Annotated in this window: 155 protein-coding genes, 3 pseudogenes and 2 riboswitches (1 of these 160 running past the window's edge); of the genes and pseudogenes, 74 read left to right on the top strand and 84 right to left on the bottom strand. The window is 64.1% G+C overall.

The annotated features are described in order from the left end of the window. From ABEH27_RS07290 to ABEH27_RS07305, 4 genes are all read left to right on the top strand, one after another. A protein-coding gene (locus tag ABEH27_RS07290; protein ID WP_346612908.1) for an acyltransferase crosses the window boundary here: on the top strand, positions 1–478 show its end. Its footprint begins 557 nt before the window's first position; 478 of the gene's 1,035 nt are visible here — the last part of the coding sequence; the start codon falls outside the window, past its left edge; its stop codon occupies positions 476–478. A 58-nt stretch (positions 479–536) separates the two neighbouring features. Beyond that, positions 537–1,121: a Fe-S biogenesis protein NfuA gene (nfuA, locus tag ABEH27_RS07295; RefSeq protein WP_172218736.1), complete on the top strand. Its 585-nt coding sequence runs from the start codon at positions 537–539 to the stop codon at positions 1,119–1,121. Positions 1,122–1,320: 199 nt separating this feature from the next. Continuing rightward, entirely contained in the window at positions 1,321–1,929 is a 609-nt protein-coding gene (locus ABEH27_RS07300) for an SCO family protein (protein WP_346612909.1), read from the top strand. Then, entirely contained in the window at positions 1,929–2,417 is a 489-nt protein-coding gene (locus ABEH27_RS07305; protein WP_346612910.1) for a copper chaperone PCu(A)C, read from the top strand. Before ABEH27_RS07300 ends, ABEH27_RS07305 begins: the two co-directional genes overlap by 1 nt. 34 nt (positions 2,418–2,451) lie before the next feature. On the opposite strand, the gene ABEH27_RS07310 is transcribed toward ABEH27_RS07305, so the two are convergent. From ABEH27_RS07310 to ABEH27_RS07345, 8 genes are all read right to left on the bottom strand, one after another. Beyond that, the gene (locus ABEH27_RS07310; RefSeq protein ID WP_346612911.1) at positions 2,452–2,679 is read right to left on the bottom strand and encodes a hypothetical protein; all 228 of its coding nucleotides are present in this window, start codon (positions 2,677–2,679) and stop codon (positions 2,452–2,454) included. A gap of 75 nt (positions 2,680–2,754) precedes the next feature. Next, positions 2,755–3,588: an AraC family transcriptional regulator gene (locus ABEH27_RS07315; RefSeq protein ID WP_346612912.1), complete on the bottom strand. Its 834-nt coding sequence runs from the start codon at positions 3,586–3,588 to the stop codon at positions 2,755–2,757. After that, a complete protein-coding gene (locus ABEH27_RS07320; protein WP_254480475.1) occupies positions 3,585–3,899 on the bottom strand; it encodes an AzlD domain-containing protein in 315 nt (104 codons plus the stop codon). The genes ABEH27_RS07315 and ABEH27_RS07320 overlap by 4 nt, the downstream gene beginning before the upstream one ends. Then, positions 3,896–4,597 carry an AzlC family ABC transporter permease gene (locus tag ABEH27_RS07325; RefSeq protein WP_346612913.1) on the bottom strand — a complete coding sequence of 234 codons (702 nt, stop codon included), beginning with the start codon at positions 4,595–4,597 and terminating at the stop codon, positions 3,896–3,898. Before ABEH27_RS07325 ends, ABEH27_RS07320 begins: the two co-directional genes overlap by 4 nt. A 108-nt stretch (positions 4,598–4,705) precedes the next feature. After that, the gene (locus ABEH27_RS07330; protein WP_346612914.1) at positions 4,706–5,401 is read right to left on the bottom strand and encodes a sel1 repeat family protein; all 696 of its coding nucleotides are present in this window, start codon (positions 5,399–5,401) and stop codon (positions 4,706–4,708) included. Positions 5,402–5,557: 156 nt separating this feature from the next. Continuing rightward, positions 5,558–6,640, bottom strand: coding sequence for a hypothetical protein (locus ABEH27_RS07335; RefSeq protein WP_346612915.1), 1,083 nt, complete (start codon positions 6,638–6,640; stop codon positions 5,558–5,560). A gap of 40 nt (positions 6,641–6,680) precedes the next feature. Then, entirely contained in the window at positions 6,681–7,307 is a 627-nt protein-coding gene (locus tag ABEH27_RS07340) for a LysE family translocator (protein WP_346612916.1), read from the bottom strand. A 2-nt stretch (positions 7,308–7,309) separates the two neighbouring features. Next, on the bottom strand, positions 7,310–8,092 hold the full coding sequence (locus ABEH27_RS07345; RefSeq protein WP_346612917.1) for a YqcI/YcgG family protein: 783 nt from the start codon (positions 8,090–8,092) through the stop codon (positions 7,310–7,312). A 160-nt stretch (positions 8,093–8,252) separates the two neighbouring features. Here ABEH27_RS07345 and ABEH27_RS07350 point away from each other — a divergent pair, with 160 nt between their 5' ends. The 7 genes and pseudogenes from ABEH27_RS07350 to ABEH27_RS07380 all read left to right on the top strand — a co-directional run bounded on the left by ABEH27_RS07350 (position 8,253) and on the right by ABEH27_RS07380 (position 18,981). After that, complete coding sequence (locus ABEH27_RS07350; protein WP_346612918.1) at positions 8,253–9,173, top strand: LysR substrate-binding domain-containing protein; 921 nt, start codon at positions 8,253–8,255, stop codon at positions 9,171–9,173. A 60-nt stretch (positions 9,174–9,233) separates the two neighbouring features. After that, entirely contained in the window at positions 9,234–11,594 is a 2,361-nt protein-coding gene (locus tag ABEH27_RS07355) for a DNA polymerase II (protein ID WP_346612919.1), read from the top strand. A gap of 78 nt (positions 11,595–11,672) precedes the next feature. Then, entirely contained in the window at positions 11,673–16,187 is a 4,515-nt protein-coding gene (locus ABEH27_RS07360) for an NEL-type E3 ubiquitin ligase domain-containing protein (RefSeq protein ID WP_346612920.1), read from the top strand. Positions 16,188–16,420: 233 nt separating this feature from the next. Beyond that, a complete protein-coding gene (locus ABEH27_RS07365) occupies positions 16,421–16,972 on the top strand; it encodes a DUF4174 domain-containing protein (RefSeq protein ID WP_346612921.1) in 552 nt (183 codons plus the stop codon). 170 nt (positions 16,973–17,142) lie between these two features. Beyond that, a pseudogene (locus ABEH27_RS07370) lies at positions 17,143–17,361 on the top strand (hypothetical protein); the annotation flags it as partial. A 104-nt stretch (positions 17,362–17,465) separates the two neighbouring features. Beyond that, entirely contained in the window at positions 17,466–18,302 is an 837-nt protein-coding gene (locus ABEH27_RS07375; RefSeq protein ID WP_346612922.1) for a DUF692 domain-containing protein, read from the top strand. Next, positions 18,283–18,981, top strand: coding sequence for a putative DNA-binding domain-containing protein (locus tag ABEH27_RS07380; protein ID WP_346612923.1), 699 nt, complete (start codon positions 18,283–18,285; stop codon positions 18,979–18,981). The genes ABEH27_RS07375 and ABEH27_RS07380 overlap by 20 nt, the downstream gene beginning before the upstream one ends. A 53-nt stretch (positions 18,982–19,034) precedes the next feature. Here ABEH27_RS07380 and ABEH27_RS07385 read toward each other — a convergent pair whose 3' ends face one another. From ABEH27_RS07385 to ABEH27_RS07400, 4 genes are all read right to left on the bottom strand, one after another. Continuing rightward, positions 19,035–19,529, bottom strand: a complete 495-nt coding sequence (locus ABEH27_RS07385; protein ID WP_346612924.1) for a DoxX family protein — start codon at positions 19,527–19,529, stop codon at positions 19,035–19,037. A gap of 11 nt (positions 19,530–19,540) precedes the next feature. Beyond that, the gene (locus ABEH27_RS07390) at positions 19,541–20,161 is read right to left on the bottom strand and encodes a ferric reductase-like transmembrane domain-containing protein (RefSeq protein WP_346612925.1); all 621 of its coding nucleotides are present in this window, start codon (positions 20,159–20,161) and stop codon (positions 19,541–19,543) included. Between the two features lie 167 nt (positions 20,162–20,328). Beyond that, positions 20,329–21,615: a HAMP domain-containing sensor histidine kinase gene (locus ABEH27_RS07395; protein ID WP_346612926.1), complete on the bottom strand. Its 1,287-nt coding sequence runs from the start codon at positions 21,613–21,615 to the stop codon at positions 20,329–20,331. Further along, positions 21,612–22,352 (bottom strand): response regulator, encoded by a 741-nt coding sequence (locus ABEH27_RS07400; RefSeq protein WP_201207473.1) that lies wholly within the window; start codon positions 22,350–22,352, stop codon positions 21,612–21,614. Before ABEH27_RS07400 ends, ABEH27_RS07395 begins: the two co-directional genes overlap by 4 nt. 216 nt (positions 22,353–22,568) lie before the next feature. Between ABEH27_RS07400 and ABEH27_RS07405 the strand changes: the two genes are divergently transcribed. Both ABEH27_RS07405 and ABEH27_RS07410 read left to right on the top strand, forming a co-directional pair. Further along, positions 22,569–22,844, top strand: a complete 276-nt coding sequence (locus ABEH27_RS07405; RefSeq protein ID WP_346612927.1) for a DUF2790 domain-containing protein — start codon at positions 22,569–22,571, stop codon at positions 22,842–22,844. After that, positions 22,834–23,370 carry a thioredoxin family protein gene (locus ABEH27_RS07410; protein WP_346612928.1) on the top strand — a complete coding sequence of 179 codons (537 nt, stop codon included), beginning with the start codon at positions 22,834–22,836 and terminating at the stop codon, positions 23,368–23,370. The genes ABEH27_RS07405 and ABEH27_RS07410 overlap by 11 nt, the downstream gene beginning before the upstream one ends. 118 nt (positions 23,371–23,488) lie before the next feature. Here ABEH27_RS07410 and ABEH27_RS07415 read toward each other — a convergent pair whose 3' ends face one another. Both ABEH27_RS07415 and aroQ read right to left on the bottom strand, forming a co-directional pair. Beyond that, entirely contained in the window at positions 23,489–24,337 is an 849-nt protein-coding gene (locus ABEH27_RS07415) for a shikimate dehydrogenase (protein WP_346612929.1), read from the bottom strand. After that, positions 24,334–24,783, bottom strand: a complete 450-nt coding sequence (gene aroQ, locus ABEH27_RS07420; RefSeq protein ID WP_346612930.1) for a type II 3-dehydroquinate dehydratase — start codon at positions 24,781–24,783, stop codon at positions 24,334–24,336. Before aroQ ends, ABEH27_RS07415 begins: the two co-directional genes overlap by 4 nt. A 265-nt stretch (positions 24,784–25,048) precedes the next feature. On the opposite strand from aroQ, the gene ABEH27_RS07425 reads away from it, so the two are divergent. The 3 genes from ABEH27_RS07425 to ABEH27_RS07435 are packed head-to-tail and all read left to right on the top strand — an operon-like array spanning position 25,049 to position 30,630. Next, the gene (locus tag ABEH27_RS07425) at positions 25,049–26,278 is read left to right on the top strand and encodes a TolC family protein (protein WP_346613194.1); all 1,230 of its coding nucleotides are present in this window, start codon (positions 25,049–25,051) and stop codon (positions 26,276–26,278) included. After that, positions 26,271–27,467 (top strand): efflux RND transporter periplasmic adaptor subunit, encoded by a 1,197-nt coding sequence (locus tag ABEH27_RS07430; RefSeq protein WP_346612931.1) that lies wholly within the window; start codon positions 26,271–26,273, stop codon positions 27,465–27,467. The genes ABEH27_RS07425 and ABEH27_RS07430 overlap by 8 nt, the downstream gene beginning before the upstream one ends. A gap of 16 nt (positions 27,468–27,483) precedes the next feature. Then, the gene (locus ABEH27_RS07435) at positions 27,484–30,630 is read left to right on the top strand and encodes a CusA/CzcA family heavy metal efflux RND transporter (protein WP_346612932.1); all 3,147 of its coding nucleotides are present in this window, start codon (positions 27,484–27,486) and stop codon (positions 30,628–30,630) included. 97 nt (positions 30,631–30,727) lie between these two features. On the opposite strand, the gene ABEH27_RS07440 is transcribed toward ABEH27_RS07435, so the two are convergent. Then, a complete protein-coding gene (locus tag ABEH27_RS07440) occupies positions 30,728–32,065 on the bottom strand; it encodes an MFS transporter (RefSeq protein ID WP_346612933.1) in 1,338 nt (445 codons plus the stop codon). 236 nt (positions 32,066–32,301) lie between these two features. Between ABEH27_RS07440 and ABEH27_RS07445 the strand changes: the two genes are divergently transcribed. Then, on the top strand, positions 32,302–33,030 hold the full coding sequence (locus ABEH27_RS07445; RefSeq protein WP_346612934.1) for a class I SAM-dependent methyltransferase: 729 nt from the start codon (positions 32,302–32,304) through the stop codon (positions 33,028–33,030). Positions 33,031–33,037: 7 nt separating this feature from the next. Here the strand turns inward: ABEH27_RS07445 and ABEH27_RS07450 are convergent, their stop codons facing one another. After that, positions 33,038–33,721 carry a FadR/GntR family transcriptional regulator gene (locus ABEH27_RS07450; RefSeq protein WP_346612935.1) on the bottom strand — a complete coding sequence of 228 codons (684 nt, stop codon included), beginning with the start codon at positions 33,719–33,721 and terminating at the stop codon, positions 33,038–33,040. Between the two features lie 332 nt (positions 33,722–34,053). Here ABEH27_RS07450 and ABEH27_RS07455 point away from each other — a divergent pair, with 332 nt between their 5' ends. From ABEH27_RS07455 to ABEH27_RS07470, 4 genes are read left to right on the top strand one after another with little or no spacing between them, the layout of a single operon-like run. Further along, on the top strand, positions 34,054–34,785 hold the full coding sequence (locus ABEH27_RS07455) for a transporter substrate-binding domain-containing protein (protein ID WP_346613195.1): 732 nt from the start codon (positions 34,054–34,056) through the stop codon (positions 34,783–34,785). 19 nt (positions 34,786–34,804) lie between these two features. Then, positions 34,805–35,470, top strand: coding sequence for an amino acid ABC transporter permease (locus ABEH27_RS07460; protein ID WP_346612936.1), 666 nt, complete (start codon positions 34,805–34,807; stop codon positions 35,468–35,470). Beyond that, a complete protein-coding gene (locus ABEH27_RS07465) occupies positions 35,467–36,117 on the top strand; it encodes an amino acid ABC transporter permease (protein WP_346613196.1) in 651 nt (216 codons plus the stop codon). The genes ABEH27_RS07460 and ABEH27_RS07465 overlap by 4 nt, the downstream gene beginning before the upstream one ends. Further along, the gene (locus ABEH27_RS07470) at positions 36,104–36,838 is read left to right on the top strand and encodes an amino acid ABC transporter ATP-binding protein (protein WP_346612937.1); all 735 of its coding nucleotides are present in this window, start codon (positions 36,104–36,106) and stop codon (positions 36,836–36,838) included. The genes ABEH27_RS07465 and ABEH27_RS07470 overlap by 14 nt, the downstream gene beginning before the upstream one ends. Positions 36,839–36,994: 156 nt before the next feature. Here ABEH27_RS07470 and ABEH27_RS07475 read toward each other — a convergent pair whose 3' ends face one another. The 7 genes from ABEH27_RS07475 to ABEH27_RS07505 form a co-directional block, all read right to left on the bottom strand. Further along, positions 36,995–37,753, bottom strand: a complete 759-nt coding sequence (locus ABEH27_RS07475) for a hypothetical protein (protein ID WP_346612938.1) — start codon at positions 37,751–37,753, stop codon at positions 36,995–36,997. Between the two features lie 174 nt (positions 37,754–37,927). After that, complete coding sequence (locus ABEH27_RS07480; protein ID WP_346612939.1) at positions 37,928–40,075, bottom strand: TonB-dependent receptor; 2,148 nt, start codon at positions 40,073–40,075, stop codon at positions 37,928–37,930. Positions 40,076–40,142: 67 nt separating this feature from the next. Then, entirely contained in the window at positions 40,143–40,550 is a 408-nt protein-coding gene (locus ABEH27_RS07485) for a DUF2946 family protein (protein WP_346612940.1), read from the bottom strand. Positions 40,551–40,614: 64 nt separating this feature from the next. Then, positions 40,615–41,391, bottom strand: a complete 777-nt coding sequence (locus ABEH27_RS07490; RefSeq protein ID WP_346612941.1) for a ParA family protein — start codon at positions 41,389–41,391, stop codon at positions 40,615–40,617. A gap of 154 nt (positions 41,392–41,545) precedes the next feature. After that, positions 41,546–41,971 (bottom strand): hypothetical protein, encoded by a 426-nt coding sequence (locus tag ABEH27_RS07495; protein WP_346612942.1) that lies wholly within the window; start codon positions 41,969–41,971, stop codon positions 41,546–41,548. Positions 41,972–42,059: 88 nt separating this feature from the next. Continuing rightward, positions 42,060–43,076 (bottom strand): UV DNA damage repair endonuclease UvsE, encoded by a 1,017-nt coding sequence (gene uvsE / locus ABEH27_RS07500; protein WP_346612943.1) that lies wholly within the window; start codon positions 43,074–43,076, stop codon positions 42,060–42,062. Positions 43,077–43,181: 105 nt separating this feature from the next. Continuing rightward, entirely contained in the window at positions 43,182–43,661 is a 480-nt protein-coding gene (locus ABEH27_RS07505; RefSeq protein ID WP_346612944.1) for a hypothetical protein, read from the bottom strand. A gap of 141 nt (positions 43,662–43,802) precedes the next feature. Here ABEH27_RS07505 and ABEH27_RS07510 point away from each other — a divergent pair, with 141 nt between their 5' ends. Both ABEH27_RS07510 and ABEH27_RS07515 read left to right on the top strand, forming a co-directional pair. Continuing rightward, entirely contained in the window at positions 43,803–44,303 is a 501-nt protein-coding gene (locus tag ABEH27_RS07510) for a GNAT family N-acetyltransferase (protein WP_346612945.1), read from the top strand. 104 nt (positions 44,304–44,407) lie between these two features. Continuing rightward, positions 44,408–44,710, top strand: coding sequence for a hypothetical protein (locus tag ABEH27_RS07515; RefSeq protein ID WP_346612946.1), 303 nt, complete (start codon positions 44,408–44,410; stop codon positions 44,708–44,710). 5 nt (positions 44,711–44,715) lie between these two features. Here ABEH27_RS07515 and ABEH27_RS07520 read toward each other — a convergent pair whose 3' ends face one another. The 8 genes from ABEH27_RS07520 to ABEH27_RS07555 form a co-directional block, all read right to left on the bottom strand. Next, positions 44,716–44,958 (bottom strand): hypothetical protein, encoded by a 243-nt coding sequence (locus tag ABEH27_RS07520; protein WP_346612947.1) that lies wholly within the window; start codon positions 44,956–44,958, stop codon positions 44,716–44,718. Positions 44,959–45,376: 418 nt separating this feature from the next. Further along, a complete protein-coding gene (locus tag ABEH27_RS07525) occupies positions 45,377–46,714 on the bottom strand; it encodes an OprD family porin (protein ID WP_346612948.1) in 1,338 nt (445 codons plus the stop codon). After that, the gene (locus tag ABEH27_RS07530) at positions 46,711–47,145 is read right to left on the bottom strand and encodes a pseudoazurin (protein WP_346612949.1); all 435 of its coding nucleotides are present in this window, start codon (positions 47,143–47,145) and stop codon (positions 46,711–46,713) included. The genes ABEH27_RS07525 and ABEH27_RS07530 overlap by 4 nt, the downstream gene beginning before the upstream one ends. Positions 47,146–47,162: 17 nt before the next feature. Further along, positions 47,163–47,951 (bottom strand): ABC transporter ATP-binding protein, encoded by a 789-nt coding sequence (locus tag ABEH27_RS07535; RefSeq protein ID WP_346612950.1) that lies wholly within the window; start codon positions 47,949–47,951, stop codon positions 47,163–47,165. Then, complete coding sequence (locus ABEH27_RS07540) at positions 47,948–48,964, bottom strand: iron ABC transporter permease (RefSeq protein WP_346612951.1); 1,017 nt, start codon at positions 48,962–48,964, stop codon at positions 47,948–47,950. Before ABEH27_RS07540 ends, ABEH27_RS07535 begins: the two co-directional genes overlap by 4 nt. Next, positions 48,964–49,974 carry an ABC transporter substrate-binding protein gene (locus tag ABEH27_RS07545; protein ID WP_346612952.1) on the bottom strand — a complete coding sequence of 337 codons (1,011 nt, stop codon included), beginning with the start codon at positions 49,972–49,974 and terminating at the stop codon, positions 48,964–48,966. Before ABEH27_RS07545 ends, ABEH27_RS07540 begins: the two co-directional genes overlap by 1 nt. 110 nt (positions 49,975–50,084) lie before the next feature. Next, a riboswitch (cobalamin riboswitch) is annotated at positions 50,085–50,283 on the bottom strand. A gap of 28 nt (positions 50,284–50,311) precedes the next feature. Further along, complete coding sequence (locus ABEH27_RS07550; protein WP_346612953.1) at positions 50,312–51,478, bottom strand: heparan-alpha-glucosaminide N-acetyltransferase domain-containing protein; 1,167 nt, start codon at positions 51,476–51,478, stop codon at positions 50,312–50,314. A 187-nt stretch (positions 51,479–51,665) separates the two neighbouring features. Beyond that, positions 51,666–53,792, bottom strand: a complete 2,127-nt coding sequence (locus tag ABEH27_RS07555) for a TonB-dependent receptor (RefSeq protein WP_346612954.1) — start codon at positions 53,790–53,792, stop codon at positions 51,666–51,668. 109 nt (positions 53,793–53,901) lie between these two features. Continuing rightward, positions 53,902–54,108, bottom strand: a riboswitch (cobalamin riboswitch). Between the two features lie 161 nt (positions 54,109–54,269). On the opposite strand from ABEH27_RS07555, the gene ABEH27_RS07560 reads away from it, so the two are divergent. Next, complete coding sequence (locus ABEH27_RS07560) at positions 54,270–55,016, top strand: outer membrane beta-barrel protein (protein WP_346612955.1); 747 nt, start codon at positions 54,270–54,272, stop codon at positions 55,014–55,016. A 78-nt stretch (positions 55,017–55,094) separates the two neighbouring features. On the opposite strand, the gene ABEH27_RS07565 is transcribed toward ABEH27_RS07560, so the two are convergent. From ABEH27_RS07565 to ribBA, 5 genes are all read right to left on the bottom strand, one after another. After that, positions 55,095–56,243: an ABC transporter ATP-binding protein gene (locus ABEH27_RS07565; RefSeq protein WP_346612956.1), complete on the bottom strand. Its 1,149-nt coding sequence runs from the start codon at positions 56,241–56,243 to the stop codon at positions 55,095–55,097. A gap of 19 nt (positions 56,244–56,262) precedes the next feature. Continuing rightward, the gene (locus ABEH27_RS07570; RefSeq protein ID WP_346612957.1) at positions 56,263–57,072 is read right to left on the bottom strand and encodes an ABC transporter permease; all 810 of its coding nucleotides are present in this window, start codon (positions 57,070–57,072) and stop codon (positions 56,263–56,265) included. Positions 57,073–57,078: 6 nt separating this feature from the next. Continuing rightward, positions 57,079–57,996: an ABC transporter permease gene (locus ABEH27_RS07575; RefSeq protein ID WP_346612958.1), complete on the bottom strand. Its 918-nt coding sequence runs from the start codon at positions 57,994–57,996 to the stop codon at positions 57,079–57,081. Beyond that, the gene (locus ABEH27_RS07580) at positions 57,993–59,018 is read right to left on the bottom strand and encodes a polyamine ABC transporter substrate-binding protein (protein WP_346612959.1); all 1,026 of its coding nucleotides are present in this window, start codon (positions 59,016–59,018) and stop codon (positions 57,993–57,995) included. The genes ABEH27_RS07575 and ABEH27_RS07580 overlap by 4 nt, the downstream gene beginning before the upstream one ends. A gap of 223 nt (positions 59,019–59,241) precedes the next feature. Continuing rightward, on the bottom strand, positions 59,242–60,363 hold the full coding sequence (gene ribBA, locus ABEH27_RS07585) for a bifunctional 3,4-dihydroxy-2-butanone-4-phosphate synthase/GTP cyclohydrolase II (RefSeq protein ID WP_346612960.1): 1,122 nt from the start codon (positions 60,361–60,363) through the stop codon (positions 59,242–59,244). 78 nt (positions 60,364–60,441) lie between these two features. On the opposite strand from ribBA, the gene ABEH27_RS07590 reads away from it, so the two are divergent. Together ABEH27_RS07590 and ABEH27_RS07595 are read left to right on the top strand one after the other, a co-directional pair. Further along, complete coding sequence (locus ABEH27_RS07590; RefSeq protein ID WP_346612961.1) at positions 60,442–60,735, top strand: DUF1330 domain-containing protein; 294 nt, start codon at positions 60,442–60,444, stop codon at positions 60,733–60,735. Positions 60,736–61,029: 294 nt separating this feature from the next. Further along, complete coding sequence (locus ABEH27_RS07595; protein WP_346612962.1) at positions 61,030–62,427, top strand: PAAR domain-containing protein; 1,398 nt, start codon at positions 61,030–61,032, stop codon at positions 62,425–62,427. A 500-nt stretch (positions 62,428–62,927) separates the two neighbouring features. Here the strand turns inward: ABEH27_RS07595 and ABEH27_RS07600 are convergent, their stop codons facing one another. Next, positions 62,928–63,947 carry an alpha/beta hydrolase gene (locus ABEH27_RS07600; RefSeq protein WP_346612963.1) on the bottom strand — a complete coding sequence of 340 codons (1,020 nt, stop codon included), beginning with the start codon at positions 63,945–63,947 and terminating at the stop codon, positions 62,928–62,930. A 146-nt stretch (positions 63,948–64,093) separates the two neighbouring features. Here ABEH27_RS07600 and ABEH27_RS07605 point away from each other — a divergent pair, with 146 nt between their 5' ends. The 6 genes from ABEH27_RS07605 (at position 64,094) to ABEH27_RS07630 (ending at position 68,188) form a co-directional block, all read left to right on the top strand. Next, complete coding sequence (locus tag ABEH27_RS07605; protein ID WP_346612964.1) at positions 64,094–64,978, top strand: LysR family transcriptional regulator; 885 nt, start codon at positions 64,094–64,096, stop codon at positions 64,976–64,978. A 75-nt stretch (positions 64,979–65,053) separates the two neighbouring features. Continuing rightward, positions 65,054–65,455, top strand: coding sequence for a hypothetical protein (locus tag ABEH27_RS07610; RefSeq protein WP_346612965.1), 402 nt, complete (start codon positions 65,054–65,056; stop codon positions 65,453–65,455). A 108-nt stretch (positions 65,456–65,563) separates the two neighbouring features. Continuing rightward, complete coding sequence (locus ABEH27_RS07615; protein ID WP_003256222.1) at positions 65,564–65,785, top strand: MbtH family protein; 222 nt, start codon at positions 65,564–65,566, stop codon at positions 65,783–65,785. Then, positions 65,782–66,501, top strand: coding sequence for an alpha/beta fold hydrolase (locus tag ABEH27_RS07620; RefSeq protein WP_346612966.1), 720 nt, complete (start codon positions 65,782–65,784; stop codon positions 66,499–66,501). Before ABEH27_RS07615 ends, ABEH27_RS07620 begins: the two co-directional genes overlap by 4 nt. 56 nt (positions 66,502–66,557) lie before the next feature. Further along, on the top strand, positions 66,558–67,109 hold the full coding sequence (locus ABEH27_RS07625) for a hydrolase (RefSeq protein WP_346612967.1): 552 nt from the start codon (positions 66,558–66,560) through the stop codon (positions 67,107–67,109). Positions 67,110–67,135: 26 nt separating this feature from the next. Next, positions 67,136–68,188, top strand: a complete 1,053-nt coding sequence (locus ABEH27_RS07630) for a DUF1615 domain-containing protein (RefSeq protein ID WP_346612968.1) — start codon at positions 67,136–67,138, stop codon at positions 68,186–68,188. A gap of 111 nt (positions 68,189–68,299) precedes the next feature. Here the strand turns inward: ABEH27_RS07630 and ABEH27_RS07635 are convergent, their stop codons facing one another. The 9 genes from ABEH27_RS07635 to ABEH27_RS07675 form a co-directional block, all read right to left on the bottom strand. Then, positions 68,300–69,169: a zinc ABC transporter substrate-binding protein gene (locus ABEH27_RS07635; protein ID WP_346612969.1), complete on the bottom strand. Its 870-nt coding sequence runs from the start codon at positions 69,167–69,169 to the stop codon at positions 68,300–68,302. Further along, complete coding sequence (locus ABEH27_RS07640) at positions 69,166–70,065, bottom strand: metal ABC transporter permease (protein WP_346612970.1); 900 nt, start codon at positions 70,063–70,065, stop codon at positions 69,166–69,168. Before ABEH27_RS07640 ends, ABEH27_RS07635 begins: the two co-directional genes overlap by 4 nt. Then, positions 70,065–70,811 carry a metal ABC transporter ATP-binding protein gene (locus tag ABEH27_RS07645; RefSeq protein ID WP_346612971.1) on the bottom strand — a complete coding sequence of 249 codons (747 nt, stop codon included), beginning with the start codon at positions 70,809–70,811 and terminating at the stop codon, positions 70,065–70,067. Before ABEH27_RS07645 ends, ABEH27_RS07640 begins: the two co-directional genes overlap by 1 nt. Next, positions 70,808–71,710 (bottom strand): metal ABC transporter substrate-binding protein, encoded by a 903-nt coding sequence (locus ABEH27_RS07650; protein ID WP_346612972.1) that lies wholly within the window; start codon positions 71,708–71,710, stop codon positions 70,808–70,810. Before ABEH27_RS07650 ends, ABEH27_RS07645 begins: the two co-directional genes overlap by 4 nt. 17 nt (positions 71,711–71,727) lie before the next feature. Continuing rightward, positions 71,728–72,297 carry a DUF6162 family protein gene (locus tag ABEH27_RS07655; protein WP_346613197.1) on the bottom strand — a complete coding sequence of 190 codons (570 nt, stop codon included), beginning with the start codon at positions 72,295–72,297 and terminating at the stop codon, positions 71,728–71,730. An 11-nt stretch (positions 72,298–72,308) separates the two neighbouring features. Continuing rightward, on the bottom strand, positions 72,309–72,629 hold the full coding sequence (locus tag ABEH27_RS07660) for a hypothetical protein (RefSeq protein WP_346612973.1): 321 nt from the start codon (positions 72,627–72,629) through the stop codon (positions 72,309–72,311). Further along, positions 72,626–73,165: a thiamine pyrophosphate-binding protein gene (locus ABEH27_RS07665; RefSeq protein ID WP_346612974.1), complete on the bottom strand. Its 540-nt coding sequence runs from the start codon at positions 73,163–73,165 to the stop codon at positions 72,626–72,628. The genes ABEH27_RS07660 and ABEH27_RS07665 overlap by 4 nt, the downstream gene beginning before the upstream one ends. Next, positions 73,162–74,355 carry a PepSY domain-containing protein gene (locus ABEH27_RS07670; protein WP_346612975.1) on the bottom strand — a complete coding sequence of 398 codons (1,194 nt, stop codon included), beginning with the start codon at positions 74,353–74,355 and terminating at the stop codon, positions 73,162–73,164. The genes ABEH27_RS07665 and ABEH27_RS07670 overlap by 4 nt, the downstream gene beginning before the upstream one ends. A gap of 176 nt (positions 74,356–74,531) precedes the next feature. Then, on the bottom strand, positions 74,532–75,866 hold the full coding sequence (locus ABEH27_RS07675) for a SidA/IucD/PvdA family monooxygenase (protein WP_346612976.1): 1,335 nt from the start codon (positions 75,864–75,866) through the stop codon (positions 74,532–74,534). A gap of 200 nt (positions 75,867–76,066) precedes the next feature. Between ABEH27_RS07675 and ABEH27_RS07680 the strand changes: the two genes are divergently transcribed. Then, on the top strand, positions 76,067–76,516 hold the full coding sequence (locus tag ABEH27_RS07680) for a hypothetical protein (RefSeq protein WP_346612977.1): 450 nt from the start codon (positions 76,067–76,069) through the stop codon (positions 76,514–76,516). Positions 76,517–76,565: 49 nt separating this feature from the next. Here the strand turns inward: ABEH27_RS07680 and pbpG are convergent, their stop codons facing one another. The 3 genes from pbpG to ABEH27_RS07695 form a co-directional block, all read right to left on the bottom strand. Next, complete coding sequence (gene pbpG / locus ABEH27_RS07685; protein WP_346612978.1) at positions 76,566–77,492, bottom strand: D-alanyl-D-alanine endopeptidase; 927 nt, start codon at positions 77,490–77,492, stop codon at positions 76,566–76,568. Positions 77,493–77,734: 242 nt separating this feature from the next. Next, on the bottom strand, positions 77,735–77,917 hold the full coding sequence (locus ABEH27_RS07690) for a hypothetical protein (protein WP_346612979.1): 183 nt from the start codon (positions 77,915–77,917) through the stop codon (positions 77,735–77,737). 94 nt (positions 77,918–78,011) lie between these two features. Beyond that, entirely contained in the window at positions 78,012–78,347 is a 336-nt protein-coding gene (locus ABEH27_RS07695) for a hypothetical protein (protein WP_346612980.1), read from the bottom strand. A gap of 162 nt (positions 78,348–78,509) precedes the next feature. Between ABEH27_RS07695 and ABEH27_RS07700 the strand changes: the two genes are divergently transcribed. Beyond that, positions 78,510–79,331, top strand: coding sequence for a shikimate 5-dehydrogenase (locus tag ABEH27_RS07700; protein WP_346612981.1), 822 nt, complete (start codon positions 78,510–78,512; stop codon positions 79,329–79,331). Between the two features lie 103 nt (positions 79,332–79,434). Here ABEH27_RS07700 and ABEH27_RS07705 read toward each other — a convergent pair whose 3' ends face one another. From ABEH27_RS07705 to ABEH27_RS07715, 3 genes are all read right to left on the bottom strand, one after another. Continuing rightward, positions 79,435–79,677: a hypothetical protein gene (locus tag ABEH27_RS07705; RefSeq protein WP_346612982.1), complete on the bottom strand. Its 243-nt coding sequence runs from the start codon at positions 79,675–79,677 to the stop codon at positions 79,435–79,437. 109 nt (positions 79,678–79,786) lie between these two features. Beyond that, on the bottom strand, positions 79,787–80,314 hold the full coding sequence (gloA, locus tag ABEH27_RS07710) for a lactoylglutathione lyase (protein WP_346612983.1): 528 nt from the start codon (positions 80,312–80,314) through the stop codon (positions 79,787–79,789). Positions 80,315–80,535: 221 nt separating this feature from the next. After that, positions 80,536–80,895, bottom strand: coding sequence for a histone-like nucleoid-structuring protein, MvaT/MvaU family (locus tag ABEH27_RS07715; protein WP_346612984.1), 360 nt, complete (start codon positions 80,893–80,895; stop codon positions 80,536–80,538). A gap of 355 nt (positions 80,896–81,250) precedes the next feature. On the opposite strand from ABEH27_RS07715, the gene ABEH27_RS07720 reads away from it, so the two are divergent. Both ABEH27_RS07720 and cobF read left to right on the top strand, forming a co-directional pair. Continuing rightward, positions 81,251–82,540: an OprD family porin gene (locus tag ABEH27_RS07720; RefSeq protein ID WP_346612985.1), complete on the top strand. Its 1,290-nt coding sequence runs from the start codon at positions 81,251–81,253 to the stop codon at positions 82,538–82,540. 65 nt (positions 82,541–82,605) lie between these two features. Next, positions 82,606–83,355 (top strand): precorrin-6A synthase (deacetylating), encoded by a 750-nt coding sequence (gene cobF, locus ABEH27_RS07725; RefSeq protein WP_346612986.1) that lies wholly within the window; start codon positions 82,606–82,608, stop codon positions 83,353–83,355. A 50-nt stretch (positions 83,356–83,405) separates the two neighbouring features. Here cobF and ABEH27_RS07730 read toward each other — a convergent pair whose 3' ends face one another. After that, positions 83,406–83,756 (bottom strand): response regulator, encoded by a 351-nt coding sequence (locus ABEH27_RS07730; RefSeq protein WP_346612987.1) that lies wholly within the window; start codon positions 83,754–83,756, stop codon positions 83,406–83,408. Positions 83,757–84,005: 249 nt separating this feature from the next. Here ABEH27_RS07730 and ABEH27_RS07735 point away from each other — a divergent pair, with 249 nt between their 5' ends. From ABEH27_RS07735 to ABEH27_RS07755, 5 genes are read left to right on the top strand one after another with little or no spacing between them, the layout of a single operon-like run. Further along, a complete protein-coding gene (locus ABEH27_RS07735; RefSeq protein WP_346612988.1) occupies positions 84,006–87,473 on the top strand; it encodes a response regulator in 3,468 nt (1,155 codons plus the stop codon). Further along, positions 87,470–88,291 (top strand): protein-glutamate O-methyltransferase CheR, encoded by an 822-nt coding sequence (locus tag ABEH27_RS07740; protein WP_346612989.1) that lies wholly within the window; start codon positions 87,470–87,472, stop codon positions 88,289–88,291. Before ABEH27_RS07735 ends, ABEH27_RS07740 begins: the two co-directional genes overlap by 4 nt. Then, positions 88,288–88,863 (top strand): chemotaxis protein CheB, encoded by a 576-nt coding sequence (locus ABEH27_RS07745; RefSeq protein ID WP_346612990.1) that lies wholly within the window; start codon positions 88,288–88,290, stop codon positions 88,861–88,863. The genes ABEH27_RS07740 and ABEH27_RS07745 overlap by 4 nt, the downstream gene beginning before the upstream one ends. After that, a complete protein-coding gene (locus ABEH27_RS07750) occupies positions 88,857–90,083 on the top strand; it encodes a hybrid sensor histidine kinase/response regulator (protein WP_346612991.1) in 1,227 nt (408 codons plus the stop codon). Before ABEH27_RS07745 ends, ABEH27_RS07750 begins: the two co-directional genes overlap by 7 nt. Before the next feature lie 47 nt (positions 90,084–90,130). Next, the gene (locus ABEH27_RS07755) at positions 90,131–90,508 is read left to right on the top strand and encodes a response regulator (protein ID WP_176511937.1); all 378 of its coding nucleotides are present in this window, start codon (positions 90,131–90,133) and stop codon (positions 90,506–90,508) included. A gap of 125 nt (positions 90,509–90,633) precedes the next feature. Here ABEH27_RS07755 and ABEH27_RS07760 read toward each other — a convergent pair whose 3' ends face one another. From ABEH27_RS07760 to ABEH27_RS07770, 3 genes are read right to left on the bottom strand one after another with little or no spacing between them, the layout of a single operon-like run. Then, positions 90,634–91,215 carry a TetR family transcriptional regulator gene (locus tag ABEH27_RS07760; protein WP_346612992.1) on the bottom strand — a complete coding sequence of 194 codons (582 nt, stop codon included), beginning with the start codon at positions 91,213–91,215 and terminating at the stop codon, positions 90,634–90,636. A gap of 12 nt (positions 91,216–91,227) precedes the next feature. Continuing rightward, positions 91,228–92,076 (bottom strand): 3-hydroxybutyryl-CoA dehydrogenase, encoded by an 849-nt coding sequence (locus ABEH27_RS07765; RefSeq protein ID WP_346612993.1) that lies wholly within the window; start codon positions 92,074–92,076, stop codon positions 91,228–91,230. 13 nt (positions 92,077–92,089) lie between these two features. Continuing rightward, the gene (locus ABEH27_RS07770) at positions 92,090–93,274 is read right to left on the bottom strand and encodes an acetyl-CoA C-acyltransferase family protein (RefSeq protein ID WP_346612994.1); all 1,185 of its coding nucleotides are present in this window, start codon (positions 93,272–93,274) and stop codon (positions 92,090–92,092) included. Between the two features lie 168 nt (positions 93,275–93,442). On the opposite strand from ABEH27_RS07770, the gene ABEH27_RS07775 reads away from it, so the two are divergent. Further along, positions 93,443–94,453, top strand: a complete 1,011-nt coding sequence (locus ABEH27_RS07775; RefSeq protein ID WP_346612995.1) for an AraC family transcriptional regulator ligand-binding domain-containing protein — start codon at positions 93,443–93,445, stop codon at positions 94,451–94,453. Positions 94,454–94,561: 108 nt separating this feature from the next. On the opposite strand, the gene ABEH27_RS07780 is transcribed toward ABEH27_RS07775, so the two are convergent. Beyond that, positions 94,562–94,999, bottom strand: coding sequence for a carboxymuconolactone decarboxylase family protein (locus ABEH27_RS07780; RefSeq protein WP_346613198.1), 438 nt, complete (start codon positions 94,997–94,999; stop codon positions 94,562–94,564). A 199-nt stretch (positions 95,000–95,198) separates the two neighbouring features. Between ABEH27_RS07780 and ABEH27_RS07785 the strand changes: the two genes are divergently transcribed. After that, positions 95,199–96,395, top strand: a complete 1,197-nt coding sequence (locus ABEH27_RS07785; protein ID WP_346612996.1) for a cyanate transporter — start codon at positions 95,199–95,201, stop codon at positions 96,393–96,395. Here the strand turns inward: ABEH27_RS07785 and ABEH27_RS07790 are convergent. Continuing rightward, positions 96,388–97,821 (bottom strand): PLP-dependent aminotransferase family protein, encoded by a 1,434-nt coding sequence (locus tag ABEH27_RS07790; RefSeq protein ID WP_346612997.1) that lies wholly within the window; start codon positions 97,819–97,821, stop codon positions 96,388–96,390. The two genes, ABEH27_RS07785 and ABEH27_RS07790, sit on opposite strands and share 8 nt — an antisense overlap. Before the next feature lie 927 nt (positions 97,822–98,748). Then, positions 98,749–99,087, bottom strand: a complete 339-nt coding sequence (locus tag ABEH27_RS07795; protein WP_346612998.1) for a hypothetical protein — start codon at positions 99,085–99,087, stop codon at positions 98,749–98,751. Between the two features lie 172 nt (positions 99,088–99,259). Here ABEH27_RS07795 and ABEH27_RS07800 point away from each other — a divergent pair, with 172 nt between their 5' ends. Then, positions 99,260–99,841, top strand: coding sequence for a flavin reductase family protein (locus tag ABEH27_RS07800; RefSeq protein ID WP_346612999.1), 582 nt, complete (start codon positions 99,260–99,262; stop codon positions 99,839–99,841). An 88-nt stretch (positions 99,842–99,929) separates the two neighbouring features. On the opposite strand, the gene ABEH27_RS07805 is transcribed toward ABEH27_RS07800, so the two are convergent. From ABEH27_RS07805 to glcD, 5 genes are all read right to left on the bottom strand, one after another. Further along, entirely contained in the window at positions 99,930–102,098 is a 2,169-nt protein-coding gene (locus ABEH27_RS07805) for a malate synthase G (protein ID WP_346613000.1), read from the bottom strand. A gap of 111 nt (positions 102,099–102,209) precedes the next feature. Further along, positions 102,210–102,608, bottom strand: a complete 399-nt coding sequence (locus ABEH27_RS07810; protein WP_346613001.1) for a heme-binding protein — start codon at positions 102,606–102,608, stop codon at positions 102,210–102,212. Continuing rightward, positions 102,601–103,836: a glycolate oxidase subunit GlcF gene (gene glcF / locus ABEH27_RS07815; RefSeq protein WP_346613002.1), complete on the bottom strand. Its 1,236-nt coding sequence runs from the start codon at positions 103,834–103,836 to the stop codon at positions 102,601–102,603. Before glcF ends, ABEH27_RS07810 begins: the two co-directional genes overlap by 8 nt. Positions 103,837–103,845: 9 nt before the next feature. Beyond that, positions 103,846–104,898, bottom strand: coding sequence for a glycolate oxidase subunit GlcE (glcE, locus tag ABEH27_RS07820; protein ID WP_346613003.1), 1,053 nt, complete (start codon positions 104,896–104,898; stop codon positions 103,846–103,848). Further along, positions 104,898–106,397, bottom strand: coding sequence for a glycolate oxidase subunit GlcD (gene glcD, locus ABEH27_RS07825; protein WP_346613004.1), 1,500 nt, complete (start codon positions 106,395–106,397; stop codon positions 104,898–104,900). Before glcD ends, glcE begins: the two co-directional genes overlap by 1 nt. 195 nt (positions 106,398–106,592) lie before the next feature. Here glcD and glcC point away from each other — a divergent pair, with 195 nt between their 5' ends. Beyond that, positions 106,593–107,360, top strand: coding sequence for a transcriptional regulator GlcC (gene glcC, locus ABEH27_RS07830; RefSeq protein WP_346613005.1), 768 nt, complete (start codon positions 106,593–106,595; stop codon positions 107,358–107,360). A gap of 116 nt (positions 107,361–107,476) precedes the next feature. Here the strand turns inward: glcC and ABEH27_RS07835 are convergent, their stop codons facing one another. The 3 genes from ABEH27_RS07835 to ABEH27_RS07845 all read right to left on the bottom strand — a co-directional run bounded on the left by ABEH27_RS07835 (position 107,477) and on the right by ABEH27_RS07845 (position 109,796). Then, a complete protein-coding gene (locus ABEH27_RS07835; RefSeq protein ID WP_346613006.1) occupies positions 107,477–108,709 on the bottom strand; it encodes a M20/M25/M40 family metallo-hydrolase in 1,233 nt (410 codons plus the stop codon). Positions 108,710–108,837: 128 nt separating this feature from the next. Then, the gene (locus ABEH27_RS07840) at positions 108,838–109,155 is read right to left on the bottom strand and encodes a DUF2388 domain-containing protein (protein ID WP_346613007.1); all 318 of its coding nucleotides are present in this window, start codon (positions 109,153–109,155) and stop codon (positions 108,838–108,840) included. A gap of 89 nt (positions 109,156–109,244) precedes the next feature. Further along, positions 109,245–109,796: a GNAT family protein gene (locus ABEH27_RS07845; RefSeq protein ID WP_346613008.1), complete on the bottom strand. Its 552-nt coding sequence runs from the start codon at positions 109,794–109,796 to the stop codon at positions 109,245–109,247. A 325-nt stretch (positions 109,797–110,121) separates the two neighbouring features. Here ABEH27_RS07845 and codB point away from each other — a divergent pair, with 325 nt between their 5' ends. From codB to ABEH27_RS07865, 4 genes are all read left to right on the top strand, one after another. After that, entirely contained in the window at positions 110,122–111,387 is a 1,266-nt protein-coding gene (codB, locus tag ABEH27_RS07850; protein ID WP_346613009.1) for a cytosine permease, read from the top strand. Next, the gene (locus tag ABEH27_RS07855) at positions 111,384–112,601 is read left to right on the top strand and encodes a PucR family transcriptional regulator ligand-binding domain-containing protein (protein ID WP_346613010.1); all 1,218 of its coding nucleotides are present in this window, start codon (positions 111,384–111,386) and stop codon (positions 112,599–112,601) included. Before codB ends, ABEH27_RS07855 begins: the two co-directional genes overlap by 4 nt. Before the next feature lie 3 nt (positions 112,602–112,604). Continuing rightward, positions 112,605–113,846: a cytosine deaminase gene (gene codA, locus ABEH27_RS07860; RefSeq protein ID WP_346613011.1), complete on the top strand. Its 1,242-nt coding sequence runs from the start codon at positions 112,605–112,607 to the stop codon at positions 113,844–113,846. 155 nt (positions 113,847–114,001) lie between these two features. Continuing rightward, positions 114,002–114,721 carry a hypothetical protein gene (locus ABEH27_RS07865; RefSeq protein WP_346613012.1) on the top strand — a complete coding sequence of 240 codons (720 nt, stop codon included), beginning with the start codon at positions 114,002–114,004 and terminating at the stop codon, positions 114,719–114,721. Here the strand turns inward: ABEH27_RS07865 and ABEH27_RS07870 are convergent. Both ABEH27_RS07870 and ABEH27_RS07875 read right to left on the bottom strand, forming a co-directional pair. Continuing rightward, a complete protein-coding gene (locus tag ABEH27_RS07870) occupies positions 114,691–115,260 on the bottom strand; it encodes a WYL domain-containing protein (protein WP_346613013.1) in 570 nt (189 codons plus the stop codon). The two genes, ABEH27_RS07865 and ABEH27_RS07870, sit on opposite strands and share 31 nt — an antisense overlap. 217 nt (positions 115,261–115,477) lie before the next feature. Then, positions 115,478–116,386, bottom strand: coding sequence for a LysR family transcriptional regulator (locus ABEH27_RS07875; protein WP_346613014.1), 909 nt, complete (start codon positions 116,384–116,386; stop codon positions 115,478–115,480). Positions 116,387–116,541: 155 nt separating this feature from the next. Here ABEH27_RS07875 and ABEH27_RS07880 point away from each other — a divergent pair, with 155 nt between their 5' ends. The 3 genes from ABEH27_RS07880 to ABEH27_RS07890 are packed head-to-tail and all read left to right on the top strand — an operon-like array spanning position 116,542 to position 120,131. Next, positions 116,542–117,846: an MFS transporter gene (locus ABEH27_RS07880; protein ID WP_346613015.1), complete on the top strand. Its 1,305-nt coding sequence runs from the start codon at positions 116,542–116,544 to the stop codon at positions 117,844–117,846. Positions 117,847–117,876: 30 nt separating this feature from the next. Then, complete coding sequence (locus tag ABEH27_RS07885) at positions 117,877–119,115, top strand: Zn-dependent hydrolase (RefSeq protein WP_346613016.1); 1,239 nt, start codon at positions 117,877–117,879, stop codon at positions 119,113–119,115. Further along, complete coding sequence (locus ABEH27_RS07890; protein ID WP_346613017.1) at positions 119,115–120,131, top strand: histone deacetylase family protein; 1,017 nt, start codon at positions 119,115–119,117, stop codon at positions 120,129–120,131. Before ABEH27_RS07885 ends, ABEH27_RS07890 begins: the two co-directional genes overlap by 1 nt. Before the next feature lie 312 nt (positions 120,132–120,443). Here ABEH27_RS07890 and ABEH27_RS07895 read toward each other — a convergent pair whose 3' ends face one another. Both ABEH27_RS07895 and ABEH27_RS07900 read right to left on the bottom strand, forming a co-directional pair. Then, positions 120,444–121,220, bottom strand: coding sequence for an RHS repeat-associated core domain-containing protein (locus ABEH27_RS07895; RefSeq protein WP_346613018.1), 777 nt, complete (start codon positions 121,218–121,220; stop codon positions 120,444–120,446). Positions 121,221–121,377: 157 nt separating this feature from the next. Next, positions 121,378–122,802 carry a PLP-dependent aminotransferase family protein gene (locus ABEH27_RS07900; protein WP_346613019.1) on the bottom strand — a complete coding sequence of 475 codons (1,425 nt, stop codon included), beginning with the start codon at positions 122,800–122,802 and terminating at the stop codon, positions 121,378–121,380. A 326-nt stretch (positions 122,803–123,128) separates the two neighbouring features. Here ABEH27_RS07900 and ABEH27_RS07905 point away from each other — a divergent pair, with 326 nt between their 5' ends. Continuing rightward, positions 123,129–124,538 carry an amino acid permease gene (locus tag ABEH27_RS07905; RefSeq protein WP_346613020.1) on the top strand — a complete coding sequence of 470 codons (1,410 nt, stop codon included), beginning with the start codon at positions 123,129–123,131 and terminating at the stop codon, positions 124,536–124,538. A 3-nt stretch (positions 124,539–124,541) separates the two neighbouring features. On the opposite strand, the gene ABEH27_RS07910 is transcribed toward ABEH27_RS07905, so the two are convergent. Continuing rightward, positions 124,542–124,721 (bottom strand): hypothetical protein, encoded by a 180-nt coding sequence (locus ABEH27_RS07910; protein WP_346613021.1) that lies wholly within the window; start codon positions 124,719–124,721, stop codon positions 124,542–124,544. Positions 124,722–124,835: 114 nt separating this feature from the next. On the opposite strand from ABEH27_RS07910, the gene ABEH27_RS07915 reads away from it, so the two are divergent. From ABEH27_RS07915 to tam, 4 genes are all read left to right on the top strand, one after another. After that, positions 124,836–125,372: an RNA polymerase sigma factor gene (locus ABEH27_RS07915; protein ID WP_346613022.1), complete on the top strand. Its 537-nt coding sequence runs from the start codon at positions 124,836–124,838 to the stop codon at positions 125,370–125,372. Beyond that, positions 125,369–126,211, top strand: coding sequence for a FecR domain-containing protein (locus ABEH27_RS07920; RefSeq protein WP_346613023.1), 843 nt, complete (start codon positions 125,369–125,371; stop codon positions 126,209–126,211). Before ABEH27_RS07915 ends, ABEH27_RS07920 begins: the two co-directional genes overlap by 4 nt. A gap of 191 nt (positions 126,212–126,402) precedes the next feature. Beyond that, on the top strand, positions 126,403–128,823 hold the full coding sequence (locus tag ABEH27_RS07925) for a TonB-dependent siderophore receptor (protein WP_346613024.1): 2,421 nt from the start codon (positions 126,403–126,405) through the stop codon (positions 128,821–128,823). A gap of 72 nt (positions 128,824–128,895) precedes the next feature. Further along, the gene (tam, locus tag ABEH27_RS07930) at positions 128,896–129,672 is read left to right on the top strand and encodes a trans-aconitate 2-methyltransferase (RefSeq protein ID WP_346613025.1); all 777 of its coding nucleotides are present in this window, start codon (positions 128,896–128,898) and stop codon (positions 129,670–129,672) included. On the opposite strand, the gene ABEH27_RS07935 is transcribed toward tam, so the two are convergent. Both ABEH27_RS07935 and ABEH27_RS07940 read right to left on the bottom strand, forming a co-directional pair. Next, complete coding sequence (locus ABEH27_RS07935; RefSeq protein ID WP_346613026.1) at positions 129,669–130,034, bottom strand: DUF2784 domain-containing protein; 366 nt, start codon at positions 130,032–130,034, stop codon at positions 129,669–129,671. The genes tam and ABEH27_RS07935 overlap by 4 nt on opposite strands. Positions 130,035–130,127: 93 nt before the next feature. Next, a complete protein-coding gene (locus ABEH27_RS07940) occupies positions 130,128–130,997 on the bottom strand; it encodes a LysR substrate-binding domain-containing protein (RefSeq protein ID WP_346613027.1) in 870 nt (289 codons plus the stop codon). Between the two features lie 239 nt (positions 130,998–131,236). On the opposite strand from ABEH27_RS07940, the gene ABEH27_RS07945 reads away from it, so the two are divergent. The 5 genes from ABEH27_RS07945 to ABEH27_RS07965 all read left to right on the top strand — a co-directional run bounded on the left by ABEH27_RS07945 (position 131,237) and on the right by ABEH27_RS07965 (position 137,325). Next, positions 131,237–132,553 (top strand): MFS transporter, encoded by a 1,317-nt coding sequence (locus ABEH27_RS07945; RefSeq protein ID WP_346613028.1) that lies wholly within the window; start codon positions 131,237–131,239, stop codon positions 132,551–132,553. Positions 132,554–132,567: 14 nt separating this feature from the next. Beyond that, complete coding sequence (locus ABEH27_RS07950; RefSeq protein ID WP_346613030.1) at positions 132,568–133,959, top strand: FAD-dependent oxidoreductase; 1,392 nt, start codon at positions 132,568–132,570, stop codon at positions 133,957–133,959. A gap of 94 nt (positions 133,960–134,053) precedes the next feature. Continuing rightward, entirely contained in the window at positions 134,054–134,767 is a 714-nt protein-coding gene (locus tag ABEH27_RS07955; protein ID WP_346613031.1) for a YebC/PmpR family DNA-binding transcriptional regulator, read from the top strand. Between the two features lie 119 nt (positions 134,768–134,886). Continuing rightward, positions 134,887–135,831 carry a LysR family transcriptional regulator gene (locus ABEH27_RS07960; protein ID WP_346613032.1) on the top strand — a complete coding sequence of 315 codons (945 nt, stop codon included), beginning with the start codon at positions 134,887–134,889 and terminating at the stop codon, positions 135,829–135,831. An 81-nt stretch (positions 135,832–135,912) separates the two neighbouring features. Beyond that, entirely contained in the window at positions 135,913–137,325 is a 1,413-nt protein-coding gene (locus ABEH27_RS07965; RefSeq protein WP_346613033.1) for a DOPA decarboxylase, read from the top strand. A gap of 128 nt (positions 137,326–137,453) precedes the next feature. Here ABEH27_RS07965 and ABEH27_RS07970 read toward each other — a convergent pair whose 3' ends face one another. Then, positions 137,454–138,827: an MFS transporter gene (locus ABEH27_RS07970; protein ID WP_346613034.1), complete on the bottom strand. Its 1,374-nt coding sequence runs from the start codon at positions 138,825–138,827 to the stop codon at positions 137,454–137,456. Between the two features lie 479 nt (positions 138,828–139,306). Here ABEH27_RS07970 and quiC point away from each other — a divergent pair, with 479 nt between their 5' ends. The 7 genes from quiC to ABEH27_RS08005 all read left to right on the top strand — a co-directional run bounded on the left by quiC (position 139,307) and on the right by ABEH27_RS08005 (position 149,629). Continuing rightward, on the top strand, positions 139,307–141,214 hold the full coding sequence (quiC, locus tag ABEH27_RS07975) for a 3-dehydroshikimate dehydratase QuiC (RefSeq protein ID WP_346613035.1): 1,908 nt from the start codon (positions 139,307–139,309) through the stop codon (positions 141,212–141,214). 253 nt (positions 141,215–141,467) lie between these two features. After that, positions 141,468–143,078, top strand: coding sequence for an ABC transporter substrate-binding protein (locus ABEH27_RS07980; RefSeq protein WP_346613199.1), 1,611 nt, complete (start codon positions 141,468–141,470; stop codon positions 143,076–143,078). Next, a complete protein-coding gene (locus ABEH27_RS07985) occupies positions 143,075–144,061 on the top strand; it encodes an ABC transporter permease (protein WP_346613036.1) in 987 nt (328 codons plus the stop codon). Before ABEH27_RS07980 ends, ABEH27_RS07985 begins: the two co-directional genes overlap by 4 nt. Beyond that, a complete protein-coding gene (locus ABEH27_RS07990; RefSeq protein WP_346613037.1) occupies positions 144,058–144,921 on the top strand; it encodes an ABC transporter permease in 864 nt (287 codons plus the stop codon). The genes ABEH27_RS07985 and ABEH27_RS07990 overlap by 4 nt, the downstream gene beginning before the upstream one ends. After that, positions 144,918–146,630, top strand: a complete 1,713-nt coding sequence (locus ABEH27_RS07995; RefSeq protein ID WP_346613039.1) for an ABC transporter ATP-binding protein — start codon at positions 144,918–144,920, stop codon at positions 146,628–146,630. The genes ABEH27_RS07990 and ABEH27_RS07995 overlap by 4 nt, the downstream gene beginning before the upstream one ends. Positions 146,631–147,038: 408 nt before the next feature. Then, entirely contained in the window at positions 147,039–148,250 is a 1,212-nt protein-coding gene (locus tag ABEH27_RS08000; RefSeq protein ID WP_346613040.1) for an acyl-CoA dehydrogenase family protein, read from the top strand. Continuing rightward, entirely contained in the window at positions 148,205–149,629 is a 1,425-nt protein-coding gene (locus ABEH27_RS08005) for an MFS transporter (protein ID WP_346613041.1), read from the top strand. The genes ABEH27_RS08000 and ABEH27_RS08005 overlap by 46 nt, the downstream gene beginning before the upstream one ends. Positions 149,630–149,824: 195 nt before the next feature. Here ABEH27_RS08005 and sfnR read toward each other — a convergent pair whose 3' ends face one another. The 5 genes from sfnR to ABEH27_RS08030 all read right to left on the bottom strand — a co-directional run bounded on the left by sfnR (position 149,825) and on the right by ABEH27_RS08030 (position 156,322). Next, positions 149,825–150,925: a sigma54-dependent transcriptional activator SfnR gene (gene sfnR / locus ABEH27_RS08010; RefSeq protein WP_346613042.1), complete on the bottom strand. Its 1,101-nt coding sequence runs from the start codon at positions 150,923–150,925 to the stop codon at positions 149,825–149,827. 9 nt (positions 150,926–150,934) lie between these two features. Next, the gene (locus tag ABEH27_RS08015) at positions 150,935–152,122 is read right to left on the bottom strand and encodes an acyl-CoA dehydrogenase family protein (RefSeq protein WP_346613043.1); all 1,188 of its coding nucleotides are present in this window, start codon (positions 152,120–152,122) and stop codon (positions 150,935–150,937) included. 9 nt (positions 152,123–152,131) lie between these two features. Next, positions 152,132–152,692 carry an FMN reductase gene (gene msuE, locus ABEH27_RS08020; protein ID WP_346613044.1) on the bottom strand — a complete coding sequence of 187 codons (561 nt, stop codon included), beginning with the start codon at positions 152,690–152,692 and terminating at the stop codon, positions 152,132–152,134. Between the two features lie 361 nt (positions 152,693–153,053). Continuing rightward, a complete protein-coding gene (locus ABEH27_RS08025) occupies positions 153,054–154,070 on the bottom strand; it encodes an ABC transporter substrate-binding protein (protein ID WP_346613045.1) in 1,017 nt (338 codons plus the stop codon). Positions 154,071–154,177: 107 nt separating this feature from the next. After that, positions 154,178–156,322 carry a methyl-accepting chemotaxis protein gene (locus tag ABEH27_RS08030; RefSeq protein ID WP_346613046.1) on the bottom strand — a complete coding sequence of 715 codons (2,145 nt, stop codon included), beginning with the start codon at positions 156,320–156,322 and terminating at the stop codon, positions 154,178–154,180. A gap of 726 nt (positions 156,323–157,048) precedes the next feature. Between ABEH27_RS08030 and ABEH27_RS08035 the strand changes: the two genes are divergently transcribed. Beyond that, the gene (locus ABEH27_RS08035) at positions 157,049–158,368 is read left to right on the top strand and encodes a Na+/H+ antiporter NhaC family protein (protein ID WP_346613047.1); all 1,320 of its coding nucleotides are present in this window, start codon (positions 157,049–157,051) and stop codon (positions 158,366–158,368) included. 4 nt (positions 158,369–158,372) lie between these two features. Here ABEH27_RS08035 and ABEH27_RS08040 read toward each other — a convergent pair whose 3' ends face one another. Beyond that, entirely contained in the window at positions 158,373–159,380 is a 1,008-nt protein-coding gene (locus ABEH27_RS08040) for a FecR family protein (RefSeq protein WP_346613048.1), read from the bottom strand. Positions 159,381–159,638: 258 nt separating this feature from the next. On the opposite strand from ABEH27_RS08040, the gene ABEH27_RS08045 reads away from it, so the two are divergent. The 4 genes and pseudogenes from ABEH27_RS08045 to ABEH27_RS08060 all read left to right on the top strand — a co-directional run. Continuing rightward, positions 159,639–160,112: a MarR family transcriptional regulator gene (locus ABEH27_RS08045; protein ID WP_346613049.1), complete on the top strand. Its 474-nt coding sequence runs from the start codon at positions 159,639–159,641 to the stop codon at positions 160,110–160,112. Positions 160,113–160,142: 30 nt separating this feature from the next. Then, positions 160,143–161,336, top strand: a complete 1,194-nt coding sequence (locus ABEH27_RS08050; RefSeq protein ID WP_346613050.1) for an HlyD family efflux transporter periplasmic adaptor subunit — start codon at positions 160,143–160,145, stop codon at positions 161,334–161,336. Beyond that, positions 161,333–162,868, top strand: a complete 1,536-nt coding sequence (locus ABEH27_RS08055; RefSeq protein ID WP_346613051.1) for a DHA2 family efflux MFS transporter permease subunit — start codon at positions 161,333–161,335, stop codon at positions 162,866–162,868. Before ABEH27_RS08050 ends, ABEH27_RS08055 begins: the two co-directional genes overlap by 4 nt. A 198-nt stretch (positions 162,869–163,066) precedes the next feature. Continuing rightward, positions 163,067–163,288 (top strand): annotated as a pseudogene (locus tag ABEH27_RS08060) (transposase domain-containing protein); the annotation flags it as partial. A gap of 236 nt (positions 163,289–163,524) precedes the next feature. On the opposite strand, the gene ABEH27_RS08065 reads toward ABEH27_RS08060, so the two are convergent. From ABEH27_RS08065 to ABEH27_RS08075, 3 genes and pseudogenes are all read right to left on the bottom strand, one after another. Then, positions 163,525–163,833 (bottom strand): hypothetical protein, encoded by a 309-nt coding sequence (locus tag ABEH27_RS08065; RefSeq protein WP_346613052.1) that lies wholly within the window; start codon positions 163,831–163,833, stop codon positions 163,525–163,527. A gap of 107 nt (positions 163,834–163,940) precedes the next feature. Next, positions 163,941–164,210 (bottom strand): PAAR domain-containing protein, encoded by a 270-nt coding sequence (locus tag ABEH27_RS08070; RefSeq protein WP_346613053.1) that lies wholly within the window; start codon positions 164,208–164,210, stop codon positions 163,941–163,943. A 2-nt stretch (positions 164,211–164,212) separates the two neighbouring features. Then, a pseudogene (locus ABEH27_RS08075) lies at positions 164,213–165,087 on the bottom strand (hypothetical protein); the annotation flags it as partial.

Genomic DNA, 165,087 nt, shown 5'->3' on the forward strand with positions numbered 1-165,087 from the left:
CGGCATCATCTACGAGTTCCTGCTTGGTATCGGCATCGGCGTGCTGTACCGCCGCGGGCTGGTGCGCGAAGGGTTGTGGCTGCCGCTGGCGGTACTTGGGGTAGCGGCTTACGCGATTTATCACCTGGACGCGTCCCAGCGCCTGCTGCATTGGGGCTTGCCAAGTGCCCTGGTGGTGCTGGCCTTCGTCGCGCTGGAGCCGTACTTCCAGGGCAGCCGGGTGCTCAAGGCGTTGGGTGACTGCTCGTATTCGGTGTACCTGATCCACGTGCTGGTGCTGTATGCCGGCTGGTTCGCCAGCCAGCGTTTGCACCTCAACCCTTACCTGGTCTTCGCCCTCTGCGTGCCGTCCATTGGACTAATGTCGTGGTTCAGTTACCAGTGGCTGGAGCGCGGTTTGTACCGGCGGATGCAGGCGTGGCTGGCGGCGCCGCGGGAGCAAACGCCGGCTTATGCCCTTTCCAGAGTAAAATGCTAGGACTTTGTTCAGGGGCCAGGTTGGCGTACACTTGGCCGCAAGTCTGTGAGGAACTTCCATGAGCGCTATAACCATTACCGACGCCGCCCATGATTACCTGGCCGATCTGCTTTCCAAGCAGAACACGCCTGGCATTGGCATCCGCGTTTTCATCACCCAGCCGGGCACCCAGTACGCCGAAACCTGCATCGCCTACTGCAAGCCTGGCGAAGAGAAGCCTGACGACACCGCCGTGGGTCTGAAGAGCTTCACCGCCTATCTCGATGCGGTCAGCGTGCCGTTCCTGGAAGACGCGCTGGTCGATTACGCCACCGACCGCATGGGCGGCCAGCTGACCATCAAGGCGCCGAACGCCAAAGTGCCGATGGTCAATGAAGACAGCCCGATCAACGAGCGCATCAACTACTACCTGCAGACCGAAATCAACCCTGGGCTGGCCAGCCATGGTGGCCAGGTGAGCCTGGTCGACGTGGTCGACGACGGTATTGCCGTGCTCCAGTTTGGTGGCGGTTGCCAGGGTTGCGGCCAGGCGGACGTAACCTTGAAGGAAGGCATCGAGCGCACCCTGCTTGAGCGTATTCCGGAACTCAAGGGCGTGCGTGACGTGACCGACCACACCCAGAAGGAAAACGCCTACTACTGATTTGTAGTATTACGCGCTCCTAGCAACAAACTGTTACGGTTTCAACCCCTGCGACAACAGGTCGCAGCCCGTATTCAAAGGGCTGCAGGCCATCACCGCCTTGGTCGGGTAGAAGCCCGCGGGGTGCCATGCAAGAATGCCCCGGTTTTTGGGCCGGCCCGCTTCTGGGGCCGGCACCTTCCCTGTAAAGGATGGTTCCATGAATGATCTGTTGACCCGGCGCGCGGTAGTCGCCGGGATGGGCGTTCTCGGGCTCGGCCTGCTGGCAGGCTGCAACCCGGCCCGGGGGCTTGAGTTCAAGTACGGCAAGAACATGAGCAACGAGATCCTCGGGCGTAAGTTCCGCCTCAAGGACCCCCAGGGCAACGACGTCACCCTGTCGAGCTTCTACGGCAGCATGCCGATGATCTTCTTCGGTTTCACCCAGTGCCCGGCGGTCTGCCCGACCACGCTGGCGCGTGCGGCGCAAATCAGGAAGCTGCTTAAAGGTCGCGACCGCGAACTGTTCCGCGTGGTGTTCATCACCCTGGACCCGGAGCGCGACACCCCGGAAGTGCTCGATGCCTACGTCAAGGCCTTCGACCCGACGTTCACCGCGCTGACCGGTACACCGGAAGAAATCGCCGAGGTGGCCCGGGAATTCAAGGTGTTCTACGAGAAGGTTCCGGCCGGTGACACCTACACCATCTCTCACTCGTCCACCAGCTACGTCTACGATACCCGTGGCACCCTGCGCCTGAGCCTGGGCCATTCGCTGAATGCCAAGGAATGCGCCGAAGACCTGCTTACTCTGATGGAGATTTGCTAATGGCTGTTTCACTGCAACCGATCAAGCGCGGCCTGGCCGCCATCGCCCTGCTGGGCCTTGCGCTGCCAGCCCTGGCCCAGACCACCGTAAGTGATGCCTGGGTGCGTGCGAGCGTTGCGCACCAGCAGTCCACCGGTGCCTTCATGACCCTGACGGCCAGTAGCGATAGCAAGCTGGTTGGCGTGGCCTCGCCTATCGCCAAGACCGTGCAGGTGCATGAGATGACCATGAACGGTGACGTGATGGGCATGAAGGAAGTCAAGGCTGTCGAGCTGCCTGCCGGCAAGCCGGTGAGCTTGGACCCGAACGGTTACCACGTGATGCTGATGGGCTTGACCCAGCAAGTGAAGGAAGGCGAGAAAGTACCGCTGACCTTGACGGTCGAAGATGCGCAGGGCGCAAAGGAAACCCTGAATGTGCAGGCAGAAGTCCGCGCGCTCAACGCCGAGATGGGCGGTGGGCACGACCACATGCACATGAAACACTGACTTGAACGGGGCCGCTTTTGCGGCCCCGCTTCATTCAGCTACGAAAGCGTGGCAGAGGCCTTTCGAGGGTCAGCGAGGTCAAGGTCTTGCGAACCTGGGCTTCATCGGCCTCCAGGGCCTTGAGGCTCGCGCGGATCTTGCCAGCGACGGGCACATCGCCCTGCCGGTCGATCCAGTCGGCAATCTCCTTGCAGGCACTGCTCAGGGCAGCCTGGCGCTGGTTCATCAGCGATATGAGGGTGGTGAGCTCTCTTTCGGACATGGCAGGATCCTCCATTCAGCCCTGTCAGTGTAGCAGCGGCTGGCGCGATTGCCTGGGGCCTGGTGTCGCCGTGGCCTAGCCGTGCAGGCAAGCGGTGCGGTAGGCGCCCGGCGTGACGCCATAAGCTTGTTTGAACTGTCGGCTGAGGTGGCTCTGGTCGGCGAACCCCAGGTTGAACGCCACGTCGGCGGCGGCCAGCCCACTTTTCAGCAGTTCGCGGGAGCGGGCCAGGCGCCGCTGTTTGAGCCAGGCATGCGGCGGCAGGCCAGTGGCCTGGCGGAATACGCGCGCGAAGTGAAAGGGCGATAGGTTGACAGCCGCTGCCAGCTCTTCCAGTGACGGGGGATCCGCCAGTCGGCTTTCAAGCAGCTCGCGGGCGCGGGCAACTGCCAGCGGTTCGTTGCCGGGGGCGCTGGGCGCCGGGCAGTGGCCGTGGCGCTGCACCAGTGCCAGCACCGCCTGGCGCCAGGCGGTCTGTTGCTCGAGTGCGCTGGCACCCGACTCGGACAACTGGTGCACCTGGCTGAAGGCGCGCGCCAGCTCCGGGTCCTGGATCACGCTGGCGTTGAAGCGCGGCATGCCATGCCGGCCCAGTTCCAGCTCATCCAGCACCCCGGTCACCCGTTCATGCTCCGGGTAGACACCGCGGTAGCGCCAACCGGCTTCATGGGCCGTGGCGCCGGTGTGCAGTTCGTCCGGGTTGATCAGCACCATGCTGCCGACCGGCGCCAGGTGCTCGCTGCCGCGGTGCCAGAAGCGCTGGGCGCCGGACTCGATAACGGTGAACACGTAACCTTCATGCACATGCGGGGCAAAGCGCTGCTGGAAATAGCGCGCGTGCAGCATCTCGACGTCGCCCAGGGCGGGCGCTTGCCAGAGGTGGGTCTGTTCGCGCAGGGGTGTGGTCATGCCAGCCAGCTACGCAGCAGGAAGAAGATCAACATGCTCACCAGCATGCTCAGCAACACGCTGCGGGTCAACAACACCAGGGCGACGGCCACCAAGGCACCGAGCAGGTAGGGGTTGAGCGGGCTCAGGTCCAACTGGTGGCCGGGCAGGAAGATGATCGGGCCGCAGATTGCCGTGAGCATGCCCGGTACGGCAAAGCCCAGGAACTGCCGCGCGTTGGAACTCAGGCGCAAGGGCAGGCGTGGTTCCAGGAAGGCATAGCGGTTGAGGAACACCACGGCGCCCATGGCGAAGATCAGTAGCCAGGTCATGCGCGGCCTCCGAAGTATTTCTGGCAGATGAAGCCAGCGGCCATGCCCAGCAGCCCGGCAGCCACCAGCGCGGTTTCCCAGTGCCAATAGCTGAACAGCACCGAACAGAACAGTGACACCGCCACGCATACCACCGTGGCGACATTGCGTACCAGCGGTGCAATCAGCGCAACAAAGGTGGCGACGATGGAAAAGTCCAGGCCCAACTGGTCCAGGTGCGGGATGTTCTGGCCCAGCACGATGCCGGCCAGGGTGAACAGGTTCCAGGCCACGTAGAACGTCAGCCCGACACCGAGTGCGTACCAGCGGTTGAACTGCTGCTGGTCATAGTGGCTGGTGAGTGCGAAAAACTCGTCGGTCAACAGAAAGCCCAGGCCCAGCCGCCAGCGTAGCGGCTGGTTTGACAGCACCGGGCGCATGGATAAGCCATAGAGCAGGTGCTGCGAGGTCAGCAGCAGGGTGGTCAGCAGGATCGACAGCAGGTTCGCGCCGCCCTTGAGCATGCCGATGGCTACCAGCTGCGCAGCCCCGGCAAAGACGATCGCCGACAGGCCCTGGCCTTCCCAGGCGCTGAGGTTGGCCTCGATGGCCATCGAGCCTGCGAGCAGGCCCCACGGGGCGACGGCCAGCGATAACGGGAGAATGGCGATGGCGCCGTGCAGAAAGGCCTGGCGGGCAATGGGCGGACTGCTGTGCATGATGGTTGCGACACTGTTGTTCGGCAGAGCAGCATGCCAGAGGCTGGGGCGGGTGGCTTGAACGATCTTGCTCGTTTGGCGCCGCTGCGCCCACTCAAGGCAGGCGTGTTACCGCTGGCTGGTCAAGCGTTGCTGGGCCGCTATACAGCCATTGATTTCCACGGCCTTCTGCAGCAGGGAGCGGCTGTGTTGCGGGTCCAGGTCACCCAGCAGGCGATAGACTTCGGCCTGGTAGTCACGCTGGCGTCCCCACTGCATCTGCAGGCCCTGTGGCTGGCTGCGGCTGCACGCCAGGCGGGTGGCCGGCTGTGGGTAATAGGGTGCATAAAGCGTCGCCATGCTCGGGATCGCTTCGAGGGCCTCGCGATAGGCTGGGCTGGCGTTGTACCCCGAGCACCAGGTGGCAATTGCCGTGGCCGGCGGGGCAAAGCCCTGATTGAGGCTGGCCTCCAGCAACGGGCAGGCGGCATCGGGTATCTGTGCCGCAGGCAGGTAGGTCGTGTAGTACAGCGCCAGGCGATACTGGGCCACCGGGTGGCCGAGTTCCACCGACTTTTTCAGCAGTGCCACCGCCGTTGGCAGCGTGCGAGCCAGTGCCTGGCCTTGCCGGTTGAGTTCCGGGTCGCCGCCAACGGCGGTGCGCAGGGGGCTGGCACTGTCGTCGGGGTTGTCCGCCTGCTCCAGCAAGGGCAGCGCCTGGCGGTACAACAGGTCGGCGTGGGGGTCGATGCGCGCTTCGAGCGCTTGTGCGGCTAACGGTGCCAAGGTGACGAGCAACACCGGCCCGAGCGCTGCGCGGCTCACGTAGGCGCCTCGCAGCAGGTGAAGCCACGGTGGGTAGCCAGGTACAGGTGGGCAGAATGGGTGTTCATCACAGGTACGCGTGCGCCTCGGGCGAATCGGAACGACTGCCTATTCTAGCCAAGCGTAGGGGCAGACCGAAAGGCCGGCGGTCAACTGTCAGACGAGCTTGATCGGCGTGACCTTGCGTTGCGCATGTTTTTCCTGGGCAAGGCCCAGTTTGGCCGTGATCACCTTGGCCAAGGCATTGTTGCCCAAATCGTTGAGGTGCAAGCGGTCTATGAACAGGTCAGCGCCGAAAACGGGCGAGCTGCTGAGCATGCTGTTCATGTCGTAGCACGGCACCGGGTCTGCCTGGCTTTTGATGCGCCTGAAGAATGCCATGTGCAGCTGGCTGTCGAAGGCGCCATCGAGCAGGCGGTCGAAATTGGCAGGCTGGCGTTCCACCGACGCCAGCATGGCTTGCTCACCGGCAGGCAGGGTTTCGCGGCACCAGGGCAGCAGCGGTTGCAGAATGAAGGTGAGGGTGGCGTGGCTGTCGGCCAGCATCCGCTCCCACTGGCGCAAGGTGCGGCCAATGCTGTCGGCGGCGCGTGCCAGGCGCTTCTCCGGCGGCGATAACGACCAGCCCAAGGCCTGCTCCTGCCGGCGCGGCGCCAGCGCCTGGCCCAGGCGTTGCCACAGTGAATCCCGGCGCGCCGGGCTGGTGGGCTGCAGGCCTTCGTTGAAACTGTGCAGGTACCCCTGATGCGCCTTGGCGTGCTGCAGCTCGTGCGGACCAGTCAGCACCTCGCCCAGCGCTTCATGTGCCAAGGTATTCAGGCCGCTGAGCACTACCACATGGCCCACTTCGCCGAGGCGGTGCTGGTGGGTGAGAAACAGCAGAAGCTCCTGGCTCGCATTCAGCCCACAGCCCGCCAAGCTCAGCCACACTTCACCGGTCAGTATCGACAGCTGAGAGGCCACCGTATGCTCGTCGGAACTGGCACCGATACCCAGCGCGGTCGAGCCGCCGACCAGCAGGTTGACCCGTGCCGTGCCGCCGCGTTCGGCGGCGGAAAAGCGCTTGCCGGTGCAATGGCTGTAGCGCAGCCCAAGTGCGTCGGTGTTGATGGTACCCGAGCGGTAGCCACTTTCGTGCACATGCAGGGTATGTGGGGCGCGCCGAGTGCCCAGTTGCAGGAAGCGCTGGTAGTCCGGTTGCAGCGTCGAAGCGTGCGTTGCGGGGTTGGACGAGGTCATGGGCGATCCTTCGGCTCTGGCGTTGCTGTCGCTTTGGGCTTCAGCCCGCCAGCTCCTTGAAGTTGTAGGCCAGGCCGCCGACGGCGATCAGCAGCAGGGCAACCCCTGAGGCCAGGGAAATCACGCGGTTGCTGCGCTGCGAGGCGAGCTTGCCGATGGCGAAGATGTACAGGCTGAGCACAGCGAAATCGATGGCCACCCAGAGCAGTGACAGCACCACCATGCTTTTGCCGAATGATTCGGTGATCTGGATGAACTGCGGGAAGAAGGCGATGAAGAAAATGATGTCCTTCGGGTTGGAAATACCCACCATGAACCCTTGCCACAAGCCGCCGCGCCCAGCTTTTGGGGGGTGCGCCTCGGCTTCGGCGGCAGGCGCCTGCAGGCACTCGCGCAGGGTGCTTACGGCGATGTAGCCGATGAACAGGCAGCCCAGCAGGCTCATGCCGCTGAGCCAGGCCTTGTCGATGGCCGCGCTGGTCAGGATGACCCAGGCAGCGGCGCCGATCAGTACCAAGGATGCCCAGTTGGTGCCAACGGCGGTAAACATGGCCTTGCGCGAGCCAGAGGCCGCAGCGGTGTTGACGATCAATGCCACCACGGGGCCAGGGGTGGCGATCAGCAGCAGGACGGTCAGGGCGTAGGTGAGGGTCAGTGCGGTATTCACGGTCAATTCTCGATCTGTGTGTCGGGCGTGGCGTGGGCGTGGGCATGAAAGGGGCAGCGCGACGGGTTGAGCGAGCCTGCTTCCTGCAGTTGGTATTGCTTCCATTCAAAATTGTCGGCCTGGCCGAAGAAGCCGAGGCTGTCGGGCATGACGCCGTCGTTGTAGTGGTGCACCCGTTCGCGGATGCGTGCACGAATCCGCTTGCCGCTCTCGGTGCCGGCGTTGGCTACTTCGTCGAAGTTTTCCCGCGGGTTGATGACGAAAGTGATGTGGTTGCCCAGGTTGCGGCTTCTCATCTGTCGGTGGCCGGGAAAGTTCATGTTGATGAACAATGGCATGCCGGCGTAGCAAAATGACCAGCCACTGTCATTGGGGTCGCTGGGTATCGCCTGGGGCCAGGGGTGCGGGTCGCGCGCGTGCACGCCGCGCAGTACCTTCCAGGCCAGCGCCTGTTGTTCGGCAAGGGTGCTGTCGGCGGCCGTTTCGAGAAACACCACCAGCGGGCTGCCGATACGTTGCTTGATTGGCACGGGGGTAATGGTGCGGACGTAGTCGGCGAGGCCTTGAGCGATGTCGTCGGCCAGTTGTTCGGCCCGGGCGAACAGAATGTGGCAGGATTCGCCAGCCACCGCCTTGCGCCCGAACAGGCAAGGGAAGTCAGGGTTGGCGAGGATGTCGCGAAAATGTTGTATGGTTTTGTGCGTCCAATGCTGCGTGTTCCGGACATGTTCAGCGGCCAGCTCTAGCGCATCCAGGCGATAGCAGTTTCCATAACCCGTAAACATGATTTCCCCAGGCGTTTGATTAACAGAAAGTTACAGACATATGCAGGCAGGTTATTGGCTTATCTTTGTTATTTACCTGCATTTTCTGAGACGCAGTTAACGTTGTAAAACGCGTGGAACTATGACCTACTATTAGTCTTACTCATGCTTCGGGGGCGTCATGTCGGAACGGATTCAGGCTTTGCATGCATTGCGTGCCTTCGAGGTCGCCTCGCGTTACGGGTCGTTCACCCGCGCGGCTGAAGAGCTGGCGCTGACCCAGGGCGCCGTCAGCCACCACATCAAGACCCTTGAAGGTATGTTCGGCTGCGACTTGTTCGAGCGCCGCGGCCCCAAGTTGAGCCTCACCGAACACGGGCGGCTGCTGTCGCAGGAGCTGAAGGTCGGCTTCAAGATCATCGAAAACGCTTGCGCGCTGCTGCGCCAGGACCGCTACGGGCTGCGCCTCAAGGCACCTTCGACGCTCACCGTGCGCTGGCTGCTGCGGGCACTGGATGCGTTCAAGAAAGTCGACGACAGCTGCAGCGTGCAGCTGTCGAGCGTGTGGATGGACATCGACACCGTGGACTTCTACTCCGAGCCCTACGATTGCGCGTTTCTGCTGTCCAGCGGCAGCTTTGCCGCCGATATCGAGAGCTTCAAGCTGTTCGATGAATGGCTGATCCCGGTGTGCCACCCGGACTACATGGCACATGAGCAACCTGCACTGGGCGATTTGCGCCAGTGCGAACTGCTGCACCCGTCACCGGACCGCCGCGACTGGCGGCGCTGGCTGGCGCGCATGGATGCGCTGGACATCAGCATCGACCAGGGCCAGGTGTTCGACACCCTCGATCAGGGCATTTCCGCAGCCCAACAGGGCCTGGGTATCTCGGTGGTCGACCTGGTGCTGGCCAGTGCCGACCTGGGTGCCGGGCGCCTGGTCACGCCGTTCAAGCATGCCGTGGCGACAGGAGACGGGTATTACATGACCTGGCTCAAATCCAGCCCCAAGGCAAGACAGATGCACAAGTTGCGCGACTTCCTGCTCGGCCAGGTGCCACCGTTGGCCTACAAGGACATCAACTACCTGTACGGCTGATTGCCCGCACAAGGGTAGAATTACCTTATCCGACCTATCGGTTGCACCGAGGACAACGCAGTGGAGTTGCAGCAGGGCTTTGTCCTGACCCGGCATTGGCATGACACGCCCGAAGGCACCTGCGTGGAGTTCTGGCTGGCCACCGACCAGGGGCCACGCCTGTTGCGCCTGGCCCCGCACGGCTCAGTGATGTTCATCCTGCAGGCGCAGGCCGAGCATGCGCGGCTGTTGCTGGCCGATGAAACAGGTGTTGAACTCAAAGCCTTGAGCCTGCGTGATTTCGAGCACCGGCCAGTGATGGGTGTTTACTGCCGTCAGCAGCGGCAACTGATGCAACTGGAACAACGCCTGCGCAGCGCCGGCGTCGAGGTGTTCGAGGGCGATATCCGCCCGCCCGAGCGCTACCTGATGGAGCGCTTCATCACGGCTGCGGTGCAGTTTGCCGGGCACCCGGATGCTCAAGGGGTCACCTGTGATGCTCAACTCAAACCCTGCGCACACTACCGCCCGCCATTGCGTCTGGCATCGCTGGATATCGAAACCAGCGAACGTGGCGAGTTGTACAGCATTGCCGTAGAGGGATGTGGCCAACGCCAGGTATTCATGTTGGGCAGTGCCAATGCTCAGGCCAGTAACGTGGATTTCGACCTGCGCTACTGCCCCGACCGCGCTGAGCTGCTTCACTGCCTGAACCAGTGGATGGCCGAACACGACCCGGATGCAATCATCGGCTGGAACCTGATCCAGTTCGACCTGCGCATCCTGCATGAGCATGCCAAACAACTGCAGGTGCCGTTGACGCTGGGGCGCAATGGCGCGCCCATGACCTTGCGTGCCCACGCCAACGGCGGCCATGTGTTCGCAGATGCACCTGGCCGGCTGCTGATCGATGGCATCGAAGCCCTGCGTTCGGCCACCTGGAGTTTCCCCTCGTTCAGCCTGGAAAACGTCGCGCAGACGTTGCTGGGTGAAGGCAAGGCGATCGATACGCCTTACCAGCGCATGGACGAGATCAACCGCATGTTCGCCGAGGACAAGCCGGCCCTGGCCCGTTACAACCTCAAGGACTGCGAGCTGGTGACGCGTATCTTCGCCCATACCCGGTTGCTGGAGTTTCTGCTCGAGCGCTCATCCGTCACCGGGCTGGCAGTGGACCGCAGCGGCGGTTCGGTGGCGGCGTTCTGTCATCTGTATATCCCGCACATGCATCGGCTTGGCTTCGTGGCGCCTAATCTGGGCAGCCGACCGGATGAGGCCAGCCCCGGTGGGTTTGTGATGGATTCGCGCCCGGGCCTGTATGACTCGGTGCTGGTGCTCGACTACAAAAGCCTGTACCCCGCGATCATCCGCACGTTCCTGATCGACCCGGTGGGCCTGGTCGAAGGCTTGCGCCAGCCGGATGACACGCATTCGGTCGAGGGTTTTCGAGGCGGGCGTTTCTCGCGCAACCTGCATTGCCTGCCGGCGATCGTCGAGCGGGTCTGGCAGGGCAGGGAAGAAGCCAAGCGCGAAGGCAACGCACCGTTGTCGCAGGCTCTGAAGATCATCATGAATGCCTTCTACGGCGTTCTGGGTTCAAGCGGTTGCCGGTTTTTCGACCCGCGCCTGGCGTCATCGATCACCATGCGTGGCCATCAGATCATGCGCCAGACCCGCGCGCTGATCGAGGCGCGGGGCTACGACGTGATCTATGGCGACACCGATTCAACCTTCGTCTGGCTCAAGGGCGCCCATGGCGAGGAAGCTGCGGCCCGCATTGGCCGCGAACTGGTAGCCGAGGTCAACCAGTGGTGGCGCCAGCACCTGCGCGAAACCATGGGCCTGGAAAGCGCGCTTGAGCTGCAGTTCGAAACCCATTACCGGCGCTTTCTGATGCCCACCATTCGAGGTGCCGACGAGGGCAGCAAGAAGCGCTATGCAGGGCTGGTGCAGCGCGCCGATGGTAGCGAAGACATGGTGTACAAGGGCCTGGAGTCGGTGCGTACCGACTGGTCACCACTGGCCCGACAGTTCCAGCAGGCCTTGTACGGGCGGATCTTCCGCGGCCAGCCGTACCGTGATTATGTACGCGGGTTCGTGGCGCAGACCCTGGCGGGCCAGCTGGACGAGCTGCTGATCTACCGCAAGCGCCTGCGCCGGCCGCTGGCCGACTACCAACGCAACGTGCCACCGCATGTCCGTGCCGCGCGCCTGGCTGATGACTACAACCGCCGCCTGGGGCGTGCGCTGCAATACCAGAAGGGTGGCTGGATCAGCTACGTGATCACCACGGCGGGGCCGGAACCGATGGAGAACCTGCAGTCGCCAATTGACTATGACCACTACTTCAGCAGGCAACTGCAGCCGGTGGCCGATGCCATCCTGCCCTTCGTCGGTGACGATTTTGCGGCATTGACCGACCGCCAGTTGCTGTTGTTCTGAGCCCTGGCGTTAGCTATCTAACGCCTCGACCAACGTGCCCTGTCTAGGCTGGCCTCTTTATTTTAAGGAGGCTTCGAGATGGCTACCGCATCACCGCCAGATGAGCACCGTTACGAGCAATTGCGTCGCGCCAGCGAGGCTTTTCAGGATGGCATCATCGGCGATCGGCTGCCGCCCTGGCTGCGCAAAGTACCCATTGAGCAGCTGCCGGCATTAGCCGAGGCATTGGCCAAGAGCCTCAAGTTCCGTCAACAGCTGGGCGCCTTGGAGGCGCGTATCGAAAACATCGACGATTTTGTTGCCTCGGCCATGGAGGACGCGCTCGCGCAGCGTCAGGGTGTCAGCTACAACCTGCGTCGATTGACGTTCTTGCAAGGCCGTCGAGAGCCAGTAATCAATGCTCAACCCGTAGGGGCCCACCTCACCAGGGTGGTGTACGAAGAAAAACCGCTGCTCGAGGTGGTGCTGCGAAACTTTACTTCCGAACAAGCCACGGCTGGCGGCCAACCCGTGGGCAACCGCCTGCTCGTGCCGCGGCAGGGGCAGGCCGAACCACCCACGGCGATCGAATTTGCGGCGTTGTGCCGGGAGTTGGACATGGGGCAGGCTTATCAACGCCATCTGGATGCCATCCTCAAGCCCGCCAATGACGAGAAGCGGGTGGAGGCGCTGCTGGTCAACACCAGCCGCTACGCGATGCTGGTGGATGCGTACAAAGCCAGGCTGGATGAGGCCCTGGAGGACAGTGAGCTGGAACTGATAACCGCCATGTGCATCGACGGCAAATTGCTGCGCCTTGCGGGTGACCTGGTAGTGCCCAAGCGCCTGACGCTGCTCAACTGTGCGCTGCAACAGATTGTTGTGCTGGATGTGATCGACCAAGGCCCGCTGCTCGATACCACGCGACGGCTATTGATATACGTGCCAGGCGATCCGGTAGCGCCTTGGCGCGCATTCCAAAGCCTGGAGGCTCTCAACCGCGAGCTGGGGCATCGCCTACGCGTCAAGACGTATCAGCGGTTTTTCAGCCGGTTCGTGCTGCGCCGCGACAGCTCGGCGTTCTTTGCCAGTGTGGTCACGGCTTTTGACGACCTTCCCGACTGGGCAAGTTTTGACTTGAAGCCACACCTGCGGGCTTGTCCGGAGCCGTTGTTCAACAGCCTCGCACAATCGCGGATACGCCAGATCAAGGAGGATGCATCGCTCATCGTGATGCCGGTGGCCAGACTCGATCGTGACCTGCAGCGCGCCCATGATGAGCGGCTGGCCGCAGAAGGCTGGGCGCTGCTCAATCTGGCCGGCCTGTTTGTGCCGAGCATAGGCCTGGTGTTGTTGGCGGTTACTGCGTGGGAGCTGCTGGGTGAGGTCTACCATGGCATCGAGGCTTGGCATGACGGTGATGCTCAAGCGGCCCTCGACCATATGACCAATGTGGCTACCGACCTCGCAGTGCTCGCGGCCACCGCAGCAGGCATCACCGTTGCGCGGCGCTTGTGGTCGCGTTCTGCGGTAGTCGACGGCATGCTGCCTGCGCGGTTGGAGGACGGCAGCACCAAACTCTGGAAGCCCGAGCTTGCTCCGTTCCGCAGCCTGGTGCCGAGCGCTGCGTCAGCGCCCGATGCGCTGGGTGTCAGGCGGCTCGAGGGAGAGGCCTGGATCGAAATGGAAGGGCACCACTATTCAGTGACGGACTCGGCCGGCAACGGCCAATGGCAGCTTCGCCCGCGCAACCAGCATGGCCCAGCGCTGCGAAATAACGGCGCCGGCGCCTGGCGTCTATGGAGCGAGCAACCGTCCGAATGGCGTGACACACACCGCATGTTCCGCCGCCTAGGCCCCCCCTTGGATGGTATGAGCGATGAGCAGATTGATGAAGTATTGAGCTTTCATGGATTGGCCGCGGATCAATTGAGGGCCCTGCACGTCTACGGGCGAGCGCCGCAGCCAGGCTTGCTGGACAGCGCAGAGCGCTCAAGGCTCGACCGGCGCATACGCCGGATGGTCAGCCGTTTGCGCGGTGGTGAGCAGGTCGACGACATCACGGTGCTGCAACACGCCCAGGGCCTGCCAGGTGCCGATGGCCTGTCGGACCAGGCACTGGCCGAGCTGGCCTGGGCCCAGCGTCGTGTTTTGTTAGGGCGCCTTTATGACGCTATCCAAGTCACCGACACTGCCGACAGCGCACTGCTGCGCCGGGTGTTTCCTGGGCTGCACCGGCGTGCCGCGCAAGGGTTGCTGCGCTCGGCCAGCGGGGATGATCGCAGGCGCCTGTTGGCGACCGGCCGGGTCCCGCTACCCCTGGCGGAAGCCGCCAGGGGTAGCGTGCAGGACATTCGTCGGGCGCGCGTATTCGAGGGTTTCTTCCTGGACACGCCACAGAACGCCGACCTGGCACGCGTGGCCTTAGGGTTGCTCAAGCACCTGCCCGGCACCGCTCAGGGTGTGCGTTGGCGGTTATTCGAAGGCTATCTCAACGGGCCACTGTTGATGTCCACCGAAGAGGGTACCGAGGCATTCGATCTGGTCCACTTACATGGCTCCTTTCAGCTATTCGATGCACAGGGTGGGCGATATGGCGTGCCAGGGGAGATGTTCGACGTCATCGCCTTCGCGTACGCACCCGGCCAACGAGAGGCCATGACGGTAGGGGCCCCATTCGCACACAATCTGCGAGTCCTGCTTGGGCGCGTGGCGCTGCAACGACGCAGCGAGGTCGACCATCTGCTCGGCTTGCAGCGGCCCGGCGCTTTCCGGCCACCACGGCGGGTCGGCGAAGGTTTGTTGGGTTACCCCTTGGGGGGCTGCAACTCGGGTGGGCTTGGCCGTGGCGACAGGTCGCTTGCGGCAACCGTGCGGGACCTGTACCCGTCCTTCAGTGACGAGCAAGTGGCGGTCTGGAGCGAACGTGTCCAGTTGTCGGGCCGTCGGGTAGGGGAGGTTCTGGTTGAACTGAGGCAGGAGCTCACGGTGTTGCGTGACAGCTTGTGGGCGTGGATGGTGGAGTCAGACGGCGCGGTGAGGGACGACCGGATCAATGTGGTCGATACGCTGATCGACTGCTGGCGGCGTACGACCGACGCTGGGCAGGCCAATCTCAACATTGACCACGACTACCGCATGGTCCTGTACAACAATCAACCTGGCGAGCTTCCGGAAATACCGGCGCAGGTCAGCTTTTCACATGTGTCGGATCTGTCGCTGCTGCGCATGGAGCTGCAAGATATTCCAACGAGCTTTCTGCTGGCCTTCCCTAATCTGAGAGAGCTGGACCTCGGGGGCAACGTTTTGACGCGTTTGCCGCAACCTCTGCTGCAGATGCAGCACTTGCGCCAGCTGACCCTGACCAACAACCAGATTGTCTTGAGTAGCAGCCAGGCGGCTACCCTGGGAAGCGCCAGCGGGCTGGAATACATCGATTTATCCCACAACCCGCTGGGGCGCACGTTCACGCTCCGAGGGCTGCGGGCACTGCGGTGGCTGAACATGCGCAACACTGGGGTGGAGCAGTTCCCCGCTGGGCTGAGCGATAACCCTGGGTTGCTTTACGTGGATTTGCGCGAGAACCGTATCAGGCAGGTCCCGGAGTGGTTCCATGAAGTGCCTGTGGCATTTCGACGAAGGATCAGGCTGGCCGGGAATCCGTTCGGGGAGGCCGAGCTGATACGCCTGCAAGCTTCTCTGATGGCACCACTTGCACCGTCTGATGAGGCGTTTCTGCGCGAACAGATCGTTCGTGCCCGTGATGTCTGGGGGGACGCTGTGGGGCCACGTTATCGAGGGCTGCTGGTGGCCGCCTGGGAAGCCGTGGATGTAGGGGAGCCTGCAGACCGCTTCTTCCGTGTGCTGCAGCAACTGCTGCATTCCGCCGACTTTCACATCGATGCTCAGGCAATGGCGCAGCGGGTGCTCAGCCTGTTGCAGGCGATGGCGAAGGAGCCAGCCCTGCGTGAGCAACTGTTGACCGTTGCCAACGATGAGTGGGGGTGCCAGGACGGCGCTACCTGGTGTCTGAGCAACCTTGAATTGAACAGGCTGGTGTGGAATGCCCAGTCCGGTGATCACGGGGGTACCGAACAGAGCTTGATTGATTTGGGGCGGCGTTTGTGGCGCCTGGACGAAGTTGACCGCCTTGCCGTACAGGAGATCATCGACCGCGGTGGCAATCCCGATGAAAGCGAGGTGGGGCTCGCCTATCGTCTGGGTTTGCGCCATCGTCTGAATTTGCCCATCGAGGTGGGCGAGATGAGTTTCCGTCCGCTGGCAGGGGTCACGGATGAGCATCTGGCTCGGGCAGAAGCGGCTGTCTACCAGGCCGAAACGCAGGAAGCGGTGGCACGCTCGCTGGTCGATCGCACGTTTTGGCAGGCGCACCTGGAACGCGCCCAACCCGATACTTTCGCCCAGGTGGACCTCCCATTCCGCCGCCGTCTGGATGCAGTACTCGACGACGAGGCACTCACGGACGAGGAGCGGCGTGACCAGTCGGACGCCATTCTGGGGGAGCAGCGGGCGGCGCGGCGTGGCTTGATGTTGGATGTGACGCTAAGGCTTCTGGCGTCCGGCCCGGCGGACCCTCCCATAGAGGTGCGCTGACAGTCCCCGAGGAAGGCAAGGCCTTGTGCAGTTTTGTCCGCAGTGGCTTTGGACTATGCTCAGTCAGGGTGTTGGCTGTTTCCCATAACGCTTGCATCCTGGGCTGAACCCTCATTGGAAACCGCCAGTTACTTTTCCCTGACCAACTGATGTTCGAAGTGGTTTAGGCTCCGGGTCGGATTTTTCTCCGTGATCTGTAGTCACTGGTTTATCGAGACAATAAGGAGATGCGTATGCTCGTCCGGTCACTGACCCTCGCCACCTTGCTCGCCGTCACTGGCCCGTTGTTCGCCGCCGACAGTGATGCCCCTCTGGCCAAGGAGCTGGGCAAGGCACGGCCTTTGGTGATCATTGCGCCCAGTTCAGCCGACCCTACGTTGCGGGGGTTGAACGAGGCGCTCAAGGATCCCGCTACCCAAGCGGCATTCAAGGAGCGCGGCGTGGTTGTCTACAGCGTCGCCAACATGATGGGCAAGCGCGAGGACAAGAACCTCGAACAGCAGACCACCATGGCGCTGATCCGTGAGCTCAAGCTGGGTGCGAGCAAGGGCACCAAAGTGATCCTCGTGGGCAAGGATGGCGAGCGGCATATGCTCAAGGATGACGAGTCGGGCGAGAAGCTCGATCCGCAGGCCATCATCAAGGCGGTCGATGAATTGCCAGCGACCGAGAAGGCTGTGGCCGCCCCGGAACCGGTTGCGGCCGTTCCTGAGCCCAAGGCCAAGGACAGCAAACCCGCCAAACCCGCCAAGCCTGCAGCGCCGCCCAAGCCGCTGGAGGACTGACAGGGCTCACCCGCTCCTCGCTGTATGCCGTAGGAGCGGGCGCACTGCAGCTCTGTAATCTGACAACTCTGGACATCCAGTCCTATACATCGCGCTGATTGTGGTGATGTATCGGCGACGCTCCCTCACGCTCTAATGGCTCCTCTATTGCACTTATGTGGAGCTTCATCATGATTGATGCACGGAAAAACCTCGGCCTGTTCGGCGCCGCCTTGATCGGCAGCATGGCCCTTGGCAGTAGTGCCTTCGCTGTAGAACCACTGTCCCAGGGTTATCAACTGGCATCTGCCAAGGCGCCGGGGGAAGGCAAATGTGGTGAAGGCAAGTGCGGCGCCGACGACAAGGCCACTAAAAGTGAAGGCAAGTGCGGTGAAGGCAAATGCGGCGCAAAGCCCAAGACCGACGCCAAAGGCTGACGACCTGCCCATGAGTTAAGCAACGCCCCGCCTGCAGGTCAGGTGGGGCGTTGTGCGTGTTGTGGAGATCTTTACCGATGAGCCTCTTACCCTTGTTCACCGGCCTTGGCCTGCGCCGTGGTCTGATGCCCGAGCTGCTGACTCTCGATGAGGGTGCGCTGGACTTTCTGGAGTGTGCACCGGAAAACTGGATCGGAGTTGGGGGCGCCTACGGCCGTAGCCTGTCGCAGCTCACCGAGCGGTTTGCGCTGACCTGCCATGGTTTGTCGTTGTCGCTGGGGGGGAGCCTGCCGCTGAACCTCGAACTGCTGGAACAGACGCGACAGTTCCTCGATCGCCATAAGGTGCGCCTGTACAGTGAACATTTGAGCTACTGCAGCGATGACGGCCATCTCTATGACTTGATGCCGATCCCCTTTACCGACGAGGCGGTACACCAGGTTGCAGGCAGAATCCGCCAGGCCCAGGACCATCTCCAGCGGCGTATTGCCGTGGAAAATATCAGCTATTACGCCGCGCCTTATCAAGCGCTGAGTGAGCTGGACTTCATCCGGGCAGTGCTCGCGGAGGCCGATTGCGACCTGCTGCTGGACGTCAACAACCTGTTCGTCAATGCCTGCAACCAGGGTTACGACGCCCTGGCTTTTCTCCGCGGGCTGCCGGCTGCGCGGGTCACCGCCATGCATGTAGCCGGGCATTACGATGAAGCACCGGACTTCAAGGTCGACACCCACGGCGCGCCGGTAAAGGATGACGTCTGGGCCTTGTTCGCACTGGCCTGCCAGCGCTTTGGGGCGCAACCGACAGTCCTTGAACGTGACTTCAACTACCCGCCGTTGGCCAAGCTACTTGAAGAAACCGCGCGCATCCGTGCGATACAGCAGGGGGTGTCGCATGGGCAAAACGTTGCGTGAGCAGCAGTTCACCTTGGCCCGGCACCTGCGCGACCCAGGCCGGCATCCCCCTCCGCCTGGTATTGAAGAGCGCCGCTTGAAGGTCTATCGCGAGCTGTTCTACGGCGCCATCGAAGGCCTGCTGGCGGGCAGTTTCCCGGTGTTGCGCCAGACCTTGGGCGAGCCGCGCTGGCATGCACGGGTGCGTGATTTCTACGCCAACTACCGCAGCCAAACCCCGCTGTTCACCCAGGTTGCCGAGGCGTTCATCGACTACCTTCAGGGCATCCAGGCTGATACCCCGTGGCAGCTGGAGCTTGCGCACTATGAGTGGGTCGAGGCGCAGCTCTACCTGAGCGATGCCGAAGACCCGCCCCACGACCCACAGGGCGATTTGCTGCAGGGCGAACCGCTGTTGTCGTGCACGGCCAGGGTACTGGCCTATCAATGGCCGGTGGAGCGTATTGGCCCTGACTTCCAGCCAGAGCAGGCCCCTGAGCTGCCAACCTTGCTGATGGTGTATCGCGATGCCAGCCTGCAAGTGCGCTTTTCACGCCTGGCGCCCATGGCGTACCGCTTGCTGGCACAGGTGAACGGCAGTGGGCGTGAGCGCTTGCAGGCTTTGGGGGCAGACCATCAGCAAGGCCTGGCGCTGCTCGAGAGCCTGCGTGGGCTAGGTGTCGTGATTGGTACACGCTGAACTGAAAACGGGCTCGTCGCCAGCCGCGACGAGCCCGTCGTTGTGCGTACTGCTCAGGTTCGGGCAGCGAAGCGCCCTTTGAGCCAGTGATCAAGGCTCAGGCGGCCGGCGCCGTTGAGCAGAAGCGGCAGCAGTGCCACCAGATAGATCACCGGCAACTTGAAGTTGCCGAAGCCTTGGTCAGTAAAGGCGTAGCCCTGCGCCAGTTCCGCCAGGGTCCACCCGTGCATCGGCCAGTGCACTGCGGCTATCGCAACCACTGTGATCACCATCAACCCTGCCGAAGCAAACCGCGTGCCGAGCCCCAGCAACAACAACAGTGGCAGAATCAACTCGGCCCACATCGACAGCTGCCAGTTCAGCTCTGCCGGCAGCACATTGAAGGGGAACGGGAAACTCTCCTGCAAATCGGCAAACCAATTGCTGCCATTGAATTTCTCGACGCCGGATTCAAAGAACTCCCAGGCCAGAAAAAGCCGTAACGGCAGGTCGGCGCTCCAGTTGCCGAAGCGGTCGACGGTGGTGAGGGTGCGGCTCAGGGTGGTCATGATTTTTTTCCTCAGGAAAGGGCTGCGCCACTGCGGCGCTGGTAATGCGCCAGTTTGGCGGTGAGCTTGAGCGCCATGGCTGCGAACATCAGGGCGAAAGCCAGCGGGTACCAACCGCCCATGGGGATGCGGTTGTAGAACGACAGGCAGAACACCCCGGCCAACACCCACATGCCGGTGCTGTGCAGGGCTTTCCAGGCCCGCCCGCCGAGCAGGCGCATGGGGGCCTTGAAAGAGGTCAGGGTCAACATCAGCAGGAAGAGGTAGCCGATGCTGCCGGGCAGGCTGGATGTCACCGTGCGGCCGGCCCAGAACAGTTCTGGAAACTGCTGGGCGTAGCGGTAGATCAAAACGCCGTGCACGGTGTGGGAAAAGGCGAAAGCCAGGCCCAGGAAACGCCGTTCGCGCAACATTCGCCTGCTTGCGGGGCCTGGCACCAAGGCCACCAGCGAGGACGCCAGGAACGCCAGCAGAAACAGTGCGAAGGAGCTGCGTGCGGTGGCACGGATGGCGCTGCGCAAGCCGTCCGAGCCGAGTGGATGAGCGGCGAGGACCACCGCCGTCATGACCAGGGTCAAACCGGCGAGGGCGGCAAAAAGCTTCCAGCCGGAGGGAAGGGCGATGGCTCTCATCAAGGGGCTCCCGGTGTGTCAATGTGTGACCGGAAGTGTGGCGGGGTTGGGTATCTGCAGTGTGTCAGCGCAGGCTGCGTTGTGTATCGGACTGTAGTTATGGATTGCGTAGGAAAACCTCATTGCGGCGCATCGGAGCCTCGCACCGCGAAGTAGTCACGCATGGTTCATTTCAGCTCGATCTGTGCGCACAGCCCGCCGCCCTGGCGGTTACTCAGGGTCAACCGCCCTCCCATGGCCTGGGTCAACTGCTGTGCGATGGCCAACCCCAGGCCGGTGCCCCCGGTGCTGCGGTTGCGCGAGCTTTCCACCCGGTAGAACGGCTTGAGCACTTCGTTGAGCTCCGCTTCGGGAATGCCTGGGCCCTCGTCGAGCACGCGAATCAAGATCAGCCCGTGGTCACGGCTGACCTCCAGCTGGGCCTTGCCGGCGAACTTCAGGGCATTGTCCAGCAGGTTGACCAGCACCCTGCGCAATGCATGCGGGCGCGCTTCCAGCAAGCTGCCGGTAATGCCATGGCGTTCGACTTGAGCCCCGCTGTCCTGGTAGTCGAACACCACGCTGTCGAGGAAGGCATCGAGGTTGATGCGGCAGGCAGGCTCGGTGTTGATATCCATGCTGCGGGCATAGGCCACGCCTTCGCGCACCAGGTGCTCCATGGCATCCAGGTCATGCCACAACTTATCCTTTTCAACCCCCTCATCCATGACTTCGACACGCAGCTTCATGCGTGTGATCGGCGTTTGCAGGTCGTGGGAAATCGCTGCCAGCAATTGCATGCGTTCTTTGAGGTACGCCGCGATACGCGCCTGCAGCGCATTGAACGCCGTGGCGGCATATTGCACCTCGCGCGGGCCGCTTTCGTCCAGCCGCATGCCCGGTTTGTCCGGGTCGAGGTCGTCCAGCGCCTTGATCAGGCGGGTCAGCGGGCCGATGGCCAGGCGGACGGCCAGCCAGGTACAGAACAGCAACACGGCCAGCTGAATCAGCAGCACCCCTGGCAACCACTTGGCCACGGGCACGGGCGTCGGGGTTACGTCGATGGTCAGTGGCGCCCCGTCGGCCAGGCGCAGGTGGGCTTGAAAGTGTGCGTTCGGCCCGGGGATGTCCTGGAATGTCAGGCGATAGCCGTTGCCGATCGCCTTGACGATCGACTCCGCCGCCATTGGAGGGTCTTCGCTGGGCATTGCCGCGCCCGTCAGTCCTTCATCCAGCCGGTAGCGGTAGGTGCGTCGCTCGAGGCGCGGCAACCAGGCGGCGCGTTCGGCGGCGGGCAGGCGGTCGAGAATGGCCACCGAGGTGGCGACGTCCTGTTCCAGGTTGTTGAGCATCATCGAACGGCTGCTGATATAGCGCTCGTAGGCCTGCAGGCTGAATGACAGCCCGTAGGCCAGCACCAGCCCAGTGAAGAAGATCAGCGCCAGGCGCGAAGCCAGCGTGCGTGGCCACTTCATGACGGCGACTCGAGCAGCTGCACCGGCAGCGAAAACACATAGCCTTCGCTGCGTACGGTCTTGATGCAGCTGGGTTCACGGGCATCGTCACCCAGGCGCTGGCGCAGCCGGCTGACCAGCAGGTCGATGGAGCGGTCGAAGATGTCGGCCTCGCGGCCCTGCGTCAGGTTGAGCAGTTGTTCGCGGCTGAGCACCCGTTGCGGGTGGTCGAGAAACACCCGCAACAGGCGGTATTCGGCGCCGCTGAGGGCAACCAGGGTGCCTTCGCTGTCGAGCAGGTGGCGTGCGGTGGTGTCCAGGCGCCACTGGCCGAAGGCGAGCAGGCGGCTGCTTTCGCTGATGGTCAGGTTGGGCGGCAGCATGCGGGTGCGGCGTAGCACGGCATTGATACGCGCCAGCAGTTCGCGGGCGGAGAAGGGCTTGGTCAGGTAGTCGTCGGCGCCCATTTCCAGGCCGATGATGCGGTCGGTCTCGTCGTTGCGCGCGGTCAGCATCAGCACCGGCGTGTTGCGGTGCTTGCCGGCGCGCAGTTCGCGGCACAGCAGCAGGCCGTCATCGCCCGGCATCATGATGTCGAGGACGATCAGGTCGACGCTGTTGGCTTCGAGGAAGGCGCGCATCTGCCGGCCATCGGCGACGATGCTGGTGCGCAGGCCGTTCTTCTTCAGGTAGTTGCCGACCAGTTCGCGGATCTCGCGGTCGTCGTCGACGATCAGGATGTGATCGACATGTTCCATCGCTGGGGTCCTGTGCAAGGGGGTGGGCGCAGTGTATCGAGCAGGCGGGCGCTTGCCTGCAGGGGTTTGTATTGCAGTGTATCTGGCGCCTGCACAGATACAGCAGGAAGCACATCACAGGTTTGGCGACACATGCGCGATACCTGGCGGGGGTGAAATGGCTCTCGACCGGGGAGCAATACTCCTCACCCTTCGAAGCTGCACAGGAGCGATACCATGAACGTCAAAACCCTTGCTTGCGCCAGCCTGTTCGCGGTGCTCAGCTTTGGCACACTGGCTGCCCAGGCCGCCAGCATGCCGATGAACGAAAACAGTGCCATGCAGTATCGCTACGGCGACCATCTGGACGTTAAGAAAGTGCTGTCCGTCAAAGATGATCAAAGCAACGCCTGTGGCGTTGTCAACACTCGCATGAACTACCTGGACTCCAAAGGCCAGCACGAGAGTGTCGAATACCGCTCCTACGCCACGGCGGGTTGCCATGACAATTGATCATCGCGCGCTGTTGAAGGTGGGCGGCGTGGTCTTGGCGCTCGTCGGCCTGGGCCTGGCCGGCCACTTGATGGCCCGCGACAGCTACGGCGCCATGCCTTCGCTGTCGGGGGCCAGCGAGTGGCTCAACTCGCCGCCGCTGGATGCCCCGGCGCTCAAGGGCAAAGTGGTGCTGGTGGACTTCTGGACCTGGGACTGCATCAACTGCCAGCGCAGCTTGCCGCATGTGAACGACTGGGCCCGGCGTTATGCCGACCAGGGGCTGGTAGTGGTAGGTGTGCATACGCCGGAGTACGCCTACGAGCACGATGTCGCTCAGCTGAAAAGCAAAGTGACCCGCCTGGGCATCGGTTATCCGGTGGCGGTAGACAACGATTACCGGGTGTGGAATGCCTGGGGCAATCAGTTCTGGCCTGCCCATTACTTCATCGATCGACAGGGGCAGGTCAGGCATGTGCACGTTGGCGAGGGGGATTATGACGGGCAGGAGAACGTCATCCAGGCGTTGCTGGATGAAAAAGGTTGATGCGTGTCTGTGCCGGCCTCTTCGCGGGGCAAGCCCGCTCCCACAGCCATTGCGCTGAGTCGAGTATCAGCGGTGGCCTGTGGGAGCCGGCTTGGCCCGCGAAAGGGCCGGTGCTGGCTCAGCTGAAGCTGGCAAAATGCGCCTGCATCCGCCCCGCATCGGCCTCGCGCCCGCTGAACAGCTCGAACGCCTTGACCGCCTGGAATACCGCCATGTTGCTGCCATCCAGCGTTCGGCAGCCCAAAGCCCGCGCCGCGCGCAGCAGTTCGGTTTCCAGTGGGAAATAGATGATTTCAGCCACCCACAGCCGCGCGTGCAGCAGCTCTACCGGCAGTGGTGTGCCTGGCAACTTGGCCATGCCGACCGGCGTGGTGTTGACCAAGCCATCCGCCTCGGCCAGTTCACTGGCCAAGTGCGTACCGATGACTGCCCGGCCTACGCCGAAACGTGCATTGAGGTTGTCGACCAGCGCCTGCGCGCGTGCCGCATCCACTTCGAACAGCACCAGCCGCTCGACCCCTTCGCCCAGCAACGCATGGGCCACCGCTGACCCCGCGCCGCCCGCGCCCATCTGCACCACCTGGCGCCGGGCCACATCGGGCAGGCCGCGGCGCAAGCCTTCGGCAAAGCCCAGGCAATCGGTGTTGTGGCCGACGCGCTTGCCGTCCTTGAGGACCACAGTGTTTACCGCACCGATACCACTGGCCTCTTCGGACAATTCGTCGAGCAGCGGCAGGATCGCCTGCTTGAACGGGTAGGTAATGTTCAGCCCGGTGAAGCCGGTGTGCTGGGCGGCATCCAGCAGTTGCGGCAGGGCGCTGTCGTCCAGTTGCAACTGGTCGGCATCGATCAGGCGATAGAGATAACGCAGGGCCTGGGCATCGCCTTCGTGTTCGTGCAGGGCAGGCGTGCGCGAAAGCTGGATGCCACGGCCGATCAGGCCGGCAAGGATGGCTGGCTGGGTCATGCGGCCTGCTCCCGCAGCGTTTCGGCGAAGTGGCTCAGGGCCATGCGGTAGCCGTGGCTGCCCAGGCCGCAGATCACACCGACGGCGATCGACGAAACGAACGACAGGTGGCGGAAGGGCTCACGCTTGTGCACGTTGGACAGGTGCACTTCGATCACCGGCAGTTCACTGGCGACCAGTGCGTCGCGGATCGCCACCGAGGTGTGGGTCCATGCACCGGGGTTGATGACGATACCGGCGCAACGGTTGCGGGCCGCGTGGATCCAGTCGATCAGTTCGCCTTCATGGTTGGTCTGGCGGAATTCGATTTCCAGGCCGTGGGCGTGTGCCGTGTCGGCACAGCTCTGCGCAAGGTCGGCGAGGGTTTCACGGCCGTACTGAGCGGGTTCGCGGGTACCCAGCATATTCAGGTTAGGGCCGTTGAGCACGAGGATAAGGGGCTTCATGGCGGGCTTCGCTTTATTGTTGTTGAACGCCTTTATGTTTGTACCACCCGGTTAGTTTCGTCAATTGGGTTGACTGTCGCAGGGGGAAAAGTGGGCGATTATCGGACTGATGTTGCACGTGCCCGCCAACAGCCCGCAGTCAATCAGTGCTCGATTACACAATTGTAATGTTCACGCCAGCACCCCGATAACCACCGCTCCCTACAGTCCCTCGCCAACGCCCGCCGACGAGGACATCGAAGTGCCCACCCCCCGCAAGATCGTCATGCTCTGCCTGTTGCTGACGGCCGCCGCCAGCGCCCAGGCAGGGCAAGGCCTGAGCCTGCCCGAGGCGCTCGCCGCGGCCTTTGCCAACAACCCCGAGCTGGCCGCCGCCGGCCGCGAGATTGGCATTGCCGAGGGCGAGCGTCGCCAGGCAGGGCTGCTGCCCAACCCTGAATTGTCCTGGGAAGTCGAAGACACCCGCCGCGACACCAGCACCACCACCGTTACCCTCAGCCAGCCGCTGGAGCTGGGCGGCAAGCGCGGTGCGCGCATCGCCGTTGCCGGCAGCGGCCAGGCCATCGCCCAGCTCGAACTGGAGCGTCAGCGCAACGGCCTGCGTGCCGATGTGGTGCAGGCATTTCACGCCGCCCTGCGCGCGCAGACCGCGCTGGCGTTGGCGCAACAATCGCAGGCGCTGACCGAGCGAGGGGTGCGGGTGGTGCAGGGCCGGGTCAGCGCAGGCCAGTCGTCGCCGGTGGAAAGCACCCGCGCCCAGGTGCAGCTGGCTCAGGCGCAAGCCGAGGTACGTCGCGCCGAAACCCAACAGGCAGTGGCCTATCAGGCACTGGCGCGGCTGACTGGCAGCCCGGTGACGATGTTCGACCGGTTGTCGGCTGCCGAATTGTCCCCCGGTACGGCGCCAAAGGCCGAAACCCTGCTCGACAAGGTGGAGCAGACCGCCGACTGGCGCCTGGCCGCTGCGCAGATCGAACGTGGCGAGGCCTCGTTGGGTTCGGCCAAAGCCCAGCGTATTCCGGACCTGACCGTGAGCATCGGCAGCCAGTACAGCCGCGAAGATCGCGAGCAGGTCAACGTGGTGGGGTTATCCATGCCGCTGCCGCTGTTCGACCGCAACCAAGGCAATGTGCTGGCCGCCGCCCGCCGTACCGACCAGGCCCGCGACCTGCGCAATGCCGTCGAGCTGCGCGTGCGCAGCGAAACCCGCAGCGCCGTCAGCCAGTGGCACACGGCAATGCAGGAGGTTGACGCCTATGACCGGACCATCCTGCCCTCGGCGCAACAGGCCGTGGACACCGCCACCCGTGGTTTCGAGATGGGCAAGTTCGCCTTCCTCGACGTGCTCGATGCCCAACGCACGCTGATCGAGGCGCGCGGGCTGTACCTCGAGGCGCTCGCTGCGGCGACCGACGCGCGTGCACAGGTCGAGCGAATCTACGGCGACCTTGAGGGTTTGAGCAAAACACCGAACAGCAGGAGCAACCATGAATAACCCACGCAAGCTGGCCCTTCTGGCCGCCGCCATCGCCGTGCTCGGCCTTGGCGGCCTCGCCTGGACCGGCAACCTCGGGCAAGCCCGCAGTGGCGAGGCCAGCCACGACGACCACGGTGAAGGCAGCCACGGCCACGCTGAAGAAGCGGGTGAAGTGCATGAGGAAGAAGAAGGCCAGTTGCACTTGAGCAGCACCCAGATCGAGGCCGCCGGCATTCAGCTGGCCGCTGCAGCGCCGCGTGAACTGGGCACCGCGATCAGTTTCCCCGGCGAAATCCGCTTCGATGAGGATCGCACCGCGCACGTGGTCCCCCGAGTGCCCGGCGTGGTTGAGGCGGTGCACGCCGACCTCGGCCAGGCGGTCAAGCGTGGCCAGGTACTGGCGGTGATCGCCAGCCAGCAGATTTCCGACTTGCGCAGCGAGCAGCAGGCCGCCCAGCGCCGCCTCGAACTGGCGCGCCTGACCTTCCAGCGCGAGCAGCAACTGTGGCAGGAGCGCATCAGTGCCGAGCAGGACTATCAGCAGGCCCGTCAGGCCCTGCAGGAGGCCGAGATCGCCTTGGCCAATGCCCGGCAGAAAGTCGCCGCAGTCGGCCCGGCCGGGGCGGGCAACCGGTACGAGCTGCGGGCGCCTTTTGATGCGGTGGTGGTGGAAAAGCACCTGACCGTGGGTGAAGTGGTCGATGAGACCAGCAACGCATTCACCCTTTCTGACCTGAGCAGGGTCTGGGCCACGTTCGCCGTGGCCCCACGCGACCTGCTCAAGGTCACCACCGGGCGCAGCGTCACCGTCAGCGCACCGGACCTCGGCGCCGAGGTCGAGGGCAAGGTCAACTACGTCGGCAGCCTGCTCGGCGAGCAGAACCGCGCCGCCACCGTCCGCGCCACCCTGGCAAACCCCAACGGCGCCTGGCGCCCCGGGCTGTTCGTCAACATCGCTGTCAGCGTCGAGCGCTTCAACGCCGCCGTGGTGGTACCAGAAAGCGCACTGCAGACCTGGGAGCAGCAGACCGTGGTGTTTGCCCGTACCGAAGAGGGCTTCGAGGCTCGCCCGGTGAAGGCCGGGCGGCGTGACGCAGGCCAGGTGGAAATCACCGAAGGCCTTGCGGCCGGTACCCAGGTGGCTGCTGCGGGCAGCTTCGTCCTCAAGTCGGAGCTCGGCAAGGGCTCCGCCGAGCACAGTCATTGATCATGGGGATGCTTGCATGTTCGAACGCCTGATCCAATTCGCCATCGAGCAGCGCCTGGTGGTGATGCTTGCCGTGGTGCTGATGGCCGCCGTGGGTATCCACAGCTACCAGAAACTACCGATCGATGCCGTACCCGATATCACCAACGTCCAGGTGCAGATCAACACTGCCGCGCCCGGCTACTCGCCGCTGGAGACCGAACAGCGCATCACCTTCGCCATCGAAACTGCCATGGCCGGCCTGCCGGGGCTCAAGCAGACCCGCTCGCTGTCGCGCTCCGGCCTGTCACAGGTGACGGTCATCTTCGACGATGGCACCGACCTGTTCTTTGCCCGGCAACTGGTCAACGAGCGCCTGCAGGTGGCTCGCGAGCAGTTGCCCGCAGGTATCGAGGCCAGCATGGGGCCGATTTCCACCGGGCTGGGGGAAATCTTCCTGTGGACGGTGGAAGCCGAGGAGGGCGCGCTCAAGGACGACGGTACGCCCTACACGGCCACCGACCTGCGGGTGATCCAGGACTGGATCATCAAGCCGCAGTTGCGCAACGTGCCGGGGGTGGCTGAGGTCAATAGCATCGGAGGTCACGCCAAGCAATACCTGATCGCCCCAGAGCCCAAGCGCCTGTCGGCGTACAAACTCACCCTCAACGACCTGATCGCTGCCCTGGAACGCAACAACGCCAACGTCGGGGCGGGCTACATCGAGCGCAACGGCGAGCAGTTGCTGATCCGTGCCCCGGGGCAGTTGGCCTCGGCCGAGGACATCGCCAATATCGTCATTTCCAGCGCCGACGGCACGCCCATCCGTGTCAGCCATGTCGCGCAGGTCGGCCTGGGCGAGGAGCTGCGCTCCGGTGCTGCCACCGAAAACGGCCGTGAGGTGGTGCTGGGCACGGTGTTCATGCTGGTCGGTGAAAACAGCCGCACGGTGGCCCAGGCGGTCGCGGCCAAGCTCGTCGAGATCAACCGTAACCTGCCAAAGGGCGTGGTCGCGGTGACGGTGTATGACCGCACCAACCTGGTCGAGAAGGCTATCGCCACGGTCAAGAAGAACCTCATCGAGGGCGCGATCCTGGTGGTCGCCGTGCTGTTCCTGTTCCTGGGCAATATTCGCGCCGCGCTCATCACTGCCATGGTGATCCCGCTGTCGATGCTGTTCACCTTCACCGGCATGTTCAGCAACAAGGTCAGCGCCAACCTCATGAGCCTTGGCGCCCTGGACTTCGGCATCATCGTCGACGGCGCGGTGGTGATCGTCGAAAACGCCATCCGCCGCCTGGCCCATGCCCAGCAACGCCACGGCCGCATGCTGACCCGTGGCGAACGTTTTCACGAGGTGTTTGCCGCCGCCCGTGAAGCGCGCCGGCCGCTGATCTACGGCCAGTTGATCATCATGGTGGTGTACCTGCCGATCTTTGCCCTGACTGGGGTCGAAGGCAAGATGTTCCACCCCATGGCCTTCACCGTGGTAATCGCCCTGCTGGGCGCCATGATCCTCTCGGTGACCTTCGTGCCGGCAGCCATCGCGCTGTTCGTCACCGGCAAGGTCAAGGAGGAAGAGGGCGTGCTGATGCGCACTGCGCGCAAACGTTATGCCCCTGTGCTGGCCTGGGTGCTGGGCCGGCGCAAGCTGGCGTTTACCGGCGCCGCGTTACTGGTGCTGCTGTCCGGCATCATGGCCAGCCGCATGGGCAGCGAGTTCATCCCCAGCCTCAGCGAAGGCGACTTTGCCTTGCAGGCGCTGCGTGTACCGGGCACCAGCCTGTCGCAGTCGGTGGACATGCAACAGCGCCTGGAGCGCGCGATCATCACCCAGGTCCCGGAAGTGCAGCGGGTGTTTGCCCGTACCGGCACGGCCGAAATCGCCTCCGACCCGATGCCGCCGAACATCTCCGACGCCTACGTGATGCTGCACCCGCGCGAGCAATGGGCCGACCCTGGCAAGCCGCGTGAGGCGCTGATTGCCGAGGTGCAACGCGCCGCCGCCAGCGTGCCTGGCAGCAACTATGAGATGTCGCAACCGATCCAACTGCGCTTCAACGAGCTGATTTCCGGTGTGCGCAGCGACGTGGCGGTGAAGGTATTCGGTGACGACATGGAGGTGCTCAACCGCACCGCCGCGCAGATCGCCGCCAGCCTGCAGCAGGTGCCGGGTGCGTCGGAAGTGAAGGTGGAACAGACCACCGGCCTGCCAGTGCTGACCATCGACATCGACCGCGACAAGGCAGCGCGGCATGGCTTGAACGTGGGTGATGTGCAGGACGCCATCGCCATTGCCGTGGGCGGGCGCACGGCGGGCACGCTGTATGAAGGCGACCGCCGCTTCGACATGGTGGTGCGCCTTGCCGAGACGCTGCGCACCGATGTCGATGGCTTGGCCAGCCTGTTGATTCCAGTGCCTGCAAACGCGGCAGGCGGGGCTGGGCAAATTGGTTTCATTCCCCTGTCGCAGGTGGCGACACTGAACCTGCAACTAGGGCCGAACCAGGTCAGCCGCGAAGACGGCAAGCGTGTGGTGGTGGTCAGCGCCAACGTGCGCGGACGTGACCTGGGCTCGTTTGTCGAAGAGGCAGAGCAGACCCTGCTGCAGCAAGTGCCGATTCCACCCGGCTACTGGACCCGCTGGGGCGGCCAGTTCGAGCAGTTGCAGTCAGCCGCCGAGCGCCTGCAGGTGGTGGTGCCGGTAGCATTGCTGCTGGTGATGGGCTTGCTGCTGATGATGTTCAACAACCTGCGCGATGGCCTGCTGGTGTTCACCGGTATTCCTTTTGCCTTGACCGGCGGTGTGCTGGCGCTGTGGCTGCGGGACATTCCGCTGTCGATTTCGGCCGGCGTTGGTTTTATCGCGTTGTCTGGCGTGGCGGTGCTCAATGGCCTGGTGATGATTGCCTTTATCCGTAGCTTGCGCGAGGAAGGGCGCAGCTTGCGCGTTGCCGTTGAGGAGGGGGCGCTGACGCGCTTGCGGCCCGTGCTGATGACGGCGCTGGTGGCATCGCTCGGGTTTATCCCGATGGCGCTGGCCACGGGCACCGGGGCTGAAGTGCAGCGGCCGCTGGCGACGGTGGTGATTGGCGGGATCCTCTCATCCACGGCGCTGACCTTGCTGGTGTTGCCGGCGCTTTACCAGTGGGCGTATCGGCGTGAAGAGGCTGAGGAGGGTTGAGATGGCCGGGGCTGCTGCGCAGCCCATTCGCGACACAAGGCCGCTCCCGCAGCTACAGCGTTGGGGGCGGGCTTGCCCGCGAAAGGGCCGCAAATGCTCAAAGGACGCTACCGGCTGCTCGCCGTTCGCCGTCCACAGCCGGCTCTTCATGCAACGAAATCCGTGAAGTCTCCGGCAACGCCAACCCGCCCACCAACGCCACCAGTGCGATCACCACCAGGTAAAACGCCGGTGCCAGGCTGCTGCCGGTCTGCCCGATCAGCCAGGTCGCCACCAGCGGCGCGGTACCGCCAAACAGGGTATAGGCCACGTTGTAGGTAATCGCCGAGGCGGTATAGCGGGTGCGGGTGGGGAAGCTCTCCGACAACAACGCCGCGGTCACCACGCCACTGCACAATGCCCCCACCGCCAGCAGCATTACCCCCAGCAGCGCGCCCGACATCGAGCCGGAGCTGGCCAGCCAGTAGGCCGGAAACACGCAGACCATCACCCACAGGCACGTGAAGCCGATGGTCTTGCGCCGCCCCACCCGGTCCGAGAACGCGCCGGCCAACGGGCAACCGATGGCGGCGAACAGCAGCGCCACGGTAGTGACCAGCAACGATTGCGCGCGGGTCAGGTTGCCGACCAGTTGCAGGTAGGTGGCGAAGTAAGTGGTGAACATGTAGAACGACAGCGCCGTGAGCGAAATAAACGCCCCCAGGTTGCGTATGGCCCGGCCATGGTGGCGCAAGGTGTCCTTGAGCGGCGAATGCTCATGCACCTTGCCTTGGGCGATGGCCTCGCGGAACGCCGGGGTTTCTTCCATGCGCCAGCGCAGGTACAGGCCCACCAGGCCCAGCGGCGCCGCGACCAGGAAGGGTATGCGCCAGCCCCAGGCCGCCATCGCCTCGGCCGACAGGCTGGCTTCCAGGCCGTAGGCGATCACGGCCGCGCAGGCAAACGCCGAGAAGGTCGACACGGGCACGAAGCTGCCGTAGAACGCGCGCTTGTTCTGTGGCGCATGCTCCATCAGGTAAGCGCATGCCCCGGCGTACTCGCCGCCGGCCGAGAACCCTTGCAGGCAGCGCGCCAGGGTCAGCAGCGCCGGGGCGGCGATGCCGATACTGGCGTAGGTCGGCAACAGGCCGATCAGCGTGGTGGAGCCGGCCATCAGCAGGATCGTCAGCGACAGGATGCGCTTGCGCCCGAGCCGGTCGCCCAAGGCGCCGAACACGATCCCGCCGAGCGGCCGCAAGGCAAACGCCACGGCAAACACGGCGAAGGTCTTGAGCAAGGCCACGCTGGCATCACCGCTGGCAAAGAACTGGCTGGCAATGAGGGTGGCGAGGAAGCCGTAGACGGCAAAGTCGAACCACTCGACGAAATTGCCGATCGCCGAGGCGGCGATCACCCGGCGCAGGGTGGCGGGGGATACCTCATGAGTTGCGGACATATGGGAACGCTCCGGTTTCCAAAGGCAGCCTGGAGGGAAAGTGAGGCGGTCCGGGCCGCTTCATCATTTTTGTTACAGCCAGTAGACCGGCGCAGGTGGGAGGGCGCTTTGTCGAGGGCGACACCGGGATATCTTTTTTGACCACCCCAAAGCGGGCTTGCCCGCGAACAGGCCGGAGCAAATGATCGAGGCAATGGATTAAAGTCTGGGTCTACCGCCTTTTCCAGGAGCCCGCCATGGCCCAGAACATCTACGACAACCCCGCCTTTTTCGCCGGCTATAGCCAGCTCCCCCGCCAGGTGCTGGGCCTGGACGGCGCACCCGAGTGGCCGGCAATCCGTGCCATGCTGCCCGACCTGCGCGATAAACGCGTGGTCGACCTGGGCTGCGGCTTTGGCTGGGCCTCGCGCTGGATGCGTGAGCAGGGCGCAGCTTCGGTGCTGGGCCTGGACCTGTCACAGAACATGATCGAACGTGCCCGTCGCGACACCCCCGACCCTGCCATCGAATACCGCATCGCCGACCTCGACAACCTGCAGTTGCCCCCGGCGGCCTTCGACCTGGCCTACAGCGCGCTGACGTTCCACTATGTCGAGGATTTCGCTCGCCTGATCGCGACGCTGGTCCAGTCACTGGCACCCGGCGGCCACCTGGTGTTCACCATCGAGCACCCCATCTACATGGCGGCTGCCAAACCGGACTGGCTCAGGGATGCGGACGGTCGCCTGACTTGGCCGGTCAATGGTTACTCGGTGGAAGGCGAGCGGCGCACCGACTGGTTCGCCAAGGGCGTGCTCAAGCATCACCGCACCCTGGCAACCACGCTCAACACCCTGATCGAGGCAGGCCTGCGGATCGACCACATCGAAGAATTCGCCCCCACTGCAGCGCAGATTGCAGCGCTACCGGCACTGGCCGAAGAACTGGAGCGGCCAATGATGTTGCTGGTGTCGGCGCAGCGCTGAGCAACCGCTAAACCGAAAACACCACCCCGGTGCGCGACGCCGCGTTGCGGATGTGCTCCTGCATCGCCTTCTGCGCCGAGGCCTGCGAACGGCGGGCGAGGGCGCGGAGGATCTTGCGGTGCTCCTGCCAGGTTTCCATGGCCCGTTCGGGGCGGATGAAGGGCAGCTTCTGGCTTTCCAGGAAGATCTCCTGGCTGGCGGTGATGACTTGCAGCATGGCGTGGTTGCCGCAGGCTTGCAGCAACTGCTGGTGAAAGGCGAAGTCGAGGCGGGCAGCGGCTTCAAAGCGGCCCGCACGCAGCTCCTGGCGCATCGCTTCGACGTTCTCCTCCAGGCGATCGATGTCATCGGCGGTCAGCGCCAGTGCGGCCTGCCCGGCGGCAAAGCCCTCCAGGGCATAACGCAGCTGAAAGGTATCGGTGGCAGAAACCTGCTCGGCATACGGCCAGGCGAACGCCGAGGGTGCTGGCGCTTGCACGAACACCCCTCTGCCTGGTTGCACGCTGACCAAGCCCAGCGCGCTGAGCGATGACAGCGCTTCACGCAGTGACGCTCGGCTCACCCCCAACTGCTCCGCCAGGTCGCGCTGCGAGGGCAACGCGTCGCCCGGTTGATAGCCGCCTTCATCAATCAGCTTGCGGATGCTGTGCAGGGCCTGTTCGGGGACGGCGCGGGGGAGGGTGTCGAGCATGCTGTTCAGACCAGTCGGAGGGCAATGACCTTGGCTTTTTACGGCCATTGCCGCGCGCTGGCAAGCGTTGCTCCGCACTGGCGCAGGTGATGCAAGGCTTGCACGAAAGCGGGGCGTGGCCGCTCAGGCATGAAGGGGCAGCTGTTAACTGTTCAGACCAGTAAGACCGTTCAGTGCCGGGCCTCGGCGGCTGTCGGGGAGGGTTTGCGAGCATTCTGGCATGCCCCGTGCACTGCCCAGCCAGCACTCAATCCCCTGGTAACCTGCGAGGCCATCCCATGAAGACATTCCGCACCTTGTTCCTGGCCAGCCTGTGCTGCAGCGGCGCCCTGATGCTGCCAACCGCCCAGGCTGACGCGCTGGCCGACATCAGCGCCCGTGGCGTGCTCAAGGTGGCCGTGCCGCAGGACTTCCCGCCGTTCGGTTCGGTCGGCCCCGACCTCAAACCCCGTGGCCTGGACATCGACACCGCACAGTTGCTGGCGGACAAGCTGGGCGTGAAGCTGGCCCTGACCCCGGTCAACAGCACCAACCGCATTCCCTTTCTCACCACCGGCAAGGTCGACCTGGTGATCTCCAGCCTGGGCAAGAACCCCGAGCGCGCTGCGGTGATTGATTTCTCCCGGCCATATGCACCGTTCTACCTCGCCGTGTTCGGCCCGGCCGAGGCCGACATCGCCGGCATCGATGCGGTCGCTGGCAAGACCATCAGCGTGACCCGAGGCTCGATCGAGGACATGGAGCTGAGCGCCGTAGCGCCCAAGGGCGCGGTGATCAAACGCTTCGAAGACAACAACTCGACCATCGCCGCTTACCTGTCGGGCCAGGTCGAGCTGATCGCCAGTGGCAGTGTGGTGATGGCGGCCATCGCCGAGAAGAACCCGGCCAAGGTGCCGGTGGTCAAGGTCAAACTCAAGGATTCGCCGGTCTATGTCGGCCTGGCCAAGAACGAGCCGGCGCTGCTGGACAAGGTCAATACCACCCTGGAAGCCGCCAAGGCCGACGGCAGCCTGAACCGCAACGCGGAAAAATGGCTGAAGCAGCCGCTGCCGGCCGACCTCTGAGCGGCCTGGAGCCTGAATCATGGCCTATGCATTCGACTTCGCCCCCGTACTCGCCCAGGCCGACCTGCTGGTCAAGGGCGCCTGGTTCACCCTGCAGCTGACGGCAGTCGGCACGCTGCTGGGCGTGGCTATCGGCGTGCTCGGCGCCGGTGTGCGCGCCTGGCGGGTGCGGCCGTTCGATGCGCTGTTCGGCCTGTACGTGGAGCTGATCCGCAACACGCCTTTCATCGTTCAGCTGTTTTTCATTTTCTTCGGCCTGCCGGCTTTGGGCATTCGCCTGAGCGAATGGCAGGCGGCGGTGTTGGCCATGGTGGTCAACCTCGGCGCCTATTCCACCGAAATCATCCGCGCCGGTATCCAGGCCATCCCCAAAGGCCAGCTGGAGGCAGCTGCGGCCTTGGCCATGAGCCGCTTCGAAGCGTTTCGCCATGTGGTGTTGCAGCCAGCGCTGGCCAAGGTCTGGCCGGCGCTGACGAGCCAGATCGTGATCGTCATGCTCGGCTCGGCGGTGTGCTCGCAGATCGCCACCGAGGAGTTGTCGTTCGCCGCCAACTTCATCCAGTCGCGCAACTTTCGGGCCTTCGAAACCTACCTGCTGACCACCGTGCTGTACCTGCTGATGGCCATTGTGCTGCGCCAGTTGCTGGCCTGGCTGGGGCAACGCCTGCTGATGGGGAAACGCTGATGGACTTCACCTTCTGGGACATCCTGCGCAACCTGTTGCTGGGGTTGCAATGGACCTTGCTGCTGTCGCTGGTGGCGTTCGTGTTTGGCGGCCTGGCGGGCCTGCTGGTGCTGGTCGCTCGAATTGCCCAGTGGCCGGTGCTGCGCGGCCTGGCGCGGGGCTACATCGAGCTGTTCCAAGGCACGCCGCTGCTGATGCAGCTGTTCATGGTGTTCTTCGGCATCGCCTTGCTGGGCCTGGATGTGTCTGCCTGGATGGCGGCCGCCATTGCCCTGACCTTGTTCACCAGCGCGTTCCTTGCCGAGATCTGGCGCGGCTGCGTCGAGTCAATCCCGCGGGGCCAGTGGGAGGCGTCCGGCAGCCTGGCGCTGAGCCGCATGGAGCAGCTGCGCCATGTGATCCTGCCGCAGGCGCTGCGCATCGCCGTGGCGCCGACCGTGGGGTTTTCCGTGCAGGTGGTCAAGGGCACGGCGGTGACTTCGATCATCGGCTTTACCGAGCTGACCAAGACCGGCGGCATGCTGGCCAACGCCACCTTCGAGCCGTTCATGGTCTACGGCCTGGTCGCGCTGGGCTATTTCATCCTTTGCTACCCGCTCTCGCTGAGCGCCCGTTATTTGGAGAGGAGGCTGCATGCCCCTGCTTAGAGTGTCTGCGCTGCACAAATACTACGGCGACAACCATGTGCTCAAGGGTGTCGACCTGAGCATCGAAGAAGGCGAGGTGGTGGCGATCATCGGCCGCAGCGGCTCGGGCAAGAGCACCTTGTTGCGTGCGCTCAACGGCCTGGAGTCGATCAGCGACGGGGTGATCGAGGTGGACGGTGAATACCTCGATGCCGGCCGCGCCGACTTGCGTGCCCTGCGCCAGAAGGTGGGCATGGTGTTCCAGCAGTTCAACCTGTTCCCCCACCTGAGTGTGGGCGAAAACGTGATGCTCGCGCCGCAGGTGGTGAAAAAGGCCAGCAGGGCCGAAGCGCGCAAGCTGGCCGAGCAGATGCTGGCGCGGGTGGGCCTTGCGGAAAAGTTCGACGCCTACCCGGACCGGCTTTCAGGGGGCCAGCAGCAGCGGGTGGCGATCGCCCGGGCGCTGGCCATGTCACCCAAAGTGTTGCTGTGCGACGAGATCACCTCGGCGCTCGACCCTGAGCTGGTCAATGAAGTGCTGGGGGTTGTGCGTCAGCTGGCCAGCGAGGGCATGACACTGATCATGGTCACCCATGAAATGCGCTTTGCCCGCGAGGTCGGCGACAAGCTGGTGTTCATGCACCATGGCAAGGTGCATGAGGTGGGGCACCCCCGCGAAGTGTTCGCCGCGCCAAGGACTGCGGAGCTGGCCAACTTCATTGGTGCAGTCGCTTCAGCTTAAGAATCGCAATCATTGTAGGAGCTGGCTTGCCGGCGATCGGCTGCGAAGCAGTCATAAAATCGGTATCCGCGCAGTGTCAGACAGAACCCGGATACAGAATTTACGACTGCTTCGCAGCCGATCGCCGGCAAGCCAGCTCCTACACTGAGCTTAAGCTCAGGGCCGGTTGAATCGCCACGGCGCATAGTCCATTTCCGTGTAGCCCGTGGCCTGGCCCTGCGCATCGACCGCGAAGCCGGGCAGCTTGCTCAGGTCGAGCGCCATGCAACGGCTGTTCAGCAGCGCTTGCAGGTTGCCATCAAGCCGGAAGGCGTCGGTGCGCAGCGGGTGCGGGTAAAGCTGAACCAGGCAGCCTTCGACCTTGCCTTGGGCATTGGCCTGGTAGTACAGCGACGCCTTGCCGATGCTGGTGACCGGTTGATCGCGCAGCAGGTGCTGCCAGAAGAAATCACGTTGAGCGTAAGCCTTGCGCCGTAGCGTGTCGGGCGCCTGTGCTGCCCCCGGCAGTACGATGTACAGCGGTGCACGCACGTCCACGGTGCCGTTTTCCTCGCGTACAGCTGCAGGCACCACGGGGTAGATGGTCTTCCAGCACTGCGCTTCGACCAGGCGGGTCAGGGCATTGATATCGGTGGGCATGACATCGGCGGGCAAGGCCATGCGGTATTTGACGGGCGCCCTGACGGCCTTGCAATGGGTCGGTGCGGACTGCCCATCCAGGGTGACTTCAAGCAGCACCGCACCTATCTGCTCGCCGGTATCGGCGGTCGCCATACTGTGTATCAGCGCCCGTTGCATGTCGCTGATGAAGGTTTGACGCGCCTGTTCATCCACCTCGGGGGCAGGCTTCGACTGGCAGCCGGCCAGGGTGATGAGGGCAGTGGCAAAGACAAGAGGGGACAGCGATTTAAACACGTCGACTTCCTTGTAGAGCGGTAGCCGGGGCTTCAGGTGCCGGCGAGTGTGTGAGGCGCAGATTATCACTGATGGTTGCTTGGGATTTGGACGTTAAACCGGTAGGAAATTTCATTTGTCTATGCCGGCCGCTGCGCGGGCTCGTGCCGCGAAGCGGCCGGCAGGCTCAAGGGGTCAGAAACGCATATCCACCGCCACCTCGAATGTCCTCGGCGCACCCATGTAGTACTGCAGCCCATATGCCTGCTTGGCATACACCTCGTCGGTCAGGTTGCGCACCCGGCCGGTGACCGTAGTGTGCTCGTCCAGGCGGTAGCGGGCGAAGGCCCCGAACAAGGTGTAGGCCGGCGCTTTCAGGGTGTTGGCGTTATCCGCATACACCGACCCGACATAACGCCCGTCCACCCCCGCCGACCATGCCGGAGTAAAGCTGTAGGTCAGCCACAGGTTGCCGACATTGGCGGGCACGTTGACCGGCGCATTGCCCTTGCGCGAGACAGACACGCCATTGACCGCTTCGTTGAATTCATCGTACTCGGCATCGACGTACGCATAGTTGGCCTCGGCCAGCAGCTTAGCGGTGACCTGCAGGCGCCCGGACAGCTCGATGCCGCGCGAAGTCTGTTGGCCGGCCTGCACCGTCAGGTTCGGGTTGGCCGAATCACGCACGGCGAAGTCCCTGCGCACGATCTGGTACACCGCCACCGTTGCCGCGCCCCGGCCGTCGAGGAAGTCGAACTTGCTGCCGACTTCCCACTGCTCGCCCTTGGACAGATCGTACAGGCCCACGTTGGAATACGTGGCCGCCGCCAGTGAACCGGCAGGCAGGTCGGCCGCGCTGCTGTATTGCGCGTACAGGCTGGCCGACGGCGTCAGCGCGTAGGTCAGGCCGATGCGCCCGGACAGCGGCTCCCAACGTCGTTCGAAGTAAGCCGGGGACGTGGGCGTGACAGCACCGTAGTTGGTCACTTGCATGTCCAGGTAGTCGTAGCGCAAGGCCGTCAGCAGCGCCAGGCGATCGGTCAACTGCAGGCGGTTCTCGGCGAACACGGCGCGGTTGGTGACCTCATGGCGCCGCTGTTTGGTCAGCCCTGCGTTCACCACCGGGATGTCATCGAAGCTACCCGGGTCGAAGTGGTCAGGGTCGACCACATCGCTCCAGCTGCCCGAGGTCGGGTACAGCGTCTGGCGCATGCGCGAGTAATCCAGGCCCAGTGACCACTGGCTGGCCAGGTCGAACAGCTGGTGGTCATGGCGCAGTTCAAGGCGGTCCCCCAGCACATTCTGGTCGTGGCGCTGCAGGTAGGGGCTGGCGCGCAGCACGTTGCCGTCGCTGGTGTAGCTGTAGCGCTCGACGTTGCGGTAATCGCGCTGGGCGTTGTAGTGGTACAGCGTGTTCTGCACGCTGGTGCTGTCGCTGACCTGGTAATCGAGGATCGACCGCAGCCAGCGCACGCGCTGCTCGTAACGGCCGTCGGCGACGTTGTAGTTTTCAAAGCGGCGGCTGTTGTCGATCTTCATGGTGCTGCGCCCGGGCAGTATCGGCGAACCCCAGTACGGGCTGTCCTCGGTGTCTTCCTGGTACTCCAGCGCGAGGGTGTGCGTGAGGTTGGGCGCCAGGTCGCTGAGCAGCGAAAACGCCAGGCTGTCGGTCTGGCGCTTGTTGCGGTCGATGTAGCCGTTGCCTTGGCCGTGGCTGAAGTCCAGGCGCATGAAGTGGCGGGCGTCGGCCGGGTTGCTGGCCAATGCCTGGTTGATGCCGAAGGCGACTTCCGAGTCGTCGAAGCTGCCATAGCGAATGCGCCCATCGATCACCTGCTGATCCCGGCTGGCGAGCTTGGTGATGTAGTTGATCGAGCCACCCACGGCACCTGCGCCGTGCAGGAACGAGGACGGCCCGCCGATCAGCTCGACCCGGTCCAGCACCCAGGCATCGATCGGCCGGGTGGCACTGCTGTAGCCAAGGTTGATGCCGTTGTACAACTGCGTCACCTGGTTCTGGGTGAAGCCGCGGTAGCTCACGTAGCCGCCATAGCCCGGGTTGGCCGACGCGTTCACGCCGATCATGGCGTTGATCACGTCCTGGCTGTCCTTGTCGCCGCGCTCTTCGATGACGCGGCGGTCGGACACGCTCACCGAGGCGGGCGTTTCCCGTGCAGTCAGGCCCAGCCGCGAACCGGTGCGGATGGGCTCGTCCAGCTGCACGCCGGAAGGCGCCTCGCGCTGGCCATCGATGGTGGTGGCGGTGAGTTCGACGGCGTCGTCCGCCCAGGCGAGGGTGCAGGTGCTCATCAAGAGCACCAGGGAGGTAGTGCGGAACATGTTGTTGTGTCTTCCACGCAAAGGTCATGGCTGACCCTTACCGTGCGCACAGGCGCGCCCGGTCGGGTCAGGCGAAATGATTGGCAGCTGCGGGGGAGGCGACGGGGGGCGCGCGGGGGTTGAGGGTAGGGCGCAGATAGCGTGGGGGCGGTTGCGCCCAGCTGCGCACGACGATGGGCGAGGTGGCGCCGGCGTGTGCGGGGGTGAACGACCAGCCGCTGCTTAACGGCACCGCCATGCCGAACGATGAGCACACCGGGCAATCGAGCTGAGCCATGTGCTGGTCGCCGCCGGCGCCATCCAGGTCGATGGCCACGCCATGCTCGCTGTTGATCGAGCAAAAACCACCTTCCAGCCCGGCCAGTCGCAGGCCGCCCATCTGGCCGTGGTGCAGGCCACACAGCAACAGGCTGAACAGGACGCTGGCGTAGAGCGTCCATGCAGTCAGCATGCGGGTGTGCCGGGTGGTTTTCATGGCGGCGAATCTATCACCCGGACGAACGGTCGGGTAGTGCTTTGGCGCGGCAGGATGTCGCAGGTCAGGCCGCCCGCTCCAGCACATCCAGCAACTCGACGAATTCCTGCGCCAGTTTGTGCCGTGGCGCCAGGTGCACCAGCGGCACCGAAGCCTGGTGCGATTCGCGCATCTTGATCGAGCTGCTTAGGTACACCGGCAGCACCGGCATGCCTTCGGCGCGCAACTGATCGACCAAGGTCTGGTGCAGTGCCGTGCGGTTGGCGAACTGGTTGACCACCACGCCTTCCACCCGCAGCGCCGGGTTGTGGTCCTGGCGCAGTTCCTCGACTTCGGCCATCACACAATGCAGCGCCTGACGCGAGAAGCTGTCGCAGTCGAACGGGATCAACAGGCGCTCGGCGGCCACCAGGGCGCTGAAGGTATAGAAGTTGAGTGCAGGTGGAGTGTCGATGTAGATCCGCTCGTAATCCTCGCCCAGCTCCACCAGCAGCTTGCGCAGTTTATTGATCTTGAACTTGCTCTCCAGCTTGCTTTGCAGGTCGCTGAGGTCGGGGCTGGCGGTAACCATGTGCAGGTTGCGGTAGCGGGTTTCGGTAATCGCCACGCGGTGCTTCTTGCCCGCTGCGGTGACGGGGGACAAGGTCTGGCGAAAGAAGTCGGCGATGCCGGCGGGGATGGCGTCGTTGGTCAGCCCGGTAAGGTAGTAGGTGGCGTTGGCTTGCGGGTCGAGGTCGACCAGCAATGTGCGATAACCCTCGGCGGCACTGGCGGCGGCGAGGTTGCAAGCGATGCTCGACTTGCCGACGCCACCTTTCTGATTGAAAACCACACGACGCATGAGACGTTCATCCATGAAGAAGGGAAATGTCAGGTTGGGGTCAATCCTATGACCGAAAGACGACAGTTTTATGACAAGGCTTGTTACATTCGCTGAACCCCAACCGGCCTCTGCCCGCGTTCCAGCCACGCAGAGGCCGTCAGCGTCACAGCTATCAGCTGCCACCGCCACCGCCGCCGCCACCACCTGAGCCTCCCGCGCCACCGCCGCCGGCGCCACCAGATCCCCCGGAACCGCCCGAGCCGCTGCCTGCGCCACCTGAGCCTGCGCCGGAGCCTGTGCCTGAGCCACTGCCCATGCCACCTGAACCATTGCTGCCTGGCCCATTGGTGCCTGGCCCATTGGTGCCAGAACCTGCCCCGTTGCTGGTGCCGTCGCCGCCTGTATTGTCGGTGCCGTTACTGCCGGTGCCACTGCCAGTGGCATCGCCCGGCGTACCGGAGCCGCTCGCACCTCCGCCATTCATGGTGCCTGAGCCGGGGTCAGTGGTGCTGTTCATGTCGGTCGCTGCAAAGGCCAGCGGTACGCTGGCGCCCAGGCAAAGGGCAAGCAGCACTGCATGTGAGGTCATCCGCTTCATGGTGAATCTCCTGGAGGGTGATTACCTTTCTTTCGGCTGTTGTCACCCGCCCAGGGTGCACTCGTACCGACGGATGGCCGCTGTATGTTCAGCTGTCGAGGTAGCGCTGGTAGAAAGCCTGGGTGGCGAGGTTCTTGTCCTTGGCCTCGAACATGATGTCGAAGCGCTCGACGAACTGCAGGGCATAGCGGTTGGTCCAGTCGTTCCACATCTGCGCGCTGTGTGCGTACAGGTCACGCTTGTTGACCTTCTCCAACAGGGCCGGGATGGTCATCTTGGCTTCGGCATCGAAGCCCAGCGCTTGCAGGTGCTCAGGTGGTTGCGAGTAATGCATGGTCGGGCGCACGCCGCGCCAGCTGTCGATGATCCTGGCGATGCGCGGGTCGTCGGGGGCGATGTAGTCGCCTTCGTGAATCCAGCAGTGGTGAATATCCAGCACCACCGGCGCCAGGTCTGCCAGCGCCAGGCAGTCATCGACGCCATAGGTCTTCTCGTCGTTCTCCAGCGTGATCACGTTGCGCGCCACTAGCGACAACCTTGGCCACACCTGGCGCATGCCTTCAACGCCCAGGCGCCCGGCGATATGGATGTTGCATTTGAAATCCTGGAACCGTTGGCCGAAACCCATCATGCGGATCATGTCGGCGTGGTACTCGAATTCGGCCAGGCTGTTTTCCACGACCTCAGGGCGATCGGAGCCCAGCACACAGTACTGGCCAGGGTGCATCGACAGGCGGATGTCTGCGCGGCGAGCCAGGTCGCCGATGGCGGCGAAGCGTTCGGCCATCAGCGCCTGGAATTCACTGTCGCGGTACAAGGGGGCAACGCCGGGATGGCTGTACAGCGGCAGCAGGTCGCTGCTCAGGCGCACCATGCGCAGCATGGGGGGCAGCGCTGCCACATACCCCAGCAGCCGCAGTTGGGCGTCCAGGTTGTGCTGCACCAGCTCGAACAATTTGGCCCGGGCTGCGTCGGGGCTTGCCCCGCTCAACCAGCGCAAGGTGGTGGTGCGCGGGTTGAACGTGCGCTCGATGGTCTCGAGCGCCTTGATCGAAAGGCTGCGGTGCGGGTGGCGGTACATGCAGGCAAAGCCCAGGCGGGGCATGGTGGTCTCCGAAAGCGGCGGGTATGCGCGTTGGACTGCGCGGGCTAGCGAACGATCAATGCTGAACGCTTGGCACGCACACGCGATTGCGCCCGTCGCCAAGCATCAGGAACCTGCGTCTTCCAGCGCGTTCAGCTCGTCTTCCACTTGTTGCAGGCGCTGTTTGGCCAAGGCCTGGGCCTTCTCGTCGCGCGCCGTCTCGCGCATCAGGCGGGTGAGTTTGGCGCTCAGTTGCTGGCCGTCTTCGGTCTCTTCCAGCGCCTTGGCCTTGGCCGGGTCGCGGGTGACCTCGACGATGGTGGCGAATTCGCTGTCGCTGAAGTTCTTCTCGCTGTAGAGCTTGAACAGGTCCTGGCGCTGGTCCTCGACCGTGAGGTGCTTGCGCAGCACGCCGCGGATGGTGTCTTCGGCCAGCTGCGGGTGGGTGCGGGTCAGCAGCGACGCCATGCGTTCGATGTTGTGCTCGTAGGCTTCCTGCAAGGGCAGGTTGGCGAGGATCTGTTCCTCGCGGGTGGGCTTCTGGTCGCAGGCGGTGAGGGCGGCGATGAACAGCAGGGGCAGCAGCAACGTGGGGATGCGGGGCATGGGGTGGCCTTGGGCGCGCGGTTCAGACGGTGGATTATAGCGGGGCCGGCCAGGCGCCGACGAGCCATACCGGCACTGCATTACGGCGTTTTCTACGGTAGGGTGGTAACCCTTTTTGCCAAGCCGTCTTCTTTCGCCACCATGCCAAACTGGATCATCCAATCGCCCAGCCGCACCGCCGTCGGCGAAGTCGTCGCCTTCGTCGACAACGCTCGGCGCGAACTTTTCCCCGTGCTCGCCAACGCGCCCTTGCCCACCGACCTCGCCCATTTCGAGGCCACGTACCTGGACGGCGAAGGGTGTTTTCTGGAAGCCCGTGATCAAGGCCGATTGATCGCGGCCATCGGGTACCTGCCTTATGACCATCGCTTCAAGCAACTCGATTACCAAGGCAAGCACGTGGTCGAAGTGGTGCGCCTGTTCGTGCTGCCCGAGTACCGCCGTCACGGCCTGGCAGCCGCCCTGTTTGCAGCCTTGCGTGACCAGGCCATCGAGGACGGTGTCGAGTGCCTGTACCTGCATACCCACCCGTTTCTTCCTGGGGCCATCCGCTTCTGGGCGCGTCAAGGGTTTGGGGTGATCGATGTTGAGGACGATCCGGTGTGGCAGACGACGCACATGGAGCGATGGCTGGCTGGCTAGGATTTTTCCTACTTGTCGGCGGCGAGTGTGGACACCTGGTTCATTTCAAACGCGCGGTGATTTCCTTACCGTCGGGTCACTGACATGACGAAGGGAGAACGCCCATGGCACACCTTGCGCTGTACAAACTTGAACTGCTCGACGAGTTCGAGAGCCGCACCGATGCGTGGACCTTTGCCGATTTTGAAAGGCGGCTCTCGCAGTTGCGGCCCACGACCAATTACCACGATGCCAAGGGCATCATCAATGCAGCGCACAAGGAGGGCGGGTGGCCGAAGGCCGTGAAGCAGTATTTGCTGACCAATTACAAGGTGCACGGCAATGTCAGCTCGGAGTTCACCGACACCTTTGCTGATGTGGTGGCAGCGATGACTGACGCGGAGAAACAGGCTTGGGGCGTTGCCTGAGCGTTTCAGGCGGTCGGCTTGAGTGCCAGGGTGATGCGCAAACCGAGCGCCGCCCGCGCGGCGCATCGCGGGGCGCTTGCCTTGGGATCTTTAGGGCCCATGAGATCGAGCGCCGCCCGCGCGGCGCTTCGCGGGGCGCCTGCCTTGGGATCTTCAGCGCCCATGAGATCGAGCGCCGCCCGCGCGGCGCTTCGCGGGGCAAGCCCGCTCCCACATTTGTTGCAACGCGCCATGGCCTGATAGGCCATAGTTGTCAGCCTTGTTGGCCCGACGAGATATCTAGGGTGGCGCTGCCGCCGCCCCGCCTGTCTTCAGTCATGCGCCAAGGCGGACAACCATGGCCTGACTGGAATGGCACGTTGCAACAAATGTGGGAGCGGGCTTGCCCCGCGAAGCGCCGCGCGGGCGGCGCTCGATCTCATGGGCGCTAAAGATCTCAAGGCAAGCGCCCCGCGAAGCGCCGCGCGGGCGGCGCTCGATCTCACAGGCGCTAAAGATCTCAAGGCAAGCGCCCCGCGAAGCGCCGCGCGGGCGGCGCTCGATCTCACAGGCGCTGAAGATCTCAAGGCAAGCGCTTCGCGAAGCGCCGCGCGGGCGGCGCTCGATCTGCGGAACGCCGCAAAACCCACGGCATGCACCTACCAGCCATGACGCGAGCAGACCAACTCACAACCCGCCCGTCAACGGCCACTCCACCGCCAACCGAATCTGATCCCCATCCAACTCCGCCTGCGCCGTATCCCCGCGGTGCACGTTATGCCTCAGCGAAAACGTCGTGCCCTTGGCCTTGCCGCTCTGCACCACATACCGTGCCTCCAGGTCCCGCTCCCAATGCTTGCCGCCCTTGCCATAGCCCAGGTACGCATACCCGCCACTGGGGTCTACATGCGTACCATCGATATCGAACCCGCGCACGTACAACGCGGTCAGGTTCAACCCCGGCACACCATACGCGCCCATGTTCAGGTCATAGCGCGCCTGCCAGGACTTCTCGTTCGGGGCGTTGAAGTCGGACATCTGCACGGCGTTGGCGATATAGATCGCACCGCGGGTCACGTAGTCGAACGGCGTGTTGCCATCCACCTGTTGCCAGCCCAGGCTGAAGCTGTGCGGCCCTTGGCTGTAGCGCGAGATCAGGCTCCAGGTGGTGTTGTCGATACGCCCGGACAGGGCTTTGCCGGTGTCGGTGGTGCGGTACAGGTTGAGGTCCAGGCTCAGGCTGCGGCGGTCGTCCAGGGCGTGGGTGATCGTGCTGCCAAGGTAGTGCTGATTCCAGGTGTCCTCGTAGCGGGAGGTGTACAGGCTGCCGCTGAATGCCGCGTTGGGGTTCCACACCACCCCGGCGAGGTCAAAGCTGTTGCCCTTCTGGCCGTTGGAATAGTTGACCACGAAGCCCTGGTCGTGGCTTGAGGCGTTGCGGTCGGTACTCTCGTTGAAGTGCCCGGCAACCAGCTTGACCTTGTCGATTTCATTGCTGGTGAGGAAAAAGCCGGTGGCGGTTTCGGGCAGCAAGCGGCTGTCGGACGAACTGAACACCGGCGTTTTTACCCGCTGCTCGCCATAGGCAAGCACGGTGTTGGACAGGCGCAGTTTCAACGCGGCACCACCGCGGCTGTATTCGTTTTTCGGGTGGCCATCGTTGTCTACGCCAAGCAAGCGGGCCTTGCCGGCGCGCCCGCCGCCGCTGTCGAGCTGGACGCCGAGGTAGGCGTGGGCATCGACACCTACGCCGATCAGGCCTTGGGTAAAGCCTGACTGGAATGTACCCATCAAACCGTAGGCCCATTCTTCTGCCAGGCCGTTACGTTCGCTGCGAGGCTTGTAGGCATTGCGCCCAGCGCTGTTACGGCCACCGTGCTTGTAGTCACGCTGGTCGTAGACCGTGCGGTTGAGGAGGCTCCAGGTACTGTCCTCGACCAGGCCGTTGCTCTGTGATTGTGCAGATTCAGCCAGCGCCAAAGGCGCAAGGCCAATCAGCGGCAGGGCCAGCAGCAAACGGCTCATTGCCCGGCCTCCAGCTGCTGCAGTTGCGCCGCCAAGCGCGTTTGTGCCCGTGCCGGCAGCGTGGCGGGCAATTGGCCAGGGCCGGTGGCGCCCACCTGAATCAGCATCACCATGCCCATGGCCAGGTGCGGAATGCACTGAATACCGTACAGCCCAGGCACCGTGAAAGTCTGCTCGAACGGCTGGTTCAGCTTGCTCTTGAACGCCTCGGCACCGGCTGGCAGCAACCCCGGCAGGCTGGCCGCGTTATGGCCGCTCTGGGTCGGCACAAAGCGCACGGTGTCACCCGGTGCAATGCGCAGGTGGTCCGGCTCGTAGACCATGGCGCCCGCCGGCCCGCGGTTGAGCATCTTCACTTCGTGCACTTCGGCCAGCGCGGTAAAAGGCAGCAGGGTGCTGGCGAGCAGCAGGGCGGTGGGGCGCAGCAGCATGGCAGGAATTTCCTGGTTCAGGGGGCGCGAAAGCGCAGGATGCGCGCGCCGTCGAAGGGGTCGGTGAGGTAGTGGGCGTGTACGCCGAAGGTGCTCAGCAGGCGCTCGGGGGTGAGTACCTCCAGCGGCTTGCCGAGGGCGACCAGGCAGCCCTGTTCGAGTACCGCCACGCGGTCGCAGGTGAGGGCCTGGTTCAAGTCGTGCAGGGCCACCAGGGTGGTGACCGGCAGTGCCTGCACCTGCTGCAACAGGCTCAGCTGGTGCTGGATGTCGAGGTGGTTGGTCGGCTCGTCGAGCAGCAGCACCTGAGGGCGCTGGGCCAGGGCGCGAGCGATGTGCACACGCTGGCGTTCGCCGCCCGACAGTGAGCCCCAGATGCGTGTGCGCAGGTGCGTGGCATCGAGGTCGGCCAGGGCCTGCTCGACAATGGCGCGGTCCGCGTTGGAGAACGGCGCCAGCGCCGATAGCCACGGGGTGCGCCCCAGCGCCACGGCGTCGAACACGCTGATCGCGTCGAGGGTGTCGGCCTGTTGCTCGACCAGCGCCAGGGCCTGGGCGATACGCCGGCGCGGCAGGCGCGCGAGGGGCTCGCCAAGCAGCTGCACGCTGCCGCTGTGCGGTGGACGCAAGCCGGCCAGCAGCTTGAGCAGGGATGATTTGCCGGAGCCGTTGGGGCCGACGATGCCAAGGGTTTCGCCTGCCGTCACGGTGAGGTTGATATCGCGCAGCACGCGATTGCCCGACAGTTGCAGGCTCAGGCCCTGGCAGGTGAGTGGGGCGATGTGCAGCGGCGTCATGACCGTCATGCGCGCCCCCGGCGGCTGACCAGGATCAGCGCAAACACCGGGGCGCCGATCAGCGCCGTGACCACGCCCACCGGGATCACCTGGCCAGGGATCAACGTGCGCGACAGCATGTCGGCGGCGATCAGGAACAACGCACCGCCCAACGCACTGGCCGGCAGCAGCCGGCTGTGGCCGGGGCCAAGCAGCAGGCGCAAGGCATGTGGAATGACCAGCCCGACGAAGCCGATGGCGCCGACAATCGAAACCATCACTGCCGTCACCAGCGCCGCGCAGCTGATCAACAGCAACTGGCTGCGGCGCACCGCGATGCCCAGCGATGCCGCTGAGTCGGCGCCGAAGGTGAACGCGTCCAGCGTGCGCCGGTGCCACAGGCACACCACCAGCCCGAACAGCGCCACTGGCACCGCCAGCCCTACCGATGGCCAGCGCACGCCGCTGAGGTTGCCCAGCAGCCAGAACAGGATGCCGCGGGCCTGCTCGGCGGTGGCCGACTTGGTGATGAGGAATGCGGTCAGGGCGTTGAACAGTTGCGAGCCGGCGATGCCGGCCAGGATTACCTGGGCGTTGTTGCTGCTCGGCCCGGCCGCGCGGGCCAGCATCAGCACCAGGGCGAAAGCCGCCACGGCGCCAACGAATGCGCCGCCGGACATGCTCAGGGCTACGCCGCCCAAGCCCAGCAGGCCGACCAGCACGGCACCGGTCGAGGCACCTGCCGACAGGCCCAGCAAGTAGGGTTCAGCCAGCGGGTTGCGCAGCAGCGCCTGCAGGATCACCCCGCAGGTCGCCAGCCCTGCACCGCAGGCCGCAGCGACCAGGGTGCGGGGCAGGCGGTAGTTCCAGATGATGCCGGCGTCGATCGGGTCGACCGGGTAACCGGCCTGCCACAGGTGGTTGGCCAGCACCTGGTAGACCACGCTGGGCGACACGCTGGTTTCGCCAATGGCAGTGCCTGCAAACAGGGCTGCGAGCAGGGCGGCCAAGGCCAGGGCAGTGCAGGGCAACAGGCGCTTCATCACTGTGCCGCTTTACCGCTGGCGAACGCCGCCGACAAGGTCTGCAGGCCGCGGAACAGGCGGATGCCCGCTTGCATGGCGTCGGCGTCGAGGATGATGATGCGGTTGTTCTTCACGGCGTCCATGTGCTGGGTGACCGGGTCGCTGTGGAGGAACTCGAGTTTTTTCTGGTAGTCGTCGGCGGGGAAGCGGCGGCGGTCCATACGGGCGATGATCAGCCAGGTCGGGTTGGCCTTGGCGATGGTTTCCCAGCCCACGGTCGGCCATTCTTCGGTGGACTCGACCACGTTGCGCACGCCCAGGGTGCGCAGCATGAAATCGGCCACCCCTTGGCGGCCGGCGACGTAGGGGTCGATATCCAGGTCAGCGCTGGAGAACCAGAACAGTGCCGACGTGTTGCTCAGATCCTTGCCGGCCAGTTGTTGCCTGGCGCTGTCCAGGCGCGCCTTGAGGTCGGCATTCAGCGCCTCGCCGCGGTCCTGCACGTCGAAGATTTCGGCCAGCTGGCTGACGCTCTTGTAGATGCTGTCGACCTGAAACGCCTGCAGCCGGGTGCCGTCGGCACCCACCAGGTTGTCCTTGCCTTCGCAGTCCGAGGGCAGCAGGTAAGTGGGGATCTTCAGTTCGTTGAACTGTTCGCGGGTAGCGACCACGCCTTGGGCGCCGACCATCCACTCGAACTGCACCGCCACCAGCTCAGGGCGCTTGCCGACCACCGCTTCAAAACTTGGGTCGTTGTCGGCCAGGCGCGGTACCTGGTCGTTCAACGCCTTGTACTCCGGCAGCACATTATTGAACCAAAGCGAAGTGCCGGCCAGCTTTTCACCCAACCCCAAGGCATAGAGCATTTCGGTGCCGGCCTGGCCGATGGTCACCGCGCGCGCGGGGGCATGCGCGAAGGTCTGCGGCATGCCGCAGTTGTCCACGGTCAGCGGGTAGTGCGTGGCGGCGGCGTGGGCCACGCCGGTGAGGCTCAGGCCGGCGAGCAGGGTGGCGAAACGAGGCAGCATGCTGGGCGATCTCCTATCGGACAGTTCACGGAAGGAACGCACGGACAGGCATCGCCGAGCCCCTGCAGGCGGCAGGGGCAACACTGATGGCCAATCCCGGACACCCCGCCGGTTGGTGAATGTAAGCCGGCAGGTCTCCTGACTGGTGCTTCATCACCCGGCTCCGGCCTTCCCGGATCATGGGACCCAGTGGCATTCATGGAGCGGGCTCGGCACCTACAGTTGCGGGGGCAGTTCCGTTTGGCGCGCCTGCGCGGCCTGGGATTCCCTATTAATTCCGTGGTGGAAACCGGCGGCCCGCATGGTAGACCATCAGGCGCCGGGTGAAAACGCTAAATCAGAAGTACTTGAGCCAGGCGATGTCGCGCCGGCGGCCCTTGAGCCGGGCGAACCAGCGCACCGGCAGGTACAGCGCCGCGGCCAGCAACACAGCACTCAGCCACACCGCGCCAATGCCGTCGAAGCCGAAGAAGTCGCCGTGGTTCAAACCGAACAGCGCGACGCATGCCAGGTACAGCAGCTTCAGTACGTACAGGTGCAGCAGGTAGAAGAACATCGGCGCCGCGCCGAATACCGCCAGGGCACTGATCCAGCGTGCCTGGCCGGCGCGTTCGAAAGCGCGCAGCAACAGCAGGCCGCAACCAAGTGTCAGGGCCAGGAACAGCAGTGAAGGCGGGTATTTGGTGATGTTGAAGAAGCTCATCAGCGTTTGGGTCAGCGTCGGGTAGCCGCTCCACGGCGCTTCGCCGTAGCCGTTGAGCATGCGTAGCACGACGAACCCCAGCACGGCGATCACGCCTGCCAGCAGCAGCTGATGCTGACGCTGGTGCGCCTGCACACCACGGCCGAACCATGGGCCAAGGCCATAGCCCAGGGCGATCACGCCGATCCACGGCAGCACCGGGTAGGAGGTTCGCAGGCGCAGGCTGTCGGAAACCTCCAGCCAGCCACGGTCATGCAGGATCGCCCAAGGCACGTGCATCGCCGAACCGCTGCCAGAGTGCAGGCCATCGAGCAGGTTGTGGCCGGCGATGAGCACGCCAGCCAAGCCCAGCAGCGCGGGGCGCGGCAGCCACACCAGCAGCGACAGGGCGATCATGCTGACACCGATGGCCCAGATCACCTGCAGGTAGATCACGCTGGGCGGCAGCTGGAAGGTCCAGGCGAAGTTGACCAGGGTGAACTCCAGCACCACCAGGAACAGGCCGCGCTTGAACAGGAACGCCGAGACATCGCTGCGGCCCTGGTACTTTTCGCCGTACAGCCAGGCCGACAGGCCGGTGAGCAGTACGAACACCGGCGCGCACAGGTGGGCCAGGGTGCGGCTGGCGAACAGCGACGGGTCGGTAACGTCGATGGCCATCGGGTCGCTGACCTGACGGTGCAGGAAGAACGTCTCGCGAACGTGGTCGAGCAGCATGAACAGAATCACCAGGCCGCGCAGGGCGTCGATGCTCTGCAGGCGCTGGGTGAGCAGGGTGGGGGTGGCGGCGGCACTTGTCATGGAAGAGGGTCGCAGGCAGGAATGGATGTCAAATGAAACGTTATCTTATAACTATTCCATGACTGCCTGGTAGTGGTTTTTGTGCTGTTCATGCGGGCCTCATCGCCGGCAAGCCGGCTCCCACACGGCGCTGCTGTACCTGTAGGAGCCGGCTTGCCGGCGATGAGGCCGGTACAGCCAACTCAGATCAGAAGCTGTAATCCACGGTAGCAAAGTACGACCGCGGCACGCCCATGATCCACTGCGTGCCACTGAACGCCGAGGCCACGTACTCCCGGTCGAACAGGTTGTTCACCTGCAACCCGAGCCGCACGTCCGGCAACACCTGCCAGCCGATGTTGGCATCGACCACGGTGTACCCCGGTGCGCGCTGGGTGTTGGCAGTGTCGGCGTAGCGCTCATCCACATAGCGCGCGCCAATGCCGGCTTCCACCTGCTGGCCGAACCCCTTGGTCAGCCACAGGTTGGCGGTACGCCGTGGCACATTGGCCGGGCGGTTGCCGCTGCGGTCCTGGGGCCCACCGCCGGCCGTCTCGTCGAAGTCGTCATACCTGGCGCGCAACAGCGAGGCATTGGCAGAAACCTGCCATTGCTGCGGCAAGGCCAGCTCCAGCGTCGCCTCCAGGCCATCGGAGGTCTGTTGCCCGGCCTGCTGCTTTTCGTGGGTGAGCGGGTCATCCACCAGCAGCTTTTTCTTGACGATGTGGAAGGCCGCCAGGGTCCACTCCCCGCGACCTTCCCAGAAGCGTTGCTTGAGGCCCAGCTCGGTCTGCTTCGACTCGGTCAGGTCGTAGTTCATCTGCGTCGGGCTCAGGCTGATCAGGTTGTTCACCCCGTCCTCGCTGGTGGAATACTGGCCGTACAGCGACAGGTTGTCAGTGGCTGCAAACACCAGCCCGGCGCGCCAGTTGCCGCCTTGCAGGCTGCGGTCGCTGCGCGTGTTGTTGGTGAGGTTGTCGCGGTCGATGTGGTTCTGGTCGCGGCGCACGCCGGTCACCAGCGACAGGCGCTCGGTCAGTTGCAGGCGGTTCTCGGCAAACAGGGCGAAGGTGTGGGTGGTGGAAAGGGTTTGCGGGCGGGTGGGCGAATCGCTGTGGAACCCGCCCGGGGCCGGTTGCCATGGGTCGATGTAGTCGCCGCCGACGTCGTTGTACGGCGCGTTGCTGTCCACGTTGAAACGCACCTTGTTGTACTCGGCACCGACCAGGGTCCTGCTCGCCAGGCCAAACAACGAATGGTCGAAGGTGAAGGTCTGGCGGTCACCGATCTGCTCCTGGTTGTGCTTGATCTGCAGGTAGCTCTGGCGCAGCAGCTGCCCACGGTCGGCATCCCAGCTGTAGTCCTCGGCGTTGCGCCAGTGGCGGCGGCTTTTGATGTAGTAGAGCTGGTTGCTGGCGCTGAGCTGGTCGTTGATGGCCCAGTCGGTAGTGAGGCGGGTCCACTCGTCGTGGTAGCGCTGCACGTCATTCTGGATGTTGTAGTTCTTCTTGCGCAGGCTGCTGCGGTAGTGCCCGTCGATCAGCGGGGTGCCGTAGTAGTTCGCCGGCTGCGCGTCGCCACGTTCATGGGCCAGGGTGAAACTCAAATCGTCGCTGGCGTCGAAGCGCAGCGCCGCGCTGAGTGCCAGGCTGCGCGACTCGGTGCGGTCGACCCAGCCGTTGCCCGCCTGCTGGTTGAGGGTGAGGCGGTAGCTCAGGCGCTCGCTGAGGCTGCCGCCGCTGTCCAGGCCGAGTTGTTGGCGGTCCCAGGAGCCATAGCCCAGGCGCAGGTGGTTGTGAATGTCGCCGGTCACGGGCTTTTTCGGGATGACGTTGATCACTGCACCGGTGGCGCCTTCTCCATACAGCACCGAAGCCGGGCCGCGAATCACATCGATGCGCTCGACCATCCACGGGTCGACCGGGAACGTCTGGGTGCCAGCACCGGTATACAGGCGCGCGCCGTCGAACAAGGTCATCACCGAACCTTGCCCGGTAAAGCCGCGGGCCGACAGGCCGGTGCCGCCATCACCCGGGCTGCCGACGAAGGTGATGCCCGGCGAGCGGGTCACGGCGTCCTGCACGGTGAAGTTGTTGCGTTGCTGGATCTGTTCGGCGGTGATGCTGCTGGTACTGGCCGGGGTTTCCAGGGCGCTGAGGTTCAGGCGTGAACCAGCCTGGGTCGGCGTGGCGAGGTCGACGTGTTGGTCATCGCGGGTGTCGGTGACGGCCGTGGACGGCAGCGCCAGGACGGCTGAGCCTTGGTCATCGGCCAGGGCTGGCAGGGCGACGGCCAGGCAGGCCGCCAGAGGGTGAAGCTTGAAGAAACGGGACATGTCTTTCCACTGCTGCAGGAATGAATGGATCCCGGTGGAAAACACGCAAAGGCGCAACCGCACACGCAGGCGCGCACGCGGATACCGGCCTGCGCCCGCCCACCGCGGGTTGCCAAGTGAAGCCTCAGGCCGGTCTCCGGGCTTGCGAGGGTCATGACGCCTTCACCTTCCCATGCAGGTGCACAGTGGTGTGTCGAAGGTATCGCTCGCTTACCGTTGCGGGGGCAGCGCCGGACTTGTCGTGGAACACGACGCACCGGCTTCCCGTTTCACCCTGCGCACGGCGGCGCAGGACACCTGAAACTGGCGCGCATATGACCACTCGCGGGCACGCGCGTCAATCATGTGGAGGGTTGGCAATAGTGTGACGAAACACAGAGTTGGGCGAATTTGATGATTTTTTTCCGAACTTTCGCGGCGGGGCTATTCTCGTAATGAGGGTTCGCCATTCGTTTCGCTGTCATGGAGACTTCACGCATGCGTACTCGTTATCTGTTACGTCATACCTGCATTCTTGCCCTGATGGGCTCACCTCTGGCGGCCACTGCCGCACCCAGCACCGATCCATTGTTCACCCTTGGCCTGTTAGGCGCTTACGACGAATTCAACTTTCATGGGGGGCAGCAAAGCCAGTCGGAACACGTGGGTGAGGGTGGCGTTTTCGCCAACTTCGGTAACAAGATGACGGCCGAATCCGGGTTCATCTACCAGGTCGGTGCAGAAGGCAAATACACCAAGCAGAAGGACAACAAGCTCAAGGAAGCCCAGGCTAACCTCGACCTGGGTTGGCGGGCGGCACTGGATGCGCGCAACTTTGTCGATGTGATCGTGGGCGCGGGCTACGCCTGGACGCGGTTCGAAATCGAGGGCCGCAGGCTGGACAGCGACTTGACCTACAAAGGGCCCTACGCCAAGGCGGCGCTCGGTTACAACCATCAGTTCGATGCGGCAACGCTGCGGGTGGAGGCTGGCGTGCGGCGCAGCATCGATGGCAAGGTGAAGCTCGATGTGGAACGACTCGGCAGCGACAGGGCGGACACGAGGGACCGCACCAACCCGTATGCCGAGATCAGCCTGCTGATGAACCAGCAGGGCGACTTCCCGATTTATGCCGGGGTGTATTACACCCGCACCAACTACGAGCTGGACGAAGACACCTTGCTGGCAGACAACACCGAACTCAAGCGTGACGAGTACGGGGTCAAACTGGGCCTGTCGTTCTGAACCTGAAGGGTTGAAACGTAGCGGCCCCTTCGTGGCGCAAGCCTTGAAGAGGCCGGTACATTCGGGGTTGCTTGCCGATCAATGCGCCCCTGCCGATTTGCTCAGGTCGCTTTGCGCCCACTCGGTGTAAATGCACGCATCCGCTACCGCCCAACGCACCTTCACGGTATCGCCCGGCTGCATCGGCATGCCAGCGGCCGACAATGCTTTCACGGTCATTTCCGTACCGCCTGGGGTCATCACGTGGCAGGTCTGGCTTTCGCCAAGGAACAGCACTTCGCCGACTTTCGCGATGACCTCGTTCCAGCCCGTGGGCAACGGTTCGCGCGCCGCTTGTTCAGTGGTCAGGGCCAGGGCTTTTTCCGGGCGCACCATGATCAGTGCGTCCTGCCCGGCGGCCAGGCCAGGTGTCAGGCGGATCGCCAGCGGCTGGCCCTCGAAACTGCCGGCGCCATGGCCGCTGGCCTTGATCTGCAGGAAGTTCGAGTTGCCCAGGAACGAGGCGACGAAGGCATTCGGCGGGTTCTGGTACAGGTCGTAACCGGTGCCCAGGCCGACGATCTTGCCGTGGCTGAAGATGGCGATGCGCTGGGACAGGCGCATGGCTTCTTCCTGGTCATGGGTCACATAGACGATGGTGATGCCCAGGCGCCGATGCAACTGGCGCAGTTCATCCTGCAGGTCTTCGCGCAGCTTCTTGTCCAGCGCGCCGAGCGGTTCGTCCATCAGCAGGATGCGCGGCTCGTAGACCAGCGCGCGGGCAATCGCCACGCGCTGTTGCTGCCCGCCCGACATCTGCGAGGGCTTGCGGTGCGCGAATTGCTCCAGCTGCACCAGCTTGAGCATGGCGTCGACCCGCTTGCTGGTTTCTGCAGCGCCGAGTTTGCGGATAGCCAGTGGGAAGGCGATGTTGTCGCGCACGTTCAGGTGCGGGAACAGCGAGTAGCGTTGGAACACCATGCCGATGTCGCGCTTGTGCGGCGGCACGTTCACCAGCGACTGGCCTTCGACCAGGATTTCGCCGCTGCTGGGTGTCTCGAAGCCGGCCAGCATCGACAGGGTGGTGGACTTGCCAGAGCCGCTGGAGCCGAGGAACGTGAGAAACTCGCCGTCCTGGATTTCCAGGTCGAGGTTGTCTACGGCGGTGAAATCGCCGTAGTGCTTGTTCAGGCCGCGCAGGCTGACCAGGGTCTTGTTGTGCGCGTTGTCTTTGATCACTGCACTCATTGTTGTTTTCTCCGCGCGCTCAGGCGTTGACTTCGGTGCGCCGGCGCAAGGCGGCGGCAATGACCATGACCAGCAGCGACAGGCCGATCAGCAGCGTCGAGGCGACGGCGATCACCGGGCTGAGGTCTTGGCGCAGGGTGGTCCACATTTTCACGGGCAAGGTCTGCAGGTCGGGGCTGGCCATCATCACGCTCAGCACCACCTCGTCCCACGACACCAGAAAGGCGAACAGGCCGCCGGCGATCATCCCCGGGCGAATCGCCGGGAAGGTCACCTTGAAGATCGCCTGCAGGCGCGAGGCCCCGCAGATCACCGCGGCGTCCTCGATCGACTGGTCGAACAGCTTCAGCGAGTTGATGATGGAGATAATGGTGAAGGGCAGGGCGACGATCACATGGCTGACCACGAAGGCGAACAGCGTGCCGGTGTAGCCCAGCTTGAGAAACAGCGCGTACACCGCCACCGCGATGATCACCAGCGGCACGATCATCGGCATGGTGAACAACCCGTAGAGCATCTCGCGGCCTGGGAAGCGGCCACGCACCAGGGCGAACGCCGTGGGCAAGCCCAGCAGCACGGCAGCGAGGGTGGTCAGCACGGCCACCTTGAGGCTTGCCAGGGCGGCATCCATCCACTCTGGGTTGGCGAAGAACTGCACATACCATTTGAAGGTCCACCCCGGCGGCGGGAACACCAGCCACTGCGATGAGCCGAACGACAGCAGGATGATGAACACCACCGGCAGCAGCAGGAAGGCCGCGATGACCCCGGTGGTCAGGTACAGCCCCGTGCGCAGCGGGCGCCCCATGGCGTTGGGAGACAGAAGCATGGCGTATTACCTCGCATTGCCGACCGGGGACTCCGGCTGCAGCTTCAGGTACAGGTAGAAGAGCACGAGGGTGATCACCACCAGCAGCGCGGCGGCGGCGCTGGCCAGGCCCCAGTTGAGGAACGACTGCACCTGCTGGATGATGAATTCGGGCAGCATCATGTTCTGCGCACCGCCGAGCAACGCCGGGGTGACGTAGTAACCGAGCGACATCACGAATACCATCAGCGCCCCCGAGAACAAGCCCGAACGGCACAGCGGCAAGAACACCTTCCAGAAGTTGGTCCACGGGCTGGCGCCGCAAATGGCGCCTGCCTGCAGGACCATCGGGTCGATGGCATGCATGGTCGCCTGCAGCGGCAGCACGATGAACGGGATCATGATGTAACTCATGCCGATCACCACACCGGTCAGGTTGTGGACCATCTCCAGCGGCGCATCGATGATGCCCATCGCCATCAACGCCTTGTTGATCACGCCCGAGCTTTGCAGCAGCACCAGCCACGAGTAGGTGCGCGCCAGCAGGCTGGTCCACATCGACAGCAGCACGATGTTCAGCAGCCAGCGGCCCCAGCCATTGGGCACCAAGGTGATCGCCCAGGCCAGCGGAAAGCCCAGCAGCACGCTGATCAGGGTGACCACACCGGCGACCGAGAAGGTGTTGAACAGTACCCGTGCATACGCCGAGTTGGCGAACAGCTGCTCGTAGTTGCCCAGGCCCGGCACTGGCTCCAGCACACCGCGCAGCAGCAGGCCGATCAGCGGGGCGAAGAAGAACAGCCCCAGGAACAGCAGGGCAGGCAGCAGGTTACGGCTGCCTTTCCAGCGCTGGCCCAGGCTTACCCGGCGTGGGGCCGTTCCCGGGGCGCCGGTGCCCGTGGGGGCACCTTGCGCGTTGTGCAGGGCGTTGATGGCGACTTTCATTTGACCAACCACTCATTCCAGCGCGCGGCGATGGTTTGGCCGTTCTTCGCCCAGTAGGCGAAGTCCAGCGTGACTTGATCCTGGGCATAGGCGGTCGGCAGGTTCTGCGCAAGGTCCTTGTCGAGCTTGGCGATGCTGTCGACGTTGACCGGCGCGTAGGCGGTCTTGTTGGCGAAGTCGGCCTGGCCTTCGGCGCTGCTGGCGTTGGCCAGGAACTTCATGGCCGCGTCCTTGTTCTTGGCGCCTTTGGGAATGACCAGGAAATCGGCCATGACCAGGTTCTGCTTCCAGCTCACGCCAACCGGTGCACCGTCTTGCTGCAGCGCGTAGACGCGGCCGTTCCAGAACTGGCCGAGCGAGGCTTCACCTGAGGCCAGCAGCTGCTGGGACTGGGCGCCGCCACCCCACCAGACGATGTCTTTCTTGATGGTGTCGAGCTTTTTGAAGGCGCGGTCCAGGTCCAGCGGGTAGAGCTTTTCGGGTGCCACGCCGTCTGCGAGCAGGGCCAGCTCCAGCACGCCGGGGCTCGGCCACTTGTACAGGGCGCGCTTGCCAGGGTAGGTCTTGGTATCGAACAGGGCGGTCCAGTCCACCGGCTTGTTGGCGCCCAGTTTGCCTTCGTTGTAGCCCAGCACGAACGAGAAGAAGAACGAGCCTACGCCGTGATCGGAGACGAAGCGTGGGTCGATCTTGTCGCGCTGGATGGTGTTGAAGTCGAGGGGTTCGAGCAGGCCTTCGCTGGCGGCGCGCAGGGCAAAGTCAGCTTCCACGTCGACCACGTCCCACTGCACGTTGCCGCTCTCGACCATGGCCTTGAGCTTGCCGTAGTCGGTGGGGCCGTCCTGGACGACCTTGATGTTGGTCGATTTGCTGAACGGCACCGCCCAGGCTTCTTTCTGGGCGTCCTGGGTGGTGCCGCCCCAGCTGACGAAGTTGAGGCTGTCGGCGGCCTGGACGGCCTGACAGGCCAGGGTCAGCAGGCTGGCGGACAGCACAGCGGTTACACGTTTGCTCAACAGCATGGTTACGCCCTCGTTGCTTTTGTTATTCGAGGCGGGGCTGGTAGTGCGCCCGCCAACAGTATTCGGGGAGCAGCTAAAACAAAGTGTCGGTGGCCGTTAACAAGTGTAGGTGGCGGCCCGAGATTTTAAGGTCTACGGGATATCATATTATGGTATTCCAAACTTTTGGCAAGAGGCATCAGGCTACCGGCCATCACTCCGCTGCGCCTACAGAGCCCCTGTATCAGCTGACCATCACTGGCTCGTACGGAATGCTCTGCACCACTTCCAGCTCATACCCGGCCAGCCCGGCATATTTCAACGGCGGGCCCAAGTGGCGCAGCTTGCCGACGCCCAAGTCCTGCAGAATCTGTGCACCGGTACCCACCTCCGAGTACACCTTCGACTGCCCACGCTGGTAAGGTCGCACCGGCTGGGTCAGCTGTGGCACCCGTTCCAGCAGCGCCTGGGAGGATTCATGGTTGGCCAGGATCACCACCACGCCGGTGCCTTCCTCGGCAACCTTCTGCAGCGCCGCCCACAGCGTCCAGTTGGCCGGCCCGGCGTATTCAGCGCCGACCAGGTCGCGCAGCGGGTCGATCACATGTACGCGCACCAGCGTCGGCTGCTCGCGGCGGATATCGCCCATCACCATGGCCATGTGCACACCGCCTTCGATACGGTCCTCGTAGGTGACCAGGCGGAAGGTGCCATGCACGGTCGGCAGTTCGCGCTCGCCGATACGTTTGATGGTCTGCTCGGTGCTCAGCCGGTAATGGATCAGGTCGGCGATGGTGCCGATCTTGATGCCGTGGCGGGCGGCGAACACTTCCAGGTCGGGGCGCCGGGCCATGGTGCCGTCGTCGTTGAGCACTTCGACGATTACCGAGGCAGGGGCAAAGCCGGCCAGGCGCGCCAGGTCGCAACCCGCTTCGGTGTGGCCAGCGCGGTTCAGCACACCGCCTTCACGGGCGCGCAAGGGGAAGATATGGCCAGGCTGTACCAGGTCTTCGGGGCGGGCGTCGGCGGCCATGGCGGCGGCGACGGTACGCGCGCGGTCGGCGGCGGAAATGCCGGTGGTGACGCCCGCGGCGGCCTCGATCGACACGGTGAAGGCGGTGCTGAACACGCTGCCGTTGGCCGGTACCATCTGCTCCAGGCCCAGGCGCTGGCAATGCTCGTCGGTCAGCGTCAGGCAGATCAGGCCGCGCGCTTCGCGGGCCATGAAGTTGATGGCCTGGGCGTCACAGTGCTCGGCGGCGATCAGCAGGTCGCCCTCGTTTTCCCGATCCTCGTCGTCCACCAACAGGACCATCTTGCCTTGCCGGTAGTCCTCGAGGAGTTCTTCGATGCTGTTGAAGGGCATGCTGCACACTCACTGTTGTAGGGTGATTATTATGGTATACCATCATACATAAATATTTTTGCAACAGGAGATCAGCGGATGAAAGCGTACTGGATCGCCCACGTGGACGTGACCGACCTCGAGCAGTACCAGCAGTACACCCAACGGGCGCCTGCGGCCTTTGCTGCGTTTGGCGGGCGGTTTCTGGCGCGGGGAGGGCGCAGCGAAGCGATGGAGGGGCGGCCGACGCCGCAGCGCAGTGTGGTGATCGAGTTCGAGTCGTACGAGCAGGCGGTGGCCTGTTATCGCTCTGAGCTGTATCAGGACGCCTGCAGCCATCGCCAGGGGGTGGCCAAGGCTGAGGTCATCATTGTCGAAGGGTTCGAGCCCTGAGATGATCAGTACCGGCTTCTTCGTGGGTATTACAGAACACTCATGTGCTCCGTCGTACCAGTGGGGGCATGCAAGGTTACCCGTGAACAGCCGCTGCAGAGTCATGGCATACCGGCAACTCTCGTAGCCGGACTTCAAGCACCAGTACCTGCGCCACCTTTACCATTACTTCTTTTCAACAGTCATTCTCGCCACCAGCATAACGCTTGTAGGGCAATTCTGATTTTCGTTGCGCCAGGTCGATACATGCGTTTCCGGTGTTAGCTTCCAGTGTTCTACGGCAGGAGGCTAGGCATGACGCGCATATCGATACATGGAAAAGGGCAGGCGCTGGAGGGTGATATCACCACCACCGGCGCGGTCTGTATTGCCAGCAGTACCAGCTACCGGGGAGACAACCGACGTGCGCTGCGTCTGGGCGATGCCACGACCGAGTGCCCGAAGTGCGAGAAGGCCGGCATCATCGTGGAAGGGGTGAGTTTTTTCGTCATCGGCGGTAAACCGGCTGTTGTGGATGGGGCGCTCGTCAAGTGTGATTGCCCGAGCGGCAGCAACCGGGTGATTGCGCAGTCAGCCGTGCACGGGGCTGGCAGCCGTTCTGCCCAGGTTACATCGCCTGCCCCTGCCGCCCGTTCCCCGGCTTCTTCATCAGGGCAAACCCCAGCTCAGGCGTACCACGCATCTCCCGTTGGCTCATTGTCTGCACTTGAGCCTGGCTTCCACATTGTGCAACGTAGCATGTCGTTCGAGCAGGTGCTTCAGAGCCTTGGGGAGGTGAACAGCCCTCTGCCAGTGGCATTGTTGCAGCGCTTGAATCCTGGTTCTGCGCAAGGTTTCAAAGCGGGTGAAATCTTCGTGCTCGGCAGCCCCCGCAGCGGGTTTTCCTGCAGTGCTGCGCAGACTGACCTGATGATGGTGGCACAGGAGGCAAGAGCGACGCTGGCGATGCTTACAGATGAAGAGGCCAACTTCATGATGAAGCACATCGGTGAGATTGCCGGGGTGCTCAATGGTGCGAGCCAGTCCATGGGGGTGGGCACGAATATGCTTGAGAAGGGGCTGGCGCAGGTAAAGGATACATTGAAAGGGATCGAAGCTTTACACCAACGCCAATTTGCGCTGCATGGCCATCTGAACAGCCCTGAATTTTTTGCGTTGCGCAAGCAGCTCCACAAACAACTGGATGGCCAATTGCGCACAGCGTTTCTGAACAAATCGCTAGGCTTGGGCAGCTACGACAATTTACGGCGTGATCTCGGGATCTCTACCAAAAGTGTGGTGCATCACTGGAAGAAAGCGGGTGTGCCAGGGCAGATCCCGGGTTACGTCACGCACCTGGACGAGGTGGCGAAGGTCTCCAAATACCTGAAGTACGGGGGTTGGGTTGGGGTCGGACTCGGTGCCAGCGCTTCCTACCTGAAGGTACATGAAGCTTGCCGTGCCGGTGAGACAGATGAGTGTAAGAAAGTGCGTTTTACGGAGACTGGCAGTTTCTCAGGTGGACTTGCCGGTGGGGCGTTGGGCGCGGGAGTTGGAAGAGCGGCGGCTGTAGCGGTGTGCCAGTTTGGAGTTTGGGGTAAAGCTGCCTGCGGGATTGTCACAGTTGGCGCCACGGCCTTTGGTGTATCTAAAGGTGTAGAGACAATCGGCGAAAAGGCGGGGGAGCAAATTTATGAGTTTATATATAACTAGGTTAGAGGATTGGACAATTTATGCTCGCTTAGTCTTCTTGTGCTGCCCTCTGGGAATGATTGTTATAGGATTAGCGATTGATTTCTATATCGCCGGTTCGCGGCATTTCATGGTTATGTGTCACGCGTTCAGGCGCAGCTCGTTGCTGGTAGAGGAGGCACACTTTTCAGGAACGCTGAGCCTACGTGCGAGATTCATGGTTGTAGCTGGGATGAGCAGTGCAGTGCTATGGCCTAACCTTTTCATCCGCCGTGGTCAGTTGCATCCTGACGATATTGACCAGTTTCCTGAATATTTGCGGCGGCGAATGAGCGTAGCAATGGGACTGATGGTTGCTGGCGCACTATGGTCGATCCTTGGCGTTGTTTTCGTAGACATGTAAATTACGCGGCTGCACTGAGGGCGGAAAGCCGCCGTCAGGTCGTCTGTGCCACGTTGCTCGAATTGGGTAGATTGCAAAACCTAAAAGACCCGCTCACGCGGGTCTTTTTTCTAGCGCATTACTGTAAATGCACTTTCAACTCTCCAGCCGCCTGGCGCATCGCCGCCTTCACCTCAGGCACCTGGCTCAGCGGGTTCAACAGCCCATAGTCATGAATCATCCCGTTGTAGCGCACCGAGGTCACCGCCACCCCAGCCGCATCCAGCTTGCGCGCATAAGCCTCGCCTTCGTCGCGCAACACATCGAACTCGGCCGTTTGCACCAGCGCCGGTGGCAAGCCTTTGAGCTGCTCGCTGCTGGCCCGCAGCGGCGAGGCGTAGATCTGTTCACGTGCCTTGGTATCAAGGGTGTAGTTGTCCCAGAACCATTTCATCATCCCGGTGGTCAGGAAGTGCCCTTCGGCAAACTGCTTGTACGACCCGGTCTCGAAGCTGGCATCGGTTACCGGCCACAGCAGCAGCTGGAAGCGCAGCTTCGGGGTACCCGCCTGCTTGGCCTTGAGCGCTACCACTGCGGCCATGTTGCCGCCGACGCTGTTGCCGGCCACCGCCAGGCGCTTGCCGTCCACGCCGATCTCCTTGCCATGCTCGGCCACCCAGCGGGTCGCGGCATAGGCTTGGTTGATCGCGGTGGGGTAGTGCGCTTCGGGTGACGGCGTGTAGTCCACATAGACCGCCACTGCGCCGGAGCCGACCACCAGGTCGCGGATCAGCCGCTGGTGGGTCGGGAAGTCGCCCAGCACCCAGCCGCCACCGTGGAAGAACATGAACACCGGCAGTTCACCCTTGGCGTTGGCTGGCCGCACAATTTGCAGCTTGATCGACTCGCCGTTGGCCTGGAGGGTGCGTTCTTGCACTTCGATGCCCGACAGGTCGACCTTGACCGAGGCCTGGGCGCCGGTCAGCACGGCGCGGGCGTCTTTCGGGCTGAGTTGCTCGAGCGGCTTGCCGCCGCCTTTTTCCAGGGCTTCGAGGAAGGCCTGGGTGTGGTGCTCGACGCCTGGGCTGCCTGCAGCGAAAGCGCTGGACACGGACAAGGCAAGGAGGCTGGCGGTGAGGGTTTTGTGGACAATGTTCATGCGCGAATCCTTTTCTGTGCAAATGCTGTGGGTGGCCGTCTTGCCTGGCCTTCAGGGCCATCGCTGCGACTTGTGAGTAGATTAGGCAGATGCACGGATGGGAAAAAGCCGTTATAAAGCGTTTTACTGTCACCAGGAGCGAGACAATGAACCCCTACGAAGACATGCGGATCTTTGCCCAGGTCATGGAAGCCGGCAGCTTTACTGCGGCCGCAGACCGCCTGGGCATGTCCAAGCAATCCGTCAGCCGGCGCCTGATGCAACTCGAAGACCGCCTGGGCGTGCGCTTGCTCAACCGCTCTACCCGGCGCCTTGACGCCACGCCGCTGGGCCAGCACTACTACCAGTCGGCGCTGCGCCTGCTGGGTGAAGTGCAGCAGGTGGAGCACGACATCAGCGGCCAGGATCAGGCCCTGCGCGGCACTTTGCGGCTGAGTGCGCCGCTGTCGTTTGCCATCGCGCACCTGGGTTGCCTGCTGACCGAATTCCTGCGTTTGCACCCGCTGGTAGACGTGGAAGTGGACCTTAGCGACCGGGCCGTGGACCTGATCGGTGAAGGCTATGACCTGGCCTTGCGCATCGGTGCGCTGGAAGATTCCAGCTTGATTGCGCGGCGCATCGCCAGTGTCGAACGGGTGTATTGCGCAAGCCCCGGCTATCTCGACGCGCGGGGTACGCCAGCGCTGCCAGAAGCACTGGCCGGGCACGACTGCCTGCCCTACGGGCATTCACGGCAGGTGCAGTGGCAGTTCAAGCACGGCGGCAAGGCGCAGGCGATTGCGGTGGCCGGGCGGATGCGGGCCAACAATGGCGAATTGCTGCGGGATGCGGCGATAGCCGGCATGGGGGTGACTTACCTACCGACGTTCATCGTCGGGCAGGCGCTGGCCGATGGGCGCCTGGTGCGCGTGCTGGACGCCTGGACGCCGCCGGCGCTGCAGTTGTCGGCGGTGTACCCGCAGCACCGGCAGGTAGCGAGGCCGGTGCAAGGGTTCGTGGCGTTCTTGCGGGAGCGCTTGGTGCAGTTGTAACGCTGGGGCTGATTCGCAGGAGCGGCCTTTGCTGGCAGAGGCGCAAATGGGTGCGTTCAGGCTATGCTTGGGCCTATGAGCACAGCACCTTCCCTACGCCAACCGTGCCCGCCTGGCGCCTGTGACTGCGGCCGCGAACGGTTGGACGAGCACCCGTCGGCGGCGCAGCGCATCCTCTTGCTCACCCGGCAGGAGGAGAAGCGGCTGCTCGTACGCCTGGAAAACCTCAAAGACCTGGAAGACCTGCAGCGGCTGCAGAAACGGATGTACGAAAACCTGGGTATCCGCGTGCGCATTGCGCCTGGGTTCAACGAAGTGCGCACGATGCGCGGTATTGTCATTGAGTTGGATCAGCAGGCGGGGTTATGTCGCAAGACCCGGCAGTCGATTCCTGCGGCGATTCGGCGGGGGCTGGAGCGCAACCCCGAGGTGGCGTACCGGTTGCTGGATGCGCATGATTTGCTTGGCGGGGCGTGAGCTGCTACGCCAAAAACAGCCCCTAATTTTCCGGAAGCTTCCTACGTCTATCTGAGAGCCGCCCTACGCCAAGCGCACGTGGGCATCTATCACTCAAGGAGACAGGCAATGACTTCCGTTTTCGACCGCGACGATATCCAGTTCCAGGTAGTGGTCAACCACGAAGAGCAGTATTCCATTTGGCCCGACTACAAGGCGATCCCCAACGGCTGGCGTGCTGTGGGCAAGAGCGGCCTGAAGAAGGACTGCCTGGCTTACATCGACGAGGTCTGGACCGACATGCGCCCGCTGAGCCTGCGTCAGAAGATGGCTGAAGCCGCTGCACAGTGACCGTACTCAACCTGCTGTGCCTGCCGTATTCAGGCGCCAGCGCCATGGTCTACAGTCGCTGGCGGCGCAAGCTGCCGGCCTGGATTCAGCTGCGCCCGGTCGAATTGCCCGGGCGCGGTGCGCGCATGGGCGAGCCGCTGCACACCGACATGCAGGCCCTTGCCAGGCAACTGGCAGCCGAGCAACGCCTGGCCGCTGCGGCGCCGTATGCACTGTTGGGCCATAGCCTGGGCGCGTTGCTGGCCTTCGAGCTGGCCCACGAGCTGCAGGCGCTGGGCTGCCCGCCGCCACGGGCGTTGTTCGCCTGCGGTACCGCAGCGCCGACCCGGCGTGAGGATTACGACGGCAAGAATTGGCGCGACCCGAAGTCTGACGATGAGCTGAGGAACGAGCTGCGCGAGCTCAATGGCACCCCGGAAGAAGTGTTGGCCAACGCCGAGCTGATGAGCCTGACGTTGCCGATCCTGCGCGCCGACTTTTTGCTCTGCGGCCGTTATGCCTACCGCCAGCGGCCCGCCTTGGCGTGCCCGCTGCACGTGCTAGGGGGCGAAGATGACCGGGCCAGCGAGGAGCAGTTGCTGGCCTGGCGGCAAGAAACCCACGGTGAATTCACCTTGCGGATGTTCCCTGGCAGCCACTTCTTCATCCATGAGCACGAGGACCGCGTACTCGCTGCGCTGGCTGCGTCGCTGGAGCCGCTCAGGCGTTCGGCCTGATTGACGCCGCCGCTTGCCTGGGGGAGGCTAGGGTTTTCCCAGGCAAGAGGCAGACCATGCTGATCGACCCTCACAAGGCCACGCTGTTGGCCGTCGACATCCAGGAAAAACTCATCGGCGCCATGAGCGACCCCGAGGGCACCCGCGCACGTGCGCGCTGGTTGCTGGCCGCGAGTGCCGAACTGGAGCTGCCGATCGTGATCTCGGAGCAGTATCCCAAAGGGCTGGGCCACACCCTGCCTGAGCTCATTGCCGCGGCCCCGGCGGCCGAGGTGGTGGAGAAGAGCCACTTTTCCTGCGTCGCGGCGCAGTGCCTGCCCGCCAGCCTGATGGCCCGTGAGCACGTGATCGTCTGTGGCATGGAAACCCACGTCTGTGTGCTGCAGACCGTCCTCGGCCTGCTGGGCCTGGGCAAGCAGGTATTCGTGGTCGAAGATGCCTGCGACAGCCGTACCGCGGCTAACAGGGCGGCGGGGTTTGCGCGCATGCGCCAGGCCGGGGCGCACATCGTCACCCGTGAAATGGTCCTGTTCGAGCTGATGGGCAGCGCCAGCCACCCTCGTTTCCGCCACATCAGCAAGACCTACATGGTCGGTGATCAGCCCTGAACGGGCGGTTGTTGGCAGCGGGGCTGATGGCCTTGGCGCTGCTGCAGGGCTGCGCCGGGCGCCGCGAGGAAGAGCCCGAAGCCGACCCTGCCAAGGTGCGCGCCCAGCTCATGCGCTTGCTGCCTGCCCAGGCCAAGGACCGCGAAGGCTGGGCCAAGGATATCCAGGTGGCGTTCGAAGCCCAGCGCATTGCGCCGAGCAAGAGCAACCTGTGCGCGATGCTGGCGGTGACCGAACAGGAGTCGACCTTCAATGCCGACCCGCAGGTGCCAAACCTGGGGCGCATCGCCCGTGCAGAAATCGACCGCCGTGCAGCCAGCTTGCATATTCCGGGCTTGCTGGTCGACGGCGCGTTGAAGACACCGTCGGGCAATGGCAAGACCTACCAGCAGCGGCTGCTCGCGGTGCGCAGTGAGCGGCAGCTGAGTGCCCTGTACGACGAGTTCATCGCCGGCCTGCCGCTGGGCAAGACGTTGCTCGGCGGCCTCAACCCGGTGCACACCGGTGGCCCGATGCAGGTCAGTGTCGAGTTTGCCGAGCAGCACGCCAAGGATTATCCCTACACCTACGACGGCACGATTCGCCAGGAAGTCTTCAGTCGGCGAGGCGGTATGTACTTCGGCATCGGCCATTTGCTCGGCTACCCCGCCCACTACGATCGCCAGCTTTATCGCTTTGCCGATTTCAACGCCGGTTGGTACGCCAGCCGCAATGCCGCGTTTCAAGCTGCCTTGAGCTCGGTGACAGGCGTGGCGTTGGCATTGGATGGCGACCTGATTGCCCCGGGCGCGATCATGCCAGGTACCACCGAGCAGGCGGCGCGCAAGCTGGGCGCGAAGCTGGGGCTGCGCAACCCACAGATCCGCAGCCAGCTGGCGCTGGGCGACAGCCTGGCGTTCGAGGACAGCAAGCTGTACAGCGGGGTGTTCGCGCTGGCTGATGCCGCGGCGGGCAAGCCGGTGGCGCGGGCGAGGCTGCCGGGGATCGAACTGAAGAGCCCGAAGATTACCCGCAAGCTGACCACGGCGTGGTTTGCAGGGCGGGTGGATGAGCGGTATCAGCGGTGCATGAAGCGTTAGATCTGCTGTGTCAGTGCCGGCCTTTTCGCGGGGCAAGCCCGCTCCCACAAGTCCACTGCAAATACCCTGTGGGAGCGGGCTTGCCCCGCGAAAGGGCCAGGCCAGGCAGCATCATCCTTTGCTCAGTGCCCCGACCACCTGATCGACACTGGCCTTGAGCCCGACCACTGCATCTTCGGGGTCGCTTTCGACCACCAGCAGTTTGGCCCCGCTAGCCTTGATCACCTCGGCCACCTGCGCATCCGGTTGCCGGTGGTCCAGCACCAGCGCAACGTCCTGCTCCTTGAGGTTCTCGGCCAGCGCCTCGAGCGCCGCGTCATCCCACTTGCCGTCGGCCGGCAGCGCCTGCTCCACCACATCCAGGTTCAGGCCGCTGGCCAGGTAACCCAGTCGCTCGGACAGGCTGACCACGGTCAGGTTGTCGGCCTTGGCCAACTGGGTCTGGCTATTGGCTGTCAGCTCCAGCAACTGGCGCTTGAGCCCCGCCAGGTTGCCCTGGATCTTCGCCTTGTCGGCAGGCGCCAGGCGCTCCAGGTCATTGGCCAATACGTCGGCCATGCGCCCCAGGTTGGTCGGGTTCAGCCAGGGGTAGGCGCCGTAGGCGTCGTCGCCACTCACCGCGATACCCGGCAGGGCGCCGTCAACCGGCCGCGCGGCATCGATCTCGACGATGCGGATATTGCTGCGCCGGGCCATCGGGTACAGCGGGTCGTCGCGCCAGATCGAGCGCACACCGATCACCGCATCCGCCTGCTGCGCAGCTTTGGCCAGGCTATCACCACCACGGCTGCTGAAGTAGGAAGGTTGGCGGCTGGCCGGCAGGTTGGCCGGGGCGGCGCGCTTGAGTTGCACCGAGGTGCCGTCGAGCAAGGCGCTGGCCAGGCTGTGGGTAACCGGCAGAGTGGTCAGCACTTGCGTGGCAGATGAGAGCGCAGGCAGGCCGGCCAGGGCCAGCGCCAAAGTCAGCTGTTTCAGGTTCATGCCGGGTTTCCTTGCAGGCGTGGGACGAGGGCGCGGGCGAGGGCTGCGAGGGCGAAGCAGATGCCGGCGACCAGGATGATCGCCGCGCCCGAGGGCACTGGCAGGTCGAAGACGATCGGCAGCAGGATGCCCAGCAGCGTGCTCAGTGTTGCAATCAGCACCGAGATGAAGAAGAAGCCCTTGAGCGACTGGCTGACCAGGCGCGCGGCTGCCGCCGGGATCACCAGCAGCGCACCGACCAGGATCGCCCCGATCACCTTCACCGACGCGACCGTGACCAGTGTCACCAGCACCACGAAAAGGTAGTCCAGGGTCTTCACCGCCACGCCACGTACCGCCGCCAGTTGCGGGTTGAAGCTGGCCAGGATGATGCGGTTATACAGTGGCAGGGCCAGCGCCAGTACCAGGGTTGCGACCACCCCAAGCACCACCAGGTCGTGGGCGCTGACGGTCAGTACCGAACCGAACAGCACGTTCTCGAGGATATGCACGTTGATCTTGCCGGCCAGCATCAGCAAAAGGCTCGCACCCAGCGCCAACGACACCGACAAAAATACCCCGATCAGCGTGTCAGGCGACAGCCCGGTGCGGTTGCGCAGGAAGTTCAGCAAGATGCCGAACAGCAGGCAGTAGCCGAACAGGCTGCCATAGGGGCCGGTGTAGGGCTCGCCAAGCAGGATGCCGATGGCCACGCCGGTGAGGGCGGCATGGCCGACCGCCTCGGAGAAGAAGGCAAAGCGCTTGACCACCACCAGGGTGCCAAGGCCGCCCAGTACCGGCCCGATCATCAGCCCGGCGACCAGTGCGTTGATCACGAAACCGTAGGCCAGCGCCTCCGGCAGGAAGCCAGCGCTGGCCCATTCCTGGACCAGTTGGCGAAATGCTTCATAGCTCATCAGGCGACGCTCTCGCTGCGCGGGTGGACGGAGAACAGGCTCAGCAGCCGCTCCGGGGTCAGGGCTTGTGCCGGTGGGGCGTCGAACAATACCTGGCGGCTCAGGCCGGTGACCCGGTCGGCCAGGCGCAGCACCGCCTGCAGGTCGTGTTCGATCCACAGCACGGTGGTGCCGGCCTGGCGCCAGCCATGCAGCAACTGTTCGAACACCTGAATGCCGGCTTCGTCCAGCGCCGACATGGGTTCGTCGAGCACCAGCAACTGCGGTTCGGGGATCAGGCCCTGGGCCAGCAGCACGCGCTGGCGCTCGCCGCCCGACAGCGCGCCCATGCGCCGTTTGCGCTTGTCGAGCATGCCCACCCGTGCCAGCGCCGCATCGATGGCCGGCTGCACGCGGCGCGACAGGCCGAGGAAGGCCGGGCGCCGCTGGCACATCGCGGCCATGAAGTCGTCGACGGTCATCGGCAGGCCACGGTCGAACTCCAGCGCTTGCGGCACATAACCGATCACCTGCTGCTCACCCGGCCAGTCCAGGGTCAGCTGGCCCTGGTGGGGCATCTGACCGAGCAGGGTCTTGATCAGCGAACTCTTGCCGCCGCCGTTGGGCCCGACGATGGCGTGCACGCTGCCAGCGGTGACGCTGAAAGCGACCTGTTCGAGGATGCGCGTGCGGCCGAGTGTCAGGTCGATGCCAGCGAACTCGATGCGTGGCCCGCCGTGCGTCACGAGGTTGGCGGCAGCGGTCATGCGCGGTTCTCCTGGATAGCGCGGACCACCGTGTCGAGGTTGCGCTTCATCTCCACTTCGTATTTTTCCGGGGTGTATTCGCCGTAGGAAATGTGCGTAAGCGGGTACAGGCGCACGCCCGATTCGCGCTGGATGGTCTCGACATAGGCCGACGGGAAGTCCATCTCCGAGAAGATCACCTTGACGTCCAGCGCCTTGAGCTGGTCGATGGTTTTCTTCAGTTGCGCCGGGCTCGGCTCGATGCCGTGGGCAGGTTCGACTACGGCGGTGACTTCCAGGCCAAAGTCGCGCACCAGGTAGTCGTAGGCGGCGTGAATGGTGGCAACGCGAAAGTTGGCGCCCGGGGCCTCGGTGACCTTGGCCAGCGCCTCGGCGCGCAAGGTGCGCAGGCGCTTGGCGTAGGCGCGGGCGTTCTGGGTATAGAACTTGGCGTTGTCGGGGTCGAGCTTGCCAAGTTCGCGGGCGATGTTGTTGACCTGGGCGATGGTGGTGCTGATCGACAGGAAGGTATGCGGGTTGACCACCTTGCCCGCACCGCGCGCGGCGATGCCGGTGGCTGCCAGCAACGGCACGTTCTGGTTCGCTTCGATGGTCTTGATGTCAGGCTTTTCGCTGGCGGCGATCATGCGGTCAGCGAAATCGTCATGGCCTACACCGTTGAGCACCACCACATCCAGGCTGCCGATGCGCTTGATGTCCTCAGCCCGTGGCTCGTAGGCATGCGGGTTGAAGCCTGCTGGAATCAGCGGCACCACCTCGGCCTTGTCACCGACGATGTTGCTCACGTAGCTGTAATACGGGTGCAGAGTGATGCCGATGCGCAGGGGCTTGCCGGTGTCGGCCAGGGCCAGGGCCGGCAGGGCGAAGGCCAGGAGCAGGGCGAATGCAGAGCGGAACATGGGGAAATTCCTTGGGTTCAGTGACGGTGTTCGCGGGTGACACCAGCGTCGTAATGGCTGACCACTTGCTGCCAGCCGGCGGCGATTAGCGCGGCCTGGCCGAGGTCGTCCGGCACCACGGCGGCGCTGTCGCGGCGCAGCCAGACATCGGCCTGGCCGTTGCTGTCGCCCGGCAAGATCAGCAGGAAGCTGCCGGCCACCTGCGGCGCCTGGCTGCGGCCGAGATAAGCGCCGGCCTGCAGCCATTGCCACTGGTGGCTGCCACGGCTCTGGCTACCTGCGTCCATCACGAACGGTGGCAGGCCTTCTTCGGCCAAGGCTTCTACGCCAGGGACCGCAGCGGTTTCTTCGCGCAGCAGTTGGACCTCATCGAACGCTACCAGCAGGTCGGTGTAGATGCCCTGCTCGGCGGCCGACAGGTCGCGGCGGGCGTCGATCTGATGGCTGGCGATGGCTTGCTCGTCCTCGCGCTCACCCCGCAGCAGCACCACCGTGGCGGCGACGATCACGATCAGCAGGCTGACCAGCAGCACATACAGGGTTTCATGCCCGGCACCGGCGGGGCGCACCAGCTGGGTGCGGCTCAGGGTCGGGCCGCTCATGGTTGCGCGATGTCGGCGTAGTCGACTTCCACCACGTGGCCGGGGCCGGCGTCGAACAGCACGTAGAACTCACCGTCCGGGCGCTTGAAGGTAAGCGTCGAATCCTCGCCGAGCTTGCCGCCGACCAGTACCTGCTCGTCGTAGCCGATCACGTCCAGGGTCACCCCCGGGGCGCCGCTGCCGTCGGAGAAGCCGCCGGTGCATTTCACTTGGCCGGCGTCGACCGCTTTGCATTCGCACATCGGGTTGTGGGCCAGGGCAGGGCCTGCGGCCAGCATCAGCAGGGGCAGGGCGAGCCTGCGCATCAGGTGTTTCATGGTTTGCCTCCTTGTTTCTCGAGCCAGGCCACGGTGGCCGGCGAAGCCTTGGCGAGCGGGACCGACGCCTGGTGCATGCTGCCGTCCCAGCCTTCGATGGTGACCCACACCTGCGCGTCGGGCCGGGTGCGTGGTGGTACCGGCAGGTTGGTGCCCATGCGGTACGGCGCGCCGAAGAAGATGGTGCCGGCTGCACGCAGGCTGCGGGGTTTGCCGATGCGCAGGTAGACGGCCTTCACTTCGTTGGTGCAGGCCTTGCACAACGCAGCGTTGAAGGCTTTGAAATGGCCGGCCGGGCCGTCGGCGCGGGGCGCCTCGTCACGCAATTCGGCAAGGTCGATGCTGTAGGGGCCGACCTGGATATCGCTGATCTGGTTCACGCCCAGCCCGGCATCGCCGCGGAACATTCTGGCGTCGGCGAAGTACTTGGGCATGAAGCCCAGCGGAATCAGGATCAGCAGGATGTTCAGGTGGAAGCGCCACTTCAGCCAGAACTGTTTCAACGGGTTGGCGGGGAGGGCTCGGGCCTGGCTCATGGTTGAATCTCCGCGGTGATGTCGCTGGCCCGCGCACGGGGTGCCCGTTCGCTGCGCTTGAGTGCAGCAGCGGTGGCCTGTGCGGTGCGTTTGGTCCAGATCAGCAGGCCGCTCAAGACCATCAGCGTCAGGACCAGGCCGAAGAAGAACCACACCAGCTTGATCGCGAGGCCGCCGAAGTCACCGGTATGCAAAGGCCGCATTGATTCGGTGACGAACTCCAGGGCGCTGCGGTCGCCAAGCAGGAACTGGCTGTCGACGACGCGGGTATAGGGGTTGACCGCGGCGCTTTGGAACATCAGCGGGTACCAGCCGCGCCCACCCAGGTCGATGTGACTGTAGGCGGTGGCAGGCAGCGAGATTAAGCTGATGTCGACGCCCGGGATGGCCAGGCCGGCGATGCGCACGGCCTCGTCCAGGTCGATGCGTGGCGCGGGGCTGCCATCGGTGCTCTGCGGCACCTGCTCACGGGCAATCACCGGTACCACCGGTTCGCTGGAAATGGTGATGTGATTGTCGCCGAGGATCGCCTGGATCAAGAACCAGATGCCGGTTATCGAAATGACCGCGATGAACCAGATGGACCAGACGCCGGCCAGGCGATGCAGGTCGCCCCAGAAGATGCGCGATCCGTGGCCGGTGCGCACGGGTTTGAAAAAGCCTTTCCAGAACTTCTTGTACACGACCAGGCCGGTGACCAGCGATGCCAGCATGGGCAAGCCCAGCAGCGACACCAGGTACCAGCCCCAGCTGTACCCGTTGGTGAATGGCACCAGCCACCAGCCGTGCAGGGCACGGGTGAAGGCCTCGAAGTTGAAGTCAGGCATCTTGCCCTGGATCGCCCCGGTGTACGGGTTGACGTACAGCGTCGGCGTGGTGCCATCGGCGAGGGTTACACGTGCCTTGATGGCGAAATGCGAGCCATCCGGCTGGCTCAACGAGCGCACGGACATGTCGGGTTCGGCCTGGTTCAGAGCGTCCAGCACTTGCTGAAAACTCAGGCGTTCGGCGCTGTCGTCAGGCTGGCTGGCACGCACATCGGGGTTGGCCAGCCAGACGATTTCCTGGCTGACCACGGCGAGCATGCCGGTGAAGCAGACGATCAGGACGAAGAACCAGATCGGCAGGGCGAGCCAGCTGTGGACCAGGAACCACAGCTTGGACTTGGATTTTTTCGGTGATTTGGCCATCAGTCGGTCTTCTGAAAATGAGGGTCGAGCTTATGCCCAACCACTGGGGCTGCATTTATAAAGACGAATGAGAATGGAAATCCTGCCGATTTAAATGCAAGCAAATGTTTCGGAAAGCACAAAGCCGGCAGGTGCGCGAGGCACCGTGCCGGCTTTTGAAGGGCTGCGCGGGGAGATCAGGCGCTGGTCAGGGCGGCCACGGGTTGCGCTTTGCCTTGTTGGCGAGCCAGGTCGTGGTAAAGGGCCTGGCCGATTTCGGCTGCACGCGATGGCAGCACCGAGAGCAGGGTATCGCTCAGGCCATGGCTGTTTTCGCAGAATCCTTGCAGGTAAACCGATGCTTGCAGGTCCTGGCTCGCGAGTACGCGGTAGTTGCGGTCGACGGCAAAGTCTTCCAGGTAGCCTGCCAGCGGTGCGAGCAGGTCGCGGTGTGAGCGGCGCTCGTAGCCGGTGGCGAGAATGATCGCGTCGTAACGGTGCGTCTGCTGTTGGCCGGTGGCCAGGTCGCGCAGGGTCAGCTCGATGCCCTCGCGGGTGGCGACTACAGCGTCCACGTGGCGACGGCACAGCACGTTGTGGCGGAACTGATGGGACACCTTCTGGCGGTAGAGGATGCCGTAAATGCGCTCGATCAGGTCCAGGTCGACCACCGAGTAGTTGGTGTTGTGGTATTCACCCAGCAGCTTGGCGCGCTGGTCAGCGGGTTCGTTGAAGACCAGGTCGGTGTAGTCCGGCGAGAAGATCTCGTTGACGAATGGGCTGTCGTCAGCCGGTTTGAGCGCGGACCCACGCAGCACCATGTCGACCTTTACCGACGGGTAGCTGTCGTTGAGGTCGATGAACGCTTCGGCGGCGCTCTGGCCGGAGCCGATCACCGCAATACGCATCGGCTTGCCTTCGGCACACGGCAGTTTGTTGAGGCTGCTCAAATACCGTGAGTGGTGGAACACACGAGGATCATCCTTGAACGCACCGAACTTTTCCGGAATTTTCGGCGTGCCGCCGCTGCCGACCACCACCGAGCGGGTGCGTCGGCTGTATTCGCGGCCTTCTACATCGCGTGATACCAGGCGCAGGTGCTCGACCCGGCCGGCTTTGACTTCCGGCTCGATACGCAGCACTTCTTCGCCGTACACGGCCTGGGTGGCGAAATGCTCGGCAGCCCAGCGCAGGTAGTCGTTGTACTCCAGGCGGCAGGGATAGAAGGTGCCGAGGTTGATGAAGTCGGCCAGGCGTTGCTTCTGGTGCAGGTAATTGACGAAGCTGTAGGGGCTGGTGGGGTTGCGCAGCGAGACCAGGTCCTTGAGGAAAGAGATCTGCAGCTCACTCTGGGTGGCCAGGGTTTCGCCGTGCCAGCGGTATTCCTTCTGCTTGTCGATGAACAGTGCGTCGAGGGCATGGCCTTGGGTCTGCGCGAGCTCTTCCAGGGCGATGGCCAAGGCCAGGTTGGACGGGCCGAAGCCGACGCCGATCAGATCCTTGATGGTTTCCGTGTTTGAAGACTGGCTCATGGCTGCGATTCCATAACGGTCGAATGTGGGCGCCCGCCGGTGCTCCGGCTCCTGCGCGAGTACATTGGTTGGAACGAGCCACGTGGTGGGGAATTTACTGAGGTGCCGCGCAGGCGATGGCCTGGGCGGCCTAAAGAATTGCGCAGCCCTGCCGATAGTGGGGTCAACGCAAGGACCTATTTGAAGGCAGGGGCTCGAACATGACAGGCATCTCAGCGGTCACCATCAACACGGCATCGGTGCAGGCTGCAAGCACGGCCCAGGCTGCCAGCGGCAGTGAAACCGAAAAAACCGACGACGCACAGAAGAGCGGCGCCCAGGCCGCGTCAACGGAAACCGCGAAGGCTCAGGGCGGCGGCGGCGCGCAAGGTGCGCAGCAGAGCGACGAGAGTTCCGAGCCCGCACACATCAAGCAACTGCGCGAGATGATCAAGAAGCTGCAGAAGCAGTTGGCCGATGAGCAAAAGCAACTGGCCAATCTGATGGCGCAGAAGATGGACGAGACGGCCAAGTTGGCCGCAGTGACGGGCAAGCAGGCGAGTATTGCCACGATCAATGGCGAGATCATGACTGCCACGGCACAACTGCTCGAAGCGTTGCAGAAGACCGGCGGCAGCAGTGCTGGCGGGATGGTCAGCACGCAGGCGTGAAGGGGTTGCATGGGCCATTCGCGGCTAACCCGCGAATGGCCCGCAGCGGTTAGTCCGAAGCCAACCGGCTTTTGGTCTGCCGGTCCGACTTGTACTGCATCGCCACTGCCGGTGCCGGCTTGGCTGCGCCGGTTTCCAGCCACTGGCGCATGCGGCTGGCATCGGCAAAGTGGGTGTACTTGCCGAAGGCGTCAAGGATCACCATGGCCACCGGACGGTTATCCATGCGGGTCAGCAGTACCAGGCAATGGCCGGCTTCATTGGTGAAGCCGGTCTTGGTCAGTTTGATGTCCCAGTTGCTCTTGTTCACCAGGTGGTCGGTATTGCGGAAGCCCAGCGTGTAGTTGGGCTTGCGGAACGCCACGGTTTTCTCGCGGGTGGTCGACAGCTCGCTCAGCATCGGGTACTTGCGTGATGCCATCAGCAGCTTGGCGAGGTCGCGGGCGCTGGAAACGTTCTGCGTCGACAGGCCGGTCGGCTCCACGTAACGGGTATGCGCCATGCCCAGGCTGCGGGCCTTCGCATTCATCGCCTTGATGAATGCCGGGTAACCACCGGGGTAGTGGTTGGCCAGGGTGGTGGCGGCGCGGTTTTCCGACGACATCAAGGTGATCAGCAAGGTTTCGCGGCGGTTCAGCTCACTGCCCAGGCGTACGCGCGAGTAGACGCCTTTCATGTCCGGGTTGTTGGCGATGGTCATGGTGAGCATCTCATCCATGGGCAGCTTGGCGTCCAGCACCACCATCGCCGTCATCAGTTTGGTCACCGAGGCGATCGGCACCACGCGGTCGGCGTGGCTCGAATACAGTTCCTGGTTGGTGTTCAGGTCGATCAGCAGGGCGCTGCCGGAAGCCAGATGCAGCTTTGAAGGGTCGCGTTGAACCTGGGCAGGGGGTTGTGCAGCAGCGGTCGACGGGAGGGTCGCGGTACCTGTGAGCAACAGCAGCAGGCTGAGGATGGACAGGGATGTTTTCACGTTGAGGCTCACTAAAAGTTGGTATGTCGTTGGCTGTGCAAGGGTTTTCCCCCAAAAAACGCTCGCATTGTGGAGTATGGCTTAACGGCTGTCGATTGCTCGTTACACCACCCCATCGATATGAAAAAAGCTTCATGCTGTAACGGTTTTGCCGCATCCGTTCGTCGGTTTGGTCGGGCAAAAAAAGACCCGCCAAGCGGCGGGTCAGAACAGGCGTAGGGAGCAACGCACAACAAATTCGGTCAAGCGATCAGGCAGTCGGCTTGGAGCTGTTCGGCAAGCGCCTGGGCAGAGGCGCGGGTGGCCAATGGGCCGCTCACCGCTTCGCCGTTGCTGACCAGGTACCAGCAAGCCAGCAGGCCCTTTTCACGCAGGGTAGAAGGGACGGCGCTGCCGACAACGGACATGATATGGATAGTGGCCATGTGGACCTCCTGTAAAACATGGCCCTACCTTACGCAGCAGCCGGTCCGGTTTGAAATCAACTTGCTCAATAGTGCTCATTAGCTTTATCAACAGTTACCAGCGTGGCGGGCCGTAGTACACCGGTGGCGGGCCATAAACGCGATAGGCCGGCGGCGGTGGAGCCGGAACGTAATAGGGCTGGTAGTACACTGGAGGCGGCGGCGCCTGCACGTATACCGGGGGTGGCGGATAGTAAGCGGGCTGGCGCTCGACATAGACGGTACGGTCATGGCCGCCGGAAACCGTCGCCCCGACCACTGCCCCGACCACAGCAGCACCCAACAGGGGGCCTGGGCCATACCAGCCACCGCCGCCACCGTGGGCGGATGCTTGCCCGCTGATGGCCAGGGCACCGACCAGCAGGACGATTCCAGGAACAAGACGGTTCATGTGACTACCTCGTGATAAAACCCCGCGCTTGGGGCCTTATCAATATGACTCGGGTATCTGTCAGCTGAGCACAGGGAAATGGTAAAGGTTGTGTAAGCGACGACCAGTGGTGGCCTCTGTTACGCTGAATAAACGATTCAGGTTATGAACAAGGAGCAGGTTATGACGGTAACTCCCAGCAGAGACACGGTACTGTGCATTTCCCTGGCCGGCAGGCCGGGTACCTTTGGGGTGCGCTTTCATAACCATCTCTACCAGCAGTTGGGCCTGGATTATTACTACAAGGCGATGAGCACGGCTGACCTGCCCGCTGCTGTGGCGGGCATCCGGGCGTTGGGCATTCGGGGGTGCGGGGTTTCGATGCCGTACAAGGAGGCCTGCCTGGCATTGGTCGATGAGGTTGACCCGTCAGCCGCAGCCATCGAGTCGGTCAACACACTGGTCAATTGCGACGGCCACCTCAAGGCCTATAACACCGACTACCTTGCGGTGCGCCAATTGCTCGAACAGCATCGTGTCGACCCGGCCACTGCCTTTGCCCTGCGCGGCAGTGGCGGCATGGCCAAGGCGGTTGCCAGCGCGCTGCGCGATGCGGGGTTCAAGGAAGGCATCATCGTGGCGCGCAACGAGCAGGCCGGGCGGCAACTGGCGGACGTGTGTGGTTATCGCTGGGTGGCCGAGCTGGGTGATCGTTGCCCGCCAATGTTGGTGAACGTGACGCCAATTGGCATGGCGGGCGGCCCGCAAGCGCAGGAGCTGGCATTCAGCGAGGCCGCCATAGCAGCAGCCGAACGGGTGTTCGACGTGGTGGCGATGCCGGCGCTGACGCCACTGATTCGCCGGGCCCAGGCGTTGGGCAAACCGGTGATCACCGGCTTGGAGGTAATTGCACTTCAGGCGCTGGAGCAGTTTGTGTTGTACACCGGGGTGCGGCCCACGGCGGAGCAGGTTGACGCTGCCGTGGCTTACGCGCGGGATATCTAGGTCGCCTGCGCCGGCCCCTTCGCGGGGCAAGCCCGCTCCCACAAGTGTTCATACTTCCTGAGGGGCGGGCTTGCCCCGCGAAGAGGCCAGTGCTGCCAGCACCTCAGAAGGCTTTATGCCCTTCGTCCAGCCGTTGATCCACCAAGGCCCTGCCATGCGCCAAGGACACATGCTGAGCGTGCTCAAGGTCTGAGAAGAACTTCATCGGCATCGACAATCGTCTGCTGGTGTGGCCTTCAGGGTCGGTGATCAGGCAGCCGGCCGCATAGGGAAGAGGTGAGTCTGGGTGAGGCATCACGCTGGCGGTGATGGTGTGGTCGCGGTATTCACAGTGAAGAGATTGCATCGTCCTTACCTCGCTGTGGCTAGTGAAGCGCTTACCTTCATATACCACAGCAAGGGGCCGGGAGTTCCCGGCCCGACGAGCGCGAGCCGACGAGGCTCGCAACGCGTGCTCAGCCTTTGAGTTCAGCTGGCTGGATCACTTCGACCCAGTAACCGTCCGGGTCCTTGACGAACGCCAGGTGGTTCATGCGGCCATCGGCCAGGCGCTTCTGGAACGGTACATCCAGTGCCTCGAAGCGTGCACAGGCAACGCGCACATCCGGCACCGAGATGCAGATGTGGCCAAAACCGCGTGGGTCGGTGTTGCCGTTGTGGTAGGCGAACGCCGGGTCGTTCTCGGTGCCGTGGTTGTGGGTCAGCTCCAGCACGCCAGGAATTGACTTCATCCACTGGTGGCGCGCGGCGTCATCGGCAGGGATTTGCGCCGGGTCGACCAGCGCCAGGAAGTACAGGCTGAAGGCCGCTTCCGGGAAGTCCCGTTTATCGACCAGGCGGAAGCCCAGCACGCGGGTGTAGAAATCCAACGATTTCTCGATGTCCTTGACCCGCAGCATGGTGTGGTTGAAGACGAAGTTGGCGGTAGCGGCGTCAGGCTGTGCGGTGACACCTGGCAGGGTTTGCAGATCGTGCAGGCTCATGGGTACTCCAGAGACGAGGCTGGCAGCGGGGCCAGCGGAACAGACAGGGGGCCATGATACGGCAGTGAAGCGATTGCGCAAATGAAAGCGCCCTGCACAAGGCAGGGCGCTGGAAGAGAGGCCCGCATGTGCGGGCGCGTGATGGGGTCGCTAGTCCTTTAGCTGTCTCGATACTGAGCCAGCCGTTGTGAAAAAAGTGTGAAGCAAGTGTTGACGTTTCATCAGCGTAGCCAACTTTCCACCGTGCCGGCGCCATACTGTTCTTTCCACGCCTTGAGGCCTCGGTGGTTACCACCTTTGGTCTCGATCAGCTCGCCGGTGTGCGGGTTTTCATACACTTTCACCACGCGCGCACGGCGCTGCTGTTTCGGGGCGCTGGCTGCGCCGCGGGTAACGGCCTTCGGGTCGAGAATGGCGATGATATCGCGCAGACCTTTGTCATAGCTTTTCATCAGGCCGACTAGTTTCTGCTCGAATTCGATTTCGCGTTTTAGGCCGGCATCCTTTTTCAGCGCCTCCAGTTGAGCCATCTGTTCCTGGAGCGCTTTTTCGGCAGCACGAAACTCTGCAAGTCTGGACACTGTAATCACTCCTGTACGTCATCCGTGGCAGGCGCGACGAACATTGAAGCGAATTAACGCCGGCCACGCGGGTGGGTAAAACTGTTCGCTGATATCGAGTGTAGACATTAGTAGCAGTTGGGTAAACCGCAAACTTTTCCAAGTAAGACGGGAACTTTACAAGTTTTCCGAGCGGTGGCTTCGAGCGTTTCTCGCTGCCCACTCCAGTGCCTGTAGACCATGGTCCAATGGTGCATTCCAGAGCCTGTGCGCGATTATTTCAGATGATGGCTGAATGCTCTTCGGCCGCGTCGCATCAGCGTGGCACAGCGTTGCCCCGTATTGTTTTTTCGCCTGACTTTGGATCTTCCCTCGCATGTTTGCCCCCCTTCCTCTCGCCCCCGGGCGCCGTGTTGCCGGCCTGTTGCTGTTGTGTGCTGGCACGCATGCCCAGGCCGCCGGTTTTCTAGAAGACAGCAGTGCCAAGGTTGAAGCGCGCAATGTCTATTTCAACCGGGACTTCCGTGACGGCCACAGCAGTTCCAGCCAGGGTGCGTCCAAGCGCGAAGAATGGGCGCAAGGTTTCATTCTCAATGTCCAGTCAGGTTATACCCAAGGCCCGGTAGGCGTTGGCGTGGATGCGCTGGGCATGTTCGGTTTCAAGCTCGACTCCAGCCCGGCGGACAGTAACAGCGGCTTGCTGCCGTCTACAGGTCATGACCCACGGCACGCTGCCGACCAGTATGCGAAGATGGGCCTGGCCGCCAAGGTCAAGGTGTCCAACACCGTGCTCAAGTACGGTTCGATGATGCCGGATGTGCCGCTGTTGAAATACAACGATGGCCGCCTGTTGCCGACTATGTTCCACGGCGCCATGCTCACGTCCGAAGAACTCCATGACCTGAAGTTCACCCTGGCCCGCCTGAACACATACACCGCGCGTGATTCCACTGATCGCCAAGACATTCGCGTGCACTGCAAGAACAAGCGTTATGCCTGCGATATCGAAGCCGACCACTTTGATTTGGCCGGCCTGGATTATCGCTTCAATGACCGGCTCAGCGCCCAGTATCAGGTGGCCAAGCTGGAAAACATTTACCGCCAGCACTTTCTTGGCCTGGTGGCCAGCCAGCCGCTCGCGCTCGGCAGCCTTTCGGCCGACCTGCGCCTGATCAAAAGTGACGACATCGGCAACGCCCGCGCTGGCGAGATCGACCATCGCGCCTTCAGCGGCATGCTCGGCTACAGCCTGGGCGGGCACAAGATCAGCGCCGGCTGGCAACGCATGTATGGCGAAAGTGCCATGCCGTACCTCGATGGCAGCAACCCGTACCTGGTCAACTATGCGCAGGTCAATGACTTCGCCGCCGCCCAGGAGCGCTCCTGGCAGCTGCGTTACGACTACGACTTCAAGGCCCTCGGCGTGCCCGGGCTGACGTTCTTCACCCGCTACATCAACGGCGACCACATCAAGGTCCCGGGCAGTAACGCCGAAGGCAAGGAATGGGAACGCGATACCGAGTTCAAGTACCAGGTGCAAACCGGCACCTTCAAAGATGTCAGCGTGCGCCTGCGTAACTCCACGTACCGCAGCAACTATGAGAAGTGGGCACGCGACATGGACGAGACGCGGGTGATCGTCAGCTACAACTTCGCGATCTTCTAAGCGCGCTTTGCCAAACACCCGTAGCCGGCCGACAATGGCAGCTGGTTATTGTCCAGGGCGCTGTGATGAAAGACCTGTTGCTGATTGGTATCGGCCCGGGCGACCCTCGCCAGGTGACCTATGAGGCGGTCGAGGCGCTGCGCCGCGCCACACTGTTCTTCGTGCTCGACAAGGGCACGGACAAGGACGAACTGGTGCGGCTGCGCAAGGCCATCCTGGAACGCTATCGGCCTGAAGGCGGCTATCGCCTGGTGCAGGTAGCGGACCCGCAGCGCGATGGCGAGGCCAGTGATTATGTGGCGTCGGTTCAGGATTGGCACCGTCAGCGTGCCGCGCTGTATGCCCGGCTGATCACGGATGAGATGGCCAGCGGCGACATTGGCGCCTTTCTGCTCTGGGGCGAGCCGGGCCTGTATGACAGTACCCTGCGCATTCTTCAGCGGCTCCGCGAATGCGGCCTGTCGCTGCGTTTGCAGGTGATCCCCGGCATCAGCAGTGTTCAGGCGCTGGCGGCGCGCCATCAGGTGCCGCTCAACCGTATCGGCGAACTGTTGGTCGTGTTGCCAGGGCGCCGCCTGGCGGAGCAGGGGCGCCTGGACAATGTGGTGGTGATGCTCGATGGGCAGTGCGCGTTTGCCGCGCTCGATGACCCTGGGCTGGTGATCTACTGGGGGGCTTACCTGGGCACGGACGACGAGCTGCTGATTGCCGGGCCATTGCAGGCGGTCAAGGCGCGAATACTTGAAGTGCGGGAGGAGGCGAGGGCGCGCAAGGGATGGATCATGGATACTTACCTGTTGCGGCGAGAATCGTAGCGCTGCGTGGGCCCCTTCGCGGGCTTGCCCGCGAAGAATCCACTGTTTACTCAGGACTTGCCCAGAATGGCGACCACCTTGTCGCGCAGCTGATCAATGCTGAACGGCTTGCCAATCATGTGCATGCCCTCCGGCACGTTGAGGCTTTCGGCATAACCGCTGGCAAACAACACCGGCAACACTGGCCGCAGTGCACGGGCCTTGGCGGCCAGTTCTTCGCCGCGCATGTCCGGCAGGCCCACGTCGGTCATCAGCAGCGCCAGCGGCTGTTGCGGGTCTTCAAGGATTTTGAGCGCAGCGCTGGCGCAGTCCGCCTCGATCGCCGCATAGCCCAGTTCGTCGAGCACTTCGACCATCAGCATACGGACGATGTCGTCATCTTCGACTACCAAGAGGTGCATTGTTTGATCCTGTACCAGAAGAATGTCTTTATTCTGTGCGCCGGGTGGCGGCAGAAGTTCCCTGAGGATACCGATCGTTGCAATTGGAGGGAACGATTGGCGAACGCAGTCTTCAAATACTGGCTAAATGCCCTGCCTCAGCCGCTAAAGCTGGTTAGAATCGCTGATAATCGGTGAGTGCGGCGGCAGGTAAATCTGGCTTTTTCGCCACACCGTTCTATGGACTTTTTTTCGCTCGGGCGTTTTCACATGATTCAAGCTGCCTCGATGGACCAGCAAAGCTTTCGCAAGCTGTTGAGCCGCAACGTTGGCCTGCCTTTGGGGGTAGGCTTGCTGGGCGCCGTGGCCTTTGTCGCGGTGATCAGCTACCTGCTGTCGGCCATGCAATGGGTCGAGCACACCGATCGGGTGATCGGTAATGCCAACGAAACGGTCAAGCTGTCGATCGACATGGAAACCGGCATGCGCGGCTTCCTGATCACCGGCGACGAGCGCTTCCTCGACCCCTACGAGGTGGCCAAGCCGAAGATCATCGGCAGCCTGCAGAGCTTGCGCGGCATGGTCGAGGACAACCCGCAGCAGGTTGACCGCATCGACCGGCTGGTGGCCCTGCAGCAGGCCTGGAACGAGTTCGGCAACCAAATGATCAACCAGCGCCGCGCTGGCGGTGACTACCGTGAGTCGGTCGGCAATGGCCGCGGCAAGCGCATCACCGATGAAATCCGCAAGGAGTTCGACGACCTGGTCGGCACCGAGCAGCAACTGCGCATGGCCCGTAACGAAAAGGTCAGCAGCGTCACGGTAACGGCCATTTCCGCCTTCGTGCTGTTGATCGTCGGCCTCAGCGCACTGCTGGCCTACCTGGGCCGCCGTGACCTGCTGGCACTGTCGAACAGTTATGACGACAACCTCAAGGCCCAGCAGCGCTCGGCCGAACGCCTGGAGCACCAGGCGTGGCTGCGCAACGGCCAGACCCAACTGGCCGAACAGGTATTGGGGCAACTGACCCTGCCGATGCTGGGTGACAACATCCTGCGCTTCTTCGCCAGCTACCTGGGCAGTGTGGTCGGTGCCCTGTACGTGCGTGATGGCCATGGCCGCCTGGTGCGCGTGGCCACCTATGGCCTGGACGCCGAGGAGCAGGCCCGCGAACAGGTGCTGGCCGCCCACGACGGGCTGCTGGCCCAGGCGGTCCGTGAAGGCCGCCTGCTGCGCCTGGATGACTTGCCGCAAGACTACTACCGCCTGAGTTCCGGCCTGGGCAGCGGCCTGCCGCGCAGCGCCTTGCTGATGCCGGCCAGCGAGGATGGCCAGATCAACGGGGTGATCGAACTGGGCTTCCTGCGCCCGCTGCAGGAGCGTGACGACGAACTGCTGGAGCGGGTCGGCGGCAACCTCGGCATGTCCATCGAAAGCGCCCGTTACCGCCAGCGCCTGCAGGAAGTGCTGGCTGAAACCCAGCAGCTCAACGAAGAGCTGCAGGTGCAGCAGGAAGAGCTCAAGACCGCCAACGAAGAGCTCGAAGAGCAATCGCGCGTGCTCAAAGAGTCCCAGGCGCACCTGGAAACCCAGCAGGCCGAGCTTGAGCAGACCAACGAGCAGCTGTCCGAACGCACCGATGCCCTTGACCGCAAGAACGACGAGCTGAGCCAGGCCCAGGAAGAACTGCAGGCCCGTGCCGACGACCTGCAGCGCTCGAGCAAGTACAAGTCCGAGTTCCTCGCCAACATGTCCCACGAGCTGCGCACGCCGCTCAACAGCTCGCTGATCCTGGCCAAGTTGCTGGCCGAGAACGGTGAGGGCAACCTCAGTGCCGAACAGATCAAGTTTGCCGAGTCGATCTATTCGGCCGGCAACGACCTGTTGAACTTGATCAACGACATCCTCGACATCGCCAAGGTCGAAGCCGGCAAGCTCGAAATGCGCCCCGAAACCACTCGGCTGGAGCGCTTGGTCGAAGGCCTGCGCGGCATGTTCCTGCCGCTGGCCGAGCACAAGGGCCTGGCCTTCGAGGTCAAGGTCGAGCCGCAGGTACCGGTCACGCTGTTCACCGACCGCCAGCGCCTGGAGCAGATCCTCAAGAACCTGCTGTCCAACGCCATCAAGTTCACCGACCACGGCCAGGTCACCATGACCATCAGCTACCAGGCGGGCACCGGCATCGTGTTCGCCGTGCGCGATTCCGGCATCGGTATCGCAGCAGACCAGCAGCAGGCGATCTTCGGTGCGTTCCACCAGGTCGACGGCAGCAGCAACCGTCGCTATGGCGGCACCGGCCTTGGCCTGTCCATTTCCCGCGACCTGGCGCACTTGCTGGGCGGGCAGATCAGCGTCGACAGCAGCCCTGGCCAGGGCAGCGTGTTCAGCCTGATCGTGCCCGAGCGTTACGAGGCCGAGGCAGAAGAGGTCGAGGCCCTCAGCCTGCGGCCTGCGGTCGACAGCCTGCCGCCGGCACCCCAGATCGCCAGCGCTGTGGCGCCCAAACTGCTGGCACCGGCCTTTGCCGATGACCGCGACCGGGCACCGTTCAGCAACCGCTGCATCCTGGTCATCGAAGACGAACCGAACTTTGCCCGCATCCTCTTCGACCTGGCCCATGAACTGGGCTACAGCTGCCTGGTCGCCCAGGGCGCCGACGAAGGCTTTGCGCTGGCCGCGCAGTACATTCCCGATGCGATCCTGCTGGACATGCGCCTGCCCGACCATTCCGGCCTGACCGTGCTGCAGCGCCTGAAGGAGTTGGCCAGCACCCGGCACATCCCGGTGCATATCATTTCGGTCGAAGACCGCGTCGAGGCGGCCATGCACATGGGCGCAGTGGGTTACGCGGTCAAACCGACCAGCCGCGAAGAGCTCAAGGAGGTGTTCGGCCGCCTGGAAGCGAAGCTTACGCAGAAGCTCAAGCACATCCTGCTGGTGGAAGATGACGACCTGCAGCGCGAGAGCATCGCCCGCCTGATCGGCGATGACGATATCGAGATCACCGCCGTGGCCATGGCCCAGGATGCCCTGGCGCTGCTGCGCGAAAACATCTACGACTGCATGATCATCGACCTCAAGCTGCCAGACATGCTCGGCAACGAACTGCTCAAGCGCATGACCGCCGAGGACATCCGTTCATTCCCGCCGGTGATCGTCTACACCGGGCGCAACCTCACCCGCGAAGAAGAGACCGAACTGCTCAAGTACTCGCGCTCGATCATCATCAAGGGCGCCCGCTCGCCAGAGCGCCTGCTCGACGAAGTGACGCTGTTCCTGCACAAAGTCGAATCGCAGTTGTCCCATGAACGCCAGCGCATGCTCAAGACCGCACGCAGCCGCGACAAGGTGTTCGAGGGCCGCAAGATACTGCTGGTGGATGACGATGTGCGTAACATCTTCGCCCTGACCAGCGCCCTGGAGCACAAGGGCGCCATCGTCGAGATCGGCCGCAATGGGCGCGAGGCCATCGAGCGCCTGGAGCAGCATGACGACATCGACCTGGTGCTGATGGATGTGATGATGCCGGAGATGGACGGCTTTGAGGCTACCCGGCTGATCCGTCAGCAACCGCGCTGGCGCAAGCTGCCGATCATCGCCGTGACCGCCAAGGCGATGAAGGATGACCAGCAGCGATGCCTGCAGGCTGGCGCCAATGATTACCTGGCCAAACCGATCGACCTGGACCGCTTGTTCTCGTTGATCCGCGTATGGCTGCCGCAACTGGAGCGAATTTGACTAGCGAGCGCAACACCGACATCGAGATCCGGCTGCTGATCGAGGCGATCTACCTCAAGTACAGCTACGATTTTCGCAACTACTCCGGCGCTTCGATCAAGCGCCGCATCTTGCACGCCCTGCGCCAGTTCGACTGCCTGACGGTGTCGGCGCTGCAGGAGCGGGTGCTGCACGACCCGGGCATGTTCATGCAGTTGTTGCAGTTCCTGACGATCCCGGTCAGCGAGATGTTCCGCGACCCGAGCCACTTCCTTGCCCTGCGCAACGAAGTGGTGCCGCTGCTGCGCACCTGGCCTTCGATCAAGATCTGGATCGCTGGCTGCAGCACCGGCGAGGAGGTGTACTCGATGGCTATCCTCTTGCGTGAGGAAGGCCTGCTCGAGCGCACCATCATCTACGCCACCGACATCAACCCGCGCTCGCTGGACAAGGCCAAGCAGGGCATCTACTCGATGCAGAGCATGCGCGAGTATGAGGAAAACTACCGCCTGGCCGGCGGCCGCCGTGATTTCACCGAGTACTACACCGCCGCCTACGGCAACGCCATCATGGACAGCACCCTGCGCGACAACGTGACCTTCGCCGACCACAGCCTGGCCACCGACAGCGTGTTCTCCGAAACGCAATTGGTGTCGTGCCGCAACGTGCTGATCTATTTCAACAAGGACCTGCAGGACCGGGCCTTGGGCCTGTTCCATGAGTCCTTGTGCCACCGCGGTTTTCTGGTGCTGGGCAGCAAGGAATCGGTGGATTTCTCCGCTTACAGCGATCGCTTCGAGCCGTTGGTCAAGCCCGAACGGATCTTCCGCAAATCATGAACGGCGTTCGTGCGGTGGTGATCGGTGCCTCGGCGGGCGGCGTGCAGGCGTTGTTCCAGGTACTCGGCGGCTTGCCGCCGGGCTTTGTCACGCCGGTAGTGTGCGTGCTGCACTTGCCCGACGACCGTCACAGCCAGTTGGCCGAAGTGCTGCAGCGGCGCCTGAACAGGCCGGTGCGCGAGGCCTGTGACAAGCAGGCCATCGAGGCAGGGCTGATCTACGTGGCCACGCCCGGTTATCACCTGTCGGTGGAAAACGACTTCAGCCTGTCGCTGAGCCAGGAGGACCCGGTGCACTTCTCCCGCCCGGCGATTGATTTCCTGTTCTTCTCGGCGGCCGACGCTTACGGCGATGGCCTGCTCGGCATCCTGCTGACCGGGGCCAATGAGGATGGCGCCAAAGGCCTTGCCCATATCAAGAACAGCGGCGGCCGGACTGTGGTCCAGGACCCCCGCGACGCCCAAGTGGCGCTGATGCCGGAGGCCGCACTGGCCCTGCACCAGCCTGACCATATTCTTACTCTGAGCGGTATCGGGCAATTGCTCGCTACCCTGGAAGCCAGCGCATGTTAAGCCTCACCACCGCCAAACTGCTGATCGTCGACGACCTGCCGGAAAACCTGCTGGCCCTCGACGCCCTGATCAAGGGCGAGGACCGCGAGGTGCACCAGGCGCAGTCTGCCGAAGATGCATTGTCGTTGCTGCTTGAGCACGAATTCGCCCTGGCCATCCTCGACGTGCAGATGCCGGGCATGAACGGCTTCGAGCTGGCCGAGCTGATGCGCGGCACGGAAAAGACCCGCAATATTCCGATCGTCTTCGTCACCGCGGCCGGGCGTGAGATGAACTACGCCTTCAAGGGCTACGAAAGCGGCGCGGTGGACTTTCTGCACAAGCCGCTCGACACCTTGGCGGTGAAGAGCAAGGTGTCGGTGTTCGTCGACCTGTACCGCCAGCGCAAGGTGCTCGACCGGCAGTTGCAGGCCCTGGAGCGCAGCCGCCAGGAGCAGGAACTGCTGCTGACCCAGTTGCAGGTGGCGCGCGGCGAGCTTGAGCACGCCGTGCGCATGCGCGATGACTTCATGTCGATTGTCTCGCACGAGGTGCGCACGCCGCTCAATGGCCTGATCCTCGAAACCCAGTTGCGCAAGATGCACCTGAGCCGTGGCAACCACGACGCATTCAGCGCCGACAAACTGCAGGCCATGGTCGAGCGTGACGAGCGGCAGATCAACAGCCTGATTCGGCTGATCGAAGACATGCTCGATGTCTCGCGCATCCGTACCGGTAAACTGTCGCTGCGGCCCAAGCTGTTCGACCTCGCCGCCCTGGTGCGTGGCCTGGTGGAGAATTTCGGTGCTCAGGCCGCGGCGTTGGGCACGCACATCGACCTGCAGCGCTGCGAGGCACTGCAAGGTGAGTGGGATGAATTCCGGATTGAACAAGTGGTGGCCAACCTGTTGTCCAATGCGTTGCGGTATGGCGAACGCCAACCCGTCGAGGTGCGGGTGTTCGAGCAGGGGGAGTGTGCCTGGGTGCAGGTGCAGGACCACGGCATTGGGATCAGCGAGGCCAACCAGCAGCGGATCTTCCAGCAGTTCGAGCGTGTGGCCACGCAACAGGCCAGCGGTGGGCTGGGGTTGGGGTTGTACATCTCGGAGCAGATCGTGCAGGCCCACGGCGGGCGGATTCAGGTGGAGAGTGAAGAGGGCAAGGGTGCCACGTTCAGCCTGCAATTGCCGCTGACGCGGCGGACAGAACAAAACGACCAGGTGCGGGCAACCTCTGCCTGAGCCTGGGGTCAGATGGCCAACTGTATGAATTTCAAGGCGTTGTTGTCATGAGTGAAGATGCACAAGATGTGGTGCTGGTCGTCGAGGACGAACCGGCGATTCGCATGATCCTGCGGGATTACCTGGCAGGCGAGGGCTACCACGTGCTGGTGGCCGAAGACGGTGAGCAGGCATTCGCGATCCTGGCGAGCAAGCCGCACCTGGACTTGATGGTGACCGATTTTCGATTGCCCGGCGGTATTTCCGGGGTGGAGATCGCCGAGCCTGCAGTGAAGTTGCGACCGGATCTGAAGGTGATCTTCATCAGCGGGTATCCGGCGGAGATCCTCGAGTCGGGCAGCCCGATTGCGCGCAAGGCGCCGATCCTGGCCAAGCCGTTCGACCTGGATACCTTGCACCAGCAGATCCAGACACTGCTGCGTTGAAGCTTGCGGCCTCTCGCGGGGCAAGCCCGCCCCCACGGACTGGGCTGCCCCAGGTTGGATTGGTGTCCAACTTCTTGGGGGTAGTCTGTGGGAGCGGGCTTGCCCCGCGAAGAGGCCCTGAAGGGCTATCGAAGCGTTCGCTCGATCCCACCGACCAGCATGCTCTCCATCAGCGCCAAACCCTGCTTTTGCGGCAGTGCCTTGAGCATCCCCGGCAACTGGTTCAGCAACGTCGCCACCACATGCGCCGTCGCCACCAACGCTTGCCCCGGCAGCTTCGCCTGCGGCGCGATCAAGCGCAGTAACCCCGCTTCATAGCGCTTGCGCAACGAAACCAGGCGCCCTTGCTGCTCCTCGCTCAGGCAACAGAAATCCCGCTCCGCCAGGCGAAACTGCAGCGGCCGCTCGGCGTGCAATTGCCAATGCGCAGCAATCAGGCAGGACAGCGCCGAACCGCCGCGGGCCATCGCCCTGCGGCCAAGCTCCAGGGTGGCCTGCAACTCCTCGTACAGCTCCTCGATCAAGTCGTAAAGCAGGTCCTGCTTGCTGGGAAAGTGGTGGTACAGCGAACCTGCAGTCAACCCCACATGCGCCGCCAGTTCGCGCATGCTCACCTGGCCGAAGCCTTTCTCGGCGAACAGCGCCAGGGCCAGATCACGCCGCTCTTCAAAGCTGGCACAGCGCATCGCGGCGTTGACTGGGGGCATGCTGGTCGCTCCTCAGTAGGTGAAGAAACCGCGGCCGGTCTTGCGCCCCAGCCAACCGGCCGCGACCATTTCCTTGAGCAGCGGGGCAGGGCGGTACTTGCTGTCGCTGAAGCCCTCGTGGAAGGCCTCCATGATCGCCAGCAAGGTGTCCAGGCCAATCAGGTCGGCCAGCGCCAGCGGGCCGATCGGCTGGTTGCAGCCCAGGCGCATGCCGGTGTCGATGTCCTCGGCACTGGCCAGGCCTTCCTGGCGCACGAAGATCGCTTCGTTGATCATCGGCACCAGAATGCGGTTGACCACAAAACCCGGGCGGTTGCCAGCGGTGATCGGCGTCTTGCCGAGCTTCTCGGTGACCAGCAGTGCCTGGGCGTAGGTGCTGTCGCTGGTCTGCAGGCCGCGGATGATCTCTACCAGCGCCATCATCGGCACCGGGTTGAAGAAATGCACACCGATGAACCGCTCGGGGTGCTCGATGCTGGCCGCCAGCTGGGTGACCGACAGCGACGAGGTGTTGGTGGCGATCAGGCAATCGGCCGCCACGTTCGAGGCTACCTGTTGCAGGATGCGCTGCTTGAGTTGCAGGTTTTCGGTGGCCGCCTCGATCACCAGTTGCGCAGTATTCAACTGCGCGTAGTCGGTGGTGGTGCGGATGCGTGCTTTCGCTGCCGTGGCGCGCTCGGCATCGAGGGTGCCTTTGTTGACTTGGCGCTCCAGGTTCTTGCCCAGGGTGGCCGCGCCCCGCTCCAGCGCGGCGTCGGACACATCCACCAGCAACACCGGGTAGCCGGCCACCGCGCACACCTGCGCGATGCCGTTGCCCATGGTGCCGGCGCCGATCACGGCGATCTGTTCAATGCTCATGGTGCCCATTCCCTCAAACGCGCTCGAAGACAACGGCGATGCCCTGGCCGCCGCCAATGCACATGGTGGCCAGCGCGTAGCGGCCCTGGATGCGCTGCAGTTCATGGATGGCCTTGGTGGCGATGATCGCCCCGGTGGCGCCGACCGGGTGGCCCAGGGAAATGCCCGAACCGTTCGGGTTGACCTTCTCCGGGTCGAAGTCCAGTGCGCGGGCCACGGCGCAGGCCTGGGCGGCGAACGCTTCGTTGGACTCGATCACGTCCAGGTCGCTGAGCTTCAGGCCGGTTTTCTCCAGCACCTTCCGCGTGGCCGGGATCGGGCCCAGGCCCATCAGTTCCGGTTCGACACCGGCGTGGGCATAACCCACCAGGCGTGCCAGCGGCTTGAGCCCCAGGCGGCGCACGGCGTCACCGGTGGCCAACACCAGGCCGGCCGCACCGTCGTTGATACCGCTGGCGTTGCCGGCGGTCACCGTGCCGTCTTTCTTGAACACGGTCTTCATGCCGGCCAGCTGCTCGGCGGTCACATCGCCGCGCACATGCTCGTCCACGGCGAACTGCACCGTGCCTTTGCGGGTTTTCAGCTCCACCGGGACGATCTGGCTGTCGAAACGGCCCTCGGCAATGGCGCGCGCCGCGCGGCGTTGGCTGGTCAGGGCCAGTTCATCCTGCATTTCGCGGGTGATGCCGTGCTTGGCGGCGACGTTTTCTGCGGTGATGCCCATGTGGAAGTGTTCGAAGGGGTCCTGCAGCACACCAACGGTGTAGTCGATGCCTTGCAGGTCGCCCATGCGCGCGCCCCAGCGGGCTTGCGGCAGCAGGTAAGGGCCGCGGCTCATGGACTCGGCCCCGGCGGCCAGGGCCACGTCGGCATCACCGAGCAGCAGGCACTGGGTGGCCGAAACGATCGCCTGCAGGCCCGAGCCGCACAGGCGGTTGACGTTGAAGGCCGGCGTTTCCTTGGGGATGCCGGCGTTCATCGCGGCAACCCGCGACAGGTAAGCATCCCGCGGTTCGGTAGGGATCACGGTGCCCATGACCACGTGGCCGATGTGCTCGGCGGCCACGCCCGAACGCTCGATGGCGGCGCGGCTGATGGAGGTGGCCAGGTCGGCCAGGGGCAGGTCCTTGAGCGAACCGCCAAAGCCACCGATGGCGGAACGGACGGCACTGACCACGTAGATTTCTGCGCTGCTCATAGAGGCTCCGATTGCGTAGGCATGGCGGGAGCGGGCCAGGCTCTGCGAGAATGGCCGGCGATCCCGGATGGGGTCCGAGTCTAGGCAAAGGCGCTGTTGCAGCCTATGCCGGATCTGTTCAGTCAACCTGGCACTTTTTGCCACTCAGCATAGACAGTGAATACCGCCATGCGCGATAGCGACACGGTCGCCGTGTACTTCCTCAACGCCATGCTCCACGCCCTGCGGGGCCAGCCCGAGGTCCGCGATGCGCACCTGCGCGCGGTGGGCATCGACCCGGCGCTGCTTGGGCAGGCCCAGGCCCGCGTGCCTGCCAAGGCGTTCGCTCAGCTGTGGCTGACACTGATCCACGTGCTGGACGATGAGTTTTTTCGCCTCGACAGCCATGGCATGCCGCTGGGCAGCTTTGCACTGATCTGCCGCGGTCTGATCCAGGAGCCGAACCTGGAAAAGGCCCTGCGCCAGTGCATGGGCAATTTTGCCCTGTTCCTGCGTGACCTGCGTGGCAGCCTGACGGTGCGTGCCGGGCGGGCGGTGATCAGCGTGCAGTCGCAGATTGCCGACCCATCCACCCGAGTCTACGCCGAAGAAACCTACCTGGTGCTGGTGATCGGCCTGCTGTGCTGGCTGGCCGGGCGGCGCATTGCCATCCACCGCACCGAGCTTGCGGTCGCGCGCCCGGCCCAGGACGACGACCTGCTGTTGTGGGGGCCTGATTTGCGGCTGGGCAGCGGGCGTACCGAGGTCGAATTCGACAGCGCCTGCCTGCGCCTGCCGGTGGTGCAGGACTTGAGCAGCCTCAAGACCTTCCTGCGCAGCGCACCCCAAGGGTTGGTGATCCGCTTTCGCAACCAGAGCGGCCTGGTCGCCGAGGTGTACCGGCACCTGCGTGCACGGCGTTACGGGCAATGGCCCACCCTGGAGGCGCTTGCCAGGCAACAGGGCATCAGTGCCAGCACGTTCCGCCGGCAACTGGAGCGCGAGGGGCGTTCGTATCAGCAGATCAAGGATGAGGTACGCCGGGCGATGGCGTTCGAGCGCTTGCGTGAGGGCGTGATGAGCGTTGCTGAAATTGCCGAGCAGGCAGGGTTTCAGGAACCCAGTGCGTTTCACCGGGCATTCAAGAAGTGGACAGGGCAGAGCCCGGGGAGCTACCGGGCCCGGTTGGCGGGGCGATAGCCACTGATGTTTGCGGTGTGCATGTCATGGGTGTGCGCCGCGCGGGCGGCGCTCGATTCCGACAGCGCAGGCGAACTCATGCCGAGCCTCTGAAGGCCCTCTACAGTCTCACGCCGGAACCATCGCAAACCCTACACCAAACCGGTTCCAGGCATTGATGGTGGCGATTGCCAACGTCAGGTTCACCACCTCGGCCGGCTCAAAATGGTGCTGCAGTGCCTCATACTCTGGCTGTGGCGCACCGTGCTCAGGCAGACGGGTAAGGCTCTCAACCCACGCCAGCGCCGCCCGCTCACGCGGCGTGAAGTACTGGGTTTCCTGCCACACGCTCAAGGTCTGCAAGCGCGACTCGGTCTCGCCGGCCTTGCGGGCGTCATTGGCATGCATGTTGACGCAGTAGGCGCAGCCGTTGATTTGCGAAGCGCGCAGGCGCACAAGCTCCAGCAGCGAGTTCTCCAGGCCGCTCTTGGCCAGGGCCTGTTCCAGGCCGATCATGGCTTTGTAGGCTTCGGGTGAGTGTTTGGCCCATTCGATACGGTTATGCATGGCGATCTCCAAGGAATGTGGGTTGGACATGGCGCTACCTTAGCGCCACCCGTTCATCGGGCCGATAGCCAATTCTGCGCATTGCCGGGAGGCCAATTGCACCATTCAGGTGCCCACTGATGTGCATCCAATCTCTTCATTTCTGCCCCGCCTGGCGAAGCGGGATAATCCCCTGACTATGGAAACAGGCGATCGCGTAATGAGAGGTGCTTTGAATTTGCTGTTGGTGCTGCTGTTGGCGCTGAATTTGCGACCCATACTGACCAGCATTGGCCCGCTGCTCGAACCGATGCGCGCCAGTACCGGCCTGGGTTACCAGCAAGCCGCACTGCTGACCGCGCTGCCGGTGCTATGCATGGGCCTGGTCCCGTTGCTGCAGCCATGGCTGCGCCGCTGGGTCAGTGAGCACGGCGGCATGCTAGGTGGGCTGGCGGCTATCAGCCTGGCCTGCCTGTGGCGGCTGCAGCTGGACAGCGCCTGGGCGCTGATTGCCAGTGCGGTGCTGGCCGGGTTGGGTGTGGCGGTGGTGCAGGGCATGATGCCGGGGCTGGTCAACCGCTGGTTCCCCCATCGCCTTGCAGGGACCATGGGCCTGTATTCGGCGGCCTTGATGAGCGGCGGTGGGCTGGCTGCGGTGCTTGGCCCACACATCAGTGGTTATTTCGGCCATTGGCAGGCAGGCCTCGGCCTGTGGGCGATTCCCGCTGTGCTGGCCGTGCTTGCCTGGGCAGTGCTGCGCCCGCGTGAAGCGGCGCCCAAGCTGGCAGGGGCTGCCGAGGGGCATTGGTTCGGCACGCGCCGGGCATGGCTGCTGGCGCTGTACTTTGGCCTGATCAACGGCGGTTACACCAGCATGGTCGCCTGGCTGCCGGCCTATCACCTGGAACATGGCGGCACGGCCCAGGGCGGTGGTGACCTGGTGGGCCTGATGACCCTCTTCCAGGTCGCAGGCGCGCTCGGCTTGCCGTTGCTGCTGCGGCGCTTGGCGGACCGTCGGCCTGGGCTTTGGCTGGCATTGTCGGTGCAGCTGATGGGCTTTCTGGGCTTGTTGCTGGCGCCGGCAGCGGCAATGGGCGTGTGGGTGGCGATGATCGGTTTTGGCCTGGGTGCGTGCTTCAGCCTGAGTCTGACCTTGACGCTCGAGCACCTGAAAACACCCGGTGGGGCAGGTAGCCTGGCGGCGTTCGTGCAGGGGATCGGCTTCATCATCACGGGCATCGTGCCGTACATCACCGGTTGGTTGCGTGACGTCAGTGGTGACTTCCAGGCGTCATGGACGCTATTGACCGTCACGGTGCTGGCGATGCTGCTGGTGACCGCGTGTTTCGCACCACGCGGCTATGCCGCCGCGATTGCGCGGCCACGCCAGGGCGGCCAGGCAGCCGCCGTCAACTGAGGCGCTGCAACGTATCGCGTACGCGGTCCAGCGCCGGGTCGATATCCAGCACTTCGATGGCGCCAAAGCCGAACACCAGCCCAGGCCGCACTGGCACTTCACTGAAGAAAGGCGCCAGCGAGTAGAGGCCGACTTCGACCTTGCGGGCGAGGTTGGCCAGCAGCTCGATATCTACGCCGGCTTGCGCCAGGGCGCTGAGGTGGAACCCGGCACTGGCCGGCACGGCCTCGAACCACGGCGCCAGGTCGCCCTCCAGCCGCGCCAGGATGCGCGCGCGGCGGGCACTGTAGATGTCGTGGCAGCGGCGGATGTGCTTGCTCAGGTGCCCTTCGCTGATAAACCGCGCCAGCGCCCACTGCAGCAGCGTCGGGCTGTGCCAGTCGCTCAGGTGCTTGGCCACGCAGGCAGCGCCGAGCACGGCCGGTGGCAGCACCGCATAGCCCAGGCGCAGTTCTGGCAGCAGGGTCTTGGAGAAGGTGCCGACGTAGGCCACCAGGCCATGCTGGTCGAGGCGCTGCAGGGCTTCGGAAGGTGGGCCTTGGTAGCGGAACTCACAGTCGTAGTCGTCTTCGATGATCAGCGCGCCGAGCTCGGCGGCCCTGGCCAGCAACGCTTGGCGGCGTGGTTCGCTCATCGGCATGCCAAGCGGGAACTGGTGCGAGGGGGTCACGTAGATCAGCCGGGTGCCGTCGGCGATCTGCTCCACGCACATACCTTGATCGTCCACGGGTACTGATTGCAGGCGTGCACCGAGGGCCAGGAACAGCTGGCGTGCGGGCGGGTAGCCGGGGTCTTCCATGGCCACCGGGCAGCCGGGTTCGATCAGCACCCGGGCAATCAGGTCCAGCGCCTGTTGGGCGCCGTTGCACACCAGGATATCGGCGGCGCTGCAATGCACGCCGCGGGCGAAGGCGATGTGGTGGGCGATGGCTTCGCGCAGCTCGGGCAGGCCTTGGGCCTGGAACTGTCGTTCGGGGTGGCGCTGGCTGCGGCGCAGGGCGTAGTTCAGGCAGCTGCGCCAGTGGTCGAACGGGAATTGCGACTTGATCGAGGCGCCGCCTACGAAGTCGTACCGCGAGGGTGCTTCATGGGTGCGTCTGGCGAGTACGGTGGCGCGTTGTTGCCAGCGGTCCAGCGAGGCTGCGGCGGCGAGGGGCACGGTTTGTGATTCGCTGCTGCGCACTGGCTGGCGTGGGGTGATGAAGGTGCCGCGGCCGACAACGCCACTGAGGAGGTTGTCGTAGGTCAGGCGCGAATAGGCTTCGGCCACGGTTTTGCGTGACACGCCGAGTTGTTCGGCCAGCAGGCGGGTGGGTGGCAGTTGGGTGCCGGCGGCGAGGTGGCCACTGTCGATGCCGGCGCGCAATTGTTGGTAGAGCTGGTCGGCCAAGCCTTTTCGGCCTTCCAGGCGAATGTGCAGTTCCATGATGGTGTCCGGGGCGCGAGAGTGCTGAGGATAGCGGAACTTTGCAAAATTCTGGTGCTGCCCCCAACCCCGCAGTCGGTATGACCGACCCACATGGGTTACAGGGGAGTGCACGCACATAGGTAACAGTCTTTAACTGGCTCTGGCTCTGGCTCTGGCTCTGGCTTTGGCTCTGGCTTTTGCTTTTGCTTTTGCTTCTAAGCGCGCAATAGTCCAGACGACATAGATTGCGACTTCAGGAGGCCGAGTGGAGGTCTTGCGGAGGGAGGTGACGGGCAGGATGCCCGGCAAGCGCTTCGGCCCATGGATGGGCCGTGGGCGCGGTCCTCCCGGGAGCAAGGCCGGAGTGAGGGAACCCCGGAGCGCAGCGTAGGGGCCGGATGATGGGAGCGGGCGGTTTTGGTTACTTTGGCCAAGACCAAAGTAACCCGCCGTAAGGGCGGAAAGGTGACTCAGCGCCTCCATCGCGAACGGATATGCTCGCAAAGCCAAAAGCCAAAAGCCAAAAGCCAAAAGCCAAAAGCCAAAAGCCAAAAGCTCATGTGGTGGTTCTGATGAGGGGGAGCAGATCCATTGGCTGTGGCGACGCTCACTCACCTTTCCGCCCTTACGGCGGGTCACTTTTTGGCAAACGCCCCAAAAAGTAACCAAAAAAGGCTGGCTCCTATCATCCGGCCCCTACGCTGCGCTTCGGGGTTCCCTCGCTCCGGCCTTGCTCCCGGGAGGACCGCGCCCACGGCCCATCCATGGGCCGAAGCGCTTGACGGGCATCCTGCCCGTCACCTCCCTCCGCAAGACCTCCGCTCGGCCTCCTGAAGTCGCAATCTGTGTCGTCTGGGCTATTGCGCGCTTAAAAGCAGAAGCAGGGCAACAGCAACAGCAACAGCACGGCAACGGCAACGGCAATGGCTGGCGGCGTTGTTGGTTTTAGAGGCGGGCCGTGCTCACGGTGATATAGCCTTTGTCCACCAGTGCTATGCGGATCACCGTCTCATCCGCCTGCGCTTTGTGCTTTTGCTTGATACAGACGCCGTCAACCGCCACCGCACGCATGCGGTGGGCGATGGCGCGGCCGTAGGCGTCGAAGAACACCTCGCTGGCCAGCAACTCGATGCGCTCGATCAGCTGCCGTGTTCGCTCGTCGGTGGCACAGAAGAACAACACCCCCGACAGGTGCGGGTCTTCATCCGGGTTGTTGACCTCATGGGCCAACAGCTCGCGCAGGGTGCTGCGCAGCTCGGCGGTAGTGTGGGCGTGTGGATGCATAGGGCAGCTTCCTCTGATCGCAAGTGCCGATGATGTTTTCGCCGGGCGAGCGCGACAAGTAGGGCGTTTCCGAGAGGATGGGTAGGAATTTTCTGATGATACAGAATGGATGCCGTGGATTTATTGATGCTGCACAATTACGCATCTGATTGCGCGAGTACCGAGGACATCGATGAACAGCCATTTTCAAGCCGTCGACCTGCAAAAGGCCTACCGCCTGCTCAACCACGGGCCGACCGTGCTGGTCTCGGCCAGCCACCAAGGCGTGGACAACGTCATGGCCGCCGCCTGGGCCTGCGCGCTGGACTTCGACCCACCCAAGGTCACCGTGGTGCTGGACAAGATCGCCCGCACCCGGCAATTGATCGAAGGCAGTGGCTGGTTCGTGATCCAGGTACCGACCGCCGCCCAAGCGCAACTGACCCATCAGGTCGGTACCCGCAGCCTCTTTGATCACCCCGACAAGCTAGCCAGCATCGGCGTTGAACTGGAACGCGTCGAAGGGCACGCAGCGCCGCTGGTCAAAGGCTGCTCGGCCTGGTTGATGTGCCGCGTGATCGACGAGCCGCACAACCAGAGCACCTATGACCTGTTCATCGGCGAAGTGGTGGCCGCCTGGGCCGATGACCGGGTGTTCCGTGACGGGCACTGGACCTATGAGCAGGCCGACCCGCAGTGGCGCAGCCTGCACTATGTGGCGGGTGGGCATTTCTATGCCATCGGTGAACCGGTGGTGGTAAGGCAGCAGGATTGATGTAGATAGTGCTGGCCTCGCGGATACAACACCGGCCTGTAGGAGCGGGTTTACCCGCGAATGGGCCGCACAGCGGCCCCTCGCACCATCAACCCATGACCTCCTGCTTGAACCGCAACCGCCAACCATGCAGCAACGGTTCGGTATACCCGCTCGGCTGCTCACGCCCCTTGAACACCAGCTCCTGCGCCGCGCAGAAGGCATGCGACCCTGCAAAGTCAGCAGCCATCGGCCGATACGCCGCATCGCCGGCATTCTGCTGATCGACCACCTTGGCCATCCGCCGAAGCGTCGCCTCCACCTGTTCGGCGCCAACCACGCCATGGTGCAGCCAGTTGGCAATATGCTGGGCCGAGATGCGCAGGGTGGCGCGGTCTTCCATCAGGCCCACATCATGGATGTCCGGCACTTTGGAACAGCCCACACCTTGCTCGACCCAACGCACCACATAGCCCAGGATGCCTTGGCAGTTGTTGTCCAGTTCGGCCTGGATGTCCTCTGCGCGCCATGGCCTGTCGGGGCTGACCGGAATACTCAGCAGGTCGCGCAGCAACGGCGCGTGCTCGCGGGCGAGGTCGGCCTGTTCCAGTTGCTGTTGCACCGCCGCCACATCGACCTGGTGATAATGCAGGGCATGCAGGGTCGCGGCAGTGGGTGAGGGCACCCAGGCGGTATTGGCGCCAGCGCGAGGCTGGGCGATTTTCTGCTCGAGCATCGCCGCCATCAAATCGGGCATCGCCCACATGCCTTTGCCGATCTGAGCCTTGCCGCGCAGGCCGCAAGCCAGGCCAACCAGAACGTTGCTGCGCTCATAGGCCTGGATCCAGGCGCTGCCTTTCATGTCGCCTTTGCGCAGCATGGCGCCGGCCTCCATGGCTGTGTGCATCTCGTCGCCGGTGCGGTCGAGGAAACCCGTGTTGATGAACACCACCCGCGCCGCCGCGCTGGCGATGCAGGCCTTGAGGTTGACGCTGGTGCGCCGTTCCTCGTCCATGATGCCCATCTTCAGCGTATTACGTGGTACGCCAAGCAGGTCTTCGACACGGCTGAATAGCTGATCGGCGAAGGCGACTTCGGCCGGCCCGTGCATCTTTGGTTTGACGATGTACAGGCTGCCCTCGCGGGAGTTGCCGCGGCGCTTGAGGTCGTGCAGGCCGATCAGGCTGGTCACCACCGCGTCGAGGATGCCCTCGGGAATCTCGCGGCCGTCTCGGTCATGGATCGCCGGGTTGGTCATCAGGTGGCCGACATTGCGGATGAACAGCAGCGAACGGCCCGGCAGGCTCAGCGGCTTGCCGTCTGCCCCTTGGTACTCGCGGTCTTTTGACAATGCGCGGGTGAAGGTCTTGCCGCCCTTGCTGACCTGCTCGCTCAGGTCGCCTTTCATCAGGCCCAGCCAGTTGCGGTAGACGTTGACCTTGTCCTCGGCGTCCACAGCTGCCACCGAGTCCTCGCAGTCGATGATGGTGGTCAGCGCAGACTCCACAAGGATGTCCTTGACCCCAGCGAGGTCAGCCTCGCCGATGGTGCTGCTCGGGTCGATCTGAATGTCCAGGTGCAGACGGTGGTGTTGCAGGACGATCGCCGAAGGCTTGCCTGGCTCGCCCTGATAACCGCGCAGTTGGCTGGCCTGCTTGAGGCCAACCTGGCGGCCATCTTTCAAGGTGACCAGCAGCGCGCCTTGGCTGATTGCGTAAGCCGTTGCCTCGCTATGCGAGGCGCCTTCGAGCGGCGTGGCCTGGTCGAGCAGGCTTCGGCCGAAGGCAATGACCCGTGCACCCCGCGTGGGGTTGTAACGCTCGCCGCGCTCGGCGCCGTCGCTGTCGGCAATCGCATCGGTGCCGTACAGCGCGTCATACAGCGAACCCCAGCGGGCGTTGGCGGCGTTGAGGGCATAGCGGGCGTTGCTCAGTGGTACTACCAGCTGGGGGCCGGCTTGCTCGGCGATTTCGCGGTCAACGTGGGTGGTGGTGATGCTGACCTTCTCGGGGCTTTCGACAAGGTAGCCAATGCCGCGCAAGAACGACTGGTACGCCGCCATGTCCGTGATCGGGCCTGGGTGTTGGCGGTGCCAGGTGTCCAGTTCGGTTTGCAGGCGGTCGCGTTCGGCGAGCAGTTCGCGGTTGCGCGGCGCGAGGTCGTGGACCAGCGTGCTGAAGCCCTGCCAGAACGCGGTGGCGTCGATGCCGGTGCCGGGGAGGACTTCTACCTCGATGAAGCGCTGCAGGAGGGGGGCGACCTGGAGATGATTGGGCATGGTAGTTCTGCTCTTATTCATACTTGGAGAAATCCGTTGTGGGTGATGGCCTCTGGCGGGTAAACCCGCTCCTGCAGGTGCAGCGTCGGGCCTGAGAAGCGGGTTTTCCGACTACAGCGCCCCGGCTCCCGCTTTGGCCACCTGGGCATCTTGTTCGGGCTTGACCCCGGAAACGCCGATGGCACCCACCACCTGGCCCTCCACCAGCAAGGGCACTCCACCTTCCAGGCTGGTCAGCAGGGGCGCGGTGACGAACGCCGTGCGCCCGCCGTTGACCATCTGCTCGTAGTCGCGCGTTTCCTTGCGCCCAAGCGCCGCGCTGCGGGCCTTTTCCATGGCGATGTAGGCACTGGCCGGCGCGCAGCCATCCATGCGCTCCAGGCCCAGCGGGTGGCCGCCGTCGTCGACCACCGCGATGGTCACGTTCCACTGTTGCGCCTGGGCTTCCTGGCGGGCGGCGGCGAGCAGGCGGGCTACTTCGGCCTGGCCGATCACGGACTTGCTATGCATGGCGGTTCTCCGGGTCAAGGGCAGCTTCGACGATTTCGATCCAGTGGCGCACCGGCGTGCGCCCGGCACCGTCAAGGTGGGTCTGGCAGCCGATGTTGGCGGTGGCAATGACTTGTGGCTTGCCGCTTTCCAGCGCGTTAAGGCGGTTGTCGCGCAGTTGCCGCGACAGCTCGGGCTGGGTCAGCGAGTAGGTCCCGGCCGAGCCGCAGCACAGATGGCCGTCCGGTACCGCAGTCAGGGTGAAGCCCAGGCGGGTCAGCAGGGCTTCAACCTGGCCACCGAGCTTGAGTGCATGCTGCAGGGTGCAGGGGCAATGGAAGGCCAGGCGCTGCTCCGCGCACAGCCCCAGTTGCTCGATGGGTTCGTCACGCAGCACTTGCACCAGGTCACGCGACAACGCGCTGACCCGGGCGGCCTTGGCGGCATAGTGCGGGTCCTTTTCCAGCAGGTGCCCGTAATCGTGTACGAACGCACCGCAGCCGCTGGCGGTCTGCACGATGGCTTCGGCGCCGGCCTCGATGGCCGGCCACCAGGCATCGATGTTGCGTCGGGCACGCTCAAGGCCGCGCGCCTGGGCATTGAGGTGGTAATCCACCGCGCCACAGCAGGCGGCTTCGAACGCAGGTACCACGCTGATGCCCAGCCGGTCGAGCAGGCGCGCGGCGGCGGCGTTGGTGTTGGGCGACAGCGCCGGTTGCACGCAGCCTTCGAGCAGCAGCACCCGACGGGCGTGGCGCACCGCCGGGCGCTCGCCGGGCGCGGCTATCTGCGCCGGCAACTTGCTCTTCAGCGTGGCCGGCAGCAGCGGGCGCAGGGCCTGGCCGGTGCGGGTCAACGCCTTGAACAGCGCCGGGCGCGGCACCACCGTGCGCAGGCCTTGGCGCAGCAGGCGCTGGCCGAGCGGGCGGGGCACCTGCTGCTCGACCACGGCGCGGCCGATGTCCAGCAGGTCATGGTATTTCACCCCGGACGGGCAGGTGGTTTCGCAGTTGCGGCAGGTCAGGCAGCGGTCCAGGTGCAGCTGCGTGCTGGTCGTTACCGGCTCGCCTTCGAGCACCTGTTTGATCAGGTAGATACGCCCACGCGGGCCGTCCAGCTCATCGCCGAGCAGCTGATAGGTGGGGCAGGTGGCCGTGCAGAAGCCGCAGTGCACGCACGAGCGCAGGATGCTTTCGGCCTCTTCGGCGCGGGCCAGGCGCTTGGCGGTGTCGCTCAGGTTGGTTTGCATGGCGTGGCCTCACAGGTCCGGGTACAGGCGGCCAGGGTTGAACACACCCTGGGGGTCGAGTTGCTGCTTGAGGGCGCGGTGGTAGCGCAGCAGCCCAGCGGGCAGCGGTGCACTGCTGTCTTCACCTGTGGCGTAACCGGTGACGTGGCCGCCGGCCTTGGCGGCCTGTTCGCGGATCTGCCGTGCGGGGGCAGTCGATTTCAGCCAGCGCTGGGCGCCGCCCCAGTCGATGAGCTGGCGCCCAGGCAGGTCGAGCTCACCGGCGGCAAGCGGCACCGACACACGCCACAGCGGTTCAGGGCCCTGGAAGAAGGCCAGGCGCTGCTCGCGCAGGTCGCCCCAGAAACGGCTGTCGAGCTCATCGCCGCCCAGGCGCTGGCGGGCCGATTGCACCGAGCCTTCACCGCCTTCCAGGCGCAGGTACAGTGCGTCGCCATCGTGGCAGGCGGCGCTGATCGGCAACGGTTGCTGGCCCCATTCGGCCAGCTCGGCCACGGCGTGATGCCGGTCCATTGGCAGGCGCAGGCTCAGGCACTGGCGTGGGCGCGGGAGCACTTTCAATGACACCTCGGTCAGTACACCCAGGCAACCGAAACTGCCCGCCATCAACCGCGACACGTCGTACCCGGCCACGTTCTTCATCACTTCGCCGCCAAACCGCAGCAGCTTGCCGTGGCCGGTAATGACGCGCGTGCCGAGTACGTAATCGCGCACCGACCCCGCCCAGGGCCGACGCGGCCCGGACAGCCCAGCCGCGACCATGCCGCCGAGGGTCGCGCCGGCGCCCAGATGCGGCGGCTCGCAGGGCAGCATCTGCCCGGCCTCGAACAATGCCGCCTCGATCTCCACCAGCGGCGTGCCGGCGCGGGCGGTGAGCACCAGCTCGGTCGGGTCGTAGCTGACGATGCCGCGGTGGTTGCGGGTATTGATGATTTCCCCGCCGATCGGGCGGCCAAGCATGGCTTTGCTGTTGCTGCCCTGAATGCGCAGCGGGGTGTTCAGGTTCAAGGCCTGGTTGACCTGCTCGAGCAGGTCCAGGCTGATGTCGCGGTCCATGCCCATCAGAAGCGCTCCAGCTCAGGGAAGGGCAGTTGCCCGTGGTGCACGTGCATTGCGCCGAACTCGGCGCAGCGGTGCAGGGTGGGGATGTTCTTGCCGGGGTTGAGCAACCCTTGGGGGTCGAACGCCGCCTTGACCGCATGGAACAGGGTGATTTCGTCGCTGTTGAACTGCGCGCACATCTGGCTGATCTTTTCCCGCCCGACACCGTGTTCACCGGTGATGCTGCCGCCCACGGCCACGCACAGTTCCAGGATGCGCCCGCCGATAGCCTCGGCGCGTTCCAGCTCGCCCGGCAGGTTGGCATCGAACAGGATCAGCGGGTGCATGTTGCCGTCGCCGGCATGGAACACGTTGGCCACACGCAGGCCGTATTCCTCGGACAGCTCGCTGATGCCTTTGAGCACCCGTGGCAGCTCGCGCCGCGGGATGGTGCCGTCCATGCAGTAGTAGTCCGGCGAGATCCGCCCCACGGCCGGGAAGGCGTTCTTGCGCCCGGCCCAGAAGCGCACGCGCTCGGCCTCGTCGCAGGCCAGGCGCACTTCGCGGGCGCCGGCTTGCTGCAGCACGGCCGCCACCCGCTCGCAGTCATCCTGCACATCGGCCTCCACGCCATCCAGCTCGCACAGCAGGATGGCCGCTGCGTCTACCGGGTAGCCGGCGTGGATGAAGTCCTCGGCGGCGCGTATCGCCAGGTTGTCCATCATTTCCAGGCCACCGGGGATGATGCCGGCGGCGATGATCTCGGCCACGGCGCGGCCGGCGTCCTCCACATTGTCGAAACTGGCCAGCAACACCCGCGCCACCTGGGGTTTGGGCAGCAGCTTGACGGTCACTTCGGTGACGATGCCGAGCATGCCTTCGGAGCCGGTGAACAAGGCCAGCAGGTCGAAACCCGGGCTGTCGAGGGCGTCGCTGCCCAGGGTCAGGTGTTCGCCTTCGACGGTGAGGATCTCGACCTTGAGCAGGTTGTGCACGGTCAGGCCGTATTTCAGGCAATGCACGCCGCCGGCGTTCTCGGCCACGTTGCCTCCGATGGAGCAGGCAATCTGCGAGGAAGGGTCGGGTGCGTAATACAGGCCATGTGGCGCAGCCGCCTGGGAGATCGCCAGGTTGCGAACACCCGGCTGAACCCGCGCGAAACGCCCTTGCGGGTTAACCTCCAGAATTCGGTTGAAACGCGCCATCACCAGCAGGATGCCCTTGGCCAACGGCAGCGCGCCGCCCGACAACCCGGTACCCGCGCCGCGTGCAACCACCGGCACGCCACGCTGGTGGCACAGCTTCAGCAGGGTCTGCACCTGTTCCAGACGTTCGGGCAGTACCACCAGTAGCGGCACCGTGCGGTAGGCCGAAAGGCCGTCGCATTCGTAAGGTTTGAGGTCTTCAGCGCGGTGCAGGATTTCGAGATCGGGCAGTGACTCGCGCAAGGCCTTTAGCAGGTCAGGCAGGTCTACGGCAGGCAGCGCGCCATCGACCCGTTCGTCGTAGAGAATGTTCATCGGGCTCACTCACCGGCAATTTTTGTTGTTGTGGGTAGACCAGTCACCTTCGCAGCCTGCGCGCGCTGGCGGGTGAGGTCGAGCTGCTCGCGCACTGGTCCTACCAGTTTTTGCGCGATGCACTGGTTATTTGCAGGTTCCGCCAGCTAAATTGGCGCAAGCTGTAGCAGTGGTCCTACCAGTTGGAGTGCGCGCATGGGTGCTGAAGGCAAGGCCAAGATCGCCGATCAGGTGGCAGAGCGGGTCGAGCGGCTGATCGTTGAAGGTGTGCTGAAGGTCGGTCAGGCCTTGCCGTCGGAGCGGCGCCTGGTGGAAAAGCTCGGCTGTTCGCGCTCGGCGCTGCGCGAAGGCCTGCGCATCCTGCGTGGGCGCGGGATCATCGACACTGAGCAGGGGCGCGGCTCGTTCGTGGCCGACCTGACCGGGCAGCAGGCAGGGGCCACGCCCTTGATGCACCTGTTCAGCTCGCAGCCACGCACCTTGTTCGACCTGCTCGAAGTACGTGCCTTGCTGGAGGCCGAATCCGCACGCCTGGCAGCGTTGCGGGCCACCGAGGTCGACCGCCTGCTGATCCGCCGCCGCTACGAAGACATGCTCGCGGCCCACGCTTCGCCAGATGGGCTCGATGCTCGCGAGCATGCGCGGCGCGACCATGCCTTCCACCGCGCGATCAGCGAGGCCTCGCACAACCCGGTGCTGGTGCATACCCTGCAGTCGCTCAGCGACCTGACCTTGAGCACGGTGTTTGCTTCGGTCAACAACCTGTACTGCCGGCCGGCGCAGAAGCGCCAGATAGACCGCCAGCATGCACGGCTTTATCAGGCGGTGATGGAGCAGTTGCCGGAACAGGCGCAGCGGGCGGCGCGCGAACATATCAACGGGATTCGCGACAGTTTGCGCGAGATCGAACAGGAAGAGCAGCGCCTGGTGCGGGCGACGATGCGCATGGATGGGTGGGGGTGAGCCACCCGTCCCGGCTTCTTCGCGGGGCAAGCCGCTCCCACAAGTACACTGCAAGGCTTGAAGTTGCGCATATCCTGTGGGAGCGGGCTTGCCCCGCGAAAGGGCCAGCGCAAACGCTACTGTGCCAGGTGCCTGATCATCGCCACCGTCAGGTACAACCGCGGCGCGACGCTGCTCAGCTCGATGTATTCATCGTCGCCATGCAACCCCGCCCCGACCACACCCAGCGTTTCCAGCACCGCTGGCTTGTCGCTGCCTGGCACGTAGGCATAACCGGCATCAGTACCGAAGCGCATGGCAATCGGCTCGATCTTGTGGCCGACCTCGCCGTACAGCTGTTGCGCGGTCTGTGCCAATTTCGCCGAAGCGTCATTGCGCGCCAGGGGCGGCCGGCCCTTTTCCACGGTGACGGTGGTTTGGGTGTCTGCCACCAGCTGCTTTTTCACGATGCGCTGGGCATCAGCCTGCACGCGGTCGGTTTCGGTCAGGTCCGAATAGCGCATGTCGGCTTCGGCCGTGGCCAGTGCCGGGATGATATTGGCTTTTTCACCGGCCTTGGCCAGGGTCCAGTTTACCGTGGTGCCTTTGCCGGCATCACCCAGGTCCTTGAGCTGAAGCAGCTGGTGGGCCAGTTCGGTCAGCGCGTTGCGCCCTTGCTCGGGCGCTGAGCCTGCGTGCGAGGCACGGCCCTTGACCTCAAGCTTGAGGCGGTTGATGCCGTTGGTGGCCACCGTGACGGCGTCCTTGTCCGGCGGCTCGTAGGAGAATACGTAATCATGCTTGCGGGCCAGCTCGGCAATGATCTGCCTGGAGCCGGCCGAGCCCATTTCCTCGTCTGGGTTGAACAGCACCGTAAGCGTGCGATAGCCCTTGAATTCCTGCTGCTGCAACAGCTTGAGCGCATGCAGGATCATCGCCACACCGCCCTTGGCATCGGCAACGCCCGGGCCGTAGGCGCGCGGGCCGTCAACGCGGAATGGGCGCTTGGCCACGGTGCCGGGCACGAACACGGTGTCGTAGTGGACCATCAGCAGGAAGTCCTTGCTGCCGGAGCCTTTGAAGGTGCCGACGATGTTGTCGCCCACGGAGGGTGTTGCGGGGTGGGTCTGGACGTCGGCGCCCAGTGCCTTGAGGCGTTTGACCAATTCGGCGCTGATTTGCGTAAGGCCAGCTTCGGTGCCGGTGCCGGTATCGACCGAAACCAAGGTCTTGAGGGTTTCAAGGTAGGCCGGTTGTTCGCCCTGAGCCTGTTTGAGCAGGTCCTGGGGAGAGGGATCGGCGGCGGTGGCGTGCGTGCAGGCGATCAGTAGCGCCAGGGCGATGGCGTGGGGAGGGCGGGGCAAAGGCATCGGTTCTTCCTTGTCGTGGTGAACCGTTGAGCCTAGTCCCTGAGCCATGAGCCTGCAGCGTAAATTAAGGCCCTATCGCGGGCCCGCGCCCACAGGGGCGGGCTGGCCCGCGATGGGCCGTAAGGGCATCAATGGTGCGCGACTGGGTCATCCTGGGACAGTATCGCCCGGGCCAGTTCTTCATCACTGGCCTGCAGGCCAGGGTTGTCCTTGCGGGCCTGTTCCAGCGCCGACTCCACATAGGCGCCACGGATCGCACCACCACTGGCGACGAATGCAGAGAGCTCGTCACGGGCGGGGATGATCCGTTTGTCATCCTTGAAGGTCGAATACAGCGAGGCCGAAACACCCGCCGAGGTGGCGACGTCGCCCGCATCGACGCGGGCCAGGGCAGCACCGGCAGGCAGCAGTAGCAGCAGCGCAGGGGCGAGGAATAGGTGGCGCATATCGTGATCTCCAGTAGCGTGAAGCCCAAGGGAATTACCACTCAGTGTTTAAGATGGCGGAACACGGGCGGTAGTTCCCTTGCTGCTGATCAGGCCAACGGGTTTGAGGCAGCCGGCCGCTTCGCGGGCGCACGCCGATAGAGGGGCCGCGGCGTGCTGGGGTCCAGTTCTGTGAGCGTGCTGCCAGCTGCCTTGAACCCGGCGCGCTCGGCCAGGCGCTGGCTGGCCTTGTTGTCGATATCGGTGGTCAGCCACACAGCACTGTCGACGGCGTCCAGCAGAGCGATCAGCGCTTCGCGCATGAGCCCATGGCCGCTGAACGTCTGGTTTGCCCAGTAGCCCACTTCATATTCATCATGGCCCGGGCGCAGGCCGATGCAGCCGATCACGGCCTCGCCGCCTGGTTGCAGCACGAAAAAGCGCTTTTCGGCGGCTGGGTCAAGGAACTCGCTGGCGCTCAGTTGCAGGCTTTCGCGCACCTCTTCCAGCGTCCAGTCGGGCTTGGCCCAAGCCAGGAAGGGGGCGTGCAGGTCATAGCTGCCTAGCAAAGCCTGGCGCAATTGCTCGGCAAATGCCGAGTCCGGGCGGGCCAGGCGCGTGCGCGGGGTGGACAGGGTATGGGGCAGAGCGGGGTAGGGCATGGGGGCCATCCTGGCGAGGTTGTTGGGAGCATCTAAGCACATTCTGCTGGCGAACATGTTCACGTTGAAGCCACGGGCCTGAATCGGCCTTCTGGATCGATCGAATGGGCTGGGTTAAAACTACCCAGCCGCGTTCTGCTTTGGTGCACAATGGCGTCAAATTGAGTCATCAAGCACATAAAAATCCAATCAAAATGCTTAATTCCGTTCACTTTGCACACCGTTTCCTATGCTGCCCGCCCGCTTTTGCGCAGCGGAACACACCGCCCAAAGCGGCCCGCTTATTGCTCCTGCTGCTCCAACTTCAACCCGGAGCACCCGAACAATGAGCTCACCCTCCGAATTCCCGCTGTGCGAGGCGCCACAGCACGCCCGCAAAGGCCTGTTGCCGATCGCCATGGTGCTGTTCAGCTTTACCTTCTTTACCGGGACGATGTTCGCCGGGGGCAAGCTGGGCATGGCATTCAACTTCGTCGACATGCTATGGATCGCCACCATTGGCAACACGCTGCTGGCACTTTACGCCGCCGCGCTGGCATTCATCGCTTCGCGTAGCGGCCTCAACACCGTGCTGATGGGGCGCTTCTGCTTCGGTGAAGCCGGTAGCCGGCTTTCGGACTTTCTGCTGGGCTTCGCCGAACTGGGCTGGTACGCCTGGGGCACCGCCACCGTGGCGATCGTGCTGGTCAAGCTGCTGGGGTTGGCGGAAGGCTTCACGGTGCCGTTGATGGTGCTGTTCGGGCTTGGCTTCAGCATCACGGCAATCGTCGGCTTCAAGGGGCTGGACCTGCTGTCGCGGGTTTCGGTGCCGCTGATGTTCGCGCTGCTGATCATCTCGATGGTCATTGCCACACGCGACGTGGGTGGGCTGCAACAGCTGGCGGCGCTGGTGCCACACGAAACCATGACCTTCTCGGCGGCGGTGACCATGGTCTTCGGCACTTTCGCCAGCGGCGCCACCCAGGCCACCAACTGGACGCGCCTGTCGCGCAGTGGGCGGGTGGCGGTGACGGCCAGCGTGGTGGCGTTCTTGCTCGGCAACGGGCTGATGGTGGTGGCTGGCGCCTGGTGCGCGATGGTGTACCAGCAGGCCGATATCGTCGAAGTGATGATGCTGCAAGGGCTGTCGTTCGCGGCGGTGGTGATGCTCTGCCTGAACCTGTGGACGATCCAGGGGCCGACCATCTACAACGTCGCCGCCGCGGCCTGCCACCTGCTGCGCAGCGAGCGCCGGCGCACGGCGACGCTGCTGGCAGCCGGCGTGGGTATTGTGCTGGCGATCGGCGGCATGTACGAATTGCTGATCCCGTTCCTGGTGCTGCTCGGCTCGATCATTCCGCCGGTGGGCGGGGTAATCATGGCGGATTTCTGGTACCGCCACCGTGGCAAATACCCGGCGCTGGCCACGGTCAGCCTGCCGCGCTACAACCTGACGGGGCTTTGCGCCTACGCCGTGGGTGCGGTGGCGGCCTATGCCTCGCCTTGGGTGGCGCCCCTGGTGGGCATCGGTGCCTCGGCGCTGTGCTACATCCTGCTGGTTGAACTGAGTGGCCGGCGCCGTGCGCTGGGCCAGGCCCGGGCCGAGCCGTGAGCCTGGCGCTTGAAGAAATCCTCCGCCTGCCGGGGCTTGAAGACATGGCCGTGCGGGCCGGCGCGCGCAACCTGCAGCGGCGGGTGCGCTGGCCCTATGTGGCAGAAAACGAAGGCATCGCCGACTGGGTGATGGGCGGCGAGCTGGTGTTCGTCACCGGCATCAACCACCCGCGCGGCGAGGGCAACCTGCTGAGCCTGGTCGAGGATGGCGACGCGGTAGGCATCGCTGGCCTGGTGATCCTCACCGGCGGCAGCTTCATCCAGGGCATCCCAGTGGCGGTGATCGAGCGTGCCGAGCAATTGGGGTTGCCGCTGATCGAGCAGCCCTATGCGCTGAAAATGGTCGTGGTTACCCACCTGATCGGCACGGCGCTGGTGCAGATGGCGCAGGTGCGCCGCTCGCGCAATGACATCCTCGGCCAGCTGCTGACCGGTGACTACCCCAGCCTGGCCATCGCCCGCCAGCGTGCAGCGCATCTGCACCTTGAACTGGACGGGCCGCAGCGCCTGGTGGCGTTGCGCCTGTCGGCGGTGGACGGGTTGTTCGAGCGGCATGGGCTGGCCCAGGGTGAGCGCCTGTGGCAAAGCACCCGGCAGGCGCTGGAAGACCAACTGGAAGCCTGGTGCCGTGGCCACCCTGGGGCGGTGACGGCGCAACTGGCAGGCGACCTGTTCGTCCTGCTGTTGCCGGATACGCCCGGCCTGCGTGCGGCCCTGGCCGGGCTGCACCAGCAGTTGGCCGCAGTGGCGGGGGAGATGGGCCTGTTCATGGGGCTGTCGAGCCCGGCCGAAGATTGCGGCCACTACCGTCAGGCCCTCAACCAGGCACGCCAGGCCCTGGAGGTGGCGCAGAACCTGCGCCCGGCCACCGGCCTGTGCGACTTCAGCGAACTTGGCGTGCTGCGCCTGCTGCAAGGTATCGTCGACCGCTCGCTGATCGACGACTTCGTCACCCAGACCCTTGGCCCGCTTCGCGCACCCGGGCGCAAGCAGCCCAACGCTCTGTTGCACACCCTCGACGCGCTGCTCAAGGAAAACGGCAACGGCCTCAAGGCCGGGCAGCGCCTGGGCGTGCACCGCAACACCATCAATCAACGGATGCAACGCATCGAACAATTGAGCGGGCAGTCCCTCGACGACCCGCTTTTTCGCATGAATGCTGCGGTCGCTATGCTGATATGGCGCATGACCGAAGCCCAAGGCAAGGAGTAACCCATGAACATCATCAACGCACGCCTGCGCGGCAAGGCCGGCCTGTTCCGTATCGAGCTGGACGGTGATCGCATCGCTGCCATTGCGCCCCAGGCGCAAGTGGTTTCGCGCGTCAACCCCGATGACCTGGACGCCCAGCAGAACCTGGTGGTGCCGCCCTTCGTCGAGCCGCACATTCACCTGGACGCCACCCTGACCGCCGGCGAACCGAACTGGAACATGAGCGGCACGCTGTTCGAAGGCATCGAGCGCTGGGCAGAACGCAAGGCGATCACCACCCACGACGACATCAAGACCCGCTCGAAGAAGACCATCGGCATGCTGGTGGAGCACGGCATCCAGCATGTGCGCACCCATGTCGACGTGACCGACCCCAAGCTCACCGCACTCAAGGCAATGGTCGAAGTGCGCGAGGAAGTGCGCGACCTGATCGACCTGCAGATCGTCGCCTTCCCGCAGGAGGGTATCGAGTCTTACGCCAATGGCCGGGCGCTGATGACCGAAGCGGTGGCCATGGGCGCCGATGTAGTGGGCGGCATTCCGCATTTTGAAAACACCCGTGATCAGGGCGTGTCGTCGGTGAAGTTCCTGATGGAGCTGGCCGAGCGCACCGGTTGCCTGGTGGACGTGCACTGCGACGAGACCGACGACCCGCAATCGCGTTTCCTCGAAGTGCTGGCTGAAGAGGCGCGGGTGCGTGGCATGGGCGCGCGGGTCACGGCCAGCCATACCACGGCCATGGGTTCCTATGACAATGCCTACTGCTCCAAGCTGTTCCGCCTGCTGAAGATGTCGGGCATCAACTTCGTCTCCTGCCCGACCGAGAGCATCCACCTGCAGGGCCGCTTCGACACCTACCCGAAACGCCGCGGGCTGACCCGCGTGGCCGAGATCGACCGGGCGGGGATGAACGTGTGTTTCGGCCAGGACTCGATCGTCGATCCGTGGTACCCGCTGGGCAACGGCAACATCCTGCGCATCCTCGAGGCCGGGCTGCACATCTGCCACATGCTGGGCTACGAGGACCTGCAGCGCTGCCTGGACCTGATTACCGACAACAGTGCGCGCACGCTCAACCTGGGCGAGCGCTACGGCATCGAGGTGGGGCGCCCGGCGAACCTGCTGCTGCTGTCTGCACCGGATGACTACGAGATGGTCCGCAGCCAGGGGCATGCGCTGGTGTCGGTGCGCCACGGCAAGGTGCTGATGCGCCGCACACCGGCGCAGGTCGAGCGGTTCGCCTGAAAGCGTCGAGGCAGACAACCCTGATCAGCTCTGGCAGGGCGGCCAGCTGATCGCGGTTGGCGTTGCGGTGCCTTTGAGCGCTTGCCTGGCGGCGTTTAACTTGGCACCCTTTGGGGCCCTTGAACCGTGCATGCCGTGACAGAAGGAACACACCGTTGAGTTGGGACAAAATCGGGAAACTCCTCGTAGCCCTGTTGCTTGGCCTGATGGTCATGCTGGTGGCCTATGTGGCGCTCAAGGGCAACGCACGCCTTGAGGCTTCCCTGACCTACGCCTATCTCACCTACCCAAGCCAGTTCAGCGAGCGCATCAGCAAGGCCAACGAGCAGCTCAAATACGAGCGCTTGCAGCCGCGCATCAACAGCATCGGCCAGGGTGCGTTGAACCAGGAGCAGGTGGATCGGCTGATCGATCTGGCCCAGGCACCCTATGCCCAGTTGTTCGCCAAACCGTTCGAGGCCGGGTTGGTGGACCACCGCACCGGCTTGCTCATCGAGTTGCGCAACACAGGTGACGTGCAGGTTCGCGAGGTCAAGATACGCCTGCCGGCCAAAGGCCTGGTGCAGGTGCGCGATGCCGCTGGCAACGACACCCTCATCGAAGCCGCGACACCCATGGTCGAGATCCCCGCCATCGAGCCGGGTGGGGCGTGTAAGGTCTGGGTCTACTTCGATGCCGATTACTCGCAGATTCGGCAGAGCGGTATCAGCATCAGCCATGCCGATGGCGTGGCCGATGTGCAGGTCTATCGCGAATTCATTGGTTTGCCGGCATGGGCGGCACGGTACAGCCGCGAGCTCATGGTGCTGCTCGGCGTGCTGGTGCTCGGTGTACTGGGCCTGGGTTACGCCTGTTTGGCCCGCCGCCGCAGCTGAACACCGCCGTCGTGCAGGGCCAGGCTCTGGCGCAGTTGTTCGACCATGGCCGTGCGCAAGTCTTCAGGTGCCTGCACGCGGATGGACCCGGCCTGGGACAACAACCAGCCCATCAGCGCGCGGCTGTCGTCGACCGTGGCATCCAGCGTCGCGCCACCTGCAACATGCGGGGCAAGGCGCATGTCATCGGACAGTGGCTGATCTTCCAGGCGCCGTGCGAGGGCGTCGTCAACCCAGGCGCGCAGTTCGATCTGCTGCGTAGGGGACAGCACGTCCGGCTGCAGCTGTTGCGCCTCCCCCAGGCTCAGGCCCGGTTGCCAGTACCAGCCGTAAGGCATGCCCTTGTTGTTGCAGCGCAGAGGGAACAGCGTCGCGAGTTCGTTGAGGTCGCGCTCGACCGTACGTTTGCTGGTTCTGTGGCCAACGTTGGCCAGTGCTGCCTGCAGCTGCGTCGAACTCAAGCCGGGGTGGCGGTCGGGCAGCAGTTTGAGCAGTTGCCACTGGCGGGCGATGGTGTGGCGGGTCGTGTGGCTGGGCAAAGGGCTCGTCCTTGAAGTCCAGGCGGAATGCGCCTGAGTGATGGCATATGGCTATTGCCGCGAGCATACCCCCTAAGTCGATGGGATCCAAGTTTCAGGCGACGGAAACACAGCCTGCAAGTCACCTTTGGCATAGCAGTACTTCCCGCGTCGTCTATAAAACGTGGCACCTTGGAGGTGATCCTGGGTGACAAAGGGGAAGCGCTGAATGGGCTGCTCACGCCAGGCAGTTCTGCAGCGCTTCGATAAACACCTCTTCAGCTCGGCTCAGGCGCTGCTCCCTGTTCCACAGCAGGTGAATATCCACATCCGCGATGCCTTCCTGCGGCGGCAGTTTCCACAGCAACCCTGCCGCCACATCCACCGCCACAACATGCTCCGGCAGGCAACCGATGCCAAACCCGGCGATCACCAGCCGGCGCACCTCCTCAAGGCTCGGCGACGACGCGACGATGCGGCCGGAAAACCCCTGCTGGTCGCGAAAGATGGTCAACGGCGAGAGCATCCCGCCAATCTGATCGCTGGTGAAGCTGACGAAATTCTCCCGCTGCAAATCCCCCTCGGCCTGGCCGAACAGGGCATGGTGCTTGCCACAGAAAAACGCATAGCGCTGGCGCAGGAACAGGCGTTGCTCCAGCCGCGGTTGTGCCCGGCGGTTCAGGCTAAGGCCGGCCGTGGCGGTCTTCTCCTGCAACGCGGCGACGATGTCGGAGCTGCGCATCACATCGATTTCCACATCCACCCGTGGGTGTTGGCGGTGGAAATCGGCGAGAAAATCGTCGAAACGCTCACTGACGATACGGCTGATCATCAGCAACCTGACCTTGCCCACCAATTCGTCCGCTGGCTGTTCCAGCAGCCCGCCGATCTGCGACATCTGCCCATACACCTCGCCAGCCAGCAGGAACAGCTGCTCACCCATGTCGGTGAGGACGAAGCGTGGCCCACGGCGGGCGATCAGCTGCCGGCCGAGTTGTTCCTCCAGGCGCTTGAGCGCCTGGCTCACGGCCGGCTGGGTCAGGTGCAGGCGCGCTGCGGCGCGGCTGATTGACAGCTCCTGGCCGATCACCCGGAAGGTGCGCAGCAAGTTCCAGTCGAGGCGGTCGTTGAGCAGGCGGTCGGACATGGCGGGGCTCGATGATAAGCGTGGCTAATAGTGCAAATAATAAATAGAAAATTGACTAATCATAGCCCCGGGACGATAAATCGCAGTCAAGCGCCCACAGAGCGCTACCGTGACCCGATCAACTCCTGCCAGAAAAACAAACAAAGGAGCCCCCCATGCAGCCCACTGCTTCGCCCCAGCCGCGCCGTGCCGCCGCGGCCGCGTTCATCGGCACCATGATCGAATGGTACGACTTCTACATTTACGCCACCGCTGCCGCGCTGGTGTTCGGCGCCTTGTTCTTCCCCTCCGACAACAGCCTGTTCAGCACCATGGCTGCCTTTGGCACCTTCGCTGTGGGCTTTTTCGCCCGGCCGTTGGGTGGCATCGTCTTCGGCCACGTGGGCGACCGCATCGGCCGCAAGAAATCGCTGGTCATCACCTTGTTGATGATGGGCATCGTCACCGTCTGTATCGGCCTGCTGCCGACCCATGCGCAGATCGGTGCCGCCGCACCGGTGCTGTTGATCATCCTGCGCGTCATCCAGGGCATTGCCGTCGGTGGTGAATGGGGTGGAGCCGTGCTGATGGCCGGCGAGCATGCGCCCAATGGCCGGCGCAACTTCTTTGCCTCGTTCGCCCAGTTGGGCAGCCCGGCGGGTTTGATCCTTTCCTTGTTGGCGTTCGGCGCTGTCACCCGGCTGCCCGAAGAGGACCTGATGAGCTGGGGCTGGCGCGTGCCGTTCTTGGCCAGTGCGCTGTTGCTGCTGGTGGGCCTGGCGATCCGCCTGGGGGTCAACGAGTCGCCTGAATTTCTTGCCAGCCGCGAGCAGGCGGCCAAGGCCCAGCGCAAGGAGCAGGCGCCGGTGCTGGAAGTGCTGCGCACCGCCTGGCGCCCGCTGCTGCTGTGCATCGGTGCCAATACCCTGGGCATTGCGGGGGTCTACTTCACCAACACCTTCATGATCAGCTACACCACCCAGCAACTGCACCTGGAGCGTTCGTTGATCCTTGAATGCCTGTTCTTCGTGGCGATCATCCAGTTCTGCGTGCAGCCGCTGGCCGCGTGGCTATCGGAAAAGATCGGCGCCACGCGCTTCCTGGCCTTGGTCGCCGTGCTGGCGATGGCCTCGCCGTACCCGATGTTCGTGTTGGTCAGCTCGGGCCAAGGCCCGCTGATCGTGCTCGGCATCGCCCTGGCGGCAGCCTGCATGGCCTCGTTCTATGCGGTGATCGCCGGCTACGTCAGCGGCATGTTCGAAACCCGGGTGCGCTATACCGCGATTTCCATGGCCTACCAGGTGTGCGGCGCCATCGCCGGCGGCCTCACGCCATTGATCGGCACCTGGCTGGCGCACACCTTCACAGGCCTTTGGTGGCCGATGGCGGTGTTCTACACCCTGATCGCCGCCATTTCCCTGGTGTGCGTGCTGGCCCTGGCGCGCCAGTACGCCCACAGCCAGCGCCTGGAACTGGCCTGATTCAACTTCTTGTTTTTGGAGTATCCGCACATGTTGAAAAGCAATGGCGAACGCCTGTGGGCGAGCCTGATGGCCATGGCCGAAGTCGGCGCCACCGCACGCGGCGGCAGCTGCCGTCTGGCCCTGAGCGACGAAGACAAGGCTGGCCGTGAACTGTTCAGCCACTGGTGCCGCGAGGCCGGCCTGAGCCTGAGCGTGGATGCCATCGGCAACCTGTTCGCCCGCCGCGCTGGCAGCGACCCAAGCGCCGCCCCGGTGATGATGGGCAGCCACCTCGACACCCAGCCCGAGGGCGGCCGCTTCGATGGCGTCTACGGTGTGCTGGCGGGCCTTGAGGTCGTGCGCCGCCTCAACGACCTGAACATCCAGACCCGCAAACCGCTGGAAATCGCCGTCTGGACCAACGAGGAGGGCGCCCGTTTCACCCCGGCCATGTTCGGCTCGGCGGTGTTCACCGGCACCCTCGCGCTGGACCAGGCCCTGGCCATCCGCGATGCCGACGGCATCAGCGTGGCGGATGAGCTGAAACGCACCGGTTACGCTGGCCAGCGCCCGCTGGGCGGCAAGGTCGATGCCTACTTCGAAGCGCATATCGAGCAAGGCCCGATTCTGGAAGACAACGCCAAGGCCATCGGTGTGGTCAGCGGTGGCCAGGCCATCCGCTGGCTGGACGTGACCGTCGAAGGCATGGCGGCGCATGCCGGCACCACGCCGATGCCGCTGCGCAAGGATGCGCTGTACGGCGCCGCGCGGATGATCCAGGCCGTCGAGCAACTCGCCGCCGACTTTGCCCCCGAAGGCCTGACCACCGTGGGTGAACTGTCGATCGCCAAGTCCTCGCGCAACACCATCCCCGGTGTGCTGCGCTTTACCGTCGACCTGCGCCACCACCGCGATGAAGCCATCGAAGCCATGGAGCGCGACCTTGGCCAGAAACTGCAGGCCATCGCCACCCAGCGCGGCTTGCAGGTGCGCATCGACCGCCACTGGGTGAGCCCGGCGACGCCGTTCGACGCCGACTGCGTGGCGGCCGTGCAGCAGGCGGTGGATGGCCTTGGCTATGCCCAGCAATCCATCGTCAGCGGCGCCGGCCACGACGCCATTCTGCTTGCCCGTTACTGCCCGACGGCCATGGTGTTCATCCCCTGCGTCGGTGGCCTGAGCCACAACGAGGCCGAAGACGTACTGCCCGAGGACGCCCGCCAGGGCGTCGATGTATTGCTCAACGCCGTGCTGGCCCGCGCCGGCCGTGCAGAAGGAGAAGCCTGATGCGTTGCTATTTCCACCCCGAACAACTGCTGCACCACCCGCGCAGCTACTACTCGCGCGGCGCCATGCGCACCCCGCAGGAAGTCCCCGAGCGCGCCCAGCGCCTGCTGCAGGCGGCCAAGGACCTCGGCTTCGACATCCGCCAACCTGCCGACGCTGGCCTCGACCCGCTCAAGGCCGTGCACGGCGAAGCCTACCTGGCGTTCCTCGAAGAGGCCCATGCGCGTTGGAAGGAAGTGCCCGAAGACTGGGGCGACGAAGTCATGTCGAACATCTTCGTCCGTGAACCCAACGCCCTGCGCGGCATCCTCGCCCAGGCCGGCCGCTACCTGGCCGACGGCAGCTGCCCGGTGGGCGAGCACACCTGGCACTCGGCCTACTGGTCGGCACAGAGCGCCGTGGCTGCCGCCAAGGCCATCCTCGACGGCGAGCCCGCCGCCTACGCCCTGTGCCGCCCACCGGGTCACCATGCACGCTTCGATGCCGCCGGCGGCTTCTGTTACATCAACAACGCCGCCGTCGCCGCCCAGGCCCTGCGCAGCCGCTACCGCCGGGTGGCCATCCTCGACACCGACATGCACCACGGGCAGGGCATTCAGGAGATCTTCTACGAGCGCAACGATGTCCTGTACGTCTCCACCCATGGCGATCCGACAAACTTCTACCCAGGCGTTGCCGGGTTCGAGGACGAACGCGGCAGCGGCGCGGGGGAAGGCTACAACCTCAACCTGCCGATGGCCCATGGCGCCAGCGAGGCGGATTTCATGAGCCAGCTGGAGGTTGCGCTGAGGGCGGTGAAGGACTTTGGCGCCGAGGTGCTGGTGCTGTCGCTGGGGTTCGATATCTATGAGCTCGACCCGCAAAGCAAGGTGGCGGTGACGACCGAAGGGTTTGCGGCGTTGGGTGAGCGGATCCGGGCGTTGCGGTTGCCGTGTGTGATTGTGCAGGAAGGGGGGTATCACCTGGAGAGTCTGGAGGCGAATGCGCGGGCGTTTTTTGCCTTGGCGCATGACTGAAGACAGGCGGAGCGGCGGCAGCGCCAGCCGAAAAATCGCGTCGTGCCAACAAGGCTGACAACTATGGCCCATCAGGCCATGGCACGTTGCAACAAATGTAGGAGCGGGCTTGCCCGCGATGCGCCGCGCGGGCGGCGCTCGATCTCACAGGCGCTGAACATGCCGTGACGGGCACCCGGGGAGATGCGAAAGCCTTCTTCGCGAACAGGGTGGGTTGGCGATAAGTGCTGCACGCCGGTAGTTGAGTTGTCTCTAACGGCGTCTCTGATACTGTTCGATGCTATGGACAAGGATGTAATCCTTTCAGAAGTACTACCACCCATACCTTACGTTTACCCCTAAGCTTTCAAGGTAGTACATGGCCGGTTTCAACTGTTCCATTGAAGTTCTAAAGTGGCCAGATTGATTGGTTAGGATAAAATCTCTTCCCGCTCTGATTATGTATCCTGCGCTGATAACTTCGAGGCGTCTGCCGAGTGCGTGTTGTCCCAGTTCGGCTATGCTGGCGTGGCTTAGGTGTCCGTCTTCGATGTTGTAGCTGCCGATCAAAAAATCGTTGTCTCGAGTAAAGACAAATTTGTTTTTTGAATCCGCTTCGGGGATCCTCTCCAAGCTTCCTGGACCTTTTGCTAGGGTGAAGTGAGCTTTTCCGCGGGATATTAAATCTTCAGCGTCCCACCTATCATTTGCCAGTTTTTCAGGTTCGAGGTTAGTTAGGGTTTTCCACTCGCTTGTTATTGCTTTTCTAGGCTTTAGGGGTAGTTTGAATCTAATGATTGCCAGGATTTTAGTAACGATAGTCTTGAGTCGGTATTTACCGCTAGGGTCTTTTGAGTTAATGGGGTCGTTGATGCAGTAAGCATAGCAGTTTAAGCCTCCGCGGTTAAAAGGGCTTAGTGCGTCAGGGCTGATGAAACGCATCAGACGGGGGTTGTATAGCCGGTGTCCATTTCCGAGGGCGTAACACCCTGTTGCAGTAGAAAGAAGCTCGCCGTTGAAGCCCAATAATCCAGTTGGCCAGGTAGTAATGTTTCGATAGCCGTATGCGTCATAGGCCTGCCAGCCAGCTCCGGAACACATTGCATTCATAGTCTACTCCCCGCCGATAGCATGCTTGGATATACCTACAATTATCGCCTACGGTCTTGATTACGGGTAACTGGCAAAAATAACAGGTGCGAGTAGTTTCTTGATTTGTTGGGCGGCGCTCGATCTCACAGGCGCCGAAGATGCATCGGGGAGCGCCTTAAACCCCCGCCCGCCGCACATGCTTCACCAACACCTTCTCCAGCAACTCCCACATCGCCGGGTCCGTACTGAACGCCACGTTGAACCGCATCCACCCGGTCGGCTTGGCATCCACCATGAACAACTGCCCGGGCCCAAGCATGATGCCTTTCTCCAGCGCATCGTCCAGCAGCGCGGCGCTGTCGGGGATGGCCGGGTGGCGGGTCCAGATGTACATGCCTTCGTCCGACTCGGTGAACAGCTCGAAGCCGAGACGATGCAGGTGACGGCCAACGTCCTGGTGCGCCTCGGCCAGGCGCTGGCGCAGGCGTTTGAGGTGCTTGCGCCAGCGGCCGTCGATGATCGCGGCGTACACCACGCGCTCCATCACCTGCGAGGTGGTCAGGCCCGAGCGCATCTTCAGGTGCAACAACTTCTGCGAAAGCGCCGGGTTGGCCAGCAGGTAGCCGACCCGTACGTTGGGCGAGATGCTCTTGGAATAACTGCCCACATACATCACCTGCTGCAGATGGTCGAGGCTGGCCAGGCACGGCTGTGGCTCGGCGACCATGTCGGCGTACAGGTTGTTCTCCACCAGGCGGAAGCCGTGCTGGCTGGCCAGTTGCAGCAGGCGGTGCAGCTGCGGCAACGGGGTGCGCGAGCAGGTCGGGCTGTGCAGGTGCGGCTGGGTGAAAAAAGCGGTCGGGCGGTGATGCGCCAGCAGTTGCTCCAGGTGGTTGAGGTCGTAGCCGTTCGGGGTGCGCGGCACGCCGATCAGGGTGGCGCCCTGGGTACGCAGGATGCTCATCAGGTTGGGGTAACCGGGGTCGTCCACCAGCACCACGTCACCTGGGCGCACCAGCGTGCGCACGGCGAGGTCGAGTGCCTGGCTGGCGCCGTGGGTCAGCATCAACTGCGCCGTATTGGCGACGATCGACAGCTCTTGCTGCAGGTTCTGCGCAGTCAGCGCGCGCAGCTCCGGCAGGCCCATAGGGTCGCCGTAGCCGGAAAGCTCCAGCGGGCTGCCGGCCACCTGGCGCAAACCACGGCGCAGGCCTTCTTCGTACATCCAGTCGTTGGGCAGCCAGCCGCAACCTGGCTTGAACGGCAGCTGGCGGGTTTCGAAGATCTGCTGCAGGTACCATTCGGAGTTGAACGATGGTCGACTGGCGTCAGCCTCGGCGGTGTGTGTGTCCAGCAACTCGGCCACCGCGCGGTTGACGAAGAACCCGGCATTGCCCTTGCTCACCAGCAGCCCCTGAGCCACCAGGCGATCGTAAGCCTCGACCACGGTGAAGGTGCTCACCGAATAGGTCGCGGCGAACGCGCGGATCGACGGGACCTTGGCGCCTGGCTTGAGGGTCTGGTTGTCGATCAGCTCACGCAGCCCGTCGATGATCTGGTTGACCAACGGGGTTGAGGAGTCTGGATGTAATTCGAGCATTCGGGGGCCTTGAGGGTGCGTATCGCCTGGCGCCTGCAGGGTGTATTGCATCGGCGGCCTGTACAGTGCAGTGCGAGATTCATGCCACTGTGCATGGCTCTATCTGTCGGACATTTTTACATTAGGTGTCAGATATCGCCAGATAAAGCATGTTCAGTTCGCCCGAAGGGCAAACCTTCGGGTGTGCAAGCAGGCCGCCAGGGATGGCCTGCGTGTGTTTGCGCACACCTTCCTGCCCGCATTAGCGCTGATGTACAGGTGAAGCCGATCGCCATCATGGCTTCACGCATTTCCTTGGATAAAAAGAAGCACGGGGTACACAACTGATGGGAGCAACATCCACAACCACCACCGCGAAAGGTGAGCACGAGAGCAAGCTCAGTGCCTCGCTCAAGTCGCGCCACCTGACGATGATGTCGATCGCCGGGGTTATCGGCGGCGCCTTGTTCGTCGGTTCCGGCAGCGTGATCCACAGCGCCGGCCCGGCTGCTGTCCTGGCGTACCTTGCCGGCGGCATCCTGGTGGTATTGATCATGCGCATGCTCGGTGAGATGGCGACGTCCTCGCCCGACACCGGCTCGTTCTCTACCTACGCCGACCGCGCGATTGGCCGTTGGGCCGGTTTCACCATCGGCTGGCTGTACTGGTGGTACTGGGTCATCCTGATGGCCTGGGAAGCGTACGTGGCGGGCAAGATCCTGCATGGCTTCTTCCCAGACGTGAGCGTCAACGTGTTCGTGCTGGCCACGACCCTGTTGCTGATTACCGTGAACTTCTTCAACGTCAAGCACTACGGTGAATTCGAATTCTGGTTCGCGCTGATCAAGGTGATTGCGATTGTCTGCTTCCTGATCGTATGTACCGCGGCGGTCATGAACGTCTGGCAGTTCGGTGAAGTGCGGGGCATCACCCACCTGACCGCCGAAGGCTTCATGCCCAATGGCATTACCACGGTCATTGGTGCGTTGCTTGGGGTGATGTTCGCCTTCCTCGGCGCCGAAATCGTCACCATCGCGGCTTCCGAAGCCAAAGACCCGGCCACCCAGATCGTCAAGGCCACCAACTCGGTGGTATGGCGTGTGTGCCTGTTCTACGTCGGTTCGATCTTCCTGATCGTCTGCCTGGTACCGTGGAACGACCCGCAGTTGGGCGTCTCCGGCTACGGCGCCTACCGCCGTACCCTGGAACTGCTGGGCGTGCCGTATGCCGAGCTGCTGATGAACTTCGTGGTACTGACCTCGGTGAGCAGCTGCCTGATCTCCGGCCACTACACCGCTTCGCGGATGCTGTTCTCCCTGGCCCAGCGTGGCGACGCACCGTCGTTCTTCAAGATCACCCGCGCCGGCACCGGCGTACCGGTGTACGCGATCATCGGTTCGTGCGCGGTGGCTGTGGTTTGCGCGCTGATCAACTTCAGCGAAACCCTGCGCCCGAAAGACGTGCTGGACACCCTGATGAACACCACCGGCATGATCGCCCTGCTGGTGTACCTGGTGATCGCCTTCTCGCAGCTGCGCATGCGCCGCAAGCTGATCGCCGAGGGCAAGGAAGTACGCCTGAAGATGTGGCTGTTCCCGTGGCTCACCTACCTGGTGATCGCCTTCATCGTCGCCGCGCTGGTCACCATGGCCTTCATGCCTGACTACCAGATCCTGGTGATCTCCACCGGCATCGCTGCGGCCATCGTGGTGGCCATGGGTGTGGTGCATCAGATTCGTAGCGCCAAGCAACACTAAGCACTAGTGCTGCTTGGAAACGGCCGGCTCCCTTGGGGACCCGGCCGTTTCGCGTTGCTGGGCCGGGGTTTTGTCTGAAGGCATGTGGAAGCGCCCGTTCATCCACGGCGAGCCGAGGAGGGCGGCGGCGGCGATCAGGGCCAGCAGGGCGAGGGCCAGGAATGTTTTCATGGGCATGCGCATAGTTGAACTGACTCCAAGCTTAGCCCGTCAGTTCCGGCCCTGATGCCGGTGAAGACAACACCGGTAATCTCACACTACAATGCGAAGCATTATCACCTGGACGTTTGTGCTGTCATGTCCGATACCCCGCCCAATCAGCAATTGCTCGACACCCTGGCACTGCATTACGACGACCTGGTCAAGTTCATCAGGCAGCGTTTTCGCGATCGTCACTTCGCCCGTGATCTGGTCCACGACGTATACCTGCAGATCCTCGACAAGCCTCCCCGCGAACGGGTGTCGTTGCCCTTGGCTTTTCTGCGCAAGGTCACCTTCAACCGCGCCATCGACCGCATCCGCGCCGAGTCGATTCGCGCCGCACACCTGGCCACCGCCAGCACCGAAGAGCCTGCGCTGGATACCTGGGACGGCGCACAGGCATTGGATTTCGAGCAGCAATTGCATGCCTTGCTGGCGATCATCGAAGGGCTGCCAGCGCGCCAGCGTCAGGTGTTCCTGCTGCACCGTATCCACGGCATGGCCCAGCGTGACATTGCCGAGGAACTGGAGATCTCGACCAACATGGTGACCCAGCACTTCAACCGCGCAATGCGCGCCATCATCAGCCGTTGGGAACCCGCGCGCCGCCTGCGTGGCGAGGGCCAGGCATGAGCCAGGACAAAACAGCCGCGAAACAGCAGGCCGACCTACTGGAACCCTTCAGCGCAGCCTTGCGCGAGCGAGTGGCTTCACGCGAGGTGCTGCTGGCCGAGGCCAAGGCCATGACCGCGCGGCAGCGCAAAGGGCGCAAGGCCGCAGCCTCGACCGCCCTGGCCTTGCTGCTGGCAGGCACTGTGTGGTGGCTGGACCCGGCTTGGCGCACCGAGCAGGTGCTGGTGGCCATTGGCGCGCAGCGTGAAATCCAACTGGCCGATGGCAGCCAGGTGCTGCTCGACTCCGGCAGCCACCTGCGTATAGAGCGCCGCCTGCGCAGCCGTCAGCTGGAGCTGGTGGAAGGGCAGGCCAGGTTCTTTGTGGTGCATGCCGATGCGCCGTTCATTGTGCGTAGCCAGGGCGTAACCGTGCGCGACATCGGTACAGTGTTCGATGTACGCAGCGATGTGCGCGGGGTGCGGGTGGGGGTGCTGCAAGGGGAGGTCGAAGTCAGTAACGGTCGCGGGGAGGTGCAGCCGCTGCAGGCTAACCAGCAGGTGCTGGCTTCGGTTGCCGAGTTGAGTGAAGTGCAGCAGGTGGACAGCGTAGCGCTGGACGGCTGGCGGCAGTCGGTGCTGCGCTTCGATGGCACGCCGCTGCGCGAAGCGGTCGTCGACTTGCAGCGCTACAGTGAACAGCCGTTGCGGTTGGCGGATGAGCGTACCGGCGGGCTGCGGCTGTCAGGTGAGTTCGATAGCCGGCAGGTGCGGGCATTGCTCGAGCAGTTGCCGGCCGTGTTGCCGGTGACCACGGTGCGCGGTGTGGACGGCGGCCTGACAATCGGCCGGAAAGATTGATCGCCTGTACCGGCCTCATTGCCGGCAAGCCGGCTATCAAAGTAGGCGCGGCGCTACGGTTGTGGGAGCCGGCTTGCCGGCGATAGGGCCAGCACAGGCAACCAATAATTATTTGCAAGTGCACATCAACTTTCCTCCATGGCCAACCGCCATCCCCATGAAGTCACTCGAATCGTTGGTATGGGGAACACATGAACAACGCTTTTTCACCGTTGGCGCTGTTGGCCGGATGCCTGATGGCCAGTGCTGCCGTGCAGGCGCAGGACGCCACCTTCACCGTGGATATCCCGGCGCAACGCCTGGACCGCTCGCTCAATGAACTGGCGCGGCAGACGGGCACGCGCATCCTGTTTGCCACCGACGCCGCTCAAGCCCTCCAGGCCCGTGCCGTACAAGGGCGTATGACCGTCGAGCAGGCCCTGCAGCGACTTCTGACGGGTAGCACACTGCAGGTGCAGCGTGTCGGTGACGGCTACTTGATCGGCAGCGCTGCCAGCGGGACTGCGCTGGAGCTTGGCGCCACCAACGTCGACGGCCAGTTGTTCGGCAACATCACGGAGGGTAGCGGGGCCTACACCCTGGGTTCGACCCGCAGCGGTACCGGCCTGGACCTCTCGCTGCGCGAAACGCCGCAGTCGATCAGTGTGGTCACCCGTCAACGTATGGACGATCAGGGCCTCAACGGCCTGACCGAGGTGTTGCAACAAACACCGGGCTTGTCGGTGCAGAGCCTGGGCAGCGAGCGCTTCAATATTTATTCGCGCGGATATTCGGTCGATAATTTCCAGTTCGACGGTATCCCGACCACCCTCGACATCGTCAGCCAGGTGTCGGCCCAGAGCCTGGCTGACATGGCCGTTTACGACCACGTTGAAGTGCTGCGCGGTGCAACCGGCCTGCTGACCGGCGCCGGCGATCCGTCCGCCACCATCAACTTGGTACGCAAGCGCCCGACTGCAGAGTTCAAGGGGCATGTCAGTGCCGGGCTGGGGTCGTGGAACAAATACCGTACCGAAGTCGACCTTTCGGGGCCGCTGACACCAACGGGCAATGTGCGTGGGCGAATGGTCGCGGCCTACCAGCAGAGCGACAGCTTCGTCGACCACTATCACCAGGAAAAACAGGTGTTCTACGGCATCCTCGAAGCCGACCTGAGCGACACCACCTTGTTCACCGTAGGCGCCGACTATCAGAAGAACGAGCCCCAAGGTTCGTCGTCGGTGGCGTTCCCACTGTTCTACAGCAACGGCGAGCAGACCGATTTTTCGCGCTCGACCAACAGCGCTGCGCGCTGGAGCAGCAACCCGCAGGACGTGCTGAATACCTTCGCCAGCCTCGAGCAGCAACTGGGCCATGACTGGAGCCTGCGCGTTGCCGTCAACCAGATGTACATCAATCGCGAGGACTACCGCCTGGCCACCGCCAGTTGGGGCTTCCCTGACAAGCAGACCGGGCAGGGCGTGCGCTTGTATGGCGGTGCCGGCAGCACCTGGCAGAAACAGGTCGGCGTCGATGCCCAGCTCAAAGGGCCGTTCCAGGCCTTTGGCCGTGAACATGAGCTGGTACTGGGTTACAACTTCTCCCGTTATGAAAATCACCACGACCCGTTGCGTGGTACGTCGATCGAAGGCAATCGCGTCAACTTCTTCACCTGGGATAACTACACCACCGAGCCAAACACCGGCGTCGGCAAGCTGTACGACGGTGATACCAGCATTTATCAGACGGGCACCTACCTGGCCACTCGATTACGGCCTACCGATGACCTGTCGGTAATACTCGGCACCCGCGTCAGCAACTACCGTTACCGTTACGATCTCGAGTACGTGGTCAGCCCTGCGTTGAACCGGGTTACAGCCAACCGTGAGAGCGGGGTGGTCACGCCCTATGCCGGCATCGTCTATGACCTCGACGGTATCCACTCGGTCTACGCCAGCTATACCAGCATCTTCAAGCCGCAGACGGTGCGTGATGCCACCGGCAGTACCCTCGACCCGCGTGAGGGTGACAACTACGAGGTCGGCCTGAAAAGTACGTACTTCGGCGGGCGCCTCGACACCAGCATTGCCGCCTTCGAGATCAAGCAGGACAACCTGGCCGAAGTCGACCCGGGCAAAGTCGTGCCCGGCACCACCACCTCGGCCTATCGGGCGATTTCCGGTGCCACCACTCGCGGCTTCGAAGTAGAAGCCACCGGCGAGTTGCAACCCGGCTGGAACCTGAGCGCCAGTTACAACCACAGCATCACCAAGGACGCTGATGGTGAGCGGGTGAACACGGTGTCCCCGGCCAACATGGTCAAGCTGTGGACCACGTACCGCCTGCCGGGCGAGCTGGAGCGGCTGACCGTAGGTGGCGGCATGAACTGGCAGAGCGGCACCCACTTCACGGCGGCGCCGGTGGACCTGGGCAAGACGGTCAAGGCCAGGCAAGGGCAGTTCGCGGTGTTCAACCTGATGGGGCGCTACCAGTTCACCGAGCAGCTCTCGAGCACCCTCAACGTCAACAACCTGTTCGACAAGAAGTACCTGAGTGCGCTGGATACCACGTTCTACAGCGGCTACTACGGTGAGCCGCGCAACGTCATGCTGACCACGCGCTGGGATTTCTGATTGTGGCAAACGGCCCCTGATGGCTGGCACATGGCTTATGCTGAGCACATCGCCCGCCAAAAGGAGCCCCCCATGGCCTGGTCCGCCACCCAGTATTCCCTGTTCGAAGATGAACGCACCCGCGCCGTGCGCGATTTGCTGGCCGCTGTGCCGCCGCGTCCGGTGCGCCATGCCACCGACCTGGGTTGTGGCCCGGGCAATTCCACCGAGGTGCTGCTGCAGCGCCACCCTGATGCCCAGGTGACTGCGCTGGACAGCGACCCGGACATGATCGACAAGGCGCGTGCGCGGCAGCGCCTGCGGATCCCGCGGGTGCGCTGCGACATCGCCGAGATCGCCACCTGGACCGCGCCCGAAGCGCAAGACCTGATCCTCGCCAATGCTTCGCTGCAGTGGGTGCCCGACCATGGCTCGCTGTACCCGCACCTGGTGCGCCAGCTGAGCGAAGGGGGGAGCCTGGCCGTGCAAACGCCGGACAACCTCGACGAACCGGCCCACCGGCAACTGCGCGAGATAGCCGGTCGCGGCCGCTGGGCCGACAAGTTTGCCGACTTCAGCTTGCCGCCGCGGCATAACGCGGCGTTCTACTACGACCTGCTCAGCCCGCTGTGTTCGCGGGTGGATGTGTGGCGCACCACTTATCACCACCCGCTGCCGGGCGGCGCCGAGGCGGTGGTGGAGTGGTTCAAGGGCTCGGCCCTGCGGCCGTATCTGGCCAGGCTTGACCAAGATGAGCAGGCGGACTTTCTGCAGATGTACCTGCAGGCCATGCAGCACGACTACCCGCCGGCCACCGATGGCAAGGTGCTGCTGCCGTTCCCGCGGCTGTTCGTGATCGCTACCCGCTAGTTGCGACGCCAGCGCCAGATCACGTAACCGTAGACGCCGAGGTTGACCAGCAGCACGACGCCGCCCAGCAGCCATTGGATCTGCGGCGTCAGCCCGGCCGGGTAGATCAGCGGCCAGATGTAGTGCTCGACGAAACCGCCGTGGTAGCCGGCATCGCCTGCGGCGAAGCGCATGCGGTTTTCCCAGTCGGTCAGCGGGCACTCCAGGTGCAGGCCCTCCACCGCCAGGCCCCAGGCCAGGGCGGGCAGGTGGACGAGCAGGGCGGGGCGCCATCTGAGCACCAGCAGGCCACCGAACAGCACCAGCAGGATGAAGGCCAGGTGTAGCAGGACCAGGGCGTCGGCGGCTAGGCGAGAGAGCATGGGCTGCGCATCTGAGGTTGGGATATTGCCAGCATACCTGTGTTCGCAGTGCTCGCCCCTTCGCCGGCAAGTCGGATCGCCGCAGCGCCGCGCCTACAATTCTTCCTGGACCATCTGCAAGAACGTCGCCACCACCCGCCGCGTTCGCTGCTCGCTCAGGCACACCAGCGTCTCGGTCAGGTGGCGCTGGCAATCGACAATCGGCAGCGCACAGACCCTCGCATCCGCGCCGAACTCGGCCGCCGACACCACCCCCACGCCAATCCCCACCACCACGGCCTCGCGCGCAGCCTCGCGGCCCTCGACCTGGATCGCCGGGCGAATCCGTAGCCCGGCACGCTGCATCTCTTCCTCCAGCGTCTGCCGCGTCACCGAGCCCGGTTCGCGCAGCACCAGCGGGGTGTCGTCCAGGTCTGCCAGGCTGATCGAGCCCCGGCTGGCCCAAGGATGGTTGTGCGAGACGAACGCCACCATCGGGTCGCGGCGCAAGGGCACGCAGTACAGACGCTCATCATCCACATCGCGCCCCAGCAGGGCGAGGTCGGCCTGGTAACTGAACAGCCGGGCCAGGGATTCATCGGTGTTGCCGGTCTCGACCTTGACCTGGATGCCCGGGTAGCGCTGGCAAAAGCGCGCGATCTGGGGCAGCACGTGCACTGGCGCATCCACCGCCAGCACCAGGCTGCCGGTGTGCAGGGCACGGGAGTCGTGCAACAGTTCCTGGGCTTCGGCTTCGCAGGCGAACAGGCGTTGGCTGATGCCCAGCAGCCGTTCACCGAGGTCGGTCAATTGCACCGAACGCTTGTTGCGTTGGAACAGCAATACGCCAAAGCGCTCCTCAAGCTTGCGCACCTGGTCAGACACCGCCGGCTGGGTGAGAAACAGTTTCTGCGCGGCGCGGGTGAAGCTGCCGTGCACGGCCACCGCGTGGAAGGCCTTCAATTGAGCATGGGACACCGACATGACGACTCCAGTAACAAGCTGAGCTTATGTGTGTAATACGATAAATCGATTTTATTTATCAGTCTGCAACTGTTTCCATAGCTCTCAACCCAACACCGCCCAAGCGGTCCGGGCCATGGCGCATGCAACTGCGCCATCTGACCAATGACGAGCCCACGTCATGCAGTGCGCAACACAAGAACAAGACAGGCGTTTTTTAACAATCTGCCGGCACACTTGAGCAAGAGGTCAGAGTCAACATGAACCAATCCCTAGCCGCGTTCAAACGCTGGCGTATCCAGATTTTCGCCATTACCTGGCTGGCCTACGCCGCCTTCTACTTCACCCGCAAGGCGTTTTCGGTAGCCAAGCTCGGTATCGGTGAAGACCCGACATTCATGCTCGACAAGGCCGCCATGGCCAACCTCGACGCCATCTACCTGGCTGCCTACGCCGTGGGCCAGTTCACCTGGGGCATGCTTGCCGACCGCTTCGGCCCGCGTGTGGTGGTGCTGGGCGGGCTGCTGATTTCGGCAGCAGCGGCGGTGGTGATGGGCAGCTATGCGACGTTCCCGATCTTCGCAACCTGCATGCTGATCCAGGGCCTGGCGCAGTCCACCGGCTGGGCCGGGCTGTGCAAGAACATCGGCAGCTTCTTCCCGGCCTCGCAACGCGGGCGGGTGTTGGGGTTGTGGAGTTCGTGCTACGCCTTCGGTGGCCTTGTCGCCTCGCCGTTTGCCGGCTGGTGGGCCTATACCCTGGTCGGTAGCTGGCACGCGGCGTTTTTCTCCAGTGCCGTGGTCGTGGCCGCGGTGGCGGTGCTGTTCTTCTTCCTGCAGCGCAACAAGCCCGAGGACGTCGGGTTGCCAGCAGTTGAGCCCGAGCCGCAGAGCATGGCGCCGGCCGGCAACCTGTGCAGCGTCTGGGCGCCGTTGCGCGAGATCCTGCGCAACCGCACGGTGCTCACCCTGGGCCTGGCGTACTTCCTGCTCAAGCCGGCGCGCTACGCCATTCTGCTGTGGGGCCCGGTGATCGTCTTCGAGCAGATGCCCTCGGTGGGCAAGGTCGGCGCGGCGATCATCCCCACCGCCTTCGAACTGGCCGGCTTGCTGGGCCCGATCATCATCGGCCTGGCCTCGGACAAGCTGTTCGGCGCCCGGCGTATGCCGGCCTGCGTGATCAGCCTGCTGCTGCTGACCGTGACCCTGGCGCTGTTCATGGCCGCCATGCACTCCGGCAGCATCGTCATGGTGGTGGGCCTGCTGTTCGTCATGGGCCTGACCCTGTACGGGCCGGACTCGATGATCAGCGGTGCGGCGGCGATCGATTTCGGCACGGCCAAGGCCGGCGCCACGGCGGCCGGTTTCGTCAACGGCTGCGGTTCGGTAGGCGCGGTGCTCGGCGGCTTGCTGCCCGGCTATTTCGACAGCGTCACGGTGTTCATCGTGTTCGCGGGCTGCGCGTTGTTCTCGGCCCTGGTGCTGCTGCCGCACTGGAACAGCCGCCCGGCCAGCGTCGCCCATGCCAATGACGTGGCACCCAATACCAGCATGGCGATCAAGCCACTGCGCACTTAAAGGAACGTGAGCGAATGAGACCCTTCTGGCTGCAACAGGCCCTGGCTTCGGAACAGGACGCGGTGTGCCCGCCGCTGCAAGGCGATGCCCGCTGCGATGTGTGCATCGTCGGCGGTGGCTACACCGGCCTGTGGACCGCGCTGATGCTCAAGGAGGCAGTGCCGGCACTGGACGTGCTGCTGATCGAGGCGGACATCTGCGGTGCGGGTGCCAGCGGGCGCAATGGCGGCTGTGCGTTGTCCTGGTCGGCCAAGTACTTCACCCTTGAACGCTTGTTCGGGGCGGCCGAAGCGGTGCGCCTGGTGCGTGAGTCGGAGCGCAGCATCGGCGCCATCGGCGAGTTTTGCGCCGCCAATGGCATCGACTGCGATTACCGCCTGGACGGCACCCTGTATACCGCCACCAACCAGGCGCAGGTCGGTGCCACCGATGCGGTGATCGCGGCGCTGGCGCAGAAGGGGATCAATTCGTTCGAGCGCCTGGCGCTGGACGAGGTGCAGCGCCAGGCAGGTTCGGCGCGGCACCTGGAAGGCTGGTTCTCACCCGCGGCTGCCACCGTGCAGCCCGGGCGGCTGGTGCGCGGCCTACGCCGCGTAGCGTTGCAGCGCGGGGTGCGTATTCATGAAGGTACCGCGATGACCGGCCTTGAGCACGGCGCGCCGGTGCAGGTGCGCACGGCCCATGGCACGGTGCGCGCCGACCGCGTGGTGCTGGGGCTGAATGCCTGGATGGCACGCGCCTTCCCGCAGTTCGAGCGCAGTGTGGCGATCGTCTCCAGCGACATGATCATCACCGAGCCGTGCCCCGAGCTGTTGCGCGAGATTGGCTTGAACAACGGCATCAGCGTGCTCGACTCGCGGATCTTCGTGCACTACTACCACAACACCTCCGATGGGCGCCTGATGCTCGGCAAGGGCGGCAACACCTTCGCCTATGGCGGGCGCATGCTGCCGGTATTCGACCAGCCCTCGCCATACCGGCCGCTGCTGCGCGAAACCCTGGGTGAGTTTTTCCCGGCATTGGCCGATGTGCCGCTGGCGGCCAGCTGGAACGGCCCGTCGGACCGCTCGGTAACAGGGTTGCCGTTCTTTGGCCGGCTGGACGGGCAGGGCAATGTGTTCTACGGCTTTGGCTACTCCGGCAGTGGGGTAGGCCCGTGCCACATGGGCGGCCAGATCCTATCGTCGCTGGCGCTGGGCCTGGACAACCCATGGACCCGCTCGCCGCTGGTCAAGGGCCCGCTGGGGCTGTTCCCGCCGGAGCCGATCCGTTACCTGGGGTCGCTGATGGTGCGCAACGCCATCCGCCGCAAGGAGCGGGCCGAAGACCGCGGGCTGCGGCCGCGCCACCTGGACGTGCGCCTGGCGCGCTTCGCGGCGGCTGCGGGCAAGGCCGACAAGGCGTGAGATTTCTTGTCGATCACAGGCGCGAGGGCGTATAAACTGCTCCCACTTTTGGCCGGTCGCTTCCTGAACCGGCCGCTGAAACAAGAGAGTCGACATGGGCGCACAGTGGAAAGCCAAACATAGAGAAACAGCTGCCAATGCCAAGGGCAAGATCATGGGCAAGCTGTCCAAGGAAATCCAGATCGCAGCCAAGTCGGGCGCCGATCCCGACATGAACCCGCGCCTGCGCCTGGCCATCGTGCAGGCCAAGAAGGCCTCGATGACCCGCGAGACCCTGGACCGTGCGATCCGCAAGGGTGCTGGCCTGGACGGCGATGCCGTGCAGTACCACGCGGTGAGCTACGAAGGCTTCGCGCCGCACCAGGTGCCGCTGATCGTCGAGTGCCTGACCGACAACGTCAACCGCACCGTTGCGCAAATTCGTGTGCTGTTCCGCAAGGGCCAGCTGGGTGCCAGCGGTTCGGTGGCGTGGGACTTCAACCACGTCGGCCTGATCGAAGCGACCCCGGCAAGCGCTGATGCCGATCCGGAAATGGCGGCAATCGAGGCGGGTGCTCAGGACTTCGAAGAAGGTGAAGAAGAGGGCTCGACCCTGTTCATCACCGACACCACCGACCTCGATGCTGTGCAGAAGGCCCTGCCAGAGCACGGCTTTACCGTCACTGCGGCGAAGATCGGTTACACCCCGAAAAACCCGGTGAGTGCTGCCAGCCTGAGTGCTGAAGCACTGGCTGAGGTCGAGGCGTTCCTGGAGGCGATCGACGAGAACGATGATGTGCAGAACGTCTACGTTGGTTTGACCGGCTAAACGCCGGGGCCGCTTTGCGGCCCAATCGCCGGCAAGCCGGGTCCCACAGAGGAGCGCGTATTCCTGTAGGAGCGGGCTTGCCCGCGATGGGGCCGGTGAATACAACAAAGGCGCGCCTGATGAACCCAACCTTCGCCTCCCTGAGCCTCGCCCACCTGCGCACCCTCGATTGCCTGCTGCAGCTCAAGAACCTCAGCCACGCCGCCGAGCGCCTGGGCGTCAGCCAGTCGGCCCTGAGCCGCCAACTCGCTCACCTGCGCGAAGGCTTCGACGACCCGCTGCTGGTACGCCAAGGCCGCGGCTACGTGCTCAGCGAATACGCCGAAGCCCTGGTCGAACCGCTGCGCCAGGTGCTCGAAGAGCTCCAGGCCCTGCGCCAACCCGCCGCCTTCGACCCGGCCCGCTGCGAGCGGCGCTTCTGCCTGGCCGCTTCCGATTACGTTGCCGAACACATGCTGCCGCTGCTCGTGGCTGCGCTGGAGCAGGAAGCCCCCGGCGTCTGCATCGAATACCGCACCTGGCAGGCGGGCCAGTACGCCTTGCTCGCCAGTGGCGAGATCGACCTCGCCACCACCCTGTTCGACGAGTCGCCGCCCAACCTGCACGGTCGCCTGCTCGGCGAAGACCGTGCGGTGTGCCTGATGCGAGGGGAGCACCCGCTGGCAGCTAGTGAAGCACTGAGCCAGGGCGATTACCTTGCCTTCAAGCACGTGCGCATCTCCGGCGGTGGCGACAAGGACAGTTTCATCGACCGCCACCTGCGCGCCCAAGGCCTGCAGCGGCGGGTCAGCCTGGAGGTGCCGTTCTTTTCCGCCACCGTGCAGGTGATCGCCAACAGCCAGGCGCTGGCCACCGTGCCGGAGCACATCGCCCGCCAGCTGTGCCGCCTGCATGACCTGGCCTGGCGGCCGCTGGGCTTTGTCGAACACACCCAGCGCTACTGGGTGGTATGGCACCAGCGCCTGCAGGCGTCGGCCGAGCACCGCTGGCTGCGCAACCGGGTGTTCGAGCTATGGCGCCAATCGCAATTTGGTGTGCAGGGCGGGCATGCGGGTTTGCCATAGCAGGTATGCGCGAAGCGGGGTTATTCGGCGGGTAGCAGGCGCCTAGACTGTGGCCACAAGCCCGCCCACAGGAGACCGCGCGTGACCCCAGAACAATTTCGCCAGTACGGCCACCAACTGATCGACCTGATCGCCGACTACCGCCAGACAGTCGGCGAGCGCCCGGTCATGGCCCAGGTCGAACCCGGCTACCTGAAGGCCGCCTTGCCGGCAGGTGCCCCGCAGCAGGGCGAGCCATTCGAAGCGATTCTCGACGACGTCAACACGCTGATCATGCCTGGCTTGTCGCACTGGCAGCACCCGGACTTCTACGGCTACTTCCCCTCCAACGGCACCTTGTCGTCGGTGCTCGGCGATTTCCTCAGCACCGGCCTGGGGGTACTCGGCCTGTCGTGGCAGTCCAGCCCGGCGCTGAGCGAACTGGAGGAAACGACCCTCGACTGGCTGCGCCAGCTGCTGGGCCTGTCTGCACAGTGGAGCGGGGTAATCCAGGACACCGCCTCCACCAGTACCTTGGTGGCGCTCATCAGTGCCCGTGAACGCACCAGCGATTACGCGCTGGTGCGCGGTGGCCTGCAGGCAGAGCCCAAGCCGCTGATCGTATATGTCAGCGCCCACGCCCACAGCTCGGTAGACAAGGCGGCGCTGCTGGCCGGCTTCGGCCGGGCGAACATCCGCCTGATTGCCACGGACGAGCAATTCGCCATGCGCCCGGACGCCCTGCAGGCCGCCATCGAGCAGGACATTGCCGCCGGCAACCAGCCCTGCGCGGTAGTCGCCACCACCGGCACCACGACCACGACGGCGCTGGACCCCCTGCGCCCGATCGGCGAAATCGCCCAGGCCCACGGGCTATGGCTGCACGTCGACTCGGCCATGGCCGGTTCGGCGATGATCCTGCCCGAGTGCCGCTGGATGTGGGACGGCATCGAGCTGGCCGATTCGGTGGTGGTCAACGCGCATAAGTGGCTGGGCGTGGCCTTCGATTGCTCGATCTACTACGTGCGCGACCCGCAACACTTGATCCGGGTGATGAGTACCAACCCCAGCTACCTGCAGTCGGCGGTGGATGGCGAGGTGAAGAACCTGCGTGACTGGGGCATTCCGCTGGGCCGCCGTTTCCGGGCCTTGAAGTTGTGGTTCATGTTGCGTAGCGAGGGGGTAGAGGCGTTGCAGCAACGACTGCGCCGTGACTTGGCCAATGCCCGCTGGTTGGCCGAGCAGGTCGAGGGGGCGGCAGATTGGGAGCTTTTGGCGCCGGTTCAGCTGCAAACGTTGTGCATTCAGCATCGGCCTGCGGGGCTGGAAGGGGAAGCGCTGGATGCGCATACCAAGGGCTGGGCGGAGCGGCTCAATGCTTCGGGTGACGCGTATGTCACGCCGGCGACCTTGAATGGGCGATGGATGGTGCGGGTGTCGGTTGGCGCGCTGCCCACCGAGCGTGAGCATGTCGAGAAGCTGTGGTTGCGGATGCAGGAAGTGATCAAAGGTTGAAACAGCTGGGGCCGCCATGCGGCCCATTCGCGGGGCAAGCCCGCTCCCACAGAGACTGAGGCAACCCTATGGCCTGTGGGAGCGGGCTTGCCCCGCGAATGGGCTGCAAGGCAGCCCCGCACGGTCTATCAGTTGCTCACAGCCTGAAAGCTACCCTTGCGGCTCGCTTCAAAGGCTTCCTTCTCCATTGGCTTGGCCTGCGGGTTCCCCAAATCTTCCATCGCCAGGCGATGCGTCTCCGGCGCGATATACGCCGCCAGTGCACACACGCAGGTAATGAAGAACGCCAGGCCACCCACCACCAGCGGGATGTTGTCCGAACCCGGCGGGGCCACCAGGGCGAACAGCGCAGGCAGCATGGCGGTCAGCATGGTACCGACGTTCTGCGCGATGGCCATGGCCGACACGCGGTAGCGGGTATGGAACAGCTCAGGGTAAAAGCTTGGGAACACCGCGTTGTAGCCCTGGTAGACCATGCCCCACATCACGATGGACGCCGCAAAGGCCAGTGGCACGTTCTGAATGCTGATCGCATACAGGTAAACGAAGGCCAGCAGGCCCGAGCCCAGGCAGCCGGCGATCATGGTCGGGCGACGGCCGATCTTGTCGGAAAGGTTGCCGACAAAGGGGATCACCAGCACCGCAACGATGTTGCCCACCACCGGTATCCACAAGTACACGCTCTTGTCGAAGCCGATGCCGTAGGCCGGTTGCACCGCGTAGGCTGCACCGAAGATGGTGGCGACAACCGGGATCACGTTCATCAACGCCATGAACATCACCAGCACCATGTGCTTCCAGCTGTGGCGGAAGGCTTCGCTGATTGGCGACTTGGCAACTTTGTCCTGTTTCTCTTCCTTCACGAACGCCGGGGTTTCGTGCACTTCCTTACGGATGATGAAACCTGCAATCAGCACCACCGCGCTCATCAGGAACGGAATGCGCCAGCCCCAGTCGTTGAAGGCTTCGCTGGGCATGAAGTACGCCAGTGGCAGGAACACCGCCGCCGCCAGTACCTGGCCGGCCTGCACGCCCTGCAAGGTAAAGCTCGCATAGTAGCCGCGGCGGCCGAACGGTGCGTGCTCCATGATCATCGAGCTGGCCCCGGAAATTTCACCGGCCACCGCAAAGCCCTGAACCAGGCGCAGCACGACCAGCAAGGCGGGGGCGAGCAGGCCGATGTCGTGGTAGGTCGGCAACAGGCCGACGGCCATGGTCGACAGGCCCATCAGGAACATGCACAGCAGCAGGACGTTCTTGCGGCCGCGGGTATCACCCCAGTGGCCGAGCACGAAGGCGCCGACCGGGCGGGCCAGGTAGCCGACGCCGTAAGTAGCCAGCGAAGCGATGATGGCCATTTTCGGGTCGGTATTGGGGAAGAAGATCTGCGGGAAAATCAGTGCCGCAGCCTGGGCATAGATGAAAAAGTCGTAGTACTCGAGTGCCGAGCCTATCCATCCGCTGGCGGTCGCTTTCTTGGCTTGAGAGCTGGAGTGGGCCATCGTTGTCTCCGTTGTTTTTGTTGGTCGCCGCACAGCAGGCGCCGTCGGGCGGCGGCCGGTAGGTGTGCGATCGCTATCGGGAGTTTTCGGTGCGCTTAATGAACGGACGGTCGCAGGCGGAGTCTGCCAAGGGAGGACGAACGAGCAGGTGCGGGTTGCAAGGCGATTGAGGTTTGCATAGGTCGGTACCCGTTTTATTGAACTTATTATGTCGTGGCGTTGGGCTTGTATGCGCGGGCTGCGCCGAACGGCTATCTGGGCAGAAAAGGGCGGTCGGTGTGCCTGCGTCTGATCCCATGGTTGCCCACGGGTGGCAGTGAATCAATTCGCCAAAACGGGTTTTGTGCGGTAATCGAACGCAAAACTAACCGTTCCGTACAAAGTGATTGCTGGCGCGACTTTACCTGCGAATAATTGAACATGCCAGGAACCCGTCGAGGTTCGGTTTGTTGCCTTTTCCAATAACAAGGAACCCCACCATGCAGCGTTCGATAGCCACCGTGTCCTTGAGCGGCACCCTGCCGGAAAAGCTCGAAGCCATCGCCGCCGCCGGTTTCGACGGCGTCGAGATCTTCGAGAATGATCTGCTCTACTATGCCGGCAGCCCCCGCGAAGTGCGGCAGATGTGCGCCGACCTGGGCATCGCCATCACCCTGTTCCAGCCGTTTCGCGATTTCGAAGGCTGCCGCCGCGATCGCCTGCAAAAAAACATCGACCGCGCCGAGCGCAAGTTCGACCTGATGCAAGAGCTGGGCACCGACCTGGTGCTGGTGTGCAGCAACGTGCAGGCCGACGCGCTGGGCGAAGAACAACTGCTGGTGGACGACCTGCGCCTGCTCGGCGAACACGCGGGCAAACGCGGCCTGCGCATCGGCTACGAAGCCTTGGCCTGGGGCCGCCACGTCAACACCTACCAGCAAGTGTGGAACCTGGTGCGCCAGGCCGACCACCCGGCGCTGGGGGTGATCCTCGACAGCTTCCACACCCTGTCGCTCAAGGGTGACCCGGCGGCGATCCGCGACATCCCCGGCGACAAGATCTTCTTCGTGCAGATGGCCGACGCGCCGATCCTGGCCATGGACGTGCTGGAGTGGAGCCGCCACTTCCGCTGCTTCCCAGGCCAGGGTGAAATGGACCTGGCCGGTTTCCTCGCGCCGATTCTCGCCACCGGCTACCGCGGCCCGCTGTCGCTGGAAATCTTCAACGACGGCTTCCGCGCCGCACCACCGCGGCAGAACGCCGCCGATGGCCTGCGTTCGCTGCTGTACCTCGAAGAGCAGACCCGCCTGCGCCTGCAGCAGGAAGGCACCGCCATCGAGCCGGGCGTGCTGTTCGCACCGCCCGCCGCCAGTGCCTATGATGGCGTGGAGTTCCTTGAATTTGCCGTCGACGAGGCCGTCGGCGCGCGCTTGGGCGGCTGGCTCAAGCGCTTGGGTTTTGCCGATGCCGGCAAGCACCGCAGCAAAGACGTACGCCTGCTGCGCCAGAACGATATCAATATCGTCCTCAATGCCGAGCCGTACTCCTTTGGCCACAACTTCTTCGAGGCCCACGGCCCGTCGTTGTGCGCCACCGCGCTGCGGGTCAAGGACGAACACGCCGCGCTGCAACGCGCCACTGACTTCCGCGGCCAGCCGTTCCGCGGCCTGGTCGGCCCCAATGAATGCGAAGTGCCCGCCGTGCGCGCCCCGGACGGCAGCCTGATCTACCTGGTGGAGCAGGGCAAGGAAGGCCCGTCGTTGTACGACACCGACTTCCGCCTGGACCCGGCCGCCACCGCCACCGGCGGCCTGCAGCGCATCGACCACATGGCCCTGGCCCTGCCGGCCGAGTCGCTGGACAGCTGGGTGCTGTTCTACAAGAGTCTGTTCGACTTCGCCGCCGATGACGAGGTGGTGCTGCCCGACCCTTACGGCCTGGTAAAAAGCCGCGCCCTGCGCAGCCAGTGCGGCAGCCTGCGTTTGCCGCTGAACATCTCGGAAAACCGCAACACCGCGATTGCCCATGCGTTGTCCAGCTATCGTGGCTCCGGCGTGCACCATATCGCCTTCGATTGTGCAGACATCTTCAAGGAAGTGGCGCGCGCCAAGGAAGCGGGCGTACCTCTGCTGGAGATCCCGCTCAACTACTACGACGATTTGGCGGCGCGTTTTGATTTCGACGACGAGTTCCTCAGCGAACTGGCGTACTACAACGTGCTGTACGACCGTGACGCCCAGGGTGGCGAGCTGTTCCACGTGTACACCGAGTCGTTCGAGGACCGCTTCTTCTTCGAGATCATCCAGCGCAAAGGTGGCTATGCCGGATACGGTGCGGCGAACGTCGCAGTGCGCCTGGCGGCGATGGCCAAGCGGCGCAGTGGCGCGGCGCGCAAGCCGGTGTTGTAACGGACAGGGCAGGTTCATGCCTGCCTTGATCGTTGTTGCGTAGCAGAGATCGAGCGCCGCGCGTGCGGCGCTCGATCAGACGAGGCACTGTCCGCCTGCCAACACCCCTCACACACTTTGCCCTCCCACCAGCACCACCCATCCGCCAAACCCCAGCAAAATCAAGCCGTTGAACCCGGCACAACTCCTGCAACAGGGCTATCAAAGCCCAGTCCCCGCAGGAGCGACCTTGAACCGACCCATCCTCCCCCTGATCCCGCTCTGCGCCGTGCTGGCCCTGGTCGGCTGCGAGCGTGCCGAGCAGCACGCGGCGCAAAGCACTCAGCCGATCCACGGCGGTACGCTGGTGTACGCCACCGACCGCGAACCCACCTGCCTCGACCCGCACGTGGCCGGCGACATGCCCCAGGTGTTCGTCGCCCAGCAGTACCTCGACTCGCTGGTGTCGATGGACAGCCACGGCCAGATCGGCCCCTGGCTGGCCAGCCGCTGGGAGGTCTCCGCTGACGGCCTGCGCTATACCTTCCACCTGCGCCGCGACGTGCATTTCACCGATGGCACGCCGTTCAATGCCGAAGCGGTCAAGGCCAACCTCGATCACATGGCCAACCCCAAGACCCAGTCCAGCACCGCCGGTGGTTATATCCGCCAGTATCGAAGCACCAAGGTGCTCGACGACTACACCGCTGAGGTCACGCTGGCCACGCCCTATGCAGCCTTCCTGGAGGTGTTGGCGCAAGGCTTTCTCGGCATCCAGTCGCCCACCGCGCTGGCTCGCAGCCGTGACGAAAACTGCGAAAGCCCGGTCGGCAGCGGGCCGTTCAAGGTGGTGCGATGGGACCGGCAGAACCAGGTGGAGCTGGTACGCAACCCGGACTACAACTGGGCGCCGCCGACCGCACAGCATCAAGGGCCGGCGTATCTTGCGCGCATCGTCTGGAAGTTCATCCAGGAGCCGTCGGTGCGCTTCGCCTCGCTGCAGGCCGGTGAGGTGGACGTAATCGAGGCGCTGCCGCCGGAATCGCACGAGGCAGCGCGGCGCAACCCCGACGTGGACCTGATCATCGCCCAGCGCCCGGGCAACCCCACCAACGGCACCTTCAACCTGCGCCGGGCGCCGTTCGACGATATCCGCGTGCGCGAGGCACTGGTGCGCAGCGCCGACGTCGAGGGCGCGCTCAAGAGCGTGTACTTCGGCGAGTTCCCGCGCTCCGGGGGGCCGCTCAGCGTGGCCACGCCGTTCTACAGCGGCGACTTCGAGCGCAGCCAGGATTACGACCCGGCGCGCGCCGCCACGCTGCTCGACGAAGCCGGCTGGACCCGCCGCGACAGCGAGGGCTACCGCACCAAGGGCGGCCAGCGCCTGCGCGCGGTGGTGCTGATTGGCGCGCGCACGCCGCCGTCGGAGCTCACCCTGTGGGAGCAGGTGCAAGCCACCACGCGCCAGGTCGGCATCGAGCTGGTGCTCGACCAGATGAGCGACGCCCAGGTCACCAGCCGCCAGGCCGCGTGGGACTACGACATCCGCATCGGCTACTGGAACACCAACACCCCCGACGTGCTGCGCATCATCTTTACCAGCGCCTTCGTCCAGCCGGCCGGGGTGGGTGGCTACCACCAGAACTCATCCGGCTACGCCGACCCAGGCTTCGACGCCTTGCTCGACAGCGCCCTGGCCACGCAAGACGCCGAACTGCGCCGCCAGCGTTATCACCTGGCGCAGCAGCAGGCAGCGGCGCAATACCTGCAACTCACCACCTACCCGCAAAGCACCCGCCTGGGCATCTACAAGACCGCCCACGGCGTGCGCCTGGAGCCTTCGCTGGCGGTGACCTACCTCTATGACGCATGGGTGAACAAATGACTTCGACAACCCTCGCCGTGACCGACCCGCGCCGTGAGCGGCTGGCCGCGCTGGGCCGCCGCGCGGGCATCCGCCTGGCCGGCGGTGTGCTGGTGCTGTGGGCGGTGGCAACGCTGACCTTCTTCGCCTTGCGCCTGATGCCGGGCGACCCGGTGCTGGCGATTCTCGGCGGCACCACAGGCAACCCTTCGCCCGAAGCCATCGAAGCCGCACGCCAGGAGTTCGGCCTCGACAAGCCGCTGGCGGTGCAATACGTGCTCTACCTCGGGCGCCTGCTGCAGGGTGACCTGGGCATGTCCTACTCGCAGCACCTGCCGGTAACGCGGGTGCTGGCCGAGCAGGGCGGCGCCACGTTCGAGCTGACCGTGGCGGCACTGGTGCTGGCCTGGTTGCTGGTGCTGTTGCTGACGGTGGTCACCGCCGGCCGTGGCCGTTTGATCGGCGGCGTGGCTTCGTTGCTGGAAACCGTGAGCGCATCGTTGCCGCACTTCTGGCTCGGTGTGGTGCTGCTGGCAGTGTTCGCCTTCGGCCTGCGCTGGTTCCCGCCGGCGGGTAGCGATAGCTTGGCCAGCCTGGTGTTGCCGGCGTTTTCACTGGCTATTCCGTTGGCAGGCTTCATTGCCCAGGTGACTCGCGAATCCCTGGAGCTGACCCTCGAGCAGCCTTTCGTACTGACGGCGCGCACCCGCGGCCTGAGCGACCTGGCGGTGCGTTTCAAGCATGCCCTGCGCCATGCCTTGCTGCCTGGTGTGGCGCTGTCGGGCTGGGCCATCGGCGCGCTGATCAGCGGCGCGGTGGTGTGCGAGGTGATCTTCTCGCGCAAGGGCATCGGCCGCCAGCTGTACCAGGCCGTACAACTGCAGGACCTGCCGCTGGTGATCGGCATCAGCCTGGTGGTGGCTGCCGGCTACGTGCTGGCCAACATTCTGGTCGACCTGCTGTACCAGTGGATCGACCCTCGGCAGCAGGAGGCTGCAGCATGACTGACCTGACCTTGGGCCGGGCCTTGACGCCGGTGCGCCGGCAACGGCGCCTGAGCCTGCCGCCGCTGGGCGCCAGCCTGGCGATCCTGTTTTTGCTGGCGCTGGTGCTGGCGGCGTTGCTGCCGGGGCTGTTCACCCGCATCGACCCGCTGGCCATCGTGCCGCGCGAGGCGTTCCAGCCGCCCAGTTGGGTCCATTGGCTGGGCACCGACCAGTCGGGCCGCGACATCTTTGCGCGGATTATCCACGGCGCCCGTCAGAGCCTGCTGATCGGCGTGGCGGCAACGGCTATCTCGATGGCTATCGCCATTGCCCTGGGGCTGCTCGGCGGCCTGGGTGGGGCGCGTGTGGACCGGGTGGTAGGTTGGCTGCTGGAGGTGCTGTTCGCATTCCCCAGCCTGGTGCTGGCGCTGTTGTTCGTGGCGGTGTTCGGCAGCGGCGTCGGCCCGCTGATCGTCGCCACCGGGCTGGGGGGCGCGCCGGGCTATGCGCGCATGGTGCGCGGCCAGGTGCTGGCGGTGCGCAATGCCGGTTACATCGAAGCCGCCCGCGCGCTCGGCCACCCGACCTCGCGCATCGTCCTGCGCCAGTTACTGCCCAATGCCATGCGCCCGCTGGTGGTGACGCTGACCATGGGCGTCGGCCAGGCCATCGTCTGGGCCTCGGCGCTGAGCTTTCTCGGCCTGGGCGCGCGGCCGCCGGCGCCGGAGTGGGGGACCATGCTGTCGATGGGCCGCGACTTCATTGCCAATGCCTGGTGGCTGACCTTCTTCCCCGGTTTGTTCATCGTCCTGACCACGCTGGCCACCACGGTCACCGGCCGCTATATCCAACAACGCCTGGAGGGCCGCCTGCCATGAGCGACAAGACCTTGATCGTCGAGGGGCTGACCGTGGCTTTCGAAGGCCGCAGTGTGGTCCGTGATTTGTCTTTCACCCTGCAACCGGGGCGCTGCGTGGCGTTGGTGGGTGAGTCGGGCTCGGGCAAGAGCGTCAGTGCCCGCAGCCTGGTGGGCCTGGCCGGGCGGGGTGCGCACGTGAGCGCCCGCCAGGCGAGTTTCGGCGGGCACGACCTGCTCGACCTGAGCGAGCGCCAGTGGCGCGCGGTGCGCGGCAAGGACATCGGCTTCGTGCTGCAGGATGCGCTGGTGTCGCTCGACCCGCTGCGGCCGGTGGGCAAGGAAATTCTCGAAGTGCTGCAAGCGCATCAGTATGGCGACCGACACAGCCGTGCGGCGCGTGTGCACGCGTTGCTGGAGCGGGTCGGCGTGCCGGATGTGGCCTTGCGTGCCCGGCAGCGCCCCGGGCAATTGTCCGGTGGCTTGCGTCAGCGTGCGCTGATTGCCAGTGCGCTGGCGCTGGACCCTGCGCTGGTGATCGCCGACGAGCCGACCACTGCCCTGGATGCGACGGTGCAGGCGCAGATACTTGAAGTGTTCCAGCAGATCAAGGCCCGCGGCGCGTCACTGTTGATCATCAGCCATGACCTGGCGGTGGTCGCGCAACTGGCCGATGAGGTGGTGGTGCTGCGCCATGGCGAGGTGGTGGAGCAGGGGCCGATGCAGCAGGTGCTGCGCCAGCCGCGCCACCCGTACACCCAGGCGTTGCTGGCGGCGGTGCCGGCCGAACACCCGCGTGGCAGCCGATTGTCACCTGAGCGCGCAGGGGTAAAACGTGACCCCAAGCCCCGGCACAAAAGCGACGTGCTGCTGGAGGGGCGCGGCCTGGGCAAGCGTTACCTGGGCCCCGACGGGCTGCTGCGGCAGGTAGTGCAGGGTGTCGATTTCACCCTGCGCGCCGGGCGCACGCTGGGCATCGTCGGCGAATCCGGCTCGGGCAAGACCACGGTGGCGCGCATCGCCCTGGGCCTGTTGCAGCCCGATGAGGGCGAGGTGCTGTACCGCGGCCAGCCCTGGAACCGCCCGGGTAACGCCGTGACGGAAGCACTGCGCAGGCCGTTGCGCCGCGAGATCAGCGTGATCTACCAGGACCCGCTGGGCTCGTTCGACCCGCGCTGGAGCGTGGCGCAAATTCTTGACGATGCGCTGCAGGTGGCGGGCATCGAAGCACCGGCCAGGCCGGCGCGCATTGCCGTGCTGCTGGACCAGGTGCGCCTGCCGGCCGAGCTGGCGCAGCGCCGGCCGTTGCAGCTGTCCGGCGGCCAGCGCCAGCGGGTGGCGATTGCCCGGGCAATTGCCAGTGAGCCGAAGCTGATCATTTGCGACGAACCGGTTTCGGCACTGGACGTGTCGGTGCAGGCCCAGGTACTCGATCTGCTGGCTGATCTGCAGGACGAGCTGGGCCTGGCCTACCTGTTCATATCCCATGACCTGGGGGTAATTCGTCATGTCAGCGACGACGTGCTGGTGATGCGCCATGGCCAGGTGGTGGAGCAGGCGCCGGTGGAGCAGTTGTTCGAGCGGCCTGCGCATGAATACACGCAGCGGTTGCTCGGCGCCGTGCCAAGGCTGCCTGGTAGTGGTGCCGAACTGGTGGTGCCACCGCTGGACCTGGAGCACGAAGCTTTCGACCTGTTCGACGAGTCGCGCCTCTGGAAGATCGCCATCTGACTCAAAGGCCCACCGCCATCATCTGTGGGCTGTACCGGCCCTATCGCCGGCAAGCCGGCTCCCACAGGGAACCGTGCCAACCCTGAAAATGCTGTTTGAAAAGGCCCGAACCATGACCGTAGCTGCGCAAGATCGGTATCTGATTCACAAGCCCACCGCCATCCCCAGTGGGAGCCGTGCCCACCCTGAGAATGCTGTTTGAAAAGGCCCGAACCATGACCCTAGCTGCGCAAGATCGGCATCTGATTCACAAGCCCACCGCCATCCCCTGTGGGAGCCGGCTTGCCGGCGATGAGGCCGGGGCAGGCAGCACCGCTTGAGCAGGCTGAACTGGCGCTATCGCCGACAGGCCGGTTCCCACAGGGATCGTGCAAACATTTTCGAATGCTGTACCTAAAGGACTGAACCATGACTACTTTCCAACGCTTCACGCCCCAAGCGCCAGCCACCAGCACCGCAGCGCTCAAAGCCCGCATCGCGGCCCTGCTCCCGGCCATCGGCGAAGGCGCCGCCCAACGCGAGCGTGAGCGACAACTGCCCCACGAAGCCGTGGCCCAGCTTGCCGCCGCCGGTGTGTACACCGTGCGTATCCCCACCCAATACGGCGGCCCCGGTGGCAATGTCAGTGACGTGATCGAACTGCTGCTGCAGATCGCCGCAGTCGACTCCAACGTCGCTCAGGCCCTGCGCCCCGGTTTCGCCTTCGTCGAAGGCCTGCTGGTGTCGCGGGCCGAAGGCGCCGAGCAGGAGCGCGAGCGCTGGTTCGCCCGCTACCTGGACGGCGCGGTGATCGGCAACGCGGGCTGGGAACTGGGCGGTGTCAACGGCGCTATCGCGGCGCGGCTGGTGCGCGAGGGCGAGCACTTTCGCGCCAATGGCAGCAAGTACTACAGCACCGGCGCGCTGTTTGCCGACTACGTCAGCGCCGTCGCCCTGGACGAGGACGAGCAGCCGGTGTCGTTCATCCTGCCGCGCGAGCGCGAGGGCCTGGAACTGGTAGACGACTTCGATGCCATGGGCCAGCGCCTGACGGCCAGCGGCACCACCCACCTGCGCAATGTGAAGGTCGAGGCCAGTGACATTCGCCCGCGCACCGTGGAGGAGGGCAAGCGCACGATTGTCACGCCGTTCCTGCAGCTGTTCCTCGGCACCGTGCTGGCTGGCATCGCCCGCAATGCCTTGGACGATGCCACCCGCTTCGCCCGCGAACACGCCCGGCCGATCAAGCACAGCTCGGCCAGCCGCTCGGTGGACGACCCCTACGTGGAACTGTCGATAGGCGACATCGCGGCCCGCGCTTATGGCGCCGAAGCCCTGGTGCTCAAGGCCGCCGCGAGCATCGACCAGGCCTGGGCCGCAAGCCTGGATGAGGCTGCTGTGGAGCAGGCCGCCATCGAGGTGGCACAGGCACAGTACCTGGTCGCTGAGCTGGCGCTGAAGGCGGCCGAAACGCTGTTCGACGTGGGCGGCGCCTCCACCACCGGCCGCCAGCACAACCTCGACCGCCACTGGCGCAACGCCCGCACCGTGGCCAACCACAACCCGCGCCAGTGGAAGGCGGCGGTGGTCGGTGCATGGCAGCTCAAGGGCACCCGGCCGCCAGTCTCGGGGCTGTTTTGACCGCCCAGCCGGCCCTGTTGGCCGGCCATGTGCAGAGCCCTAAAGTGCCGGTGATCATCGGCGCCGCGCTGTTCATGGAGTTGCTCGACAGCACGGCGGTGATGACCGCGCTGCCGCAAATGGCCACCGATTTTGGCGAGCCGGGCCTGCGCATGAACCTGGTGGTGTCGCTGTACATGCTGGCGCTGGCCTTGTGCGTGCCGCTCAGCGGCTGGGCGGCGGAGCGCTTCCGGCCGCGCCAGGTGATGCTGCTGGCGATGGGGCTGTTTACCTTCGCGTCATTGACCTGCGCCCTGGCCGAGTCGCTGTGGCAGCTGTGCCTTGGGCGCATGCTGCAAGGTGCCGCCGGTGCGCTGATGACGCCGGTAGGGCAGGTGATCATCCTGCGCTGGTCGAGCCGTGAGCAACTGCTGCAGGCCATGTCCTGGCTGGCGTTGCCGGCATTGGTCGGGCCCTTGATCGGGCCGTTGCTGGGCGGGTTGCTGGTCACGGTGCTGTCGTGGCACTGGATTTTTCTGGTCAACCTGCCGATCTGCCTGCTGGGCTGTTGGCTGATCCTGCGCCATGTACCGGACTACCCGGCCCGCCCGGTTCCGCCGCTGGACCTGCGTGGCCTGCTGCTCAGTGGCGGGGCGCTGGCCATGCTGGTGTTGGGCCTGGAGTCGCTAGGGTTAGGGCAGTTGCCGCGGGAGTGGGCACTGGCGCTTGTCGCTGCCGGCGTGGCCTGTGCGCTGGGCTACCTGGTGCATGCGCGGCACCACCCCAGCCCGCTGGTCGACCTGTCGCTGCTGCGCCTGCGCAGCTTCGGCGTAGCCCAGGCCGGTGGCGGGTTGTTTCGTCTGGGTTCGGCGGCGCAGCCGTTTCTGATCGTGCTGTTGTTGCAGAATTGCCTGGGCATGAGCCCGCTGGCGGCCGGGTGGCTGGTGGTCAGTGGTGGCGTGGGCGCGTTGCTGATGAAGTTGCTGGCGGTGCCGCTGGTGCGGCGCTACGGCTACCGCCGGGTGCTGAGTTGCAACGCGGTGCTCAGTGGCGCCGGCATTGCCCTGTGTGCCAGTTTCGACCGCGACACCGCAGTGTGGTTGATGGCCGTGGTGCTGTTTGCGGCAGGCCTGGTGCGCTCGCTGCAGTTTTCCACGCTGGGCGCTGCCAGTTATCAGGATGTGCCGGGTGAGCGCTCGGCGGCGGCCTCTTCGCTGTCGGCCATGTCGGTGCAGTTGACCATGGCCATGTCGGTCAGCCTGGCGGGCGTGCTGCTCGGTGTGTTGGCTGGTGCAGACGGGCGCAGCGAAACCTCGGTGGCGGATATCGCCACGGTGATGCTGGCGTGTGCCGCATTGTGCGGGTTGTCCGGGGCGGTATTCCGCCGCTTGGCGAGCTGACCCCGCTCTGATGGCACGAACGCTGACTTAGTGATTTGGCGGGGACCCTGTAGGAGCGGCTTCAGCCGCGAACACCGGCGAAGCCGGTGCCATCCACCGCGGCGCCTGCTTCGCGGCTGAAGCCGCTCCCACAGGGCTCAGCGAAGTCCTTATGCGGGCTTGCCCGCGAAGAGGCCAGTACGGTCGCGATCAATCTCAGATCGACAACCGCACCAACCGGTTATCCACCACCTGTGGCTCTGGCCCCCGCCGCTTGTTCACCACCAGCTCGCCAATCGCAATCAGCCGGGTACGCGTGACATTGCGCGACAACCCCAGCAACTGCGCGGTATGCACCTGGTTGTAATGGCAGAAGTGGTACGCCGAGCGCAGCAGCGCATTTTCCACCTTCTCGTATAAATCCCCCGGCTGTTCCTCGTACAGCCGGCTGAACGCCTGCTGCAGCAGATCCTCCACGCCATTGCTCGCCGGTTCTTCCTCCTGGCGCTCCAGGCGCAGGTTGGACAGGCGCAGGTCCTGGGCCTGCACCAGCCCGTCCCCACAGGTCAGCAAGCTGTGGTGAATCACGTTCTCCAGCTCGCGAATGTTGCCCGGCCAACTGTACTCCACCAGCTTGGCCTGGGCCTTGGGGCTCAGCTCCACCGGCCCGTAGCTCAGCCGTTCGCTGTAGGTGCGGATGAAGTGCCGCGCCAGCGGCAGGATATCGCCGGGGCGGTCACGCAAGGGGTGTAGCTGCAGGGTGACCACGTTCAGGCGGTAGTACAGGTCTTCGCGAAAATGCCCGGCGTTGATCGCCTTTTCCAGCTGCACATTGGTCGCTGCCAGCACCCGCACATTGATCGGGATACTCTTGCGCGAGCCCAGGCGCACCACCTCACGCTCCTGCAGCACGCGCAGCAACTTCACCTGGATCGGCAGCGGCAAGTCACCGATCTCGTCGAGGAACAACGTGCCGCCATTGGCCTCTTCGAACCAGCCGGCCTTGGCTGCCAGGGCGCCGGTGAAGGCGCCTTTTTCATGGCCGAACAGCTCTGCCTCGACCAGCGATTCAGAGAAAGCACCGCAGTTCACCGCAACGAACGGGCCGTTGCGCCGGCCGCTGAGGTTGTGGATATGGCGCGCGACCAGCTCCTTGCCCGTGCCGGTTTCGCCGATGATCAGGACGCTGGCCTCACTGGGGGCGACCTGTTGCAGGTGGGCGAGCAGCGCCTGCGATCTGGGGTCTTCGAAGACCTGTGCGGTCGCCCTGATCGAGGTAGCCAGTTGCGGTGACGGGGGGAGGGTCAGCAGTTGCATGGGCGATCCTTAGGAATAGAAGGATGGGGCAGGGCGCTTGCCGCTGAGGGCCCACTCGCCGAGCTCGTGGATACGGTAATCCACCGGGTCGTGCAGGGTTTGCGTCCTCAGGTTGCGCCAGTGGCGATCAAAGCGCAGCGAGGCGTGGGTGGCGCGGGCGCCGGTCACCTCGAACAATCGGTTGCAGATGTCCAGGCCGTGGCGGGTGGCCGCGACCTTGGCGGTGCCGATGGCCAAGGCCAGGTCGCCGCGCTCCTCGGCGGTCAGCGCCTGCTCCTTGGCCCAGGCACTGTCGAGCTGGTTGGCGGCGCGCTCGATCAGCAGCCGTACGCTTTCCAGGCCGACCCAGAACTCGCCGTAGTGGCGCAGCACGTAAGGGTCCTCTGCGGTGGTGCTGGCGCCGGAGCGGAACCACGGCCGGCTTTCGTTAAGGGTGTACTGGCGGGCTTCGTCGAACGCTCCTTCGGCGATGCCAAGGAACAGGTTGGCGAAATGCAGCTGGGCGATCAGCGGGCGCAAGGCGGCGAACGGGGTGCTCAGCGGGCCTGGGTCCAGCAGCAGTTCGTTATGCTCAACCCGCACCCGCTCGAAGGTGGCGCTGCCACTGTCGGTCTGCCGCTGGCCGATGTTGTTCCAGTCGTTGTGCAGGGTGATGCCGGTGCGCCCGCTGGGGATCGCGGCGATCAGCAGCTTGCCCCCGGCGCGTTCGTCCACTGCCGAGGCAATCAGCATTTCCGAATCGCTGGCGCCGGAGCAGAAGCTTTTTTTGCCCGAGAACTCGCACCAGCCATCGAAGTGCTTGACCACCGTGCGGGTGTCCAGCGGGTTCAGGGCATTGCCCCAGAACCAGTGTTTGCGCGCGGTCTGTTCGAACCACGGCTGCCATTGATCGGGGCGCGAGAACAGGCGCACGGTGGCCAGCATCAGGTGATGGAAGCCGAATACGTGGGCGATGGAACTGTCGACGCGGGCGAACTCGCGCACCACCTCGAAGGTGTCGCGCCAGCTGGCGCCCTGGCCGCCGAAAGCCTGCGGAATCGCCAGCGACAGCAGGCCGCTGTTGCGCAGGGCGTCGCGCTCGGCCTTGGGGCTGCCGCCGCGCTCGTCACGCTCGACGGCGCTCTGGGCGAACTGCCCGGCCAGTTCCCTGGCAATGGCCAGGGCAGGGCGTTGGGCTGGGTTTACAGATGCATTCATGGCCGCTCCTCAGGCGCTCTTGCGCAGCGCGTGGTGCGCGCCGAACAGGGGGACGGCACGCTCGGCAGCCAGGCGGATGCGGGCGCTCAGGGCGTCGCTGGACACCCGGTAGTCAGCCAGCTCGGCTTGGCTGGCATACACGCCAATCGGCAGGGTCAGGGCCTGCAGGAAGCTGAACAGCGGACGCAACTGGTGATCGAGTACCAGTGCGTGGCGTTCGCTGCCGCCGGTGGCGGCGAGCAGCACGGGGGTGTCGACCAGCGCGTCCTGGCCGATCAGGTCGAACAGGTGCTTGAAGTGGCCGGGGAAGCTGCCGCGGTAGACCGGTGTGGCCACGACCAGCAGGTCGGCCTTCTCCACCAGGCGCAGCTGTTGTTCGACAGTGTCGGGCAATTCGCTGCGCCACAGTGCGCCACCCAGAGGACGGGCGATGTCGCCCAGCTCGATCAGGTGCGGCTTGATGTTCAGGTGCTGGCCCAGTTCGGCAAGGATCGCTTCAGTCAGGGTCAGGGTGCGCGACGGGCGGGCGGTGCCGCCGGACAGGGCTACGACATTCAGTGGGGCGCTCATGGCAGGTCTCCGGTTGAATAAGCGGGACTTTGCTTGAGCAATCGTCGTGCCGATTTTTAATTCTGATAGGGATCAACAGGTTGCGTGCGTTTCAGGGCAGCTACCGGTGTTGCCTTGTGGGCGTTGAGTGTTGATCGGGTGTTGCGCTGCAGACAGTTGGCCAGGTGTTGGCGGCTGCACAGTTGGAAGAGTTATAGAGGAAAACCGAATGTTAAAAAAAGAATAAGAATTCATATTCTTATTCTTTTTCTGTGTTGAAGGGTTGTGATCGAGGCTCTCCTGAAGCCTGCCGGGGCGCGATGCGCCCCTTTCGCGACACAAGGCCGCTCCCACACGGGGCTTTTGCATAGCAGCAATGAAATCAAAGGGCTTGGGCAACCTTGGTCGCGACTTCAGCTGGTAACCAGGCTTTCCATACATCCGGGTTGTTGCGCATGAAAGCCTGGGCGGCCTTCTCGGGCGCGAGGCGTTTGTCGTTCATCTCGGCCAGGGCCTTGTTCAGGCGGTCGATCGGCAGGTCTACCTTTTCGAACACCGCCACCAGCTCCGGGTAATTGTCCTTGAATGCCTTGGATACGCCGATCGACAGCTTCGCCGGCAACGACTGGCTGCCCCGCGGGTTCGGGTTCTTCGGGTCGGTCAACGTCGCCCAGGCTTGGGCATCGAAGGGCGGTTCTTGCAGCCGCACCAGGTCGTAGCGGCCGATAAGCGGGGTTGGGCTCCAGTAGTAGAACAGCACCGGCTTGCCACGGCGGATCGACGATTCGACTTCGGCATCCAGCGCCGCGCCGGTGCCGCTGCGGAAGTTGGTGTACAGGCCGTCGAGCCCGTAGGCCTTGAGTTTCTGGCTGTTGACGATCTCCGACGTCCAGCCGCTGGGGCTGTTCAGGAAACGGCCTTTGCCAGGCGCTTCCGGGTCGTTGAACACCTCAGGGTAGCGCTTGAGGTCGTCGACACTGCGCAGGTCCGGCGCCAGTGGCTTGAGGTTGCGCGCCGGGTCGCCCTTGATCACGTAGGCCGGGACCCACCAGCCTTCTTCGGCGTTTTTCACCGTGTCGCCCAGGGCGAATACCTGGCCCGCCTCTTCGGCTTTGACCCAGGCGGGGCTGCGCCCGGCCCATTCCTCGGCAACCACCTGCAGGTCATTGCGCGCCAGCGCCACTTCCATGCTCACGGTGCTGCCGGGGAGGGTGTCGGTGGGGTAGCCGTAACCGTGCTCGACGATCAGGCGCAGAATCTCGGTGGTCAGCGCGCCGCTTTCCCAGTTGATGGCGCCGAACTGGATGGGGGCGCGCGCTTCGGCCGCGGCGGCGCTGTCGGTGCTGGCCAGGCCTGCGGCCAGCAGCAGGCCGGCCAGCAGCGTTGGAATTTTCTTCATCGGGACCTCGAGGGTTGTCACTCGGTGTGCCGGGCAAGTGTAGCCGACGGCATCCCGGCGCCCTCGTGCACCCGGCCGAACGTGCCGGGCGCCGTGGTGTTGCGCGATCAGACCCGGAACTGATCCATCAACGCCTGTTGCTGGTTGGCCAGGCTGTTGAGCGACTGGCTGACCCGCGCCGATTCGTTGGCCTGCCCCGACAGCGACTCGGTCACATCGCGGATGGTCGCGACATTGCTGTTGATCTCCTCGGCCACCGCACTTTGCTCCTCGGCCGCCGAGGCGATCTGCAGGTTCATGTCGCTGATCACCGTCACTGCCTGGCCGATGCGCTGCAGCGCGGTGACGGCCTGGCCGACCTGTTCCACGCCGCCCTGGGCCTGGCGGTGGCTGTTGTCCATGGCGCCTACCACTTCGCGGGTGCCGGCCTGCAGGGCTTCGATAACCTGACGGGTTTCTTCCACCGACTCCTGGGTCCGCTGGGCCAGGTTGCGTACTTCATCGGCGACCACCGCAAAACCACGGCCGGCCTCACCGGCGCGGGCGGCTTCGATGGCGGCGTTGAGTGCCAGCAGGTTGGTCTGCTCGGCGATCGAGCGGATCACCTCCAGTACCGAGCCGATCTTCTCGCTGTTCTGCGCAAGCCCTTCGACTTCGGCCATGGCATTGCTCATGTCTGCGGCCAGGGCATCGATGCTGCGCGTGGTGCGGTCGATCACCGCCAGGCCTTCACGGGTGGCCTGGTCGGCGTCGCGTGCAGCCTGTGCGGCCTGGGAGGCGCTGCGGGCGACGTCCTGGGCGGTGGCGCTCATCTCGTGGGAGGCGGTGGCCACCTGGTCGACCTGGCGGTACTGCTGCTCCATGCCGGCGCTGGTTTCGGTGGCAATCGCAGACGACTGGTCGGCAGTGCCGCGCGCAGCCTGTACCGAGCGTTTGACCTCGGCGATGGTCGGCTGCAGTTTGTCCAGGAAGCGGTTGAACCAGCCGGCCAGTTCGCCGAGTTCGTCACGTTTGTCGTAGGTCAGGCGGCGGGTCAGGTCACCTTCGCCACTGGCGATGTCCTTGAGCATTGCCGCCACGCCGAGAATCGGCCGGGTCACGCCACGCGCCATCAACCACACCAGCAACAGGCCGGCGATTGCCGCAGCCAGGCCCAGGCCCAGCTCCAGCAGGGTGCCGCTGGTGTTCAGGGCATCCAGCTCTTGCTTGAGTGCCTCGGCCGGGCCGGTCAGGGCGTTTTCCGGCACATCCAGCAGCACACCCCACGGTTGCGCACCGGGGATCGGCTGGAAGGCGGCGAGCACTTTCAGCCGGTGCTGATCGTGGTGCACGCTCAGCTTGCCTGCGGCCAGCGTGCGCACCAGTTCGGCGCCGTTGCGCGGGTCGACCTGGTCAAAGCGTTGGGCGAGCTTGCTGGCGTCGGCGCTGTAGCCGGCCAGCAGGCCCACGGGGCTGAGGATGCCGACTGTGGTGCGGCCTTCGTACAGGCTGCCGCTGGCCTCCTGGCTCAGGGCCTGAAGGCTGTTGAGGTTGATGTCGATGGAGAGGGTGGCGATCACCTTGCCGTTGACTGCCAGCGGGAACACGATGCTGGTCATCAGCACGCGCTGGCCGTCGATGTCATAGAAGTACGGTTCCACCACGCAGACCTTGCCGCTGCTGCGCGGGCACACCCACCAGGTGTTGGCGGGCTGGCCGCTGGGGCCGATCTCGGTGTTGGCCATGTCGTGCTCGGGCAGCGCCATGGCGGTCAGCTGGCCTGCGCGCGGCTGTGACCAGTAGAGCGCGAAACGCCCGGTTTCGTTGCTGCCCAGTTCCGCCTGGCCGGTGAACAGGCTGTCCTTGTTATCCAGGGCATTTGGTTCGAACACCAGCGACAGGCCCAGCAAGTCGGGGTTGGCCTGCAGGGCTGCGCGCACCTGGCGGGTCATGTCCTCACGCAGGTCGAAGGCATCCAGGTAGCGTTTTTCCGCCTGCTCACGCAGGAACAACACTTGGCGGGCGAAGCCTGCACCGTACTGGTAGGCATCCATGAACTGGCGGCGGATGTTCAAGGCCTGAACCTCGCCCTGCGACTCGATGCGTGCCTGCGCGGCCTCGCTGAGCATTTGCATGCTGCTGGCTTTGACCAGGTCCGAGCTGTGGTCCATGCGGTACAGCGAAAGGCCGACGAGCAGGCTGACGATGCCGGCCAGGCACAGACCGGCGAGCAGGGTGATCTTCCACTGGATGGAAAGTTGTCGCAGAGGCATGAGGGGGAATCCCTTTTTTTGGCAGTAAGGGTTTGGCTTTGGGGTGTTGGGTGTTGGGCGTTGGGAGGTGCCTGTCTTGAGGTTTTTAGTGTTTCGCAGATCGAGCGCCGCCCGCGAAGCGCTTGCCTTTGGATCTTTAGCGCCCTTGAGACCGAGCGCCGCCCGCGCGGCGCTTCGCGGGGCAAGCCCGCTCCCACATTTGTTGCAACGTGCCATGGCCTGATAGGCCATAGTTGTCAGCCTTGTTGGCTCGACGAGATATTTCGGCTGGCACTGCTGCCGCCTCACCTGTCTTTGGTCATGCGCTAAGGCGGACAACCATGGCCTGTCTGGAACGGCGCGTTGCAACAAATGTGGGAGCGGGCTTGCCCCGCGAAGCGCCGCGCGGGCGGCGCTCGGTCTCAATGGCGCTGAAGATTACAAGGCAAGCGCTTCGCGAAGCGCCGCGCGGGCGGCGCTCGATCTCAAGGGCGCTGAAGATCCCAAGGCAAGCGCTTCGCGATGCGCCGCGCGGGCGGCGCTCGATCTCCAGAGCGCTGCAAACCTCAAGGCAGGCACCTCTAAGCCACGCCCCTATATCGGCCACCCCCCTTTTTTCTTTATTCAACCATTCAATTTAAAATCCAGCCCCCGCGTAATCTGCCGCTACCTGGCAATTTTGACATCTGTACCCCACTGCGTCAGAGTGCGCGCTTTTTTGCCTGCAGCTACGAGGAAAGCCAAACCATGAATGCAGTGATTGCCGCGGTCGGCATCATGCTGATACTCAGCCTGTCGCGGGTGCACGTGGTCATCGCCCTGATCATTGGCGCCCTGGTCGGGGGGCTGGTCGGTGGCCTGGGTATAGAAGGCACGCTCAAGGCCTTCAACGGTGGCCTGGGCGGTGGTGCCACGGTGGCGTTGTCGTATGCCTTGCTTGGCGCCTTTGCCGTGGCCATCGCCAAGTCGGGCCTTGCCCACGCTTTGGCCGACCGTGCGCTGGCCATGATCGACCGCCAGGGCCACGCCAACGGCGGCAAGGTCAAATGGCTGCTGATCGGCCTGATGCTGGTGGTGGCGGTGTCGTCGCAGAACATCCTGCCCATCCACATCGCCTTCATCCCACTGCTGGTGCCGCCGCTGCTGTACGTGCTGACCCGCCTGCGCATCGACCGCCGGTTGATCGCCTGTGTGATCACCTTTGGCCTGATCACCCCGTACATGTTCCTGCCGGTGGGCTTCGGCAACATCTTCCTCAACGAGATCCTGCTGGCCAATGTCGCCCGCGCCGGTGTCGACATCAGTGGCGTCAACGTCACCCATGCCATGGCCATTCCGGCGGCGGGCATGCTGGTCGGGCTGTTGATGGCGGTGTTCATCAGCTACCGCAAGAAGCGCGACTACGACCTGGCGCGTATCGAGCAGGTGGAGCAGGTGAGCGTCGCGTACAACCCGCTGACCCTGCTGGTGGCGGGGCTGGCAATCGCCTCGGCGTTCATCGTGCAGCTGTGGCTGGACTCGATGATCATCGGCGCCATGGTCGGGTTCCTGATCTTCTCGTTGTCCGGCATCGTGCGCTGGAAAGACACCGATGACCTGTTCACCGAAGGCATGAAGATGATGGCCATGATCGGTTTCATCATGATCGCCGCCTCGGGTTTTGCCGATGTGATGAAAGCCACCGGCGAGGTCAAGAGCCTGGTCGAAACGTCGGCGCAATGGATCAACCACAGCAAGGGCATCGGTGCCTTGCTGATGCTGCTGGTGGGGTTGCTGGTGACCATGGGTATCGGCTCGTCGTTCTCGACGGTGCCTATTCTGGCAGCGATCTTCGTGCCGCTGTGCGTGCAGTTGGGCTTCGACCCGGTGGCCACGGTGTGCATCGTCGGCACCGCGGGTGCCTTGGGTGATGCCGGCTCGCCGGCATCGGACTCGACCCTGGGGCCAACCTCCGGGCTCAACGTCGACGGCCAGCATCATCACATCTGGGACACCGTGGTGCCGACCTTCATCCATTACAACCTGCCACTGCTGGCATTCGGCTGGCTGGCGGCGATGACGCTGTGAGGCCTCAGCCCTTGTCGGGCGGGGGGGAAATTCTGTTGAGGACGGTGCTGCCGTCCTTGCTGCGGGTCAGGTAGACCGGCAGCACCTTGGGCAGGTTGTCCACCAGTCGGGCGACTTCGTTGGTGTTGTAGACGCCGCTGATGCGGATGCGCCCGGTGCTGGCATCGGCCAGCAGTAGCGGCGCAGCGAGGTAGCGGTTGATCACCGGCAAGGCCTGATCGAGGCTGAGGTTGTCGAGCACCAGCTTGCCGCTGCGCCAGGCCAGGCTGTTGTTGTAATCGTCGCTCTCGGCCAGGTGCGGCTCGAAGTCGCCGGTGCGATAACTGGCCTGCATGCCCGGCCCCAGGCGGTAACCGCCCGAGTTGCCGTCGCTGCTGACCAGCACCGAGCCTTCCACCAGGGTGACCTTGACCTGGTCCTGATACTTCCACACGTTGAACTGGGTGCCGGTGACCCGGGTCTGGCCGTGGCCGGCGCGGACGATGAACGGGTGTGCGCTGTCGTGCTGCACCTTGAAGAACGCTTCGCCACGCTTGAGGGTGACCTGGCGCCGGTCCTTGTAGTTGAGGTAGGTCAGTTCGGAGTTGAGGTTGAGTTGCACCGAGCTGCCGTCGCTCAACTGCACGGTCTGCGCCTGATTGCCCGCTTCGAAGTGCTGGTAATGGTTTGGTAGCCAACCTTGCTCCCAGCCCACCCAGCCAGCCAAGGGCAGCACCAGCAGGGCAATCGCCGCGGCGCAGGCCGTTGGCCGCCAGTTGCGTGGCCGCGCCACCTGGCGCGCAGGCGGGTTGAAGTCGATGACCGTGGCGTTGCGCGGCAGCAGGTCGGCGGTTTGCCAGATCTCCAGCATCACCTGGTACTCGTGGGCGTGACGCTTGTCCGCCGCCAGCCAGCGGGCAAATGCCTCGCGCTCGACCTTCGTGCAATCGTCGGCATGCACGCGCATGCACCAATGCGCGGCGGCGTCAGTGATGGCATCGTCTGGGCTGGGGTTGAGGCGGTCGTGGTTCATTGCGGCTCCGGGTTTTGCGCATTCTACCCCTGCAAGAGGCTGCCGAGAACCGACGTAATGGCGAATGACTATCAGTTAGCTATGTTTTTCGTCGGTTTCGCAAGGGATATTCAGCGTTTGAGAACGCTTCGCGCCCTTGTATCCAGGCCAGCCCGCGATGGGGGCAATGCTCACGTTTTTGCATAGCCCCCTAATGAAAGCTTTGACATTCACTGCCTAGGCAGTAATATTTTTACACAATTGCCCGAGCCGATGCCGATGCCCCACTTCACCCCGGAAAACTTCCAGTCCTGCGCCATCGGCATGCTGCTGGGCCGCGCGGCGATCCTCAAGGACCGCATTCTCGACTGGCACCTGGAATCCGAGGGCGTCACCGCCGCGCAGTTCAAGGTGCTGATCATCGTCACCCAGTACCAGGTGGATACACCGGCCGAACTGTGCCGCTACCTGGGCCTGGACAGCGGTTCGATGACCCGCATGCTCGACCGCCTCGAGCAGAAGGGGCTGATCCTGCGCAACCGCTGCGCCGATGACCGCCGCCAGGTTCGCCTGGCCCTGACCGCCGATGGCCAGCGCCTGGCTGACCGCTTGCCGGAGATTGGCGCGGCGGCGATGAACGAACTGGTCGGCGTGCTCCAGCCCGACGAACTGAAGGCCCTCGAAAGCTTGCTGGCCAAGGTCCTGCTCGGTGCCGGCGACCCTCTGACGATCCGCCGCTTCGGCGATCGTTGATCCCTGTTACGCATTTTCCAAGGTATTGCCATGGCTACTCCCGCAGACACCTCAACCCCCTCCGCCGCACCGGAACCGTCGCGCAAGCGCAAAGTCTGGCTGCTTGGCCTGCTGCTGGTGGTGCTGCTCGCCGGCGCTGGCGCCTGGGCCTGGTACAGCCTGATCGGGCGCTGGCACGAAAGCACCGACGATGCCTATGTCAACGGCAACGTGGTGGAGATCACACCACTGGTTACCGGGACCGTCACCAGCATTGGCGCCGATGACGGCGACCTGGTGCACGCAGGCCAGGTGCTGTTGCAGTTCGACCCGGCCGACAGCGAGGTGGCCTTGCAGGCCGCCGAGGCCAAGCTGGCGCGCACCGTGCGCCAGGTGCGTGGCCTGTACAGCAATGTCGACTCGCTCAAGGCGCAGCTGCAGACGCGCCAGGCCGAGCTGCAGAAAGCCCGGCAGAACTACAACCGGCGCAAGGTGCTGGCCGACAGCGGCGCGATTGCCGCTGAAGAAATCTCCCATGCCCGCGATGACCTGACCGTGGCCCAGGCCGCCGTCAACAGCGCCCAGCAGCAGCTCAACACCAGCACCGCGCTGGTCGATGACACGGTGGTCTCATCGCACCCTGAAGTCATGGCCGCCGCCGCCGACCTGCGCCAGGCCTACCTCGACCACGCCCGCACCACCCTGGTGGCGCCCGTCACCGGCTACGTCGCCAAGCGTACCGTGCAGCTTGGCCAGCGCCTGCAGCCCGGCACCGCGACCATGGCGGTGATCCCGCTGGACGAGGTGTGGATCGACGCCAACTTCAAAGAGACCCAGCTGCGCGACATGCGCATCGGCCAGCCGGTGGAAATCAGCGCCGACCTGTACGGCAGCGAGGTGAAGTACAGCGGTACGGTGGACAGCCTTGGCGCTGGCACCGGCAGCGCCTTCGCCCTGCTGCCGGCGCAGAATGCCACCGGCAACTGGATCAAGATCGTCCAGCGCGTGCCGGTGCGCGTTCACCTCAGCCCTGACCAGCTCAAGGACCACCCGCTGCGCATCGGCCTGTCCACTGTGGTCGAGGTCGACCTGCACGACCAGAGCGGCCCGGCCTTGGCCCAACAGCCACCGCAGCAGGCCAGCTACACCACCCAGGTGTACGACCGCCAGTTGGTCGAGGCTGATGAGCTGATCGCCCGGCTGATCCACCAGAACAGTGCCACCGGCAAGACGGCGCAACGATGAGCAACAACGCTGCGGCACAGTTCACCCCGCCGAGCCTGCTGCTGACCACCATCGGCCTGTCGTTGGCGACCTTCATGCAGGTGCTCGACACCACGATCGCCAACGTGGCGTTGCCGACCATTTCTGGCAACCTGGGCGTGAGTTACGAGCAGGGCACCTGGGTGATCACCTCGTTTGCGGTGAGTAACGCCATCGCCTTGCCGCTGACCGGCTGGCTCAGCCGGCGCTTCGGCGAGGTGAAGCTGTTCATCTGGGCCACGCTGCTGTTCGTGCTGGCGTCGTTCTTGTGCGGTATCGCCCAGTCGATGCCGGAGCTGGTCGGCTTTCGGGTATTGCAGGGCGTGGTGGCCGGGCCGCTGTACCCGATGACCCAGACCTTGCTGATTGCCGTGTATCCGCCAGCCAAACGGGGGATGGCGCTGGCCTTGCTGGCGATGGTCACGGTGGTGGCGCCGATTGCCGGGCCGATCCTTGGGGGGTGGATCACCGACAGCTACAGCTGGCCCTGGATCTTCTTCATCAACGTGCCGATCGGCCTGTTCGCCGCTGCCGTGGTGCGCCAGCAAATGCGCACGCGCCCGGTGGTCACCAGCCGCCAGCCGATGGACTACATCGGCCTGCTGACGTTGATCGTCGGGGTGGGCGCGTTGCAGGTGGTGCTCGACAAAGGCAATGACCTGGACTGGTTCGAATCGTCGTTCATCATTGTCGGCAGTTTGATCTCGGTAGTGTTCCTGGCGATCTTCATCATCTGGGAGCTGACCGACCGCCACCCGGTGGTCAACCTGCGGCTGTTCGCGCACCGCAATTTCCGCATCGGCACGATCGTGTTGGTGGGCGGCTATGCGGGGTTCTTCGGCATCAACCTGATCCTGCCGCAGTGGTTGCAGACGCAGATGGGCTACACCGCTACCTGGGCGGGCCTGGCGGTGGCCCCGATCGGCTTGCTGCCGGTGATCATGTCGCCGTTCGTGGGCAAATACGCGCATCGCTTCGACTTGCGGGTGCTGGCAGGGCTGGCCTTCCTGGCGATCGGCACCAGTTGCTTCATGCGTGCAGGGTTCACCAACGAGGTGGACTTCCAGCACATTGCCCTGGTGCAGCTGTTCATGGGGATCGGCGTGGCGTTGTTCTTCATGCCGACCTTGAGCATCCTGCTCTCGGACTTGCCGCCGCAGCAGATTGCCGATGGCTCGGGGCTGGCGACGTTCTTGCGTACGCTGGGGGGAAGTTTTGCGGCGTCGTTGACCACGTGGATCTGGATTCGCCGGGCGGACCAGCACCATGCGTACCTGAGTGAGCACATCAGCCAGTACGACCCGGCAACGCGGCACACGCTGGAGCAACTGGGCGGGGCCAGCCCGCAGAGTTATGCGCAGCTGGAGCAGATACTCAATGGGCAGGCATACATGATGTCGACGGTGGATTACTTCACCTTGATGGGCTGGGTGTTTGCCGGCTTGATTCTGTTGGTGTGGTTTGCCAAGCCGCCGTTTACGGCGAAGGCGGGGCCGGCTTCGGCGGGGCATTGAGCGAGTTCGCCTTGGGCGCTTAGGCGCCTGTGAGAACGAGCGCCGCCCGCGCGGCGCTCGATCTCACCGGCGGCAAGACCGCCAAGCCCACCGCTAGGGGTGGGTGCGTAAGCGTCCGGCGAACTCACCTTCCGAACTCCAGCTTCAAGGGCGATGGTGTCCGCGTATTTTTAAGCGGCCGCGATCACCTTTATCGCCGAAAACCAGATACGGCCATGGGCACTCGGGCGCTCGAACTGGCTGTGTGCCGAGTCGCTGCGCAGTGGTAAACGGGCGGCTGCAATCATGAGCTTGATCCAGTCGGCGCGTATGAATGGGCATGATCCGTATGCCTATCTCAAACATGTGCTCACGCGGTTGCCAACACAGCGGGCCAGTGAGATCGGGCAACTATTGCCGCATCAGTGGGTGCCTGCCTAACTTACGCAAGGTGAGTTGGGCGGACGCTTACCCTAGGCGGGATTAATCCTCTGTTCTAACTCGGTATAGTCCAGTTTCCCCAGCAGCCATTCCCCCGTTGACGATCATAATATAAGGGGTCTTTTGCGGGTACTGGGAGCGGTTGCGGCTTTTGCTCTCAGAAGGGTTGTCTGGGCTACCGGCCGGAAACTGCCAGAGTAAAACCCCATCAGCTGATAATGCGCACGTTAGCGGAGTCATTTTTTTCCCTCCGCGAGCATCTCATTCTGTATATATTCGGGTACGCCAACCTTCAGCGGCATGCGCTCCCAGTCGTCAGGTGAGTCACCTTGGACAATAATTGCAAAGCCGTTGCCATCTTTAACGATTTTCACGGTTGCTTCATTCTCGGGACGAAGATTATCGGGACGATTGGAGAAACTACCGACAAATCCGTCACAGGCGTAATCAGCCGCCGTTGCTGTCGTACCAAAGGTCAGTGCAATGAGCGAAAGAAGCGTCATACGGGTTACTTTCGAGACTGGCAAACGGAGAAATTTACGCATGAAACAAGTCCTTTGTGGATGTGATTTGACTCAGGGTGTAAGCCATCACCATTAGCACTCTGGCGATCAGCTGATGAGGTTTGCGGTTGGGGGTGCGAGGCTCGTGACTACACGACGCTCACATTCAGCGCATGGCTGGCCACGCCATGACACCCGCATGCCAGCCGATGGCCTTGCAGCACCACAGGCTTACCGTTCAGGCGTCGGCTTGGGTGCCCTTCGACAAAGGCAAAAACCCCTAGGTGAAGTGGACAACTGGCCTTGTCGCCCAGCACCGCTGGCGTTTTGCCGTTGACGGTGTGGGTGCCAGCCAGCTGGCATGACAGCACGCTGCCCCCGCTGCTGGTGGGGTCGCCCAGGCAGATCGGATGGTTCATGCCTAGGATCGTCCGGCGCTTGGCAAGCCATACTTGAAGGGGTCAGCGCCGCGGTTCTGCTGGTTCTTCGCTTTGCGTGCCTCATCCGGCGGGCTGATCATCTGCACGGTGAGGCTGCCGTCGCTGCCGGCGTACACCACGGCACTGGCACCGCCGTCGTGGTAGCTGGCGATGGTGGCCAGGTTGATTTCCACCAGTGCGCTGCTGACCCCGGTATTGCCCAGGCGTCGACCGATGTCATAGCCCTCGTCGACATTGCCCAGGTCCAGGCCTTGGCCATCGGTATTGAGGCTGTGCAAGGCATTGGTCAGGGCGATTTCCGCTTCAGCGTTGTTAGTGGTGTCGTAGAACACGCGCACCGGCTTATGCCCAGCGGGCAGGGTGTCGAGGGCCTTGAGCCAGCCCGCCTGCAAGGCCTTGGCTTGCAACGCGGGTTTGAGGCGTTTGCCGTGTCCGTCCTGCATTGAAACCTTGATTGGACGGTGCAGGTAGCCCAGCACTGGTGCGGCGTCGAACTCTTTCAGTTGGTGTTCGGCCCAACGCACGGGCAGCCAGGGGGACGGTTCGAAATGGCCCGGGCCGCGGTTGTCGATGGTTTTCCACAAGTTAGGTAGTTGCGATTGCCAGTAGGCGGTAGACATGGTGCTCGGGTCTTCCGAGACTTCGGTGCCTTTGGCGAGCTCGGCGGCTTCATACCAGTCTGTAAATGCCCTGTCCCGGTTCCAATAAAACGCCCACAACTTGCCAAAGTCAGTTTTTTTGTCCTGGTTGTCCTCGGCGTCACGGGTGACGAAGGGGCGAATGTAGCGATCCACTCGGTCCGAGCGCGTGACCAGCAGGCCAGTCGCATTCTCGTAGATCGTCGGTACCACGTGGC

The sequence above is a fragment of the Pseudomonas sp. P39-UII1 genome (assembly GCF_039672635.1).
Lineage (GTDB): Bacteria > Pseudomonadota > Gammaproteobacteria > Pseudomonadales > Pseudomonadaceae > Aquipseudomonas.

Coding starts and splice junctions, on each gene's coding strand:
- nfuA (WP_172218736.1), top strand. CDS start 537: ATGAGCGCTATAACCATTACCGACGCCGCCCATGATTACCTGGCCGAT.
- ABEH27_RS07300 (WP_346612909.1), top strand. CDS start 1,321: ATGAATGATCTGTTGACCCGGCGCGCGGTAGTCGCCGGGATGGGCGTT.
- ABEH27_RS07305 (WP_346612910.1), top strand. CDS start 1,929: ATGGCTGTTTCACTGCAACCGATCAAGCGCGGCCTGGCCGCCATCGCC.
- ABEH27_RS07310 (WP_346612911.1), bottom strand. CDS start 2,679: ATGTCCGAAAGAGAGCTCACCACCCTCATATCGCTGATGAACCAGCGC.
- ABEH27_RS07315 (WP_346612912.1), bottom strand. CDS start 3,588: ATGACCACACCCCTGCGCGAACAGACCCACCTCTGGCAAGCGCCCGCC.
- ABEH27_RS07320 (WP_254480475.1), bottom strand. CDS start 3,899: ATGACCTGGCTACTGATCTTCGCCATGGGCGCCGTGGTGTTCCTCAAC.
- ABEH27_RS07325 (WP_346612913.1), bottom strand. CDS start 4,597: ATGCACAGCAGTCCGCCCATTGCCCGCCAGGCCTTTCTGCACGGCGCC.
- ABEH27_RS07335 (WP_346612915.1), bottom strand. CDS start 6,640: ATGACCTCGTCCAACCCCGCAACGCACGCTTCGACGCTGCAACCGGAC.
- ABEH27_RS07345 (WP_346612917.1), bottom strand. CDS start 8,092: ATGTTTACGGGTTATGGAAACTGCTATCGCCTGGATGCGCTAGAGCTG.
- ABEH27_RS07350 (WP_346612918.1), top strand. CDS start 8,253: ATGTCGGAACGGATTCAGGCTTTGCATGCATTGCGTGCCTTCGAGGTC.
- ABEH27_RS07360 (WP_346612920.1), top strand. CDS start 11,673: ATGGCTACCGCATCACCGCCAGATGAGCACCGTTACGAGCAATTGCGT.
- ABEH27_RS07365 (WP_346612921.1), top strand. CDS start 16,421: ATGCTCGTCCGGTCACTGACCCTCGCCACCTTGCTCGCCGTCACTGGC.
- ABEH27_RS07375 (WP_346612922.1), top strand. CDS start 17,466: ATGAGCCTCTTACCCTTGTTCACCGGCCTTGGCCTGCGCCGTGGTCTG.
- ABEH27_RS07380 (WP_346612923.1), top strand. CDS start 18,283: ATGGGCAAAACGTTGCGTGAGCAGCAGTTCACCTTGGCCCGGCACCTG.
- ABEH27_RS07385 (WP_346612924.1), bottom strand. CDS start 19,529: ATGACCACCCTGAGCCGCACCCTCACCACCGTCGACCGCTTCGGCAAC.
- ABEH27_RS07390 (WP_346612925.1), bottom strand. CDS start 20,161: ATGAGAGCCATCGCCCTTCCCTCCGGCTGGAAGCTTTTTGCCGCCCTC.
- ABEH27_RS07395 (WP_346612926.1), bottom strand. CDS start 21,615: ATGAAGTGGCCACGCACGCTGGCTTCGCGCCTGGCGCTGATCTTCTTC.
- ABEH27_RS07400 (WP_201207473.1), bottom strand. CDS start 22,352: ATGGAACATGTCGATCACATCCTGATCGTCGACGACGACCGCGAGATC.
- ABEH27_RS07405 (WP_346612927.1), top strand. CDS start 22,569: ATGAACGTCAAAACCCTTGCTTGCGCCAGCCTGTTCGCGGTGCTCAGC.
- ABEH27_RS07410 (WP_346612928.1), top strand. CDS start 22,834: ATGACAATTGATCATCGCGCGCTGTTGAAGGTGGGCGGCGTGGTCTTG.
- ABEH27_RS07415 (WP_346612929.1), bottom strand. CDS start 24,337: ATGACCCAGCCAGCCATCCTTGCCGGCCTGATCGGCCGTGGCATCCAG.
- aroQ (WP_346612930.1), bottom strand. CDS start 24,783: ATGAAGCCCCTTATCCTCGTGCTCAACGGCCCTAACCTGAATATGCTG.
- ABEH27_RS07425 (WP_346613194.1), top strand. CDS start 25,049: ATGCTCTGCCTGTTGCTGACGGCCGCCGCCAGCGCCCAGGCAGGGCAA.
- ABEH27_RS07430 (WP_346612931.1), top strand. CDS start 26,271: ATGAATAACCCACGCAAGCTGGCCCTTCTGGCCGCCGCCATCGCCGTG.
- ABEH27_RS07435 (WP_346612932.1), top strand. CDS start 27,484: ATGTTCGAACGCCTGATCCAATTCGCCATCGAGCAGCGCCTGGTGGTG.
- ABEH27_RS07440 (WP_346612933.1), bottom strand. CDS start 32,065: ATGTCCGCAACTCATGAGGTATCCCCCGCCACCCTGCGCCGGGTGATC.
- ABEH27_RS07445 (WP_346612934.1), top strand. CDS start 32,302: ATGGCCCAGAACATCTACGACAACCCCGCCTTTTTCGCCGGCTATAGC.
- ABEH27_RS07450 (WP_346612935.1), bottom strand. CDS start 33,721: ATGCTCGACACCCTCCCCCGCGCCGTCCCCGAACAGGCCCTGCACAGC.
- ABEH27_RS07455 (WP_346613195.1), top strand. CDS start 34,054: ATGCTGCCAACCGCCCAGGCTGACGCGCTGGCCGACATCAGCGCCCGT.
- ABEH27_RS07460 (WP_346612936.1), top strand. CDS start 34,805: ATGGCCTATGCATTCGACTTCGCCCCCGTACTCGCCCAGGCCGACCTG.
- ABEH27_RS07470 (WP_346612937.1), top strand. CDS start 36,104: ATGCCCCTGCTTAGAGTGTCTGCGCTGCACAAATACTACGGCGACAAC.
- ABEH27_RS07480 (WP_346612939.1), bottom strand. CDS start 40,075: ATGTTCCGCACTACCTCCCTGGTGCTCTTGATGAGCACCTGCACCCTC.
- ABEH27_RS07485 (WP_346612940.1), bottom strand. CDS start 40,550: ATGAAAACCACCCGGCACACCCGCATGCTGACTGCATGGACGCTCTAC.
- ABEH27_RS07490 (WP_346612941.1), bottom strand. CDS start 41,391: ATGCGTCGTGTGGTTTTCAATCAGAAAGGTGGCGTCGGCAAGTCGAGC.
- ABEH27_RS07495 (WP_346612942.1), bottom strand. CDS start 41,971: ATGAAGCGGATGACCTCACATGCAGTGCTGCTTGCCCTTTGCCTGGGC.
- uvsE (WP_346612943.1), bottom strand. CDS start 43,076: ATGCCCCGCCTGGGCTTTGCCTGCATGTACCGCCACCCGCACCGCAGC.
- ABEH27_RS07505 (WP_346612944.1), bottom strand. CDS start 43,661: ATGCCCCGCATCCCCACGTTGCTGCTGCCCCTGCTGTTCATCGCCGCC.
- ABEH27_RS07510 (WP_346612945.1), top strand. CDS start 43,803: ATGCCAAACTGGATCATCCAATCGCCCAGCCGCACCGCCGTCGGCGAA.
- ABEH27_RS07515 (WP_346612946.1), top strand. CDS start 44,408: ATGGCACACCTTGCGCTGTACAAACTTGAACTGCTCGACGAGTTCGAG.
- ABEH27_RS07520 (WP_346612947.1), bottom strand. CDS start 44,958: ATGGCCTATCAGGCCATGGCGCGTTGCAACAAATGTGGGAGCGGGCTT.
- ABEH27_RS07525 (WP_346612948.1), bottom strand. CDS start 46,714: ATGAGCCGTTTGCTGCTGGCCCTGCCGCTGATTGGCCTTGCGCCTTTG.
- ABEH27_RS07530 (WP_346612949.1), bottom strand. CDS start 47,145: ATGCTGCTGCGCCCCACCGCCCTGCTGCTCGCCAGCACCCTGCTGCCT.
- ABEH27_RS07535 (WP_346612950.1), bottom strand. CDS start 47,951: ATGACGGTCATGACGCCGCTGCACATCGCCCCACTCACCTGCCAGGGC.
- ABEH27_RS07540 (WP_346612951.1), bottom strand. CDS start 48,964: ATGAAGCGCCTGTTGCCCTGCACTGCCCTGGCCTTGGCCGCCCTGCTC.
- ABEH27_RS07545 (WP_346612952.1), bottom strand. CDS start 49,974: ATGCTGCCTCGTTTCGCCACCCTGCTCGCCGGCCTGAGCCTCACCGGC.
- ABEH27_RS07550 (WP_346612953.1), bottom strand. CDS start 51,478: ATGACAAGTGCCGCCGCCACCCCCACCCTGCTCACCCAGCGCCTGCAG.
- ABEH27_RS07555 (WP_346612954.1), bottom strand. CDS start 53,792: ATGTCCCGTTTCTTCAAGCTTCACCCTCTGGCGGCCTGCCTGGCCGTC.
- ABEH27_RS07560 (WP_346612955.1), top strand. CDS start 54,270: ATGCGTACTCGTTATCTGTTACGTCATACCTGCATTCTTGCCCTGATG.
- ABEH27_RS07565 (WP_346612956.1), bottom strand. CDS start 56,243: ATGAGTGCAGTGATCAAAGACAACGCGCACAACAAGACCCTGGTCAGC.
- ABEH27_RS07570 (WP_346612957.1), bottom strand. CDS start 57,072: ATGCTTCTGTCTCCCAACGCCATGGGGCGCCCGCTGCGCACGGGGCTG.
- ABEH27_RS07575 (WP_346612958.1), bottom strand. CDS start 57,996: ATGAAAGTCGCCATCAACGCCCTGCACAACGCGCAAGGTGCCCCCACG.
- ABEH27_RS07580 (WP_346612959.1), bottom strand. CDS start 59,018: ATGCTGTTGAGCAAACGTGTAACCGCTGTGCTGTCCGCCAGCCTGCTG.
- ribBA (WP_346612960.1), bottom strand. CDS start 60,363: ATGCCCTTCAACAGCATCGAAGAACTCCTCGAGGACTACCGGCAAGGC.
- ABEH27_RS07590 (WP_346612961.1), top strand. CDS start 60,442: ATGAAAGCGTACTGGATCGCCCACGTGGACGTGACCGACCTCGAGCAG.
- ABEH27_RS07595 (WP_346612962.1), top strand. CDS start 61,030: ATGACGCGCATATCGATACATGGAAAAGGGCAGGCGCTGGAGGGTGAT.
- ABEH27_RS07600 (WP_346612963.1), bottom strand. CDS start 63,947: ATGAACATTGTCCACAAAACCCTCACCGCCAGCCTCCTTGCCTTGTCC.
- ABEH27_RS07605 (WP_346612964.1), top strand. CDS start 64,094: ATGAACCCCTACGAAGACATGCGGATCTTTGCCCAGGTCATGGAAGCC.
- ABEH27_RS07610 (WP_346612965.1), top strand. CDS start 65,054: ATGAGCACAGCACCTTCCCTACGCCAACCGTGCCCGCCTGGCGCCTGT.
- ABEH27_RS07615 (WP_003256222.1), top strand. CDS start 65,564: ATGACTTCCGTTTTCGACCGCGACGATATCCAGTTCCAGGTAGTGGTC.
- ABEH27_RS07625 (WP_346612967.1), top strand. CDS start 66,558: ATGCTGATCGACCCTCACAAGGCCACGCTGTTGGCCGTCGACATCCAG.
- ABEH27_RS07630 (WP_346612968.1), top strand. CDS start 67,136: ATGGCCTTGGCGCTGCTGCAGGGCTGCGCCGGGCGCCGCGAGGAAGAG.
- ABEH27_RS07635 (WP_346612969.1), bottom strand. CDS start 69,169: ATGAACCTGAAACAGCTGACTTTGGCGCTGGCCCTGGCCGGCCTGCCT.
- ABEH27_RS07640 (WP_346612970.1), bottom strand. CDS start 70,065: ATGAGCTATGAAGCATTTCGCCAACTGGTCCAGGAATGGGCCAGCGCT.
- ABEH27_RS07645 (WP_346612971.1), bottom strand. CDS start 70,811: ATGACCGCTGCCGCCAACCTCGTGACGCACGGCGGGCCACGCATCGAG.
- ABEH27_RS07650 (WP_346612972.1), bottom strand. CDS start 71,710: ATGTTCCGCTCTGCATTCGCCCTGCTCCTGGCCTTCGCCCTGCCGGCC.
- ABEH27_RS07660 (WP_346612973.1), bottom strand. CDS start 72,629: ATGAAACACCTGATGCGCAGGCTCGCCCTGCCCCTGCTGATGCTGGCC.
- ABEH27_RS07665 (WP_346612974.1), bottom strand. CDS start 73,165: ATGAGCCAGGCCCGAGCCCTCCCCGCCAACCCGTTGAAACAGTTCTGG.
- ABEH27_RS07670 (WP_346612975.1), bottom strand. CDS start 74,355: ATGGCCAAATCACCGAAAAAATCCAAGTCCAAGCTGTGGTTCCTGGTC.
- ABEH27_RS07675 (WP_346612976.1), bottom strand. CDS start 75,866: ATGAGCCAGTCTTCAAACACGGAAACCATCAAGGATCTGATCGGCGTC.
- ABEH27_RS07680 (WP_346612977.1), top strand. CDS start 76,067: ATGACAGGCATCTCAGCGGTCACCATCAACACGGCATCGGTGCAGGCT.
- ABEH27_RS07690 (WP_346612979.1), bottom strand. CDS start 77,917: ATGGCCACTATCCATATCATGTCCGTTGTCGGCAGCGCCGTCCCTTCT.
- ABEH27_RS07695 (WP_346612980.1), bottom strand. CDS start 78,347: ATGAACCGTCTTGTTCCTGGAATCGTCCTGCTGGTCGGTGCCCTGGCC.
- ABEH27_RS07700 (WP_346612981.1), top strand. CDS start 78,510: ATGACGGTAACTCCCAGCAGAGACACGGTACTGTGCATTTCCCTGGCC.
- ABEH27_RS07705 (WP_346612982.1), bottom strand. CDS start 79,677: ATGCAATCTCTTCACTGTGAATACCGCGACCACACCATCACCGCCAGC.
- gloA (WP_346612983.1), bottom strand. CDS start 80,314: ATGAGCCTGCACGATCTGCAAACCCTGCCAGGTGTCACCGCACAGCCT.
- ABEH27_RS07720 (WP_346612985.1), top strand. CDS start 81,251: ATGTTTGCCCCCCTTCCTCTCGCCCCCGGGCGCCGTGTTGCCGGCCTG.
- cobF (WP_346612986.1), top strand. CDS start 82,606: ATGAAAGACCTGTTGCTGATTGGTATCGGCCCGGGCGACCCTCGCCAG.
- ABEH27_RS07730 (WP_346612987.1), bottom strand. CDS start 83,756: ATGCACCTCTTGGTAGTCGAAGATGACGACATCGTCCGTATGCTGATG.
- ABEH27_RS07735 (WP_346612988.1), top strand. CDS start 84,006: ATGATTCAAGCTGCCTCGATGGACCAGCAAAGCTTTCGCAAGCTGTTG.
- ABEH27_RS07745 (WP_346612990.1), top strand. CDS start 88,288: ATGAACGGCGTTCGTGCGGTGGTGATCGGTGCCTCGGCGGGCGGCGTG.
- ABEH27_RS07750 (WP_346612991.1), top strand. CDS start 88,857: ATGTTAAGCCTCACCACCGCCAAACTGCTGATCGTCGACGACCTGCCG.
- ABEH27_RS07755 (WP_176511937.1), top strand. CDS start 90,131: ATGAGTGAAGATGCACAAGATGTGGTGCTGGTCGTCGAGGACGAACCG.
- ABEH27_RS07760 (WP_346612992.1), bottom strand. CDS start 91,215: ATGCCCCCAGTCAACGCCGCGATGCGCTGTGCCAGCTTTGAAGAGCGG.
- ABEH27_RS07765 (WP_346612993.1), bottom strand. CDS start 92,076: ATGAGCATTGAACAGATCGCCGTGATCGGCGCCGGCACCATGGGCAAC.
- ABEH27_RS07770 (WP_346612994.1), bottom strand. CDS start 93,274: ATGAGCAGCGCAGAAATCTACGTGGTCAGTGCCGTCCGTTCCGCCATC.
- ABEH27_RS07775 (WP_346612995.1), top strand. CDS start 93,443: ATGCGCGATAGCGACACGGTCGCCGTGTACTTCCTCAACGCCATGCTC.
- ABEH27_RS07780 (WP_346613198.1), bottom strand. CDS start 94,999: ATGCATAACCGTATCGAATGGGCCAAACACTCACCCGAAGCCTACAAA.
- ABEH27_RS07785 (WP_346612996.1), top strand. CDS start 95,199: ATGAGAGGTGCTTTGAATTTGCTGTTGGTGCTGCTGTTGGCGCTGAAT.
- ABEH27_RS07790 (WP_346612997.1), bottom strand. CDS start 97,821: ATGGAACTGCACATTCGCCTGGAAGGCCGAAAAGGCTTGGCCGACCAG.
- ABEH27_RS07795 (WP_346612998.1), bottom strand. CDS start 99,087: ATGCATCCACACGCCCACACTACCGCCGAGCTGCGCAGCACCCTGCGC.
- ABEH27_RS07800 (WP_346612999.1), top strand. CDS start 99,260: ATGAACAGCCATTTTCAAGCCGTCGACCTGCAAAAGGCCTACCGCCTG.
- ABEH27_RS07805 (WP_346613000.1), bottom strand. CDS start 102,098: ATGCCCAATCATCTCCAGGTCGCCCCCCTCCTGCAGCGCTTCATCGAG.
- ABEH27_RS07810 (WP_346613001.1), bottom strand. CDS start 102,608: ATGCATAGCAAGTCCGTGATCGGCCAGGCCGAAGTAGCCCGCCTGCTC.
- glcF (WP_346613002.1), bottom strand. CDS start 103,836: ATGCAAACCAACCTGAGCGACACCGCCAAGCGCCTGGCCCGCGCCGAA.
- glcE (WP_346613003.1), bottom strand. CDS start 104,898: ATGGGCATGGACCGCGACATCAGCCTGGACCTGCTCGAGCAGGTCAAC.
- glcD (WP_346613004.1), bottom strand. CDS start 106,397: ATGAACATTCTCTACGACGAACGGGTCGATGGCGCGCTGCCTGCCGTA.
- glcC (WP_346613005.1), top strand. CDS start 106,593: ATGGGTGCTGAAGGCAAGGCCAAGATCGCCGATCAGGTGGCAGAGCGG.
- ABEH27_RS07835 (WP_346613006.1), bottom strand. CDS start 108,709: ATGCCTTTGCCCCGCCCTCCCCACGCCATCGCCCTGGCGCTACTGATC.
- ABEH27_RS07840 (WP_346613007.1), bottom strand. CDS start 109,155: ATGCGCCACCTATTCCTCGCCCCTGCGCTGCTGCTACTGCTGCCTGCC.
- ABEH27_RS07845 (WP_346613008.1), bottom strand. CDS start 109,796: ATGCCCTACCCCGCTCTGCCCCATACCCTGTCCACCCCGCGCACGCGC.
- codB (WP_346613009.1), top strand. CDS start 110,122: ATGAGCTCACCCTCCGAATTCCCGCTGTGCGAGGCGCCACAGCACGCC.
- codA (WP_346613011.1), top strand. CDS start 112,605: ATGAACATCATCAACGCACGCCTGCGCGGCAAGGCCGGCCTGTTCCGT.
- ABEH27_RS07875 (WP_346613014.1), bottom strand. CDS start 116,386: ATGTCCGACCGCCTGCTCAACGACCGCCTCGACTGGAACTTGCTGCGC.
- ABEH27_RS07880 (WP_346613015.1), top strand. CDS start 116,542: ATGCAGCCCACTGCTTCGCCCCAGCCGCGCCGTGCCGCCGCGGCCGCG.
- ABEH27_RS07885 (WP_346613016.1), top strand. CDS start 117,877: ATGTTGAAAAGCAATGGCGAACGCCTGTGGGCGAGCCTGATGGCCATG.
- ABEH27_RS07890 (WP_346613017.1), top strand. CDS start 119,115: ATGCGTTGCTATTTCCACCCCGAACAACTGCTGCACCACCCGCGCAGC.
- ABEH27_RS07895 (WP_346613018.1), bottom strand. CDS start 121,220: ATGAATGCAATGTGTTCCGGAGCTGGCTGGCAGGCCTATGACGCATAC.
- ABEH27_RS07900 (WP_346613019.1), bottom strand. CDS start 122,802: ATGCTCGAATTACATCCAGACTCCTCAACCCCGTTGGTCAACCAGATC.
- ABEH27_RS07905 (WP_346613020.1), top strand. CDS start 123,129: ATGGGAGCAACATCCACAACCACCACCGCGAAAGGTGAGCACGAGAGC.
- ABEH27_RS07910 (WP_346613021.1), bottom strand. CDS start 124,721: ATGCGCATGCCCATGAAAACATTCCTGGCCCTCGCCCTGCTGGCCCTG.
- ABEH27_RS07915 (WP_346613022.1), top strand. CDS start 124,836: ATGTCCGATACCCCGCCCAATCAGCAATTGCTCGACACCCTGGCACTG.
- ABEH27_RS07920 (WP_346613023.1), top strand. CDS start 125,369: ATGAGCCAGGACAAAACAGCCGCGAAACAGCAGGCCGACCTACTGGAA.
- ABEH27_RS07925 (WP_346613024.1), top strand. CDS start 126,403: ATGAACAACGCTTTTTCACCGTTGGCGCTGTTGGCCGGATGCCTGATG.
- tam (WP_346613025.1), top strand. CDS start 128,896: ATGGCCTGGTCCGCCACCCAGTATTCCCTGTTCGAAGATGAACGCACC.
- ABEH27_RS07935 (WP_346613026.1), bottom strand. CDS start 130,034: ATGCTCTCTCGCCTAGCCGCCGACGCCCTGGTCCTGCTACACCTGGCC.
- ABEH27_RS07940 (WP_346613027.1), bottom strand. CDS start 130,997: ATGTCGGTGTCCCATGCTCAATTGAAGGCCTTCCACGCGGTGGCCGTG.
- ABEH27_RS07945 (WP_346613028.1), top strand. CDS start 131,237: ATGAACCAATCCCTAGCCGCGTTCAAACGCTGGCGTATCCAGATTTTC.
- ABEH27_RS07950 (WP_346613030.1), top strand. CDS start 132,568: ATGAGACCCTTCTGGCTGCAACAGGCCCTGGCTTCGGAACAGGACGCG.
- ABEH27_RS07955 (WP_346613031.1), top strand. CDS start 134,054: ATGGGCGCACAGTGGAAAGCCAAACATAGAGAAACAGCTGCCAATGCC.
- ABEH27_RS07960 (WP_346613032.1), top strand. CDS start 134,887: ATGAACCCAACCTTCGCCTCCCTGAGCCTCGCCCACCTGCGCACCCTC.
- ABEH27_RS07970 (WP_346613034.1), bottom strand. CDS start 138,827: ATGGCCCACTCCAGCTCTCAAGCCAAGAAAGCGACCGCCAGCGGATGG.
- quiC (WP_346613035.1), top strand. CDS start 139,307: ATGCAGCGTTCGATAGCCACCGTGTCCTTGAGCGGCACCCTGCCGGAA.
- ABEH27_RS07985 (WP_346613036.1), top strand. CDS start 143,075: ATGACTTCGACAACCCTCGCCGTGACCGACCCGCGCCGTGAGCGGCTG.
- ABEH27_RS07990 (WP_346613037.1), top strand. CDS start 144,058: ATGACTGACCTGACCTTGGGCCGGGCCTTGACGCCGGTGCGCCGGCAA.
- ABEH27_RS07995 (WP_346613039.1), top strand. CDS start 144,918: ATGAGCGACAAGACCTTGATCGTCGAGGGGCTGACCGTGGCTTTCGAA.
- ABEH27_RS08000 (WP_346613040.1), top strand. CDS start 147,039: ATGACTACTTTCCAACGCTTCACGCCCCAAGCGCCAGCCACCAGCACC.
- ABEH27_RS08005 (WP_346613041.1), top strand. CDS start 148,205: ATGGCAGCTCAAGGGCACCCGGCCGCCAGTCTCGGGGCTGTTTTGACC.
- sfnR (WP_346613042.1), bottom strand. CDS start 150,925: ATGCAACTGCTGACCCTCCCCCCGTCACCGCAACTGGCTACCTCGATC.
- ABEH27_RS08015 (WP_346613043.1), bottom strand. CDS start 152,122: ATGAATGCATCTGTAAACCCAGCCCAACGCCCTGCCCTGGCCATTGCC.
- msuE (WP_346613044.1), bottom strand. CDS start 152,692: ATGAGCGCCCCACTGAATGTCGTAGCCCTGTCCGGCGGCACCGCCCGC.
- ABEH27_RS08025 (WP_346613045.1), bottom strand. CDS start 154,070: ATGAAGAAAATTCCAACGCTGCTGGCCGGCCTGCTGCTGGCCGCAGGC.
- ABEH27_RS08030 (WP_346613046.1), bottom strand. CDS start 156,322: ATGCCTCTGCGACAACTTTCCATCCAGTGGAAGATCACCCTGCTCGCC.
- ABEH27_RS08035 (WP_346613047.1), top strand. CDS start 157,049: ATGAATGCAGTGATTGCCGCGGTCGGCATCATGCTGATACTCAGCCTG.
- ABEH27_RS08040 (WP_346613048.1), bottom strand. CDS start 159,380: ATGAACCACGACCGCCTCAACCCCAGCCCAGACGATGCCATCACTGAC.
- ABEH27_RS08045 (WP_346613049.1), top strand. CDS start 159,639: ATGCCCCACTTCACCCCGGAAAACTTCCAGTCCTGCGCCATCGGCATG.
- ABEH27_RS08050 (WP_346613050.1), top strand. CDS start 160,143: ATGGCTACTCCCGCAGACACCTCAACCCCCTCCGCCGCACCGGAACCG.
- ABEH27_RS08055 (WP_346613051.1), top strand. CDS start 161,333: ATGAGCAACAACGCTGCGGCACAGTTCACCCCGCCGAGCCTGCTGCTG.
- ABEH27_RS08065 (WP_346613052.1), bottom strand. CDS start 163,833: ATGCGTAAATTTCTCCGTTTGCCAGTCTCGAAAGTAACCCGTATGACG.
- ABEH27_RS08070 (WP_346613053.1), bottom strand. CDS start 164,210: ATGAACCATCCGATCTGCCTGGGCGACCCCACCAGCAGCGGGGGCAGC.